186 protein-coding genes, 2 tRNA genes and 4 pseudogenes (1 of these 192 cut by a window edge) are annotated in these 190410 nt (G+C 62.1%); 93 read left to right on the forward strand and 99 right to left on the reverse strand.

Going from position 1 to position 190410, the window contains the following annotated elements:
• Both NKI18_RS08935 and NKI18_RS08940 read left to right on the forward strand, forming a co-directional pair.
• Positions 1-172, forward strand: the end of a protein-coding gene (locus NKI18_RS08935; protein WP_352619407.1) for a zinc-binding dehydrogenase. It extends 749 nt beyond the left edge of the window; 172 of the gene's 921 nt are visible here — the last part of the coding sequence; its start codon lies beyond the left edge, outside the window; the stop codon is at positions 170-172.
• Positions 173-335: 163 nt separating this feature from the next.
• Positions 336-412 (forward strand) — tRNA-Arg (locus NKI18_RS08940).
• 659 nt (positions 413-1071) lie between these two features.
• Here NKI18_RS08940 and NKI18_RS08945 read toward each other — a convergent pair.
• Positions 1072-1947 (reverse strand): MBL fold metallo-hydrolase, encoded by an 876-nt coding sequence (locus NKI18_RS08945; RefSeq protein WP_353019528.1) that lies wholly within the window; start codon positions 1945-1947, stop codon positions 1072-1074.
• Complete coding sequence (locus NKI18_RS08950) at positions 1934-3433, reverse strand: aminotransferase class V-fold PLP-dependent enzyme (RefSeq protein WP_353019531.1); 1500 nt, start codon at positions 3431-3433, stop codon at positions 1934-1936. The genes NKI18_RS08945 and NKI18_RS08950 overlap by 14 nt, the downstream gene beginning before the upstream one ends.
• A 100-nt stretch (positions 3434-3533) precedes the next feature.
• On the opposite strand from NKI18_RS08950, the gene NKI18_RS08955 reads away from it, so the two are divergent.
• Complete coding sequence (locus tag NKI18_RS08955) at positions 3534-4016, forward strand: Lrp/AsnC family transcriptional regulator (RefSeq protein ID WP_352622547.1); 483 nt, start codon at positions 3534-3536, stop codon at positions 4014-4016.
• A 190-nt stretch (positions 4017-4206) separates the two neighbouring features.
• Here the strand turns inward: NKI18_RS08955 and NKI18_RS08960 are convergent, their stop codons facing one another.
• From NKI18_RS08960 to NKI18_RS09000, 9 genes and pseudogenes are all read right to left on the reverse strand, one after another.
• Positions 4207-4899 carry an amino acid ABC transporter permease gene (locus tag NKI18_RS08960; RefSeq protein ID WP_353019413.1) on the reverse strand — a complete coding sequence of 231 codons (693 nt, stop codon included), beginning with the start codon at positions 4897-4899 and terminating at the stop codon, positions 4207-4209.
• Between the two features lie 18 nt (positions 4900-4917).
• Complete coding sequence (locus tag NKI18_RS08965; RefSeq protein ID WP_031194726.1) at positions 4918-5634, reverse strand: amino acid ABC transporter permease; 717 nt, start codon at positions 5632-5634, stop codon at positions 4918-4920.
• A 59-nt stretch (positions 5635-5693) separates the two neighbouring features.
• Positions 5694-6521: a transporter substrate-binding domain-containing protein gene (locus tag NKI18_RS08970; RefSeq protein ID WP_352622543.1), complete on the reverse strand. Its 828-nt coding sequence runs from the start codon at positions 6519-6521 to the stop codon at positions 5694-5696.
• A 24-nt stretch (positions 6522-6545) separates the two neighbouring features.
• The gene (locus NKI18_RS08975; RefSeq protein WP_352454991.1) at positions 6546-7286 is read right to left on the reverse strand and encodes an amino acid ABC transporter ATP-binding protein; all 741 of its coding nucleotides are present in this window, start codon (positions 7284-7286) and stop codon (positions 6546-6548) included.
• Positions 7287-7342: 56 nt separating this feature from the next.
• Positions 7343-7906 carry a peroxidase-related enzyme gene (locus NKI18_RS08980; protein WP_352622541.1) on the reverse strand — a complete coding sequence of 188 codons (564 nt, stop codon included), beginning with the start codon at positions 7904-7906 and terminating at the stop codon, positions 7343-7345.
• Positions 7903-8385 carry a CMD domain-containing protein gene (locus NKI18_RS08985; RefSeq protein ID WP_352622539.1) on the reverse strand — a complete coding sequence of 161 codons (483 nt, stop codon included), beginning with the start codon at positions 8383-8385 and terminating at the stop codon, positions 7903-7905. The genes NKI18_RS08980 and NKI18_RS08985 overlap by 4 nt, the downstream gene beginning before the upstream one ends.
• Positions 8382-9845 carry an NAD(P)-binding domain-containing protein gene (locus tag NKI18_RS08990; protein ID WP_352622538.1) on the reverse strand — a complete coding sequence of 488 codons (1464 nt, stop codon included), beginning with the start codon at positions 9843-9845 and terminating at the stop codon, positions 8382-8384. Before NKI18_RS08990 ends, NKI18_RS08985 begins: the two co-directional genes overlap by 4 nt.
• Positions 9842-10564, reverse strand: a complete 723-nt coding sequence (locus tag NKI18_RS08995; protein WP_353019534.1) for a LysR substrate-binding domain-containing protein — start codon at positions 10562-10564, stop codon at positions 9842-9844. The genes NKI18_RS08990 and NKI18_RS08995 overlap by 4 nt, the downstream gene beginning before the upstream one ends.
• A 78-nt stretch (positions 10565-10642) precedes the next feature.
• Positions 10643-10813, reverse strand: a pseudogene (locus tag NKI18_RS09000) (LysR family transcriptional regulator); the annotation flags it as partial.
• 236 nt (positions 10814-11049) lie between these two features.
• Between NKI18_RS09000 and NKI18_RS09005 the strand changes: the two are divergent.
• Positions 11050-12120 carry an NAD/NADP octopine/nopaline dehydrogenase family protein gene (locus NKI18_RS09005; protein ID WP_352622534.1) on the forward strand — a complete coding sequence of 357 codons (1071 nt, stop codon included), beginning with the start codon at positions 11050-11052 and terminating at the stop codon, positions 12118-12120.
• Between the two features lie 147 nt (positions 12121-12267).
• On the opposite strand, the gene NKI18_RS09010 is transcribed toward NKI18_RS09005, so the two are convergent.
• From NKI18_RS09010 to NKI18_RS09020, 3 genes are all read right to left on the reverse strand, one after another.
• Complete coding sequence (locus NKI18_RS09010) at positions 12268-13056, reverse strand: hypothetical protein (protein ID WP_352622532.1); 789 nt, start codon at positions 13054-13056, stop codon at positions 12268-12270.
• 12 nt (positions 13057-13068) lie between these two features.
• A complete protein-coding gene (locus tag NKI18_RS09015) occupies positions 13069-13725 on the reverse strand; it encodes a HupE/UreJ family protein (protein ID WP_352622530.1) in 657 nt (218 codons plus the stop codon).
• Positions 13726-13854: 129 nt separating this feature from the next.
• Positions 13855-14238: a hypothetical protein gene (locus NKI18_RS09020; RefSeq protein WP_352622528.1), complete on the reverse strand. Its 384-nt coding sequence runs from the start codon at positions 14236-14238 to the stop codon at positions 13855-13857.
• Positions 14239-14344: 106 nt separating this feature from the next.
• Between NKI18_RS09020 and NKI18_RS09025 the strand changes: the two genes are divergently transcribed.
• From NKI18_RS09025 to NKI18_RS09070, 10 genes and pseudogenes are all read left to right on the forward strand, one after another.
• Positions 14345-14626, forward strand: coding sequence for a metal-sensing transcriptional repressor (locus tag NKI18_RS09025; RefSeq protein WP_352495699.1), 282 nt, complete (start codon positions 14345-14347; stop codon positions 14624-14626).
• 9 nt (positions 14627-14635) lie between these two features.
• The gene (locus tag NKI18_RS09030) at positions 14636-15964 is read left to right on the forward strand and encodes a cation diffusion facilitator family transporter (protein ID WP_353019537.1); all 1329 of its coding nucleotides are present in this window, start codon (positions 14636-14638) and stop codon (positions 15962-15964) included.
• Positions 15965-16024: 60 nt separating this feature from the next.
• Positions 16025-17347, forward strand: coding sequence for an MFS transporter (locus NKI18_RS09035; protein ID WP_352622673.1), 1323 nt, complete (start codon positions 16025-16027; stop codon positions 17345-17347).
• Between the two features lie 9 nt (positions 17348-17356).
• Positions 17357-17797, forward strand: a complete 441-nt coding sequence (locus tag NKI18_RS09040; RefSeq protein ID WP_352454979.1) for a YqaA family protein — start codon at positions 17357-17359, stop codon at positions 17795-17797.
• Positions 17798-17959: 162 nt separating this feature from the next.
• Complete coding sequence (locus tag NKI18_RS09045; RefSeq protein WP_352622675.1) at positions 17960-19522, forward strand: ABC transporter substrate-binding protein; 1563 nt, start codon at positions 17960-17962, stop codon at positions 19520-19522.
• Positions 19523-19550: 28 nt separating this feature from the next.
• Positions 19551-20492, forward strand: coding sequence for an ABC transporter permease (locus NKI18_RS09050; protein ID WP_353019424.1), 942 nt, complete (start codon positions 19551-19553; stop codon positions 20490-20492).
• Positions 20493-20496: 4 nt separating this feature from the next.
• A complete protein-coding gene (locus NKI18_RS09055; RefSeq protein ID WP_353019427.1) occupies positions 20497-21408 on the forward strand; it encodes an ABC transporter permease in 912 nt (303 codons plus the stop codon).
• The gene (locus NKI18_RS09060; protein ID WP_352454975.1) at positions 21405-22418 is read left to right on the forward strand and encodes an ABC transporter ATP-binding protein; all 1014 of its coding nucleotides are present in this window, start codon (positions 21405-21407) and stop codon (positions 22416-22418) included. The genes NKI18_RS09055 and NKI18_RS09060 overlap by 4 nt, the downstream gene beginning before the upstream one ends.
• Positions 22411-23394: an oligopeptide/dipeptide ABC transporter ATP-binding protein gene (locus NKI18_RS09065; protein ID WP_352577925.1), complete on the forward strand. Its 984-nt coding sequence runs from the start codon at positions 22411-22413 to the stop codon at positions 23392-23394. Before NKI18_RS09060 ends, NKI18_RS09065 begins: the two co-directional genes overlap by 8 nt.
• 36 nt (positions 23395-23430) lie before the next feature.
• Positions 23431-23535: pseudogene (locus tag NKI18_RS09070) on the forward strand (YqaA family protein); the annotation flags it as partial.
• 221 nt (positions 23536-23756) lie between these two features.
• On the opposite strand, the gene NKI18_RS09075 reads toward NKI18_RS09070, so the two are convergent.
• The 6 genes from NKI18_RS09075 to NKI18_RS09100 all read right to left on the reverse strand — a co-directional run bounded on the left by NKI18_RS09075 (position 23757) and on the right by NKI18_RS09100 (position 29890).
• Positions 23757-24581, reverse strand: a complete 825-nt coding sequence (locus NKI18_RS09075) for a sulfite exporter TauE/SafE family protein (protein WP_353019430.1) — start codon at positions 24579-24581, stop codon at positions 23757-23759.
• A 132-nt stretch (positions 24582-24713) separates the two neighbouring features.
• Positions 24714-25388 (reverse strand): hypothetical protein, encoded by a 675-nt coding sequence (locus NKI18_RS09080; RefSeq protein ID WP_352622307.1) that lies wholly within the window; start codon positions 25386-25388, stop codon positions 24714-24716.
• Positions 25389-25432: 44 nt separating this feature from the next.
• Positions 25433-26797 carry an ABC transporter permease gene (locus NKI18_RS09085; RefSeq protein WP_353019433.1) on the reverse strand — a complete coding sequence of 455 codons (1365 nt, stop codon included), beginning with the start codon at positions 26795-26797 and terminating at the stop codon, positions 25433-25435.
• A gap of 7 nt (positions 26798-26804) precedes the next feature.
• Positions 26805-27485 carry an ABC transporter ATP-binding protein gene (locus NKI18_RS09090; protein ID WP_352622303.1) on the reverse strand — a complete coding sequence of 227 codons (681 nt, stop codon included), beginning with the start codon at positions 27483-27485 and terminating at the stop codon, positions 26805-26807.
• A 122-nt stretch (positions 27486-27607) separates the two neighbouring features.
• Complete coding sequence (locus NKI18_RS09095; protein WP_352622301.1) at positions 27608-28495, reverse strand: DUF1259 domain-containing protein; 888 nt, start codon at positions 28493-28495, stop codon at positions 27608-27610.
• Between the two features lie 135 nt (positions 28496-28630).
• Positions 28631-29890, reverse strand: a complete 1260-nt coding sequence (locus tag NKI18_RS09100) for a cytochrome b (protein WP_352622299.1) — start codon at positions 29888-29890, stop codon at positions 28631-28633.
• 299 nt (positions 29891-30189) lie between these two features.
• Between NKI18_RS09100 and NKI18_RS09105 the strand changes: the two genes are divergently transcribed.
• The gene (locus tag NKI18_RS09105) at positions 30190-30486 is read left to right on the forward strand and encodes a hypothetical protein (protein ID WP_352622297.1); all 297 of its coding nucleotides are present in this window, start codon (positions 30190-30192) and stop codon (positions 30484-30486) included.
• 46 nt (positions 30487-30532) lie between these two features.
• On the opposite strand, the gene NKI18_RS09110 is transcribed toward NKI18_RS09105, so the two are convergent.
• The 5 genes from NKI18_RS09110 to NKI18_RS09130 form a co-directional block, all read right to left on the reverse strand.
• On the reverse strand, positions 30533-31903 hold the full coding sequence (locus NKI18_RS09110; RefSeq protein WP_352622295.1) for a sensor histidine kinase: 1371 nt from the start codon (positions 31901-31903) through the stop codon (positions 30533-30535).
• 47 nt (positions 31904-31950) lie between these two features.
• Complete coding sequence (locus NKI18_RS09115) at positions 31951-32628, reverse strand: response regulator (RefSeq protein WP_352622311.1); 678 nt, start codon at positions 32626-32628, stop codon at positions 31951-31953.
• Between the two features lie 124 nt (positions 32629-32752).
• Positions 32753-33220, reverse strand: a complete 468-nt coding sequence (locus tag NKI18_RS09120; protein ID WP_352622293.1) for a chromate resistance protein ChrB domain-containing protein — start codon at positions 33218-33220, stop codon at positions 32753-32755.
• A gap of 1022 nt (positions 33221-34242) precedes the next feature.
• Positions 34243-35061, reverse strand: coding sequence for a DUF1259 domain-containing protein (locus NKI18_RS09125; protein ID WP_352622290.1), 819 nt, complete (start codon positions 35059-35061; stop codon positions 34243-34245).
• A gap of 16 nt (positions 35062-35077) precedes the next feature.
• The gene (locus NKI18_RS09130; protein ID WP_352622287.1) at positions 35078-36370 is read right to left on the reverse strand and encodes an APC family permease; all 1293 of its coding nucleotides are present in this window, start codon (positions 36368-36370) and stop codon (positions 35078-35080) included.
• A 114-nt stretch (positions 36371-36484) separates the two neighbouring features.
• On the opposite strand from NKI18_RS09130, the gene NKI18_RS09135 reads away from it, so the two are divergent.
• The 4 genes and pseudogenes from NKI18_RS09135 to NKI18_RS09150 all read left to right on the forward strand — a co-directional run bounded on the left by NKI18_RS09135 (position 36485) and on the right by NKI18_RS09150 (position 40881).
• A complete protein-coding gene (locus tag NKI18_RS09135) occupies positions 36485-37465 on the forward strand; it encodes a chromate resistance protein ChrB domain-containing protein (protein WP_352622285.1) in 981 nt (326 codons plus the stop codon).
• Between the two features lie 15 nt (positions 37466-37480).
• Positions 37481-38896, forward strand: coding sequence for a chromate efflux transporter (gene chrA / locus NKI18_RS09140; protein ID WP_352622283.1), 1416 nt, complete (start codon positions 37481-37483; stop codon positions 38894-38896).
• Between the two features lie 101 nt (positions 38897-38997).
• Positions 38998-40213 (forward strand): annotated as a pseudogene (locus NKI18_RS09145) (MFS transporter).
• A 146-nt stretch (positions 40214-40359) separates the two neighbouring features.
• On the forward strand, positions 40360-40881 hold the full coding sequence (locus NKI18_RS09150; protein WP_353019442.1) for a hypothetical protein: 522 nt from the start codon (positions 40360-40362) through the stop codon (positions 40879-40881).
• Here the strand turns inward: NKI18_RS09150 and NKI18_RS09155 are convergent, their stop codons facing one another.
• Entirely contained in the window at positions 40882-41463 is a 582-nt protein-coding gene (locus NKI18_RS09155) for a TetR/AcrR family transcriptional regulator (RefSeq protein WP_353019445.1), read from the reverse strand.
• Between the two features lie 150 nt (positions 41464-41613).
• Here NKI18_RS09155 and NKI18_RS09160 point away from each other — a divergent pair, with 150 nt between their 5' ends.
• The 5 genes from NKI18_RS09160 to NKI18_RS09180 all read left to right on the forward strand — a co-directional run bounded on the left by NKI18_RS09160 (position 41614) and on the right by NKI18_RS09180 (position 46177).
• A complete protein-coding gene (locus tag NKI18_RS09160; RefSeq protein ID WP_353019448.1) occupies positions 41614-42498 on the forward strand; it encodes a class I SAM-dependent methyltransferase in 885 nt (294 codons plus the stop codon).
• A 130-nt stretch (positions 42499-42628) separates the two neighbouring features.
• Entirely contained in the window at positions 42629-43273 is a 645-nt protein-coding gene (locus NKI18_RS09165; RefSeq protein ID WP_502900676.1) for a DUF1007 family protein, read from the forward strand.
• A gap of 21 nt (positions 43274-43294) precedes the next feature.
• A complete protein-coding gene (locus tag NKI18_RS09170; protein WP_352617939.1) occupies positions 43295-44008 on the forward strand; it encodes a HoxN/HupN/NixA family nickel/cobalt transporter in 714 nt (237 codons plus the stop codon).
• 477 nt (positions 44009-44485) lie between these two features.
• Complete coding sequence (locus NKI18_RS09175) at positions 44486-44635, forward strand: hypothetical protein (RefSeq protein WP_352454963.1); 150 nt, start codon at positions 44486-44488, stop codon at positions 44633-44635.
• A 195-nt stretch (positions 44636-44830) separates the two neighbouring features.
• On the forward strand, positions 44831-46177 hold the full coding sequence (locus NKI18_RS09180; protein WP_352617692.1) for a hemolysin family protein: 1347 nt from the start codon (positions 44831-44833) through the stop codon (positions 46175-46177).
• 94 nt (positions 46178-46271) lie between these two features.
• Here the strand turns inward: NKI18_RS09180 and NKI18_RS09185 are convergent, their stop codons facing one another.
• From NKI18_RS09185 to NKI18_RS09215, 7 genes are all read right to left on the reverse strand, one after another.
• Positions 46272-47060, reverse strand: coding sequence for an amino acid ABC transporter ATP-binding protein (locus tag NKI18_RS09185; RefSeq protein WP_502900677.1), 789 nt, complete (start codon positions 47058-47060; stop codon positions 46272-46274).
• 10 nt (positions 47061-47070) lie between these two features.
• A complete protein-coding gene (locus tag NKI18_RS09190; RefSeq protein WP_352617695.1) occupies positions 47071-48162 on the reverse strand; it encodes an amino acid ABC transporter permease in 1092 nt (363 codons plus the stop codon).
• A 2-nt stretch (positions 48163-48164) separates the two neighbouring features.
• Complete coding sequence (locus NKI18_RS09195) at positions 48165-48542, reverse strand: ABC transporter permease subunit (RefSeq protein WP_352617698.1); 378 nt, start codon at positions 48540-48542, stop codon at positions 48165-48167.
• A 29-nt stretch (positions 48543-48571) separates the two neighbouring features.
• Positions 48572-49279 carry an ABC transporter permease family protein gene (locus NKI18_RS09200; RefSeq protein ID WP_352617700.1) on the reverse strand — a complete coding sequence of 236 codons (708 nt, stop codon included), beginning with the start codon at positions 49277-49279 and terminating at the stop codon, positions 48572-48574.
• A 65-nt stretch (positions 49280-49344) separates the two neighbouring features.
• Positions 49345-50433 carry a transporter substrate-binding domain-containing protein gene (locus tag NKI18_RS09205; RefSeq protein WP_352561897.1) on the reverse strand — a complete coding sequence of 363 codons (1089 nt, stop codon included), beginning with the start codon at positions 50431-50433 and terminating at the stop codon, positions 49345-49347.
• Positions 50408-51565 (reverse strand): trans-sulfuration enzyme family protein, encoded by a 1158-nt coding sequence (locus NKI18_RS09210; RefSeq protein WP_352617702.1) that lies wholly within the window; start codon positions 51563-51565, stop codon positions 50408-50410. Before NKI18_RS09210 ends, NKI18_RS09205 begins: the two co-directional genes overlap by 26 nt.
• Positions 51566-51575: 10 nt before the next feature.
• Positions 51576-52331, reverse strand: a complete 756-nt coding sequence (locus tag NKI18_RS09215; protein WP_352617705.1) for a hypothetical protein — start codon at positions 52329-52331, stop codon at positions 51576-51578.
• 678 nt (positions 52332-53009) lie between these two features.
• Here NKI18_RS09215 and NKI18_RS09220 point away from each other — a divergent pair.
• Positions 53010-53669 carry a HEPN domain-containing protein gene (locus NKI18_RS09220; RefSeq protein ID WP_352617708.1) on the forward strand — a complete coding sequence of 220 codons (660 nt, stop codon included), beginning with the start codon at positions 53010-53012 and terminating at the stop codon, positions 53667-53669.
• Between the two features lie 65 nt (positions 53670-53734).
• Here the strand turns inward: NKI18_RS09220 and NKI18_RS09225 are convergent, their stop codons facing one another.
• On the reverse strand, positions 53735-55156 hold the full coding sequence (locus tag NKI18_RS09225; protein WP_352617711.1) for a tyrosine-type recombinase/integrase: 1422 nt from the start codon (positions 55154-55156) through the stop codon (positions 53735-53737).
• Between the two features lie 374 nt (positions 55157-55530).
• On the opposite strand from NKI18_RS09225, the gene NKI18_RS09230 reads away from it, so the two are divergent.
• The 6 genes from NKI18_RS09230 to NKI18_RS09255 all read left to right on the forward strand — a co-directional run bounded on the left by NKI18_RS09230 (position 55531) and on the right by NKI18_RS09255 (position 61724).
• Positions 55531-58485: an Eco57I restriction-modification methylase domain-containing protein gene (locus NKI18_RS09230; RefSeq protein ID WP_353019456.1), complete on the forward strand. Its 2955-nt coding sequence runs from the start codon at positions 55531-55533 to the stop codon at positions 58483-58485.
• A gap of 176 nt (positions 58486-58661) precedes the next feature.
• On the forward strand, positions 58662-59609 hold the full coding sequence (locus NKI18_RS09235) for a hypothetical protein (RefSeq protein WP_353019459.1): 948 nt from the start codon (positions 58662-58664) through the stop codon (positions 59607-59609).
• Positions 59610-59655: 46 nt separating this feature from the next.
• Positions 59656-59720, forward strand: a tRNA-OTHER gene (locus NKI18_RS09240).
• A 258-nt stretch (positions 59721-59978) separates the two neighbouring features.
• Positions 59979-60968, forward strand: coding sequence for a DUF2332 domain-containing protein (locus tag NKI18_RS09245; protein ID WP_352617717.1), 990 nt, complete (start codon positions 59979-59981; stop codon positions 60966-60968).
• Positions 60969-61242: 274 nt separating this feature from the next.
• A complete protein-coding gene (locus tag NKI18_RS09250) occupies positions 61243-61452 on the forward strand; it encodes a hypothetical protein (protein ID WP_352474763.1) in 210 nt (69 codons plus the stop codon).
• A gap of 38 nt (positions 61453-61490) precedes the next feature.
• On the forward strand, positions 61491-61724 hold the full coding sequence (locus tag NKI18_RS09255) for a hypothetical protein (protein ID WP_023677026.1): 234 nt from the start codon (positions 61491-61493) through the stop codon (positions 61722-61724).
• Positions 61725-61830: 106 nt separating this feature from the next.
• On the opposite strand, the gene NKI18_RS09260 is transcribed toward NKI18_RS09255, so the two are convergent.
• The 3 genes from NKI18_RS09260 to NKI18_RS09270 form a co-directional block, all read right to left on the reverse strand.
• A complete protein-coding gene (locus tag NKI18_RS09260; protein ID WP_352617957.1) occupies positions 61831-62145 on the reverse strand; it encodes a hypothetical protein in 315 nt (104 codons plus the stop codon).
• Between the two features lie 73 nt (positions 62146-62218).
• The gene (locus tag NKI18_RS09265) at positions 62219-63514 is read right to left on the reverse strand and encodes a cytochrome P450 (RefSeq protein ID WP_352617720.1); all 1296 of its coding nucleotides are present in this window, start codon (positions 63512-63514) and stop codon (positions 62219-62221) included.
• Positions 63515-63564: 50 nt separating this feature from the next.
• A complete protein-coding gene (locus NKI18_RS09270) occupies positions 63565-64092 on the reverse strand; it encodes a metallophosphoesterase (RefSeq protein ID WP_352617723.1) in 528 nt (175 codons plus the stop codon).
• 227 nt (positions 64093-64319) lie between these two features.
• Between NKI18_RS09270 and NKI18_RS09275 the strand changes: the two genes are divergently transcribed.
• Complete coding sequence (locus NKI18_RS09275; RefSeq protein ID WP_352617725.1) at positions 64320-64649, forward strand: hypothetical protein; 330 nt, start codon at positions 64320-64322, stop codon at positions 64647-64649.
• Positions 64650-64760: 111 nt separating this feature from the next.
• The gene (locus tag NKI18_RS09280; protein WP_352617945.1) at positions 64761-65303 is read left to right on the forward strand and encodes a DNA-3-methyladenine glycosylase; all 543 of its coding nucleotides are present in this window, start codon (positions 64761-64763) and stop codon (positions 65301-65303) included.
• Between the two features lie 33 nt (positions 65304-65336).
• Here NKI18_RS09280 and NKI18_RS09285 read toward each other — a convergent pair whose 3' ends face one another.
• On the reverse strand, positions 65337-65603 hold the full coding sequence (locus NKI18_RS09285) for a DUF3606 domain-containing protein (protein WP_352473022.1): 267 nt from the start codon (positions 65601-65603) through the stop codon (positions 65337-65339).
• Between the two features lie 174 nt (positions 65604-65777).
• Here NKI18_RS09285 and NKI18_RS09290 point away from each other — a divergent pair, with 174 nt between their 5' ends.
• Both NKI18_RS09290 and NKI18_RS09295 read left to right on the forward strand, forming a co-directional pair.
• Positions 65778-66290, forward strand: coding sequence for an EF-hand domain-containing protein (locus NKI18_RS09290; protein ID WP_352617727.1), 513 nt, complete (start codon positions 65778-65780; stop codon positions 66288-66290).
• Positions 66291-66460: 170 nt separating this feature from the next.
• Positions 66461-66802, forward strand: a complete 342-nt coding sequence (locus NKI18_RS09295) for an antibiotic biosynthesis monooxygenase family protein (RefSeq protein WP_352637339.1) — start codon at positions 66461-66463, stop codon at positions 66800-66802.
• Positions 66803-66828: 26 nt separating this feature from the next.
• Here NKI18_RS09295 and NKI18_RS09300 read toward each other — a convergent pair whose 3' ends face one another.
• From NKI18_RS09300 to NKI18_RS09350, 11 genes are all read right to left on the reverse strand, one after another.
• Positions 66829-67662, reverse strand: coding sequence for an SMP-30/gluconolactonase/LRE family protein (locus NKI18_RS09300; RefSeq protein ID WP_353019464.1), 834 nt, complete (start codon positions 67660-67662; stop codon positions 66829-66831).
• A gap of 11 nt (positions 67663-67673) precedes the next feature.
• A complete protein-coding gene (locus NKI18_RS09305; protein ID WP_352617731.1) occupies positions 67674-69449 on the reverse strand; it encodes a CoA-transferase in 1776 nt (591 codons plus the stop codon).
• Positions 69446-70231, reverse strand: coding sequence for an enoyl-CoA hydratase/isomerase family protein (locus tag NKI18_RS09310; RefSeq protein WP_352617734.1), 786 nt, complete (start codon positions 70229-70231; stop codon positions 69446-69448). The genes NKI18_RS09305 and NKI18_RS09310 overlap by 4 nt, the downstream gene beginning before the upstream one ends.
• A 2-nt stretch (positions 70232-70233) precedes the next feature.
• On the reverse strand, positions 70234-71439 hold the full coding sequence (locus NKI18_RS09315; protein ID WP_352617736.1) for a CaiB/BaiF CoA transferase family protein: 1206 nt from the start codon (positions 71437-71439) through the stop codon (positions 70234-70236).
• A gap of 17 nt (positions 71440-71456) precedes the next feature.
• A complete protein-coding gene (locus NKI18_RS09320) occupies positions 71457-72242 on the reverse strand; it encodes an SDR family NAD(P)-dependent oxidoreductase (RefSeq protein ID WP_352617738.1) in 786 nt (261 codons plus the stop codon).
• A gap of 1 nt (position 72243) precedes the next feature.
• Positions 72244-73239: an ABC transporter permease gene (locus NKI18_RS09325; RefSeq protein WP_352468257.1), complete on the reverse strand. Its 996-nt coding sequence runs from the start codon at positions 73237-73239 to the stop codon at positions 72244-72246.
• 30 nt (positions 73240-73269) lie between these two features.
• Complete coding sequence (locus NKI18_RS09330) at positions 73270-74802, reverse strand: sugar ABC transporter ATP-binding protein (protein WP_353019468.1); 1533 nt, start codon at positions 74800-74802, stop codon at positions 73270-73272.
• Complete coding sequence (locus NKI18_RS09335) at positions 74792-75775, reverse strand: ABC transporter permease (RefSeq protein WP_352588749.1); 984 nt, start codon at positions 75773-75775, stop codon at positions 74792-74794. Before NKI18_RS09335 ends, NKI18_RS09330 begins: the two co-directional genes overlap by 11 nt.
• Before the next feature lie 138 nt (positions 75776-75913).
• On the reverse strand, positions 75914-76945 hold the full coding sequence (locus tag NKI18_RS09340; RefSeq protein ID WP_352617742.1) for a sugar ABC transporter substrate-binding protein: 1032 nt from the start codon (positions 76943-76945) through the stop codon (positions 75914-75916).
• Positions 76946-76968: 23 nt separating this feature from the next.
• Complete coding sequence (locus NKI18_RS09345; RefSeq protein WP_352449531.1) at positions 76969-77820, reverse strand: IclR family transcriptional regulator; 852 nt, start codon at positions 77818-77820, stop codon at positions 76969-76971.
• On the reverse strand, positions 77820-78962 hold the full coding sequence (locus NKI18_RS09350) for an extracellular solute-binding protein (RefSeq protein ID WP_352617745.1): 1143 nt from the start codon (positions 78960-78962) through the stop codon (positions 77820-77822). Before NKI18_RS09350 ends, NKI18_RS09345 begins: the two co-directional genes overlap by 1 nt.
• A gap of 623 nt (positions 78963-79585) precedes the next feature.
• Here NKI18_RS09350 and cyoA point away from each other — a divergent pair.
• From cyoA to cyoD, 4 genes are read left to right on the forward strand one after another with little or no spacing between them, the layout of a single operon-like run.
• Positions 79586-80509, forward strand: a complete 924-nt coding sequence (gene cyoA, locus NKI18_RS09355) for a ubiquinol oxidase subunit II (protein WP_353019472.1) — start codon at positions 79586-79588, stop codon at positions 80507-80509.
• Positions 80510-80511: 2 nt separating this feature from the next.
• Positions 80512-82518, forward strand: coding sequence for a cbb3-type cytochrome c oxidase subunit I (locus NKI18_RS09360; protein ID WP_352617750.1), 2007 nt, complete (start codon positions 80512-80514; stop codon positions 82516-82518).
• The gene (cyoC, locus tag NKI18_RS09365; protein WP_352449535.1) at positions 82515-83165 is read left to right on the forward strand and encodes a cytochrome o ubiquinol oxidase subunit III; all 651 of its coding nucleotides are present in this window, start codon (positions 82515-82517) and stop codon (positions 83163-83165) included. The genes NKI18_RS09360 and cyoC overlap by 4 nt, the downstream gene beginning before the upstream one ends.
• A complete protein-coding gene (gene cyoD / locus NKI18_RS09370; protein ID WP_352473039.1) occupies positions 83162-83590 on the forward strand; it encodes a cytochrome o ubiquinol oxidase subunit IV in 429 nt (142 codons plus the stop codon). Before cyoC ends, cyoD begins: the two co-directional genes overlap by 4 nt.
• A gap of 153 nt (positions 83591-83743) precedes the next feature.
• On the opposite strand, the gene NKI18_RS09375 is transcribed toward cyoD, so the two are convergent.
• Complete coding sequence (locus tag NKI18_RS09375) at positions 83744-84178, reverse strand: YbhB/YbcL family Raf kinase inhibitor-like protein (protein ID WP_352617756.1); 435 nt, start codon at positions 84176-84178, stop codon at positions 83744-83746.
• Positions 84179-84393: 215 nt separating this feature from the next.
• Here NKI18_RS09375 and NKI18_RS09380 point away from each other — a divergent pair, with 215 nt between their 5' ends.
• The 3 genes from NKI18_RS09380 (at position 84394) to NKI18_RS09390 (ending at position 86269) form a co-directional block, all read left to right on the forward strand.
• A complete protein-coding gene (locus NKI18_RS09380; protein WP_352617759.1) occupies positions 84394-85575 on the forward strand; it encodes a DUF3182 family protein in 1182 nt (393 codons plus the stop codon).
• Positions 85576-85664: 89 nt separating this feature from the next.
• Positions 85665-86036 carry a SpoIIAA family protein gene (locus NKI18_RS09385; protein WP_352617761.1) on the forward strand — a complete coding sequence of 124 codons (372 nt, stop codon included), beginning with the start codon at positions 85665-85667 and terminating at the stop codon, positions 86034-86036.
• Positions 86037-86053: 17 nt separating this feature from the next.
• Positions 86054-86269, forward strand: a complete 216-nt coding sequence (locus NKI18_RS09390) for a hypothetical protein (RefSeq protein WP_352617763.1) — start codon at positions 86054-86056, stop codon at positions 86267-86269.
• A 39-nt stretch (positions 86270-86308) separates the two neighbouring features.
• Here NKI18_RS09390 and NKI18_RS09395 read toward each other — a convergent pair whose 3' ends face one another.
• Complete coding sequence (locus NKI18_RS09395; RefSeq protein WP_352617766.1) at positions 86309-86632, reverse strand: hypothetical protein; 324 nt, start codon at positions 86630-86632, stop codon at positions 86309-86311.
• A gap of 205 nt (positions 86633-86837) precedes the next feature.
• Entirely contained in the window at positions 86838-87275 is a 438-nt protein-coding gene (locus tag NKI18_RS09400; RefSeq protein WP_292655471.1) for an Lrp/AsnC family transcriptional regulator, read from the reverse strand.
• A gap of 129 nt (positions 87276-87404) precedes the next feature.
• Here NKI18_RS09400 and rocF point away from each other — a divergent pair, with 129 nt between their 5' ends.
• Both rocF and ocd read left to right on the forward strand, forming a co-directional pair.
• Positions 87405-88325 carry an arginase gene (gene rocF / locus NKI18_RS09405; protein WP_352449542.1) on the forward strand — a complete coding sequence of 307 codons (921 nt, stop codon included), beginning with the start codon at positions 87405-87407 and terminating at the stop codon, positions 88323-88325.
• Positions 88326-88328: 3 nt separating this feature from the next.
• On the forward strand, positions 88329-89396 hold the full coding sequence (gene ocd, locus NKI18_RS09410) for an ornithine cyclodeaminase (protein WP_352617769.1): 1068 nt from the start codon (positions 88329-88331) through the stop codon (positions 89394-89396).
• Positions 89397-89412: 16 nt separating this feature from the next.
• Here the strand turns inward: ocd and NKI18_RS09415 are convergent, their stop codons facing one another.
• A complete protein-coding gene (locus tag NKI18_RS09415; protein ID WP_023677058.1) occupies positions 89413-89574 on the reverse strand; it encodes a hypothetical protein in 162 nt (53 codons plus the stop codon).
• Positions 89575-89845: 271 nt separating this feature from the next.
• Here NKI18_RS09415 and NKI18_RS09420 point away from each other — a divergent pair, with 271 nt between their 5' ends.
• Genes NKI18_RS09420 through NKI18_RS09435 form a run of 4 tightly spaced genes read left to right on the forward strand, consistent with a single transcriptional unit; the run spans position 89846 to position 95271 of the window.
• A complete protein-coding gene (locus tag NKI18_RS09420; RefSeq protein ID WP_023677059.1) occupies positions 89846-91795 on the forward strand; it encodes a PrkA family serine protein kinase in 1950 nt (649 codons plus the stop codon).
• Between the two features lie 19 nt (positions 91796-91814).
• Positions 91815-93137 carry a YeaH/YhbH family protein gene (locus NKI18_RS09425; RefSeq protein ID WP_023677060.1) on the forward strand — a complete coding sequence of 441 codons (1323 nt, stop codon included), beginning with the start codon at positions 91815-91817 and terminating at the stop codon, positions 93135-93137.
• The gene (locus NKI18_RS09430; protein WP_023677061.1) at positions 93137-94675 is read left to right on the forward strand and encodes a SpoVR family protein; all 1539 of its coding nucleotides are present in this window, start codon (positions 93137-93139) and stop codon (positions 94673-94675) included. Before NKI18_RS09425 ends, NKI18_RS09430 begins: the two co-directional genes overlap by 1 nt.
• Complete coding sequence (locus NKI18_RS09435; RefSeq protein ID WP_353019481.1) at positions 94672-95271, forward strand: DUF1772 domain-containing protein; 600 nt, start codon at positions 94672-94674, stop codon at positions 95269-95271. The genes NKI18_RS09430 and NKI18_RS09435 overlap by 4 nt, the downstream gene beginning before the upstream one ends.
• 112 nt (positions 95272-95383) lie before the next feature.
• Here NKI18_RS09435 and NKI18_RS09440 read toward each other — a convergent pair whose 3' ends face one another.
• Together NKI18_RS09440 and NKI18_RS09445 are read right to left on the reverse strand one after the other, a co-directional pair.
• On the reverse strand, positions 95384-95629 hold the full coding sequence (locus NKI18_RS09440; protein WP_023677063.1) for a hypothetical protein: 246 nt from the start codon (positions 95627-95629) through the stop codon (positions 95384-95386).
• A 48-nt stretch (positions 95630-95677) separates the two neighbouring features.
• The gene (locus NKI18_RS09445) at positions 95678-97678 is read right to left on the reverse strand and encodes a protein-L-isoaspartate(D-aspartate) O-methyltransferase (protein ID WP_352617775.1); all 2001 of its coding nucleotides are present in this window, start codon (positions 97676-97678) and stop codon (positions 95678-95680) included.
• Positions 97679-97980: 302 nt separating this feature from the next.
• Here NKI18_RS09445 and NKI18_RS09450 point away from each other — a divergent pair, with 302 nt between their 5' ends.
• Together NKI18_RS09450 and NKI18_RS09455 are read left to right on the forward strand one after the other, a co-directional pair.
• Complete coding sequence (locus NKI18_RS09450) at positions 97981-100392, forward strand: phosphoketolase family protein (protein WP_352617778.1); 2412 nt, start codon at positions 97981-97983, stop codon at positions 100390-100392.
• A complete protein-coding gene (locus NKI18_RS09455; protein WP_353019545.1) occupies positions 100389-101570 on the forward strand; it encodes an acetate/propionate family kinase in 1182 nt (393 codons plus the stop codon). Before NKI18_RS09450 ends, NKI18_RS09455 begins: the two co-directional genes overlap by 4 nt.
• Before the next feature lie 37 nt (positions 101571-101607).
• On the opposite strand, the pseudogene NKI18_RS09460 reads toward NKI18_RS09455, so the two are convergent.
• Together NKI18_RS09460 and NKI18_RS09465 are read right to left on the reverse strand one after the other, a co-directional pair.
• Positions 101608-101762: pseudogene (locus NKI18_RS09460) on the reverse strand (histidine kinase); the annotation flags it as partial.
• 161 nt (positions 101763-101923) lie between these two features.
• On the reverse strand, positions 101924-102139 hold the full coding sequence (locus tag NKI18_RS09465; RefSeq protein WP_352588791.1) for a KTSC domain-containing protein: 216 nt from the start codon (positions 102137-102139) through the stop codon (positions 101924-101926).
• 112 nt (positions 102140-102251) lie between these two features.
• Between NKI18_RS09465 and NKI18_RS09470 the strand changes: the two genes are divergently transcribed.
• The gene (locus NKI18_RS09470; protein WP_352617783.1) at positions 102252-102854 is read left to right on the forward strand and encodes an alpha-ketoglutarate-dependent dioxygenase AlkB; all 603 of its coding nucleotides are present in this window, start codon (positions 102252-102254) and stop codon (positions 102852-102854) included.
• Positions 102855-102908: 54 nt separating this feature from the next.
• Here the strand turns inward: NKI18_RS09470 and NKI18_RS09475 are convergent, their stop codons facing one another.
• Positions 102909-103373: an NUDIX hydrolase gene (locus tag NKI18_RS09475; RefSeq protein ID WP_352617786.1), complete on the reverse strand. Its 465-nt coding sequence runs from the start codon at positions 103371-103373 to the stop codon at positions 102909-102911.
• 119 nt (positions 103374-103492) lie between these two features.
• Between NKI18_RS09475 and ku the strand changes: the two genes are divergently transcribed.
• The 4 genes from ku to NKI18_RS09495 all read left to right on the forward strand — a co-directional run bounded on the left by ku (position 103493) and on the right by NKI18_RS09495 (position 106812).
• Positions 103493-104326: a non-homologous end joining protein Ku gene (ku, locus tag NKI18_RS09480; RefSeq protein WP_352571853.1), complete on the forward strand. Its 834-nt coding sequence runs from the start codon at positions 103493-103495 to the stop codon at positions 104324-104326.
• Positions 104327-104419: 93 nt separating this feature from the next.
• Positions 104420-105820, forward strand: a complete 1401-nt coding sequence (locus NKI18_RS09485; protein WP_352617789.1) for a PAS domain-containing HWE histidine kinase family protein — start codon at positions 104420-104422, stop codon at positions 105818-105820.
• Between the two features lie 75 nt (positions 105821-105895).
• Positions 105896-106267 (forward strand): avidin/streptavidin family protein, encoded by a 372-nt coding sequence (locus tag NKI18_RS09490; RefSeq protein ID WP_352539868.1) that lies wholly within the window; start codon positions 105896-105898, stop codon positions 106265-106267.
• A 128-nt stretch (positions 106268-106395) separates the two neighbouring features.
• On the forward strand, positions 106396-106812 hold the full coding sequence (locus tag NKI18_RS09495; RefSeq protein ID WP_352617792.1) for an HD domain-containing protein: 417 nt from the start codon (positions 106396-106398) through the stop codon (positions 106810-106812).
• Positions 106813-106843: 31 nt separating this feature from the next.
• On the opposite strand, the gene NKI18_RS09500 is transcribed toward NKI18_RS09495, so the two are convergent.
• Positions 106844-107254 (reverse strand): DUF427 domain-containing protein, encoded by a 411-nt coding sequence (locus NKI18_RS09500; protein WP_352473066.1) that lies wholly within the window; start codon positions 107252-107254, stop codon positions 106844-106846.
• A gap of 63 nt (positions 107255-107317) precedes the next feature.
• Positions 107318-108220, reverse strand: coding sequence for an alpha/beta fold hydrolase (locus tag NKI18_RS09505; protein WP_352617794.1), 903 nt, complete (start codon positions 108218-108220; stop codon positions 107318-107320).
• A 243-nt stretch (positions 108221-108463) separates the two neighbouring features.
• On the opposite strand from NKI18_RS09505, the gene NKI18_RS09510 reads away from it, so the two are divergent.
• The 3 genes from NKI18_RS09510 to NKI18_RS09520 all read left to right on the forward strand — a co-directional run bounded on the left by NKI18_RS09510 (position 108464) and on the right by NKI18_RS09520 (position 111510).
• The gene (locus NKI18_RS09510; RefSeq protein ID WP_023677076.1) at positions 108464-109279 is read left to right on the forward strand and encodes an endonuclease/exonuclease/phosphatase family protein; all 816 of its coding nucleotides are present in this window, start codon (positions 108464-108466) and stop codon (positions 109277-109279) included.
• Between the two features lie 63 nt (positions 109280-109342).
• The gene (locus NKI18_RS09515) at positions 109343-110743 is read left to right on the forward strand and encodes a phospholipase D family protein (protein WP_352617796.1); all 1401 of its coding nucleotides are present in this window, start codon (positions 109343-109345) and stop codon (positions 110741-110743) included.
• 479 nt (positions 110744-111222) lie between these two features.
• On the forward strand, positions 111223-111510 hold the full coding sequence (locus NKI18_RS09520; protein WP_352449563.1) for a hypothetical protein: 288 nt from the start codon (positions 111223-111225) through the stop codon (positions 111508-111510).
• Positions 111511-111557: 47 nt separating this feature from the next.
• On the opposite strand, the gene NKI18_RS09525 is transcribed toward NKI18_RS09520, so the two are convergent.
• From NKI18_RS09525 to NKI18_RS09580, 12 genes are read right to left on the reverse strand one after another with little or no spacing between them, the layout of a single operon-like run.
• On the reverse strand, positions 111558-111812 hold the full coding sequence (locus NKI18_RS09525) for a cytochrome C oxidase subunit IV family protein (RefSeq protein WP_352617799.1): 255 nt from the start codon (positions 111810-111812) through the stop codon (positions 111558-111560).
• Positions 111809-112447 (reverse strand): cytochrome c oxidase subunit 3, encoded by a 639-nt coding sequence (locus NKI18_RS09530; protein WP_352617802.1) that lies wholly within the window; start codon positions 112445-112447, stop codon positions 111809-111811. The genes NKI18_RS09525 and NKI18_RS09530 overlap by 4 nt, the downstream gene beginning before the upstream one ends.
• Complete coding sequence (ctaD, locus tag NKI18_RS09535; RefSeq protein ID WP_352617805.1) at positions 112444-114081, reverse strand: cytochrome c oxidase subunit I; 1638 nt, start codon at positions 114079-114081, stop codon at positions 112444-112446. Before ctaD ends, NKI18_RS09530 begins: the two co-directional genes overlap by 4 nt.
• Positions 114078-115049, reverse strand: coding sequence for a cytochrome c oxidase subunit II (gene coxB, locus NKI18_RS09540; RefSeq protein WP_352617807.1), 972 nt, complete (start codon positions 115047-115049; stop codon positions 114078-114080). Before coxB ends, ctaD begins: the two co-directional genes overlap by 4 nt.
• The gene (locus NKI18_RS09545) at positions 115046-115795 is read right to left on the reverse strand and encodes an SCO family protein (RefSeq protein WP_352617809.1); all 750 of its coding nucleotides are present in this window, start codon (positions 115793-115795) and stop codon (positions 115046-115048) included. The genes coxB and NKI18_RS09545 overlap by 4 nt, the downstream gene beginning before the upstream one ends.
• Positions 115792-116244, reverse strand: coding sequence for a hypothetical protein (locus NKI18_RS09550; RefSeq protein WP_353019494.1), 453 nt, complete (start codon positions 116242-116244; stop codon positions 115792-115794). Before NKI18_RS09550 ends, NKI18_RS09545 begins: the two co-directional genes overlap by 4 nt.
• Positions 116237-117385, reverse strand: coding sequence for a hypothetical protein (locus NKI18_RS09555; RefSeq protein ID WP_352617814.1), 1149 nt, complete (start codon positions 117383-117385; stop codon positions 116237-116239). The genes NKI18_RS09550 and NKI18_RS09555 overlap by 8 nt, the downstream gene beginning before the upstream one ends.
• Positions 117382-117915 carry a c-type cytochrome gene (locus NKI18_RS09560; RefSeq protein WP_352617948.1) on the reverse strand — a complete coding sequence of 178 codons (534 nt, stop codon included), beginning with the start codon at positions 117913-117915 and terminating at the stop codon, positions 117382-117384. Before NKI18_RS09560 ends, NKI18_RS09555 begins: the two co-directional genes overlap by 4 nt.
• 2 nt (positions 117916-117917) lie before the next feature.
• Positions 117918-118445: a DUF3341 domain-containing protein gene (locus NKI18_RS09565; RefSeq protein ID WP_352449571.1), complete on the reverse strand. Its 528-nt coding sequence runs from the start codon at positions 118443-118445 to the stop codon at positions 117918-117920.
• Positions 118442-119809, reverse strand: a complete 1368-nt coding sequence (gene nrfD / locus NKI18_RS09570; RefSeq protein WP_352617817.1) for an NrfD/PsrC family molybdoenzyme membrane anchor subunit — start codon at positions 119807-119809, stop codon at positions 118442-118444. Before nrfD ends, NKI18_RS09565 begins: the two co-directional genes overlap by 4 nt.
• Positions 119802-122786 carry a TAT-variant-translocated molybdopterin oxidoreductase gene (locus NKI18_RS09575; protein WP_352617819.1) on the reverse strand — a complete coding sequence of 995 codons (2985 nt, stop codon included), beginning with the start codon at positions 122784-122786 and terminating at the stop codon, positions 119802-119804. Before NKI18_RS09575 ends, nrfD begins: the two co-directional genes overlap by 8 nt.
• On the reverse strand, positions 122770-123426 hold the full coding sequence (locus tag NKI18_RS09580) for a cytochrome c3 family protein (protein WP_502900680.1): 657 nt from the start codon (positions 123424-123426) through the stop codon (positions 122770-122772). Before NKI18_RS09580 ends, NKI18_RS09575 begins: the two co-directional genes overlap by 17 nt.
• 202 nt (positions 123427-123628) lie before the next feature.
• On the opposite strand from NKI18_RS09580, the gene NKI18_RS09585 reads away from it, so the two are divergent.
• The 6 genes from NKI18_RS09585 (at position 123629) to NKI18_RS09610 (ending at position 128635) form a co-directional block, all read left to right on the forward strand.
• A complete protein-coding gene (locus NKI18_RS09585) occupies positions 123629-123952 on the forward strand; it encodes a hypothetical protein (protein ID WP_352617823.1) in 324 nt (107 codons plus the stop codon).
• 9 nt (positions 123953-123961) lie between these two features.
• A complete protein-coding gene (locus NKI18_RS09590; RefSeq protein ID WP_352617824.1) occupies positions 123962-125059 on the forward strand; it encodes an FAD-dependent oxidoreductase in 1098 nt (365 codons plus the stop codon).
• 62 nt (positions 125060-125121) lie between these two features.
• Positions 125122-126093, forward strand: a complete 972-nt coding sequence (locus NKI18_RS09595; protein WP_352617825.1) for an SDR family oxidoreductase — start codon at positions 125122-125124, stop codon at positions 126091-126093.
• Positions 126094-126097: 4 nt separating this feature from the next.
• The gene (locus NKI18_RS09600; protein WP_352617827.1) at positions 126098-127813 is read left to right on the forward strand and encodes an HAD family hydrolase; all 1716 of its coding nucleotides are present in this window, start codon (positions 126098-126100) and stop codon (positions 127811-127813) included.
• A gap of 201 nt (positions 127814-128014) precedes the next feature.
• The gene (locus NKI18_RS09605; RefSeq protein WP_352617829.1) at positions 128015-128167 is read left to right on the forward strand and encodes a peptide ABC transporter permease; all 153 of its coding nucleotides are present in this window, start codon (positions 128015-128017) and stop codon (positions 128165-128167) included.
• A 24-nt stretch (positions 128168-128191) separates the two neighbouring features.
• Positions 128192-128635 carry a PPC domain-containing DNA-binding protein gene (locus tag NKI18_RS09610; protein ID WP_352617831.1) on the forward strand — a complete coding sequence of 148 codons (444 nt, stop codon included), beginning with the start codon at positions 128192-128194 and terminating at the stop codon, positions 128633-128635.
• A gap of 10 nt (positions 128636-128645) precedes the next feature.
• Here NKI18_RS09610 and NKI18_RS09615 read toward each other — a convergent pair whose 3' ends face one another.
• Positions 128646-129908: a DUF763 domain-containing protein gene (locus tag NKI18_RS09615; protein ID WP_352617833.1), complete on the reverse strand. Its 1263-nt coding sequence runs from the start codon at positions 129906-129908 to the stop codon at positions 128646-128648.
• Between the two features lie 103 nt (positions 129909-130011).
• On the reverse strand, positions 130012-130716 hold the full coding sequence (locus NKI18_RS09620) for an MgtC/SapB family protein (protein ID WP_031194456.1): 705 nt from the start codon (positions 130714-130716) through the stop codon (positions 130012-130014).
• A gap of 226 nt (positions 130717-130942) precedes the next feature.
• Between NKI18_RS09620 and NKI18_RS09625 the strand changes: the two genes are divergently transcribed.
• Positions 130943-131110: a hypothetical protein gene (locus tag NKI18_RS09625; RefSeq protein ID WP_023677102.1), complete on the forward strand. Its 168-nt coding sequence runs from the start codon at positions 130943-130945 to the stop codon at positions 131108-131110.
• Positions 131111-131140: 30 nt separating this feature from the next.
• Positions 131141-132139, forward strand: a complete 999-nt coding sequence (locus NKI18_RS09630) for an ATP-dependent DNA ligase (protein WP_352617836.1) — start codon at positions 131141-131143, stop codon at positions 132137-132139.
• Positions 132140-132275: 136 nt separating this feature from the next.
• On the opposite strand, the gene NKI18_RS09635 is transcribed toward NKI18_RS09630, so the two are convergent.
• Both NKI18_RS09635 and NKI18_RS09640 read right to left on the reverse strand, forming a co-directional pair.
• Positions 132276-132803, reverse strand: a complete 528-nt coding sequence (locus NKI18_RS09635; protein ID WP_254815759.1) for a YciE/YciF ferroxidase family protein — start codon at positions 132801-132803, stop codon at positions 132276-132278.
• A gap of 169 nt (positions 132804-132972) precedes the next feature.
• Positions 132973-133647 (reverse strand): Crp/Fnr family transcriptional regulator, encoded by a 675-nt coding sequence (locus NKI18_RS09640; protein ID WP_502894902.1) that lies wholly within the window; start codon positions 133645-133647, stop codon positions 132973-132975.
• Between the two features lie 558 nt (positions 133648-134205).
• On the opposite strand from NKI18_RS09640, the gene NKI18_RS09645 reads away from it, so the two are divergent.
• Positions 134206-134403: a hypothetical protein gene (locus NKI18_RS09645; RefSeq protein ID WP_292655400.1), complete on the forward strand. Its 198-nt coding sequence runs from the start codon at positions 134206-134208 to the stop codon at positions 134401-134403.
• Positions 134404-134670: 267 nt separating this feature from the next.
• On the opposite strand, the gene NKI18_RS09650 is transcribed toward NKI18_RS09645, so the two are convergent.
• Positions 134671-134835: a DUF3309 family protein gene (locus NKI18_RS09650; RefSeq protein ID WP_023677107.1), complete on the reverse strand. Its 165-nt coding sequence runs from the start codon at positions 134833-134835 to the stop codon at positions 134671-134673.
• 309 nt (positions 134836-135144) lie between these two features.
• Between NKI18_RS09650 and NKI18_RS09655 the strand changes: the two genes are divergently transcribed.
• Positions 135145-135456, forward strand: a complete 312-nt coding sequence (locus NKI18_RS09655) for a hypothetical protein (RefSeq protein WP_023720549.1) — start codon at positions 135145-135147, stop codon at positions 135454-135456.
• Positions 135457-135531: 75 nt separating this feature from the next.
• On the opposite strand, the gene NKI18_RS09660 is transcribed toward NKI18_RS09655, so the two are convergent.
• Positions 135532-135762: a hypothetical protein gene (locus tag NKI18_RS09660; RefSeq protein WP_352821626.1), complete on the reverse strand. Its 231-nt coding sequence runs from the start codon at positions 135760-135762 to the stop codon at positions 135532-135534.
• 243 nt (positions 135763-136005) lie between these two features.
• On the opposite strand from NKI18_RS09660, the gene NKI18_RS09665 reads away from it, so the two are divergent.
• The gene (locus NKI18_RS09665) at positions 136006-136560 is read left to right on the forward strand and encodes a DUF4142 domain-containing protein (protein WP_352575226.1); all 555 of its coding nucleotides are present in this window, start codon (positions 136006-136008) and stop codon (positions 136558-136560) included.
• Between the two features lie 240 nt (positions 136561-136800).
• The gene (locus NKI18_RS09670) at positions 136801-137043 is read left to right on the forward strand and encodes a polymerase (RefSeq protein ID WP_352617845.1); all 243 of its coding nucleotides are present in this window, start codon (positions 136801-136803) and stop codon (positions 137041-137043) included.
• A 105-nt stretch (positions 137044-137148) separates the two neighbouring features.
• Here NKI18_RS09670 and NKI18_RS09675 read toward each other — a convergent pair whose 3' ends face one another.
• Complete coding sequence (locus tag NKI18_RS09675; protein ID WP_352617951.1) at positions 137149-137937, reverse strand: DUF1236 domain-containing protein; 789 nt, start codon at positions 137935-137937, stop codon at positions 137149-137151.
• A gap of 204 nt (positions 137938-138141) precedes the next feature.
• On the opposite strand from NKI18_RS09675, the gene NKI18_RS09680 reads away from it, so the two are divergent.
• From NKI18_RS09680 to NKI18_RS09695, 4 genes are all read left to right on the forward strand, one after another.
• The gene (locus tag NKI18_RS09680) at positions 138142-138441 is read left to right on the forward strand and encodes a DUF1236 domain-containing protein (protein WP_352473090.1); all 300 of its coding nucleotides are present in this window, start codon (positions 138142-138144) and stop codon (positions 138439-138441) included.
• Between the two features lie 345 nt (positions 138442-138786).
• On the forward strand, positions 138787-139635 hold the full coding sequence (locus NKI18_RS09685) for a MetQ/NlpA family lipoprotein (RefSeq protein ID WP_352617848.1): 849 nt from the start codon (positions 138787-138789) through the stop codon (positions 139633-139635).
• A 134-nt stretch (positions 139636-139769) separates the two neighbouring features.
• Positions 139770-140834, forward strand: a complete 1065-nt coding sequence (locus NKI18_RS09690; RefSeq protein ID WP_353019549.1) for a methionine ABC transporter ATP-binding protein — start codon at positions 139770-139772, stop codon at positions 140832-140834.
• Positions 140815-141471 carry a methionine ABC transporter permease gene (locus NKI18_RS09695; protein ID WP_352449593.1) on the forward strand — a complete coding sequence of 219 codons (657 nt, stop codon included), beginning with the start codon at positions 140815-140817 and terminating at the stop codon, positions 141469-141471. Before NKI18_RS09690 ends, NKI18_RS09695 begins: the two co-directional genes overlap by 20 nt.
• A gap of 45 nt (positions 141472-141516) precedes the next feature.
• On the opposite strand, the gene NKI18_RS09700 is transcribed toward NKI18_RS09695, so the two are convergent.
• From NKI18_RS09700 to NKI18_RS09710, 3 genes are read right to left on the reverse strand one after another with little or no spacing between them, the layout of a single operon-like run.
• Positions 141517-141891 carry a hypothetical protein gene (locus NKI18_RS09700; protein WP_352617851.1) on the reverse strand — a complete coding sequence of 125 codons (375 nt, stop codon included), beginning with the start codon at positions 141889-141891 and terminating at the stop codon, positions 141517-141519.
• The gene (locus NKI18_RS09705; protein ID WP_352617854.1) at positions 141888-143573 is read right to left on the reverse strand and encodes a hydantoinase B/oxoprolinase family protein; all 1686 of its coding nucleotides are present in this window, start codon (positions 143571-143573) and stop codon (positions 141888-141890) included. Before NKI18_RS09705 ends, NKI18_RS09700 begins: the two co-directional genes overlap by 4 nt.
• A 1-nt stretch (position 143574) precedes the next feature.
• The gene (locus tag NKI18_RS09710) at positions 143575-145659 is read right to left on the reverse strand and encodes a hydantoinase/oxoprolinase family protein (RefSeq protein WP_352617857.1); all 2085 of its coding nucleotides are present in this window, start codon (positions 145657-145659) and stop codon (positions 143575-143577) included.
• 218 nt (positions 145660-145877) lie between these two features.
• On the opposite strand from NKI18_RS09710, the gene NKI18_RS09715 reads away from it, so the two are divergent.
• The 5 genes from NKI18_RS09715 to NKI18_RS09735 all read left to right on the forward strand — a co-directional run bounded on the left by NKI18_RS09715 (position 145878) and on the right by NKI18_RS09735 (position 152223).
• Positions 145878-146705, forward strand: coding sequence for a ferredoxin--NADP reductase (locus NKI18_RS09715; RefSeq protein WP_352617859.1), 828 nt, complete (start codon positions 145878-145880; stop codon positions 146703-146705).
• 162 nt (positions 146706-146867) lie between these two features.
• Positions 146868-147917 carry a deoxyribose-phosphate aldolase gene (gene deoC, locus NKI18_RS09720; RefSeq protein ID WP_352617862.1) on the forward strand — a complete coding sequence of 350 codons (1050 nt, stop codon included), beginning with the start codon at positions 146868-146870 and terminating at the stop codon, positions 147915-147917.
• Between the two features lie 13 nt (positions 147918-147930).
• Complete coding sequence (locus tag NKI18_RS09725; protein WP_352617865.1) at positions 147931-150303, forward strand: aldehyde dehydrogenase family protein; 2373 nt, start codon at positions 147931-147933, stop codon at positions 150301-150303.
• Between the two features lie 176 nt (positions 150304-150479).
• A complete protein-coding gene (locus NKI18_RS09730; RefSeq protein WP_023677124.1) occupies positions 150480-151211 on the forward strand; it encodes an SDR family oxidoreductase in 732 nt (243 codons plus the stop codon).
• A 166-nt stretch (positions 151212-151377) separates the two neighbouring features.
• On the forward strand, positions 151378-152223 hold the full coding sequence (locus tag NKI18_RS09735; protein ID WP_352575243.1) for a fumarylacetoacetate hydrolase family protein: 846 nt from the start codon (positions 151378-151380) through the stop codon (positions 152221-152223).
• Positions 152224-152430: 207 nt separating this feature from the next.
• Here the strand turns inward: NKI18_RS09735 and NKI18_RS09740 are convergent, their stop codons facing one another.
• From NKI18_RS09740 to NKI18_RS09765, 6 genes are all read right to left on the reverse strand, one after another.
• Complete coding sequence (locus tag NKI18_RS09740; protein WP_023679835.1) at positions 152431-153429, reverse strand: ABC transporter ATP-binding protein; 999 nt, start codon at positions 153427-153429, stop codon at positions 152431-152433.
• Between the two features lie 15 nt (positions 153430-153444).
• Positions 153445-154506, reverse strand: a complete 1062-nt coding sequence (locus NKI18_RS09745) for a Gfo/Idh/MocA family protein (protein ID WP_352617870.1) — start codon at positions 154504-154506, stop codon at positions 153445-153447.
• A complete protein-coding gene (locus tag NKI18_RS09750) occupies positions 154503-155342 on the reverse strand; it encodes a carbohydrate ABC transporter permease (protein WP_352617873.1) in 840 nt (279 codons plus the stop codon). The genes NKI18_RS09745 and NKI18_RS09750 overlap by 4 nt, the downstream gene beginning before the upstream one ends.
• Positions 155343-155350: 8 nt before the next feature.
• A complete protein-coding gene (locus NKI18_RS09755) occupies positions 155351-156274 on the reverse strand; it encodes a carbohydrate ABC transporter permease (RefSeq protein WP_352575248.1) in 924 nt (307 codons plus the stop codon).
• A 239-nt stretch (positions 156275-156513) separates the two neighbouring features.
• A complete protein-coding gene (locus NKI18_RS09760) occupies positions 156514-157773 on the reverse strand; it encodes an ABC transporter substrate-binding protein (protein WP_352617876.1) in 1260 nt (419 codons plus the stop codon).
• Positions 157774-157775: 2 nt separating this feature from the next.
• The gene (locus NKI18_RS09765) at positions 157776-158735 is read right to left on the reverse strand and encodes an N-acetylmuramic acid 6-phosphate etherase (protein ID WP_352617879.1); all 960 of its coding nucleotides are present in this window, start codon (positions 158733-158735) and stop codon (positions 157776-157778) included.
• A 199-nt stretch (positions 158736-158934) separates the two neighbouring features.
• Between NKI18_RS09765 and NKI18_RS09770 the strand changes: the two genes are divergently transcribed.
• Genes NKI18_RS09770 through nagA form a run of 4 tightly spaced genes read left to right on the forward strand, consistent with a single transcriptional unit; the run spans position 158935 to position 162792 of the window.
• A complete protein-coding gene (locus NKI18_RS09770; protein ID WP_352617882.1) occupies positions 158935-159816 on the forward strand; it encodes a glucosamine kinase nucleotide-binding domain-containing protein in 882 nt (293 codons plus the stop codon).
• The gene (locus NKI18_RS09775) at positions 159813-160595 is read left to right on the forward strand and encodes a GntR family transcriptional regulator (protein WP_352617885.1); all 783 of its coding nucleotides are present in this window, start codon (positions 159813-159815) and stop codon (positions 160593-160595) included. The genes NKI18_RS09770 and NKI18_RS09775 overlap by 4 nt, the downstream gene beginning before the upstream one ends.
• On the forward strand, positions 160592-161623 hold the full coding sequence (locus tag NKI18_RS09780) for an SIS domain-containing protein (RefSeq protein ID WP_352617889.1): 1032 nt from the start codon (positions 160592-160594) through the stop codon (positions 161621-161623). The genes NKI18_RS09775 and NKI18_RS09780 overlap by 4 nt, the downstream gene beginning before the upstream one ends.
• The gene (gene nagA, locus NKI18_RS09785) at positions 161620-162792 is read left to right on the forward strand and encodes an N-acetylglucosamine-6-phosphate deacetylase (RefSeq protein WP_352617892.1); all 1173 of its coding nucleotides are present in this window, start codon (positions 161620-161622) and stop codon (positions 162790-162792) included. The genes NKI18_RS09780 and nagA overlap by 4 nt, the downstream gene beginning before the upstream one ends.
• A 2-nt stretch (positions 162793-162794) precedes the next feature.
• On the opposite strand, the gene NKI18_RS09790 is transcribed toward nagA, so the two are convergent.
• The 5 genes from NKI18_RS09790 to NKI18_RS09810 all read right to left on the reverse strand — a co-directional run bounded on the left by NKI18_RS09790 (position 162795) and on the right by NKI18_RS09810 (position 173087).
• Complete coding sequence (locus NKI18_RS09790; RefSeq protein WP_352617895.1) at positions 162795-164318, reverse strand: malonate--CoA ligase; 1524 nt, start codon at positions 164316-164318, stop codon at positions 162795-162797.
• A gap of 40 nt (positions 164319-164358) precedes the next feature.
• Positions 164359-165036, reverse strand: coding sequence for a ribulose-phosphate 3-epimerase (gene rpe, locus NKI18_RS09795; protein ID WP_352588897.1), 678 nt, complete (start codon positions 165034-165036; stop codon positions 164359-164361).
• A gap of 163 nt (positions 165037-165199) precedes the next feature.
• Positions 165200-167155: a hypothetical protein gene (locus NKI18_RS09800; RefSeq protein WP_352617898.1), complete on the reverse strand. Its 1956-nt coding sequence runs from the start codon at positions 167153-167155 to the stop codon at positions 165200-165202.
• Between the two features lie 171 nt (positions 167156-167326).
• Positions 167327-171115 carry a DUF7929 domain-containing protein gene (locus tag NKI18_RS09805; RefSeq protein ID WP_353019514.1) on the reverse strand — a complete coding sequence of 1263 codons (3789 nt, stop codon included), beginning with the start codon at positions 171113-171115 and terminating at the stop codon, positions 167327-167329.
• 10 nt (positions 171116-171125) lie between these two features.
• Positions 171126-173087, reverse strand: a complete 1962-nt coding sequence (locus NKI18_RS09810) for a hypothetical protein (protein ID WP_352617904.1) — start codon at positions 173085-173087, stop codon at positions 171126-171128.
• A 570-nt stretch (positions 173088-173657) separates the two neighbouring features.
• Here NKI18_RS09810 and dnaK point away from each other — a divergent pair.
• From dnaK to NKI18_RS09840, 6 genes are all read left to right on the forward strand, one after another.
• Positions 173658-175574 (forward strand): molecular chaperone DnaK, encoded by a 1917-nt coding sequence (gene dnaK / locus NKI18_RS09815; RefSeq protein ID WP_023679851.1) that lies wholly within the window; start codon positions 173658-173660, stop codon positions 175572-175574.
• 213 nt (positions 175575-175787) lie between these two features.
• Positions 175788-176918 (forward strand): molecular chaperone DnaJ, encoded by a 1131-nt coding sequence (gene dnaJ / locus NKI18_RS09820; protein WP_023679852.1) that lies wholly within the window; start codon positions 175788-175790, stop codon positions 176916-176918.
• 117 nt (positions 176919-177035) lie between these two features.
• Positions 177036-177641, forward strand: a complete 606-nt coding sequence (pmtA, locus tag NKI18_RS09825) for a phospholipid N-methyltransferase PmtA (RefSeq protein ID WP_023679853.1) — start codon at positions 177036-177038, stop codon at positions 177639-177641.
• Positions 177642-177701: 60 nt separating this feature from the next.
• Positions 177702-178298: an NADPH-dependent FMN reductase gene (locus tag NKI18_RS09830; RefSeq protein ID WP_352617908.1), complete on the forward strand. Its 597-nt coding sequence runs from the start codon at positions 177702-177704 to the stop codon at positions 178296-178298.
• On the forward strand, positions 178295-179008 hold the full coding sequence (pyrF, locus tag NKI18_RS09835; RefSeq protein ID WP_352472808.1) for an orotidine-5'-phosphate decarboxylase: 714 nt from the start codon (positions 178295-178297) through the stop codon (positions 179006-179008). The genes NKI18_RS09830 and pyrF overlap by 4 nt, the downstream gene beginning before the upstream one ends.
• 27 nt (positions 179009-179035) lie before the next feature.
• The gene (locus NKI18_RS09840; protein ID WP_352617911.1) at positions 179036-179323 is read left to right on the forward strand and encodes a DUF1330 domain-containing protein; all 288 of its coding nucleotides are present in this window, start codon (positions 179036-179038) and stop codon (positions 179321-179323) included.
• On the opposite strand, the gene NKI18_RS09845 is transcribed toward NKI18_RS09840, so the two are convergent.
• The 6 genes from NKI18_RS09845 to NKI18_RS09870 all read right to left on the reverse strand — a co-directional run bounded on the left by NKI18_RS09845 (position 179320) and on the right by NKI18_RS09870 (position 185813).
• Positions 179320-180378: a D-alanine--D-alanine ligase family protein gene (locus NKI18_RS09845; protein ID WP_352617914.1), complete on the reverse strand. Its 1059-nt coding sequence runs from the start codon at positions 180376-180378 to the stop codon at positions 179320-179322. The two genes, NKI18_RS09840 and NKI18_RS09845, sit on opposite strands and share 4 nt — an antisense overlap.
• 266 nt (positions 180379-180644) lie before the next feature.
• Positions 180645-181526 (reverse strand): SMP-30/gluconolactonase/LRE family protein, encoded by an 882-nt coding sequence (locus NKI18_RS09850; RefSeq protein ID WP_352571546.1) that lies wholly within the window; start codon positions 181524-181526, stop codon positions 180645-180647.
• Complete coding sequence (locus NKI18_RS09855) at positions 181526-182164, reverse strand: 2-dehydro-3-deoxy-6-phosphogalactonate aldolase (RefSeq protein ID WP_352617917.1); 639 nt, start codon at positions 182162-182164, stop codon at positions 181526-181528. The genes NKI18_RS09850 and NKI18_RS09855 overlap by 1 nt, the downstream gene beginning before the upstream one ends.
• Positions 182161-183111, reverse strand: coding sequence for a 2-dehydro-3-deoxygalactonokinase (locus tag NKI18_RS09860; protein ID WP_502900681.1), 951 nt, complete (start codon positions 183109-183111; stop codon positions 182161-182163). Before NKI18_RS09860 ends, NKI18_RS09855 begins: the two co-directional genes overlap by 4 nt.
• The gene (locus tag NKI18_RS09865) at positions 183111-183878 is read right to left on the reverse strand and encodes an SDR family NAD(P)-dependent oxidoreductase (protein WP_352571548.1); all 768 of its coding nucleotides are present in this window, start codon (positions 183876-183878) and stop codon (positions 183111-183113) included. The genes NKI18_RS09860 and NKI18_RS09865 overlap by 1 nt, the downstream gene beginning before the upstream one ends.
• A gap of 132 nt (positions 183879-184010) precedes the next feature.
• Positions 184011-185813, reverse strand: a complete 1803-nt coding sequence (locus tag NKI18_RS09870) for a GtrA family protein (RefSeq protein WP_352617923.1) — start codon at positions 185811-185813, stop codon at positions 184011-184013.
• Between the two features lie 129 nt (positions 185814-185942).
• Here NKI18_RS09870 and NKI18_RS09875 point away from each other — a divergent pair, with 129 nt between their 5' ends.
• The 4 genes from NKI18_RS09875 (at position 185943) to NKI18_RS09890 (ending at position 190189) form a co-directional block, all read left to right on the forward strand.
• Positions 185943-186950, forward strand: coding sequence for a glycosyltransferase (locus tag NKI18_RS09875; RefSeq protein WP_352617926.1), 1008 nt, complete (start codon positions 185943-185945; stop codon positions 186948-186950).
• An 8-nt stretch (positions 186951-186958) separates the two neighbouring features.
• Positions 186959-187333: a GtrA family protein gene (locus NKI18_RS09880; protein ID WP_352617928.1), complete on the forward strand. Its 375-nt coding sequence runs from the start codon at positions 186959-186961 to the stop codon at positions 187331-187333.
• A 214-nt stretch (positions 187334-187547) separates the two neighbouring features.
• Positions 187548-188489 (forward strand): glutathione synthase, encoded by a 942-nt coding sequence (gene gshB, locus NKI18_RS09885; RefSeq protein ID WP_352617931.1) that lies wholly within the window; start codon positions 187548-187550, stop codon positions 188487-188489.
• Positions 188490-188656: 167 nt separating this feature from the next.
• Positions 188657-190189 (forward strand): YifB family Mg chelatase-like AAA ATPase, encoded by a 1533-nt coding sequence (locus NKI18_RS09890; protein ID WP_352468148.1) that lies wholly within the window; start codon positions 188657-188659, stop codon positions 190187-190189.
• Positions 190190-190410: the final 221 nt, after the last annotated feature.

A 190410-nucleotide genomic window follows, 5' to 3' on the forward strand; every position in this document is an offset into this window, starting at 1 on the left:
TTCCGGTCCGGACGTTGGCGCCGACATCGCCTCGCTGCTCGCGCTGATCGCAGCCGGCCGGCTCGAAACGCGCGTGGTCCTCACCGTGCCGTGGCGGGACGTCGCCCAGGCCCTCGACGCGCTGCGGCAGCGCAGCATCAGCGGCAAGGCAGTGCTTGCCGTGACAGAATGAGCAGGCGGTGGCGCCGGACGGGACGGTGTCTGTCTCCCCCGGGCTGCTACGGCAACTTGAGCCCGCTGGCGATTGCCCGTTGAAGCCGGCGCCTGCTTCCGCTAAGAAGCCGGGGCTGGCCGGTCACCCGGCTGGTTCGTTTTTGGGATCACCGATCCTGAAGGCACCCGTAGCTCAGCTGGATAGAGCGCTGCCCTCCGAAGGCAGAGGTCACAGGTTCGAATCCTGTCGGGTGCGCCAAAATATTCGGTAAAATCAATATGTTATGCATGGAGAACGCACGCGCACTTCCCAAGGTGGCGAGAATTGCAACCATATTGCTACCATTGCGGGGGCGAGCGTAGCGTCCATCCTCGGACAAACGGCGATAGGCCTTCGTCCTAAGGTGCCAACAGGTGATCGGCTTTGGCGGTCTGTGGCGGCCTGGGACGCACCCTCTGGTCTGGTCCGTTTGATTGGAGTGTAGATGATAGGGTTGTCCGAGTATGCGCATCGTAGCGTCGGGGGGATCGGTGATAGCGGAGGACCGCTTTCAATGGAATCGCGTCAAATCACCAGTACATACATCGGCTATTTGAGGTTCGCCTCAAGCTTTTCATCCCCAAAAGAATTGCCTCCCAGGTGCGGCTCGATATCCGAAGCTTGGCGATCCTATCCCACATCCGAGATACCTCCTCAGAAACATGATCGATAGTAGTGTTGCAGACGCGCCACCGCAATTGCTTTGCCGCGATCACCTCCGAGAGCGCTCCGAGGATTGCTCATTCCGACGACGTACATCAATAGGGGCGTAGCGAGGATCGACCCGCCTCCGCCAATCGGACCGAGCGTACACCCGATCAGTGATCCTGAAACCGATCGCGGGCAGGAACTGCTGGAGAGAGCCATCCAATTCGTCACTAACCCCAGACCGATGCTGGCAGCGCGTCGAGCGGTATCCTCAGATAACGCCGGCCATTTTCCTCGACCTCAGGCAGTTCCCCTCCGCGGATATTGACCTGCAGGGCATGCAATATGAGTTTTGGCATTGGCAATGTCCTGTCTCGGGCCTCTCGAAGCCTGATGAACGTACTCCGAGAATGACCGGCGACATGCGGGTTTTTCTCTTTCTGCTCCGCTACCGAACTCTCCCACAGAGCCTGGCGCCCTCCCGGCCTGTAGTCATGCCCGGTGAAGAGGCGCGTCCGGTCGGGTAGGCTCAAAATGTCCTGGATCGACTTCCATAGGTCAGCTGCGCTGCCACCTGGAAAATCTGCACGGGCGGAGCCGCTATCGGGCATGAAAAGTGTGTCGTGAATGAACGCTGCATCGCCGATGACATAGCTTATCGACGCCAAGGTGTGTCCTGGCGAGTGCATGACGCGCGCTTCCAACTCGCCGATGTTGAAGGTCTCGAGGTCGCCAAACAGCCGATCCCATTGTGAGCCGTCACACGGGAGATCCGAGAAGTTATAGATCCGTTGCCAGATCCGCTGCACTTGCTTCACGCGCCCGCCGATCGCTGTCGGCACGCCGGTTTTCGCCTTGAGATAGCGCGCGGCCGAAAAGTGATCCGCATGCGGATGGGTGTCCAGGATCCACTCGAGCTTCAAATTGCGGCTGTTGATGTAGTCGATGATCGCGTCCGCATTTGTCGTTGCTGTCGAGCCAGACTTTTCGTCGAAATCGAGTACGGGGTCGATGATGGCGCATCTTCGCGAACTCGGGCATGCAACGACATATTGGATGCTGCCCGTCCGTGCATCATAGAACCCGGCGACTTCAGGCTGCTGCATGGGCAATGCCCTCGACTGCGGCTCGCGGGAAGAAGATCGCCCGGCCAGGATCGAGGTCGTAGTCATGCTCGAAGTCCGTTGCGTCGGACGCAATCTGCGCCACGGCATCGAGTATGAACTGCACCTTCTCGTCCGGCAGCAGAACGCTGAAATTCAGCCGGGTGAATCCCGGCTTTTTCATTTCGTCGCCGGAGAGAATGGCTTGCCTTATTTCCTCGGACTGTTCGTCGTCGATCGATAGCAGTCTGTGGACATACGGGCCGGCACAGGCGCAGCCACCGCGCGCCTGGATCCCGAACCGGTCGCTTAGCATGCGCGTGATCAGTTGCTGGTGGACGTAGCCACCCTTTCCGTTTTCGACCCTAAAGGAAAAGATCGGAAGCCGCTCAGGATCCGACAGGCCGAGGAGCTCCAGCCGCGGCACGTCTTTCCATGCGCGAAAGGCACGGCGCGCTAACTCGCGATTGCGTGCTACCATCACATCAAGTTCGATCGCATCTTTGACGATGAAGGCCAGCGCGGCTCGTATGTCGCCGATCACGTTCGGCGTACCGGCTTCCTCGCGGGATTCCAGGCTGTCGCTGTAATCGTGTGTCTTGGGGGACACGAATTTCACCGTCCCGCCACCTGGCCACGACGGCGTTTTCGTCGAAGGTCCGTCGCGTCGAACGATCAAGATGCCGGAGGCGCCGGGACCCCCGAGGAACTTGTGAGGCGAAACAACTATCGCGTCGATCTGGGCATCAGGGGCGGGCGACATGGAAATCGGCAGGTAAGGACCTGCGCCCGCATAGTCCCAGATCATCTTTGCGCCGGCGGCCTTCACGATCACGGTGATGGCCGCGACATCGCTGGTGATGCCCGTGACGTTTGAGGCCGCGGACATGGTGCATATCGTCAGATCTGACGACCCCCCGCCAACCGCGTCCTTGAGTTGAGACAGGTCCGGCCCGCCAGACGGATCCTCGGCGATTTCCACGATTTCTGCTCCGCTCTCGCGCCAGGGCAGAATGTTGGAGTGATGCTCATAGGGACCGATAATGATCCGAGCGCGCTTGCCCGCTGCCACGGCTTCAGCGACGCCGAATAGCTTGACGAGGCGGTTGATCCCCGACGTAGCGCCGGAGCCGGTGAAGATCACAGCATGCCGTTCGGTGGCCCCGCAGAATTGACCGATCAGGGCGCGCGCTTCCTGACGCATGCGGGTCATGAAGCCTCCGCAATACGAGGCTTCCGTGTGGCTGTTGGCGTAGTACGGCAGGACCTCCTCAAGCACAAAGCGCTCGATCTGACGGAGTGCGCGGCCTGATGCGACATAGTCGGCGTACACCAAGTCCTTTTGCCCGTAGGGAGCCACGATTTTCGCCGTCGATCCCACAAGCCCATCCCGGAGGTCGGCGATCACGTCAGCCTTTTTCTTCAACCCCTGGCGGAACTTTGACAGAGGGGTCTCGGTCTGCCTCGTCGTTGGGCGAACTGCTTGCACGGTCATTCTCCCCGGCTCGGATATTGACTCGGATTGTAGCCTGCTCCACGGTCGAAAAAATTCACCTATTTTCTGCAATTTCTTGCAAAGAGCGTGTCAGATGATCGAAGATCGGGCGAAAATCGATGCATTTGATATGAAGATTCTGACGGCCATGCAAATCGATGCAAGCCTTTCGCAGCGTGATTTGGCGGAGAGGGTCGGCCTGTCCCAGAATGCGTGCTGGCGGCGGATCCAGCGCCTCCAGTCGCTAGGTGTTATCCGCGGGTCGCACAGCAGTATCGATCTCCGCGCCATGGGGCTCGATCTGACGGTTTTCGTAATGATCCGCACTCGCCACCATTCCAAGGAGTGGAGTGAGGCGTTCCGTACCCATGTCGAACGGTTGCCGGAGGTGATCGATTTCTATCGGATCGGAGGAGATTGGGACTACCTGATCAAGGTCGTGACACAAGGCATGTCCGGCTACGATGCATTCTACCAGAAACTGATCACGAACTTCGACCTGGCTACGGTGACAGGCTTCTTTTCCATGGAAGCGATCATCAACAATCGTCCAGTGGATCTGACCAATCTGCGATAATGCGGCGCCTGCTGTTGGACACTTCGCCTTCATCGTCGCCAAGCCGTCGACCGTGGCACCCACCAGGGTGAGGTGTCGATTACATGAGCCCGCAGGTCTGGCTGCGAGTTCGCCCCATCAACTGTTTGCAGGCCTCAACTGAGCCTTGAGTTCCTCCGCCCTTGCTGCGCGGGTTCTGACGACGCTTCGCTCAGGTCCGTACCCTAAGGGATTGCTCCAGCCTGTCGGCAATCTGGGTGACGACATAGGCAATCACCATGTAGATCACGACGGCAATCACGAAGGCTTCGAGGTAGTAGTAGTTCAGCGCGGCGGTCAGCTGGGACTGGGCGAAGATATCGACAACCTCGATGGCGAATCCGAGAGAAAGCGCCTTCATGATGACCATCATCGAGGTTGTCAGGTCGGGAATTGCCGTGAGAGCCACCTGGGGAAACAGAATCCGTCGGAACAATTGGCCGTTCGTATAGCCAAGGGAATGGGCGGCGTCTGACTGACCGGTGTCAAAGGCGTTCAGGGCTCCTTTGATAATCTCCGATTGGAACGCAGCGATACAGCCTGTCACCGCAATAATAAGGATAACCGAGTTGGGTGTTTCGTGGGCGTTGAAGTTGATCCCGAGCAACGAGAGCAGGAACTGGAATGCCGGGGGCAGACCGAAATAGGCGAGGAAAATCACGATGACCATCGGAACGCCCTTGAAGACGATCTTGTAAGCCATGATGAGCTCTCGCAGCACCGGGACTCGTCTATATTCGACGAGTGCAAAAATGCTGCCGACTAGCGTCGACAAGACGAAAATCGTCAGCGCCATTCCAAGCGTTACAGGTACGGCGCCCAGAATTTCCTGGGTGTCCTGGAGCAAAATTTCGGTATCGAACATGGTTTAATACCCTTTAGGTCAGACGCTGGCGATGGCCGCGTTCTTGATCTGAGCTGTTGTCGTGGCCTCAGGCGCCTGCATCGGCGAGCGAAGCTCGAACAAGTGCACGATGAACCAGGCAATCAGGCACATCAGCGCATAGATGACAGCCAGGACAAGGTATGTTTCGAACTGGTACTGGTTATAGTCGCGCTCCATGATCAAGTGCGCGGTCGCCATCACGTCGGCCGCCCCAATGTACATGACCAGCGCAACGTTATGGATCAGGTAGATGATGGAATTTCCATAGCCGGGCAATGCGAAGTGCACCGCTTGCGGGCCCACGATGCGGGTGATCTTCTGGCGAAAGGTATATCCTAGACTGTCGGCTGCATCATGCTGGCCGCGATCGACGGCTAGGTATGCGGGCCGAAGGACTTCCGACAGATAGCCACCATGGTAAAAGCTCAGTCCGACCATCGCAGCGATCGTCGGCGAGAAGAAATCTGCGGAGCCGAACAGGGCCACCAATAGGGGGAGCCCGTAGAACGCGACGAACAACTGGAGGACGACGGGAACGCTGCGGGCATAGGACACGTAGAGGTCGGTGAGGTGGCTGACCACTGGTATCCTGCGAATCCGCAATGTTGTCGCAACGAGCGCCAAGCAAAAGCCGACCAACATGGCGGTAAACGTGATAGCGAGCGTCAGCGGCAATGCCGAGAGCAACTCGGGAATCATAGCAGAAACATCCACTTTGAAACACTCCTTCTTGCAATTCAGCCTTGCCGCTGACGATATCTACTCAGATCACATCATTTCATATACTTGACGATGCCTTCGCCAAACCACTTCTGCGATAGCTTTTCGATCGTGCCGTCGTCTTTCAACTCCTTGAGAACTTTGTTCACGTCATCGACCAGAACCTTGTTTTCATCTGACCTGTGAATAAGCATATAGGTGTTGTTGCTGAAGACTGGTTCGGACGCCACGATGTCGAGCTTCTTTTCATCGATGACGGTCTGCTCACCAAGATTTGAAGGCAGGACCAGCGCGTCGAACTTGCCGTTCTGAACCTCATCCAAACGGTTTGGATACGGGATTCCGGCGCTCGACGCCGTGACGTCAAGCTTGTATTGCGGATTTTCTTTTTGCCAGTTCATGATGAACTTATAAGTTCCGCCGCCAGCCGTGGTCGGCACGATCCTCTTGCCGACCAGATCTTTCATTTCTTTGATGCCGCTGCCCTTTTTGCTGTAGATCTTCATCAGGCTGGCGCCCATGGGGTTTTCCGGAATGAAGAACTGCTTGGCGCGCTCGGGTGACTTGTAGTAACCACCGACCGCGATGTCGTATTTGCCTGTGGCAAGGCCGGTTTCCTGCGCGATATCCGAGACACCTTCCATCTCGAACTTGTACTGCGGCAGCTTTGCGTTGATCGCCCTCAGGAGATCGGGTTCATAGCCTTGCGGCTCGACGCCGATCGCGCCCCACGCCAGCGGCTTGGATTCCGCCGACGTCGCAATCTTGATCGTCCGGACCGTTTCGCCATGACTGATCCCTGCGGTTGCAAGGGCGATTGCGATGCCGCCGGCAACAGCTAGGGCAGCGCGACGGGAAAAACTGGATGCGATTGCAGACATTTCTTTGGTTCCCTTCTTGTTGAGCTATTGAAAAGCGAGTTCTGACTGCAGGAATTGAGCAAGTCGTGGACTGGAAGGCGCATCGAAGATCTCAGCCGGACTGCCGTCGGCGGCAACCACGCCACGATCCATGAAGACGATCCGGTTCGAGATGTTCTTTGCGAATTGCATCTCGTGGGTCACAAGCAGCGAGGTGATGCCGGACGACGTGACGTCCTTGATCACCTTCAGGACTTCACCGACCAGTTCGGGGTCCAGCGATGATGTCGGTTCGTCGAAGAGCATCACATCCGGCCGAACCGCCAGCGCACGTGCGATGCCTGTACGCTGGAGTTGGCCACCTGAGAGCTGGGACGGATAGCTGTCCCGCTTCGCTGAGAGGCCGACCCTTTCGAGCTCTCGCAGCGCGATTTCACGCGCCTCGTCCGTGGACTTGCGCTGCACGACGACCAGCGGATCCATGACGTTCTGAAGGACGGTCATGTTCTTGAAGACGTTGAATTGCTGAAAGACCATCGCTGTCCGGAGCCGGATCGCCTGGATGGCTGCCTTGTCGGCGCGCTGATAGTCCATCCGAATCTGGTCGAACGCGATGGTTCCAGATGCAGGCTTAACCAGGTAGTTGATGCATTTCAGCAGGGTGGTCTTGCCGGTGCCGCTTGGGCCGATGATTGACACAACGTCACCTCGCTTTACCGAGAGATTGACGCCGTTCAGGACCTGCGTGCTTCCGTAGGACAGCTTTATATCTTTGAGTTCAAGCATTCTAATTGGTGCCCTTCAGAGTGTGGGACGGAGTGCCTTGATCGCATGCGAAATCATCACCCGCTCTCCGCATGGCCGAGAACGTGCATGAGCCGGTTTGCCCAGCCGAAGATCGATATGGCGTGAATCAGGTCGATGATCTCGCGGTCATCCATGCCGACTGATCGAAGCGCGGCGATATCGTCTGCCGTCGCTTCCGGCGGTGCCGCCGACAGGCGGCGGGCAAAGCTGTAGATTGCCGCATCGCGTTCGCCGAGCGCTGAGGGTTTGTCGAGATAAAGTGCGGTGACCACTTGGTCGCTCTTGGTCAGCTCTGCATGCCTGCGGGCGTGGACAACGGCACAGAATTTGCAGCCATTGACGATCGAGGCCCCCAATGCGCCAAGTTCGCGATCGGGACGGGCGAGCCCGCCTTCGACATACATGATCGCGTTGAACAAAACGGTACGCGCAAGATAGCTCTCTGGGTCATGGGCAAGGGTTCGCACATATTCCGAAACCTTCTTGGCCGATGGCGTGACCTTCATCGCTTCAAGCTGTTCCGGCGTGGCGTCAGACAGCTCGACCGGCGCGATATACGGATGCCAATTCAATGGCTTCAGACGAACCGAGGAGATCATGTCGACCTCATCAGGCGCAAGCCGGTCGCCACCCGTGTCTGGAAGTTGACAAAAGCGATTAGCTCGGAGAGCGCGACGATCTGAGGATTGTTCAATCCAGCCTTCTCCAGGAGAGCGATATGGCTCGCTTCCGCCTTTTTCGGCGTCAGGGTGACCAGGTCAACATGACGAACGATGGTCGCCAGGGGTTCATTCAAATCCGTTTCCCCCTGGGCCAAGGCCAGAAGCTGCTCGGTCGGACCAAGCTGAGCCAGCTGCACATCATATTCGGCCACCAGGACCGGATCGGCGTTCAGGGCGGCCATGCGACGGGCAAGAGCAACACGCAAATTCGGCGCCAGCCCCTGATCGGTTGCCGGGTGCAGCACCGAGCGGCGACATTCTTCTGCCCCTCGCACGAATTCGGGCCGAAACCGCCTTGCGGCGAAAAGGGTATCATCCGGTGAAAGGCCGGCAGCCTTGTCCATCGCGTCGATCACAACGCGGCCTCCTTCTGCAGCAAGGGAGTTGAATCGACCCATTCGTCGCCCAGAAGTTCCGGCGTGTCGTAAGCCATCAGATTCGCGAAGTGGGTTTCGACATCTTCGGCAAAAAGTGAAGATGCGATGCCGCGCACAAGACGGTCGGCACCGGCGCTGACGGCCGGGATGTCGCCGGAGACCTTGCCGTGCGTCAGCATGGCGGCGTCGTTGAAGCAGTGGATATGTCCCAGCATCGGGCAGGAACCGGGAATGCGTTCACGAAACTCGAAGGCAGGACCGAGATCCGGTGCATCGGACATGCCTGCACGCGGCGGTCCCATTTCCGGTGAATATCGACCATCCGACCAGGTGCGGATATGCGGGGCGAGCGCGGCAAATTCCGGGCGGTCGCTGAAGTCGTTTGAAAAGCCGGTTGCAGCGATCAGGAAGTCGTAGTGAATCGGCCCCTGCGTTGTTTCGATCAGCGGGCCCCCGGCATCTTCCTTTACCGCCAGTATGCCGCAGTCGAGAAAGAACCGAGCATTGGAGTGGCGAGATACGCGAAGCGTCGAAGAACGCGGCGGCGGCGTCTGGGTTGAGGCGGTGTAGTCGAAGAATTTCCACTTCCACGCGTCGGGTAGTTCATGGATGCCAAGCACGACACCTTGGCTGCCAATGCCGGTCAGCTTGTTGATGCGTGGCATCTCCTTGCGCCGGATCAACATGTCGACAGAGCCGGCGCCCGCCTCAAGTGCGGTGGCAGCATTGTCCATGGACGAGGCGCCGGCGCCGATCACCGCCACACGCTTGCCTCTTAGCGCTTCGAAATCGATGTCGTCGGCGGAATGGGCCCAATAAGCGCGATCGACGCCTTGGAGGAAATCGGGGATGGCAAATCCGCCGAGACCAGACCGGCCAGTGGCCAGAACGAGATGACGGGTGAGAACCCGGCCCGTTTCGGCGCCCTCGACATCGACCGCAATCAGATCGCCGGAGGACGCGACCCCGGTCATACGCACGCTGTTGCGCACCGGCAGAGCAAGCACCCTGCGGTACCAGACCAGGTAATCCATCCACTGGCCCCGCGGAATCTTGTCAAGCGCCTGCCAGGCGGCGGCTCCCCACTGCGCCGTATACCAGGCGCGGAACGTCAGTCGAGGCAGGCCGAGGGACGGACCGTGCAAGGTCTTGGGCGATCGAAGCGTTTGCATGCGGGCAAAGGTCACCCATGGTCCTTCGAGCCCGGCCGGAGCCGCATCATAGACGACGACATTGGTGATGCCGGTCAGCACCAGCTTTGCCGTGGCGGCAAGTCCGCACATGCCGGCGCCAATGACGACGACGTCACGGACCGGGACGCCATTCTCCGTGCGCGTCGGAACCCAAGGTTTGGCCGGCAGCTCGAGAAACTCGAGATCCTGTGCAAGCTGTGCTTCCAGCGCAGCGAGCCCCGCCGGCGGTGTGGGGGTATGCTTCATATTCCAGTCCCGTGATTTGTGCCGGATTCAGAACCGTTCACCAACCGGCCGGCCAAGGCCGGATCGAGCTTCGTGAAACCCGCGATTGACCGTTCAGCCACTGCTTCGACCGCATCCATCAAAGCCCGGGCGACTGGACGAAGCGGGCGCTTTTCGGCAGCCAAAACGCCCCAATAAAACAGGACGGTCACGTCGATCGGACGGATGACGACATCGGGCAGGGCAACGCCATAAGCGGTGAGGGGATCGATGACTGCCGCAGCGCCAGTCTGGCGCACGATCTGCAACGCGCCGTACGCGGTATTGGTCCGGATCATTGGACCGGTGTCGATGCCCCTGGCCGCCAGTGCCTTGGAGACATGCAACTGAAAACGCAGCGGATTGAGTAGCGTGGCGACGCGTCGACCGGCAAAAGCCGAAAGCGGGATCACATCAAGTTCAGCCAGCGGATCGTCCTTCTGCACGGCAGCCACATCAGGCGCCGAATAGAGCCTCAGGACATCCAGGCCCGGCGTGTCGAGCGGCAGGCTCGAAAAACCGATCTCGGCACGACCGCTGCGCACTTCCTGGGCAACGATCGAGGGAAGAAACTGCCCCAGATGCGTCTCGTGCGGAAGTTCGGCGCCGTTGAGCTCGGCCATGGCCGTTGGGATCAAGCCAGTTCCGATCGCGGACGTAGTGACAATCTGCAGGATCCGCCCTCTGCCGGCGGCAATCATTTTGGCCCGAGCTGCCAACTCGGTGAAGGACATCAGCAAGCGCCGCGCTTCCTCCTCGAAAGCCACACCCTCTTCGGACAACTGTACGCGTCGACCGATCCGGTGCAGTAATTCGAAGCCGAGCTCTGCCTCGAGATCCTGGATGGTGCGCGTGACTGAAGGCTGGGAACGCCCGAGCACGTCAGCCGCCTTGGTGATGCTGCCGCTGGCAGCAACAGCAAGGAAGGCCTGGAGATCTCGAGTTTCCATTTACGCCTACATGCGCGTTGTGTATGAGTAAGATCGTCTCATGCAGATTTGATATATGTCAAGGCGGAAATGAAAATATGGCCTGAGACGTGTCGGTGATTCGCCATGTGGTCGGAACGGTTCGCCAGCCCACAGAGCGTCGGCAATCTTCCTGCTATGTGGCTCGATTGTGTGTGCACCCTGCCAGCAACGGCCTGGGAGCTGCGATCCATAACGAATGAAACAGGAGAACTCCTATGCGGGTGAGTATTCTGGGGGCCGGCGCAATTGCTTACGGCCTTGCTGCCTGCCTGGCGGAGGCGGGGCACGATCCAATGCTTTGGTCGCCGTCGGGAGAGCGCACCAAGACACTGGCCACCGGCGAATCGCTAACTGCCACGGGCGCTATCGCGGCAACGGTGTCGGTGCGTATCGCCAAGGATTGTAAAGAGGCTGTTGCCACTGCAGACGTTGTAATGATCGCGCTGCCGGCTAATGGGCACAAGAAAGTGATGGATGCTGCCGCTCCCTATCTGAGGGAGGGAATGCCGGTAATCATCAGCTCTCACAGTTCCTTCGGAGCGCTGTATCTCTCCAGGCAATTGGCGGAACTCAAGGTTCGCCTGCCGATCGTCGTCTGGGGCACAACGTTGGTGACCGGCCGTCAGTCCGGACCAACAGAAGTCCACGTTGCCAGTGTTCGCCAGAAGGTCGATGTTGCGACGCTCCCGTTCGACGCGATGGACCAAGGGTTCCGACTTTGTACGACCCTGTTCAGCGATCGTTTCGTCAAGCGCGACGGCATGCTTGCTATCGCGCTCAGCAACCTCAATCCGCAGAACCATCTCGGGATCGCTCTTCTCAATCTCACACGCATGGAGAAGGGAGAACAATGGAGCCAGGCCGGAAACGTCACGCCGGCTGTCGGCCGCTTTATCGAGGCTCTGGACGCGGAACGATTGGCGATCGCCGCTCGTTTTGGAATTGCTGTGCGCACAGTTGAAGAGCATTTTTCATTGTCGTTTCACGTCCCTATGGGCACCGTTTCGGAAATGAACCAGGAGATGGATCGCCAAGGCCGCGGCGGCTTGGGCCCGTCAACTATCGAAAGCCGCTATGTTCTGGAGGACGTTCCTTTCGGGCTGCTGCCGACGGTACTCTTGGGGAAGATCAGCGGAAACCCAGCAATCCTCCATGAGGCTGGAATTTCGATATTCTCTGCAGCCTATGGTCGCGATCTTAAGGCAGACAATGATATCCTCCCTGCGCTCGGCATCGAAGGAATAGGAAAAGTGGATCTGGAGAACCTTTGCCGTAAGGGTTTTTAGCGACTCTTCACACGTGAGCAGGCAATCGGCTGTCAGCGACAGTTCCCGTGGCGCGTCAATCAAACCGCTCTCATCTCTAATCAATCCGCTCTGGCGTTGCGGAAGCCGACGGATCGGCTTCCGCAACAATATCGGCGGCGCGCAGGGCTAGATCACGCGCTTGATGTCGATGTAGTTCCCTTCTGTCGTGATCGTCAGCGTTACTTCTCTGTCACCGCGATTCCGCCAGAACCAGCCGTGATTTCCATCGAAGGCGGCTTCAATGGCACCTTCGTCAGCTGGAACGCTGCGACCCTTTTCATAGCTGACGGACTGACCGCCGCCATCGCCGTGCGTCTCGAAGTTCACCACGCCACCGTCAGCTGTCCAGGAAAAGTTTGCCGTGGCACCCTGCCGCATCACGAGCTTGACTTCGGCACCCTGGCCTGGCGCCAACGTGAAGGATAGCTCGTCTTGCCTTCCATCTGGCCGGATCGGGGCTTCCGAGGTTGCTTCGGTGACAGGCGCTGCAGCAATGGCCGGAGCCTCGGCAGGAGCAATCTCTCCAACTGTCACATTGTCTTGGGCAACGGCCTCCCCAGTTGGGGATGGCTGCGACGCGGGTTGTTCGGCGGTCAGGGCAACGAGGAGGTTTTCAATTCGCTCCATGCGCGCCATCAACTCGGCTGGAGGGACCATTTGCGTCATCCGCTCGGCCGAAGCCTTCGCGCTGGCCATTTCGTCCGCTCCCGCCTCGGCTGCCAACTGTGTCTTGATTTCGCCCATTCTGGTGAGGCCGAGCAATCTGCCTGCTCCAGTCGGATCGATCGCATACTCGGACGGCATGACGATCGTGACGAGCAGGGCGAGCGCCGTCAGCGCGGCAATCATGGTGGAGCGCTTCAGCTGCGCTGACGTCGGCAAATCGGCGCGGCCGGGAAAGTCAGTGTTGTACATGGTATCGGTTCCTTATGCTGCGACGAACAGGCCGGTGAGCTGATATCCGATCAGCAGGAAACCAGCCGTCATCATGATGACGTTTGCGGTATAGGCGTGGCGCCAGAAGCTTCGTGTCCGGCGCCAGTAGCCCATCACGATCAAGATGGCGCCGAGGGCCATGAGCTGGCCGAACTCGACACCGACATTGAAGGCCAGCAGGTTCGGCACAAGGCCGTCAGGCGAGATGTTGTATTCGATGATCTTCGTCGACAGGCCAAAACCGTGGAAGAAGCCGAAGACCAGCGTCGCGACTTTGGTGTTCGGCTGGAAGCCGAGCCATCGCTGGAAAGCGCCCATATTGTCGAGCGCCTTGTAGACCACGGAAAGGCCGATGATCGCGTCGATGATGTAGCTGTTGATGCCGACGTCGAAGTAGACGCCAAGCAGCATGGTCGTGGAGTGGCCGAGCGCAAACAGGCTGACATAGATGCCGATATGCTTCATCCGGTAGAGGAAGAAGATCACGCCGAACAGGAACAGGATGTGGTCGTATCCGGTCACCATGTGCTTGGCGCCGAGATAGATGAAGGGCAGCACGTTGATGCCCGAGATTTCCTGGATATAGCCCTTGTCGCCCTCGGCCACGGCGTGGGCGAAGGCAGCCCCGCCCAGGAGCGGCAGGGTCATGAGAGCGATAAGGAGGGGCAGGGCGGGTCGCCAACGCGTGCGACGCGAGCCTGTCCGGCCCCGGTCGAAGGGTCCTTGCATAAGATTTCCAATCTTCGTCGTTGAGGGTGGCCGCGCGAGCGGCCGCGATCATGCGGCGAGGAATGGTCTGGGCGGTCGCTCAAGCCGGAATGTCGTATCCGGATCGACGAAAGTCAGCGGATAATTCAGCCAGCCCCGTTCGAGCTGCGGAACGGTCGGTGCGAAGTCGGCTGGCGTGCTCGCCGTCTCGTGCGAGTGGTCGGCCGCATTGTGCCCGTGAAAATGGCCAGCGCTCTGCTCGTCGGCAACGCCGTCATCGTGTGCGTGGTCATGATCTTCGATCTGCGCGGCGGCTCCGCCGTGACGTTCAACCGCGGTGGCAATCGCGATCGGATCGTGTGAGGTCGAATAGCCGAAAGGACGCAGCACGCCGAACATCATCGCTAAAGCGATGACCAGACAAAAAACCGTGCTGTGGATCCGATTCGGCATGAACGGCGATTATTCTCCAAAATCCTAACGAATGGTTGTTGACTGCACCGGAATCGAGGCCTCTTTGAGGCTTGTTGTATCCCCTCCAAGAGGATAGTATCAAGAGATGAGCGAGCAGCCTCATACCCACGAAACCCATCCCGATATCGTCAAGCGCCTGAAGCGGGCTGGCGGACATCTCAAGGGCGTCATCGAAATGATCGAAGCGGGCCGGCCCTGCCTCGATCTTGCCCAGCAGCTCCATGCTGTCGAGAGGGCCATCGCGCAAGCCAAGAAGACCCTGATCCAGGATCATCTCAACCATTGCCTTGAAGACGTCGTCGGGCCGCTGGCGCGCGAGCAGCGCCGCTCGATCGACGAGTTCAAGGATATCACCAAGTACCTGTGAGAGAACACCATAATGGATAAGATACGCGACTGGTTCGGCTTCGGTCCGATGACGCAGGGCTTCGGCGGCCATGGACATGATCATGGTGATGGCGGCCATGGCCACACCCACGGCGTCATCGATCCGACGATCGCCACGACGACGCGCGGCATCTGGGCAATCAAATGGTCATTCGTCGTTCTGGCCGTCACGGCAGCGCTCCAGCTTGTGGTCGTGTTCCTCTCCGGCAGCGTGGCGCTGCTGGCCGACACCATCCACAATATCGGCGACGCGGTCACCGCCGTCCCGCTGTGGATCGCCTTCATGCTGGTCCGCCGCAAACCGAGCAAGGCGTTCACCTACGGCCTGGGCCGCGTCGAGGATCTGGCCGGGATCGTCATCGTTCTCATCATTCTTTTCAGCGCCATCGTCGCAGGCTATGAGGCGATCGACAGGCTGATCAATCCGCGTCCCATCGCATTTCTTGGCTGGGTCGCCATCGCCGGCCTCATAGGCTTCATCGGCAATGAAGCGGTCGCCGTATTTCGCATCCGCGTCGGACGAGAGATCAACAGCGCTGCGCTGATCGCGGACGGCTACCATGCCCGCACCGACGGCTTTACCAGCCTGGCGGTTGTCCTGGGCGCTATCGGCGTCTGGCTGGGCTTTCCGCTTGCCGATCCGATCGTCGGGCTGCTGATCACCGCGGCGATCTTCGCCATCGTCTGGCAGTCGTCGAAAGCAGTGTTGACCCGCATGCTCGACGGAGTCGAGCCCGCCATCGTCGATGAAATCCATCATTCCGCCGAACACGTGTCGGGCATCGGGCGCGTTGAAAGCGTGCAGGCGCGCTGGATCGGACATCGTCTGCATGCGGACGTTGCCATCAGTGTTCCGGGGATGGCAACCGCCAAGGACGTGCTGGGCGTAACCGAAGCCCTCAAGGAGGAGCTGTTCGCCCACTTGCCGGCGTTGGCGGAAGCCAATGTCCGCCTGATGAGCCCGGCCGGGCCGGCCGCGGAAACCTCTCATGCTCACCATCATGCGCCAGAGCCATTCAAGGTAGTCTGCGATCTGGCTGAAGGGACATTGGAAATCGTCGATACACCGGCCGGCGAGCGGATGCGGCTGACTATCGATCGTCACGCCGATGACTTGGCGGCGACGGTGATTATCGATCGACCCGAAGGGCCAGAGACGCTTCGCCTCGATCCCGTTGCAGACAACCATCATCGGCTTGAGAGCACCGTCGCCCCTGCCGAGCCGCATGAGTTCCAGGCGAGGTTGATCCTGGCCGCGAAGGGTCGCGAGCAGGTGCTGCCATTCAAGATGGTCGAGCCGGAAGGCCACCACCACTGAGACAGGCGGGCCGTTCGCGCCAGTTCTCGACGAACCGTCATCCGCTGCAAGAAGACAAATATGCTTCAGGTCCTGGCCAATCGCACTTACCGTCATCTCTTCCTGGCCCAGGTCATCGCCCTGATCGGCACCGGCCTTGCCACCGTGGCGCTCGGGCTGCTGGCCTATGATCTTGCCGGCGCCGACGCCGGCGCGGTGCTCGGCACGGCGCTCGCCATCAAGATGATCGCCTATGTCGGCGTGGCGCCTGTCGCCGCCGCGTTCGCCGAGCGCCTGCCACGCCGCACCATGCTGGTTTCGCTCGACCTCATCCGGGCTGTGGTCGCGGTGTTCCTGCCCTTCGTTACCGAAGTCTGGCAGGTATATCTTCTCATCTTCGTCCTGCAGTCGGCGTCGGCAGGCTTCACTCCGGCCTTCCAGGCCTCGATCCCTGACGTGCTGCCCGAGGAGAAGGACTACACGCGGGCCCTGTCGCTGTCGCGACTGGCCTACGATCTGGAAAGCGTCGTCAGTCCCATGCTGGCGGCGGCGCTGCTTTCCGTCATCAGCTTCCACGGCCTGTTCGCCGGTACAGTTATCGGCTTTCTCGCCTCGGCGACGCTGGTGGTGTCGGTGGTCCTGCCGAGCCCTAAACCGTCGCAGCCGCGCGGCATCTATGAGCGCACGACGCGCGGAATCCGCATCTATCTGGCGACGCCGCGATTGCGCGGGCTGCTGGCCCTTAACGTTGCCGTCGCGGCGGCAAGCGCGATGGTGATCGTCAACACGGTCGTCCTGGTGCAGGCGCAGTTCGGCCTCTCGCAAAGCGACACGGCGCTGGCGCTCGCAGCCTTCGGCGGCGGATCGATGATTGCAGCCCTTGCCCTGCCGCGGCTGCTGGAGAACGTCCCGGACCGGGTTGCGATGCTCTCGGGCGCCGCGATCCTGGTCGCGGGCGTGCTGGTGGGACCGCTCGCCGGCAGCTACTATCTGCTGCTGCCGCTCTGGTTCGTGCTGGGGCTCGGCTATTCGCTGGCGCAGACGCCTTCGGGCCGATTGATCAGACGTTCTGCCGATGCCGTCGACCGGCCCGCTCTGTTTGCTGCCCAATTCGCGCTTTCGCATGCCTGCTGGTTGATCACGTATCCCATTGCCGGGCGCGTCGGTGCGGCGATGGGATTGCCTTTCACATTCATTCTGCTCGGCATCATTGGCGCCGCTGCCCTGCTTGCCGCGGTCTGGCTCTGGCCGAAACATGATCCCGACGTGCTTGTGCATACGCATGTCGATCTGCCTGAGGACGACCGGCACATCGGCGACGCAGTATGGTCGGAAGCGGGGTATGAGCATTCGCATGGCTACGTCGTCGATGATCGGCACCCGAAATGGCCCAAGACAAGCTGAGAACTCAACATGCTTGGCGAGCTCGCCATCTATGGCGGTTTATTTCTGACCGCGTTCGCGGCGGCGACCATCCTGCCGATGCAATCGGAAGCAGCCCTTGCGGGACTGCTTCTGACAGAAAGCTATGCCCCGACTCCGCTCATCGCCTCCGCAAGCGCCGGCAATGTGCTCGGCTCGATCGTGAACTGGTGGCTCGGCCGGGGCGTCGATCGCTTTCGCGACCGCAAATGGTTCCCGGTGAAGCCCTCCGCGCTGACGCGCGCGACGCGATGGTATCAGCGCTATGGACGATGGTCGCTGCTGTTGAGCTGGTTGCCTCTCATCGGCGACCCGCTGACGCTTGTGGCGGGAGCGCTGCGGGAGCCGTTCTGGAGCTTCCTTGCGATTGTCACGATTGCGAAGGTCGGCCGCTATCTAGCGCTGGCGGCGATGACACTGAACTGGATTTAGTGCTGGTCGAGACCCGTGTGCCGGCACCGCGACAGTACGTGCGACGGCACTTTCCTATGCCAAACGCAGCATTGCACGCCAAACTGGATTGCTAGATATGTCTATACAAATGGAAATGCATGTATACAATCGTCACCAATCAATCAAAAAAGGGGAACTGACATGATCACTCTCGACCGCCGCAATTTTCTCGCTTCCACCGCTGGCCTCGCCTTCGTCGCCGCCCTTCCGCGCAGCGCCTTTTCCCAAACGCATGAAACGCTGAAGATTGCCATCGCTGCGGAGACCGGCGATCTAGACCTGCTGCAGAATGTTTCAACGCTGAGCACCTACACCATCGTCTTCGATGCGCTGATCCACTACGGCCAGAACGGTGCGCTTGAGCCGGGACTTGCCACCAAATGGACAGTCGCCGACGATCAGCTTTCGATCGCCTTCGATCTGCGTGAAGGCGTGACCTTCAGCGACGGCACGCCCTTCGATTCCACCGCAGCCGAATGGAACCTCAAGCGCTGGATGGGGGTGAGCGACTTCTCCTGGATCGGCATCTCCGACGCGTTCGACAGCATCGTCACGGACGGACCGAACAAGCTGACGGTCAAGCTGAAGCGGCCGGTGCCGGCGGCACTCCTCGAACTCACAATCGTGCGGCCTGTCCGTTTCCTGTCGCCCAAGGCAGTCGACAAGGATGGCAAGCAGACTGCGCCGATCGGAACCGGTCCATGGATCGTCGAAAAATACGATTCGAGCGGCACCAGCCTCGTTCGCAACGACAAATACTGGGGCGAGAAGCCGCTTTTCAGCCGCATGGAATTGAAGGTGGTTCCCGATGAACTCGCTCGTGCCAACGGCCTCCGCTCAGGCGACCTCGATGTCATCGGTGGCGACTGGGTGGCGACGCTATCGCCGCGCCGCGCCCGTGCGCTGGAAAGCGACGGCATGAAGGTTGTTGCCGAGCCGGGCACCGCGACGATGCTGCTCGGCTATTCGCCGAAGTCGAAGATCATCGCCGACAAGGCCGTTCGCGATGCCGTCTATGCATCGGTCGACCGGGCGGCGATCGCCAAGGTCCTGTTCGAGGGCTTTGCCGACCCGGCCGCCGATCTGTTCCCGGCGAACGTGCCGTCGTCGGGCAAGCGGCATGACGTGCCGGTGCGTGACGTGGCGGCGGCCAAGAAGATACTTGCCGACGGGGGCTGGGCAGAGAGCGGCGGCGCCTGGACCAAGGCTGGCTCTCTTCTGACCATCGACTTTCTGGTTTCCGAAGAATCCCTGCCGGGATCGCGGCGCATCGCCGAGATGATCCAGGGCCAGTTGTCCGAGGTCGGTTTCCAGGTCCAGGTCTCTTCTGTCGATAACGCCACCATGCATGAACGGCGTCCGGCCTTCGACTATGATCTCGCTTTCTTCACCACCTATGGCGCTCCCTATGACCCTCACGGAACCCTTGGCAATGCCTTCGTCTCGACGGCAGACAGCGGGCCTGACGGCAAGATTTATGTCTCGGACGCGCTCGATGGCGTGGTCAAGGCTGCGCTTGACGCGAGTGGCGCCGAACGCGACCTGAAGATGCAGGCCCTCTACGATTGGCTGCACGACAACACCGCCATCTGTCCGCTTGTCGTCAGCCAGCGGCTGTGGGCTCACAATCCGCGCGCAGAGAACTTCTCGCTTCCGGCGACCGACTACGACTTGCCGTTCAAGGCGATCACCCTAAAGGCTTGAAGACTTCGAGTCCGAGTGAGGCCTGACGATGAAACGCACGATCCTGCGACGGATGCTGCTTGCCTGCCTTTTGATCCTGGCGGCATCCGCGCTGACATTCGCCCTGGTTGCGGCGGCTCCGGGCAATGTTGCGGCGCTGATTGCCGAGCGCGCGGCAGGTCCCGGCGCGGACGCCCAAATGATCGCCAAGATCGGCAACGAGCTCGGTCTCTACGACCCGTTGCCGATCCGCTACGGACGCTGGCTTTCCGGCGCGTTGGCCGGCGATTTCGGCATCTCACTACGAACGGGAAAGCCGATCTCGTCGGAGTTTGCCGCCCGCATCCCGATGACGGCGGCTCTGCTTGCCGGCGGCGGCGTTCTCGCCTTCATTTTGTCGATCACGCTTGGCATTGCCGGGGCCGTCAGCAATGGCGGCTTCATGGACAGGTTTCTGCACGCATTTTCGCTGATCGGCGCATCGACCCCCAACTTCTTCGTGGCGGCGCTGCTGGTGATCGTGTTTTCGGTCATGCTCGGCTGGGTGCCCACCTTCGGCACGAGCGGCTTCACCTCATGGCTTCTGCCATGGGTGACGATCGCGCTGTTCCCAGCCTCCGTTCTCAGCCGTGTCGTTCGGGTCAACCTCCAGGAAGCGATGTCGCGGCCGTTTGCGACCACTGGCTTCGCCAAGGGCTATACCAGAACGCAGGTGCTGCTGCGCGAGGCGCTGCCCAACATCGCCATTCCGTTCCTGACGACATTCGGCGCGCAATTCACGCTGATGATCATCGGATCGATCGTCGTCGAGACGGTATTTGCATTGCGCGGCGTCGGTGCCTTTTTCATCGAGGGGATCCGCTTCCGCGACTTCATCGGCATGCAGTCGGTGCTGCTGCTGTTTGTCGTCTTCTTCGTCATGGTCAATTTCATCGTCGACATGATTTGCATCGTCGCGGATCCGCGAATGCGCCGGGCGCGGGGAGCATGAGGCGATGAACATTTCCGCTATCAGGGACATCAAGGACTGGCCGTGGCTGGTGCTGCTCCCCGTAATCGGCTTTGTGCTGATCGGCATCTTCGCTCCTGCTATCATGCCTTACGATCCAAGTGCGCAGGACTATTCGGCGACACTGGAGGGCATGAGCTGGAACCACTGGCTCGGCACCGACTATCTCGGCCGAGACGTCTTCAGCCGCATCGTCGGTGGCGCCCGCATTTCCCTGGTGGCGATGGTGATCGTGCTTGTGGCCGCGTTGGCGATCGGGGTCACGATCGGCTCCTTCGCCGGCTATGTCGGCGGCCGTGTCGAACTCGTGCTGATCAGCATCATCGACATCGCGCTGGCGCTTCCGAGCCTGGTGATCGCGCTGGCGTTGATCGGCATTCTGGGCACCGGCTACTGGTCGATGATAACGGCGCTCACCCTGGCGTGGTGGGCGAACTATGCCCGCATGAGCCGCGCCGTCGTCACCGCCGAGCTGCAGCAGCCCTATATCGAGGCGGCCCGCGTGATGGGCGCCGGTCATCTCTGGATTTTTGCCCGCCATATCCTGCCGCATGTGCTTGCTCTCGTCGTCGTCTACGCAAGCGCCGACGCCGGCGCGCTTGTGCTGGCCATCGCGACGCTCAGCTTTCTCGGACTTGGCGTCGCGCCGCCGACACCGGAATGGGGCCAGATGCTGGTCGACGGCATGAGCTACATCGAGGAGGTGCCGCGCCTCGTCGTGCTGCCCGGGCTGGCGCTGACACTGGTCGTGGTCAGCTTCAACCTTCTGGGCGAAGCCTTCGCATTGCAAAAGGTGCCGCGGCCGGTTCGCGGCGCGACATTGCGCAAGCGCCGTAACGCGCGTGCTCGCGAAGAAGCGGAGCGTAACGCCGTCGAAACAGGAACGACTTCAGCATGAGCGACGCTCAGCCGATCTATTCGATCGAAGATTTGGTCATCGACCTCTACGCCACCACCGTTTCGGTGCGGGCGGTGGACGGGGTGTCGTTCAACGTCCGTCCCGGAGAAACGGTCGCGGTCGTCGGCGAAAGCGGTTCGGGAAAGACCGTCATGACACTCGGTCCGCTCGGCCTGCTGCCCGAGGGCGTGACCGTGGACATGAAAGGGTCAGCGCGAGCCGACGGAAGCGAACTGCTCAGCATCGGTTCCCGGCAATTATCGGACCTGCGCGGGCGCTATTTCGGCGTGATTTTCCAGGACCCGATGAGCGCGTTGAACCCGATGCTGAAGATCGGCCCGCAGCTGGCACGCCAGGCGCGCCGTTTCGCTGGCCTGTCGCATGAGGCAGCGCGCAAGGAAGCGGTCTCGCTTCTGGCGCGCTCCGGCATTCCGGACCCCGAGGATCGCTACGGCCGCTATCCTCACGAAATGTCGGGCGGCATGCTGCAACGCGCGATGATCGCGCTGGCGCTGGCGGCCCGGCCGCGCGTGCTGATCGCAGACGAGCCGACCACGGCGCTGGACGCCACGGTCCAGGCGCAAATCCTGGAGCTCATCCGTCAGATCCAGCGCGAGGATGGCATCGCGGTCGTGCTGATCACGCACGATATCGGCGTGGTCGCTTCCGTCGCCGATCGCGTCATCGTGCTTTACGCCGGCCAGGTGGCGGAGGAGGGGACGGCGATGGATGTGCTGACCCGGCCAGTCCATCCCTATACGCGCGGGCTGCTCGCATCGGTGCCGGATTTTCGCGCCGACGAACGCGCGGCGACCCGCGAGATACCTGGCCTGCCGCCAAACCAGATCAGGCTGGAACCGGGTTGCCGGTTTGCCGAGCGCTGCGAACTGGTCGAAGCCGGTTGCCGGCAGCACCGGCCGCCGCTGCAGACGATATCCGCGTCGACGAGCCCGCACCGTGTGGCTTGCCCGGTCGTGCTGAAACGAGAGGGGATCGCCGTCCATGTCTGATGTCGCGGCGATCGAGGTCAGGGGACTAAAGGTCCATTTCGCCAACCGTTCGGGTGTCGGCGCGGTGCGGGCGGTCGATGGCATAAACCTGACGGTCGCGCGCGGCGCGTTCCACGGCATCGTCGGCGAGTCCGGCTGCGGCAAGACTACGCTGGCGCGCACCATCGTCGGTTTGCAGAAGGAGAGCGAAGGCACCGTCCTGATCGGGGGAAGGGATCGCACCGAATGGCTGAAATCGGACAGGAAGTCGTTCAGCCGCGAAGTCCAGTTCGTCTTCCAGGATCCGTTGGGGTCGATGAGCCGCCGCCAGTCCGTCTACCAGACACTGGAGGAGCCGCTGCAGATTCATCGCTTCGGTTCATCAGTCGAGCGCCGGCGCCGCATCGCCGAGCTTCTGGACCTGGTTGCGCTGCCTGAGACGGTGCTCGATCGGCTTCCACGCTCGCTTTCCGGCGGCCAGCGCCAGCGCGTTTCGATTGCGCGCGCGCTCGCGCTGAAGCCGTCCATACTGGTCTGCGATGAGCCACTTAGCGCGCTCGACGTTTCGATCCGGGCGCAGATCGTCAACCTGTTCACGTCGTTGCAGAAACAGCTTGGCCTGACCATTGTCATTGTCGCGCATGATCTGGCGATCGTGCGCGAGGTCTGCTCGAACGTGACGGTGATGTATCTCGGCCGCATCTCGGAAGCCGGCCTGACCCGCCCGCTGTTTCGCGAGCCGGCCCATCCCTACAGCCAGGCGCTGCTGTCGGCTGTTCCTTCTCCCGATCCTCGCATCGAAGCCGGGCGCCGCCGGATCATTCTCGCCGGCGATCCGCCAAGTCCCAGCGCGCCGCCTCCGGGGTGCCGGTTCAACACGCGCTGTCCGGTGGCGATCGATGTCTGCCGGGTCGAGGAACCGATGCTGCGATCGGTGCCGCATGGCGGCGTGGCAGCCTGTCATCTGGCCGATAGCGGCCGCCGCCCGGTTATCTGAAAGATGGCGTTTCTGCCCCCAACGCGTTTCGCGAGGCTGACTGTCATTGCCGGTGTCCTGCGCGAGCTTTTTTTGCTGGTCACTGCCGCCAAGGTCGGCCGTTATCTTGTTCTTGCCGCCGTGACGCTGAGCGTCATCTGACCTCGCGAAGCTTCTCCAACCTGAGCGGGTTAGGCCCGACTGGTTCGAAGGAGCCAGCCCAAGAGCCACGTCTGATACAGGCGGTCGGGAAGCCTACCTCTTTTTGACGGCGACCTTGTCGAGGGCTGCGCGCAGGCCTTTTGCCAGCCTCTGCGCGTCGCGGGACCGGCCAACCAAGCTACGGTACAGCGCGCGAAGGGCTCCAGCCAACATGGACATTGTTAAGACATTCCTGTGGCCGCGCGCCAGGCCTGCACAACCAAGCTGTGCTGGTTCCAGATCATCAGCGCTCCACTGACAGCCATGAGCGCGACCACAAGGCCGCGGAACTGTCTTCCACTCAGGCGTTCGAGCCAGGGCTTGGCCAGCAGATTGGCAAGCGCGGCGCCCAAACCCGCGGCTGCGCCGTATATGGCCGCCTGACCACCGAGCGTCCCGAGTCCGGTGAATACCGCGACCTTGACGACATCGGTCACAAACGAGTTCACGGATTTCGTGGCGACCAACGTCTCCTTCTCCGAACCGTAGTTCAGATAGAGCGAATTCAGGACGGGTCCCACCGTGCCCATCAGCGCCGACAACAGCGCGACGATCAGGCCGGCCGGGAGGAACCACCAGCGGCGGGCTCGATAGCTCCGCTCGCGCGCGCCGCCGCGAAATTCCCAGACAGCACTGATCAGATAGATCCCTATGAGTATCTGGAGCCATTCCGCCCGACTGTTGGCGAAGAGCCAGGAGCCCGCCGCGGCGCCGGCGATGGCGCCGGGCAGGTACCAACGGACCAGGCTCCAATCGATGTTGCGCCGAAACGCCAGGGCGCGGATGGGATTGCCGATGAGCTCGGTCAAGGTGATGACCGGCGCAACCGCCGCGCTGCCTGTGATGAAAGTCACGGCGGGGATCAGCAATAGACCTCCGCCTCCGGCCGAGAGGGTGTTCAGCGCCCAGGTGAGGAACCCCGCCAACGCCAGGAGGCCTAGTCTAATCCAGTCCATCGGATCAGAACGAAGCGGGCCTTCGATCGTTCCGAACGCATCGGTTCGCAAAGCCGGCCCGCCTCTTGAGTCTCGTTGCGATGGAAATAATCACCCGTTACCGGGCGAAACGCGGCGCCCGGAAGACCGGACTCCGCGCACCGTACCGCCGATAGCTTTGAAAGCTGGTTGAAAGCGGACCGCTTAACCAGCCGGAGTTACGGTGAAGTCATCAAAATACACGTGACTGTCGGCCTTCGACCACAAGCCAACACGCCCGGTCACCGGCTCAGGCAGCGTGTCCTGCAGGTAGAGCTTGCCGTCGACATAGCCTTCAACTTTGGTGCCGGCGATGCGCACCTTGAGGTCGTGCCATTTATGGGTTGGGGTCGGCGTGTTCTTTACCCAGGTCACCGACGAGCGTTTGCCTTTCTCGAACTTCCACAAGACAAGATTGTTCTCCAAAGGGTTGGCGCGAATCGTGAGATAGTCGCGATTGGGCTTCAGGTTGAACAATATCCCGGCACCCTGGTCGATGCGGCCGGAAATGCCCTCGAAGCGGACGCTGATCTCTCCATCGCGGAAATCCGGCATGCCTTCAAAGACTGCGTAGGGGAAGTATGCATAAGCCTGGACGCGGTCGAGAAACTCGGCATACCGCTCCCCATAAAGAGCCCGTGCCTTATCGGCGAGACCGGCGGAGGTCTGCCCCGCCTTCCATTGGCGCCCATCGACGGCCAACACCTTGTTGTCGCCTTCCGTTTCGATCCGCCAAATGCCTACCATGCCGGGCATGGCCTTCGATTCGGCACCAACTTCGTCGTCCGAAAAGTTCACGATGCTGCGCTGGCCGGCAGAAGCTGGCAGCAGCAAGGCCAACAGGCCGGCAGCTGCAGCGACTGTCACGAGGCTATGTGAGATTTTCACGGTTGATCTCCTTGCGACTTGAATCGCGTTTCGATGGTCGGTACCCGGCGGCTCCACCACCAGGTGCCCCCGATGAGCAGCGGCAGGCCACCTAGGAACCACGGGAGCGCCATCCAGGGAGCGGCGACAAGCGGATAACCTGGATAGTCGTCGGTTCCTGTGACCGGTGCGGGCAGGGGTACGTTTGCGAGCCCGTAGAGGAGCGGCAGAATTTCCTCGGTGCCCGTCGATCGGCTGACAGCGGACCGGCCGCCGTAGCTGTACTCGACCTCACCGTACGACTGGTCGCTGGCGCTGCCGACAGCGCTCTGCTGGTCGCCTGCAAAACGGATGATAATCCGGGGAATGATGCGCTCAAGCTTCGACACGATGCTGGTCTGCAAATCCGCATACCGGGGGTCTTCGGGTACCAGGTGAACGGTCATGGTCAGCTGCTTGCTGAGCTGCGCCAGCGCCTGCTCGTCGGCTAGCGAGAAAGAGTTCCGCCGGTCCTCGGTCGTATCCGCCGACCATCTGATCTGGGTTGCGGCGACCAGTACAAGGCAGGTCGCTGAAACGCAGACAAGCGAACGTGCAAGCTTGGTGCGCACGGCAACGCCCATCGGGAGCCAAATGGCAGCGAGCGCAGCAAATCCAAGAATCGCAGCGAACACCCCGACGACGAGACCGATCGACAGCAATCCGAGCTCAAAGGTGTGCAGCGTTTGGGTGAGCGACAGCCGCGACGGCCAGCCAAGAAGGTCGGGTTGGCTGGCCGCCGCGAAGTCGATGACCCACGATCCGAGCGTGAAGCCGAGCGTGACAATCGCGGCGGTTGCCGCGCTTTCGGTAAGCGCAGCGGCGAACAATGCAATGGCGCCGACCAGCAGCCCGTAGAGCAAATGTCCGAGAACAAGATTCAAGGTCTCGGCAACGAACAGGTGTCCGCCCATGAACTCCCAAATCGCGAGCGCAGAGATCGCAGGCACCGCTGCAATGAGCCAGGCCGCGAGGACGGCAACCAGCTTTGCGCCGATCAAGGTCGGCGTTCGATAGGGCAACTGGATCAGGAGCCGCAACGCGCCGGCCTCCTTTTCGTGGCCAAGCACACGTATGGCAACAAAGGGAAACAGCAGTGTAACGCCGACGTAGAAGCCGCCGAACGTCGGGACCAACACGCCGTCAAGCGGTGATAGCGCGCTCGCGAGCCCAGGCGAGTTGAGCGCCGTGGCGCTCGCCTCGCCATAGAGCGATACGGCCTGGAAGAGGCTGAAGCCGATGAGAGGGCAGAGTATCAGCAGCATTATCCAGAGCGGCCGGCCGCTCGCCATTTCCCGCAGCTCCTTGGCCAGCAAAGGGCCGAAGGGAGCGCCGAGCGGCACGGCTGCCTCAGGTGAGCGCAAGGAAAACCTCCTCCAACCCGCCGGAGGAGATTCCCGCACGCGCCTGCAGGTCGCTCAGGGATCCGATGCCACGTACGCGGCCGTCCGCGAGCAAGATGAAACGATCGCATAGGCGCTCGGCATCGAGCAGCTGGTGTATCGCGAGGACGAGGCTCCGCCCCTGCGCGGCGACTTTGCGCAGCACCCCCATGATCTCGCGGGTCTGTCGCAAGTCGAAGCCGTCAAAGGGCTCGTCCATCAGCAGCAACGGATGCGGCGTAATCAGGGCAAGCGCCAGCATCAGTCGACGGGCATACCCCTTGGACAATTCAGACACGCGCTTGATCAACACCGGTGCAAGTCCGAGCGCGTCGACCGTGTCGGCGATGTCGAGATCCGATGTCCGGTAAACACCGGCGAAGAACGCGAGCACACGTTCGACATACTGGTCGCGCCAGGGCCGCAGGCCGTCGGGAAGGTAGAAGATCGATCTCCGACGCAATGCAGGTGGCAAAGAGACGCCGTGCCAGAGAACCGTTCCCGAATCGGCGGGAAGAACGCCGGCAACTGCTTCGAGCAACGTGGTTTTGCCGGCGCCGTTCGGCCCGATAAGACCGAGGATTTCGCCGGCCTCCACGTTGAAGGCAACATCCGCCAACGCGGTTTGCTCGCCATAGCGCTTGGTCAACGCACCGACCTGAAGGGCATATCCTCCCTCTTGCCGTGTAGCAATTTGCCTCTCGTCAGACATCCGGATCCGCATGAACGTTCGCACAGTTCCAACAGAGAGTCCCGTGCACGCAGCCCAACTTAGCTCTGCTTGACGGCGACGTTATCAAGGGCCGCGCGCAGGCCTTTTGCCAGCTTCTGCGCGTCATCATTCGCCCAGAAATGCATGAAGAAGAGCCGCGGCTGCTCGTCGATCATGTGGCTGTGCAAGGCCGTAATCTCGATGCCATTGCTTTGCAATGCCTTGATGACCGGATTGACCTCCTTCGCCGTCAGCACAAAATCACCGGTGATCGCCGCCTTGCCGCCGCCGGTCGATTGGAAGTTGATCGCGATGGCGGAGCCCAGAGCAGCCGGCACGTCCATCCCATCTTCCTTGACCGGATCAGCGCGCGGAATGGTGAACTGGTAGACCGCACCATTGGCCTTACCTTTATAACCGATGGTTTGGTCGACACTAGCGGCGTCGAACGCGATCTCCGGAGCGACCTGTGGGAGTGCGCCGTCTCCCATCGGCGTTTTGCTCAGTACCAATCCGGCGTGAAGCGCGGTGGCGAGCGTGACCGGGTCGCCCTGGCCGAAGACGTGCATATAGAGCGTCATCGGCTCTGCGCGCAGCAGGTGATTGTGCAACGCAGTGATCTCGATGCCGCCTTCTTCGAGCTTCTTCATGACCGGGTTCACTTCGTCCTGCGTTAGCACGAGGTCACCCATGACCATGGCCTGGTTGCCCATAGGTTCGAATGCGACCCAGCCTCCGAGCGCGAAGCCCGGCTTCAGCGCTATGCCGTCGAGTGACACCTTCAGGTCGGCTCGTGGCAAGCCAACTCTATAGACGCCGTCGGACAGGGTGGTCCCGCCTTTGCCCAGCGCCTTTCCGACTTGGCTCCAATCGGGATTGGCGGCGAACGAGGGAGTGACGATAGTTGCGGCAGCAATGAGAACTGCCAAGCGGATCGATAGTGACATAGCGATGTTCCTTTTCCTTCGATGCGAGTTGATCAATTGGCCCCATGGTATCCGTTACTGGGTTTGGTTCGCCGTCGCAGCGACAGTCAGGTGCGATAGGCGAGAACTGCACAGTCATGGCTTGCACACCAGCACCTAAAAGGCGGCAGGTTCGGCTCTGTTCCCAGGCAGGACTGCCGAGACGATACTGGTCGGGAATGGCAGCGGCCGCTCGAAAATGCCGAGGAGCGGCATCACGACAAGGAAATGGAAGTAGTAGTAGAACGTGCCAACGCGGCCGACGAGAACAAAAATGCCCTCTGGCTTGTTGGCGCCGACCCAACCCAAAGTGATGACGTCGATAGCCAGGAGCCAGAAGACCCACTTGTATATTGGCCGGAAGCGGGCACTGCGGACCTTCGATGTATCCAACCAGGGTAGGATGAAGAGGACACCCACGGCCGAGAACATGGCGATGACGCCGGCAAGCTTGTTCGGGATTGAGCGCAAGATTGCGTAGAATGGCAGGAAATACCATTGCGGCACGACCTCTGCGGGCGTCTGCAGTGGATTGGCTGGGATATAGGCGTCCGCGGAATTCAGGTAGTTCGGCAGATAGAAGACGAAGAAGGCGAACACCAGCAGGAACGCCGCCAAGCCGAGCAGGTCTTTGACCGTGTAGTAGGGGTGGAAGGGGATGCTATCGCCCGGCCCGTTGCGGTCAATGCCAAGCGGATTGTTGGAACCGTGCCGGTGCAACGCGACGAGATGCAGCATCACGACGCCGACGATGACGAACGGAAGGAGGTAGTGCAGCGCATAGAAGCGCTGCAGCGTCGGATTGTCGACGGAGAACCCGCCCCAAAGCCACGTGACGATACTCTCTCCAACTACCGGAATTGCGGAGAACAGGTTGGTGATCACCGTCGCGCCCCAAAATCCCATCTGGCTCCAGGGCAGGACATAGCCAAAGAAGGCAGTCGCCATCATCAGCAGCAGGATGACGACCCCCAGCATCCACAGCAGCTCGCGCGGCGCCTTGTAGGAGCCGTAATAAAGGCCGCGAAAGATATGGATGTAGGTCGCGATAAAGAAGAACGATGCGCCGTTCAGGTGGATGTAGCGGATCATCCATCCGTAATTCACATCGCGCATGATGTGCTCGACGGAGCCGAAAGCGAGGCTTGAGTCAGCAGTGTAGTGCATTGCGAGCGCTATGCCGGTGAGGATCATGACGACCAGCATGAACCCGGCCAGCGAACCGAAATTCCACCAGTAGTTCAGATTCCTCGGCGTCGGGTAGTCCCTGAGGTCATGGTCGATGAAGGTGAAGATCGGCAAGCGATGGTCTATCCATCGTGCGATCCGGTTGCCTCTCCTACTGCCTCCGGCATAATCATTCGACGAGTCAGCCATCCGGTGCCCTTTGCGATGAAAATCGTTGCGCTGGCGCTGGAATCCCAGCCCGCCAGACAGCAGATTCTGGGCGCTCTCTTTTAAGGCAGTTTTATGTGTCGTGCACCGAAGGTGCAGAACGCGCCGCCCGGCCTTGTGATACATACGATCCCGTGACCTTCTGTTCCCTCTTGGCAAATTGCCGTAAGGAGCTTCCTCGAAGGCGGTCAGGAGATACTTCGGGAAGTGCACATTAATTCTGCCTTAAAATTCGGATGTTCGATTAGGCCGTTGAAGTTTGCACAATATGGAGAAAATCGATGAACCGATTATTTGCCTGGCGCCTTGGCGCGGCCTTACTTATCGGGGCGCCCGGAGTGGTAATTGCAACGGCTGTGCGAAGCGAAGGCCCCGCATTCATCGCTGATGGCCAACCTATGACCGAAGACCAGGTACGACAAAAATTGCAATCGGACGGTTACACGAATGTGCAGATCGTCCGCCAAGGCAAGTATCTCGATGTGATCGGGTCCAAAAACGGGAAGGCTACTGAGATAATCGTTGATTCGCAGACCGGAAAGGTTCGTGGTGCCGATGGCGATGACGATGACGATTGACGGCGGCAAAACGAGCCACGTATCGCCTTGGGAAACTTGTGCCTTCCTAAAGATGTAACAGATCCGTCTGCCCGTTCGCACCCGATGAGTTATCGGGATCAGCCGACACGAAACAGAGTGTAAAGGTGGCGCCGCCGTTGGGATTGTCGTCGACGATGGCGCCGCCGCCGTGTGCATTCATGATCTCTGCCACGATCGCAAGTCCAAGACCGGCTCCTTGGGAACCGGCGCCGCTGCCGCGCCAGAAGCGCCGGAAAACCCGCTCTCGATCCTCGGCGAGAATGCCGGGCCCCTGATCCGCAATACTGACGCTTCCATCAGGATAAGTGCTGACTGTCACCTCGGTTTTGGGAGCCGTGTAGTGAACGGCATTTTCGACAAGGTTCCTGATCGCATCGCCTATGGCATGTGCGTTGCCTTTTACTTGCACAGGCTCGACGTAGCCATTGAAGGCGATCGTCCGATCATTGGCCAGGACCCAGGGTGCCATGTTTTCGACAACGCGCGCTGCAACGTCGTTTAGGTTCACCGTAGCGGAAGTGTCCAGTTCGATGGCGTCCAATCTGGCAACGCTGAGAAGCTGCTCGACGAGCCGATTCATACGCGCCACGTCAGCCTTGAATTTGGTCAGTTCCCCGACGTCCTCCATGGTGTCGAGAGCGGCGGTAATGATGGCAAGTGGGGTTCGCAGTTCATGGGCGGCATTGGCGGTGAACTGACGTTGAACCGCAAACCCTTGGTCGAGCCGATCCAGCGCGCGGTTGACCGCCGTGACAAGAGGTGCGATTTCGGTTGGAAGATGTTCGTCCGATAACCGGACTCCGGTCGCATTCGGGCCGATGGCTGCTGCCATTTCCGAAACTTCGCGGACAGGCTTCAGGACGCTGCGGATCGCAAGGATTCCGATTGCCAGCGTTATCACCACCAGAAGCGGGATGACCCAAGCGATATCGAGGACGAAATCTCGCAAGACGGAGCGGATCAGCGCATCGGCATCGGCAGCCCGTGCCACCGAAATCGAAAGCGGACCAGAGACGCTATCCAGCCTTATGCTCAAGCCATAGTAATCGTCGGATCCGCTGCCAAAATGTTCCAGGCGGAAGTAATCTGGGTCGTCCGTCGCGGCTGGCCATCCTTCCACCAGCGCTCCGAAGCTTGGCGGCGAGGCCGCGATAATCCGATTCTCAGGCCCGCGTATCGCGTAGATGTCGGCACCGGATGCCGCTTGATAGGCAGACCGTAGCTTCGACGGCAAATTGAGCCGGGGGGACCCTCCGGCATCTATCGAGATTGACTGCGCAAGGTCCGCCGCGCGGAGAGTCAGTTCCCGATCGTTGAGCGTGCCGGCGGTATCATACGCTCGGTAGACCAATACACCGACGATAATCACGGTCGCTGTTACATAAAGAACCGCCAACCGCGCCACCAAGCGTAGCTGGAGAGAGTGGCAGTATCGACCTCGAATCATGTCCTGGTTTCGGTGAGAAGGTAACCGACCCCTCTCACTGTATGGATCTCCGCCGTAGCTCCCGCCTCCATCAATTTGCGACGGAGGTGGTGGACGTGAACTGGAATGGCATTGGACTCAAGTTCATCGTCCATGCCGTAAAGCTTGTCCTCTAGTACCGATCTTGGAACGACGCGGTCCAGCCGGCGCATCAGGTGCTCCAAGATCGAGCATTCGCGCCGAGGGAGCGGCAAGGGGATGTCATCGACACTTATGTCTCGACCGATTGTGTCGAGCGCAATGTTTCCTGCATTGAGCGTAGCCCCAAGGGCACCTCCGGGGCGCCGTAGCATCGCTTTGGTGCGAGCTATCAGTTCGGACATTGCGAATGGCTTGATGACATAGTCGTCGGCGCCTGTATCAAGACCGAGCACGCGATCCTCAACCGCATCGCGCGCCGTCAGTACAAGCATTGGGATCTGATTGCCGCTCGATCTCAATCTCCTGACCACCTGAAGGCCGTCACCATCGGGGAGTCCTAGATCGAGAATTGCCGCATCATATGGAATGACGGAAAGAGCCTCTTCAGCGTCCCCACAGCAAGCAACGGCATCCACGACGAACCCGGCGCGTGCAAGGGCAACGCGAAGAAGTTCTGTGAGACGAACCTCGTCTTCGACGATCAGCAGACGCATGTCAAATCCGCCATTCTGTGCCGCTTCCTCGCTGACAATCGCCTGGGAAGCGAGGCTTGTGCCGGAGGCCAATGCAGGTTTGAGGGCGGTGCCATAGACGATTTCAGGTAGACTCAAGCAACTATCATGCTGCTGGCTTCGAGGCTGGCGGCCAGCTGTGCGTCTCCGCCTTGCGGCGCGAGGCCCAAGCGTAGAGCGCATCGTAAATGACGAAGCCGTGCTTCAGCACTTCCTGGTCGTCGGGCGTCACGTCCCTGAGCCCCATGGAGATCGCCAGCAGCCCCGCCGATTGCGGCGTGAGATCGTGCCGATCCGTGTCGGCGCCGCGCACGATCGCGGCGATGGTCACGATGGCCGGGTCGCGCTCAAGGCCATATTTCGAGACGAAGGTGTCGAAACTGCAGCCGTCGCCGACATGCGTGAACTCGACGCCGGGTACGTCGTAGGGCGTCGCGCCCGTCTCCTGGGCAACCGGGATCACCCGATCCGGCGGCACGAACAGGAATTCTGGCTCCTTGTCGATAAAGCGCGCAATCAGCCAGGGGCAGGCGATGCGGTCGATGACCGGACGTTCGCGGGTAACCCATTTCATGATCTTATCTCCGTAGGTTTGGCGTCAGCGGGACAGTCAGCGGCCTGCTACGAGACCGCCAACGCTACTCCTGAATAAGCGATGATACAAGTGTTTCATTTAATTGGGCGTGTGATACGGTTCACTTGTTGAATGAGGGGGAATCGTCGGAACAGCGTGGCTGTTCCTGATCCGTCATCAGCTGCCGAGCAAGCCGGCCTACTTCCGGGTGAAGATCGGGCGGCGGCTGCAAGGCACCGGCGCGCTCGGTTCCAGCACGGTCCTGATTCTTCTGACCCGTGTCGGCTCGGCGGTCGTGCTGGTGCGCTCGGGCTTCGCTATCCTCCGTCGGGCTCTCGTCTGTGCCGGCCCGCGCCGGTGCTAGAGCACGCGAGCCAAGTCCTTGTCCTACTGGCAAGTCTGTGGTTGCTTTGGTGGGCCTCCCGGCCATATTCCCATGGCCACGATCGGTCCGGCCCGATGCTCGCTGTGGTCGCCGGCCTATTGCCTTGGCGCTAACAACGTTCATCATGAACTATGCGCTCGCTAGCCTTTTGATACCGGGGCTTATTCCGTCGGTACCTTTGCCGCCGGCATGATCGTCACGGTCGCCGCGTTCCCACTTTTGGCCATCGTGCTCCGCACACGCTCCTGCCATTGGTGGCGCAAACCAAAATCTTGCGGGGCCTAGACGGAACATGTTCTGGACATCGGCGCCGCGCTGGCGGTTATCCTGCTCTGCGTTTGGCCGTTGATCCGGACATAGGTTTTCGATCTTGGCCGACCCGCGACATCCGTGTTTGGGGTCCGCCATGACATCGACTGGATCATGCCACCGGCAGTTCCGAAGAGATGTGCCTATCGGCCCCGCCAGCATCGACGAGTATGGCAACTTCGACGGAACCGCCACCCAGGCCGACCTTCCCACCACTGTCGCGCCGCCAACCCGAGCGCTGCGCCGAAGTTCTTCACTCGATACATTATCGCTGCCATCAATCGCGAGCGCGCGGCGGTCGCGTGACTCCTGTGGCGACTGCGATAGGCTATTGCTGCGTGTTGAGTGCCCGCCTCAAGCTCTGTGCCAACGCCTGAGCATTGCCGATGCCCCAGTAGTGCAAGAAGATGATCCGCGGGTCTTCAAAGAACATGTGATTGTGCACCGCGATTACTCCAATCGCTCCAGCTTGCAGTTCACGGATGACCGAAGAGACTTCATTTTCGAGCATTGCAAAGTCGCCGCAGACTGCGGCGCGCTCGTCCGTGCCCTGAAAGGCTGCCCATGTGTTGTAGCCCATTGCGGCATCAATATTGAGCTCGCCACAGCGTGTGCAGACGACGGGCACGGATGGCCGCCCCAGGACAAACTTGAGCACGCCGTCCTTGCTCTCGCCCTTGTGCTCTACTATCGCCTCAAGCGGCGGCGCGTCCAAGCGACTATTCACTTTCTTGATGGCGGGTTCGACAGGATGCTTCTGGCGCACGATCTTTATCGCTTCAAAAATCCTATGCGCTCCTGTCGCCAACGCAGTTTCATCAGCCGTACCCTCGACATGCATAAACATCACGCGCGGCTGCTCGCGGACGAAATGATTGTGTAGGGCTGTTACGTACAGGTTCGCCTGGATCGCTGCGGCCATCGCGTCCTCGATTTCATCTTCGAGCATGACGATGTCGCCCATCAACGTGGCATGATGTGCCCCCTGTTTAAAACTGACCCAGGAGGTGAGGCCCATAAACGGAATGATCTCAAAGCCGTCCAGGGTCACTCTCACTTCACTGCGCGGGACCGATAACTTGAGCACGTCACCCGTGGTCTGTCCCTTCAGTCCGGTAAGGGATTCAATAGCTTGGGTATTGAGCATGTTAGACCTCCTCGTTTCATCGAGCACTAACCGAACCGGATTTCGGTTGGCGCCGCACAATGAATCGAGTGCCGAACGCCAACGCGAGCGTCACCATTCCAATTATAAGGTGAAGGGGTGGTATGAAAAAGAGCAGTACGAAGCAGCCAGCCAGGCCGAACCAAGCGAAGAAGGGCGAGAATAGGCGCTGCTCCTTACTTAAGTGCAGAGCCGCGTAGTGGGTAATGGCAAACCAAACCAGCAGGTAAAAGCTGGCGAGCGGCAAAACCTGACGCAGGTCGAACACCAGCACCACTGCAAAGACGAGCATCCCGACGGCAAGTACTGCGTGGCGCGGCACCTTAAAGCGCGGATGGACCTCGCCGAGCCACTTCGGCAATTCGTGCGCCTCGCCCATCGCGAGCGCCACACGCGAGACGCTGAGCAGATCGCTCACGAGCTCGTTAATCGATGCTGTCCATGCGGCCCCTAGGATCAGCCAACCGCCCCACGACCCGATAGCCTGCATAGCTGCTTTGAAGAGAGGTACGTCATCTTTGGCCATTTCCTCTGCGCCAAGCACCCCCAGAGTAGTAGCGGCCACGGCGTAATAGACGACGGCGGCGATCGCAATGCCGCCTAGAATGGAGAAGGGAATGGCCTTTCGGGGATCCCGAATTTCGCCCGCCATAATGGCGGTGCGCATGAAGCCATCCCAAGCCCAGAAGAAGATCGCGGCGCCAGCCATAAATGCGAATGGCCCCTTATCCAGTGTCGGGACCAAACGAGCGACTTCTACATGCGGAGCCGCGAAGAAGACGAATACGCCCAGCAGCGCAACGATGACCAGCATCAGGCCAATAATGACTTTGCTCGTGAAGGAGATACCGAAGGAATTCAGTACCATAACAACGAGTACAACCGCGCCAGCCGTCAAATGTACGGGCAGGCCAGGAACAAGTTGTGCTGAGTAATGAGCGAAGGCGAGCGATACCACGCTCGTGCCCACAATCCCCTGTCCAACATAGCAGCAGCCAGCAAGGAAGGCGACCGTGTTGAGATGGAACGCCCGGGCCCAGATGAACGCACCGCCTTGTCTGGGGAAATTGACGCCGAGTTGCGCACCGCTGATGCCTGTGGCCAAGCATACCAGCCCGCCTGGGATCATTGCCAGCAGAAGGGCGGGACCGGCCCGCTCGGCGGTCGCACCAAGGGCACCGAAAATACCCGTTCCGATAATCATGCCGGCAGTCATGAGCGTAGCGGCGGTGCGTCCAAGGGTCCGAGTCGCGGATGATCCTGACTGGGTAGCCCCACCCGAGGCTGTCATTTCGGCACCTCCTGTCGGGCGTCAGCGGGACAGTCTGCGAGACCGCCAACGCTACGCCTGAATAAAATATGATACAAGTGTTGCATTTGTTTTTCTCAGTGATACGGTCTGCTGATGAGCGAAGGGGAACTTGGGACCGAGCAGCGCTGGCTGCTCTTGATCCATCAACTGCCGACCAAACCAGCCTATTTCCGGGTAAAGATCTGGCGGCGGCTGCAAGGTGTCGGCGCAGTTGCGGTCAAAAGCACAGTCTATGCGCTGCCCGCCGATGCAGAGACGCAGGAGGATTTCGAATGGCTCCTGAAGGAAATTATCGACGGTGGCGGTGAGGCGATGGTTTGTGAAGCGCGTCTGATCGACGGCCTGACGGACGCACAGGTTCGGGCGCTGTTCGATGCCGCGCGGGACACCGACTATGCGGACATCGCCAAGGCAGCGCGCGATCTAACGGCGGCTATCGACTCCGACAAGACCGAGGATCGGCGCGCGGACGCCCGCGCGCAACTCGGTCGAATGCGCAAGCGGCTTGCCGACCTTGTGACAATCGACTTCTTCGGCGCCAGCGGTCGCCTCACTGTCGAGGGACTGATCGCCGAGCTCGAGGCACAGCTTATAGAGGACAAGGCCATGACCAAGGAACCGATGAAGGCGGACGAGCCGAGCGAGCTCAAGGGCCGGACCTGGGTCACGCGCCGGGACGTGCATGTCGACCGCATTGCCTGCAGCTGGCTGATCCGTCGCTTCATCGACGCCGACGCAACGATCCGCTTCGTGGCGGGCAAGGGATACGTGCCAAAGGAGGGCGAATTGCGCTTCGACATGTTCGAGGGCGAAATCACCCATGAAGGCGACCGCTGCAGCTTCGAGGTGTTGCTTGCCCGTACTGCCATATCAGATCCGGCACTGCAGGCCGTCGCCGAGGTCGTACACGATATCGATCTCAAGGACGGCAAGTTCGGTCGCGAGGAAACCACCGGCATCGCCAGCCTGATCGCCGGCATCACTATGGCAAACGCGGGTGACGAGCAACGGATCGCCGAGGGCGCTTCGGTGTTCGACAACCTCTACCGATATTTCCGCTCGAAGCGCGGGTGATCCGAGGAACTAACCATGGCCAATGCAGAGAGCACCGTGACAGCACCGAACCGACCAGACGACACGCCCGGTCATGGCATTTCGTTTGCTGAGGCCACACGGGTCTGGGCGCACGTCGCCGCGCTCAGCTTCGGCGGTCCGGCCGGTCAGATCGCCATGATGCACCGGATCATCGTCGAGGAAAGACGCTGGATCGGCGAGACCAGGTTCCTGCATGCGCTGAACTATTGCACGCTGCTGCCCGGACCGGAGGCGCAGCAGCTGGCCATCTACATTGGCTGGCTCATGCACAAGACCAGAGGCGGCCTCGTCGCCGGAATCCTGTTCGTACTGCCAGGCGCGGTCGCCATCATGGCGCTCAGCTGGATTTACGCAATCTTCGGCAACGTCGGCGCAGTCCAGGCCCTGTTTTTCGGTTTGAAGGCGGCAGTCCTCGCCATAGTGCTCGAAGCGGTTTTGCGCATCGGCAGGCGGGCGCTCAAGAACAATATCATGGTCGGGCTCGCGGCAGCGGCCTTCATCGCTCTGTTCTTCTTCCACGCGCCATTCCCGCTGGTCATCCTGGCTGCGGGTGTGATCGGTTACGTCGGGGGACGGGCAGGGTCGGCTGCATTCCAGTCGGGTAACGGACATGGCAAGGTCGGCGGCAAGCAGGTTGCCGACGCCGATACGGCGCTTGGCGAAGGGGTGCCTGCGCATGCCCGGCCGTCAGTCAGTTGGTCGCTGAAGATCGCGGCAGTTTTTCTGGCGTTGTGGTTGGTACCCGTCCTTGGACTTCTGATGCTGCTTGGGCAAGGCAACGTCTTCACCGACATCGCCATCTTCTTCTCCAAGATGGCGATGGTCACCTTCGGCGGCGCCTACGCAGTGCTCGCCTATGTTGCACAGCAGGGCGTCGAGCACTACGGCTGGCTGAAGCCAGGAGAAATGCTGGACGGCCTCGGCATGGCCGAGACCACGCCTGGCCCGCTGATCATGGTCACCCAGTTCGTCGGCTTCATGGGAGCGTACCGGGCACCGGGAGTGCTTAGCCCCCTTGTCGCTGGAACGCTCGGCGGCCTGCTGACGACGTGGGTCACCTTCGTTCCCTGCTTCCTATGGATATTCCTCGGCGCGCCCTTCATGGAAACGATGCGCAGCAACAAGGCCTTGTCAGCAGCGTTGTCTGCCATCACGGCGGCGGTGGTCGGGGTAATCTTGAATCTGGCAGTGTGGTTTGCGCTTCATGTGCTGTTCCACGAACTGCGTGAGGTCAACTGGCTGGGCATGACGCTGGACGTGCCAGTATTCAGCTCCGTCAACCTGCCGTCGCTGGTGCTGACAGTCGGTGCGCTGCTGGCCGTGTTTCGTTTCAAGATCGGCATGATCCCCGTGCTCGCGACATGCTCTGTCCTGGGCGTGCTTTATGGCGTTGCCACGGGATCGATTTGAGCAGTGCCATAGGCGCAACCACTCTTCGGCAGGAGGCATCCCTGACAGCTCAGACGCCGACGAATGTTTCGCGCGAACCAGCGGTCAAACAGAGGTTTTCGCTGCTGCCTGCCGGTGCCAGGCCGGCAGCTGTCCTTCTGTTGACGTCCAGGGGATTGAGGGCATTCGGCGACGGACTCGTCAGTCTTCTGCTTCCCGCCTATTTGGCAGCACTTGGCTTCAGCGCTTTTGAGATCGGAAGCGTCGCCACCGCAACGCTCGCGGGTTCGGCGGCGCTCACCTTGACCGTCGGGTTTGTCGCACACCATTTCTCCCGCCGCTCCCTGCTGATCGCAGCTGCCGTCCTGATGGTCGTCACCGGGATCGCCTTCGCGTTGGTTCAAGATTTCTGGCCGCTGCTCCTTGTCGCATTCGTCGGCACGCTGAACCCATCCTCTGGCGACGTCAGTGTGTTTCTGCCGCTGGAGCATGCGCAACTCGCCCATAGCGTCACGGATCGCGACCGCACTGCACTCTTTGCCCGCTACAGCCTTGTCGGTTCACTCATTGGGGCCGCCGGTGCTCTGGCGGCCGGAGCGCCCGATATCCTCCGACAGGTTGTTGGCCTGGAGATCAAGCAAGCCCTCCAGATTGCCTTTCTGCTCTATGCCTTCCTGGGAGTGGGAGCGTTGCTCCTGTATCGGCGGCTGCCGGACGAGTCTGTCGGGGCGAGCGCAGCGCCAGCAGAGCCATTGCGCAAGTCTCGAACCATCGTCCTCACCCTTGCTGCGCTTTTCAGCCTTGACGCTTTTGCCGGCGGCTTCGTAGTCCAGTCGTTGTTGGCTCTGTGGCTGTACCAACGCTTTGGCCTGTCCCTTGCTACAACGGGCGCGATTTTCTTCTGCACGGGCGTACTTTCAGCCCTGTCATATTTGGTGGCTGTTCAAGTTTCAAAGCGGATCGGACTGGTGAACACCATGGTGTTCACTCACCTGCCGTCGAGCCTTTGTTTGCTGCTCATTCCCTTTATGACGAGCCTCGGTCCAGTCATTGTGCTTCTGTTGATCAGAAGCGCGTTGTCGCAGATGGACGTGCCGACCCGCACCTCCTACGTCATGGCCGTGGTATCGCCTGGTGAGCGGGCCGCAGCCGCGAGTGTCACCGCCGTCCCGCGCAGCCTCGCGGCAGCCGCCAGCCCGATGCTTGCCGCTGCTCGCAATGTCCGGTTTCGGTTGGCCGCTGCTGATCGCCGGCGCCTTGAAGATTGTCTACGACATGCTTCTGCTTGCGATGTTCCGTAAGGTTCGTCCGCCGGAGGAACGACGGGAAGGTCTGTAGCAGCCCCGCGGCATGCCAGAGCCAACATGAGCGGCGCGCCCCACGTCATTCTGCAGGTCGATGCCCTGGCGATCGCTTGACCAGCGTGCCAATGGCTCCATCTTAATCGTACCGGTACTCGCTCCTCAGCGCGAGGTGTAACTGATATGTCGAAAGCCCCTTTCGCTTTTGCGCTCGCAGGCGTCTGCCTGACGCCGGTGTATGCCGACAATGTCGATCTGGGGCTAGAAGCTTTTCACGAAACCTGTCTTGCCCATGGCCCCGACTTCGAGCGAACCGCCGCTGTGGCGAAGGCGCGTGGGTGGACACCGCTATCCGGTGACGCAGCGCTTGCTCCAGTCGATGACGTGGATGCCTTTCAGGGGTGGGCGGTGACTGGCAACGATCTACCTGCCGGAACCATGATCGCGGTGACCAAAGCCACCTTGAACGGCAAGGCCGTGCAGACCTGTTCCATCAGACTGTTCGACGTCGACCGCGCGACATTCGAGCAACGCTTCTTCGCCCGGACGGACGCCGAAAAAATCAGCGAGGACCGGAATGGAGATCAGGTCTCCAAACTTTATATATTGATTGCGGGCAATCGAAAACAGCTTGTCCATTTGACATCGCCGGTCGACACGGGGAGATCGAACACGATTATTGCAAGCTCGATAGCCGACGACTAATCAGGCGCCGATGCCTCTTCCCGCCATCCCCTGGAACAGATCATCTGCCTGTGTCGGTGAAAGGTTCATGTCGGTGCCGACCCACCAGGCGAGGACCGCGAGAAATGCGCCGGCGATGAACTGAATGGCGAATTCGGCAGGCATGCCGCGATCGCCGATCCGTTTCTCGACGAGTTCTTCCCGGACGGCTCGCCGGATACGCTCGCGCAATTCGTCGTGGATCGTATCGCCGCTGCTTGCAAGCAATGCGTGGTGAAGCGGTCGGAACGCATGGGCGTGCTCGAACATGGGCAGGCTGAACTCGAACAGGCGGCTACCTGTTGCTTGACTTGCCGCCTCGCGCCTGCGGACGATCGACCGCAGATGCGCCTCGATGGTCGCGCTGCGCAGAGCATCCTTGTCGGCATAGTGGGTATAGAAGGTCGACCTGCCGACATTGGCCCTCTGGCAAATGTCGTCGACGGTGATGGCAGCATATCCCCGCTCCGGGATCAGGGCGATGAGCGCGTCCTGCAGCAGGCCGCGCGTCCGCGCGACGCGTCGATCGATCGTGTTCCGCTCGCCCGCACGTTCGATTTTCATGGCCATGGCCCTCTGCGGTGCCCAGTTTCGGACATTCGGCGGTCCGATGTCCGACAACAGCATTTCCAGACATTGTGTCCATTATGATACGCCAAGTCCAGGAGCTCAAATCGGGTTTGGGCACGCCGCAATGCCAGAAGGTCGCCAGACATGCACTCATCTGATCATCCCGCCGGTAACGGACCGCATTCGCGCAAGAGGGTGATAGCGTTGGCCCTGCTTGCCAAGCTGTCGCTGGTCGCCGGCTTCCTCGTCCTCGCCAAATTGGGCGTGGGTTATGTTCAGGCCGGGGCCTGGACGGCGGCATTCCACGGCCTCGTCCTTGCGGTGATCGCGGGACTGACGCTGTGGGGCAGCCTGCGTCACAGGGGGCTCGTCGGCAACGGTGCGCAGAGCGCGAGCGACAGGGGCATTGGCATCGTCCTGCACCGGGCGGCGGCCTATGACTTGCTTGCGCGCGTTCTGACTTTCGGGCGCGAGGGCCGGTTTCGCGAGTTCATGCTTCGCCCGGCAAAACTCCAGCCCGGCGAAGCGATGCTCGATGTGGCCTGCGGCACGGGAACCCTTGCAATTGCCGCGAAGCGGCTGGTTGGTTCGGACGGAAGCGTCACCGGCGTCGATGCGTCGGCCGAAATGATCGAGAGGGCGCGCGCCAAGGCCGAGCGGTCTGGTCTCGATCTGACTTTCGTCCACGGGACGGCGCAGGAGCTTCCCTTCAGGGACGCGCAATTCGACATCGTCGTCGGCACGCTGATGCTGCATCACCTGTCGAAGCCTGTTCGATCGGCCTTCATCCGCGAGGCGGCACGCGTCTTGAAGCCAGCAGGCCGGCTGTTGCTCATCGATTTCGGCAGGCCGGTGCGCAAGTCCAGATTGCCCAGGCTCCACAAGCATGGTCATGTCGATATGCATTCGGTCGCCTCGCTGTTGACCGAGAGCGGATTCCAGGTCAGCGATATCGGCGCCATAGGTACCAAGAACCTGAGCTATATTCGCGCGACGACGAACAAGGACCAGCAAGGCCAAGCGTCGTGATGACGCTCAGGCGCTAGTTGCATGGCGACCCTGTTCTGAAGAATTGGCGTTTGAATGTCCCATTTCGGCCTGCTTGCAATGGCAGGTGTCCTGCCTGATGCGGAATCGACGAGCGAAATGTGAGCGAAAAATGCGACTGACTGGCATGATATCAGGCGCGGCGCTGTTGCTCGCTTCCGCGGCGGCGGCGAACGCCCATCCGCATGTGTTTGCCGAAGCGAAGCTGGACCTGACCGTCGGTCCAGACAGGACGGTCAAGTCGCTTCGGCACTCCTGGCGTTTCGACGACCTCTTTTCCAGCACCGTGCTGATGGAATTCGACAAGAATTCCGACCTTGTCCTTGATGCCAAGGAACTCGATGAAGTCGCTCTCACCGTCCATGCGTCGCTGGCCGAGTACAACTATTTTCAGATGGTGACCTTGAATGGCAAGGACGTGACGATGGCGCCACCGCCGAAGTTCAGCGTCAGCTATGAAAACGATCAACTCGTCGTCCAGTTCGAAACGCAACCGAAGGATCCGTTGGCCCTTGCTGGAAAAGTCAGCATCGGTGTCTACGACCCGACCTTCTACACGGCGATCGATTTTACCGACGACGACAAGATTGTGGTGGCTGGCCTGCCTGAAGGCTGCTCACGCGCGGTCGTGCGTCCAGATCCGGATACGGCCATCGCGCAGAACCAGAAGAGCCTGACAGACGCGTTCTTCAGTGATCCGACGGGGACCGATCTCGGCAAGATTTTCGCGACGCGCCTTGAATTGACGTGCGGCTGAAGCGGAGCCGGTTCGATGGCCATGTTCCAGACGCTTGTCGAGTTCCAGCGCACGATCTACCTGGCGCTGGCCGAGCAGATCAAACTGCTTTCGGCCGGCGGCGGCTGGTTGGCCTTCATGGCCTTTCTGCCGATGGGCGTGTTGTTCGGTGCGGCGCATGCCCTGACGCCGGGCCATAGCAAAGCCGTGCTGGCCACTTATCTCGCCGGATCGGATGCCAGTGTCCAGCGTGGGCTTCTGGTATCGCTGACACTTTCGCTCACGCATGTGACGATCGCGGTTCTGATCGCGGCGCTCTCGTTGCCTTTGGTGTCCATTGCCCTAGGCAGTGTTGGCCGTGCCCCGCTACTGGAAGACGTCAGTCGGGGCCTGCTTGGCCTGATCGGCGTTTGGATGCTCTACCGCGCATTGAGCCACGGCCATCACCACAAACATGAGGGCGAGGCCGTCGGCGTCATGGCCGGCTTGATCCCCTGTCCGCTGACGCTTTTCGTGATGACCTTTGCGATATCCAGGGGCGTTCCGGTGGCCGGTATTCTTTTCGCAATCACCATGATGGCCGGCGTGGCGCTGACGCTGTCTTGCGTTGCGGTGCTGTCGATCCTGTTTCGGGAGCGCCTGGTGCATTTTTTCGATAGCCGGCCACGCCTGTTCGATGCCATTTCGCGGACGATCGAAGGCGCTGCCGGAATTGTTCTAGCCGGCGTAGCCGTTTGGCAAATCACGTCTCCTTAACGCCGTTTTGGAAAAAGGGACCATGCGACTAGAACCCAATCTCCAAGAAACTCCGGACCCAACTCTGCTTTTGGGCGAAACAGAGTTGGGCGCATGACCGACGAGCCGCCTGCGACGACCTACGTTGTGAGCGTGTCGAGGCACCGCACTGGCGCAAAGTGTTGACGACCAAGGACAAGGCCAAAGCTCTGGCGACAGCAAAAGAGATGGGCGACAAGGTGAGGGTCGCGACGAATGCGCCGCAAGTCTAGCGAGGACAAAGGCGGTGGTCGCACTCAAACCGCGCTGCTATCACGGCAAGGCAAAGAATCTTCAGGCGTTCGCCATCGCAGAGCGTGTGGCTTAGTGAGGTGTGCCCTTGCGTCCTTCAATTGCCGAACGGATTGCAATCCGCGAGCAACATACTGGATTCGCCTTCAGCCGACGATACCGGTTGCGTATTGCCGTGAGGGTTGTGAGCTCCTGGGGAGATCATGAGTGACCGACCGTCAAAAGATCGCTTGGATGATAGCGCTAGCCATACTTGCGGGCATTGCGGTGATTTTGCTCGATCACTGGATCAAGGGCGATCTATCCATGGCGCTGCCATTGACTTCGGTCGACAAGACCAACTCGTCTTCTGTCTGATCTCGTCCGCCGGTCGATGTCGGCCGGCTTTTGTTCGGTCGAGTTCGCAGCGCGAATTTGGGTTTGCTAGCCTTGATTGAGCAGGCCCCGGCGCTGCGGTAGCAGCTCCGGTTTGACGATCTTGGCCTAATGCGGTTGCGCATAGCGCCAAATACGCTTCAGAGATGGCCCCAGTGAGATTAAGCAGAGGATATCATGCCGGCGGACGATGGTAGTCTACGCGACATTCTTGGAATTCTATTGGTTCTCGTACTCGTTGGCGCAAATGGCTTCTTTGTCGCTGCCGAATTTGCGTTGGTGGCGGTCAGGCGGAGCCGAGTCGACGAACTTGCTACCGCTGGGCGCTTGAACGCCGGGCTGCTTCAAAGAGCCTTGGCGAGTCTCGATGCCAATCTTGCCGCGACCCAGCTGGGTATCACCATTTCGTCGCTGGCGCTTGGCTGGGTTGGCGAACCTGCACTCGCCCATCTGATCGAGCCACTGCTGGTTGGAGCGATGGGGTCTCTTGCCACCGCCGGATCCCATACAATCGCCGTCGCAATTGCTTTTATTATCATCACTGCTCTCCACATCGTTCTGGGCGAGTTGGCGCCGAAAAGCCTGGCGCTTCAGCGTAGCGAGGGCACGGCACTCTGGGTGGTGCGGCCGCTAGGCCTGTTCCTGTTCCTGCTCAGGCCGGCGATCCTCGCTTTGAACGGTCTTGGCAATCTGGTGTTGCGTCTCTGCGGGCTACGGCCAGGGACGGGCGAGGAGTCCCTGCATTCGCCTGAAGAGCTGAAGCTGCTTGTCGCGGCGAGCCAGGAGGCAGGGCTGCTTCACCAGACCCAGCAGGAGCTCGTCGAGCGCGTCTTCAACATTGGCGATCGGCGCATCGCCGATATCATGACGCCGCGGCGCGATATCGACTGGATCGACACTGAGGACAGTCCAGACGAGATTCTGCGTACCATCCGTGAATGTCGCCATGAGCAGCTTCTGGTCGGCCGTGGCGGGATCGATGAACCAATCGGCATGATCCTGAAGAAGGATCTCCTCGACCAAGTGCTCGACGGGAAAACGCTCGATCCAATGGCGGTCATCCGCGACCCCGTGATCGTTCATGAAGGAACGCCGATATTCCGCGTTCTCGATCGGTTCAAGAGGGCACCGGTACGCCTGGCGATCGTCATCGACGAATATGGCGCTCTGGAGGGGATCGTCACCCAGACCGATCTGCTCGAAGCCATCGCAGGCGACCTTCCGGATCTGGACGGTGAGGACCCCGACGTCGTCGAGCGTGAAGACGGCTCCCTGCTGATCGACGGTATGATGCTGGCGCACGATGCTTTCGCTCTCCTCGGCTTTCGATCACGGGCGGCAGAGGGTGATTTTCACACGATCGCCGGGTTCGCCCTGTCCCGGCTTGGGCATCTTCCGGAAGCTGGTGAGCACTTCGACTACGAGGGCTGGCGCTTCGAGATTCTCGATATGGACGGAAGGCGGATTGACAAGCTGCTCGCTCGCCGTGAGCCGCCTACATTCCACGGGAAGTCGCCCGGATAGTGGTCTTCGACGCCCATGACGAGAGGCGTATATGCGAGCAAAATTGAGACAGAGTAGTTGAACTGAACTCGTCAAAGCAGACGCGTTCAACTGCTTAATTCAGAATCTGGCTGAGAAACAGCTTGCTGCGTTCATGAAGCGGGCTTGTGAAGAACTCGACCGGAGTGTTCGTCTCGACAATCTCGCCCTGGTCCATGAACACAACGCGGTCCGCAACCTGGCGGGCGAATCCCATCTCGTGGGTGACGCACAGCATTGTCATGCCATCATCGGCCAACGACGCCATTGTATCTAGCACCTCCTTGACCATTTCGGGATCAAGTGCCGAGGTCGGTTCGTCGAACAGCATAATTTTCGGGTTCATGCAGAGTGAGCGAGCAATGGCTACGCGCTGCTGCTGGCCGCCAGAGAGCTGACCCGGATATTTGTGCGCCTGATCCAGAATCCCTACGCGCTCGAGATAGTGGATGGCTGTCTCTTCAGCCTCCTTGCGCCGCAGTCTACGCACCCAGATTGGCGCCAGTGTCAAATTTTCCAACACGGTCAGATGCGGAAAGAGGTTGAAATGCTGGAACACCATGCCGATGTCGCGGCGGATTTCATCGATCTTCTTCAGATCGTTCGTTAGCTCAGTGCCATCTACGACGATATGACCTTTCTGATGCTCCTCCAACCGGTTGACGCAACGGATCATCGTCGACTTGCCAGAGCCAGACGGTCCACAGATCACCAGCTTTTCGCCGCGACGAACGGTGAGATTGATGTTCTTCAAGACATGGAAGGTCCCGTACCACTTGTTGACGCCAATCATCTCGACGGCAGCTGTCTCGGCAGTAGAAGATCCAGGTTCAGCATGTCGCGTGCGAGGAGTGGAAGACAACATGTTCTTGTTCCTAGTGCGATGTCGGACCGCGCCGTTCGAGGAAGTCGGCGAAACGGGCGAAGGAGAAGGAGAGCGCAAAGAAGATCGCGCCGATGAATAGGAAGGTCTCGGCCGCCGGCGATGGCCATTCGGGATCCGCAAGCGCTGCCTTGCCGGAACTGATCAAGTCGAATAGGCCCACGACTAGGACAAGACTGGTGTTCTTGATCATGACGATGATTGTGTTGGCTAGTGCAGGGATGGCCACGCGGATGGCCTGTGGCAGGACAACGAGGTACTGGGTGCGCCAGAAGGGAAGGCCGAGCGCGGCGGCGGCCTCGTATTGCCCATTGGGGATAGCCTGAAGCCCGCCGCGGATGACCTCGGCCAGATAGGCCGCCGCAAAAATGGTCAGAGCAACCAGCGCGCGCACGAATTTGTCGGGCAGCAGCGATTCCGGTAGGAAGAGCGGCATCATGATCGATGCCACGAACAGGATGGACAAGAGGGGAAGGCCGCGCACTGATTCAATCAGTACCACCGCGCCGATCCGCACCGCAGTCATGGAAGAGCGTCGGGCCAGCGCAAGCAGAATGCCGACCGGAAAGGCGACACCGATGGCAACGACGGTCAGTATCAACGTTACAGGAAGTCCGCCCCACAAGGACGTGGGGACTTCGACCAGGCCAAGGCCACCACCCATCAACCAGACGATCAACGCGAATGCTGCCAACCAGAGCGCGAGTAATCGGGGTCTCCAGCTAGCCGGGCGAACAGACCAGCCCAGCAGCGCCAGGATGAGTATGCACACAATGGCGGGACGCCAGCGGTCATCAATCGGATAGATGCCGAACAGGAGCTGGCCGGACTTGGCGTATACGAAACTCCAGCAGGCTCCAGCCGCCGCACGACAGGCGTTCGGGTCGGGTTCGAACAGCACTGCGTCTATGACGAGCCAGTGCAGCACTGGCGGGACGGTGACCATCAGCAGAGTGCCAAACACCAGCGTCAATGCGGCGTTGAGAGGCGTACCGAATAGGAGCCCGGCAGTACGCTGCAGGACTGGGAAGCGAACACGTCGCTCCAGGGGCTCGACGGGTAACGGGAGAGAAACGGCCTTCATGATTATCGCTCCACGATGGCGATGCGGCGGTTGTACCAGTTGGCTGCGCCCGACATGGTGAGATTGAGGGCGAGATAGACGCCGAGAATGATGAAGACGCCTTCAATGGAGTGGCTGGACTTGCTGATGGTTGTATTCATGACTGCAAGGAAATCCGGGTAGCCAACCGCAATTGCCAAGGTCGAGTTCTTGACGACGTTGATGTACTGGCTGTTGAGCGGTGGCACGATTACCCGCAGCATCTGGGGGATGACGATCAGGCGCAATATCTTGCCGCGCGGAAGGCCAAGCGAATGGCCAGCGTCCCACTGGCCGCGGCCGATCGACAGGACACCGCCACGCACGATTTCTGCTACGAAACCGGTTGTGTAGAGGGTCAATCCGATGAGGATCGTGCTGAGCTCCGGGGTCAGTTCTTTGCCACCTTCAAAGTTCGAGCCGGTGAAGACCGGCCAGTCGATGGTGAACCGCGCGTCAGCGAGCCAAACTCCTGCGGCGCTAACTGCCAGCACACTGGGCGCGACAGCCTTCGGCGACCAACCTTTGCGTACTCGATCCAGCCTGCGATAGCGAGCGCGATGGCGCACAAGATCATGAGGAGACCGGTCATGCCTACGTCGATGCCAACGGCTGGGACCACGAAACCGCGCATGGAAGCATAGACGCCAGGCAGCGGGTTGAGCGCCTCGCCGACTGGCGGCAACATTTTCCACCATAGCGAATACAGGAAGATCAGAAGGACGATAGGGGGCGAATTGCGCGCCAGTTCCACCCACACGCGACATGTGCCCGCAGCCAGTGGGTTGCTGCTCAGCCGCGTGATGCCCACGATCAGTCCGAGAATGGACGAGAAGACGATGACCAGCGTGGAAATGAAGACTGTGTTGGTCAGCCCGACTACAATGGCCCAGTAGTACGGATCCCGCGACTTGTATGTGAGGATTGCCTCGGAGATGACGATCCTGGACGGCATGGACAAGAAGTCAAAGCCTATCGGGATACCGCGCGCCTCAAGGTTGGCGAAGGTGGTGCTGACGAGTAGCGCGGCGAACGCCAGGAAAGCAGTCGCCAAGGCGGCCTGAATGATGATTGATCTGATTTTGGCGTCACTCAACATGCTGACCTCGGATCCACATCGCTATCGGAAGCGAGGAGAGCGCTAGGCGCTCCCCTCGACGCGCCTCAATCCCACGGGAAAGGGTAGTTCAGGCCGCCATCTTTCCACAGGGCGTTCAAGCCGCGTTCGACCTTGAGCGGGCTATCCTTGCCAAGATTGCGATCCCAAATCTGGGCGTAATTGCCGGTCTGCTTGATGACGTTGTAGACCCAATTGTCATCCAGCCCGAGGGGCTTGCCGAAGCCGGCTTCCTTGCCCAGCACTCGCTGGACCTCCGAATTGCCCCCAGCGAGCTTTTCGTCGATATTTTCCGACGTGATGTTGTTGGCCTCTGCCCAGAACAGGGCGTTTATCGTCCAGCGAACGATGTCGAAGAGCTGTTCATCGCCGCGCGCGATCGCCACGCCATTGGGCTCGGCAGCCTTTCCGACTTTGATGATGTCGTAATCGTTAGGATTCTTTGCGACCGAGGCACGCTGCCCTGCTGCCGCGGTTCCATCGGTGACGTAGGAATCGCAGCGGCCGCCGAAGAAGGCATCGCGGGCCTGGAGGGTCGAGTCGTAGTAGACCTTCTTCATCGAGATCCCGAACTCCTCCTCGGTTTCCTCGATCGCCTTCTCGGTCAAGCTGCCGCCGCCTTGAAGGCAGACTGTCTTTCCGTCGAGCAGCTTCGGCTCGGTGATTTTGTCCGCTTTGCGGACGAGGATACCATCCGTGTCATAGAGGTTGATCCAGACGAAACGGACCACGGCATCGCGCGTGTAGGTGATCGTGGACGTGCGCGACAGAATATCGATTTCTCCAGTCTGTAGCGCAGGAAGTCGCTGAGCAGCATTGAGCGGCACGTATCGGATCTTATCCTTGTCCCCAAGAATGGCGACCGCGAATGTACGACAGATGTCGGAATCGAAGCCGCGATAATACCCCTTTTCGTCGGGGCGAGAGAGACCGGGCACTCCCTGGCTCGCGCCGCAACTGACGTAGCCGCGTGCCTTTATCTTTTCGACGACGCTTTGCGCGGCCGCATCTCCCGCGCTTGACGCCAGGCCGACCAGCCCGATCGCTAAGGCGGCAAGCCATTTATGCCCTTCGCATTTCATATCCATTCCCCTTTCGTTGAAGTTGTTGTCATTCTGCAGCCTTGGCGTCGCCAACTGTGGTTCGTCGCGTTTCCGCAAAGTGCTCGAAGGCCTGTGACAGATCGGCCAGAAGGTCGCCGTCGGCCTCCAGGCCGATAGAGAGCCGCCAAACTGGGCCAGGCTTCAGCCAGTCGAGGCCACTGCGGCCCTTTCGAGGATCACTGACGGAGATCAGCGAATGCACCCCGCCCCAGCTTGCACCTAGCCTGAACAGTCGCATGCGACGCAGAGCCTCGGATTGGTGAGGCGCTAGTTCCGGCTCCAACACAAACGAGAAGACACCTGCCGATCCGGCGAAGTCACGCTTCCAGGTCGAGTGGCCGGGATGGTCGGGCTCACTCGGATGCAGGATCTGCGCAACCTCGGGACGCTCCGACAGCCACGATATGATGTTCTGCGCGGTGCTGTCGGCTTGGCGCATGCGCACCGGCATGGTCATCAGGCCACGCTCGCACAATGCGCAATCCTCTGGCGAAACGCCGTAACCGAGAAAACGCGCGGTATCCTTTAACCGCCGGAACAAGGTCTCGTCGTTCATCGCCACCGAGCCCATCAGCAGGTCGCCGTGGCCGCCAGCATGTTTGGAAAGTGCCTGCATCGAGATGTCGACACCATGCTTGAGTGGTTTGAACAGCAAGTGTGAGGCCCAGGTGTTGTCGACCGCGACAAGCGCGCCAGCCTCGTGGGCCGCAGCCGTGATTGCCGGCACGTCCTGTACCTCGAAGGTCGCGGAACCCGGCGATTCCACCCAGACCAGCTGCGTCCTGCCATCGATTAACGCTGAAAGTCTTCCATCGAGCTTGGGGTCGTAGGTCACCGTATCGATGCCAAGGGGAGCGAGAAGGCGGGCGGCCATTTCGCGTGCCGGCCCATAGAACGTCTCCGGGATCAGAACCCGATCGCCACCATGGCAGACGGCCATGGTCGTCAGCGTTATGGCCGCCATTCCGGAAGGGACGACGAGCGCCCGAGATCCACCTTCCAGTGCAGCGATATGGTCTTCCAACTGGCGGCTGGTCGGAGTCCCGTAAAGTCCGTAACTGAAGCCATCGTACAGTCGCTCGACGCGGCGCTCGAAGGAGTCCAAATCGTCGAAGACGACCGTGGAGGCGCGTTCACGCCCGCAGTCAGCAGGACCAACTGCCAATCAGTCATCGCTACCTGCCCCAATCGTGCGCGCCACCGCCGCCTGTGAGCCATATGCCGTCTGAGAGGTAGACCGGCTCGCCCGTGCCTCCGAAGATGGAGTAGAGATCTTCCCCGTCGTCGGTTTCACAGAGGTTGCGGGGCCGGCTGGGCAGCTTCTTCGTGGTCCACAACGGGACCAACATTTCCTCCAGTCCGGGGTCGTTACGCAGGAACGCCTCGGCGAAGTCGGCTATCCGCTTCAGGATGTTCTGTTGGCTGCCGTGGAACTCCTGCCCGAAAAACGGCGACGCCATCCTGCTCGTTCGAAGCACGGAGTCACGCTTCATTTCTTCGTCGGGCAGGCCATGGAGTAACTGCACGTCGATGCCGTTCTTGCGCATCAAAATCAGCCCAGTACGTGTCTCGCTCGTGGCAGTAAACGCCAGCCGGTAAGCCTTGTTGGCGGGACGTCGCCGTATCCATCCCATCCCGTTGAGATGCATCGCGAGATCAACAGGGCGCGCCAGACCGCGGACACTCAGGGACTCTCCGGGGGCTAGTAAAATACCGCTTCTGGTGAAGTCCGCCTCTCGCTCCAGGCATTCGATGGTGTGACTGCAGTTCCAGTTCAGATAGTTGAGATCGGCAACGCGGGCACATTTCAACGCGCCGTCCTTCATCCGGACGACCACATCATCCCCGATGATGACGTCAGTTCTGGTGCAGTTGACCGGATAGGCTCTGCTTGAACGGTCGAAGGCAACATGAGCAATGATGTAGGACACTTGGCTTTCCCCCGTGTCTGGTTTGCGTCAAACGCTCGTCCGGGGTCAAGAGCGCAGTACCCTCATTAGATTCCGCCGGCGGATTTGCAGTTTGTCGCGCGATGCCCAACCCTTGTTGAGAGGCGACGCGAAAGGGAGAGCACAGAATGTGGGAGGGGTGACATGGAAGGAGAAGCTGCCTGCGGGCACAGAAGGTCTCGCACCTCTTGAGGGATAGCGAGGTCAGCAAATTTTCACTGTCCCTGATAACTGTCCCTGATAGATGGGGGTGCTTTCGACATATGCCTGTAGCGCGATCGTACAGAACTGGTCGAGCATGGTGCGCCGCAGATCGACCATTTGAACGCCCGATAAGTGCCCTGTTTTCCCCGACACCACAGCAAATTGCTCTCAGCGATGCGGTGGTCTGCAAGCCAGCGCGGATGAGTAGATCGCGTGACTAGGCGCCAGCTTGCAGGATTTTTCGAAGGGGCACCGATTGCAAGCCTCCGCCTTTGTCCTTCAATATTCTCAGGCTGTGCGCTCAATTCTGCGATGACGCCTGCGACGGCAAGGTGCTGTTTAGCGGAGAACGTGGGCTTGGTCGCCGACATTGTGTGAGATCTCAAAGGGGCTGACACCATTGATAACTTCGGGCACGTTGCCGAGGAGCCTGGCTAAACAACGGTGGGAGGGGACATGCCGTCGAAAGCAATTGGGAAGTTCGAGGGTGCGATGATGAAGGATGTCAATCGCATCATTCAAACCCACGGAGACATCCAGAACGGCAATCCCGGCAATATGGGTCTCGGTCATCTTACTCGGTCAGGCGTGTTGCTGCTTTGCGCGGCCTGGGAACTCTACGTCGAAGAATTGCTGATCGAAGCGGTGACGGCTAACATCGCTCGCTCCCCGACACCCGATGGACTTCCGGCCGCGGTGCAGAAGACCATCGCCCAATACATCAAGGCCTCGAAGCACGAGTTGAAGCCACTGGCGATGGCAGGTGACGGTTGGAAAACGATCTACCTCGAGATCGCGAGGGAGGTGGTTGTTGGTCTGAACACTCCCAAGAAGCATAACATCGACCAGCACTACTCGGCGCTAGTAGGCATACCAGATCTGTCCAATGCATGGAGCCTAGGCGCGGCCGCGGTAAACGACTTCGTGGAGGCGCGAGGCGACATCGCACACCGTGGCAGCGATGCCGGCAATATCCACATGAACAAACTGAGGGATGTCTTCAAGCCGCAGATCACCAAGTGCGCGATCGAGACGGACAATGCGATCACGACCTTTATCCGGAACGCGTTTGAGCCCCATTCCTATCCTTGGAATCGCAAGGCCGTCCCGAACTAAGTAACCACAAGCGACGAAACGCGCTGGCCTCGTCGTGCCCGGCAAAGGACGGTAGGCAAGGCCGGCTACGCTGCTTCGCTCTGGCCAGCCGCTCGATCCGCAGTGCCGTGCTTTGGCGGATTTCTCGATCCTCTGCCACGCGCCTGGAACTGCACGATGTTCGAACTCGGAACCTCCCCGCGCATCAGCATGGCGATATGGTCACCGATTCGATTGGCGGCATCGACCAGGAGGATGTCGACACGCTTGAGGATGTACCCACCGGTGACGCCGCCGAGACGATGACCCAGCAGGGCGGCAATCGTGGGGAGCGAGGCCCCCAGTTCTTCCGCGATGCCGGCGAAACTGTGCCGGAGGCTATGCAACGTGACTCCATCCAGCGGCCCTGTTTCCGGAGGAACTTCCCCTCGCTCCTCTGCAGCGGCCGCCGCCAGTTGCCGCGCTGTCTTCTGTATCGTGCGCCACAGACCGGGCAACCCCTTGTACGTGGCGCCTTCTGTCTCGGCGGCGAAAACGAAATCGGAAATCGCTTCCAGATCATCGATGATGGCGAACGCCGAGCGACCAAGCGGACGGAGCGAGAAACCTGTCTTGGTTTCTTTGAGAGCGATGCAGGTTCCGTTCGCATCAACCTCGTCCCAACGCAGATGCTCGCATTCTCCTTTACGCACGCCGCTCAGTGCGATGAAGCGGATGCCCGCTATACCAATCAGACTATGAAGTGGTTGATTGTTGCGGTCGCGCTTGCCCTCGAGCACCTTCAGGCTATCCGCGAGAAGGCGATATTGTTCGCCAGTCAGCAGTGCCTTCTTTTGAGCGTCGGCAAAGCGTCGTACGCCCCGCACCGGGTTCGCCACGACGTGACCATTCTCGATACCCCACGCGAAAATCGCGCCAAGCAGACCGAGGGTGCGCGTGATGGCACCCTTCCCGCCTTTGACAATCGATCGGCTGCGGAAGCCCAGTTTCTTGTCGCGGGCCGTCTTGCCGGTAACAACACCTGTCTTGAATTGCTCAATGTCCGCACGCTTGACCTCGCGGGCCTTGAGTTGCCCCAGCAGAGGTTTGATATGGGCATCGATACGCGACTGGTCGGTCGAAAGCGTACTGGCCTTCTTCGGGGTTCCCTTTCGACCGAGGACTAGGCCCGCGTTCGCAGATTCCATATAGAGGTCGCAGAGTTGCGTGATGGTGAGGGCCTCGCGATGCTCGTCACGATCGGCGGCGGGATCCTGACCCTCCACCACTTTGGCAAGCTCGACCTTCGCAAGTTCGCGCGCGCGCTCGACCGTTAGCGGCCCGTACGTGCCAAGCTTGAGCCACCGCTGCCGGCCGCTTCGCGCGCGGAATGTGACGACGAAGGTCTTGCGGCCAGAGGGCAGGACGCGGATCGCAAAACCTTTGAGTTCGCTATCCCAATAAAGCGTTCCAGTCTTTTCTTCGGTGGCTTTGAGGGCATCGACAACGCGCTTTGACAGTTTGGGCATGACAGGCTCCCACAGAAATTGCTACCATATTGCAACCAAGTGGGAGAAAGAACAAGGCCAAATCGGGATACTTGCAGCGTGGCGGTGTGGACGTAAGCCGTTGATTTATAGGGAATTTGGATACTATGGCGAACAGTGTCGGGAGTGGTGTTTAGCCCTCCGAAGGCAGAGGTCACAGGTTCGAATCCTGTCGGGTGCGCCAGTTTTGCACATTAAGATACGAGTGCGCTAAGCTAGGCCGGAACCGTACCTCTTCCGTATAGCGACCCAAGTTATTGCAGCTGATGTAACTCGGCACTTTAAGATACCCTTTGAACCTCGCCGCTCTGTGATCTATCACAAGCTACCTTGTGGGATCTTTGGGGGAATGCAGTTTGGTATCCAGTGCCTATCATGGAAGCCTGTTCACAAATGACTTTGTTGAAAGCTCCATAGCTGATCTGCACGATTGGCAAGCGCTCACTGAGCCCGATCTGAATGTGATACGCACAACGATCAATGGTGCCTTTGCGCGGTTCCCCATAAACCAGACGCCGAACGAAGCTACGACTGAAAACGACCTGATCTGGCCGATTCTCAGGGCGCTTGGTTGGGAACAGTTTCTGACCCAACAGAATCTCACTGCAAGCGGTCGACAGGACGTACCGGACGCTGTTCTGTTCATTGACGAGGCTACCAAGAGCAGGGCCAATGCCCGTCCCGAAGAATGGCGTCGTTATGAGTTCGGGGCGGCGCTAGTCGAAAGCAAGCGATGGCTTCGCCCGCTCGACCGGCGCTCCGAAAAGCGGGATGAGGTCACTGCTCCCTCCACTCAGATGCTGCGCTATCTGCGCCGGGTGGATGATCTGACCAATGGCAATCTCAGGTGGGGCATACTGACTAACGGTCTGCGCTGGCGATTGTACTATTCGGGTGCGCAATCCATTGCCGAAGATTTTTTTGAAATCGACCTAGGGTCCGTACTTGGCCTCGCCAATTTCGAGGGCGGATTGTTCGCGCTAACGACCAGTGAGCGAGACCACTGGTTCAAGGTCTTCGTACTCGCGTTCCGTAGGCAAGGATTCATCGCGGGTACCGATCAGCGTACGTTCCACGACCGCGCACTTGCGGAAGGCAAGTTCTATGAAGAACGTGTCGCAAAGGACTTGTCTGATCTCGTCTTTGGGTTTGTATTCCCCGCGTTGGTCAAGGGCATTGCAGATGCGACACCCGACGGCACTCCCGTTCAGCAAGTACGCGAAGCTGCACTGATCCTGCTCTATCGCCTGTTGTTCATTCTCTACGCTGAAGACCGCGACCTGCTTCCGGTTCGGGAGCCCCGATACGATGACTACAGTCTACGCGAAAAGGTCCGTCTCGACGTAAAGAGGCGCAAAGATGCTAATGATGTATTCTCAGCGACCGCAGCCCGGTATTGGGCCACTCTTGATGATCTATGCAGGGCGATAGACGCCGGTGATGCTTCAATTGGTTTGCCTCCTTACAATGGGGGTCTGTTCAGCCGTGACAGAGCTCCGCTGCTCGCAGGCATTCGGCTAGGCGATGCCCTGATCGCGAACGTCATAGACGTATTGTCCTTCACCCAGTCGGATGGACAGAGGCATTACATCAACTATCGCGACCTCAGCGTGCAGCAACTTGGTTCGATCTATGAACGACTTTTGGAACATGAGGTCACATGGCAGGATGGCGAGGTTGAGGTCCGGCCAAACATCTTCGCCCGTAAGGCATCTGGCAGCTACTACACACCTGACGATCTTGTCGGTCTCATCATCGAAGAGACGCTTCAGCCTCTCGTCGCACGTTACACAGACGCCTTCAGGGAACAGGCAGAAGCTTTGGGTAATCAATCCAAGGGAGTGAATCGGCGCGGCTCCCTGACCCGCTTTGATCCCGCGACGAAGTTATTGGAGTTGAAGGTGTGCGACCCGGCCATGGGGTCCGGCCACTTCCTTGTTAGCCTAGTCGATAAACTCGCAGACCATGTGATCGAAGCCATGGCGGAGGCAGAGGTTGTGCTTGAGTGGGGCGACTACCACTCACCGCTTGCAGAGCGCATTGAAGCCATTCGCAACGTAATACTCGACAATGCCGAAAAGGGCGGCTGGACTGTCAACGAGGAGCAACTCGATGACCGCCATATTATTCGGCGCATGGTTTTGAAGCGTTGCGTCTATGGCGTGGACAAGAATCTGATGGCAGTTGAATTGGCGAAGGTGGCGCTATGGCTGCACACCTTCACGGTCGGCGCCCCCCTGTCATTCCTCGACCACCATTTGCGTTGCGGGGACAGTTTGTTCGGTGAATGGGTGAGAGGGGGCATCGACAAGGCGACGGTACAGGGAAGTCCGCTGCTGCTTCATGAACCAGTACGACGTGCGCTTCGCGCTGCAGCTTCGATGCAAATAATCGAAGGGCTCACCGACGCAGAGATCGCTGAGGCGCATCGATCTGCTGACGTATTCGCCGAAGTTACTGGAATGACCGAAACGCTGAATGCGCTTCTTTCGCTCATTCACGCGCTCGACTGGCTTAATCTGCGCGATCGAGGTGACCGCGCAGCCGTGAGCGCATTTTTCGACAGTCAGTTTGGCGACCCGATACAGATTGCATTGCGCCGCGCTGAACCGGAGGCAGCACGAGAAGACGGGCGGCGGTTCGCTGCGATCCTCGCCCGGGCGCGGGAACTGATCGACGAAGAAAACTTCCTCCACTGGCAGGTCGCGTTTCCCGGCGTCTGGACGGAATGGGAGCAGGAAGGCCTCACCGGAGGTTTTGACGCGGTAATAGGCAATCCGCCTTGGGACCGGATGAAACTACAGCAGGTGGAATGGTTCGCGGCCAGACGCCGTGAAATCGCGCTCGCCCAGCGCGCCTCTGATCGCAAACGCATGATCGTTGCCCTCGAGGCATCTGACGACCCGCTGGCACGGGACTTTGCCAAGGCGAACGATCGCGCCGAGGCGGGAACTCGCATGGCGCGTTCAAGCCGGGATTACCCGCTCTTGTCGGGCGGAGACGTGAATCTCTATTCATTGTTCGTCGAACGGGCCATGACGATTGTGAAACGGGACGGCGCCGTTGGTCTTCTCACGCCGTCCGGAATAGCTTCCGACCTCACTGCCGCTCGATTCTTTAAGGGCGTTGCCGCGGAAGGGCGGCTTAGGGCCCTCTATATGATTTTGAGAACAGGCGCACACGTTATGATGCAGAGCCCTTCTTTCCCGACGTGGACAGCAGGTTCAAGTTCTGCGCATTCATCGCGAGCTCAACTCCTGCTGCAAAACCGGCTAAATGCGCCTTCTTCCTTCAGCACGTATCTGAGCTAAGAGACCCCGAACGCTGCTTTCCTCTCACTCCAGAAGATTTTACGCGCGTTAACCCGAACACGGGCACGGCTCCAATTTTTAGGACCCGGCGCGATGCCGAACTGACGACCTCAATTTACAATCGCTTGCCTGTACTTGTTGATCGGTCTGCGGACCCTCCAGTCAAAGCATGGCCCGTGAAATATGCCACAATGTTCCATATGACAAATGACAGCCATATGTTTAGGACGCAGGTAGAACTTGAAGGAGAGGACGAGGCCTATCCGATAGAACAGAACAAGTACCGGAACGCGGCTGGAGATTGGGTGCCATTGTACGCCGGGCGCATGATCCACATCTTCGATCACCGCGCTGCCTCCGTTCGGGTTAATGAAGCTAACCTTCACAATGCCGCACTCAGCGGAAACATAACTGTTGAGGAGAAAGCCAAACCCGATTTCGTTACAACACCCCAGTACTGGGTGCCGGAACGAGCAGTTGCACTTCCGACCGGTTTGGACTGGGTAATCTCGTTTCGAGATATTGCGCGTGCTACGGATGCGCGGACATTGATCGTTGCTGCCTTGCCTCGCATTGGGGCCGGGAACACTCTGCCATTGATATTGCCGGATGAACATAGCGTGCTGTCGCCCGCCTTGTTGGGAAACCTGTGCTCAATTGGTTTGGATTATGTGGTGCGACAGAAGGCCCAAAGTACCCACCTGAACTGGTACATTGTCGAACAACTGCCGGTCATTCCACCCGATACGTACAACGTGGCCCGCTTCGGCAACAAAACTGCTCTTGAGATTGTTACCGAGACCGTACTGGAGCTTACGTACACGGCGCATGATATGGCACCTTTTGCCGTGGCTATGGGGTATGTGAATGAAAACGGTTCGGTGAAGCCTCCTTTCGTCTGGGACGAAGACCGCAGGCTGCACCTTCGAGCCAAACTCGACGCGTTATATTTCCACCTCTACGGGGTCACGGACCGGGATGACGTGCGGTACATCTATTCCACATTTCCAATCGTTGAGCGTGAGGAAACAGGGACCTGGGGCAGTTACCGGTCGCGTGACTTGTGTTTGCATTACATGAACGCACTTGCAGCGGGACACCCGGATGCTGTTGTGGAAGGTTAGCGGTCGCCCGGGAAATTCCGACAGTCGACGAGTTCAGAGGCGAGTTGCAGGCGCAAATTAGTCGCGCACCCCAGGCAGAGGTCACAGGTTCGAATCCTGTCGGGTGCGCCAAATCTCAAAATGTACGGCCCGGAGACATGGGTTGCGGTTTATACCGGAGACATGGTGGACCACACCCTTGGGCGAGACACCAATTAGGGACAGTTCCCCAGATTTTGGATTGCGCACAGCCTCCTAGCGCAACGGTTAAGTAGGCGACCGCGGGAAGTCCGCGGGGGGTCAAGCCTGTGTAAAAACGCCGGGCCTGGCTCCAATCAGATCCGTGGATCGTGTACTGTGATGAGACGTTGGGACCGAGGATCAGCGGATATGGACGAGGAGGGCTTGGCCGAGATCTCAGCCCGATATATTCGCTTCGCCGATACGGAAGCACGCGGTCGCTCGCCGCTCTACGAGGAGTTGGCTCGGGCAGTCGCTGGGAACCGGGAGGCGCTCGGTTTCCTGTCGACTCTTCCGGACCCAAAGCGGCAACCGAACCTTCTACTTGCAGCGGTGCGTCACCTGTTCGGCACGCCGACAGGGTGGACCGAGCTTCGCCAGGCGCTTCAGGCTAATCCCGACGCTATCCGCTCGCTCATGCTCGAGCGCTCAACGCAAACCAACGAGCCGGGAAGATGCGCCACCCTGCTCCCCGTCCTGGCGCGTTTGCCGCAGCCGCTGGCCCTCATCGAGGTCGGGACCTCCGCAGGGCTCTGCCTCATGCCCGACCTCTATGGCTATGACTACGGACGCAAGGTAATCCGCGCACCCGCGATGGCCATGGAGCCGCCTGTCTTCCGATGCTTCGCCAGCGAAACAACGCCATTGCCGACGGCCTTGCCGCAAGTCGTCTGGCGGGCGGGATTGGACCTGAGCCCGATAGATGCTTCAGACGACTCGCAAGTCGCATGGCTTGAGACGCTGGTCTGGCCGGAACAGACAGCACGGCTCGCCAATCTGCGGGCGGCCCTAAAGATCGCTGCCACAGTCAAGCCTCGGGTGGTGAAGGGCGACCTGCGCGGGAGCGACCTCGTGCAACTCTGCAACGAAGCGCCAAACGACGCTACACTCGTCATCTTTCACACAGCCGTTCTCGACTATGTCTCCGACCTTGGTGACAGAGAAGCTTTCGCCGAGCAGGCGATGCGTCTCTCGCCTTATTGGGTATCGAACGAGTTCCCTCGCGTCTTCCCGTCCATCGCCACACGCGCCGGAACAAGCTGGCCGCCTGGCCGCTTCCTCCTATCTGCGAACGGCTCCCCTGTAGCTTGGACTGACCCGCATGGCGCCTCGCTCGAATGGATCGCGGACGAGGCGTAGGCTATAGGTGGTGGATTGCCGTCCTTGGCCAGAGACGCCATCAGTTCTCAGTTTCATCTATGCTCGTTTGCCACTGCTTGCGTCTTGAATTCGCGGCAAGCGCCCTTCGGACTTGCTACCGGGTGGTTGAAAGAAGGAACGGCGCGTTGGGCGCGCGAAGACCGCATCCGCAGTCGGGAACCACAGCTATCGGCAAGCCGTTTACGCTGCAAACCCGCCTGTCGATCCTCAGAGCCGGGCGAGTTCTCCGAGACCCACAAATTGGAGATTGATCATGACTAGCGCTGCCGACCGCGATCCGCGCCACCACACGCAGAAAATGCAGAAAAAGTTGGAGGAGGTGAAGCAGCACCTTCGCGAGGACATCGAGAAGGTCGATGAGCCGCAGCTGAAGGCGATGTTCGAGACGTCCGCCGAGGTGATCGGCGGTCTCCAGAAGGCGTTCCAGGACTATGAACAGAAGAATGAACCCGCTTGGCGTTGAACGCCTTCTTCGCGGGTAGGTTTCAAGGGAGACGCCCCGTGCCCGCACCACCCGAAATGGATGTCGTCCTCGAAAAGCTGCCGTTGAGGATCGGCGCCTATATCCCCGACGACTTGCTGGAGGACTGGTTTGCGCCGGGAACCGGCATGAACCCGGTCAGCAAGGAAGCGCTTGCCACCGCCAAGAATTACGGATGGCGCTTCGAATGCGAGTTCAAGCACTACCCCGAACGCAAGGAAGGCGTGTTCTGGAAGTGGGTGCCGGCGATCTGACCGGCGCTGGACGGTTCATCGTTCCGCGGAAACGCAGAACCGGTCTATCTTATTGTTTGACGCAAATACCGGACGGAAAACCGCTTCACACTTTTCCTGGAATTGCTCAGCCTCCGCCTATCGGCGTCATCACCTTGCCGGTTCCGCCGCATTCGGGGCAAATTCGGCCGTCGATCATGCCTGACCCTGCACAGCGGCGGCAAATGTTCTCGCCGGCGCCGGGAATGCCTGCGGGGACTTCGTCCGTGTTGGTCTGACCGGCTTGCCGGGGCTTGCCCTGCAGCTTGTTTCTCAGCCGGGCGACCCAGCCTTCGTCGACCTCGAGCGGCCTGCTGCTGTCGTCCGGCAGGCCTTCGCCGGATTGGCCGATGGTTTCATTGCGCGGCCGGTCGTTCGCGCCTGTCGTGATCTTCTGAGCCATTGCGTTTGCCTTTACGCCTTGCAATTTTCGAACGCCTCAGCTGCGCAGAGGTTCCGGTTCGACCGGCAGCCTTTCAGCCGGGTTTTCGCCGCACATTATCTATCCTGAACCCGGATTTCGGCCGCGCCGGCATGCGAGCAAGCGCGACGGTCATATCCTGATCAGGCACCTGGTAGGCCATCGACCGCGTCAGCAGGCGAACCGCTTCCATGATCAGCGCGACGGTGACGGCTTCTCCGGGGCAGCGATGGGTAGTCGCCGGATCTCCGCCGCCATGCGGGATGAAGTCGAAGCCGTGGGTTTTCCAGCTCAAGCCGCGCTCCGGGATAAATCGCTCCGGCTCCACAAACAGACGCGGATCATGGTTGGTGCCGTGCAGGTCGAGCACAACCCAGTCGCCTTTACCGAAGCGGTAGCCCTTCCATTCGAACGGGTGGCGTGCGCGGCCGCCGATGAACGGGAAGAACGGATAGAGCCGGCGAACCTCCTCGGCGAAGGCTTCCAGCCCGTCGTCATCGCCGGCGGCGAACCTGTCGTGCCATTGGCGGTGCTGGTGAAGCGCCAGCGCCGCAAACATGATGAAGCGGCCGATGGCGACGATTGGACGGATAATGTTGATGATTTCGACCGCGGCACTGGCAACATCGAGCGGCATTCCCTCGGCATCGACATGTTCGCTGACCAGGCGAACCGGGCTGTTTGCCGGCAAATCAAGCGCGCCGCTTCGAACGCGCCGTACAAGCTCGCCGATAGTGCGTTCGGTCCGGCGTCGCCGCCACAGCGCCAGCATGGTCGACGGCCCAATGCCGCCGGCGTTCTCGACCATGCTGCTGAGCTCGCGGCAGAGTTCGGCGCGATCCTTGTCGGCGGGGATGCCGGCCCAATCCGCTGCCGCCTGGGTCAGGACGAGGTTTACGGCGTCGAACAGGACGATCTCGTCACGCCGCTGCCAGTCTTCCAGCTGGTCGAGCCAGGCGCGACGGAAAGTTGCGCGGAGCCGCTCGATCTGGTCGCCATCCAACAGGATCGACAGGAAAAGCGCCTTGCGGTGGCGGTGAGCGGCGCCGTCGAGCCCCTGGACGCTGCCCTTGTCCTGCAGCAGACGCAGCGTGGTCTGCGGCATCGCGCCAACTCGGGTGAAGTGGTCGCCGCCATAAAACATCTCGGCAGCCTCGGCACCGCGGACGCAGATTGCCGGCCGCAGCATCAGGCGCGTGGCAAAGATGTCGGTGTTCATGCGCCGGCAGCGGGCCGAAATGAAGTCATAGCCCTCGCGCAGCAGGGCCAAGGTGCTGTCGAATGCGGCGCGCGGAATGGGTTTTGCGGCATGATTGCCGCCGTCGGCATCGATCAGTTCACGTCTGTTCATGGCGTGCTCCCTGGCGTTGAAATTCCTCAACGCACGGCCGGCACTTTCGATCACTCGACTTTTTGACGGCTTTGCCGCGCCGCCCTTCGGCCGCGGCCGGCAAGGATGGTGGTCAGCGTGACCGGACGAAAATCCCAGCTGTCGACGCCGACGTCATACTGGCGCGTGACCGGGGTCAGCCTGCCGTGGGAATGGCCATGCAGGTCGATCGATTTCCTGCCGATCTGGTTCCAGGTGCGAAAAGGGTAGTGACAAAGGATCAGCAGACTGCCGTCGAGCGCCAGCTCCTTGTAGTGCTGGGTGCTCGCCCAACCTGTGGCCTCGATGGTGGCCGCAGCATCGTTGTTGCCGATGATCAAATGCTTGCTGCCATGAAGAGACGCCAGAAGCGACGACACGAACGCGGCCGATCCCCTGGCAAAATCGCCGAGATGCCAGACCTCGTCGTCCGGCCCGACAGTCTCGTTCCAGAACGCAATGAGCGACCGGTCATGTTCCGCCAGCGAGCCGAACGGGCGGCGGTCGATGCGCAAAATGCGCGGGTCGCTGAAATGCGTGTCGGCGGTGAAGTAGATCATGCGCTGGAGCCTGTTTCGAACTGCCGATCTGGGCGCGTGGCGCACCAAGTCCATGTTGCTCTCCCGATGCTTGCTCAACCCGCTCGATCGCCGGTTGTTCCTGGAAGCAGGCCTAGGCGGTTCCCGCTCGTCGGAACTTCAAAAAGGGGGAACTTTGAAACGGGGGAACTTTGAAATGAGACGCAGGTTAGAATGCTTGAGGCCGATGCTCTGAAAGGACCTCGACGATGACCGACGCAGAACCTCTTGGGCGAAGCCCGGCTCAAGCGCGGGGCGATATCGATGCCGGGCGCGAAGGGGACAAGACCCCGGGCATCGATCCGGCTGCGGCTCCCATGGAAACGGACGCGGAATCCGCCGGCAACGCTCCGCCGAAGAGCCCTGCCCCGCGCCATGAAACGCCGAAGTTTACCAACCAGGCGAGCTATGCCAATGCGATGCGCCCGCTGAAGGATGAGCCCGACGTCCAACCGAGCAGATATGGGCCAGTCATGGTGATTGCCGCCATCGTCGTGCTGGCCGCGGCGGTTTTCATCGGCGCAGCCATGCTGCACTGAATATCGCATCCAAGTTCAGCGGCGCGCAGAGGCTGGACATTTTGCTTCTGTTCCGGGACCTTTCTGACGCGCCAAGTTCAGGCGTGATCGAGTCTGCTGCACACATTGACCATCAACCATCAATTCTTTGCCCGTGCCGCCACCACCGTGGCGCGCGACATGATTGGCGCCATGCTGCTTGTGCACGGCGTTGGCGGCGTCATCGTCGAGACCGAGGCCTATCGCCCGGATGACCCGGCTTCGCATGCTTTCGGTGGCAGGACGGTGCGCAACGGCGCAATGTTCGGTGCCCCGGGCAGCGCGTATGTCTATCGCTCCTATGGCCTGCACTGGTGTCTCAATGCCGTCTGCCTGCCCGGCAGTGCCGTGCTTATCCGCGCAATCGAACCGCGATTAGGGCTGGAGGTGATGCGGGCCAATCGCGGCCTTGACGATCCCCGGCTGCTTTGCTCGGGACCGGGCCGCCTTTGCCAGGCGCTGGCTATCGACAAATCTTATGACGGGCTGCCCCTGGACCTGCCGCCATTCGAATTCAGGCAGCCGGGCGACGCCGGCGCCGTTCTAACAGGCCGCCGGATCGGCATTTCCAAGGCTGTCGATGCGGAGTGGCGGTTCGGCCTGCGCGGCTCGGACTATTTGAGCCGCAAGTTCTGACGCCCGCGGCAGCGGCAGAGCAGCTGCCTGGCATCACTCGTCGGGTTTGCCGAGATGCATGGGCGTTGCCTGCTGGCGGGCTTCCCTGGTCACCTCGTCGGCTCCGGCCGGTGAAATCCCTCGCAATGCCTTCGCAGCTACGGTCAGGCGCCCGCGATCATTGCCGAAGCTCTTGATCAGCTGGCGGACCTGGTCGGCGGTGATGCCGTTCTGTTGGGCAAAATACTCGACTTCACGGTCGTCTTCCGCAGCAACGCGGTCGCGCTCGCGGAAATCTCGCTTGCTCTTATCGTCGGCCATTTTTTCCTCCTGGTGGAGCTTTGCATCAATGGCAACGTGGGCAAGCCGCTTTTGTTGCCGCGATCGGGCGGACTTTTCCGCCGCCGTGCCGACTGCCCAGGAACCATGAGGCGAGCAGCCGGTTTGGCTGGATGCAGACATATTCGGCTACAATTCATACCGATGGAGAATACGATGACGCTCGCAAGCAAAACCACCGTGATTGCCGCGGCGCTGGCCATGTTGGCCGCGCCGGCATTCGGCCAGACGAGCCCACCTGCGCCCGCCGCGCCGGCACCGGATCGTGGCGCCGAACCGTCGCCCGGAATGAGCGGGCAGGATGCCATGCGCGAAATGATGCGCCAGATGATGACTGAGATGCTGGAGGAGAGAATGCAAGAAGATCGCGCGCCCCGGGCAGAACGGCGAGGTCCCGACCGCTGGCATCGCGGCTACAGGATGGGCCCGCCTGACCGAGGTTGGGAGATGGGAGGCCGCGGTGGCATTGCACGCGGGATGCATGGCGCGAGGATGCGCATGATGTTCGCCATAGTAGATGCGGACGGCGATGGCGCGGTTTCTCAAAGCGAAGTCCAGGATTTCGTCGGGCGAATATTCAACGCCGTCGATGAGAACGGTGACGGTAGCGTCGACATGCAGGAAATCCGATCCTTCTTCCATGGAGGCGGCGCCGAGGATCAGGAGTAAGTCTCCTGCCGGTCGGCAGGAGGCCTGTCTGGGGCAGCGCGAGCTCGTCGGCCGGGGAGGATAAAAAGTCGCCGGCAACTGGATACCAGGCTGCCAGCCGGGGAGATGCGTTCCTTGGCTGGCCTTGCCGAACGCCGCGGACCAATCAGACCAGCAGGAATTCATTGGCCATGACAGAGAAAGCTACAGAGAAACCCCCGACCATCGCTCGTATCTGGCGCGGCAGAACCGTGCCTGAAAAGGCGGATGCCTATGAGAGTTACAATTACGAGGCCGGCATCAAGCCGCTGATCGAGAAGGCGCTGGGCGTGCAGACTTTTCGCGAGGACACGCCGACCCATTCGGAGTTCGTGACGATTTCCTATTGGGAAAATGTCGAGGCGATGGCGGCCTTCACCGGCGGCGATCCGACGAAAATCCACCATCTCGAGCGGGACGAAGAGTTCCTGATCGAGCTGCCGTCGCGGGTGCAGGTGTTGCGCATCCGATCGAGTCACGGGCGGCTGGGATAGGGCAGCGCCGCCCGGTTCGGCCCGATCTAAGAAATCGCCTTCAAGTCGATTTCGGTGATGTGCCAGCGGCCGAGATTTGCGGTGTAGAGCTTGTCGTCCTTGAAGGCAATGTTGGTTGGGTGGGCGAGCGTCGTTGCCGCCGGATCCTCGATCAGCACCTCGAGCCCGCTATCCTTTCGCCAGCGATAGATGCGGCTCGGCTCGTAGCATGAGATGAACAGCGAACCGTCCGGCGCCAAGGCGACGCCATCGGGAACGTTGTTCACGCCCTCCACAACGAGCTGGCGAGACCCTGCCGTGCCGTCGGCAAGGATCGGCACATAGCTGAGGCAGGCCGCATGGCTTTCCACGACGTAAAGCCCATCGCCACCCGGCGCCATCGCCATGCCGTTGGCGAAGGCCATGGTCTCGCTGCACCACAGGCCGCCTTCGCCGGTCTTCAAATCGTAGCGAAAAATGCCGGAGCGGTTGTCTTCGCCTACGCTGTCCGACACGTAGAGCCAGCCGCGTGTCTCGTCGACGATCGGATAGTTCGGCACGCGGATGCCGGCCGAGGCGAAGCGCTGCATACCAGCCGTCGCGGCATCCCAGCGAAAGATCGCCGAATGTCTCAAATCGCATGCAAAACAGTTTCCCGCGCTATCGAAGGCGATGCCGAGCAGAAAGCCCTCCGTACCGCCCATGCGTTCGACCGAGCTGCCATCGGCGGCCAAGCGCAGCAGGTCGCCGGTTTCGGTGCCGCACCAGATCGAGCCGTCGCGATGGATGGCCACGCCTTCCGGATGGGCGACGCGCGGGCTGGTGAAGATGCCATCGAAGAAGACCCTCGCGGCCGACATTTCGAGCAACGGCTTTGCCATGCGCACCCCCTTCAATCCGGTGCAGTATGCGACCGCCGTGCGGCAATACAGCGCTCGACCATCCGCCGGTCGGCGGCGAGGATCTCGGCGATAAGCGCGCGGCGCTCCCTGGCGCTGACGAATTCGAGGCGGCGCAGACCGAGCGGGTCGATGCGGTTTCGCAGGATGTCGAGCGTCTCGTTCGAGGGTAGCGCAACTTCGCGGCAATCGGCATCGAATGTCAGGGCAAAGCCGGTGGCATCCTGGAGCTGCCGGCGGGTCACGCCCGGCATGGTCTCGATGACGGCCAATTGCCGGCTCTCCCCGTCGAGCCGAAACACGCAAAGGTCGGTGAACACCAATGCCGCGCCGGTCCGATAGCCCATCGGCTCGCGTTCGGCCTCAGTCAACAGGCCGCGCGCCGAGCTGGCAATCTCGACCGTCTCGACCAGCGACTGCACGGAATGGCGGGGGACGTAGAGCAGATAATCGCGATGCATGTTAGCGACGTCGGCCATGCCGCCTTGCCCGGGCAGCCGGATAAGGCTGCCGTCGCGCTTGCGCAGCGCAATGGTGTTGACGCGCCCACGGCGGTCGACCTGCGCGGCACCGACGATCTCATGCGTCACCGCGCCGGCCTGGTAGTAGGTCGAATAGGTGTCGTCGCCGCCGGCATGCGCCACCGCCGTCTCGCAATCGAGGCTTTCGATCAGCGACAGGATCATCGGGCTCGGTGCTATGTCGAGATGGCCGCAACTCATGGTGGCGATGATCATGTCCGGCGCGTGCGTCGCTTTGGCCAGCCGGTAGGCGACATTGGCGAGCGGCGACACCGCGCCGGCACTGGCAAAGCTCTCATTGTCGAGCTCAGCGGCGATGCGGGCGGCTATGATCTCGTCGATGGACGCCTCCTTGTTGCCGTGCACGAGCCTGGGCATTGCGAGGACTGTTTCAGCGCGGACTTTTGCAGCGTCTTGAACCCGCTCCGGCACGCCTTCCGAAGGCATGCTCAGGCTGTCCGACAAAGGTATTTCCTTGGCCGCGAACGCCCCCGCCAACGCTTGATAATCCGTCACATAGAATGGCAGGCAGGAAGCGGGATAGGCGCCGCCTGGTGCCAGCGCGATCGCCGACACCTGGTTGCGGGTCAAAATGCTCTGCCGACCATCATGCCGCAGCGCTCCGACCGGGACGATCTCCTCGACCGTCACCAGCACCTGGCGCGCCGCGCCGGCCATGGCGAAATCCAGCGCCCGTGGTCCGATGATCTGGACATTGCCGCTCTCGTCGGCACGCTGGGCATGGATGACGAACGTATCGAGCCGCAAGGCCGGGATGATCCCGGTCGTGATTCCCGCGATCGGATCGGGCGCGGCGATCGCACCCGGCACGCGCGCCAGCATGTCCGAACCCTCCGGAAGCTGAAACGGCATCGACGGCAGGTTCTGCTGCCCCGCCCGCAGCGCCTGGATCATGGCCAGCGCCGTCCAGTCGCGGACCGGCACGGCATTGGTCTCGGCAGCCGCGCGGAAGCGCGGCGGCAAGCCAAAAATATCGAGGCTGGAAAAGCAGATATCGACCTCCGCCACGGCATTCGCTTCGAGAAGCAGTTCGAGCGGCAGGCCGCCGGCCCAGCAGACATAGCGAAGATCCTTGACGCCCAAGCGGGCGATGGCGCGCAACAAGGCGATCGGCAGCCGGGCAAAATGATGGCCACCGACACCGAAGACGTCGCCGCCGCCGACCATCGCGGCCAGGCCCTCGACATCGGTGAAGCGCGGCCGGTTTTGCTTGACCAGGGACGTCATTTCGCAGCCTTCGGCCGCGTCGCGCTCTTTTCAGCAAATTCCTTGACGCGACGCTGGCCGGTCTCGCTGCGGTACAGGCCACCCAGTACGTCGCGCTCCATGGCAAGGCCTCCCGCCAAGTCGCCCGACACGGCGTGCGCCGTCAGCGCCTTCAATGCCTCGATCGCGGCAGCCGGTTCGGCGGCTATCATCTCGGCGAGTTCCAGCGCCCGCGGCATCAGCTTTTCGGCGTCGACGACCTCGTTGACCAGACCGGCGGCGACGAACTCGGAAGCCGGCACGATGGCGCCGGTCATCAGCAGAAAATTGGCGCGGTTGCGGCCGAGCTTCTGGACGCTGCGCTGGGTGCCGCCGCCGCCGGGGACCAGCCCGAGCTTGATCTCGGGCAGGCCGAGCTTCGCGAACTGGTTGGCGATGACGATGTCGCAGCACAGCACCAGCTCCATGCCGCCGCCGAGCGCAAAGCCGTTGACCGCGGCGATGACCGGCTTGCGGTTGTTCTCGACCGCCGCATACATGCGCGTGCCGGCGGCCTGGAAGGCGTCGAACTCGATAGCTGTCTGGGCGGCGTATTCCTTGATGTCGGCGCCGGCCATGAAGCCGCGCCCCTCGCCGGTCACCACGATCGCGCCGACGTCGTCATCCTGCGACAGCGCCTCGAAAACCTCGGTGATCTCGCTTTGCATCAGCCGGTTCATGGCGTTGAGCTGATCGGCGCGCCGGAAGGTGACGACTGCGACGCGCCCGGATATTTCCAAGGTGAGTGTCTGGTAAACGCTCATCGTCAGGCAGCATCCACGGTCATGTCGCCGGACGCCTCAAGCGCTGCAATCTCGTCGCTGGAGAGGCCGAACTCGGCCAGGATCTCGCGGCCATGCTGGCCGACCAGCGGCGCCGGCCGTTCTATGGTAGCCGGCGTCTCGCTCATCTTGACCGCCGGCGCGACCACCCTGACCTTGCCGCCGCGCGGATGATCGTAGCTGGTGATCATGCCCAGGTGCTTGACCTGTGGGTCCTCGGCTGCGCGCCTTATGTCCTTCACCTCGGCACACCAGATGTCGGCTGCCAGCAGCCGCGCCAGCAGGTCCTGCGTGGCAAACTTCCTGGTTTCGGCGTTGACCTTGTCGAACACCTCGTCGCGCCTGTCGAACAGCGTCTTCAGATCGTCGTAGACAGCAAGCTGCGGCGCCTCCAGCACTTCATACAGCGTCTTGAACGGGCTCATGGCGATCGACACATAGCCGCCGTCCTTCGCTTCATAGACACCGAACGGCGCCTGCATGCCGGGGTGGCCGATGCCGGAATTCGGGCGCACGAAATCCTCGCCGAGATTGAGCACGGCGACATATTCCTGATTGAGATGCGCCAGTATGCCGGCGAGCAGATTGACCTCGATCTTCTGGCCCTTGCCGGTCTTCTCGCGATAGTAGAGCGCCGACAAGATGCCGTAGACCATGTTCATGGCGCCGATCTGGTCGGCGAGGCCGGCGCCGGCCGGAACAGGCGCCTGGTCGCCGCGGCCGGTGTTGGAAATCAGCCCGGACAAACCCTGGATCAGCATGTCCTGGCCGGGACGCTCGACATAGGGGCCTTCCTCGCCATAGCCGGAGCCCGAGCAATAGATGATGGCGGGATTGACCGCCCTGAAATTCTCGTAGCCATAGCCGAGCCTGGCGAGCACGCCGGGGCGGAAATTCTGCACCACCACATCCGCCTTCTTGGCCATGTCCATGATGATGGCATGCACCTTGCGACTTTTCAGGTTGAGCGCGATGGAGCGCTTGTTGCGGTTCCAGGCGAGGAAATTCGGGCTTTCGGAGCCGCCGACCCATTTGGCGAAGAAGGTCATGCCGCGGAACATGTCGCCGGCGCCGGCACGCTCGATCTTGATGACGTCGGCGCCCATGTCGCCGAGCAGCTGCGTGGCGAACGGCCCTTGGAGCAGGTGGCTGAAATCGAGAATGCGGACGCCTTCGAGGGCTTTGTTCATTTTTGTCTCGTTTGTTGTCAAAGCAGGTCGGGTACGTAGCGCGGTGCTGCGGTCAGCCCGCCGTCGACGCGCAGGTCGGTACCGGTGGTGAAGCCGGCGGCGTCGGAGGCCAGATAGACGGCGGCTTCGGCCACCTCGGACGGTTTGCCGATGCGGCCGAGCGGATGCATCTTGACCCAGGCCTTGGCGAGATTGCCGCCGATCTCCTTGACCAATTTGTCGTTCATCGGCGTGTTGATGGTGCCGGGCGAGATCGAGTTGACGCGGATGTTGAGCGGGCCGAACTCGACCGCCATCTGGCGCGTCATCGCCATCACCGCACCCTTGGCGCCGGCATAGGCGGTCCAGCCGTCGAGCCCGATATGCCCTTGCGCCGAGGCCATGTTGATGATCGAGCCGGATTTCTGCGCGATCATGTGCGGCAGCGCATATTTGCAGCCGCGGAATACGCTGGTCAGGTTGACCGCGATCAGCCGGTGCCACTGCTCGTCGGTCATTTCATGGACCGGCATGCCGCCGATGGCGATGGCGGCATTGTTGACGAGAATGTCGAGATGGCCGGTCTTGCCGATAGCTGCGTCGATGAGGGCGGCGATATCGGCCTCCTCCGCCACGTCGCAATGGACGTAGTCGGCGCGGTGGCCGGCGACGCGCAGTTCCGCCGCGAAAGTTTCACCCTTCTCGTCGGCGATGTCGCCGAGGAAGACGTGCGCGCCTTCCCTTGCCATCGCCTCGCTGATCGCGTGGCCGATGCCGTCGGCGGCGCCGGTGACGATTGCGGTTTTCCCTTTGAGACGATCCATATCAGCCTCCAATGGCGCGCCGGCGCTTTGCTTCGTCGAAGGCGACGGCGGCAATGATGATCATGCCGGTGATGACCAGTTGCCACTCGGTCGGCAGGCCGAGACCGCGCAGCCCGTTGGACAGGAACTGCAGGATCAGCACGCCGAGCGCCATGCCGGTCAGGCTGCCTATGCCGCCGGCAAGGCTCACCCCGCCGAGCACGGTGGCGGCAACGACCTGGAACTCGAAATTCAGCCCGGCGGTATGCTGTGCCGAACCGACGCGGGCGGCCAGAATGATGCCGGCAACCGTTGCCAGCAGCGCGCTGATGATGAAACAGATGAACTTGACGCGGCGCACGTCGTAGCCTGCCAGCCGTGCCACTTCCGGATTGCCGCCGACGGCATAGATCTGCCGTCCGAACGGCCTGTGCTGCATCATGTAGGCGAACACGGCGAGCAGGACGATGGCGATGACCGCCGAATAGGGAATGACATTGAACAGGCGGCCGTCCGACAGCGCAATGAAGCTGTCGAGCGCGGCATCGTCGGGGATGGCACGCTGGCCGGTGTAGAGATAAACGCCACCGCGCATGATGAACATCGTGCCCAGGGTCACGATCAGCGAGTTGATGCCGGCGTAGGCCGTCAGATAGCCATTCACGACGCCGATGATCAGCCCGAACAGCAGCGCGCCACTGATGCCGAGCAGCAGAGAATTCGTGTCGTTCATGATGATGATCAGCGGCAGGGCGATGGTCGCCAGCAGCGAGCCGATCGAGATGTCGACCTCGCCTGATATGAAGACGATGGCGCAGCCGATGCCGGCTGTCAGCGCCAGCGAAGCCTGACCGAGCACATTGGTGATGTTGCGCACGGAGAAGAAATTCTCGGCGGTGAAGGAAAAGAACGCGATCACCAGGATGAGGCAGAGGAGCAATGCCAATTCCTGCCGCGCGACGAGCCGCGCCAGCATGGACGGCCCAGCTTTCATGGTGTCGGTGCTTGCCAGGCTCATCGCTTGGTCCCTTTGCGAAGCGTCATCGTCTTAGCCGATTGCCGCATTGAGGATGTTCTCCTGCGTGGCCTCGTCGCGAGGCATGATCGCGGTGAGGTGGCCTTCGCACATCACCGCGATGCGGTCGGCAAGCCCCAGCAGCTCGGGCATTTCGGACGTCATCATGACGACCGCCAGGCCCTCGCCGGCGAGCCGGTCGATGAGCGCAAAAATCTCCGACTTGGCGCCGACGTCGATGCCGCGGGTCGGCTCGTCGACGACGATCACCTTGAGACCGCGCATCAGCCAGCGCGAGATCAGCACTTTCTGCTGATTGCCGCCGGAGAGATTCTTGACCTGCTTGAACAGGCTGGGCGTCCGGATGCGGAAACGGTCGACATAGTCCTGCACCGCCTTGCGTTCGCTGACCTTGTCGAGGAAGCCCATTCTGGCGAAGGCGCCGAGTGAGGCGAGGCTGGCATTCTGGTAGACCGGCAACTCGCCCATCAGCCCCTCGCTCTTGCGGTCCTCGGTGAGCAGGCCGATGCCGAGCCGGACGCCGGTGTGCGTTTCGTGCGGCAGCAGCCGGCTGCCATCGACCGAAATGGCGCCGGAAGTGATCGGGTCGTAGCCGACGATGGCCTTGGCGAGCTCGGTCCGGCCGGCCCCCATCAGGCCGAAGAAGCCGAGGACCTCGCCGGCATGCGCGTCGAACGACACATCCTTCAGCTTCTTGGCGGTGCTGAGCCCTTCAACGGAAAGCGCGACCTTGCTGCCCGGCGCGCCGCGCTTGCGAGGGAACAGGTTTTCGATGCGCCGGCCGATCATGTCCTGGATCAGCGTGTCGTTGGTGTGCTCGCCGATCGGCCTGGTCGAGACGTGGCGGCCATCGCGCAGGACGGTCACGGTGTCGGCGATCTCGAAGACCTCGTCGAGTTTGTGGCTGACATAGAGCACCGCGATGCCGAGCGCGGCCAGCCGGCGGATGACGGTGAACAGCAGCGAGACCTCGTTCGGCGTCAGCGAGGAGGTCGGCTCGTCCATCACCACGACGCGGGCCTCATGGGCGAGTGCGCGGGCGATCTCGACCATCTGCTGCTGGCTGACCGGCAGCGATCCCGTGCGCGCCGCCGGGTCGACATTGAAGCCGATACGCTTGAACAGAGCGGCCGCATCGGCACGGATCTTCTTCCAGTCGATCGAGCCGCCTTTGCCGGTCGGATAGCCTTCGAGGAAGATGTTTTCTGCGACGCTGAATTCGGCGATCAGCGCGATCTCCTGGAACACCACCTTGATGCCCTCTTTCAGGCTATCGCGCGGCGACTTGATGTCGGCCTCGCGGCCGCGCAGGCGGATGGTGCCGGCATCCTTGCCGTAGACCCCGGCCATGATCTTGATCAGCGTCGACTTGCCGGCGCCGTTCTCGCCCATCAGGGCATGGATTTTGCCGGGTTCCAAGGTCAGATCGACATTGTCCAGCGCCACCACGCCGGGAAAACGCTTGCCGATACCGCGCATCTCCAGCGCCGGCACGCTTTTGTCGACAGCCACGGTTTCGCCGGGGTGAAGGAAATCAACCGACATTGGCTCTGTTCCGGACGATGTCGAGATAGGTCGCCAGGATGATGACGATTCCAGGCACCACCATCTGCAGATCCTGGTTCCAGCCGAGGATGATGATGCCGTTGTCGATGACCTTCAGCACCAGCACGCCCAGCAACGTGCCGAGCAGCGAACCGCGGCCGCCAAGCAGGCTGGTGCCGCCGAGGATGACGGCGGCAATCACCGTCAGCTCGAAGCCGCGGCCGGCGGTCGGCTGGCCGGCATTCATCAGCGACGACAGGATCATGCCGGCAATGCCGACGCACAGGCCGGTGACGACGAAGGCGAACAGTTTCAGCCGTTGCGAGCGCACGCCGGAGAGACGAACCGCGCGCTCGTTGGCGCCGACAGCGTAGAGATAACGGCCGAGCGTGGTGAAGCGCAGCGTTGCCGCGGCCAGCGCGAAAATCAGCGCGGCAATGACTACGGGCAGCGGGATCGCGCCGAGATAGCCGGCGCCGAGATCGGTGAAGCCGGCAAGCCGGTGGTGGTTCTGCACCGCCTCGCGGGTGAACAGATAAACGCCGCCCTGCAGCATCATCATGGTGCCGATGGTGGCGATCAGCGAGTTCACTTTGAGCCTGGTGACGACCAGCCCGTTGAACAGGCCGACGGCACCGGCAAAGGCGAGCGCCGCCAGCAGCCCGAGCGTCAGGCTGTGCGTCGAATTGAGCACGGCCATGCCGATGCAGCCGACAAAAGCCAGCGATGCACCGACCGACAGGTCGACTTCCGCGGTGATGATCAGCATCGTCATGCCGGAGGCGACGATCAGCACCAGCGCGCATTGGCGCAGGATGGCGATGATGTTGGCCTCGGAATAGAATTGCGGCGCGGCAATCGAGATGGCCATGCAGAGCACGGCCAGGATCACGCCGAGCACCAGCTGGCTGCTGCCCAGCAGCTGGCCGCCAATGAAACGCCTTGGCGCGGAGGATTGCGTAAGCTCGCTCATGTCCATTTCATTTCCGGGCCGCATCGGGTGCCGTCGCCGTCTGGAAACTGCCGGCCAAAACAGGGCGGTTGACCTGTTTTGCCGTCGGCATCCGATCCGATGCCCTTCCCGCCGCGCGGGAAGGGCTAGCCGGAATCCTTACTTCTTCAGATCGGCGGAAGTTTTCATGCATTTTTCCGGTGGCTGAAGCGCATTGACGGCATCCCATTTGATTTTGCGTGTGGTGCCATCGTAGTCGTAGAACTTCTTCCAGTCGTCGCCGTTCATCGGCGCGGTCGGGCTGACGATGTGTTCCGGCACCTCTTCGCCGTTGAAGAGCTTAACCGCTGCATCGATGGCGGTGTAGCCTTCCTTTTCAGGGAACATCGCGGCTTCGATGCGATAGGACGGCTCGTTCTGCATTGCATTCATGAAGGCGAGGCCTTCGCCGCCGGTGCCGACCGTCAACAGGCCGTCCTGCGACTTGCCGGCCGCTTTCCAGGCCTGAAGGCCGCCGAGCGAGGAGGAATCGTTGATGCCGTAGATGATGTTGATGTCGGCGTTCTTGGCAAGTGCCGCCGAAGAGACCTCGAGCGCGCGATCGGGATTGCCGCCACCGTCGAGGTCGTGGACCATGACCGCGTCGGGGATGATGGTCTTGAGGCCATCCATGAAACCCTGCGACCGCAGCACCGTGGCGGACAGCAGCGGCAGGCCGACATTCATCACCTTGGCTTTGCCTTCGAGCTTTTCCTTGGCGTATTTGCCGGCTTCGACGCCGGCGGTGTAGCCGGTGTCGTAGTCGCAGATCGCGACCATTGTGGTCATGCCCTTGACCGGATTGCCTTCGAGCACGACTGGAACGTTGTTGGATTTCGCCTGGCGCAGCAGCGGCACGACGCCTTCCTCGTTGACGGGCGTGATGATCAGGACGTCGACGCCCTTGGCCATGAAATCTTCGGCGGCGGAGACCTCCTTGGCAACGTCCAGATTGGCGTCCTGCACCTCGAGCTCGATACCGAGTTCTTTGGCGCGGGACTGCATGCCCTTGATGACGTTCTGATACCACTCATGCGTGGCGTAGTTGGTGACGTAGCCGATGCGCTTCGGCATGTTTTCGGCGTGTGCCGCGGCGGCGCTCAGAGCCAGCACCGCCGCCGAGGCAAACAGCATCGATTTGGACCAGTTCATGTTTCTTCTCCCTGTATTTCTTGTCAGTTGCTGAACGGATAGTCCCGCCGTTCCGGGTCGGCACGTGAAGAGGCGGCAGCTTCGCCCGCGCCCAGCGCCGCCGATATCGTCTCGGCCGCTGCCTTCGTCCGCTCGAATACGGTGCTGCGATCGAAGCGGGCGGCCTTTTGCGGCAGGAAGGGGACGGTGAGCGCGGCAATGACCGCGCCGGTATGGTCGCGCACCGGCATCGAGATGTTGGTGCAGCCCTCGACAGCCAGCGAGGCGCGCATTTCATAGCCGAGCCTTGCGACCTCGTTCAGCCGCGCTTCGATTTCCGCCCGGCTGCCTTGGCCTTCGCCTGCGGCGACGATCCGTTCGACGATGCGGTCGCGCTCGGCGCGGCTCGAATGCGCCAGCAGCACCGCGCCGGAGCTCGTTTCGAGGATCGGGAAATGCGAGCCAAGGGCAACCGAATAACGCATCGGCAAAGGCGAATCGATCTGCAGCACGACCAGTGCGCTCTCGCCTTCGCGCACGACCAGATGGCAGCTCTGGTCGGCATTGGCGGCGAGGCCGCGCATCACCGGCAGCGCACATTCGACCAGGCGGTTTACCGGCGGATGCATATGCGCCAGCTCGAACAGCTTCAGCGACAGGCGGAAGCGGTCCGATTGCGTCCGGAAAATGTAGCCGCGCTTCTCCAGCAGCAGCAGGATGCGGTAGATCTCGTGAATGGAGCGCCCCATTCCGGTGGCGATCTCGGTCTGGGTCAGCGGCTCGCCGCTGGCAGCCATGAATTCCAGTATGTCGAGCGCCTTCTCCACCGCCGGCACCCGATAGCCGTTGCGGCCGCTTTCGCCTTCGTCGACGATCTGGGCAATATCGGCGGCCATTACGCGACGCTCCGTTGCGGCTGGCCATGCCTGGTCTCGCGATAGAGCCGGTTCAGCCGGTCTGCGAGCTCGGCCGCCTGCAATTCGCCGGCGATCGCCGCCGCGGCATGAGGGGCGCATTGGCGGAAGAAGCTGATGAAGCCCGGATGGGTCGGGCGCAGATAGGAGGCTTCGATCGTCGCCAGCGTCGAGGCGAAGAAGCCGCCCGAGAGAGCGTTGACCTCGGTATCCTGCCACGCCGCCAGCGATCCCGGCTGTCCGCCGGATTTCACATAGTCGCCGCGCTGATAGCCGGGCGAGCACAGAAACAGCGCGTAGTCGATGGCGGCTTGCTTGTGTTGCGATTGGGCGCTGACGCCGATGCCGGCGCCGCCGAGCAAGGCGCCGGCGGATCGCGGCGTCGGCACGTCGGCGAAGCGCAGATGCGGCCTGTCTGCCTTAGAGGCGTAGTTCACATAGCCGAAGGCGAACGGCACGTAGACCACGTCGTCATGCGCGATCATGTGATCGTAGCAACGGATCGGGTTCCATTTCGGCGAGTTCGGATGCGACAGCGCCGCAAGCTGGCGCAATTGCCCGACGGCCCGCTCGATTTTTTCCCCGGCGATGAACTCGTCGCCGTCTTCCCGGGGCTCACCCAGCGTCAAAAGCAGACACATGGCGTCAGTCGGCACCAACGGCAGCCCAAGCCATTTGCCGTCCTTCAAGGCGCGCCGGCCGAGCTCCAGCACCTCGTCATGGCTGCGCGGCAGCGGTCCGTAGCGCTCCAGCAGATCGGGGCGATACGAGGCAACCTGACAGGCAGCATCGATCGGCAACGCCCATTGAAGCCCGTCCCTTGCGTAGGATTGCCAGGATGCGCCGACCGAATCCCGTTCGAAGCCGTGGCGCTGCTCGGCCGACAAATCGAACGGCACCATCAGCCCGCCTTCGGCAATATCGCCGATGAACGGATGGTCGAACACGACAAGGTCATAGGCGCCGAGCACCGGACCAAGCGCGCCCTCGCCGAACTCGTAGAGGCTGCGGCGGTCCCATTCGATCTCAAGACCGGGATTGGCGGCACAATACGGCCCGATGCTGGCGTCGAGCGGACCCCAGCAGCGTCGGTGATCCCACGCGAGACCGCGCAGCCTTGTCATGCCGAAATTCCTCCCAGAGGCGGCCATGCGCCGGCCCAGCCGATTAGTAGCAACTATTTTCACCTAGACAAGTAGTTTTTACATACGCAAGCCAGTCCTCGCTTCCGTTTGGCGAGAAAGCCGCCCAACCATCCTTGGTGCGCATCGCCTAGCCGCCGGCCTGCAACCAAAAGCTGCGATGGATCTGGCTTTTTGGAACTTTCGCGACGAACATTCGTTCGGTTGGCGCAACCATCTTGAGCAGCATCATTGGGCAGCATCACTGGAATCAGCAGCCACGTCGCAGGGAGCGGACTAAATGGACCAACCGTGGGCGCGGCCATGAACCGGTTTACCGCCTTGGCATTCGCCACGTTTCTGGCGATAACTTCGATCTGGGTCCTGTTCCTGGTTTCTTAAGATTTGGCTCTGGTTTTTCAAGATTTGGCTCTGGTTTGTTAGGATTTGGAGGGGTTCTCGACAGGTCGACCGCTTAACGACAACATCCACGGCATGCGGTTCTGCCAGCCGGAGCCGCGTGCGTGAAGAAACTGTCGCCAGGAGCACACCGGCACGCACATTCGGGGTTGGCAGCCACGCTGCCTGCAACGTTCCAATCAGTTTTCAGGAAACGGCGAGATCTCATGCTGCTGAGGGTGATCGTTCGAAACTGTGCCGCCATCCGTCTTGGCTGCCTCGGCGCGACGATCTTGCTGGTCGGGCTGCTTGCCGGCTGCCAGGGCGGCGTGCTCGATCCGCAAGGGCCGGTGGGGGCGGCGCAGCGGACGATCCTGCTCAATTCGGTTGCTATCATGCTGGCCATCGTCATCCCGACGATCGTGGCGACGCTCGGCTTTGCCTGGTGGTTCCGGGAAACCAACACAAGAGCGTGGTACCTGCCGGAATGGGCCTATTCCGGACGCATCGAACTGGTGGTCTGGTCGATCCCCATCCTCGTCATCCTGTTTCTGAGCGGCATCATCTGGATCGGGTCGCATGACCTCGATCCAATGAAGCCGCTGGATTCGCAGCAAAAGCCGCTTGAGGTGCAGGTCGTCTCGCTCGACTGGAAATGGCTGTTCATCTACCCCGAGCAGAATGTCGCGAGCATCAACCAGCTCGTGGTGCCGGCGGGCAGGCCGGTGCATTTCTCGCTTACCTCGGCAAGCGTCATGAACGCGTTCTTCGTGCCTCAGCTTGGCGGCATGATCTATACGATGAATGGCATGACGACGCAGCTTCACCTGCAGGCGGATCAGCCGGGCGAATTTTATGGGCGGTCGGCCCATTTCAGCGGTGACGGTTTTCCAGGCATGCAATTCGTGCTGGATGCAGTCGCAGCGGATGCCTTCGACGCGTTCGTCAATTCGGCGCGAAGCCAGGGACAGGCACTCGACAAGGCCAGCTACCAGGAACTGGCCAGACAGAGCCTGGACGTGCCGGCTTCGACCTATCGCTCGGTCGAGCCGGACCTTTTTCATGAAATCGCGACGCAGGGCGTTCCGCCCGCGCCCGGCCCCCAGGCCGGTCGCCCCGGGCCGAGCGTATCGCCCAAGGCAGGAGGCTGACAATGCTCGGAAAATTGAGCTGGGACGTCATTCCGTTCGATCAGCCTCTGCCGATGATCGCCTCGGCGGTCGTCGCCCTGGCAATCCTCGGCGTGCTGGCCTGGGTCTTTCTGGCCGGCCATTTCCCCTATCTGTGGCGCGAATGGATCACCAGCGTCGATCACAAGCGGATCGGCGTGATGTACACGCTGCTGGCGCTGCTGATGCTGCTGCGCGGCTTCAGCGACGCCGTCATGATGCGATCCCAGCAAGCCCTCGCCTTCCAGGCCCCCGGCTATCTGCCGCCCGATCACTTCAACCAGGTCTTTTCCGCCCACGGCACCATCATGATCTTTTTCGGGGCGATGCCGTTCGTCATCGGATTGATGAACCTGGTCGTGCCGCTGCAGCTCGGCGTCCGAGACGTTGCCTTTCCGACGCTCAACTCGGTGAGTTTCTGGCTCACCGCCACCGGTGCGCTGCTGGTCAACATCTCGCTGGTGATCGGCGAATTCGCGCGTACCGGATGGCTGCCCTATCCGCCGCTCAGCGAGACCGCCTATTCGCCGGGCGTCGGCGTCGACTATTATCTGTGGGCGGTGCAGATAGCGGGCGTCGGAACGCTGCTCACCGGGATCAATTTCGTCACCACGATCCTGAAGATGCGGTCGCCCGGCATGAGTTACCTCAGGATGTCGATGTTCTGCTGGACCTCACTTGCCGCCAGCCTGCTCATCGTCGTCGCCTTCCCGATCCTCACCGCCACGCTCGCGATGCTGACGCTCGACCGCTATTTCGGCTTTCATTTCTTCACCAATGAAGCCGGCGGCAACATGCTGATGTTCGTGAACCTGATCTGGGCCTGGGGCCATCCCGAGGTCTACATCCTCGTCCTGCCGGCGTTCGGCATCTTCTCGGAGGTCATCTCCACCTTCTCCAGCAAGCCGCTGTTCGGCTACCGGTCGATGGTGGCCGCGACGCTCTTCATCTGCATCGTCTCCTTCATGGTGTGGCTGCACCACTTCTTCACCATGGGCGCCGGGGCCGACGTCAACGCCGCGTTCGGCATCGCCACCAGCATCATTGCTGTCGGTACCGGCGTGAAGATCTACAACTGGATGTTCACCATGTATGGCGGCCGCATCCGCTTCGCGACGCCAATGCTGTGGTCGCTGGGCTTTATGGTTACGTTCGTCATCGGCGGTATGACGGGCGTGTTGCTGGCCGTGCCGCCGGCCGATTTCCTGCTCCACAACAGCCTGTTCCTGGTGGCGCATTTCCACAACGTCATCATCGGCGGTGTGCTGTTCGGTGCCTTTGCGGGATATACCTACTGGTTTCCAAAGGCATTCGGTTTCCGGCTGCACGAGGGCTGGGGCAAGCTGGCCTTCTGGCTGACTCTGATCGGCTTCTACGTCACTTTCGTGCCGCTCTACGCTGTTGGCCTGCTCGGCATGACCCGCCGAATGCAGCATTTCGACGTGTCGGCATGGTATCCCTGGGTGCTGGCTGCCGGCGTCGGCATGTTAATCACTACGGCCGGCGTGGTCGCGCAGATCGTACAGCTCGCCGTCAGCATCCGGCAGCGCGCGGCGCTTCGCGACGCCACCGGAGATCCCTGGGACGGCCGCTCGCTGGAATGGGCCACGCCCTCGCCGCCGCCGGTCTTCAACTTCGCCGCGCTTCCGCATGTCGAGGGCGAAGAGCCCTACTGGAGCATCAAGCAGCGGGCACGCGAGCAAAACCGGCTGCGCGACGAGCCTGACTACGAGCCGATCGAGATGCCGCGCAACAGTCCCACCGGGTTCATCTGCGCCTTCTTTGCGACCGTGATGGGTTTTGCCCTCATCTGGCACATCTGGTGGATGGTGGCGCTCGGCGCGCTCGGTGCTTTGGCCACCTTCGTCGTATTCGCGTGGCGCGACATCCCCGAATACGTCATTCCCGCCGCCGAAGTCGCCCGGATCGACCGCGCCAACCGAAGTGCCCGCCGCGAGGCGCTGGTCACTTACACGGGACCAAGGCCATGACCGCGATCGACGTCAGAGAGCGTGACCCTTACCGCCTCCATGGCGGGCACGGCCATGCACCCGGCCACGGCGACGGCGGCCCGGCACCGATCCGGATCGTCGTCGGCTACGGCTTCTGGATCTTCCTTCTGAGCGACATCGTGATGTTCTCGGCCTTCTTTGCGGCTTACGCCGTGCTGGCGGGCAAGACGGCGGGCGGGCCGAGCGGAGCCGAGCTGTTCGACCTGCGCAACGTCGCGATCGAGACGGCCGCTTTGCTGTTGTCGAGCTTCACCTGCGGTCTCGCCAGCCTCGCCGTGACAGCGCGGCGAAGCTCCTGGTTCTATGTCGCGATGGCTGTCACCTTCGTGCTCGGCGCCAGCTTCATCCTGCTCGAGTTGCGCGAGTTCGCGCATATGGTTGCCAGCGGTGCCGGACCGACGCGCAGCGCTTTCCTGTCGGCGTTCTTCACGCTGGTTGGATGCCATGGCCTTCACGTCACGGCGGGGCTGCTGTGGCTGCTCACGATGATGGCGCAGATCTTCGCCAAGGGATTCCGCGACGATATTCTTCGGCGTTTCATGTGCTTCAGCCTGTTCTGGCACGCCCTCGACATCATCTGGGTCGCCCTGTTCACGGTGGTCTATCTCTTGGGAGCAAGTCGATGAGCAATGCGGACGATCGCCACGCGCAACGGCGCGACACCGATGGCCTGGAGCGCTACGACATCGATACGGCGCCGGGTGACGAATACCTCGGCGACACCGAGGTCGGATCCGGGCTACGCGGCTATGTGATCGGCCTCGGGCTGGCAACGCTGCTGACCATCGCCTCGTTCTGGTTGCCCGGAACCAACCTGATATGGGCACCCGGCATTCCGGTGGCGCTGGTCGTGCTGGCGATCGCCCAGATGGGCGTGCATCTCGTCTTCTTCCTGCACATCACGACGGGACCGGACAACACCAACAACGCCCTAGCGCTTGCCTTCGGCGTGCTGATCGTAGTTCTGGTGATCGGCGGCTCGATCTGGATCATGGCCAATCTCGACCACAATTTGATGCCGATGAACGCGATCATGAACATGAACCGCTGATGCATGTCGCGCAAAAGTGTGCAGCGGTTTTGTGATAACGACATGCGTAAAAACAAGAATCTAAAGCGCGTCGCATGAGGCCGATCGAACGCGACGCGCTTTAGCGATTATTCCGGCCGTTCGCCGCAGTTCATGCGACAGCGAGCTCCGGTCTCAAGCCCGTTCGAATGTGCCGACGAGCTCGGCCTCTTCCAGGACGTGCGGCGCGGCCTCCTTCAGCACGTCGTCCACGGCAGCCTTCTCGCCGAGACCCAGCGTCTCGACGTCGAGCGCAAGAAGCCGAAAATGGTAATGGTGGAGCCCATGCCCAGGCGGCGGCTGGGGCCCGTCATAATGAGGATTGCCGAAATCATTGACGCCGTGTCCGAGGCTCTCGGTCTTGGCGCCGGCGGTCGTGCCTTCGGGAAGAAAGTTGCGCTGTGCGTCGATGCCGTAGACCGCCCAATGACGGAACATGCCTGAAGGGGCGTCGGGGTCCTCGACGGCCAGGACGAAGCTTTTGGTTCCTTGCGGCGCGTCCGTCCACTCCGATTGGCGGCGAGACGTTGCCGCCGTCGCGGGAATAGCGCGGCGGTATTTTTTCGCCATCGGCAAAGGCAGAGCTTTTGAGAGTGAAAGCCATGGTCTCCATCTCCCCTGTCCGAGATTCCCTCATAAACAGCTACGAGCCGCCGATGTTCCGGTCGCCGCCCCGGTCAAACCCGGTCAAACCGGATTGCCGGCCGTTGGCCGGAACATTCGCCGAGGAAGCGGGTTTTTTGGTTCGGACGCATCGCCGCGGAATGGCGGCAAGAGGCTCGGCAATGGACGAAGGGCGCGACATGACCGGGCTAACCGGTATGCAATCAAGCGGGGCAAAAGGTGTTGTGATCGCGTTCTCCGTGCCGGGCGGCGAGACAATCTATACCCACGAGCGGGAAACCGTCGCTGCCGTTGCGCGCACGATTGCGGCGTTGAAGGGCTTTGCCTTCCGCGAGGGCCTGAGTGACGGCGGCGGTGACATTGGCCGACTGTATTTCGTGCCGGACGACAGCCTGCTTGCCGTCGATGCGCTCCAACTGGGCATAAACGGGCCGGACGACCTCTTCGGCGGTGTGGTGCCCTGGCGCCTCGCAACCACCAAGGCCATAACCCACGAGCTGGTGGACGGGTCGGCGGCACGGCCAAAAGAATGGCCAGCCGGCTTCGGCAGAGCCGTCGGCGCGGCCGTACTGCCCGGCTATACCGCATTTTCACGCGATGACGCACTGCGCGCAGCGGAACGTCTGCTGCAGCTCGGGCTGGTCCGGTTCAAGCCACCGCGCGCTTCGCGGGGCCGCGACCAGCACACCGCCGCGACCGTCGCCGATATCGAAAGGCTGCTGGATCGATATCCATCCTCCGACCTGAGGGAATACGGCCTTGTTCTCGAAACGGAGCTTCGCGACATCGTCACGCTGAGCATTGGCAGAACGGCGATCGACGGAACATCGGTCGCCTATTACGGCGTGCAGCGGATGACGGCCGACAATGCCGGACAGCCCGTTTACGGCGGATCCGATCTGGTCGTCGTGCGCGGCGGATGGGAGGCGCTCGACAGGCTGCAGCTTTCTCCGGCGCTAAGTTTGGCTGTGGCGCAGGCGAGGACCTACGACGCGGCGATGGATGGCTATCCCGGATTTTTTGCCTCACGGCGCAACTACGACATCGGCCAAGGTGTCGATTCCTCGGGCATCTGGCGATCGGGAGTGCTGGAAGCCAGTTGGCGGATCGGCGGCAGCAGCACGGCCGAGCTTGCGGCAATGGAGGCCATGACGCGTGACCCCGACGTGCAGATTGTGCATGTCTCCGCGGTCAAGCAGTTCGGCAACACCGCGCAGCTGCCGCTGAATGCAGAAATCCACTTCGACGGAGAGGACCCCGAGGAGGGCCAAATCACGCGTTACACCGTCGTCACCCAGGCGATCCGAGGGCCGGTCGGGGAAGCCGGCCGATCGTCATTTTAGCTCGAAGTGAAACACGCCTTGGCAGGGAACATCCGCGAATGGCCCGAGTTTGTTTCAGGCAGCCAGCCAGTCAGAAACCGGAGGAAAAAATGATCGAGATGATTTCGGCTCCCCAGAACGTCGCCGCCTTTCGTGTCACCGGCACTGTGACGGCGGACGACTACGACAGAGTCATCCCGGCAATCGAAGCGAAACTGAGCGACCATAAGGACATCGGCGTCCTGACCGATCTTACTGATTTCGAAGACATGACGGCTGGCGCCTTGCGGCGCGACCTGCAGTATGGGCTGAGCAAACTTGGCGAGCTCCACCGCTTCAAACGTGCCGCCGTGATTTCCGACAAGCAATGGATCAAGGCAGCTACGGAAATGACGGACGCGCTGTTTCCGCAAATCGAGGCGCGGGTGTTCCCGGAGGACGAAAAAGCCCAGGCCCTGAAATGGGTGGCAGACGTACAATAGCGGTGTTGGGGAGTGCCATGCCGTTCGACAAACGACAGGATTCAGACGGCCTCTGGGAGGTCTATGACAGCGAGAGCGACGAAGTCGTCGTGGTCGGCGGGTTGCCGCTTTCCGGTCTCGACGAAAGCGAAGCCGATGAAGCGATCGAAAAGCTCAATCGGGGCGATCTGACGTCGGACAACATCCCCGAAACGGTTCGGTCAGGGTGGCCTCCGACCAAGGACGGTTTGTGATGACGGCCTGACGGACGTCACCGAGGACCGGTCGCGGATCTACGACGAGGCCTTGACCCCGAGCTTGCGGGCTTTGTCCTCAAATTCGTCGCGAATATCCTCGATCGTCGGCAGATGCAGGCGCCGCAGCTGGGAGTGCAACTTTTTGGCGGCATCTGAGCTCAGGTCGCGCTTGAAATTGGTCGCGACCTCCTCGGCCGAGCCGTAATGGCGATAGCGCTCGATCTCGGTCTTCGTGGCTTGCTGGACGTGCTCGAGCATCTTGCGTTCGGCATCGGATTTTCCGTCTGGTTTGGCCCGCATGACCGGATTGAAGGCTTTGCTGATAACGAATTCGACCAGTTCCTGCTGGGCGTGAGCCATGATTGTTCTCCCTCGAAGAAGGGCTGTCCGAGCCTAGAACGGTTCATTGGGGGAAACGCTGAACCGATCTCTCTTGTTTTGACGCAATTCCGAACGGAAAACCGTTCCACACTTTTCCTGGAATTGCTCTAACCGCGGCGGCAATTGAAGGTTCCGTGGCTTCGGATTTCGTTATCGCTACAGGTCCAAGGCGGTTCCTCGAAGGTCACAGCCGCGCCTTGGTGGTGCGCGGCGTTGCCAGGAGCAGGCTTGTTTCGCTGCCGGTAATTCCGGGGATCAACCGGATACGTCTCAGCACCGCATCGAACTCGCTCAGCGTCTGGGTTCCGAGTTCTATCACCAGGTCCCACCGGCCATTGGTGGTGTGGATCGTCGAGACCTCGGAGAAGCCGCCCAGCGCCCGGATGACGCGATCGGCGGCATGGCCTTCGATCTCGATCATCATGATGCCACGCACGCGCTGATCGACCGCGTCGGCGCGCAGAATCACGGTGTAGCCGACGATGACGCCGTCCCTTTCAAGCCGCTCGATCCGGGACCTTACCGTTGCCCGGGAGACACCCAGGCTGATGGCAAGATCGGAAATGCTGCGCCGGGCGTCGTGCCGCAAAGAGGTGATGATCTGCTCGTCGAGCTGGTCCATGATTGCTCACAACGGAAGTAGATACTGCCACTATGGTAAGGCACTTCGACAAATTTGCCAATTTGACATGTTCATTCTGCCAGCGATGCCGGCTTCAATAAAGGCATCGTAATTGGCGGGGTATGACAAATGCATTGCACGATCGTTGGGGCGCCGATCCAGGCCGGCTCAGGCCGCATGGGCTGCGAGATGGGGCCGAGTGCGCTGCGCACGGCCGGCCTGGCCGGCGCACTGACCGAGCTCGGCCATACGCTGACCGACCTCGGAACGATCGTCCCTGCCGACATGCGTCCTGTCGTACACGGCAACGCGGCGGTAAAGGCGCTGCCGGAAATTGCGGCCTGGACGGCGGCAATCAGCGAAACGGCCTATGCCGCGAGCGCCGATGCGATGCCGATCTTTCTCGGCGGCGACCACAGCATTTCGGCCGGCACGCTCGCCGGCATTGCCCGCCGGGCGGCGAATGCCGGCCGGCCGCTCTTCGTGCTGTGGCTCGACGCCCACCCCGATTTTCATACGCTCGACACGACGACCAGCGGCAATTTGCATGGTGTGCCGCTCGCCTATGCCAGCGGGCAGCCCGGCTTCGAGGGCTATTTCCCCCGCCTTGCAGCGCAGGTGGAGCCGGCTCGCATATGCGCGCTGGGGATCCGCAGCGTGGACCTGGCGGAAAGGGATGCATTGCGCAGAGCCGGCGTGACGGTCCACGACATGCGTTCGATCGACGAGCACGGCATCGCGCAACTGCTTCGCGCCTTTCTCGAACGGGTGAGCGCCGCCAACGGCATGCTCCATGTCAGCCTCGATGTCGATTTTCTCGACCCGTCGATCGCCCCGGCGGTGGGCACCACCGTTCCCGGCGGCGCCACCTTCCGCGAGGCGCATCTGGCGATGGAAATGCTGCATGACAGCGGCCTCGTCAGCAGTCTCGACCTGGTCGAGCTCAACCCTTTTCTTGACGAGCGCGGCCGCACCGCCACGCTTTTGGTCGACCTGACCGCAAGCCTGATGGGCCGGCGGATCATGGATCGCCCGACGAGGGGGTTCTGAGCCATGATCGTCAATTTGAACATCGTTCCGTTCGTCAGCGTCGACCGCATGATGAAGCTGGTGCTTGCCATCGGCATCGAGCGTTTTCTGGTCGAACTCGCCGCCTATATCGAAGAGGATTTCAGGCGTTGGGAGCTGTTCGACAAGACGCCGCGCGTCGCCTCGCACAGCATTGACGGCGTCATTGAGCTGATGCCGACCAGCGACGGGCAGCTTTACGGCTTCAAATATGTCAACGGGCATCCGAAGAACACGCGTGACGGCCGTCAGACCGTGACCGCTTTCGGCGTGCTTGCCGATGTCGGCAACGGCTATCCGATGCTGCTTTCGGAAATGACCATCCTGACCGCCCTGCGAACGGCGGCCAGCTCGGCGGTTGCCGCGAAATACCTCGCTCCCGAGGCCGCCCGGTGCATGGCGATCATCGGCAATGGCGCGCAATCGGAATTTCAGGCGATTGCGTTCAAGGCGCTGCTTGGCGTCGACAGGCTGCGCCTCTACGATATCGACCCGGCGGCCTCGACCAAATGCATGAAGAACCTTGCCGGCATGGGTTTCGACATCAAGCTCTGTGCGTCGGCGCAGGAGGCCGTCGAAGGTGCAGAGATCATCACCACGGTTACCGCCGACAAGCGATCGGCAACAATCCTGACCGACAACATGGTGGGATCCGGCGTGCACATCAATGCGGTAGGCGGCGATTGCCCGGGCAAGACCGAGCTGCATCGCGACATTCTGCTCCGCTCCGATATTTTCGTCGAGTATCCGCCGCAGACGCGCATCGAAGGCGAGAGCCAGCAGCTCGATGCGGACCATCCGATCACCGAATTGTGGCAGGTGATGACAGGAAAGGCAGCAGGCCGGACGGACGCCGGACAGATCACGCTGTTTGATTCCGTCGGCTTTGCGATCGAGGATTTTTCCGCGCTGCGCTACGTCCGCGATCAGCTTCAGCGGACCGGCCTTTACGAGGAACTAGACCTTCTGGCCGATCCCGATGAACCGCGTGACCTGTTCGGCATGCTGCTGCGCGCCGAAAAAGTGGCCGGGCTGGCGGTTGCCGGCAGCTGAGCTGCGATCCTGTCGGTCAGTCCTTCTTTTCCTGGTACAGGCGCTCGGTGGCGCGGTCGCTTTCCCTGCGCTCCGCCGGGCCGCGACGGCGCTGCGTGAGCAGGGCGTAGGCGATCAGGATTGCCAGCAGCAGTGGACCGCCTGCAACAACGAGCAACCACAAACTAGTCTCAAACATCGAACCGTCTCCTTTCCTTCACAACCGGGAAGGACCAGAACCGTTCCTCCGTCTTATCGGAGGTCGCCCGCACGGCGTGGCGCGATTCAGGATTTAATGCTTCGAGCGGGGCGTTCCACGCCTTGTCTGCACTCAGGATGCCCTTATCTAGAGTCTTATCATTCGGTCACAGGCACTCTCTGCAAAGTGAAGGGAACCACAAGGGCTTTCCGACATTTGGTTGTTCAAGAGACAAACGTGCAGCCACACCGGCTCCGGGGCTAGGAATACCATGCGTGAGAATCAATCCGACGTCTTCGATCTGTTTTCCGAGGTTTACAAGAATGCGGCGCAGGAGGAGATAAGCCTCCAGCAATATCTGCTTGCCTGCCGCGAGGACAAGTCGATGTACGCCTCGGCGCCCGAGCGGATGGTCGAGGCGATTGGCGAGCCGACCTTTGTCGATACCAGCAAGGACGAGCGGCTTGGCCGTATTTTTTCGAACCGGACGATCAAGATCTATCCGACCTTCGCCGACTTTTACGGCATGGAGGATACGATCGAGCGTATCGCCGGTTATTTCCGCTATGCCTCGCAAGGGCTCGAGGAACGCAAGCAGATACTCTATCTCCTCGGCCCGGTCGGCGGCGGCAAGTCCTCGCTTGCGGAGCAGCTGAAAAGGCTGATGGAGCAGCGTCCGATCTATACGCTGAAGGTCGGCGGCCAGGTCAGCCCGGTGTTCGAATCGCCGCTCGGGCTGTTCGACCCCGACCGCATGGGCGACCTTTTGGAGGATAAATACGGCATCGCCCGGCGGCGGCTGAACGGCCTGATCTCGCCCTGGGCGGCCAAGCGCCTCGACGAATTGTCCGGCGACATCTCCAAATTCAGCGTCGTCAAGCTGATGCCGTCCAGGCTTCGCCAGATCGGCATCGCCAAGACCGAGCCGGGCGATGAGAACAACCAGGACGTTTCGGCCCTGGTCGGCAAGGTCGACATCAGGCAGCTGGAAAACTTCAGCCAGTCCGATCCGGATGCCTATTCCTATAGCGGCGGCCTGAACCGGACCACGCAAGGACTGCTCGAATTCGTCGAGATGTTCAAGGCGCCGATCAAGGTGCTGCATCCGCTGCTGACCGCGACCCAGGAAGGCAGCTACAACGGCACCGAGAATTTCGGCGCTTTCCCCTATCAGGGCATCATCGTTGCCCATTCCAACGAATCGGAATGGCTGCAGTTCAAGAACAACAAGAACAACGAGGCGTTCCTCGACCGTATCCTGGTGGTCAAGGTGCCGTATTGCCTGCGGGTCACCGAAGAGCGGCAGATCTACGAGAAGCTGTTGCGCGAAAGCGAATTGGCCTCCAGCCCCTGCGCTCCGGAAGTGCTCGATATCCTCAGCCGGTTCACCGTTTCGACCCGCCTGGCCGAACACGACAATTCGCCGCTCTACACCAAGATGCGCGTCTATGACGGCGAGAACCTCAAGGAAACCGATCCCAAGGCGAAGTCGGTCCAGGAGTACCGAAACGCGGCCGGTGTCGATGAAGGCATGACCGGCGTCAGCACCCGCTTCGCCTTCAAGATCCTGTCGCAGACCTTCAACTACGACACCGAAGAGGTGGCCGCCGATCCGGTGCATCTGATGTACATCCTGGAAGAGGCGATCAAGCGCGAGCAGTTCCCGAAGGAAACAGAGGCGGACTATCTCGATTTCATAAAGTCGGAGCTGGCGACCCGTTATGCCGAGTTCATCGGACACGAGATCCAGAAGGCTTATCTGGAATCCTATAGCGAATACGGCCAGAACCTGTTCGACCGCTACATCGCCTATGCCGATGCCTGGATCGAGGATCAGGACTACAAGGATACCGATACCGGCCAGATCCTCAATCGCGAGGTTCTGGACAACGAACTGTCGCAGGTCGAAAAGCCGGCCGGCATCGCCAATCCCAAGGACTTCCGCAACGAAGTGGTGAAGTTCACGCTGCGCGCGCGGGCCAGAAACCATGGCCGCAACCCATCATGGACAAGCTACGAAAAGCTGCGCGAAGTCATCGAGAAGCGGATGTTCGGGCAGGTCGAAGATCTGCTGCCGGTGATCAGCTTCGGCTCCAAGCAGGACAGCGTGACGGAGAAGCGGCATACCGAATTCGTGCAGCGGATGATCCAGCGCGGCTACACCGAGCGCCAGGTCCGCCGGCTGGTGGACTGGTACATGCGGGTGAACAAGGCGGGTTGAAGCCAGCCCGGGGTAACATATGCCGATCTTCATCGATCGCCGACTGAACCCGAAGGACAAAAGCCTCGGCAACCGGCAGCGTTTCCTGCGGCGGGCGCGCGAAGAGTTGAAGCGCACCATCCGCGATCAGATCCGCACCGGCAAGATCGCCGACGTGGACGCCGAGCATGCCGTTTCGATGCCGGCGCGAGGCACCGGCGAGCCGAGCTTCAAGGATGCCCGGAACAGCGGCAGCCGCCAGCACGTCCTGCCCGGCAACAAGCATTTTGCCCGAGGCGACCGGCTGCCTAAACCCGGCCAGGGCGGCGGCATGGGATCCGCCCCGGGGAGAACCGAATCGGAGGACGATTTCCGTTTCGTGCTGTCGCGCGAGGAGGTGCTCGACCTCTTTTTCGAAGACCTCGAACTGCCTGATATGGTCAAGCTCAACCTCAAGGAGATCCTCGCCTTCAAGCCGCGCCGGGCCGGCTTCGCCGCGACCGGCTCGCCGACCAACATCAATGTTGGGCGCACGATGCGCAACAGCCATGGCCGCCGCATAGCGCTCAGGCGCCCCAAGCAGGAGGCGGTCGACGCTGTCGCGCAGGAGATCGCGACGCTGGAGACGAAGCCGCAAAACGCCGAGATGCGGCAGCGCATCGTGGCGCTGCAGGAAGAGCTTGAGCGGCTGGAGCGCCGCCGCAAGCGGATCGCCTTTGTCGATCCGGTCGATATCCGCTTCAACCGCTTCGACGCCCAGCCGGTGCCGAACGCCAATGCGGTGATGTTCTGCCTGATGGACGTGTCCGGTTCGATGGGCGAACGCGAGAAAGATCTGGCCAAGCGCTTCTTCGTGCTGCTGCACCTGTTCCTGAAACGGCGCTATGACCGCACCGAGGTCGTCTTCATTCGCCACACGCACGAGGCGCAGGAGGTGGACGAGGAAACCTTCTTCTACAACACTCAGAGCGGCGGCACGGTGGTTTCCACGGCGCTCGAGGAGATGCACCGCATCGTCGAGCAACGCTATCCCAGCCGCGAATGGAACATCTATGTCGCCCAGGCCTCGGACGGCGACAATTTCGTCACCGATTCCGAGCGCTGCATCGCCTTGCTCGACGAACAGATCATGCGGCTTTGCCAGTATTTCGCCTATGTCGAGATCCTCGACGAGCGTGAGAGCCACATCTTCGGCGCCACCGACAACGGCACGTCGCTGTGGCGTGCCTACAGTGCGGTCAAGCTGAGGTGGTCGAACTTCCAGATGAGCCGCATCGCCACGGCGGCCGACATCTACCCGGTTTTCCGCCAGCTCTTCGCCAGACAGCCGGGTTATCAAAAGAGCGCTGAAAGAGGGGGCTGATGGCGAGCAAATCCGGGTTGCTGTTTTCCGGTTCCGACTGGGATTTCAGGACGCTGTCGCGTGCCTACGAGACCATCGAGGCGGTCGCCACGGAAGAGCTCCACCTCGACGTCTATCCGGTGCAGATGGAGATCATCTCCTCAGAACAGATGCTCGACGCCTATTCCTCTGTCGGCATGCCGCTGATGTACCGCCACTGGTCGTTCGGCAAGCACTACCTCTACCAGGAATTGCTCTACCGCAAAGGCGGACGGGGGCTCGCCTATGAACTCGTCATCAATTCCAATCCCTGCATCGTCTATCTGATGGAAGAAAACACCATGGCCCTGCAGGCCCTGGTGACGGCGCACGCGGCACTCGGCCATAACCATTTCTTCAAGAATAATTATCTGTTCCAGCAGTGGACTGACGCCAGCGCCATCCTCAGTTATCTGGACTTCGCCAAGGGCTACATTGCCCGCTGTGAGGAGCGGCATGGCGTCGATGCGGTGGAAGAGATCCTCGATGCCGCACATGCGCTGATGGAACAGGGCGTGTTCAGATATCACCGGCCGCCGAAACTGTCGTCGGAAAAGCAGCGCGAGGGCGTTCGCGAGCGCCTGGAATACGAGGAGCGTTCCTACAATGACCTATGGCGCACGCTGCCGCCTTCGAAGGACGGCACCAAGCCCCGCGAGACGGATACAATGGCGGAGCGCAGGAAATCGCTCAAGCTGCCCGAGGAAAACCTGCTTTATTTCCTGGAGAAGAACAGCCTGATCCTGGAACCCTGGCAGCGTGAGGTCATCCGGATTGTCCGCGTCATCGCGCAGTATTTCTATCCGCAGCGCCAAACGCAGGTGATGAACGAGGGCTGCGCCACCTTCGTGCATTACACGCTGATGAACCTTTTGTTCGACCGCGGCCTGATCGGCGAAGGCGCCATGCTGGAAGTGCTGCGCAACCATTCGAACGTGATCTTCCAGCCGGGCTTCGACGATCCGCGCTTTTCCGGCATCAACCCTTACGCGCTGGGCCTCGACATGATGCAGGACATCCAGCGCATCTCGACCGCGCCGACCGCCGAGGACCGCGACTGGTTTCCCGATATCGCCGGCAATGGCGACTGGCGCCAGACCCTGCTGGACGCCTGGGCCAACCATCGCGACGAGTCCTTCATCCGCCAGTATCTGAGCCCTACCCTGATCCGGAAATGGCGGTTCTTTGTGCTTGCCGATGCGGCCAACGATCCGCACTACGAAGTCGCCTCGATACACAATGAGCGCGGCTACGAGAGCATCCGCGCCGCACTCGCCCACAGCTACGACATCGGCGCCAGCCGGCCGGACATCCAGGTGGTGGACGTGGACCTGCTCGGCGATCGGCATCTGCGCCTGCAGCATAAGGTCAAGGACGGCATAGTGCTGGAAGGCGGCAGCCGCGACGCCACGCTGCGCCATATCCGCAAGCTCTGGGGCTACGAGGTCAGCATGGCTGCGGTCGACGCACAGACCGGCGCCACAGTCCACGAACGGTCGACCAGCCAGATCGGGGAATGACCGAACCGGACTTGCCGGCGAAGTCGGGTGTCGTTGCCTTTACCGGATCACCAACCACCCTAAGTACGCGCGCGCCACGAGGGCATCATTCAGGGAGCAGGAACATGCGCGCATTGATGATCGCCACCGTCCTTCTGGTCGCTGTCACGATGGCGCTCTCACTTGCGCACGCACTGGAATTGCCCGGCAAGTTGCGCCTCAAGGAGGCCACCTACAGATCAGTGCAGGCGATCTATTATCCCGGCTTCACGATCGGCGGCTTTGCCGAGATCGGCGGCATCATTGCCCTCGCCATCATGCTCTACCTGACGCCTTATCCAAGCGCTCGATTCTGGTGGACCTTGGCGGCGCTCGCCTTCCTGCTGGCGGAACATGCGACCTATTGGTTGATCACGCATCCCGTCAATAATTTCTGGGTGCAAGACGTTGCCATGCCGCAATCAGCCGCGACCTTTTTTTCAATGTTCTCTCGAAAGCAGACCGGCGACTGGAGAGACTTGCACAACGTCTGGGAGGCTTCGCATGTCGCCAGGGCAGGCCTGGCGATGCTGAGCCTCGTCTCAATTGCTGTCGCCGCGACATTTTTTGCTGAATAGCGCCAGGGATCAAGACGGCCCTCGTCCGCCAACTTGCCGCCACGAACGCTGCATCCGTCAGATCAGGGAACGGAACCGGCGTACTATCTTAACGTCAAGCGATCCTGCCGTTTCAGCGGTCGGTGCGATGCTTGTTGTGGGCGCTTTCCTGGTGCTCGCCGCGGATGATGTTGCGGTCGTCGGGATCGGCAATGTCCTTCGGGTCCGATCTGAGCTCGGCACCGCGCCGGAACGCCTCGCGCTCTTGCCTGGTCTTTTTCAAATCCGCTTCCGCGTCGAAATCCTTGCCGGCGTTTTTCGTGTTCTCGCGCTCTTCGATGACGCGCAATTGCTGCTCATGAGTCTTTTTTCCGGCCATCGGTGACCTCCTTCTTTTGATTTTCCATTTTCCCAGGGTCCAAATTCGCTACAGCCCGAAAGGATAGGTCTCGGGAAGGCCTGTCCCCGCATGTTCCGGCCCAAGCGGCGTCACGGCACTGGTTTCATCGAACCAGACGAAAGCATCGAACTGGCGGGCGAGCGAGGCGTCCGCATAATGGCTGTGGAGCTCGGTTTCGGGCCGGTAGATGACGCCGATAAAGCGTTCCAGCCGGCGCTCCAGAAGCCGTTCGCGCAGCGTGTCGTCGCGATCGAAATCGAGCAGGAAAGGCGAGACGCCGCTGTCGTGGCAAAGCCGCTCATAGCTGTCGTTGTGGGAAGGCCGAACCGGTTTCACTTCCATGTCGCCGTCCCAGTCGGTGGCGGCGGCCACCGTCCCGGAATGCGTACTGAGCCCGATCAAGGCAACCTCGTCGCCAAAACGCTGGCGGCAGAGCTGGCCGATATTCAGTTCGTCCCTGACGATCCCCATTTCGGTATAGCGGGCATCGCCGATATGGGAATTATGTGCCCACACCACCGCCTTGGCGTTCGGGCCGCGGGCCTGCAGCAGGTGCTCCAGCGTTTCGAACATATGGGTGTCGCGCAGGTTCCAGGATTGCGCGCCGCCGTAATACATGGTGCGGTAATAGCGCTCGGCGGAGGCGACCAGGCGGGCATTCTGGCTCGCGTCGAGGAAATCGATGCCGTCCTGCTGCGCGTAGTCGAGCTCTCTGGAAAGCAGTTCCCGGCATTGCTCGAGCACGGCCTTCTCGCATTTCTGGTAACCGGAGGTGAGTGCGACACGGCCATAGGTGGCCGGGTCGTTCTGCCACGGCGTCAGGCAGCCATAGCGTTCGCGCGCGATCCTTGCCGCCTGCGGATCGACCCGATCGAGATATTGCAGGACCGCCGCGATCGACCCGCCCATATTGTAGATGTCGAGGCCATAGAACCCGGCCCGCCGGGAGGATATGCTGATCCGCTCATTATGCTCTCGCACCCAGTCGACGAACGCCGCGACGTCGGTGTTGCGCCACATCCAGGTGGGAAAGCGCTGGAAGGGCGGATCGGCGCCGGGCCGCGGCGGCCGATGGCGGACGTAGCGGTCGATCGCCGCGGCATCGGGCCAGTCGGCCTCGACCGCGACGATGGTGAAGCCATGCTTCTCGATCAGTCTGCGAGTGATCGCCGCGCGCGCACGATAGAACTCCGATGTGCCGTGGCTGGCTTCGCCGAGCAAGACGACGCGGCGGTCGGCAAACCGGTCGAACAGCGCAGCGAAGGCGGGATCGTCGAAATCCGGAAGCGGTTCGGCGGCGGCCGCTATCATCTGCGGCAGGCTGCTCCTGCGCTGATGCCGGTGCGGAAGATCGGCCGCTATTTGGCTGTCGCTGCCTGGCTCGCCCCAGCCTTGCTCGCCGATCAGCGGAACAAACCGCACGCCGCCGAAATCCTCCTCGGTGTAAGTTGCTGCGCCGGTGCGGGTGACCTTGAGCAGGCGCTGCGAGTCGAATTCATCGCCGACCGGGATGACAAGCCGGCCGGCGACGTCGAGCTGTTCCTGCAGGGCGAGCGGCGCGCCGGGGCCGGCGGCCGCAACCAGGATCGCATCGAAGGGTGCCGCCTCTGGCCAGCCCTTGGTGCCGTCGCCGGTGCGGACTTCGATATTGTCGTAGCCAAGCTTTTTGAACCGCTGCCTTGCCGTTTCGGCCAACGCGGCGTGGCGCTCGATCGTGTAGACGCGTTCGACGATACGGCTCATTACGGCAGCCGCATAGCCCGAGCCGGTGCCGACCTCTAGGACGTGGTCGCCGGCTCCGATCTCCGCCATTTCGATCATGAATGCAACGATATAGGGCTGCGATATCGTCTGACCTTCGGCGATCGGCAGCGGCCCGTCCTCATAGGCGAATTCTTCGAAACCAGGCTCGACGAAAGCCTCGCGCGGGACCTCGCGCATCGCCTGAAGGACATTGCGGTCGCGAATGCCACGGCGGCTCAAGTGGATGTCGACCATTTGGTTGCGGGCATGGGAGAGATCGAGCATCTTTTTGCTCCTCCTATGGGCCTCCGCTACAATCGCCCAAGCTGCTCAACGCCACCTCGGCCGGCTCGTATCTCAGGGCCTCGGCAGTCCCTTTGGATTCAAGCAATGCGGTGCATCTCCCTAACCGTTAGCAAGCCCCGAGGTTCCCCAAAAGACCGACCCGCTTTTGTGTGGCGAGGCGGGTTGCAGGATCGGCAAGCGGGCGCTGGCCACGCCGCCCAAACTTATTTCGAGGCAAATCCTTTCTCCGAGGCGACGCCACTCCAGATAACGACGGACGAGGGTATTCCGGAGGCATTTCCATGAATGACGAGGCTCGCACCACTGCGCAAACAACCGGCCTTGACCAGGTCGATCTGATGGACCGCTACTGGCGCGCCGCGAACTACATTTCGGTTGGCCAGATCTATCTGCTCGACAATCCGCTCTTGCGCGAGCCCTTGCGGCCCGAGCACATCAAGCCACGGCTGCTCGGCCATTGGGGCACGACGCCCGGCCTCAATTTCATCTATGTGCATCTGAACCGGATCATCCGTGAACGTGGTCTCGATGTCCTGTTCATCTGCGGGCCGGGTCACGGCGGCCCGGCAATGGTCGCCAACACCTGGCTCGAGGGCACCTACAGCGAAATCTATCCCGAGGTCGGCGGGGACGAAGACGGCCTGCGCAAGCTGTTCCGGCAGTTCTCGTTTCCCGGCGGAGTGCCGAGCCACGCGGCTCCGGAGACGCCCGGCTCGATCCACGAAGGCGGAGAGCTCGGCTATGCGCTGGTCCATGCCTTCGGCGCCGCCTTCGACAATCCGAACATTGTGGTTGCCTGCGTCGTCGGCGACGGCGAAGCCGAGACCGGCCCGCTCGCCGCGGCTTGGCATTCCAACAAGTTCCTGAACCCGGCATCCGACGGTGCCGTCCTGCCGATCCTGCATCTCAACGGCTACAAGATCGCCAACCCGACGATCCTCGGCCGCATGGAAGACGAGGCGTTGCGCAGCCTGTTCCTCGGCTATGGCTACGAGACCTTCTTTGTCGAAGGTCATGAACCTGCCACGATGCACCGCGAGATGGCCCGCACGCTCGATACCGTGCTCGACCGGATCCACTCCATCCAGGAGCCTGCAAGAGCCGCGGGCTGGAAGGGAGAGCGGCCGCTGTGGCCGATGATCGTGCTGCGCAGCCCAAAGGGTTGGACCGGGCCGAAAGAGGTCGACGGCAAGAAGGTCGAGGATTTCTGGCGTTCGCACCAGGTGCCGGTGTCGAATGCACGCGGCGACGCGGCGCACCGGCAGATCCTGGAAGACTGGATGCGCAGTTACGAGCCGGAAAAACTGTTCGATAAAGGCGGCCATCTCCTGCCGGAGCTCGCGGCGCTGGCGCCGACAGGGTCAAGACGCATGGGCGCAATCCCCTACGCCAATGGCGGCCTGCTGAAACAAGACCTCGTGCTTCCCGACTGGAAAGGCCTGGCGCTCGACGTACCGCGTCCGGGCGGCACTGTCGGGGAGGCGACGCGGACCGTGGGGAGCTATCTTCGCGATGTGATCCGCTTGAACGCCGAGGCCAGGAATTTCCGGCTGATGGGACCGGACGAGACGTCCTCCAACCGCCTCGACGACGTGTTCGAGGTCACGGATCGGATCTGGATGGAGCGGATCGAGCCTTACGACGTCCATCTTTCCCGCGACGGCCGCGTCATGGAAGTGCTCAGCGAGCACCTTTGCCAAGGCTGGCTGGAGGGCTATCTGCTGACCGGCCGCCACGGCCTGTTCTCGTGCTACGAGGCGTTCGTCCACATCGTCGATTCCATGGTCAACCAGCACGCCAAATGGCTGAAGACCTCCGGCGAACTTGCCTGGCGCAAGCCGATCGCCTCGCTCAACTACCTGCTGACCTCGCATGTCTGGCGACAGGATCACAACGGCTTCAGCCATCAGGACCCGGGCTTTGCCGATTTCGTCGCCAACAAGAAAGCCGACACGGTAAGGCTCTATTTCCCGCCCGACGCCAACACGCTGCTGTGGATCACCGACCATTGCCTGAAAACCTACAACCGCATCAACGTCATCGTCGCCGGCAAGCAGCCGGCGCCGCAATGGCTGTCCGCCGAGGACGCGGAAGCGCACTGCAAGGCCGGCGCCGGCATCTGGGAATGGGCCGGGACGGTTGCCAAGGGCGAAGATCCGGATGTGGTCCTGGCCTGCGCCGGCGACGTGCCGACGCTGGAGACGCTGGCTGCAGCCGATATCCTGCGCTCGGGCATTCCGGACCTGAATATCCGCGTCGTCAATGTCGTCGACCTGATGATTTTGCAGTCGAATTCCGAGCATCCGCATGGCTTTACCGATGACAGGTTCGACGCGCTGTTCACCAGGGCCAAGCCGGTCATCTTCGCCTATCACGGCTATCCCTATCTCATTCACCGTCTGACCTACCGGCGCGCCAACCACGACAACATGCATGTGCACGGCTTTCGCGAGGAAGGCACGACGACGACGCCGTTCGATATGGTGGTGCTCAACCAGCTCGACCGCTATCATCTGGCGCTCGCCGCGATCGCGCGCGTGCCGGGGCTGGCCGAGCGGGCGAAGGATCTTGCCGCGGCGTTGCACGGGAAATTGGCTGAGCATACGGCCTATGTCCGCGAACATGGCGAGGACATGCCCGAGATCCAGAAATGGAGCTGGCCGCAAGACACGGCAACGAGGGCCGGCGATTGATGCGCTCGATCCTCGCGCTGAATGCCGGCTCTTCCAGTATCAAGTTCGGGCTTTACGATCTTGAAGCGTCCGCCGAACTGGATCTTGCCTCGCGCGGTTCGCTGGATCTGGGCGATGCGCCAAGACTGACCGCGAAAGCCGCCGATGGGGAGCTGCAGTGCGATCGGCCACTTGCCGCGGACGCATCGCCCGATTTAGCCATCGGCCAGATGCTGCAATGGATCGAGAACGAACTTGGCGGAAGGAAATTGATCGCCGCCGGCCATCGCATCGTCCATGGCGGACGCGAGTTCGTCGAACCTGTCCGCCTGACGCCGACAATTATCGAGGCTCTCGACAGGCTGACCCCGCTTGCGCCACTGCACCAGCCGCGCAGCCTCGCACCAATCCGGGCGCTTGCCGCGCTGCGGCCCGACCTGCCGCAGGTCGGATGTTTCGACACGGCCTTCCATCGGACCATCGAGCCTCTGGTCAGCCGTTTTGCGCTGCCGCGCCGCTATGAGGCAGACGGCATCCACCGCTACGGCTTTCACGGGCTTTCCTACGAATATGTCGCCGGCCGGCTCAAGCAGATATCGCCCGATCTGGCGACGAAAAGAACCATCGTCGCCCATCTCGGCAACGGGGCGAGCCTGTGCGCCATGCGCGACGGGCGAAGCGTCGATACGACGATGGGCTTTTCGGCGCTTGACGGCCTGGTCATGGGCACACGCTGCGGCGCCATCGATCCGGGCGTGCTTTTGTACCTGCTGCTGGAAAGAGGCGTTTCGGGAGAGGCGCTGCAAGACATGCTCTACGAGGAATCCGGGCTGCTCGGCGTGTCCGGCATTTCCGGCGACATGCGCACGCTGGAGGCCAGCGACGACCGCCGGGCTCGCGAAGCGGTGGAGCTTTTCGCCTTCCGCGCTGCCAGGGAAGTTGCCGCCCTCGCCAACACGCTGGGCGGGCTGGAATGCCTGGTGTTCACCGGCGGCATCGGCGAGCACTCTGCCCCGGCCCGCAAAGCGATTTGCGACAGGCTTGGCTGGCTCGGCGTGGCGATCGACGAGGCCGCCAACAGCTCTCATGCCGCGCTGATGAGCCAGGCGGAGAGCAAGGTGGAAGTCCGCGTCGTGGCGACCGACGAAGAAGGTGTCATCGCCCGCCACACGCGCAAGGTGATGGAGGGGCCCGACTGAGGCGGATGGCCTCGAATGGCGGCGCTTGCTCGACCGGCTACGTCGCGAGGGCGGCCGATCTGTTGAACACGATGGTTACCCGCGTCCCTTTGCCGGGGGCAGAATCCACCTGAACCGGGCTTTGGCATTTTCGGTCAGCGATTGAGCGATCAGTGCTCCGAGCTTGCCGGGTTTCGGCCAGGTCTCGCCTTCGCTCGGTTTTTTCGGCTTCGGCGGACATTCCAAGCTTTCGATGTTTTGGGTGGGACCATGATCAATATCAGGTCGCTCGCCAACTGCGAAGTCCGCTCATTGCCACCACGCAGCCAGGCATGGTGGAGAGCCGAGATCGTGGTTGAGAAGCGGCTGAAGGCTCACCTCGAATGGCTCTGCTCGACCAGATGGTATTTGTACCGGTCGCGAATATGCTCGTTGAAGAACCGGCCCTTTGACGAGGCTTTGCGGAATGCCGCGTGGACCTGCGGCGGCACGTCCTCGTAATCATAGCGGTTTCCGCTCGGGACGAACCATACGGAGAGTACCCTCGTCGCCGGCTGGTAATCGATGCTTCTGATCGCAGTTGAAGGCATCCTCGACAGGTCCAATCCACGCCGTCGTGTGAATAACCCTGCACTGAGAGCGAGGTTCCTTGCTGCCGAAGCCAGCCTTGCCGCTACGGGCCGGCTTCACCAAATACGGTTGATGCCATCGCCCAAGACATCGGCTGCAGCCCGCCAGGGCGATCTCTTTGCCGCCGCCGACGACCTGCCGGAAGGATTCCGCTACCGGCCCGAACTGATCACGCCGGACGAAGAAGCAGCGTTGGCGAGCCAGCTCGCAAGCCTGCCTTTTCAGGCCTTCGACTTTCACGGCCATCTGGCAAACCGGCGGGTGGTCGGTTTTGGGCTGCGTTATGATTACGACCGGCGCGAAGTCGTCGAGGCACCGCCGATACCCGGCTTTCTGCTGCCGCTCCGGGAAAAGGTTGCAGCCTTTGCCCGCCTGCCGGCCGAGACCTTCGTGCAGGTGCTGATCAACGAGTACCGACCGGGCGCCGGTATCGGCTGGCACCGCGACAAGCCTCATTTCGAGGCCGTCGCCGGTGTTTCCCTGCTGGCCGCCTGCAGCTTTCGGCTGCAGCGGAAAAACGGCACGCGATGGGACCGCAAGACGGTCACCGTCGAGCCAAGATCGGCCTATCTGATGACGGGCGCCGCGCGCAACGAATGGGAGCACAGCATTCCGCCGGTTGCGGAGCACCGCTATTCGATCACCTTGCGCACGCTGCGGCCGCAACGCGCTTAAAGCAGAGCGGTGAGGAAGCCCGAGCACTGCCCTAAGAACTGGGCTGAAACAAATTCATCCGTCGCCATGCCGGCCGGCAAAGTCCGCCAGCATGGCGCGCTGGCCTTTCAGGATCTTGAGGTTGGCTTCAGGCAGGGAGAACCAGCCCGCTTTGTCGACTTCGGCAAATTCCTTCATCGAGCCGGACCTTGGCGGCCATTCCATGGCGAAGGTGTTGCTGCTGATGGCGTCGCTGTCGAAATCCGCCTCGACGCACCATGCGATGACGAGCTTGCCGCCCGGCTGCCTGTAGCTGCCAAGGCTTTCGAAATCCCCGTCGATGGCAAGACCGAGTTCCTCTTCGGCCTCGCGTTTTGCTGCCGCCAGCTCGTCCTCGTTCTCGTCGACCAAGCCCTTCGGGATCGACCATGCGCCGTCGTCCTTCTTCGCCCAGAATGGTCCGCCCGGATGCACCAGCAAGATCTGGAGATGTCCTTCCCTTCGGCGAAAGATCAGCAATCCTGCGCTGCGTTGGGCCATTCCGCTATTCCCCTGACGAAAATGAAACGAACGTCCGGGCCGGCATATGGAACAGCCTGCCATGGCGGAACGATTTCCGCGCGCAGCCGTTCCGTCCGTTCGACAAATGAGTGATCGACATGGCGACGCCGCGAGCTGCCTGGAAGGGCTTTATGAAAGTCGGATCGGTTTCCTGTGGCGTCAAGATCATCGGTGCCGTCAGCGAGGCCGAGAAAGTGCATTTCAGGATCCTGAACCGCAAAGACGGTCTCCCGGTCAAGAGCGCCTATCTAGACGAGGAGACCGGCGACACGGTCGAGGCGGCCGAGCAGGTAAAAGGCTATGAGGTCGAAAAGGGTGAGTTCATCCATATAGAGCCGGACGAAATCAAGAAACTGAAGATGGTATCGCAGCATACGCTCGAAATCGGCGAGTTCGTGCCTGCCGCCGAAATCGACGCACGCTACCTCGAAAAACCCTACTATCTCGTTCCGGCCGACGCGCCCTCCACGGAGGCTTTCGCGGTGATCCGGGACGCCATGGCCAGGAAAAAGGTAGCAGCCCGCTCCTGCGTCGTGCTCTATCAGCGAGGCCGAGAGGTGCTGATCCAGCCGCTGGGCAAGGGCATGGTAATGACGGAATTACGCAACCACAATGAAGTGGTCGCGGCGGACGCGGTGTTCGAAGGGCTGAAGGCTCGCAAGGTCGATCCCGAGATGCTGGAAATCGCGCAATTGCTGATCGACAAGAAGCCGGCCAAATTCGACCCGTCGAAGTTCGACGATACTTATGAAAAGGCGCTGGTTGCAATGATCGAGGCCAAGCGCAAGGGCAAGAAACCGCCCAAGCCGGCACCTGAGCCCAAGACGAACGTCATCAATCTCGCCGATGTTCTGCGCAAAAGCCTGGCGCAGGAAGGCGGCAAGGCTCCCAGCAAAAAGCCGAGAACGGCCCCGAAACGCAAATCAGCCTGAATGTCCGAAAGCGGATCGAACGGAACCGAAAACGCTCGCGCGCATTTAGATGACGTAGCAATCCGTCGGCAAGCCAAGCGGAGCGGGGGACTGGTGGACGTCGTTGAACTAAGGACTGGCGGGATCCCGCAAGTTTCCTCCGCCGATCTGATGCAGGCGTTGCCTGTGGCCGTCTACACCACCGACAAACAAGGCTACATCACCTTCTTCAACGAACCCGCTGCCGATCTCTGGGGATATCGTCCGGTTATCGGCCAGGATCGCTGGTGCGGGTCATGGAAGCTTCGCCACCTCGACGGGCGACCGATGGCGCATGACGAGTGTCCAATGGCCGTTGCCTTGCTCGAGGAGCGGGACGTTCGTGGGGGCCGAGCCATCGCCGAGCGGCCGGACGGCCAACTCATCCCGTTCAGTGCGCATCCGGTCCTGCTTCGCAATGAAGCCGGCGAGGTTGTCGGCGCCATCAACACCCTGCTCGACCTGCGCGTGCAGACGCTGGCCGACGACGCCGGCATAAGGCTCGCCGCCATCGTCGAATCCTCGATGGACGCCATCGTGTCCAAAGACCTGAACGGCATTATCACCAGCTGGAACGACGCGGCACAGCGCCTGTTCGGCTATACGCCCGCCGAGGCGATCGGGCGCCCGGTGACGATCCTCATCCCGCCCGACCATCTGGATGAGGAAGCCATGATCATCAGCCGCATTCGCGCCGGCGAACGGATTCCTTCATACGAGACTATCCGGCAGCGCAAGGACGGCACCTTGGTTCCGGTTTCGCTCACCATCTCGCCGATACGCGACGGCATCGGGCGTATCATCGGCGCCTCCAAGATCGCGCGCGACATCAGCCCCCACAAGGAAAGCGAACGGCGCATCCGCACACTCATGCGCGAAGTCAACCATCGCGTTAAAAACCAGTATTCGGTGATCGTCTCGATGATCCGCGAGACCAGCAAGCTGGCGGGGACGCCAGAGGCTTTCCTTTCACAGGTCCGGGAACGCATCATGGCGCTATCGGAATCGCACGACCTCCTGGTCGATGCGGAATGGCGTGGCGCGACCATCGGCGAATTGATCCATGCCCAGACCAAGGCCTTCGCGACACAGGCCCGGCTGTCGATGAGCGGGCCGATGATCATGCTGCAGCCGAACGCGGTGCAATATCTCGGCATCGCCTTTCACGAGCTGGCCACCAATTCGGTAAAGCACGGAGCGCTGTCGCGCCATGACGGACGGGTCGAGGTCGAATGGACCGTGACGCCCGCCGCCGATGGCAGCGATGGCTTCCGCCTTGTCTGGCGGGAGCTGGACGGACCATTGGTGGATGAAAACACGCGACGCGGTTTCGGAACGGTTGTGCTCAAACGCGTCACGCCGCAGGCGCTCAGCGGCACCGGCCGCCTGGAATTCGCCAGGCGCGGCGTCGCCTGGACGCTGGAAGCGCCGCTGCGCTTCGTGCAGATGTCGACGGCTGGCATCGCGGCTGATTGAAGGCCGCTACACCGGCCGCGGCTTGGCGACCGTGTGGCAGCACAATCCCCATGGAGGCAACCAGGAGGAGCAGCGATGAGTTGGCTGGGCATCTGGCAAAACCAGTACGGGTCGGTGGTCGAACTGACCAGCGAAGAGGGCGGACGGATCAGCGGAACCTTCAGGACGGCGCTGGAGGACAGCGCCTTTTTCGGCATGACGGTGCCGCTGTTCGGAGCCTGCCATGGAGATGTCATCGGCTTCACCTGCGCGGCCGAAGGGCGGGTCGGAGCCGCAGCGGTGAGCTATACCGGCATTCTCAGGGATGGGAAGCTGGAGATGCTGTGGCACACCGTTGCGGATGCCGCTCTGTCGGCGGAAAAGGAAGGTGCCCCGGCCCGAGCCAGGAAACTGCCCGCCTGGCGCGCCTTTGGAACCAGCCTCGACAGTTTTGAACGCGTCTCCTGACGTGTCGGGCCCGCCGCCGCGGCATTCAGCTCGCAAGTGAGGCAGCAGGGTTCCCGCGGTGCATCGGAACTCGCGCTGACCATGGCGCGTTAGCCAGGACATGCGCTGTTCGTTACGGGGTCGACCCAATGAGCGTGCTTTATCGCGCAGCGAAAATCGCCGAACAGGCTCATGCCGGGCAGACGGACAGGACAGGGCGGCCTTATATCGAACATTGCCGCCGGGTCGTCGATGCCGTCGAAACGCTCGACCAGAAAGCCATCGCCTATCTTCACGACGTCATCGAAAAAGGCGACGGCTGGAACCGCGACCGGCTTGAGGCGGCCGGGTTCGGGCCGACCATCGTATCGGCCGTCGACGCCATGACGCGGCTGCCGAACGAGGGCGATGCCGCGTTCGTTCGCAGGGCTGCGGCCAACCCGCTGGCATTGCCGGTCAAGCACGCCGATCTCGCCGACAATCTATGGCAGGCACGGCAGATCGGTGCCTCGACAGCGAAATACGAAGACGGCCTGCGCATTCTCAGGGAAGAGTTCGCGAGCTGACGGACAGCTAGCGGCTGTCGCCGATGTGGGTCTACTCGGTGACGTGCGGCGTGTGCCGCTTGTCTTCCGCGGGATCGGCGTCGATCCGCGCCCTGCCGGGATCGAACGCACCATGGCGGGCGATCGCCAATGCCGGGGTGTCGGGCGTCTCGTAGGCCCACATGAAGTCTTCTGCCGACGAACCGACCGCATGAACACGCCAATAGCTTGCCGTGCCCTTCAGCGGGCCGTGGCTCGTCGTGTTCGTCTTCTCCAAGAGGTCGAAATAGATGTCCTCGAAGGGTATGTAGAAAACAGGATCATGGCCGTCTTCATAGAGCACCTTTGCCCGCTCGCTCGACGCAATAATGGCATCGGAGAACCGGACGGTCACGGTTCCATCAAACGGGACAATCCTGAGCGGGCCTGGGCGGGGGGCGGAATCTGCGGCTAAGGACTGCATTCGACTTCTCCGTTGACTGCGCTGCCTTCCCGAAACGTACTATCGCCGGTCAGGGTTCCAGTTCTACGCTTCTCCTCTTCCGAAACTGTCGAGGAACCCGACAAGGTGATCGGCAACGCGCTCGGGTGCTTCGCGCGTCGGAAAGTGGCCGATGCCAGCCAGAAGCTGGCGCTCGTAATGGCCCGTGAAGTATCGTTCCTTGCCTTCGGACGATTGCGGCAGCACAACGCGGTCGGCATCGCCGTGGATCGTCAGAGTAGGCGCGGGAATGGACTTGGCGGAAATCTGGCGCCGGGCAAGATCGGCGTAGCGCGGATCGGGATCGGCTTCGCCCCAGCGAACCCTGTAGCAGTGCAACGTCACGTCGGCCCAATCGGGATTTTCGAAGGAAGCGGAAACGCTGTCAAAAAGCTCTTCCTCGAACCAGCCGGGCGGGCTCCAGCTTTCCCATTGAAAATGCGCGAACGCCTTGCCTTGCTGGCGAACGATCTCGGCGCCGCGATCCGTTGCCATGAACCATTGGTACCAGAATGCCCTGACCTGGTCCAACGGCGGCGTTGCGAATTCGCCCGGCTGCCAGCCAAGCGACAATGCCGAGCAGCAGCGTATCCGTTCGGGAAATACCGAGGCGAGCAGGTAAGCGATCCGAGCGCCCCAATCGTGGCCGACGACCGCAAAACGGCCGAGGGCAAATGCGTCGGCGAAATCGATCACGTCCTGAGCCATGGCGGCAATTTCACCGGATCGCATGGTCTCGTCCGACAGGAAGGTGGTTTTGCCGAACCCACGCAGCCACGGCGCAAAGGTGCGGAAGCCAGCACGATGCAGGACAGGCGCAATGCGCGTGAAGGTGGTTGCGTCGTCCGGCCAGCCGTGGAGAAGCAGGACGGGCGCGCCGGCTCCAGGGCCGCCAGCGATGTACGCGATGCGCAGCAACGGCGTGGTGCAGAAGGCGGGTGTTTCCATGATCCGGCCATCCCGTTTCGATCACGCCGCATGGCGTCAGATCGTTTTCGGCGCAAGTTTGCTGAACCGCGCGCGGCTGCGATTGTTCCATGACAGAGGCAGACTTCCGGTGAAACCTCACCGCTGCTCGCGGTGGAAGAAGACCGACGGGAACGGTTCTGCAAGGTCGTCGTTGTTTCAGACCTCCGCACGCGCCATAATCGCAATGGCCGCCACTCGCCGACTCAACAGCAAATGGACCACATGCTGGATCGATCGCCTACCCTCCCAAGGTCGCTTGGCGCTGCGCTGCGAAGGGAAGTGCCGCGGTTTGCGGCACCCGGCAATGAAATTTCATGCACTACGGTCGCATCCTACAATGTACATAAATGCGTCGGCACCGACGGCAGGTTCGATCCGGAGCGGGTCGCGGCCGTGGTCAAGGAACTCGACGCCGATATCATTGCTTTGCAGGAGGCCGACGAAAGAACCGGAAGCAGGCAGGGATTGCTGGATCTCGCAGCACTCGAGCGCGACAGCGACCTCGTCCCCACACACATCCCGGAAAACCGCCGCAGCCATGGCTGGCATGGAAATCTGATCCTGGCACGCCGCGGCGTGGTCGAAAGCGTGAACCAGATCCGGCTGCCCGGCCTGGAGCCGCGCGGCGCGGTCATCGCGGACCTGGAGCTGAAGGGCGTCTCGCTTAGGATCATAGCCGCACATTTCGGCCTGCTGCGGCGGTCGCGCTCGCAGCAGGCCAACGCGCTTGTCGAAGCCACGCACCCAGTTCTGCGGCCAACAATCCTGCTTGGCGACCTCAACGAATGGCGCGTCCGCAACAGGTCTTCGCTGCTGGCCCTGCTGCCGCATTTCGGTCCGATCGATGCGGTTCTGCCGAGCTTTCCGTCGCGCTTTCCGCTGTTTGCGCTCGACCGCATCCTGGCCAGGCCGCCGCACCTGATTTCCAGCATCGAGGTGCACAAGACGCCGCTGGCGCAGCGCGCCTCCGACCATCTGCCGATCAAGGCCCGGCTGAACCTGGACGCGATACGGCAGCCGCGACTGCAACCAGAATGAACCTGAAGGGTTGTTAGTCAGATTTCAGACGGTTTGCTTCGCTGATGTTTGTCGGTGCACTTTATGGATACAGCCATTTCGCGGTTTGCCCGGGACAAGATCGCTGCCGGCAATAGCGGGCTGGTGCTGATCGCCGACAATTATGACGCGTTTGCCGCACGAATCCTTGCCGCGCGCAGTGCCACCAGCAGCCTCGACCTGATGTACTATCTCTGGCACGACGACCATAGCGGCCGGCTGCTGATGCAGGAGGTCGTCAAGGCGGCGGAGCACGGTGTCCGCGTCCGCATGCTGCTGGACGATATAAATCCGCGCAACAGCGACGCCGCTTACCTGGCGCTCAACAGCTACAAGAACATCGAGCTGAGGCTGTTCAACCCCAGCGGCATGAGGAACGGCAGCATCTTTCGCTCGCTGGAGATGGTTGCCCGGCTGTTTGCGATGACCCGCCGCATGCACAACAAGGCCTGGATCGCCGACGGGAGCCTGGCCATCGTCGGAGGAAGAAACATCGGCGATGCCTATTTCGACGCCGCGGAGACAAATTTCCGTGATCTCGACCTGTTGCTTCTCGGTCCTGCCGTAGGGCAGACGATGCAGATCTTCGAGGCGTTCTGGAATTGCGAGGCGGCAAAGCCGATCCAGCTGCTCAACCCGGCTGCGGTGGGCTCGCGCGCCGATTTCCTCGACAATCTCGATGCGACCGCGGACGGCCAGCTTTTGAACAGCCTCAGTGCCTGGCGCACGATCACGGAGTTCATTGCAGCGCACAGCGACGTCTGCTGGACGAAAGGCGTTCGCGTCATTTCCGATCCGCCGGAAAAGGTGCGCGGCAAGCGGCGCAGGAACTGGCTGACCAAAGAGCTGCTTCCCGCTATCGCGGCGACCAGGCAGCGCCTCCAAATTGTCTCGCCCTATTTCATCCCCGGCCGCACCGGGTTGGCCATCCTGTCGAAGCTGGTGGACCGTGGCGCCGAGGTTGCAATCCTGACCAACTCGCTCGCCGCGACGGACGTCGCCGCAGTGCACGGCGCTTATGCCAAATACCGCCGCAAGCTGCTTAAAAAAGGTATCCAGCTTTTCGAATTGCAACCCTTCAACCGCCAGGCCAACATCTCCGTTTTCGGCTCAAAGGGAGCCAGCCTCCACACCAAAGCCTTTACGGTCGACGACACGCTGGGGTTTGTCGGTTCCTTCAATTTCGATCCGCGTTCGGTGTCGTTGAATGCGGAAATGGGCGTGCTTTTCCACGATGCCAATCTGGTGATGGAGTTGCGCCGGCTGTTCGAGCACGAAAAGTCGCCGCAGACGAGCTATCAACTGGTCCTGGACAAAGGGGCCCTGCGGTGGCTCGGCATGGCGGATGGCGAGATGCGTCAATATTCGCGTGAACCGGAGGCCAGTCTCTATCGGCGCATCGTTGCAGCGCTGGTTGGCTGCCTGCCGATCGAATCGCAATTGTAGAAGCGACGGATTTGTCGGAACGGAACTCTTTGTCGGAACGGAACTCGGGGATCACGAGTTGTAACCCGTGTCCGGAGCATGCCGATGAAGACCACGATATACAGTTTTCTTGCCGAGCTCTTGCCGTTCTGGATGGCGCATAAACGCAAAATGCGCGCCGACCGCGCCGCTGAGCGGCCGACACGACCGGCTGCTGCCGATGACGATGGTCGGCCGACAAGCGATCCGAATCGAGCAACACCGGCGCGTCGGCGCAACACGTCTTAGGGCGGGATGCTTTCAAATTAGATCCCGCTCCAACTGTCTGGTTAGACGCAATTCCGCGACGCCAAGTGATTCCATTTGGCTGCAGAAGCTCCAGTTCCTAAGCGATCACGCTATCGTCAAGTATCGCTACCCGAAATCCGGCGTTGCCAAGCATCCATTTTGCAGCACGTACGTTAATGTGCACTACAGGGTTGCCGCTATAGGTGAGCGCCATGAGTGACAGTGCGATAGAATTCTTGCAGGACTGGATCCACGAAAACGTTCATGTGCCGCCGCCTCCGATCAAGCTTGAAAGGGAGGCGGAAATCCTCGCCAGGGAATGCAAGGAAGAGGCGGCCGATGCCGGCGTACCCATCGAAGACATCGAGGAAGAGGTTGGCGACCTCAAGGATCTGCTCGTCGCCAAGCTCGAAGACGCAGCCGAGGACGAGGCCCGGCAACTCAATGGCCACGGCCAAAAGATTTCTACGCTGGCGGCCGGGCAAAAGCGGGCCGTATGAGGCCGGTCCGAGCGCAGGCAAGGCATCACGAGGTGCGCCGCTTCGGCCTATTGTCCGATCAGCGTCAGCCCGAACAGGATCATCAGCCAAAACCCGGCAGCAGCGACCGCAAGACGCGGCAGGACGCCGTCGCTGGCCAGATGCATGAACAGGATGGCGATGACGGCGGTCTTGGCCGCGGCGATCACCAGATTGAGTGCCGAATTGAAGCCGCCGAGCGCGAGGAAGGACGAGCCGACGGTCAGGGCCAGCAAGGCTAAAAGCCCGATATGAGCAAGCGTGAGTTTGCGGAACTCGCTCATCTGTTGATCAGATAGAGGAGGGGGAACAGGAAGACCCAGACGACATCGACGAAATGCCAATAGAGGCCAATTGCCTGCACGCGCCGGAACCGGCTGGCCTCGATCGTGCGTGGCCACAGCGCGAGGATGCCGCCGATGACGATTACGCCGCAAATCAGATGCAAGGCGTGCAGTGACGTCATCGCGAAATAGAGGCCGAAGAAGAATTCGGCATGAACAGGATCCGGGCCCTTATAGATGAAAGGTGCGCCGAGCACCGGCGCCAGCCCTTCGCTGAATTCCCTGGCGTACTCCGTCGCCTTGATCGCCAGGAAGACGACGCCGAGCAGCGCCGTCGCAGCCAATGCCCAGCCAGCGGCGCGCCATCGCCGCGCGGCCGTGTACATATGGGCGAGCGCCATAGCGAAACTGCTGGTGATCAGGACGACGGTGTTGGCCGTGCCCAACGGCAGCGACAGATGCTTCGCCGCGCCGGCGAAGGCGTCGCCATAACTCAACCGGGCAAACATGAAGACGAGCAGGATGGCGCCGAACAGCATCACCTCGGAGCCGATGAACACCCACATGGCAAAGCTGTCGGCTGCCATTTCGCGAGCCGGCCGGTCGAAGGCGATGCTTGTCGTTGGTGACTTCAAACCAGATCCTCCACCGGGTCCGACCGTTTCTCGGTCAGACCTTTCATCGGATAGTCGTAGGCTGGCCTGGTGACGGTCGGCATGCGATCGAAATTATGCGCCGGCGGCGGCGAACTTGTTTGCCATTCCAACCCGGTGGCTCGCCACGGATTGTCCGGGGCTCGCGCGCCTCGAAACAGCGACCACGCCAAATAGAGGAGCGGCATCAGATAGCCGATCGCCAGCACCACGGCGCCAGCCGACGACAGGATGTGCCAGAAAGCGAATTCCGGCGGATAGGTATGGTAGCGCCGCGGCATGCCCAGAAAGCCGAGCACATATTGCGGAAAAAAGGTCAGGTTGAAGCCGATGAAGGTCACAGCCGCGGCTATACGGCCCCAAACCTCCGAATACATTCGGCCGGTGAGTTTCGGCCACCAGAAATGCAGCCCTGCCATGTAGGCGGTCACCATGCCGCCTACCATGATGTAGTGGAAATGGGCGACGACGAAATAGGTGTCGTGAACGTGGACGTCGATGGCGAGCGCGGCAAGGAAAAGGCCGGCCAGCCCGCCGAAGGTGAACAATGCCAGGAAGAACAGCGCATAAAGCATCGGCGTCTCGAAGCTGATTTCGCCCTTGCGCAGCGTCAGGCTCCAGTTGAAGACCTTTATCGCCGATGGGATCGCGACGCAGAAGGACAGGAACGAAAACACCACGCCGGCATAGGCCGACTGCCCGCTGACGAACATGTGGTGGCCCCAGACGAGAAAGCCGAAGACGGCGATCGCCATCGAAGCCAGGGCGACGGCCTTGTAGCCGAACAGCGGCCGGCGGCTAAAGCAAGGCAGCACTTCCGAGACCACTCCCATACCTGGCAGGATCATGATGTAGACGGCGGGGTGCGAGTAGAACCAGAACAGATGCTGGAACAGCAGCGGATCGCCGCCGAGGTCGGGATTGAAGATGCCGATGCCGAAGACGCGCTCCAGCACGATGAGGATCAGCGATGCTGCAAGCACCGGCGTCGCCAGCACCATCACCAGGCTGGTGGCGTACAGCGTCCAGACGAAGATCGGCAGCCGGAACCAGGTGAGGCCAGGCGCTCGCAAGGTGTGGACGGTGACGATGAAATTGATGCCGGTCATGATCGTCGAAAAGCCGACGATGAAAACGCCGAATGCCGCGGTCGAGACAAACCCGTTGGCATAGAGCGTCGACAGCGGCGTGTAGAAGGTCCAGCCGGTGTCGACGCCGCCCAAAACCACCGAGGCGAGCGCGAACAGGCTGCCGAACATGAAGACGTACCAGCTTGCCAGGTTGAGCCGTGGAAAGGCGAGGTCGCGCGCGCCGATCATCAGCGGCAGCAGGAAATTGCCGAGCGTTGCCGGGATCGACGGCACCAGGAAGAACCACACCATGATGATGCCGTGCAGCGAAAACAGCCGGTTGTAGACATCGTCGGAGACCAGGTCGCCGGCCGGCGTCGCAAGCTCGATGCGCATCAGCACGGCAAAGGTTCCGCCGAGGAAGAAGAAGGCCGTCAGCGAGACGAAATAGAGCCACGCCACCCGTTTGTGGTCGGTTGTCAGCAGCCAGGAGCGCGGCCCGGCACCTTCTGCGAGATAGCTTGCCGACGCCAAATCGCTGCTCATTGCGGCGCCTCGTTTTTTGCCGCCGGGAACGAGGGAGATTGGAGCGATAGGGATTTGAGATAGGCCATCAGCATCTGCAGTTCGGCTTCGTCAACGAGACCGTCGAAGCTCGGCATCACCGGCTGGTAGCCGGCGGCGATTTCCTTGTTCGGGACAAGGATCGAATCGCGCAGATAGCGTTCGTCGGCGATGACCGTCTGCCGGTTGGCCAACGCCACCGGCTGGCCGAAAACCCCATCGAGGCCGGGCGCCCGCACCTTGCTGGAATTGCCGTGACAGCCGGAGCAGCCGAGCGCGCGGAACAGTTTCCCGCCGCTCGTGGCAAGGCTTTCGCCTTCACCTTGACTGCCGAGCCATGATGCATATTGCTCCGGCGCCAGCACCGTCACCCAGCCGCCCATCTCGGAATGCTGCGTGCCGCAATATTCGGCGCAGAACAGGTGATAACGCCCCGGCTGCGTGGCGATGAACCAGACATTGGCCGTGCGTCCGGGAACGGCATCCTGCTTGACCCGAAAGGCTGGCACGTAGAAGGAGTGGATGACGTCCTGTGATGCCAGCGACATCACCACCGCCTTGCCGACCGGCACGTGCAGCTCGTTGATCTCGCGCTGGCCGCCGGGATGGCGGAATTCCCACATCCATTGCTTGCCGAGGCCGGCGATCTCGACGGCGTCCGGTGGCGGACGGTCGCGCCGGACAAAAAGGACTGCGCCCCAGCCGAAGAAGATGAAGGCCATCACCAGGCTGGCAATGGTCCACGTCATCTCCAGCGGCAGGCTGCGGGCACGCGCCCCGGTACGGTCGGCTGCGGAGCCGATACGATATTTGACGGCGTAGCCGACAACGAGAACGGTCAGGAACAGGCCGAGCGCGACTGCGAAAGCCAGCAATGTGTAGAACAAGGCATCGACGCTGCCCGCGATGGACGAGGCTTCCTGCGGGAAAAACCGGATGCCGAAGCTCACGCCCGCCTCCCGCGCGCCAGCAGTATGGCCATCGCCAACCCCACCACCATCACGATGCTGGCGAGCTTCAACGCAGCCCAGATCGCCGGCGTATATTGCCCCTTGGACGCATCGAAGCCGGCGCAGAGCAGGAAGACATGATCGGCGATCGAGCCGAGCCTGCCGGAAGATGCCTCGACAAGGGCAAGCTCAAGATCGCGCGGCGTGAAGCTCAGCGCCGGCAGCACCTGCGCTATCCGGCCTTTTGGCGTCAGCGCGATGACCGCGATCGGATGGGCGAATTGGTCGATCCTGGCGCGGGTGTCGAAACTGATGCCGGCTTCCGCGGCAAGGGCGCCGCCGGCGCCGTCGGCACTGGTCAGGAACCGCCACGCCGACAGGTTCCTCGCGTCGGCCGCCGCGGCGACCGTGGCTTGCGCATCGCCCGCATCTTCGGGCGTGTCGGCGGCATCGATCGAGACGAACAAAGCGCGATAGGTGTCGGGGTCGAGCGAGGTCTTTTTCAAATCCGAGGCGACCGCCTGTTGGGTCACACCACAAAGGTTCGGGCATTTGTCGTAGCCGAAAATCAGCAGCGCCGGCCGGCCAGCAAGCATTTGGCCGATCGTGCGCTGCTCGCCGGACGCATCGCGAAACACCCGGTCGAGGCTGAGCTGCGCGCCGATCTCGGGATCGAAGGCCGGGCGTGCGAAGGCCATGGCCGGCAGTGCCGCGAGAAGGGAAAAAGCGGTTAGCCAGGCCTTCATGGCCGGCGTCCCTGGCCTGGCGCGGTCCGGCAGCGAGCGGCCTGTGGCGCGCGTGGTATCTCGGCCTCGACCAATCGGCAGTCGGCGCCGGCGGCCGGCGCCGGCTGCCCCCAGTTCGGCAAACCATGGCTGACGATCGCCCACATGGCGTCCTCGATCGGAATGCGGGCAATGCCGGCGGTGCGGTCGACCCAGCCGACCTTGTTCAGCTCCTGCTCCTCCGCCTTGCGGAAGGCAGCGAGGTCGTCTTCTGGAAAGCGCTGCAAGGCTGGACTGGCCCGGTTGCCGACCGATGATGGCCCCGGCAGCGGCCTGAACGGCCTGGTGTCGAAGACGAGCCCGAGGACGATGACTGTTGCGGCCAGGAGCAGCAGCAGGCCGGCCGCGAAGGCAAGCAGCGCGCCCGGCCAGACGTCGCGCGTTTCGGGATGGCGGGCTGCCCTAGCCATGGACCGGCCTCCGGCACCAGAGGGCGATCCGGTCCGGCCGGCCAAGCACGAAAAGCAGCAGCGCAAACCAGAGGCCGCCAGCTCCTGCCAGCGCGGCAAGATCGTACCAGAATGCGATCACATTGCCGTCCGCCAACGGCGGTCTGATCCGCCAAAGGACATCGACGTAGTGGCCAGCCAGCACGATGCCGCAGATCGACAGCAGGCCGGCATGGCTGCGCTTCAGATCCCGGCTGAGCAGCCCGGCAAAGGGGATCGCGAATTGCAGCGCAATCAGCAGCCAGAGCAGATACTGCCAGCCATTGCTGCTGCGGATGAGGTACCAACGGATCTCGTTCGGCAGGTCGCCGCCCCAGGTCACCAGCCATTGCATGAACGACAGGTAGGTCCACAGCAGCACGAAGCCGAACAGCATGTTGGCCAAATCCTCGCTGAGCGCGACATCCTCCTCGCCGCCCGCCATGACCTCGATCGAGCGGTTAACACACAGTACCGTCATTGCCAGAGCGTAAGCGCCGACGACTTCGGCCGACGCTTCCAGCAACGCATAGATGGTCGAGGAGAACTCCGGCTCGAGCGAGAGCATCCAGTCGATGGCAAAAATCGTCACAGCCAGCCCATGCGCAATCAAGCCAGCGGCATAGGCCTTGCCGCGGCCGGCGCTGCCGTGGCCGCCATCGGTCGTTGTCCAGTCAAGCACGCGCCACGCCAGCACCAACCAGATCGCGGCGCAGGCGGCAAAGCGCAGCAAAAAGAACGGAACGTTCAGATAAGAGAATTTCTGGCGCACCGTCTCGGGCAATGCAGCCGCGTCGGCACTCGCCCAGGGAAAGACCAGGTCGAGCCTGAGCAGAACCGGCAGCAGCAGAAGCAGCGCCAGCGGCAGCGTCGCGACGAGAGCGCGCAGCGGCTGGCGGATTGCCTCGCCCCAGCGGCCGCCGGTCAGCCCATGCACCATCAGGATGGTCAGCGCGCCGAGCGGCAGGCCGAGCAGGAAGAGCGCCGCAGGCAGCCAGCCGGCCAACATGGCTCTGAAGTCGAAGGCCAATCCCGTGGCGCAAAGCACAAGTCCGACGGCGGCCACGGCAAGCGCCGGCAAAATCAAACGTTCGGTGGCAAGCCGCATCATCGCCCGCATCATCGATCCGGCTCCGCATTGAGCTCGGCGCGGAGGCTTTCCGGCAGCTCGGCAATTGGTGCATCGCGCGAATATTGCAGGGCGCGGATATAGGCGACGATCGCCCAGCGGTCGGCAGGCGGGACACGCGCCGCGTAGGAATACATGGCGCCATAGCCGTTGCTGATGACGTCGTAGAAATGCCTGTCGCTCGCCTTGCGCAACGCGTCCTGGTGATAGGTCGGCGGCGCCGGAAAGCCCCGCTCGACGATCATGCCGTGGCCGTCGCCGGCGCGGCCGTGGCAAGGCGAACAGAAGATGTCGAAGCGTTGCTGGCCTCGCCGCAGCAGCGTCATCGTGACCGGATAGGGAAAAGTGTCGGGTACCGGCGAAAGATCGGCATCGCGTGCGACTGTGTCCTCGACCGGCGCCCGCGCCGACATGCCGTCGGCGAATTGGTTGCTGCTTTCGAGCGGATCGTAGCGCGGCTGGTCCTCCATGTCCTGCCGGCAGCCGGCGACCAGCAAGGCTGCCGACAGCTGGATCGTGCGCATGTTCACGCCTCCACCTCCTCGACGGTTTCGGCGCCGAGCCGTGTCAGCTGGCCCTTGGTCACGCCCTTGCGGAACTTCGGATCGGCGGCCTCGACGAGCAGATAGAACTTGCCGCCGCGCGCATAGGTGAAGCTCGTGGCGTTGAAGACCGGGTGGTAATATTCGGGCAGGCGATTGGCGGCCAGCATGCCGAAGAATGCGGCCAGCGCAGCGCCAAGTATCGCGGCCTCGAAGGCGATGACGAGAAAGGCCGGCCAGGAATGCAGCGGCCGGCCGCCGACATTGAGCGGAAAATCGATCTCGACCGAATAGAGGATCAGGCCATAGACAAACACCGCGCCGGCGATGGCGCCGCCAAGGATGGCCCATGGCAAGCGCGTCTTGCGCATGCCGAGCATGTCGGCCAGCCCATGCACATGGAACGGCGAGAACGCGTCCATGCGCCGGTAGCCGCGCGCCCGCATGGTGCGGACCGCCTCGGTCAGCGCTTCGGGATCGGCGAAAGCCGCAATGACGCCGTAAAGGCTCATCTTGCGCCGCCCCTCTCCCCGGCCAGCTCCTCGACCTCGAAAATGGTGATGGCCGGCAGGACGCGGATGAACAGGAAGACCAATGCGAAGAAGGTGCCGATCGAGCCGAACAGGATGCCGAAGTCGAGCCATCTCAGTGATTGTTCGCCCCAGGACGACGGCAGGTAATCGTGGCTTGGCCCGGTGACGACGATGACATAGCGCTCGATCCACATGCCGACGTTGATGATCAGGGCAATGGCGAACAGCACCGCCATGTTGAGGCGCACCCGCCGGAACCAGAGCAATTGCAAAACAGCGCCGTTGCAGGCGAGCATGGTCCAGAACAGCGGCGCATAAGGTCCGAAGGCGCGCTGCCACATCATCGTGCGCTCATAGGTTTCGCCCGAATACCAGGCGAAGAAAGCCTCGGAGGCATAGCCGTAGATGACGATCATGCCGGCGGCGATCATCAGCTTGGCGGCATTGTCCATGTGCCGCAGCGTGATCAGATCCTGGACCGAAAACGCCCAGCGCAGCGGGATGGCGATGGTAAGCACCATGGCGAAGCCGGACAGCAGCGCGCCGGCAACGAAATAGGGAGGAAAGATAGTCGAATGGAAGCCCGGCGTGATGGCGAAGGTGAAGTCGAGCGAGACGATCGAATGCACCGAGACGACCAGCGGCGTGGCCAGTGCCGCCATCAGGAAATAGACCGTCTGGTAGCGCGCCCAATGAAAGGCCGAACCGCGCCAGCCGAGCGCCAGTATCCCGTAGAACAGCTGCGCCGGGCGCGATTTCGCCCGGTCGCGCAGGACGGCGAGATCGGGCAGCAGGCCCATATACCAGAACATCAGCGAAACGCTGGCATAGGTGGCGATCGCCGCGAAATCCCAGACCAGTGGGCTGCGCCATTGCGGCCAGTGCATATGCGTGTTGGGCAGCGGCAGCAGCCAGTAGAAGAACCACGGGCGGCCGAGATGCAGGATCGGGAAAAGCCCGGCCATCGCAACGGCAAACAGCGTCATCGCCTCGGCAAAGCGGTTGATCGAGGCGCGCCAGGGCTGGCGCAGAAGCAGGAGCACCGCCGAGATCAGCGTGCCGGCATGGCCGATGCCGATCCACCAGACGAAATTGCCAATCATCGTGCCCCAGACAACCGGAATGTTGACGCCATAGGCGCCAACGCCGACCGAGATCAGATAGGTAATCGAATAGAGAAAGATGAGGACGAAGACGAAGCAGGCGAAAAACGCGGTCCAGAAATAGCGCGGCAGCCTGCCGTCGAGGACGATCGCACTGATACGGCCGCTGATCTCCGGAAGGTCGTGCCGGCCGCGCAGAACGGGCAGTGCGCCCGGTTTTCCAGCAATAGCCTCAGCCATCGGCTTTCCCGCCTGGCGAGAGACGGCCGTTGATATTCCTGATCTTGCCGAGATAGGTGGTGCGGGGTCGCGTGTTGAGGTCCTCGAGCAAGGCGTAGTGTTGCGGCGCTGCTTTTTCCTGCACGACAGCGGCGCCCTTGCTGTTGAGGTCCCCGAAAACGATCGCCTGTGTCGGGCAGGCCTGCTGACAGGCGGTCACCACTTCGCCGTCGGCGATGTGGCGGTTTTCGATCTGCGCCTTGATGCGTTTTTCGGAAATGCGCTGGACGCAGTAGGTGCATTTTTCCATCACACCGCGCGAACGGACGCTGACGTCTGGATTGTGCGCGGCCTGTTTCGGTCCGGCCGCATCCTTGTCGAATTCCTGGAAGTCCAGGAAGTTGAAGCGCCGCACCTTGTAGGGGCAGTTCTGCGAGCAGTAGCGCGTGCCGATGCAGCGGTTGTAGACCTGCGCGTTCAGCCCGTCATGGGTGTGGGTGGTGGCGTTGACCGGACAGACGACCTCGCACGGCGCCTTCTCGCAATGCATGCAAGGCACCGGCTGGAAAAAGACGTCGGGATCGTCGAGCGGGCCGGAGTAGTAGCGGTCGATCCGCAGCCAATGCATCTCATGGCCGAGTGCCGACTCGTCCGGCCCGACGGTGGCGATGTTGTTTTCCGCCTGGCAGGCAGAAACGCAAGCCATGCAGCCGATGCATGCCGACTGGTCGATCGACATGCCCCAGGCTTCCTGGCTGTATTGCCAGTCGGGATAGAGCGATCCGGTTGGCGCGGGCGGGGCGCCGTCGCGCACGAAATGTGGATTTTTGCGGAAGGCCTCGAGCGAGGCATGGCGAACGATCGCCCTGCCCTCCATCGCCTGATGGTGTTGCGTGGTGATGACCCGCGCACTGCCGTCCCGCGGCGCGACCGTGGCGCCATAGACGATCCAGGGAGCCTCGAGGCTTCGCAGCCTGTACGCGTCGTGGCCGTCGGCGAGTGCTGCCACCGAACCAAGCTTCCGGCCGAAGCCCAGAGCAAGTGTCACGGTCTCGTCGGGATGGCCAGGCATGACCCAGACCGGCGCATCGATGTCCGTGCCGTTCGAGGCGATATTGACGACCCGGGCGTTTTCCACCTGAAGCCGCCCCGCCGTCGCTGGCGACATCAGCGCTGCATTGCCCCAGACGATCTTGCTCAGTGGCCGCGGCAATTCCTGCAGCCAGGACGAGTTGGCGTTGCGTCCGTCGCGCAGCCAGGGATCGGCGACGAAACGGATTTCGACGCCTTTGGCCGCTTCGACGCGCGGGTTCAGGCCGCGCAAATCCGCCGGCATCGCAACATCGACTGGAGTGCTGGCACTGCCGGATACAAAGCCGTCGCGAAGCGCCTTTCGCCACGCGGGATCGTCCAGTGCTTGCGCCCAAGTCGTTTGTGCCCATGTCCGGCGGACGAGCGGCAGCGCAGAAACAGCTAATTCACCGCCAAGCACGGCCAGGATTTCATGCACCGCCCGCCCCTGGTAAAGCGGCCTGATCAGCGGCTGCACGATCGACGCGGTTCCGTCATGGGCGCGCAGGTCACTCCAACTCTCGAGATCATGCGCAGCAGGGACATGCCAGTGTGCGACGAAGGCGGTTTCGTCGCGGTAGAGACCCCAGTGGACAAGAAGCTTCAGCTGCGAAAACACGTCGCGGACATCGAACCCCGCAGGTGCGGTGTGGAGAGGATTGGCGCCGAGTATGACAACGGTGTCGATATCTCGCGCGGCGATCGCCTGGCAAAGTGCAGCGAGGTCGCCCTCGATGGGCATCGCGTCGGGCGGCTCGATCAGTTCCACGGTGTTGCCAAGCGCACCAAGCCGCGCATTCATGGCAAGGGCTGCGGCATGGACGAACGGTGTTTGATGGGCACCCGGCACGATCAGCGCCGAGCGGCCGGCCGCCTTCAGGTCGTCCGCAGTGGCAGCCAACCAGGCCGGGTCCAGTGCCAAGGCGCTTGGCGCCGCTTCGCCGCCAAGCACCGCGCTCAGCGCCGCGGCGACGGCTTCGACCTCGCTCGGCCGCACCGGCCTGCGGTGATCGGCGGCAGCGCCGGTGATCGTCGGCGTCGATTCCACCGCATAGACCCGGCTCATCGTATCGTCCGCCCGGCGCACGCGACGCCGCGCGGCAAAGTCACGGGCGTAAGCGAGACGGCCGGGGCCCTCGCCCAGGAAATCCGCGTCGAGACTGACAATCGCGTCGGCGCGATCGAACCGGTAGACCGGTGCAAGCGCCCTGCCGAAAAGGGTCTGCGTGGCTTCGGCGCCGGACGGCGTTGCCAGGGGATCGTGCTGGAACAGCCTCAGCCTGGGGTAGCGCGCGCGCAGCGCCTCGATCTGCGCCTTCATGGTGGGCGAGGTCGTCGCCTCGATCAGCAGCGCCGCGCCGGCACCGCCTGAGCCGGCCAGCCGCGAGGTGAGCTCGGCCATGTCGGCAAGGAAGTCGCCATAGGCCGCCGGTTCGCCGTGTTTCAGCGGCATGCGCGAGCGATCGGGGTCGAAAAGCGACAGCACCGCCGCCTGCATGATGGCGTCCGTCGCACCGCGCGAGGCCGGATGGTCGGGATTGCCTTCCACCTTGGTCGGCCGGCCCTCATGGCTTTCGACCACCGCACCGATACCGTAGCCATCGCTCGAAAGCGTGGTCGCGTAATAAAGCGGCTTGCCGGGAACGATGTTTTCCGGCTGGCGGATATAAGGCAGGATGTCTTCGTCCCGGCTGCACGCGGCAAGCCCGGTCGTCAGCGATGCACCCATCAGCTTCAGCAGCGTGCGCCGGTCGAGCCGCGGGATGCGCTCGGCGATCGAGGGAAATTCGGCATCGACGAAGCGGCGGAATTCCGGCGTATCGGCGAGCTCGTCGAGGCTTCGCCACAGCTCCGGGCCGGGCGAAAGCCGTTCGCGCAGGCCGGCCATATCTGGAGCCGCGATCGGTTTGTCAGCGGTGGCAGACATAACAGTCGGTCATGGTCTCGGGGTGGATATCGAGAAGGCTGATGAGTGACCGGCGGATTTCGGCGATGCCGGCCGGTGGCTTCCAGTGCATCAGAAACACGTCCTGCGGCGGACGCAAATTAGGCTCGGGATCGCGATGGCATGCCAGGCACCATTCCATCGATAGTGCGTGCGCCCGCCGCATCAGCGGCATGTCGTCGACCTCGCCATGGCACGTCTCGCAGGCGACGCCTTTAGCGATATGGATCGAATGATTGAAATAAACGAAGTCGGGAACACTGTTCAACCGCTGCCACTGCAATGGCTGCCCGGAAGCAAGGCTTGCTCGTATCGGCGCCAGCATGTCCGCGTTGGTGAACAGCTGCGAATGGCAGGTCATGCACACCTCGGTCGCCGGCAGACCCGCCGATGACGCAGTCTCGACGCCGCTATGGCAATAACGGCAATCGAGGCCGGGCTCGCCGACATGGTGCCTGTGGCTGAACGGCACTGGTTGCGCCAACGGCCGGCCAACGCCGGTGACGAAGTCCGAACGCAAGACGGCGGTACCGCCGAGAGCCGCAAAGATCGCCATGAAACACGCGCCCCACAGAGCGAAGCGTGAAATGCCGTTGGCACTCTTTGAAAAGACCTGCGGCATCCCCTCGCCGATTTCGCATCCAGCAAACCGTATTCACCCCCCAAGGTGCCTAACTGCGGCTGCGTGGGTAAGTTCCGGCTGGAGCAGCGGAGATCACAGAATGGTTACCCCGCCCTGGCCCATCAGGTCGGGCTGACCGGAAACCATCGAACCCTCCATACGTTCGGATGAGGTCACGTTCTGTTTCACCCGGATAGGCATCATGACCATCCCCTACCCCCATCCCATTCGCCGCCGGTCCGGCGTTGCCCTCTGGTGGACGATGTTCGTCGGCGCGCTGCTGACGATCCTCGGCCTGCTGATCGGAGGGGGCGGTGCCTGGCTGATCGCGCTGGGCGGATCCTGGCACTATCTGCCCGCCGGGATCGCCCTGCTGGCCGCCGGCAGCCTGCTGCTTGTCGGCAATGCCGCCGGTGTATGGCTTTATGTCCTGACCTGGCTGGCGACCCTTGCACCCGGCGGCCACCATTTCATGGAGACCAGGATCGGCGACGACATCATTGCATACGCACTGCCAAAAAGCTGACGCCCGACGATGCCGGCTTCGCGGGACGCTTCCATCCTGATCGTCGGCGCCGGCCCGACCGGGCTGACGGCGGCAGTCGAACTGGCAAGGCGCGGCATTGCACCTCGCATCATCGACCGCAAGGAGGGCCCGACGCCGCTCGCCAAGGCGGTCGGCATCAGTTCGCACAGCCTCGACATCCTTGAACCGTCCAAAGTCGCTGCCCGATTGCTCGCCGAAGGATTGAAAATTCGCCGAGCCCGTTTCTACTTCGAAGGACGAGCGCTCGGCGAGATCGATTTCTCGATCCTGCCCCACCGCCATAATTTCCTGCTGTCGCTGCCGCAGCGCGACACCGAATCGCTGATGACCGATACGCTCAAGGGATTTGGCATCGACGTCGAATGGCGAAGCACATTTGTCAGCATGGCCGAGCACAAAGGCCGGGCCGAGGTGCGGATCGAGGCGCCAGACGGCCGTGACGAGGCAAGTTTCGACCTTGTCTTCGGAGCCGACGGTGCGCAAAGCACGGTGCGTGATGCCATGGGCATCGGCTTCGATGGCTACACGCATCGGCGGCAATGGAGCATTGCCGACGCCGACATCGACGATTGGCCCTATGAGCCGATGGCCGCCCACGCATTTCTTCACAGGAACGGCGACGTCGGTTTCATCATCCCGATCGGCGAGAAGCGCTATCGCGCGGTTTCAAACAGCGAGGATGCGTTGGCGCGCATCCCCGGCAATTACCGGATCACGCGGTTGTTGCGGGCCGACCGCTTCCATATTCCGATACGACAGGCGCCGCGCTATCAAACCGCATGCGTCTTCCTGGGAGGCGATGCCGCGCATGTGCATTCGCCGTTGGGCGCGCGCGGCATGAATCTCGGCATCGAGGACGCCGCGTCATTCGCCAGGCGTTTCGTCGACGGAACGCTTGCCGGCTACACAAGCGAACGCCACCCGGTGGGGCAACGGTGGATCACGCTCAGCGAGCGCATCCTCTCGCTGGCCCAATCGGACAACGGCATCATGCAAGGCGTCAGGAACGCGGCCTTCAGCGTCGTCGGCCATCTGCCGCTGCTGCAACGGCCGCTGCTGGAGCGTGTCGCCGGGCTCAAGGAATGACGTGGTCGCATAAACCTTTTCGCCGGACATGCGTTGTTGGGTTTCAAGCCAGGGAGATGACCATGCAGATGAAATCGGAAATCGCCGGCGAGGCCGCCAAGCAGCGGCATATCCAGCGCCGTATCGACGAGAAGGACAAGTCCAAATCCAATGGCAAGCAAAAAGGCGCCATGCAGGCCGGCGCCCGCAAATATCCCGAGCCGCCCTTCCCCGAGCAGCACCAGCCGAAGCCGGGCCATGAATGGGCGATCAAGCCGGCGCCGCTTTACGATGCGCCATTTTATATCGGATCGAAAAAGCTCGACGGCAAAGTGGCCGTCATTACCGGCGGCGATTCAGGCATTGGCCGTGCCGTGGCCGTGCTCTATGCGCGTGAAGGCGCCGATGTGGCGATCATCTATCTCTCAGAGGATAGGGACGCCAAAGATACCAAAAGGGCCGTCGAAGCGGAAGGCCGGCGCTGCATCCTGATCAAGGCCGATGTCAGCGAACGCGACCACTGCCACAACGCGGTGGCTGAGATCGTGCAGGAGTTTGGGCGGATCGACGTGCTGGTCAACAACGCCGCTTTCCAGATCCACTCCAGCGATTTCAGCGAGCTGACCGAGGAGCATTTCGACACGACGCTGAAGACCAACCTCTACGGCTATTTCCACATGGCGCAGGAGGCCGTGCCGCACATGAAACCCGGTTCGGCGATCATCAATACCGGTTCAGTGACCGGCATCGAGGGCTCGAAGCAACTGGTCGATTACTCCATGACCAAGGGCGGCATTCATGCCTTCACCCGAGCGCTCTCGGGCAACCTTGTCGAGAAGGGCATAAGGGTCAACGCCGTGGCGCCAGGCCCGGTTTGGACGCCGCTCAACCCCTCGGACAAGGAAGCCGGCGATGTTTCGAAATTTGGCGCTGACACGCCGATGAAACGGCCGGCCCAGCCGGAGGAGATCGCGCCGGCCTACGTGTTCCTCGCCTCGCCGCACTGCTCGAGCTACATCACCGGCGAGATATTGCCGATCGTGGGCGGCTATTGACGGCATGTATTTCATTGCCCTGGCCACTGACTATGACGGCACGCTGGCGCATGAAGGGCTCGTTGCCGAGAAGACGCTTGCGGCGCTTGAACGCTTCAAGAAGAGCGGGCGCAAACTCATTCTCGTCACCGGGCGCGAGCTGCCCGACCTGAAACGCGTCTTTCCCGAAGTCGCGATCTTCGACAAGGTGGTCGCGGAAAACGGGGCGCTGATCTACACGCCGGCCAGCGAGGAGGAGCGGACGATATCTCCGCCGCCCGCCCCCGAGTTCATCGCCAAACTCAGGAAACGCGGTGTCAAACCGCTTTCGGTCGGACGCTCGATCGTCGCAACCTGGGAACCGCATCAGGCTACCGCGCTCGAGGTCATCAAGAAATTGGGGCTGGAGCTGGAAATCATCTTCAACAAGGGCGCGGTGATGATCCTGCCCAGCGGCATCAACAAGGCGACCGGGCTGACAGCCGCGCTTCAGGACCTCAGATTGTCGCCGCACAACGTCGTCGGTGTCGGCGACGCCGAAAACGACCACGCCTTCCTGCGCGCCTGCGGCTTCAGCGTCGCCGTCGACAACGCACTGCCGGCAGTCAAGGATACGGCGGATCTCGTGACACGCGGCGCGCGCGGAAAAGGCGTCGAGGAACTGATCGCCAAGGTGGTCGAGCGCGATCGCGAGCTTGTGCCGAACCGCGACGGCATTCTGCTTGGCTCGGAGGATGGCAAGGAGGTGTATCTGTCGCCAACCGATACGGTGCTGATCGCCGGCAGCTCCGGCATCGGCAAATCGACCCTGGCGACCGCACTGACGGAGCGCTTCGTCGAGAGAAAGTTCCAGTTCTGCATCTTCGATCCGGAAGGCGACTATGACGGCCTCGAAGGCGCCGTCCGGCTGGGCGACGGCTCGAACGCGCCGACGAAGACGCAGTTGCTCGATCTCCTGGAGAAGCCGGACAACAATCTGGTCGTCAATGGCCTGGCGCTGCGCGTCAACGAACGGCCGGACTTCTTTGCCGACCTGCTGCCGGGCCTTGGCGGTGTTCGCTTCCGCACGGCACGACCACACTGGCTGATCATCGACGAAGCGCATCACCTCTTGCCGAAGCGGCGCGACGACACGCCAATGGTGCTGGCCATGGAATTGCCGGGCACGATCCTGATCACGGTTCATCCGGACGCGATCTCAACCGAGGCATTGCGGCTGGTCACCGCCGTCATCGCACTCGGCCCCAAGGCGAAAAAGGTCATCAAGACGTTCTGTCACGAGACCGGCACCGAACCGCCAAAGCACAAGAACCTGAACTCTCCAAAAGACGAGCGCGTGCTGTTCTGGCGGCCGCAGGCGCGCAAGAAACCTGCCATGGTCGAGCCGATCGAACCGCGACAGTCGCTCAAGCGCCACAGCCGCAAATATGCCGAGGGCCAGCTGGACGAGAAGGGCAGCTTCTATTTCCGCGGCCCCGACAATGCGATGAACCTCCGCGCCCATAATCTGATGATTTTCGCCCAGATCGCCGAGGGCATCGACGACAGGACCTGGGAACATCATTTGCGCGCCGGCGACTATTCCGAATGGTTTCGCCACCAGATCAGGGACAAGGAACTGGCGCGCGAAACCGCCGAAGCGGAGAAAGACGGCACACTTTCGGCGCAGGAGAGCCGCAACCACGTCCTGGACGCGGTGCGCCGCCGCTATACCGCGCCCGCGACCGCGCCGAAGGAATAGATGCAAACGGCGCCCAGCCGGTCCCAAGCCGGCTGGGTTCACTTCGTGATCGATCTCCGTCCCGCCTCGGCAGACGGCCGAGTCCCAGTCGGCTCCAACCGTCGATGGTCCATCGTGGAACCTCATCCGCCAAACGAGATTGTGTTCTATCGGGCGCCAGATCTATTCAATGCTGAATAATTGCCCGAAAGGAGACGATGGATGAGCAACGACCGGGACAAGGATGGTCCTGTCTTTTCAGCGGAACAGGCGCGGCAGGGCGAGATCATCCTGCGGACGCGGGCGCGCCGGATCACTTTCATCGCCGGCCTGGTGGGTCTCGTCTTGCTGGCATTGCTGGTGTGGTGGATTTGAATTCCTGACGGCTGGAGCGAAATCATGAAATCACAGTTTGTTGCCGAAAGCGCCGGACAGAGAACGTTCGTCGTTGTGCTTGATCCCGGCGAAGAGGCGTTTGCGCAGCTGACGTCCTTTGCCGTTGACAACGGCATTGGCAGTGCGTCGCTGACCGCGCTAGGTGCTTTCGAAAGGGCAACTGTCGGCTGGTTCGACCCTGGAGAAAGGACCTACCGGAAAATCCCCGTCCGGGAACAGTGTGAAGTGCTGAGCGCGATCGGCGATGTTGCCATCGGCGACGACGGCAAGCCCAGCCTGCACGTCCACGCAGTCCTTGGATTGAGTGACGGCACCACGAGGGGCGGTCATCTGCTGGACGGCATCGTGCGGCCGACGCTCGAGGTCACATTGGTGGAGACGCCTGGCCATCTGCGCCGCAGGCACCGTCCCGAACTCGGCGTCGCCCTGATCGACTTGGAGGCTTGATCTGAGCCGATCACTTCGTTGATTTGACTGCGGCCGTTTCGGGTACGACCTCCCAACCGAAGACGCTGCGGCCGCCGAGCAGATGCGATTGCTCGAACTCCCCGGCGACGATTTCCTTCAGGCTTGGGCCGGTGACATAGCGCTCGACCTGCCTCGACTGGTCGTCCAGCCGCCGCAACGCGCCGATCTCTTCGTCACGGCCGAGCCTGGCCTTCTGGACAGCCGACTTCAGCACGCCGATCGTCTCGTCATAGACCTTCAGCGGCACGGGGAACGGGTGCCTGTCCTTACCGCCATGCGCCAGCGAGAAACGGCCTGGATCGGAAAAACGGCACGGCGCGCCATGCACGACTTCGGCGACCAGCGCCAGCGCCCGCACCGTGCGCGCGCCGACATTGGGCACGAGGAGAAGCCCGGCGAAATCTGTCGGGCCGCGCTCGGCCGCCGCTGCGATGTTGCCGTGCAGGCGGCGCATGACGACATCGCTTTCGCGCACATCGTGGTGCGCCGGCATCACCAGATGCGGCAGCAGCTTTTGTGCCGGCTCCGGCGCTGGCGCCGAACCCCGCTCCAAAGCGGCAAGCTCCCTCACGATGCGATCCGGTCCAAGGTCGTGCAGAAGGTCCAGTTGTCCCTGGCGCGACGCTTCAGCGCGCCGGTCGGTCAGGTTGACGATCTCGCCCTGGTTGGCGCCCTCGATGGCAGCATGCGGCTGGTCGACAAAGCTCTTCAGGCCTTCGGACAGCCAGTGATAGCGGCGCGCCACCTTGCTGTCGCCGTTCATGCCCTGCTGCACCACCACCCACTTGCCGTCGTCGGTGACGATAAAGCCGTGCAGATAGAGATCGAAACCGTCCTGGACCGCGGCGCTGTCCACCTTGGCGACAAGCCGGCTGGCAGTCGCGAGGCCTTGCCCGTCGAGGCCGACACGCTCGCCGATCAGGGCAAGCTCGTGCGGGGTCTTGCGCGAATGCGCGCCGCGGCCGCCGCAAACGTGGATGCCGAGTTCGCCGGAAAGCGGCGACAGACCGCGCTTCAAGGCACCGACGACGCTGGTGGTGATGCCGGAAGAGTGCCAGTCCATCCCCATTACGGCGCCAAAGGACTGGAACCAGAACGGATGCGCCAGCCGGCGCAGCAACTCATCGCGGCCGTAATGGTGGATGATCGCCTCGCACATGACCGCGCCAAGCCGCGTCATGCGGTCGCTGAGCCATTTCGGCACGCGTCCGCCGTGAAGTGGGAGATCAGCACTTCCCGATCGCTGTGCCACGCTCTTTTGCTTGCTCCTTGAGTCCTGCCTCGAAAGATAGGTATCGAAAGGGGTGTGGAGAAGCTATGGCCTGATTCAGGCCGCGATCGTTGCAAGCCGCCAGCTAGCGGGCAGGTTCGCTGAGGAGATCAAACTTCTGGATTTCGCAATGCTCGCCCACCGATGCCAGCAGATCCATTGGCGGTGCGCCCGTGTCGGGCCGCCTCCAACTGATCTCGAACGAGAACACAGGGTCCTTGAGATCTGGGCGCCTCTCTATTGCGACGAGGCGTGCCTGGTAGCCAAGCGGCCCGATGAGCGCATCGAGCTCCTGTCGAGCCGCGGCCTTCCACGTCAGTGCCAACTGGGCATGGTGTTCGCGCGACATTCGAAGGTCCACCCATTTCAGGACCAGCAAGGTGGCCAGCGTCAGCGCCGTGCCGGCCGCGCCCAAGCCGTATTGGCCACCACCGAAAGCCAATCCGATCGCCGTCATCACCCACAACGTGGCCGCCGTGGTGACGCCGCTGACAAGATTGCCGCGGCGAAGAATGGCGCCACCGCCGATAAAGCCGACGCCGGTCAACACGCCCAGCGGAAAGCGCAAGACGTCCATCGATGCAAACGAATCCGGGTGCTTGCCAACGGTCTCGAGCAGAATACTGGCCTGGATCATTGTGATGGCGGCGGCCAATCCGACCAGCACGGTGGTGCGTAGCCCCGCCGCGTGCCCGCGCGCCTCGCGGTTGAGGCCTATCAACAGGCCGGCGAGCGCGGTCAGAAGCAGTCGTGCCGCGATGTCCTGCCAGACCGGAACAACGAGGAGCATCGCGGTCACCCGTCAGGCCAAGCGCTGCTGGCCAGGAATAGCGCCAGGGTCAAAGTGAACAAGGGCAAGAGCGTCTTCATCGCAAATTCTTTTCGTCGATAAGCAACAAACGATGCGCTTGGATTTTGGTTGCGCCGCCGACGATCCACCCCGGCAATGGGCAGCGGCGGAACAAAACCTTCGGCCTGCGGGTTGGTGGGTTCACGCCAACGAAGGATTTGCAGTCATGGTCCGCTTGCTGCTTGCCGGAGCCGTCGCTTATCTGGCCTATCGCATCACCAAGGAGATCGGTGGGTCCGACGAGGTCGATCCGCGGTCGCCTTCACCCGACCAAACCGGCCGCAAGGTGCCGAGGCGGGAAAGCGGGGCGCAGGGGAATGGCCGACGGCGGTAGCGAATGCCTCAGCGGCGGCGCGGACCAGCCATGACCGCATTTCCGTTGCCGCTCGACCTTCGTCCGATGGAAGCCAAAGCCGCCGACGCAATTCCTGGCGGCGACGGGCTTTGGCAGTACGAACCGAAATGGGACGGGTTTCGCTGCCTCGTGTTCAAGGGCGACGATGCCGTCGATCTGCGTGCAAAATCGGGCAAGCCGCTTGGCCGCTACTTTCCCGAACTGGTCGCGGTGCTGCGCGATGTGAGGTCGCGGCGGTTTGTTGCCGACGGCGAAATCGTCATCGAGGTCGACGGATCGTCCTCGTTCGAGGTCCTGCAAATGCGCCTTCATCCCGCCGAAAGCAGGATCCGCAAGTTGAGCCTCGAGACGCCTGCCATGCTGGTCCTGTTCGACATGCTGGCCGAACCCGGCGGCGGGATCATCATCGAAGAGCCTCTCACCACCAGGAGGCAGGCGATTGAGGCCTTTGTCGCGTCGGCGGCACGGCCCGAACTGCGCCTGTCCAAATGCACGCACGACGCCGCTGCCGCCGAGCGCTGGCTGCAAGGCGCCGGCCATGGCTCGACCGACGGTGTCGTTGCAAAACTGATCGCCGGGCCATACCGGCCCGGTGAGCGCGCCATGGTCAAGGTCAAGCGGCTGCGAACTGCGGATTGTGTGGTCGGCGGCTTTCGCTATCTCGCCGGCAGCAACGAAGTCGGATCTCTGCTGCTTGGCCTCTACAACAACGAAGGCAGGCTGGACCATGTCGGATTCACCTCGACCATCGGCAAGGACGACAGGGCGGCGCTGACCAGGCGGCTGGAAAAACTGCGGGCCAAACCGGGTTTCACCGGCAAGGCGCCGGGCGGGCCAAGCCGCTGGAGCACGGAGCGCAGCGGACAATGGGAGCCGATAAAGCCTGAACTGGTGGTCGAGGTTCGTTTCGACCATGTGACAGGCGACCGGTTCCGGCACGGAACCAAGCTGTTGCGCTGGCGGCCGGACAAAGAGCCCCGGCAATGCACGTTCGATCAGATCGAGTAAGCCCGCAGCGATGCACCGCTTCAACGCTCTAGCTGCCCGCTCTACCGTTCATGACAGACCAATGCAGAATTCACCGGTTCACCGCGGCCAACCGAGCCTTGGCAACCATTTCCGAGGCTCGGTTGCGGTTTTGAGATCAAGCGGCTTCTTGCATTGCGCGTTCGTTGACACCGCTTTCGCCGAGCTTGGAAAGCGCTTCGTCCGTCGCGACCTCTTCCTTGAGAGTTGCCCTGAGCAACTCGACAACGTCGCTCTTGCCGAGTTCTTCCGCCCACGCGATCAAAGTGCCGTAGCGAGCGATCTCGTAATGCTCGACGGCTTGCGCCGCACCGACAAGCCCGGCGTCGAGCGCGGGAGCACCGTTATACTCCTCGAGCATTTCCGAGCCCTCTTCGATGATTCCGTCAATCGCCGGACAGGTTTTGCCGCGGGCCGGCTTGCCAAATTTCTCGAACACCTCTTCCAGGCGGTCGACATGTCCTTCGGTTTCCATGCGGTGTTTCTCGAAGGCGGCGGTCACTTCTTCCGACTCCGCGCCCTTGGCCATTTTAGGCAGCGCTTTCAGTATCTTCTTCTCGGCGTAGTAGAGGTCTTTGAGCCCGTCGAGGAACAGATCCTCAAGGCCCTTGCTTGCCGCCTTCGCGGCCTTTTTCGTGGTTGCCATGATCCTCTCCCGAATGGTTGGTGCCGCCTCGCAAAGTAGAGGCGTCCCATAACCCTCCGACGGGAAACAAGTTCCCTGACGGTCCGGGAGCTTTGAAAATTTTTCCGACCCGCCGTGTAGTGTCGCAAGGGGCCTCGACCTGCGGCAGCAATCGGCCAGGAAAGCGCCGTCAGCGCTCGCCGATATGCTCGACCAGGCGGGTATATTCGGCCTCGGCCAGGCCGTAGCCGCCATCCGCCAGTGCGACGAGACCATCGCGATCGCGAATGATAATTTCGCCGCGGCGGGACCGGATGAGCCCTCGCCCCTCGAGCAGCTGCAGCGCGACCGTGACACCCGGACGCCTTACGCCAAGCATGATCGACAGGAATTCGTGAGTGATCGTCAGCCGGCCGCCGTCCACCCGATCGTCACACATGAGCAGCCAGCGCGCCAGCCGGTCTTCAAGTTTCGATCGCGCGTTGACCAGCGCGGTATAGCCAGTCTGGACATGCAGATATTGCACGTAGCGCAGCAAGAACAGCCGCAGCGTCGGGCTTTGCGTCAGCGCCGCCTTGAACGGCTCGGCGTCGATCCTGGCGGCTTCTCCCGCCAGCTGCACATAGCAATCATGGACCGTACGGTCGTCGCCCATTATCAGGGCCGAGCCGGTCATACCTTCCAAGCCGACAAGGCCAACTTCCGCATCGCTGCCGTTCGGCATTTTCGCAACCACCGAACCGATGCCGTCCTCGAGGAAATAAATGGCCTCGATCGGCGATCCGGACACTTCGAGCGATTGCCGTAACTCCAGCGAACAGCGCTCGATGTGCGGCTCGAGAGATGCGAAATCGCCGGCGCTCATCCGGCGCAACAGCTTGTTTCTGTATAGATTTCTATTGGAACTTGCTGGATCAGACATAGCTGGCCCCAAAACAGGGCAAGAGCTTTTTTATCTCCCAGCCGTCCGCGCCCGGTATAACCTGCGGACGATAACGCTCATATAGGCACTGAAAGGTATGGAGCCTACTAAATAAAAAAATGAATCGATGCACGACAGTTTCTCCTGCCGCTTGCCTACGAAAACATCCGACTGAAAGTTAGAGTTGGAAACGTACCAAAGACGGTTTGGTACGAAAACGACAATTGAGGTCACCGGACGCGAAAGAGCCCGTCGCGAGGGATGCAACGGGCTCCATTCGGGCGTCGTGGGCTACGCCCAATGATCCAAATGAGGGGTGGGTTGGATCGCAGCAACAATGCAGGTGCAAGGCAGTCGTTCCCAAATTGTCTGTTTGGTAATTTCCGTACATTGAGTTTGGACGAGAGCGGCGCTAATTGAATTGGAGTCGTCCACACAGACATGGCGAGTGGACGCTTGAAAGACGCTTCGCGCTTTCGCCCTTTTTCAAGGGAGGATGGCATGTCGATGCAAGGTGCAGCAACTCCAGCCGAACTGAGCGTGCTGAAAAAAGCGCTCGACGACTGCTGCCGCGAGTTGGGTGTTGCGGACGACAGTCCTGTCCGCGAGCGGTTGGCCGCCCGTATCATGTCGCTGTTCAACGAAGGCGTGCTCAGCGCCGATCTGAAAGAAGCGCTGGCCGCCGATCGCCAACACTAAGCTGCTGCTATGGTGGTGTTCTCGGTGCCGAAAGGTTCGGCACCGGGTCGCCCTTTTTAGCCAGGGATCCTGGTTGGCCAAGGATCTTGGAAATCTTGTCTCTTCACGACAAAACGCCCGGCGCTTGTTGCCAAGCGGCAGGCGTTTTTGTCGCGAGCGTGACACTAAGGCGCGTCGCGTTCGACTGGCCTCATGCGATGCGCTTTAGGTACCTGTTTTATGCATGTCGCTATCACAAAACCGCTGCACACTTTTGCGCGACATGCATTAAATGCGCCCAAGCAGGACCAGGATAATGACGATAAGCAACACCAGGCCGAGGCCGCCACCACCGTAATAGCCGGTGCCATAGAACGGTCCGCCGCCCAAGCCGCTGAAGCCGCCAAGCAAGGCAAGGACCAAGATTATGATGAGAATGGTTCCAAGGCCCATGATGTCTGCTCTCCTTGTTTGCGCTGCCGCCATTCGCATCAGCGCGTCGCATTGTACAAAGGTATGAACTCGCAAGAAGCATTCCTGTTCCGGCGGAACGGTAAGGCGTACGCTCATGCGGCGAGCAAAATGCCGGGCTGTGCCGTTAGAAAAGTCCACAGAAGCATGCCCGCGGAGAATGACATGGCGGCCGCCTTGAACACCTGAGAACATGCTGAATTTCATGGGGAATTTGTCGGAACCTTCGCCCGCCCGAACGGTTGTTTTCGTAGTCGCAACGCGACGACCCTCGTAAAAAGGAGAAGCATCATGCTCACGAAAATTCTCGCAGCTTCGGCGCTTACGATCGGTCTGGCCACGTCAGCGATGGCCCAGAACGTCGGCGACCCGTCCGGAGCCGCTGCCGACGGTAGCGGGCGGACGGTCGTAGTCCCGGATAATGGCGGCCCTGACACCGGCACGGATTCGACCATCACCAATAGCATTCGCGATTTCTCAACGACGAATTCGAATGCCGACCGGAATTGCCCGCCGGGCCCGCAGGGGGCTCTGCCCGATGCGACCGGCAAGGCTCCGGGCACGATGGCGCCGACGGTGAACGACAACCACTGCGGCAAGTAAGCGCCCGGTCATCACAGCCTGACGAGGCCGCGGAGCATAAGCTCCGCGGCCGGCTGGTTTTGCCGTAAGATCAGCCTAGCGGCCGCGGTGGTCGAAGCTGACCGCGATATCCCGACCGTCCAGCGCCCGAACGATGAAGCCAACCAGCTCCTCGTCGGTTTGCCGGAACCGGGGAAAGCGTTTGCGCAAATCGGCTATGACGACGGTGGTCGAGAGAATGTCGCCGGAATGATAGTCGGCCATGATGGTATGAACGGCAGCGTCGGTGTCAATACCGATTCCTAGCGGCGACTTGATCTGCCCCACGGAAGCCTCCACCCATCTCTCTCCCAGCCAACGATAGCAAGACTGCCGCAAAGCGAAAGAGCTTGTACGATTCCGATCTCGTGGCTTGCGTTGCACTTTGCAGGACGCAGCCGGCGTCTTTTGTTTTGCGTTTCCAAACCATTGTTTGGCGTGGCGGCGGCTGTGGCCGCCACGACCAGGCAACCTCGCCGCAGCTTGCGCGTTGAGCCATCGGAGGGATGACATCAGCCTCGGAGAACCCCCATGAAAACCCTTCTATCCATCACTGCGGCAGCGATGATGGCTGGCGCACCTTTGGCTGCTTTTGCCCAATCGGCGACGCTGACGCCTCTAACGACCGACACCATGAGCAAGGTTGACACCGCGACGTTCGTCAAGACCGTGCCCATCGCCAATACATTCGAAATCGAATCGAGCCGACTTGCGCAGACGCAGGCGACTGCCGACGACGTGAAGGCATTCGCGGCGCAAATGGTCACGGACCACACCAAGGCCGGCGAGGACTTCAAGGCGGCGCTCAGCAAGGGTCAGACGACTTCGGCCACCGCGCCAGCCGGCCCGTCGCTGGACACCAAGCACCAGGCGCTGCTCGACCAACTCAAGGAGGCCAGCGGGGACAGCTTCCAATCGAAATATATCGACATGCAGACCCAGGCGCATAAGGAAGCGGTGGCGCTGTTTTCCGCTTACGCGAATTCCGGCGACGATCCGGCGATGAAAGAGTTTGCCAAGAAGACGCTGCCGGTGCTGCAAATGCACGAACGTCATCTCAAGGACCTCGCTGCCGCGCATCAATGAGAGCGAAGAGTGCCTTTCGAAAGGCCGCCCCACACACGGCCTGTGTGACGCGGCTGTCGTCCGGCCACACGGCCGGGAACAAAGCACCGAGAGTGCCGTTATTTATCCGGCTTGTTCGGGGAGGATCCAATGGAAGGCGGCATTCGCGGGCCTCAAGGATAGTAGCGCCGGCTTTCGGCGCCGTCCTGGTCGCCGCTGTCACAGGCTGAAATCGCTTTCCGAACGGGACAGGCTGCCTTCATGCGCTACGGCGAGATATTTGCAAATGTTACGGCACTCATGTTGCTGGCCTTGATGATTGGCGGCGTCTTCGTCCTGTTTGGAGAGTCGCTGTGGCCGCGGCACTACGCGAGAATGGTGCTGGTTACGGATATCGATGCCATGACCACCGCGTCAGTCCGAACAAGCTGCGCTCCAAGTCCATGCCTTCCCGACACCGTCGATCACACCGTGCTCGCTCCTCGCCCCGAGGACGGACCGTGATCTGCGATTTGCAGACGCTGGAGCCGGGTACGGAAAAGCCCGCCGCCCGAGCTGCGCGGCGGGCCTTTTTGGTGCATCAACCCACGGTAGACCGTCTGGCCACGACTAGGTCAGGATAATCACGATCTTGTAGGTATTCGGGTCGACGATGACGATCCGGCCGTCGGCGAGCACGAAATACTCATAGCCTTCGTAAGCCGGAACAATCTTGACGATGCGCGCCGGCAGGCGATGCAGCCGGACCTTCTTTCGCGGAACCTCGACACCGACAGAGATGTCGAAATCGACGCTGGAAACCGGTTGGACGTCCGTCTCCTTGATGACCTGCGTGATCTCCGTCTTCTGTTCAACGGTCACATTGTTGATGGACGCGGTCGAACTCTGGTCTTGCGTCTGCGTCGAGGCATTGCCCTGAGTCTGCTCGGTGGTCGTGGTCCCAGTCTTGCCCTGAGCCTGCTCCTCGGTCTTCATTTTCGTGTTGCCTTGGGCCTGCTCGGTAGTGGTGGTTCCGGCCTTGCCTTGGGCCTGTTCGTCGGCCTTCATTTTGGTGCTGCCCGTGGCCTGCTGGTCAGTCGTAGCACCGGCCTTGCCCTGGGCTTGCTCGTCGGTCTTCAGCTTCGGCTTGCCCTGGGCTTGCTGGTCAGTCGTTGCGCCGGCCTTGCCTTTGGCTTGCTCATCGGTCTTCAGCTTCTTGTTGCCTTGCGCCTGTTGATCAGTTGCAGCGCCGGCCTTGCCCTGAGCCTGCTCGCCCATTTTGGCGCCGTTCTGGCAATTGGCAGTGCCGGCTGCACAATTGGCGCCGGACTGGTCGTCGGTCGACTGCTGCGTCTGGGCAAGTGCGGCCCCGCAGCTGACGCTGATTGCTAGCATGCTGGTGATCAGAACGCCTTTCATGAGAGGTCTCCTTGGAAAACGCGTCCCTTCACCGCGTAAAACCGCGGCTAAAAAACTTTGTTCCAAACTAATGGAGGGAAACGGCAAGCGATCCGAGTTGCGGAACAAGCTCCACCTGATGACGTTACCGGCCTATAGCGACCCCGCTGCGAACAGCATGACGCGGCGCAGCGCAGAGGTGGCTCACGACGAAAGGAGACGATCATGAGAATGCATCTTTCGGCAGCCGCGGCAGGGTTCTTGCTGCTTGCGGGTGTTGGCGCCGCTGCCGCTCAGGACGTGGTCATCGAACCGCAGCAGGAGACGATCGTACGCGAGTATGTGAAAAAGCAGCCTCTGGCGTCCGTCCAGCTTCCCGGCGTGGAGCTCAATGTCGGCTCGACCCTGCCCGATACCGTCGAGCTTCATGAGGTTCCCGACGTCAAATACCGCTATGTCGTCGTCGACAATCGGACCGTCCTGGTCGATCCTGGCACGCGCAGGATCGTGAAGGTCATCGAGTGAGCAAGCGCGTCGCTTTGAAGGGACATGCGGCGCGTCCAGCATTGTCGACATCCCACACTGCTGCCCATGTTGGGCATTCGGACGCAGAAAGGCCCGCCGCTTCGAAGCACGGCGGGTCTCATCGCGGAGACGACGTCCGGACAATTTCTGAACCAGCATTGGCTTAGAACGCATGATCCCAGCACTCCCTGTGCTCGCCAGGCCCGAAACTTTGAGAGAATATTCCCGGCTTCGCATTTCGCGGGAAATACGGTGCTTTGATCCGACGGTCAGCATTCCCGATGATGCCGGCAAGGCTTGGCACTCCGCCTGGCCACAACGACTTCAGAACCGACGGGATAGATCATGTCTGGGAACACCAACACTTTGCTCTCATTTCTCTCCGCAAGTATAAACGGGCGCGCCGGTCTGGCTGTACTTTTCGCGTCGGCGGTTGGGATTGTCGGCCTTGCTGCGCCGTCGTTCGCCGAAGACAAGACGGCGGTCAAGGTCGGCATCATGAGCGGCGAGGACGAGGATGTGTGGCGCGTCGTCACCGCCCAGGCGGCGGAGAGGGGGCTGACGATCGAGACCGTGGTGTTCAACGACTACACCCAGCCGAATGAAGCACTCGAGCGTGGCGAAATTGACGCCAACGCCTTCCAGCACAAGCCCTATCTGGACAACCAGATCAAGACGCAGGGCTATCACATCGTCCCGGTCGGCTATACCGGGGTCTGGCCGATCGGCCTCTATTCCAAGAAGTACACGAAGATTGCCGACCTGCCCGAAGGCGCCGTCATTGGCGTGCCGAACGACCCGTCCAATGAGGGCCGCGCACTGCGCGTTCTGCAGAGCGAAGGTCTGATCAAGCTCAGGGAAGGCACCGGCATTCTGGCTACGACGACCGACATTGCCGAAAACCCGGAGAAATTGGTCGTCAAGGAGCTTGATGCCGGGATTGTCGGGCGCTCGGTGGAAGACCTCGACGGGGCCGTGGTCAACACGGATTGGGCGCTTAAAAGCGGCCTCACACCGGAGAACCGCATCGCCCAGGAGGCGGTGGCCGACAATCCCTACCGCAACTTCATCGCGGTCAAGGCCGGCAATGAAAACCAGCCCTGGGTAAAGACATTGGTCGCCTCCTACCAGAACGAAAAGGTGAAGGCCGAATTCGACCGGGTCTACAAGGGAACCGGCATCAGCGCCTATTGATGCCGAGCTCGACTTGGCGCCGAAGCCCGGCATGATAAAGCGGTCCGCGCTCCAACGCGGACCGCGATCGCGTTTTGCGGGACACCAATACAGGAACTTTCATGAACCAGCATTTCGCCTCGGTCACCGAAGTCATGCGTCCCGTCGGCGGCCGCTCCGCCGGACCGAACGATGTCGTGCGCCTCATCGAGCTGAAGCGCCGCTTCGGCGCGACGGCGGCGCTGGACGGCGTGTCGCTCAGCGTGCGCCAGGGCGAGATCCTCGGCATGATCGGCCGCAGCGGCGCCGGCAAGTCGACGCTGATACGCTGCCTGAACGGCCTGGAGCGGCCGGATACAGGACAGGTCTTCATTGAAGGCCGCGACATCAGCCGGCTCGGCGAGCGCGAATTGCAACCGCTGCGCCGGCGTATCGGCATGATCTTTCAGCATTTCAACCTGCTGTCTGCCAAGACGGTCGAAGACAATGTAGCGCTGCCGCTCAAGATCGAAGGCCGGCCCAGGGCCGAACGCCTGGCGCGCGCTGCCGAGCTGCTCGAGCTCGTCGGCCTGTCGGAGAAGGCGAAAGCCTATCCGGCGTCGCTGTCGGGCGGGCAGAAGCAGCGCGTCGGCATTGCCCGGGCGCTTGCGGCGCGCCCGGCGCTGCTGCTGTCCGACGAAGCGACCTCGGCATTGGACCCGGAGACGACGCGCTCCATCCTCGCCTTGCTCAGAGATATCAACCGGCAGCTCGGCCTGACCATCCTGCTCATCACCCATGAGATGGAGGTGATCCGTTCGATCGCCGATCGTGTCGCGGTGATTGACGCTGGGCGGATCGTCGAGCAAGGGCCGGTGTGGTCGGTGTTTGCCGATCCGAAGTCGGCGATCACACAAAGCCTGCTCGGCGGCATCCGGCCGCAATTGCCGGCGGAGATCGCAAGCCGGCTAACGCAGAACGCCGGCCTGGAGGCGATCCTCAGGATCGACGTGGCGGGTGAGGCCGCCCGAAGCCCGCTTTTGTCCGATCTTGCCTCGGCAGTTCCCGGCTCGTTCCGCCTCGTGCATGGCGGCATCGATCACGTTCAGCAGCAGCCTGTCGGGACACTATTCGTGGCGGTCGCCGGCAGCAATGAAGCTCACCTGGCAGAGGTGATCGCGTTCTTGAAAGCCCGCCAAGCGCGGGTAGAGGTGCTTGGCCATGTCGCCGGTTCTGTTTGAGCTTCTCGTCCGTTCGATCTGGGAAACGATCCTGATGACGGCCGCCTCCGGCCTCATCTCGCTGGTTTTCGGGCTGCCACTCGGCCTGGCGCTGGTCGCCACCGACCGCGGCGGTATCGCCGAAAACCTGTGGGTGAACCGCGCGCTCGGAGCGGTCATCAACGGCTTCCGCTCGGTGCCTTTCATCATCCTGCTCGTTGCGCTGATCCCGGTGACGCGGCTGATCGTCGGCACCTCGATCGGCACCTGGGCAGCGATTGTGCCGCTGTCGATCGCGGCGACGCCCTACTATGCCCGGATCGCCGAAGTGTCGCTGCGCGAGGTCGACCATGGGCTGATCGAGGCAGCACGCGCCATGGGCGGCAACCGCTGGACGATCATTCGCGAGGTGCTGGTGCCGGAAGCGTTGCCCGGCATCGTCGCCGGCTTCACGGTGACGCTGGTGACGCTGATCGGCGCCTCGGCCATGGCCGGCGCCATCGGCGCCGGCGGGCTCGGCGACCTCGCCATCCGCTACGGCTACCAGCGCTTCGAGACGTCCGTCATGATCGCCGTTGTCATTGTGCTGATCATCCTGGTCTGCGGCATCCAGTGGGCCGGCGACCGGCTGGTCGCGAGGCTGGACCACAGGGCATAGCGGTGCGCAGCGGTCTGGGCGATATGCCAGCACCCGGTAAAACCCTCACAGCCGGTCCGGCTTCTCCACCGCGCTCAGCGCCGCCAAGCCTTGTAGCGGCGGCTCTCCGGCCTGCAGATATCGTTGGATCAGTTGCTCATCCTCTGCGCCTTTATAGGCTAACGGAATACCTCTGATTTGAGCGGGCATGTCCCAATCAAGCGGCCGATCCTCCGGCGCGAACCACTTGCATCGCCGAACCTCCACCCAATGCCGGCGAATTGACAAACAATTGCCGAGGCCGTCGTCTTCGTAGCCGAACTCCACTCCACAGCACGAACATATGATGTAGCTGGGTTCTTTGCCGTTCTCGCCCCATGGCAGATCGGGAGATTGATCGAGGCCGCAGACACGGCATTTGAATTTCTCTTGTGGATTCATTTGATCCCGAACAGGTCCCTGGCTTGCTCGGCGGTATAGTACCCTAGCCTGACGTCCCGAGCGACCAATTCCGGATCCCGCTGCAACGGATCGCCGTAGCCGCCGCCGCCTGGCGTGCCGACGCGCACGCGGTCGCCTGCCTTCAGCGCGATGTCCTGTTCCTTGGAGAGGTGCGGCGGCACATGTTCCTTGCCGTCGCGGAACACGGTCACCGTGTTGACCGCACCGTCCTTGCCGCCGAGCGCGCCTTGCGGGCCGAACCGGCCGTGATCCATGACGAAGGAGGCGCGGGCGTCGCCGCGCAGGATCTCGACCTCATAGGCGAGGCCAAAACCGCCGCGATGCTTGCCGGCGCCGCCCGAGCCTTCGCGCAAGGCATAGTGGCGGTAGAGCACCGGGAAGGCCTGCTCCATGATTTCGACCGGCGGCGACTTGGAAATGCCTATGGTCGAGCAGCCATTGGTCAGGCCGTCGTGACCGGCATTGCCGCCATACCCGCCCCCGGAGATCTGATACATGACATAATCGCGGCCGCGGGCCGGATCGTTGCCGCCGAGCGCGAAATTGCCGCTGGAGCCGGCGGGGGCCGCCGTCACCTTGTCCGGCAGCGCCTGCACCATCGCCGCGAACACCGCTTCAGCAATGCGCTGCGAAACCTCGGCCGCGCAGCCCGATACCGGGCGCGGATATTTGGCGTCGAGGAAGGTGCCTTCCGGCCGCTTGACGATCAGCGGCTCGAAGGCGCCGGCGCTGATCGGCACGTCGGGGAAAATGTGCCGCATGGCGAGATAGACCGAGGACAAGGTCGTCGCCAGCACGCTGTTCATCGGCCCAGCGCAGGGCTTTGACGAACCGGAGAAGTCGAAGCTGAGCGTGTCGCCCTGTTTTTCGACCGCCAGCGCGATAGTCAGCGGCTCGTTGACCACGCCGTCGGAATCAACAAAAGCCTGCGACCGGTAAATGCCGTCGGGAATGGCTGATATGTTCGCGCGCATCTGTTCGGCGGCGCGGCGGCGCAGTTCGGCGATCGCACCGACGACCGTTTCATCTCCGTAACGATCCAGGATTCCGTTCAGTCGGTCTTGACCGATCAGCAGTGCCGCCGCCTGCGCCCGGATGTCGCCGATGCGCTGGTCGGCAACCCTGATGTTCGAGCAGATGATGGCGTAGATCTCAGGGTCGAGCACGCCCTTCTTGAATAATTTCACCGGCGGCAGTCGCAAGCCTTCCTGCTCGACCGCTGTTGCCGAGGCGGAAAAGCCGCCCGGCACCGAACCACCGATGTCGGGCCAGTGGCCGGTGTTCGACAGCCAGCAGAATATCTTGCCGTCGCGGTAGACCGGCATGGCGAAACGCACATCCATGAGATGGGTGCCGCCGAGATAGGGATCATTGACGATGTAGATATCGCCCGGCTCGGGCGGCAGGCAGCGTCCGTCGGCGATCATCTCGATCACGGTTTTGGTCGAATACTGCATGACGCCGACGAACACCGGCAGGCCCTGGCTGCCTTGCGCGATCAGCGAACCATCGAGCGCCGAATAGATGCCATCCGAACGGTCATTGGCCTCGGCGATGACAGGCGAGAAGGCGGCGCGCGAAAATGTCAGGTCCATTTCGTCGCAGACTTGCTGTAGCGCCGCCTGGATGACCGAAAGGGTGATGGCGTCGAGTTTTTCCATCTCAGGCCTCGCCGATATCGATGATGATGTTGCCGTCGGCATCCGATCGCGCCCGGTCGCCGGGCTCCAGCACAGTCGTCGCGTCCATCTGTTCGAGGATCGCCGGACCTTCGATTGTTGCGTCGAGCGGCAACTTCTCTCTGCTGTAGACCGGCGTGTCGTACCAGCGCCCGCCATACCAGACAGGCCGGGTCTCGCGCCGCGCCTCTTCAAGCGTTTTGGCGCGCCCAGCCGGGTCGATCAGCCGGGACAGATCGATTGCCGGCCGCACGCCGGTGACCGAGGTGTTGAGGTTGACCAGATTGGCGCGGATTTCCGGCAACTGGACCTTGAAGCGGGCGAAATAGGCCTTCTCGAACAGGTGCTGCAGTCCCTCGCGTGTCACCGCAGACGACGGCAGCGGCACGTTGATGATATGCGTCTGGCCGACGAACTGCATGTCGGCGGAATGCGTGACGCGGATCATTTCCGGCTTCACCGCCTCCTTGCCAATCAGCTCTTTGCCTTCGTTTCGGTGCCGTTCCAATGTCTCGTGGAGTTGGATTTCGTCGAGACTGGCCACCGGCTGGTTGACCGTATTAACGAAATCATGGCGCAGATCGGCGACGACGCAGCCGAGAGCATTGGTGATGCCCGGCCGCGCCGGCACCAGCACTTTCGGCAGGCCTAGTTCGCGCGCCAATGCCGTCGCATGCAGCGGCCCGGCGCCGCCGAAGGCGAACAGCGCGAAATCGCGCGGGTCGTGGCCACGCGACACCGAGACCATGCGGATGGCGCCGGCCATCTTCACGTTGCCCAGCCCCAGCACGGCACCCGCCGCCTCGACGCCGGACAGGCCGGTGGCGCGGCCGATCCTGTCCTCGAATATGCCGGTGACGCGTTCGACGGTGACCGGGTTTTCCACCGCAAGCAGCTTTTTCGGCGCCAGCCGGCCAAGCACCAGATTGGCGTCGGTGATGGTCGGCTCCAAGCCGCCGCGTCCGTAGCATATCGGGCCGGGATTGGCGCCGGCGCTTTCCGGGCCGATCTGGATCAGGCCTGCCGCATCGACGTGGGCGATTGAGCCGCCGCCGGCGCCGACCGTATGCACCGCCACCATCGGCACGTGGATCGGCATCGCATACTCGATCTCGATCTCGTTCGACACCGCCGGCTCGGCGTTGCGGATCAGCGCCACGTCGGTCGAGGTGCCGCCCATGTCATAGGTGACCAGGTTTTCGAAGCCGGCGCGTTTTCCCGTATAGGCGGCAGCAATGACGCCGGAAGCGGGGCCGGACATGACAGTTTTGGCCGACTCACGTGTGACAAAGCGGGCCGAGATCATGCCGCCATTGCCGTTCATGATCAGGAAGTCGCGGGCGTAGCCTTTTGACGCCAGCTCCTTGCGCAGCCGCTCGACATAGCGTTCGAGGATCGGTTGCACCGAAGCGTTGACCGAAGCGGTCACGCCGCGCTCGAATTCGCGCGCCTCCGAAAGCAGCGCATGGCCTGTCGTGATGTAGCCGTTCGGCCAAAGCTCGGCCGCGATCTCGGCGGCACGCCGCTCATGCGCCGGGTTGGCGTAGGAATGCAGGAAATGGATGACGAGGGATTCGCAGCCGGCCGCGATCAGTTGTGAAATCGCTGCCCGCATCTCGGCCTCGTCGAGCGGGATGCGCACCGCGCCCGAGGCTTCGACCCGCTCCGACACTTCGAGCCGCAGATTGCGCGGGATGATCGGCACGAACGTGCCTGTCATGCCATAGGCTTGCGGCCGTGTCCGCCGGCCAAGCTCGATCACGTCGCGAAAGCCGCGCGTGGTGATCATGCCGGTCTTGGCCAGCCGGCGCTCCAGCACCGCGTTGGTGGTGGTCGTCGTGCCGTGCACGATGAGGTCGATGCCGTCGACCGGAAATCCGGTGGCGCCAAGTGCCGAAACGACGCCGAACGCCTGGTTGTCGACTGTCGTCGGGGTCTTGGCGATGTGCACCCGGCCACCGTCACGGCCGTCGATCAGAAGCAGGTCGGTAAAGGTGCCGCCGACATCGATGCCGGCGACGACGCCGCTAGTCGAATCCAGCGCTTGCGCCGAAAAATTCTGTCCCATTGTCGAAACCCGAAATGCCCGAACTGCCTACATGCCTCAGTTTGGAAAGCTGTTTTACGGCGGCGTCTTGACGCAAATATCGTTTGTATACTAATAAATTCCGGACACAAGAGCTTACCGCTTCGGAGTGTGCAAACGGCACGCTGGAACCTGACCGGTTCGGGCGCGCAGGTGAAGATTTGGCGCGGGCGCTGAGCTGGCCCGGAAGGTTAGGTTTGATGAACACCACATCCGCGTTCAACACTGCCGGAGCCCGGCCGTTGCAGTTCCCGATACCGGCCAATGTCTATGCCGAAACCGTCGTCTCGGTGAAGCACTATACCGACCGGCTGTTTTCGTTCCGCATCACCCGGCCGCAGTCGCTGCGCTTCCGCTCCGGCGAGTTCGTCATGATCGGCCTGCCTAATGCCGAGAAGCCGGTGTTCCGCGCCTATTCGATCGCCAGCCCGTCCTGGGACGACGAACTCGAATTCTTCTCGATCAAGGTGCCGGACGGCCCGCTCACTTCGGAGCTGCAGAAGATCGAGATCGGCGACACCGTCATCATGCGGCAGAAGTCGACCGGCACGCTGGTGGTCGACGCGCTGACGCCGGCCAAGCGCCTGTTCATGATCTCGACAGGTACCGGCATCGCGCCCTTCGCCAGCCTGCTGCGCGATCCCGACACTTATGAGAAGTTCGAGCAGGTGGTCCTGACCCATACCTGCCGCGACAATGCCGAGCTCACCTACGGCCAGGAGCTGGTGGCAGCACTTGAGAACGACCCGCTGATCGGCGAACTGACCGGCGGCCGCGTCACGCTCTACAATTCGACGACGCGCGAGACCTCCGAGCGCATGGGCCGCATTACCGCGCTGATCGGCTCGGGCAAATTCTACAGCGATCTCGGCATCGACAAGCTCAATCCCGAGACCGACCGCATCATGATCTGCGGCTCGATGCATATGCTCAAGGACGTCAAGGAACTGGCCGAAAGCCTCGGCTTCCAGGAAGGCTCGCTGCACCATCCGGCAAGCTTCGTCGTCGAGCGCGCCTTCGTCGGCTGAGACGCGCAGTTCAGCGTCCACTGGTTCGAGACCCTGATTTTGATCATGCGGTCAAAAATCGGCTGCCTTGACTGTCTTTTTCCGCTATGACCGCTTGAAGGACTCGTGAAGCGCTGCTTCACGGTCTATCTTCGGCATAAGTCGCTGAACAAGGGGCAGGAGATGAGCAGCACAATCCGCGAAACCGACGTCGGCATATCGAAGGTCACGCCGCTGCCGGCGCGTGCCGCCGCCAATGCACCAATCCCGCAAGCCCATGGCATTGCTCGCAATCCCGGCATGAGGCTCGATCTCGGCTTCATGGAATCGATGCGCGGCGTCAACCGCTCGGCGCTGGAACGCCGCGTCGCCAGCCTGACCAAAAGACGCTCGATCAAGGCCGATAACCAGGCCGCCTGGCTGCTGCGCGCCGTCGCCTGCATGGACCTGACGACGCTGAACTCGAACGACACGGAAGAGCGCGTGCGCCGGCTTTGTGCCAAGGCGGTCAACCCGTTCCGTCGCGACATTGCCGAGGGGCTCGGCATTACTGGTGAAAGGATCCGCCCGGCGGCGGTCTGCGTCTATCAGCCCTTCGTCGCCACTGCCGTCGAAGCGCTGCGCGGCAGCGGCGTCCATGTCGCCGCCGTTTCCACGGCTTTCCCGCATGGCCTTGCACCGCTTTCGACACGTCTGCAGGAGATCGAAGCATCGGTAAGGGACGGCGCCGACGAGATCGACGTCGTCATCCCGCGCGGCCTGGTATTCGGGGCGAAATGGCAGGAGCTCTATAACGAGATCGTCTCGATGCGCGCCGCTTGCGGCGAGGCGCATCTGAAGGTGATCCTCGGTACCGGCGACCTCGCGACGCTGCGCAACGTCATGCTCGCCTCGATGGTGGCGATGATGGCGGGTGCAGATTTCATCAAGACCTCGACCGGCAAGGAAAGCGTCAACGCGACGCTGCCGGTCGGCCTTGCCATGGTGCGCGCCATCCGCGCCTATTTCGAGGAAACCGGCTATCTCATCGGCTTCAAGCCGGCCGGTGGCATTTCCACGGCAAAAGCCTCGCTCGAGTGGCTGGTGCTGATGAAAGAAGAATTGGGCCGGCCGTGGCTGGAGCCGGAGCTGTTCCGCTTCGGAGCATCGAGCCTTTTGACCGACATCGAGCGCCAGCTCGAGCATCATCTGACCGGCCACTACTCGGCCAATCATCGCCACGCGATGGCGTGATTCGGAGCGCGCCATGAACATTCTCGAACGCTATCACGCCATGGAATACGGCCCGGCGCCGGAGGCGCGCAACGAGGCGGATGCGTGGCTTGCCGCGCGGGATTTCGGCAAAGCGCTGTTTATCGGCGGCGACTGGAAGGCAGCCAGCGGAGGCAAAACCTTCGACACCAGCGATCCGTCCTCGAGAAAGCTGCTGGCCAAGGTGTCGGATGCCGGTGCCGCCGATATCGACGCGGCGGTTGCGGCGGCCACAAAAGCGCTGCCGAAATGGAGCGCCAGCACCGGATATCAACGCGCCAAAGTGCTCTACGCCATCGGCCGCGCCATGCAGCGCCACCAACGGCTGTTCGCGGTGCTGGAATCGATCGACAATGGCAAGCCGATCCGCGAAAGCCGCGACATCGACGTGCCGCTGGCGATCCGCCATTTCATCCATCATGCCGGCTGGGCGCAGGTGCTGGACGGGGATTTTCCCGGCCACAAGGGCGTCGGCGTCGTCGGCCAGATCATCCCGTGGAACTTCCCGCTCTTGATGCTGGCCTGGAAGATCGCGCCGGCGCTCGCCGCCGGCTGCACCGTGGTGCTCAAACCCGCGGAATTCACGCCGCTCACCGCGATCCTGTTCGCCGAGATCTGTGAACGATCAGGCGTGCCGAAGGGCGTCGTCAACATCGTCCAGGGCGGGCCGGAAGCGGGTGGGGCAATCGTCAATCATCCCGGCATCCAGAAGATCGCCTTCACCGGTTCGTCCGAGGTCGGCAAGATCATCCGCAAAGCCTCCGCCGGTTCGGGCAAGAAACTGTCGCTGGAGCTTGGCGGCAAGTCGGCCTTTGTCGTCTTTGAGGATGCCGATCTCGACAGCGCCGTCGAGGGTCTGGTCGACGGCATCTGGTTCAACCAGGGCCAGGTGTGCTGTGCCGGCTCGCGCCTTCTGGTGCAGGAGGGCATCGCCGATGCCTTCATCGCCAAGGTCAAGACGCGGATGAGCCGGCTGCGCGTCGGCAGTCCGCTCGACAAGAACACCGATATCGGCCCGCTGGTCGATTTGACTCAGCTCGATCGCGTCAAGGGCCTGATCGCCGAGGGCGCCAAGCAGGGCGCAATCTGTTGGCAGCCGGACTCGGCGCTGCCCTCCTCGGGCTATTACCATCTGCCAACGCTGGCGACCGGTGTTTCGCCGGCTAACATCTTGGCACAGGAAGAGGTGTTCGGGCCGGTGCTCGCCACTATGACCTTCCGCAACACCGAGGAAGCGATCGAGCTCGCCAACAACACACGCTATGGCCTGGCCGCTTCGGTGTGGAGCGAGAACATCAATCTTGCCCTGCACGTCGCGCCGCAATTGAAGGCCGGCGTCGTCTGGGTCAACGGCACCAATATGTTCGACGCCTCCTGCGGCTTCGGCGGCTACCGCGAGAGCGGCTTTGGCCGCGAAGGCGGGCGCGAAGGAATGTTCGAATATCTCTCGGCAAAACTGCCGCTCGGCCCGATCATCAAACCGGCAACGTCTTCGGCCCAACCTGTCGAGCAGGCGGAAGGTGGCGCCATCGACCGCACGGCAAAGCTGTTCATCGGTGGCAAGCAGGTCCGGCCGGACGGCAATTATTCCTTCGCCATCGCCACCGCCAAGGGCAAGCTTGCCGGCGAGGTCGGTCTCGGCAACCGCAAGGATATCCGTGACGCCGTCGCGGCCGCGCGCGCCTGCAAGGCCTGGCCGGAAGCGACCGCCTACAACCGCAGCCAAGTGCTCTACTACCTGGGCGAAAATCTGTCCGGCCGCGCCGACGAGTTTGCCGCCCGTTTGACCCAGCTCACCGGCGCGACCGCCAAGGCGGCGCGTGACGAGGTCGAGCTGTCGATCGAGCGCCTGTTCCTCTATGCCGGCTTGGCCGACAAATTCGAGGGCCGCGTCCACCAGCCGCCGGCCCGCGCCGTCACGCTGGCACTGCACGAACCGGTCGGGGTCGTCGGTATCGTCGCGTCGGACAACGCGCCTTTGCTTGGCTTGATCTCGCTGGTGGCGCCGGCGCTCGCCATGGGCAACACCGTGGTCGCCGTGCCGTCCGAAAAATACCCGCTGCTTGCCACCGACCTCTACCAAGTAATCGAATATTCCGACGTTCCGGCAGGCGCCATCAATATCGTCACCGGCCGTAGCGCCGAGCTTGCCGGCGTGCTGGCCAAGCATGACGATGTCGACGGGCTCTGGGTGTTCGCCGATGCCGAGACTTGCGCCAAGGCCGAGGCCGAGTCCATCGGCAATCTCAAACGCGTCTGGACCGGCAACGGCCACAGCCTCGACTGGCCCTCGAACGAAGCAGCCGGCGATGCCTTGCTGCGCCGAGCGATCGAGGTCAAGAACGTCTGGGTGCCCTACGGCGACTGAGTGCCCCGGAGAGACGTCCGGGCTTGACGGGCCAAAAGATGTTCTTTACCGAGAAAAAACATTTGGCTGGCAGGGGAATATCGAAACAGGCGGGATGGTAGTGCCCGGCTGGCACATTGCGCCCCGGCCTTGCGCCGGTAAAAGCCGAACGACCACAGACGGGCGAGGAGAAAAGCATGGCGGATCTGACAGGCAAAATCGTTGTCGTCACGGCGGCGGCGCAAGGCATCGGCCGGGCGAGCGCGCTGGCGTTCGCCAAGGTCGGCGCCGTCGTCCATGCCACCGACATTAACGAGGTGGTGCTCGCCGACCTCGGCAAGACGCCCGGTATCAAGACCCGCAAGCTCGACGTGCTGAACGACGAGGCGGTGAACGCCGCTTTTGCCGAGATCGGCGCCGTCGACGTGCTGTTCAATTGCGCCGGCTTCGTCCATTCCGGCTCGATCCTCGAGATGAAGGACGGCGATCTCGACTTTGCCTATGATCTCAATGTCCGCTCGATGATCCGCACCATCCGCGCCGTGCTGCCCGGCATGCTGGAGCGCGGCGACGGCTCGATCATCAACATGGCGTCGCTGGCCAGTTCGACCAAGGGCGTGCCGAACCGCTTCGTTTACGGGCTGACCAAGGCAGCCGTCATCGGCCTGACCAAATCGGTCGCCGCCGACTATGTCGGCAAGGGCATACGCTGCAATGCGATCTGTCCGGGCACGGTCGAAAGCCCGTCGCTGCAGGACCGCATGCATGCGCAGGGCGACTACGAAGCAGCTCGCGCCGCCTTCATCGCCCGCCAGCCGATGGGCCGCCTCGGCACGCCAGAGGAAATCGCCGACCTCGCCGTCTATCTCGCCGGCGCCACCTATACGTCGGGGCAGGCTTATAATATCGACGGTGGCTGGTCGATCTAAGAGGCCATTTGAAAACCCTACTCCGCCGGGCGCCTGACGCGGCTTTCTGCGCTTCCGGTGCTCACGTACTTTAAGTACGCTCCGCTCCGGTTCTCGAAACCCACGCCATTCGCCGCAGCGGAGCGAGTTTGCAAACGGCCTCTGGTCGCAACTGGGAGAAAACTGCATGAAACTGCTGCGCTATGGCGAGGCGGGGAGCGAACGCCCCGGCCTGCTCGATGCCGATGGAACGATCCGCGACCTCTCCGCCCATGTCACCGACATTGCCGGCAAGGCACTTGACCCGGCATCGCTCGAGACTTTGTCGAAGCTCGACCCGAAGACGCTGCCGGCGGTTTCCGGCAAGCCGCGGATCGGCGCATGCGTCGCCGGCACCGGCAAATTCATCTGCATCGGCCTCAACTATTCCGACCATGCCGCCGAAACCGGCGCCACCGTGCCGCCGGAGCCGATCATCTTCATGAAGGCAAGCTCGGCTATTGTCGGGCCGAATGACGACGTGCTGATCCCGCGCGGCTCGGTGAAGACCGACTGGGAGGTCGAGCTCGGCGTGGTGATCGGCAAGACTGCAAAGTATGTCACCGAGGCCGAGGCGCTGGATTATGTCGCCGGCTATTGCGTCGCGCACGACGTCTCCGAGCGCGCCTTCCAGGCCGAGCGCCAGGGCCAGTGGACCAAGGGCAAGAGCTGCGACACGTTCGGGCCGATCGGCCCGTGGCTGGTGACCAAGGACGAGGTCAAGGACCCGCAGAACATCCCGATGTGGCTGACGGTCAACGGCAAGACGATGCAGAACGGCTCGACCAAGACCATGGTCTTCGGCGTCGCTTATCTCGTCTCCTATCTCAGCCAGTTCATGTCGCTGCACCCGGGCGACATCATCTCGACCGGCACGCCGCCCGGCGTCGGCCTCGGCATGAAGCCGCCGGTCTTCCTGAAGCCCGGCGACGTGGTCGAGCTCGGTATCGAGGGGCTGGGCATCCAGAAGCAGACGTTCAAGGCGGATTTGTAGGCGCTCTTCCTTCTCCCCTTGTGGGAGAAGGTGGATCGGCGCGCAGCGCCGAGACGGATGAGAGGTGCTGGAAGAAACGCGACGAGAAAACATCGAAGTATTTCCGTCGCTTACGCCTTCAGCGTAGCGATCCGTCCAACACCCCTCATCCGACCGAGCTTCGCTCGGCCACCTTCTCCTACAAGGGAGAAGGGGAGTCGGCACCAGCTATTTCAGCACCTTCCCGTCGGCTCCAAACCGGTATGTCTTCGCCGGATCCGGCGTCGCGTAGAGCGTGGCACCAGGTTCGGCGTTATAGACGCCAAAAATGCGCACTGTGATCAAGCCGGCCTTCTCGCAGTCGAGATAGAGGTTGGTGTCGGCGCCAAGGTGCTCGGCATGGACGACCGTGCCTTTCCAGGCGCCGGATTTGGGATCGACGGTCAGATGTTCGGGACGGACGCCGATGGTCTTTGCCGTTTCGCCAAGCCTGGCGCCGTCGACGAAGTTCATCTTCGGTGAGCCGATGAAGCCGGCGACGAATTCATTTGCCGGCGAATTGTAAAGCTCCATCGGTCCGCCGATCTGCTCGATCCTGCCCGCATTAAGGACCACGATCTTGTCGGCCAGCGTCATCGCCTCGACCTGGTCGTGGGTGACATAGATCATCGTGGCCTTCAGCCGGCGATGCAATTGCGCGATCTCCAGCCTGGTGTTGACGCGCAGTGCGGCGTCGAGGTTCGACAGGGGCTCGTCGAACAGAAAAAGCTTGGGCTCACGCACCACGGCGCGGCCGATGGCGACGCGCTGGCGCTGGCCGCCGGAGAGCTCGGCCGGCCGCCTCGAGAGGTAGGGCTCCAGCGACAGCATCGACGAGGCGATGCCGATGCGGCGGTCGATCTCGGCCGCCGGCGTGCCCGCCTGCTTGAGGCCGAGACCCATATTGTTCTTCACCGTCAGATGCGGGTAGAGCGCATAGGTCTGGAACACCATGGCGATGCCGCGCTTGGCCGGCGGGGTGGCGGAGACGTCCGCCCCGTCGATCACCACGCGGCCCGAGGTCGAGTCCTCCAGCCCGGCAATAACCCTGAGCAGCGTCGACTTCCCGCAGCCGGATGGACCGACGAAGACGACGAACTCGCCATCCGTCACCTCGAGGTTGATGCCCTTCAGCACCTCGACCGGCCCAAAGGCCTTTTTTACGTTCTCGATGTTCAGCGAGCCCACGGCGTCGTCCCTGTTCTAGAGTTTCACGGCGAGGCCGCTGCGCACGCTCTCGTCGGCGGCAAGGCAGACGGCGAGCGACTTCACCGCGTCGTCCATGTGGCGGGAGAGATCGAGATTCTCGCGGATCGCCTTCAGCACAAAAGCCTGTTCGAGGTCGCAAAGGTCCTGATGGCCGGGCTCGCCTTGCATCGACAGCATCTCATCCGACTTGGCGAACTTGCCGGCGGCTCCGGTCGCCGCACTGTGCAGGCGGATGGTCGAGGTCTTGGTGTGGGTGTCAATGTCGTCGGACCTGACACCCTCCTTCATGACGATCGACACGCAGCCATTGGGCGAGATCACGTCTTTCACGAAGAAAGCCGTCTCCGAAATCATCGGCCCCCAGCCGGCCTCGTACCAGCCGACCGAACCGTCGTCGAACAGCACCTGCAGATGACCGTAATTGTACATCGACGGCGCGATCTCGTCGGTCAGCCGCAGCCCCATGCCACGCACCTCGACCGGCCTGGCGTCGGTGATCTGCAGCATCACGTCGAGATAATGCACGCCGCAGTCGACGATCGGCGATGTCGTCTGCATCAATTGCTTGTGCGTCTCCCAGCTATGGCCGGAGGATTGCTGGTTGAGGTTCATGCGGAACACGTAAGGGCCGCCGAGCTTCCGCGCCTCGGCAATCAGCCTGATCCAGGACGGATGGTGGCGCAGGATATAGCCGATCACCAGTTTTTTGCCGTTGGCCTTGGCGGCGGCGACGACGCGCTCTGCATCGGCGACGGTGGTTGCCAGCGGCTTTTCGACAAAGACATGGCAGCCGGCCTCGAACGCCTTGACCGCATAATCGGCATGGCTGTCGGAATAGGTGGCGATGCAGGCGACGTCGGGCTTTTCGTCGCGTAGCGCCTCGTCGAAGGAACGCCGGATGGCGTAGGTCGAAAGCCCTTCCGGCAGCGGCACATCGGAGCGGTTGACCAGCGCGGCGATCTGGAATCCCGGATTGGTGTGATACGCCAGCGCATGGCTGCGCCCCATGTTGCCGAGGCCGGCGATGACAACGCGAAGAGGTTGTTGCGAACTCACTTGACCGCCCCCGAAGTGATGCCGCGGATCAGCTGCCGCGAGAAGATGACGTAGAGGATCAGCACCGGCATGATTGCCAGCGACAGCGCCGCCAGGATGGCGTTCCAGTTGGTGACGAACTGGCCGAGAAACAGCTGGGCGCCGAGCGTCACCGTCTTGGTCTCCTCCGACGGCGCCAGGATCAGCGGGAACCACAGATCGTTCCAGATCGGGATCATGGTGAAGACCGCGACCGTCGCCATCGATGGTCGCACCAGCGGCAGCACCAGGCGAAAGAAGATGGTGTATTCCGAGAGACCGTCGATGCGCCCGGCGTTCTTCAGATCGTCCGAGACCTGCTTCATGAATTCCGACAGGATGAAGACGGCAAGCGGCAGGCCTTGCGCCGTATAGACCAGGATCAGCGCCGTCAGCGTGTTGACTAGCCCGCTCGCCACCATCAATTGCAGGATGGCGACGGTGGCAAGGCGGATCGGGATCATGATGCCGAGCGCCAGATAGAGCCCCATCAGCGAATTGCCGCGGAAGCGGTATTCCGACAGCGAGAAAGCCGCCATGGCGCCGAACAAAAGGACGAAGAACAGCGAGGCGACGGTGACGACAAGGCTGTTCTGGAAATAGTGGATGAAATCGCCCTGGCCGATCACCGTGGTGTAGCCGATTAGATCGAAGGTTTTCGGCGTCGGCGGCGCCAGCGGCGCACCGAAAATCCCGGCGCGCGACTTGAATGAGTTGACGATGACGATGATTACCGGAAACAGCGCGATCGCCGTGTAGGTCAGAAGGATCGCATGCGCGCCAATGGTGCGGGGCAGCGAGCGGGTTGCCGTGCTCATGTGGCGCCTCAGAACTGGTAGCGACGCAAGCGCGTCTGCACGAGGAACAGGTAGACGCAGACGCCGCCCAGGATGATCAGGAACATCATCGTGGCGATTGCCGCGCCCATGTTGGGATCACCGATCTGCAACTGGAAGCCGAAGAAGGCGCGGTAGAGGAAGGTGCCGAGGATATCGGTTGAATAGTTCGGTCCGGCGAGCGCCCCTTGCGCGGTGTAGATCAGGTCGAACGCGTTGAAATTACCGACGAAGGTCAGGATCGAGATGATGCCTATCGACGGCAGGATCAGCGGCAGCTTGATCTTCCAGAACTGCGACATGCCGGTGATGCCGTCGCATTCGGCGGCCTCGATCACCTCTTCGGGGATGGACAGCAATGCCGCATAGATCAGCATCATCGGGATGCCGACGAACTGCCAGACCGAGATCAGGCTGAGTGTGGTCAGCGCGTACTGCTCCTTGCCCAACCAGGGCGTGAACAGGCTCTTGAGGCCGACCAGATCGAGCAGATGCGGCGCCACGCCCCACAGCGGCGACAGGATCAGCTTCCAGGCGAAGCCGACAATGACGAAGGACAGGATCGTCGGCACGAAGATCGCCGTTCGGTAGAAGGCGGAGAATCTCAGCCGCGGGCTCGACAGCAGCGCCGCCAAAAGGACGCCGATCGGATTCTGCACCAGCATGTGGATGATGAAGAACCAGACATTGTTCCGGAGAGCATTCCAGAAGCCCACCGACCAGTTAGGATCGCCGAACAGCGTGCGGAAGTTTGCCAGTCCCACGAAGACTTGGGACTGGTCTATGTTGCGGAACAAGGAGAGCTGCAGCGTGCCGGCCAGCGGCAGGATCATGATCGCCGTATAGACCAGCACTGCCGGCGCCAGAAAGACGCCGATGTGCCAGCGGAACGGTCTTTTCGGTGTTGCGGCCATGAGTTCGGTCCCGCCGATCAGGTTCTTGCAATTGCCGTCAAAGGGCGCGGCGCCTCCCTCCCCTCGAGGGGAGGGTGCCTCGCAAAGCGAGGCGGGTGGAGTCGGCAGAGGCAGCGCGCCATCGTCGTTCGACCGTGCTTTCCAGCAGCGATCAAGCCGCAGCCTGCCTCGACCGACCCCCTCTGTCGCCTTCGGCGACATCTCCCCCTCGAGGGGGGAGACAACGCTTCGCCGCACTCTTACTTCGCCGGCTTGTACCAGCTGTCGAGGCCGTCCTGCAGCTTCTTGGCGGCAGCTTCCGGCGTGTCGGTGCCGTTGATGACGTTGGCCGATTCAACCCATGTCTCGTTTTCGAGATTCGGCGTACCGCGGCCTAGGATCTGGTAAGTCGAGCGGATCGTCGACTTGCACTTGTCGCGCCAGGAGACGAATTCCTGCGCCAGCGGGTCTTCCATCTTCACCGGTGTGTTGTTCAGGCTGAAGAAGCCCGGCAGCGCGTTGGCGTAGATGGTAGCGAAGTCCGGCGAGGCGACCCAGGACAGGAAGGTCTTGGCCGCGTCGGCGTTCTTGGACGCCGCATTGAGGCCCATGCCGATGTCGGTGTGGTCGGAGATGTAACAGGTGTCGCCGGCCTTCTGCACCGGCGGCGGGAAGGCGCCCATCTTGAACTGCGCCTGCGTGTTGAACAGGCCGATCTCCCACGAGCCGGCCGGGTAGATGGCGGCGCGGCCGAGCGTGAACAGGTTCTGGCTGTCCGGATAGGTCTGCGCCTCGAAGCCGTCGCCGAGATAGTCCTTCCACTTGGCCAGCTCCTTGAAGGGCTCGACCCACTGCGGATCGGTGAGCTTCTGCTCGCCCTTGATCAGCGCGGCGCGGCCTTCCTCGCCCTTCCAGTAGTTCGGGCCGATGTTCTGGTAGCCCATGGTCGCGGCTTCCCAGAGGTCCTTGGTGCCCATGGCCATCGGAATGTAGGTGCCGTCGGCCTTGATCTTGTCGAGCGCGGCGTAGAATTCCTCGTTCGTGGTCGGCACCTTGATGCCGAGCTTGTCGAAGGCGTCCTTGTTGTAGATGAAGCCATGGATGACCGAGGCCATCGGCACGCAGAATGTCGCCTTGCCGTCGTCGGTCTGCCAGGCCGACTTGGCCACCGGGGAGAAGTTCTCCATGCCCGGCAGCGCCGACAGATCGGCGAGGTTGCCCTTCTTGAAGAGTTCCAGCGACTTGTCGAACGGGCGGCAGGTGATCAGGTCGCCCGCCGAGCCGGCGGCGAGCTTGGCGCCGAGGGCGGCGTCATATTCGGTTGGCGCCGAGGGCGCGAACACCACCTTGATGCCCGGGTTCTTGGCTTCAAAGGCCGGGATCAGCTTGTCCTTCCAGATGGCAAGGTCGTCGCCGCGCCAGCTTTCGATGTTGAGCGTTACGTCGTCGGCATAAGCCACCCCGGCGGAGCCGAGAATGCTGGTGCCGAGAAGAAGTGCCGTCAGTAGCTTCGTTGTCATGCTCAGTCTCCCTGTTGACCTTTTTCAGGTTCGGTTTTGATGAGAACAGAGGCATTGCGCCCCTTGCTCCCCTCGATCGCGGAAAGGGCCGGCCGCAGCTTGTGGCCGGTCCCTTCCAATATCTTCTCGGCTGCATCGGCGCTGGCGGCGCCGGCGGCGAGCAGAATAGCGGTCTTGACGAGGCCGCCGCTCCTTTCGAGCAGGCGCGCCGCCTCGTCCTTGTCGCGCCCGCTGACGGCGGCAACGATGCGTGCGGCGCGGTCGCGCAGCTTGATGTTGTCGGCCATGAGGTTGACCATGTAGCCGTCATGGACATGGCCGAGATGGATGGCGGCGAGCGTCGACAGCATGTTGAGCGCGATCTTCTGGGCGGTGCCTGCGCCCATGCGCGTTGAGCCGGCAATCAGCTCCGGCGGCGTTTCGAGCAGGATGGCGATGTCGGCCAGCCGCAACAGCGGCGCATCCCTGTTGTTGGCGATGGCAATGGTCGCCGCACCGCGGCGCCTGGCGTCCTCGATCGCCCTGACTGCATAAGGTGTCGAGCCGCTGGCCGAGACGGCGATCAGGCAGTCGCCCTTGCCGATGCGGGCGGCGGCAACTGCTGCCGAAGCTTCCTCGGTGTCGTCCTCCGGCCCGCCGGCCAGTGTCTTGAAGGCCTCGTCGCCGCCGGCGATCAGGATGGCGATGCGGTCGCGTTGGATGCCGAAAGTGCCCGGCAGCTCAAGCGCATCGGCCAGTGCCATCAGGCCCGAACTGCCGGCAGCCGCATAGGCGAGTTTGCCGCCGCTTTTCAGTCTGCTTGCGATGATTTCGGCTGCCGCAGCAATGGCAGGAATGGCGCCGTGCACGGCCTTGGCGGCCTCGATCTGTGCGTCGGCCAAAGAGGAAAGGACGGCTTCCGGGGCCTGGATATCCAGTCCCTCGGCATTCTGGTGAAGCGCTTCGGTGCGCGTTTCGGCCATCCGCTTTCCTCCAATCGAGAAAACCATACCAAAAAAATACCACTTGTCCACACGCATTAATGAAATCCTTGCGGCAGTGCAGGCTTGCGAACGAAATTGGCTGATTTTCCAACAAACTACGCCTTAACTTTTTTGAAACGGAAATTAATCCTTGGCTATTGGTATTTTATTGGTATTATCCGCCCGGAGGAGAAATCGCGTGAAATTCGTGCTCGGCATCGATGGCGGCGGCACCAGCTGCAGGGCGGCCCTTGCAACGGCCGACGGCAGCGTCCTCGGCCGCGCCAAAAGCGGTGCCGCCAACATCCGAACCGATCTCACCGGCGCCAGGACGAACATCGTCGACGCAGCGCAGCAGGCCTTTGTCGCCGCGGGCAGGGATCCCGCACTGATCCCGCAAACTCCGGCCGTTCTCGGTCTTGCCGGCGCCAATGTCGGCACCTACCGGCAGCAGCTCGAAGCGATCCTGCCGTTTCGCATCAGCCGTGTCGAGACCGACGCCGAGATCGCGCTGGAAGGCGCGGTTGGCTCAGGCGACGGCGCCATGGCCATACTCGGCACCGGCACCGCCTATATGGCACGCAAACAAGGCAAGTCGCGCGCCATCGGCGGCTGGGGGTTCCAGGTCGGCGACCAGGGCAGCGGCGCCCGTATCGGCCGCGACCTGCTCGAGCAGACGCTGCTCGCCTATGACGGCATCCGCCAGGGATCGCCACTGACGCAGGCCATGCTCGCCATTTTCCGCAACAATCCCGAGGATCTAGTCGAATTCACCACCAACGCCAAGCCCGGCGATTTCGGCGGCTTCGCGCCCAAGGTGTTCGAACATGCCGAAAAAGGCGACCTCGTCGCTATCTGGATCCTCGACAAGGCGGTCGCCGATGTCGAAGCAGCGCTTGGCGTGCTCGACCTGGGCGGCGACGATCCGCTCTGCCTGCTCGGCGGGTTGGCGCCGCTTTACGCGCCGCGCCTGTCGGCCCGCTACCGGGCGCTGCTGAAACCGCCGCTCGACGACGCGCTGGGCGGCGCGGTTCAGATGGCGGTTCGGATTTTCGCAAACACGGCGGAGGCAGCTCGATGAGTGAGGCCGCCGACCAGATATTCGCGGCGCTGAAACAATCGTCGCAGAGTGGCGCGCCGCTCTATCTGCAGCTCAGGAAGAGCATCGAGGATGCGGTCAAACGCGGGCTGATCGGACCTGGCGATGCGCTGCCTTCCGAGCGCGACATCGCTAGCAAGGCCGACATTTCGCGCGTCACCGTGCGCAAGGCGGTACAGGACCTGGTCAAGGGCGGCATCCTCGTCCAGCGCCATGGTTCCGGTACCTTCGTTGCGCCACGTATGGAGCGCGTCGAGCAGTCGCTGTCGATGCTGACCTCGTTTACCGAAGACATGGCGCGGCGCGGCATGGCGGTGCGTTCGGCTTGGCTCGACCGCGGCCTCTATCCGCCGTCGCCCGACGAGATGATGGTGCTCGGCCTGGCATCGAACGAATTGGTTGCGCGCGCGGCGCGCCTTCGTATCGCCAACGACACGCCGCTGGCGATCGAGCGCGCCTCGCTATCGACAAGCGTGCTGCCCGATCCGGCGGCGATTGGTTCGTCGCTCTACGCCGCGTTGGAAAAGACTGGCAACAGGCCGGTGCGGGCGGTGCAGCGCATTTCCGCCACCAATCTCGGCGATGGCGACGCACATCTGCTGGAAGTACCGCCGGGCATTGCCGGCCTGCACATCGAGCGTATCTCCTATCTGGCGAGCGGCAAGGTGATCGAGTTTACCCGCTCCATCTACAGGGGCGACGCCTATGATTTTGTCGCCGAACTCCGGCTGAGCGGGCCGGGCGAAGAGGGCCGGCCATGACCGCGACAATGACCCATATGCGGCGCGAGATCGAGGAGATCCCGGAGGCCACCGCCCGCCTGCTCGATGGCTCGGCCGCGGTGCTGACGGAAGCTGGACGCGGCATTCGCGAGCGCGATCCGAATTTCGTCGTCACCGTGGCGCGCGGCTCGTCCGACCATGCCGCAACCTTCATGAAATATGCCGTGGAGTTGACCGCCGGGCTGGCGGTTGCATCGGTCGGCCCGTCCATCGCCTCGATCTATGGCGCCAAGCTGAAGCTGGGCGGCTCGGCCTGCCTGGCGATCTCGCAGTCCGGCAAGAGCCCGGACATCGTTGCAATGGCGCAAGCGGCGAGGACCGGCGGTTCGCTGACCGTCGCCATCACCAACACCGCCGATTCGCCGCTGGCGCGGGCTTCGGACTACGCGATCGACATCCTGGCCGGACCGGAGCGCAGCGTCGCGGCGACGAAGACCTTCGTCAATTCAGCCGTCGCAGGACTCGCCTTGATGGCGCATTGCACCGGCGACGACAAACTCCTGGTGGCGCTCGCGCGCTTGCCGGAGCATTTTCGCAAGGCGATCGCCTGCGACTGGATGGCGCTGGCTGGGGCACTCGAGACGCCGAAATCGCTGTTCATTCTCGGCCGTGGTCCGTCGGCGGCGATCGCCAACGAGGCGGCGCTGAAATTCAAGGAAACCTGCGCCATGCATGCGGAAGCCTATAGTGCCGCCGAGGTCATGCACGGCCCGCTGGCGCTGGTCGGTCCCGGTTTCCCGGTGCTGGCTCTGGCTGCTCGCGATGCGTCCGAGCCATCGGTGGCCGATGCCGCCGACAGCCTGGCCGGCAAGGGCGCTGCCGTCTTTGTGACGTCGAACAAGGCAAAGAGCGCTCAGCGCCTGCCGCATGTCGCAACCGGTCATCCGCTGACCGACCCGCTGACGCTGATCGTGTCGTTCTATGGTTTCGTCGAGGCTTTTGCCCGCCATCGCGGCCTCGACCCCGACACGCCGCCCAATCTGCGCAAGGTAACGGAAACCCTATGAGCGACCGTTTTGCCCTGACTGGCGCCCGGATTTTCGATGGCGACGACTGGCACGACAATGCGGCGCTTGTCGTGCGCGACGGCCTCGTCGAGGCCATTGTTGCCGCCGGCGCCATTCCATCCAATGTTGCGCGTATCGAGACCGGCGGCGGCATGCTGGCGCCTGGCTTCGTCGATCTGCAGGTCAATGGCGGCGGCGGCGTCATGCTCAACGACCATCCCGATGTCGCCTCGATCGAGACCATCTGTCGGGCGCACGCACCCTTCGGCACGGCGGCGCTGTTGCCGACGCTGATCACCGACACGTCCGAGATCACCGCCGCGGCGGTTGCGGCCGGAGCCGAGGCGGCACGGAGGAAGGTGCCGGGGTTCCTGGGCCTGCACCTCGAAGGGCCGCATCTGTCGATCGCCCGCAAGGGCGCACATGACCCGGCTTTGATCCGGCCGATGCTAGACTCCGACCAGACGATGCTGATCGCCGCACGGAAAAACCTGCCCGTGCTGCTGACGACGGTGGCGCCCGAATCCGTCGAGCCCAGCCAGGTGTCGGCGCTTAGCAAGGCCGGCATTGTCGTCAGCATCGGCCATTCCGATACCGGCTATGCCACGGCTCGCGCCTTTGCCGAGGCCGGCGCAACGGTGGTCACCCATCTGTTCAATGCGATGAGCCAGATCGGCAATCGCGAGCCAGGGCTAGCGGGCGCCGCAATCGATACCGGCACATTCTATGCCGGGATCATCGCCGACGGTATCCATGTCGATCCGGCCACCATGGCCATCGCCTTGCGCGCCAAGCAGGGGCCGGGCAAGATCCTGCTCGTTACCGATGCCATGGCGACGATCGGCACCGACATGACCTCGTTCACGCTGAACGGCCGCACCATCCACCGCAAGGATGGCAGGCTGACACTTGCCGACGGCACGCTGGCGGGCGCGGATCTCGACATGATTTCCGCGGTGCGCTTCATGCACCGCGTCGTCGGCCTCGACCTCGACGAAGCCTTGCGCATGGCCTCCCTCTATCCGGCGCAGGCGGTCGGCCAGTCGCACCGGTTCGGGCGCTTCGCCAACGGTACCGCGGCCAACATCGTTTCGCTGTCGGACGATCTGGACATTAAAAGCGTCTGGATCGATGGTGCCAAGGTTTTTGCAGGCAGCCCTGCTCGTTAGGGTTAGCCGGCTTTGGACGTATAGAGGTCCTTGTAGGCTTCGCGCAGCAGGTTCTTCTGCACCTTGCCCATCGTGTTGCGCGGCAGTTCGTCGACGAAGATCACCCGTTTCGGATGCTTATACCTGGCGAGGCGCCCGGCGATGGCCTCGACGATCCCTGCGGCGCTGATGGTCGAGCCCGGCGCCCTCACCACGACAGCGGTGACGCCTTCGCCGAAATCCGGATGGGCAACGCCGATGACAGCGCTTTCGGCGACGCCAAGCAGCGCGTCGATCTCGCTCTCGACTTCCTTTGGATAGATATTGTAGCCGCCGGAAATGATCAGGTCCTTGCCGCGGCCGACGATGTGGACATAGCCGTCGGCATCGATCAGCCCGAGATCGCCGGTGATGAAGAAACCGTCGTCACGGAATTCGGCCCTTGTCTTTTCCGGCATGCGCCAGTAGCCGCAAAAGACGTTCGGGCCCTTGACCTCGATCATGCCGACCTCGCCCCGGGCAAGTGTTTCGCCGCCATCGGGATCGGCGATGCGCAGGGAGACGCCGGGCAAGGGGAAGCCAACCGTGCCGGCTCGCCGCTTTTCCTCGTATGGATTCGACGTGTTCATGTTGGTCTCGGTCATGCCGTAGCGCTCGAGGATAGCGTGGCCGGTGCGCTCTCGCCAGGCTCTGTGCGTCTCGGCCAAAAGCGGCGCCGAGCCGGAAATGAACAGGCGGATGTTTTTCGCCGCTTGCCGGTTCAAACCGTCCTGCTGCAGCAGGCGGACGTAGAATGTCGGCACGCCCATCAGCACGGTGGCGCGCGGCAGCAGCGAGACGATGCGGGCCGGGTCGAATTTGGTTTCGAACAGCATCGAGGCGCCGGCCATCAGGACGACATTGGTGGCGACGAAAAGGCCATGCGTGTGGAAAACCGGCAGCGCGTGAATCAGCACGTCTGCGGCAGTGAAGCGCCAGAGGTCGACCAGCACCCGCGCATTCGAGGCGAGGTTTTCGTGGCTGAGCATGGCGCCTTTCGAACGGCCGGTGGTGCCGGAGGTGTAGAGGATCGCAGCAAGGTCGTCCGGTCCGCGCGCCACGTCGTGGAAGTCCACGGCCGCCTCAGAGGCGCGATCGGTCAACGAACCCTCGCCCTTGCTGCCGAGTGTCGCGACCGCAGCGCCCGAGGCCTGCGCCAAAGCGCCGATCTCGGTCACTCGCGCCGGGTCGCAGACGATCAGTCGCGGCTCGGCATCCCTGAAGAAATAGTCGAGCTCGGTCAGCGTATAGGCGGTGTTGAGCGGCAGGAAGATCGCGCCGGCACGCAGACAGGCGAGATAGAGGAAAATGGCCTCCGGGCTCTTCTCGACCTGAACGGCGACGCGGTCGCCGGCTTCGACGCCCAGCTGCGACACCACATGTGCCAGTTGAGCGGAGCGCGCCAGCATTTCGCCATAGCTGATCGAGCGCCCGTCCTCTGCCTCCATCAAAAGGCGTCCGGGCGTGGGCATCCGGGCACGGAAAGCATCGAACAGATGGTTGCCCATAAGTCCCCCCGAGCGGCTGTCTCCGGCCGAACGGCGGCGGTCAGCCGGCCGCCTTGTCCGCCGCCGCCCTGATTGCCTCGATATTTGCCCGGTAGGCCTCGACGCTGCCGCCCTTGAAGATGGCCGCACCGGCGACCAGCACGCTGGCGCCGGCGGCGGTGACCAGGGGCGCAGTTTCCGGCGAAATGCCGCCGTCGATCTCGATCCGGATCGGCCTGTCACCGATAAGCGCCTTCACCCGCTTCACCTTGTCTACGATCGCCGGAATGAAGGCCTGGCCGCCGAAGCCCGGATTGACCGTCATGATCAGGATAAGATCGAGCCGGTCGAGCACGTATTCGATCATCGTCTCCGGTGTCGCCGGGTTGAGCGACACACCGGCCTTCTTGCCAAGGTTTTTGATCGTCTGCAGCGAGCGGTCGAGATGCGGCCCGGCTTCGGCGTGCACCGTGATGCCGTCGCACCCGGCCTCGGCGAAGGCGGTCAGATAGGGGTCGGCGGGGGCGATCATCAGATGGCAGTCGAAGAAGGCCTTGGTGCGGTTGCGGATCGCCTTGATCACCGGCGGCCCGAAGGTGATGTTGGGGACGAAATGCCCGTCCATGACGTCGAGATGGATCCAGTCGGCGCCGGCGGCCGCCACCGCCTCGACCTCGTCGCCGAGCTTCGAGAAATCGGAAGCCAGCACCGATGGCGCGATCAGGGTTTTTTGAGCCATGTCCGCTTCCCGTTGTTGAGCCCCATCGGCGTAATCATCTCGGCGCCGCTTGTCGACAGGAATCCGGCGTCAATACCGCATCCGCGCAGAAGGTGCGAGCCACTTCTCTCCTGTGCAGACCTTTCCTCCAGTGCAAGGACTTTCCAGGGCAAGGCGTTGGATTTCAGTTCGGATGAAGCCGCGGCCTGGCCGTCCGTGGCAGGAAGAGCTTGCCGTTGCCTGGTTTCACCTTCTGCAGATCGGGCTTCTTCAGCGGCGGCTTGGGCACACAATGTCCACGCACCAGTTTTTCGGTTGCACGGCAGGCGGTGACGATCACCGGGTTCTTCACGCATGCCTTGCCGACCAAATGATAGCCGCGCTTGCAGTCGATAACGACCGGCGGCTTGCGCACGCATCTTCCGTCGATGCGCAGCTCATTGCGGTTGCACCTGTCGGCGATCACCGGATTCCTTACGCATTTCAGGCTGACCTGATGGTAGCCGGGCAGGCAGTGGATGCTGATGCCAATGCACTTGCCATTGACGAGCTTTTCGGTGCTGCGGCACGCGCCCACGAGCGGCCTGTCGATGCATTTGCCGTGGATCAGCTTCTGGCTTGGCAGACATTTACGGCCGGGATCGACGACGACCGGAGGCAGCTTGGGCTGATCGGAATCCGGACGGGTGGTCGAGACGAGATCGTCGGCCTTCGGATCGAAGGTGCGCTTTATGCAGGTGAAATCCTCCGTATCCGTATCGACGGTCGCGATTGAACCGTTCTGCTTGATTTCCTGCAGGGTACACTGGATCGAGCGCGTCCTGACGATGCTGAGATCGTGCGCGGCGCTCGCCTTGAACACACCGCCATTGTTGAAGGCCGCAGTCGTGCCGGTAAAGAAGGCACCATTCGAGCAACTGATGCGGTAGTGAAACGCGCCCGGCGCATCGCGCTCGACTTCGAACGTCACCTGACCCTTGCGCGGGCAGAGTTTCTTGAGGCCGGCGCTGTCGGACACGGTGACCTCGCCCTGCCAGTCCGAATGAACCGGCGGGTTGACGGGGTTGTCCTGCGGTGAATCGGCGAAGCCGCCGCCGCCGGCACTCGTACAATGGACGGTGATGTCCTTCCAGCCGTCGAAGGGCTCGAACGGGCCGTTGCCGACAATCTCGGTCTTGTATTGGAAATAGGCGGTGGCGCCGACATCCTCCCATTTTTCATAAAGCGCGAAATAGCCGTTCTTCGCTGCATCGTACGAAGCCCATGCCTGCTGCACCTCGGAGGTGATCGGCCCACCGTCCTTCTGGCGCCAGATGCGCATCGTAACCGGCCCGGCCTGGTTGGCTTGCGCCCGGCTGGTGACCTTGAGCGAAGGGCAAACAGTGCCAGGCGTGGAGCCTGGCTGATTGGACTGGTATGTCGTCAAGAACAGCTTGACGTCATTCACGTCGAACTCGCCGAAATCGGTGGCGATGTCCTGGACCTTTGGTTTGACGACCGCATCGCAGACGATTTGAACGTCGAACGAGCCATGCTCGGCATAGTGCGATCCGTACAGCGGATGCGGCCAGCTGCCGCCCTGTGCCTCGGAGACCGCATTGTCCATGTCGAGAGCGGTGTCGGTGGCTGCCGAGAAACTGGCGTGGAATGTGTGCGTGAATGAATAGGATTTGGTCGGGCCGTCGGCCTGGAGGTGCTGGTTGCACTTGGCGATGATCTCATCGCCATCGGGTACGACGGCGATGCCGGTATTCGACGACAGCGGGATGATGGAGGGATCAAAGGAGAAATTTTCCTGGTGGTCGTAGTCGCGGCTAAGCGGTGAAGCACTCCAGATCGGCGGGAACGCCTGGCACTGGCCTGGTCCGCAGACACCAAGCGATACGGCGACATCCTGCACATAACCCGGCCACCAGAGATCGAGCTTCATGTGGCCCCAGAACTGGACGTTGCCGCTTTTCAGCGTGTCCCATTTCTGCTTGTCGCTCGAGCCGACATGGATTGTCGTGTTGGCGCTTTCCGTATGGAATGACATCGATTTTATGTTCGCCTGCTTGGCGAAGGCGGGCGTGCCTGCAAGCGAGGCTGCGATCAATGCAGTGGTCGCCACAGTTCGGAAAAGACGTTTGGCTGAAGGCATTTCTCTCTCCTGATGGGTTGATGGGGTCCTTCAGGAGTTTGTCGCTGCTGACTGCCGTAAGGTTCATGCAAGCCGCCGAAATACGGCGCCGCCAAAGAAAGAACCCGCCGGATCGCTCCGGCGGGTTTTGGGTGACGCGAACCATCACCGTTTGAAGTTCGGTGCGCGATCCTATTGCTCGAGCTGCGGCTTACGCCTTGGCACGACCTGCTGAAGAACCTTTGGATTCAGCAGCAGGTTCGGTTTGCGGATCGGCTGGCACTGGCCATTGATCGGCCGCGCGCCCGGTGCGCATTCCAACCGTGGTTTGCGGCAGGCGCCGTCGCGCAGCTCTGTCCCACGCGGGCAGACGCAAACGCCACGCTTGTTGTGGATCTGACCAGGTATCGGGCACTCCACCACAACAGGCTTCTTGCGCCTGCAGGCATTGCCTTGCACTTCCGTGCCCCTCGGGCAGACGCAATCGCCGTTGGCGTCGTGGATCTGGCCGCGGATGGTGCACTGCTCCGGCTTCGGCTGGATTGGCCGGCAGGCACTACCCCTGACTTCCATGCCCCTCGGGCAGACGCAATCGCCAGCGGCATTGTGGATCTGACCACGAATGGTGCACTGCTCGGGCGTTGGCTGGATTGGCCGGCAGGCATTGCCTCTGACTTCGGTGCCCCGCGGGCAGACGCAATCGCCGGCAGCGTCGTGGATCTGGCCACGAATGGTGCACTGCTCGGGACTTGGCTGGATTGGCCGGCAGGCATTGCCTCTGACTTCGGTGCCCCGCGGGCAGACGCAATCGCCGGCAGCGTCGTGGATCTGGCCACGGATGGTGCACTGCTCGGGCTTCGGCTCTTTCCCCACGCAAGCGCCGTTCTCCAGTTCGGTTCCGTGCGGGCAGACGCAGCGTCCGTCTTCGGTACGGATCTGGCCTTTGAGCAGAACGCAAGGTTTTGGCTTCGGCACGATGACCGTGCCGCCGCCGGACGAGCATTGGCCGTTGCGGAAGGTCGTGCCGGGCGGGCAGACGCAGTTGCCGGCGTCATTCATGACGAAGCCTGCCGAGCATTCCTTCTTCTTCTCATTCCTGATGGTGAAGGGATGACAGGCATAGGCCTTGCCGCGATCGCCCTGCACGTTGGCCGCACCGCGGGACAACACGTCGCCACCGCCTTGCACCGGCGTGTCGGGAGAGAGCACGCCGACGCAGTTCTGGCCGTTGACAGTGCCCTGCAGATTTGCCAGGCGACCGTCGTCGGGAAGCACCACGGTCACGTTGTGAACGTGGCTTTCCCCCGAGCCGATCGTCAAATTGGCAATGCAGGAGGCAGGCAAGATTGCCGGCTCCGGCGAGCAGCCGAATGGCGGATCGATCGAGGTGATCGCAACGCCTTCCAGCCGGCCGAGGCCTTCGACGCCGATCGCATCGCCGACGCGAACCGGACCGGAGAAGGCGCTCGCGCCATCGTTCGTGATGGTGATCTCGAACGAGCAGGGCTGGCCGGGCTTGCACTCGGCATCACCGGTCTTCTCGACGCGGATGGTCGAGGCGCCGCCGCCCTTGGCGCAGGCCTGGCCGATCGGATAGACGATGTCGTCTCCCGGAGCCGGGCCGTAGGAGCCGCGTGCGCAGTTCTCGAATTCGCGGTTCGCGGCAACCGTCACGTCGAAATGGCGGCTGGTTCCAGGCGTCATGACGGCGCCGGGAATCTGGCACGACAGCACATTGGCCGGAACCGGTCCGCAAGTCCATTCCGCGCCGTCTGGGGTGACGGTCTGGATCTGGACCGGCGCTCCGCCGGCTATCAGCGTCGCGGCATCGTTGACCCGTACCGGACCGGTCGGGGCAGTGGTGCCGAGGCTGATGACGGTAATGCGGCAGGAAACGACCGCAGTACCGGCCAGCGAACCATTGCACACCTTGGTGATGCGCAGGGCCGGCTGGCCGCCATTCGGATGACGGATGCGTTCCTTGGCGCAGGCCCTGTTGTTGGTGATGTCGTTCTCACCGGGAATAGCCTTCACCTCGGCGCAGTTCTCGACACTGTCGGGCCGGTAGTTGGCCGGCATCACCGCCCTGACGAAGATCGGCGTCGAGGCGCCAGGCAACAGCACGATGCCGGCATTGTCGCAGCGGAACTTGCCGGGGCCGTTCGGTCCGCATGTCCATGGCGGCGTCGGGCCGAAGGTCGAGGATGCCGGCGCGCCGCCCGGATAGGTATCGACGACCGTCAGCGGCCCATTATAGGGGACGCTGCCATTGTTGATTATGTCGACCACGAAGGTGCAGACGCCATCGGCCGAACAGAATTCGGTGCGGGCGCGCTTCTTCAGGATCAGGTCGACCTTCTTCTCCACCGGCGGCCGGCAGTCGCGGTCACGATCGCCACGCCGGCAGACCGGGATCGAAGCACAGCCGCGATCGTCTTGCTGGCTGCCGAAAAGCGGCTTGCCGCTGGCGCCGTAATTGTAAGTGGCGCAGTTGCGCAAGACGCTGCCTCGCCAGCCTGCGGCCGGCTTGAAGCCGAGCTTGAGGTCGACAGAGGCACCCGGATTGAGCGTGGTCACCGGATGAGTGCAAATCATCGGGGTGGTTCCAGGCGCGCAGACCCAAGGCGGGTTCGGCCCTGAATCGAGGGTGGAGCCGGCCGGCAGGGTGACTTCGTCGAGCACGATCTTGCCGTGGTAGGGTGCATCGCCGACATTGGTGACCCTGATGGTGAAGTCGCAGCCGCCGCCCATCGTGCAACGTTGCACGTCGGCGCGCTTTTCGACTTTCAGATCCGGTTCCTTGTCCTTCGGTGGGCAGCGCTGATCACGCGGGATGACGATATCGATGGTCTGCGTACAGCACAGGCCCCAGCCCTCCCTCGGGCCGGCATAGGTTTCGATACCGGTGACGATGATGTGGATGACGTCGCCGGGTGAAGCGCCGACGATCTTCCAATTGAGCACACCGCCGCCGGCCGGCACCAATTGCGTGTCGGGAATGATGGTGATGCCGGGTGTCGTCGTCGAAAGCTGCACCCATTTGCCAGCCATCTCTGGGCCGACCGGCATGTGGTAGATGAAGGCGCCGCCGCCGGGCACGCAATCGACCGTGCCGCGCTCCACCTTGAAGCATTCCTTGCCGGGAGGTGGAGGCGGCGGGTTGCACCTGGTGACGTCGATCTTGATCGAGGTCTTTGCACCCCTGAGGTAATTGCCGTCGTCCGGTTTGCCCGGGTCCTGCGACGGGATTTCGATGCCGGCGCCGCGTTCGCGGCTCACCTTGACCACGCCCTGGTTGTGAACGATCGTCGGCGACGGAAACGCCGCATTGTCGATCTTGGCGGTGATCTGGAACGTGATGACGCGCTCGTTCGCAGCGTCGATGCCGTCGAGATCGCTGGCGGAAATCCGGAAATCGGACACCGTCGCCGTATCGTCCGGGCCAGCCGAACTGCTGATCGCAGCGCCGGGCAGCGGTCCGCCGGACGCATCGGTGCCGTCGCCGGTCACATGTACGCCGACGATGCGCAGGCCGTGCGGGAGCTGGTCCCTGAAATCGAGCCTGACCTTTTTCAGCATGGCCGCGAGGCCCGGGCTGGCAAAACCCTGCGGATTGCCGCGCAAGCCAAAGCTCAGCGAATATACGACATAGTCGCAGCCTCTCTGGGTGCCTTTCTTGGTGAAGAAGGGCACGATCCGGCCCGGCTCCGGATTGACGATGCGAGGATTGTCGAAATCGAGCCTGGGATCTGGAACGGCAGTGTAGATGCCCGCATCGACAGGCTTGGTCTTGGCCGGAGCAAGATCTTCAGCGAACCCTTGCAGCGGACTCAGCATGGCGACCGCGATACCGGCCGCCATCAGCCAGCGCACGCCGCGCCTGGCGAGTGACAGGGGTTTCATGATGGTCTCCATGACGAATGATTGTTTGCCGGTTGATTGGCTGCTTGTCGCAGGCGGGAAAAATGCGAGATTGCTCATCTTCCCCTCCTCACGGTTCGCATCTGACGGCTGGGGTTCTGAGCGGCAAGGTCATCTTGCAGCAAGGGTAGTAGCCACCCTTGTCGCTATCGGACTGCCTGTAGAAGCAGAGCCCGACATCGACCGTATCGCCAGGGTAATGGCCGGTGATGCCGATCGTGTATGGCGCGCCGGGCGCATGCGACAGAGGTGAAGTCACCCCAACGCCAGGCGTCCTGGACAGAGCCTTGATCGAATCGCCGCCAAAGCCGGCATGGTCATGGAGATAGAGATCGGCCTCGAGGCCGGAGGGCGTGCAGAAATACCTGACATCCTCGACATCGAGGCAAGGAGGCAGATTGCCGGGGGGCGGAAAGTCCGGCGGATAGAACGGTGGCAGATAGCCGCCCGGCACCTGCTCGTAATAGCCGGCACGGCCTTCGCAGGGGCGCCAGACCTCGACGTCGCCGACATGGCCTTCAACTTCCGGGTCTTCGAAATAATTGTCGAAGTCGACGAACCACGAGCCGAAAGGCGGCATGTTGGCCGGCTTGACCAGTGCCGTCGGCGTGATTTGCACGCCGTGCACGGCGAGCGGCCCGCCGGCTGCGAGTTGTTCGGCAAGCTCCGGGTTGTCGCGCAACTTGTCGCCGGTATCGACCAGCGTGTCGGTGCAGACGCCGGTATCGAGATTGCCTTCGGCATCGTAGCCATATTGCAGGTCGAGGCCGCCGGCCGACTGTCGGTTGTCTTGCGGGAAGCCGACCGCATATTCCTGCGGCACTTCCACCCAGGCCGATTCCGTCGCCGGATCGTCCGGATTTTCGCGCCAGTAGCGGATGACCTCACCCTTGCCGGAATCGGCGAACTGGCTGTAGTCGTAGCGGTTCTCCACCGGGCCGCGCTGGGCCAGGTACATGAAGCCCTCGTTGTCGAAGGCGATGTCGGTGACCGCGTAATCCTTGTCGGCCTTGACCGTCAGTTCCCAGCGCGGGTCGCCGGCGAAACTGCCGTCGCCGGCAACGCCCACCGACCAGATCTCCGCCTTATCACCGACCGAATAATAGAGCCGGCCGCCACGATAGGCGACCGACCAGACGCGGCGCTCGTCCTGCGTGTAGCCCCAGCTGTCGGGGTCCTCGCTGTCGAAGGCAGCACCCTGGATGTCAATCACCGAGCCGTCGTCGGCAAGGGCGGCAAGCCCGTGCGCCGGGCGGCCGGCTATGCCGTGGTCGAACGTGTCGAGCAGCGCGCCATTGGCGTCGATGCGGTGGATGAGGCCGGTGTCGAGATCGCTGGCGAAGAACTGGCGGTGGATATTGTCGAAAGTGACGTCGCCGATGCCGGGACCGCTATTGGCGTCGATATCGGCGAATTTCGAGACGGCGCCGGTGATGCCGTCGATCTTCCAGATCGTTCCGGGGCCGCCGCCGTTTTCGGTGCCGAACTGGCCGTCCATGAAGACCGCGTCAGCCGTGCCGCGGCGCTGCCGCTCCGGCCGGCCGTCGGCGTCGCCGTCTGGCGTGACGATGCGGATGCCGTGCAGCGACGTGGCGCCGGCATAGAGGTTTGGAATGGCCGATGGAACGCCGTCGCGCACGCCGTCGTCGTAGGTGATGCCGAACACCTGGCCGATTTGCCCGGCCGTGACCTCGAACGGTGGCGGGGTGAAGACCAATTGGCCAGACGCCGGCCCGCCCAGCCTTGAGACGTCGAAGATGCGCAAGGTCGCGCGCGCCGTGTCGATGAAGGTTTCGTCGACGGGATCGACGCCCGGCGGCAGGCCTTCCTCGAAATTGGGAATGATGGTGCCGGAGAATCCGGTCACTGCCATCGAGCCGGGATAGATGATCTGGGTTTCCTGAGCCTGGGCCGAGCCACCGAGCCAGAGCCCAGCGGCGAGCGCCAAGATCGACAATCCGCTGGCAGCCTGGATGGCGCGGCGCAAACGGCCGGCACGAGAGCGCACGAATGCGCCGTGGTCGCAAGACATGGATCTCCCCCCACAGGTCATGGGAGAAACATCCGGTCTCGGCGCGCAAATCAGGGCAAGGCGCGGCGTTCCGGCACGTTCATCCCTGATCGAATTGTCTGCTTTCCTCAACGTCACGATACGCCTGCGTCCGCGCAGGGTCAACGGAACCAGCGGAAAGCCCAGCGCATCGACCCGGTCCCGAAGGCGACTGTCGCGCTGAGCTCCTGCTGTTCCCGGAGACCATGGAGCCTCTGGATCTATGGTCATGGGGCTTTCCTTTCCGGGGCCGCACCACGCGGCACCTGAGCGTCAGTCGCGAGGTGAGGCGGAAAGGTTCATGGGCCGGGCCGGGCCGGGCTGGATCACCGCCGGAAAATACGGGCGTGCCGGTCCCGAATCCGATCAACCGCGATGAATGGTGAACGCCTTGCGCAGAATGCTTGCGCGCCACGCAGCCTGTTCTTATATACGCGGCAAGCCGTCCAGCGCCGAATGCCGGTTGCCGGAGCGGAATTTCTTGTGAACAGGGGCTTTCGTCGGAACGCCTGTACGGGTCCTGAGAGCCTGCTTAGCGGAGAGATTAGAGAAATGGCAAAAGTAATCGGTATCGATCTGGGAACAACCAATTCCTGTGTCGCCATCATGGACGGCAAGGAATCCAAGGTCATCGAGAATGCGGAAGGCGCGCGCACGACCCCTTCCATCGTCGCCATCAACAGCGACGGCGAGCGCCTCGTCGGCCAGCCGGCCAAGCGCCAGGCGGTTACCAATCCTGAGAACACCATTTTCGCGGTCAAGCGCCTGATCGGCCGCCGCTACGACGATCCTGTGACGGAGAAGGACAAGAAGCTTGTCCCCTACAAGATCGTCAAGGGCGACAATGGCGACGCCTGGGTCGAGGCCGGCGGCAAGAAGCAGTCGCCTAGCCAGATCTCGGCGATGATCCTGCAGAAGATGAAGGAAACGGCGGAGGCCTATCTCGGCGAGAAGGTCGAGAAGGCGGTCATCACCGTTCCGGCCTATTTCAATGACGCCCAGCGCCAGGCGACCAAGGATGCCGGCAAGATCGCCGGCCTCGAAGTGCTGCGCATCATCAACGAGCCAACGGCGGCCGCGCTTGCCTATGGACTGGACAAGAAGGAAGGCAAGACGATTGCCGTCTATGACCTTGGCGGCGGCACGTTCGATATTTCGGTGCTCGAAATCGGCGACGGCGTGTTCGAGGTGAAGTCGACCAATGGCGACACCTTCCTCGGCGGCGAGGATTTCGACATGCGTCTGGTCGAATATCTGGCGGCCGAGTTCAAGAAGGAACAGGGCATCGACCTGCGGAACGACAAGCTCGCCCTTCAGCGCCTCAAGGAAGCGGCTGAAAAGGCCAAGATCGAGCTGTCGTCCACCACGCAGACCGAGATCAACCTGCCCTTCATCACCGCCGATGCCACCGGCCCCAAGCACCTGACGCTGAAGCTGACGCGGGCGAAGTTCGAGAGCCTGGTCGAGGATCTCGTCCAGCGCACGATCGATCCTTGCAAGGCGGCGCTCAAGGATGCCGGCCTGAAGGCCGGCGAAATCGACGAAGTCGTCCTGGTCGGCGGCATGACCCGTATGCCCAAGATCCAGGAGATCGTGAAGCAGTTCTTCGGCAAGGAGCCGCACAAGGGCGTCAACCCGGATGAGGTCGTCGCGTTGGGCGCCGCTATCCAGGCCGGCGTGCTGCAGGGCGACGTCAAGGACGTGCTGCTGCTCGACGTGACGCCGTTGTCGCTCGGCATCGAGACGCTGGGCGGCGTGTTCACGCGGCTGATCGAACGCAACACGACGATTCCGACAAAGAAGAGCCAGGTGTTCTCCACGGCCGAGGATTCGCAGTCGGCGGTGACCATCCGCGTCTTCCAGGGCGAGCGTGAAATGGCCGCCGACAACAAGGCGCTCGGCCAGTTCGATCTGGTCGGCATCCCGCCTGCGCCGCGCGGCGTGCCGCAGATCGAGGTCACCTTCGACATCGACGCCAACGGCATCGTCAACGTCTCGGCCAAGGACAAGGGCACCGGCAAGGAGCACCAGATCCGCATCCAGGCGTCCGGCGGCCTTTCGGACGCCGACATCGAGAAGATGGTCAAGGACGCCGAGGCCAATGCCGAAGCCGACAAGAAGCGGCGCGCGCTGGTCGAGGCCCGCAACCAGGCCGAGGCGCTGGTGCATTCCTCGGAGAAATCTCTGAAGGAATACGGCGAGAAGGTTTCCGAGGCCGACCGCACGGCGATTGCCGATGCGATCGCGGCGCTGAAGACCGCTGCCGAAGGCGACGATGTGACCGAGATCGAGGCCAAGACGCAGACGCTCGCCGAAGTCTCGATGAAGCTCGGCCAGGCCATGTACGAGGCTTCGCAGAAGGAAGCCGCCGAGGCCGACGCCAAGGCTGATGCCGCCAAGGACAGTGACGTCGTCGATGCCGACTTCGAGGAAATCGACGAAGACGACGAGAAGAAGAAGTCGGCCTGAACCGCCTGACGGTACAGGTAAGGGAAAAAGCCCGGCGCACAGCCGGGCTTTTTTGCAACCCTTTGCCGGAAAAACGCTGAGCTGCCCGAAAAAATGCGGACAAAGCCTCGTAGACACTGGCATCGCGGCTCCATCACACCTAAATCGGAACAGCGTGCCGGCAAACGACGCAACGATGCTTCAAGACGTTGACTATCCGGACTGCGGGAAAACATGAAAGCTGATTTTTACGAAACGCTAGGCGTGCAAAAGGGCGCCGACGAGAAGGAGCTCAAGAGCGCTTTTCGCAAGCTCGCCATGCAGTTCCATCCCGACCGCAACCCAGGCGACCATGCCTGCGAGCACAAGTTCAAGGAAATCAACGAAGCCTACGAAACACTGAAGGACCCGCAGAAGCGCGCCGCCTATGATCGCTTCGGCCACGCCGCCTTCGAGCACGGCGGTATGAATGGCGGGGCGCAAGGCTTTGGCGCCGGCGGCTTCGCCGACATTTTCGAGGACATTTTCGGCGACATGATGGGCGGGCGTCAGCGCCGCTCGTCCGGCGGCCGCGAGCGCGGCGCCGACCTGCGCTACAATATGGAAATTACGCTGGAAGAGGCATTTTCCGGCAAGACCGCGCAGATTCGGGTGCCAGCCTCGATTTCCTGCTCGGAATGCTCGGGCAGCGGCGCCAAGCCTGGCACCCAGCCCGTCACCTGCTCGATGTGCAACGGCCACGGCAAGGTGCGCGCCACCCAAGGCTTCTTCTCGATCGAGCGCACCTGCCCGCAATGCCAGGGGCGCGGCCAGACCATCAAGGATCCGTGCCCGAAATGCGCCGGCCAGGGCCGTGTCACCGAGGAGCGCTCGCTGTCGGTAAACATCCCTGCCGGCATCGAGGATGGCACCCGCATCCGGCTGGCCAATGAGGGCGAGGCCGGCCTGCGCGGCGGCCCGTCGGGCGATCTCTACATCTTCCTCGCGGTCAAGCCGCACGAATTCTTCCAGCGCGACGGGGCCGATCTTTATTGCAAGGTGCCGATCTCGATGACGACGGCAGCGCTTGGCGGCTCGTTCGAGGTGACGACACTGGACGGTACCCAGACGAAGGTGAAGGTGCCGGAAGGCACCCAGAACGGTCGCCAGTTCCGCCTCAAGGGCAAGGGCATGCCTGTGCTGCGCCAGCCCAATATCGGCGACCTCTACATCCAGACCGTGGTTGAGACGCCGCAGAACCTTTCGCGCCGTCAGCGCGAATTGCTGGAGGAATTCGAGCAGCTTTCCTCAAAGGACAATTCGCCTCAGTCGAGCGGATTTTTCGCCCGCATGAAAGACTTTTTCGAAACGTTCGGCGAGCACTGAAGCTGATCCCTGGAAAACGCTTCCCGAGCGTCATCAACACCTTATCCGGGGATTCGCCTTGTCTTGCACCTCGTAACTGCTAAGTAGCATGCGAGGGAGCGTTGAGGAGGACTTTCGATGACGCGTAGTCCCGGACTGCGAAAGACGCTGGCGGAAAAGTTCGACGACGAGCTGAAGTTCTTCAAGGGCTGGATCGACAAGCCGAAGGCGGTCGGTTCGATCGTCCCGACCAGTTCCATCACCGCAGGCAAGATGGCCTCGATCGTCGATCCGACATCCGGCCTGCCGGTGCTCGAGGTCGGGCCCGGTACAGGCGTCATCACACGCGCCATCCTCGCCCAGGGCATAAAGCCTGAGAATCTCTACGCGGTCGAATATTCCACTGATTTCGTGCGCCATCTGCGCCAGCTTTATCCAGGCGTCAACGTCATCGAGGGCGACGCCTTCAATCTCGACGCGACACTTGGCGACAAGCGCGACCTGATCTTCGATTCTGTGATATCGGGCGTGCCGCTGCTCAATTTCCCTGTCGCCCAGCGCATCGCCTATGTCGAGAGCCTGCTCGACCGTATCCCGGCGGGCCGGCCGATCGTGCAGCTGACTTACGGGCCGCTGTCGCCGATCCCGCCGGGCCGCGGCGACTATACGGTCGAGCATTTCCATTTCGTCATCCGCAACATTCCGCCGACGCAGCTTTGGATCTACCGACGCGGGGCCGCATGAATTGAAGCGTTGGGTTTGAATAGCACTTGTCTTATACCCATTGGGTGACAAGGCAGACCCATGGCTGTGATCCCGAAAATTCTCGTCGTCGCCGGTTCGGTGCGCAGCGGCGCCTATAGCGGCAGGACCGCCGACGTGGCACAGAAGGAACTTGCCATGCAGGGCGCCGAGGTGACCCGCATCTCGCTCGCCGACTATCCGTTGCCGATCCTCGATCAGGATTTGGAAAAGGAAGAAGGCATTCCCGACAATGCTTTCAAGCTCGGCCGGATGATCGCCGCCCATGACGGGCTGCTGATCGCGACGCCCGAATATAACGGCTCCATTCCGCCGCTGCTCAAGAACAGCATCGACTGGGTGAGCCAGCTGCGCAAGGATGGCGGCCGGACGTTCAGGCCGCTTGCCGGCAAGGTCGCCGCCCTCTGCTCGTCTTCCAACGGACCCTTCGGCGGGATACGCTGCATCAACCATCTGCGCGCCGTGCTGGTGCGCTGCCGGATGGAGGTGGTGACACCGGAGTGTTCGGTGCCGGAGGGCGGCTACGCCTTCGACGACGAGGGCAACTTCCGGGACGAGAGACTACGCCAATCGATGGAGCACCTATGCCGAACGCTGATCGAAACCTCGCGCATGCTGTCGACGCGGATCGAGGCATGATCCCGGACGCCGCGCATGCCGACACGATGCAGGAAAGGCTGATCGTCGGCCTCGACCTGCCGACGCTGAAGGAAGCCGAGAAAGCGGTGCGCGAGCTCGACGGGATCGTCTCCTTCTACAAGATCGGTTACCAGCTCGCCTTTGCCGGCGGGCTCGACTTCGCCCGCGAGCTGGCCAGCGGCGGCACCAGGATCTTTCTCGACATGAAGCTGCTCGACATCGACAACACGGTGGCCAAGGGCGTCGAAAACATCGCCAGGATGGGCATGAGCATGCTGACCATCCACGCCTATCCGAAGACGATGAAGGCGGCGGTCGAGGCCGCGAGGGGCAGCGACCTTTGCCTGCTCGGGGTTACCGTGCTGACCTCGATGGACGAGCAGGACGTGATCGACGCCGGCTATGAGTATGATCCGCATACACTGGTGCTGAGGCGCTCCGAGCAGGCGCTGCATGCCGGCATGGGCGGCATCGTCTGCTCGGCCGAGGAAGCCGAGGCGGTGCGCCGCATCGTCGGCCCCGACCTGGCCGTGGTGACGCCGGGAATCCGGCCGAAGGGCAGCGACCATGGCGACCAGAAACGGGTGGTGACGCCGGCGCAGGCGATCCGCAATGGCTCCAGCCATCTCGTCATCGGCCGGCCGATCGTCGGCGCGGCCGACAGGCGGGCGGCGGCGGAAGCGATCCTCGATGAAATGCGCTCGGCCTGACGCCAGGAATTAACCCGGAGAAAAGCCATGCCCAAGGGATACTGGATCGCTCGCGTCGACGTGCGCGATGCGGAAGGCTACAAGGACTATGTCGCAGCTGCCAAACCGGCCTTCGACCGCTTCGGCGCCAAGTTCCTGGCGCGCGGCGGCGCGCATGAGAAGGCCGAGGGGCCGGGCCGCGACCGCAACGTGATCATCGAGTTTCCGTCGCTTGCGGCGGCGCATGACTGCTACCACTCGCCCGAATACCAGCGCGCCGTCGCGATCCGCCAGAATGTGGCCGAGGGCGAAATCGTGCTGGTCGAGGGGATTTAGGCGAGAAGCCGGTTCGCCGCTGCCTCCGCCATCGCATCGGCGAGGCTCAAGCCCCATTGCTGGCGACAGTAATCGCGGAAATCGAAGCAGGGCAGGCCGGGGCAGACCTCGAACTCGATGAGGTGGACGCTGTCGTCGGCTTCGACCCGGAAATCGATGGAAAACACATCCCGCAGGCCAAGCCCGACCATCAGGCGTTCGGCGATGCGACGGATTCTTGCATCGGCTTCAGGCTGGCTGCCGGCGACCGGCAGCAGCACCGGCTCGGTATATTTTCCCGCAGCTTTCGCCGCTGCGCCGGTATCGCCGTAAAGCGCCAGGCTGTCCTGCATGGTCTGGAAATCGCCGCCTGAATCGACAAAGGTGATGCCCAGCGCCTCGACGCCGGTATCCGGCTTCAATCCGAGAAAACTGGCGCGCACATTGCGTCCGGCGACATAGGGCTGGACGATGACATCGTCGCGATAGGCGGCGAAGACGCGCCGGCTAAGCTCCAGCGCATGGCCGAGATCGTGGCAGCGCGAATCCGGCCAGATGCCGATCTTGGCGCCGAGCCGGTTCGGCTTGACGAACCAGCCGGCGGGCGAAGCCGGCGGCGCGACCAGCCAGGCGCCGTCACGGGCAAGGCCCGCCTGCGGCACCGGCAAGCCGAACGCGCCGAGCACGGCGCCGGACCGGAACTTGTCCTGACAGAGCGCGAACAGCGCATCGTCGGCGCCGATCGCCTTCAGGCCGTTCAGCCGTGCCAGAGCCGGTGCCGCGCCGCCGCGGAAATAGGCGATGCCGTCGGTCAGCGTCCAGACTAGCGTGGTCTTCGGATCCTCGCCGGCGAGAACGCTTGCGGCATCGTCGAGCGCCACCGGCGCAAACGACAGGCCGCGCTTCTGGCAAGCGGCGGCAAGTGCGTCGAATTCAGCAGCGAAGTCGGTCGATTGCGCCAGATAGGAGGCGATTTCGGCGGCACGCTCCGGCACGTGGTTGCCGGCGACCAGCCGATCGAAGCAGGCCTTTTCCGGCTCGTAGACAAGGATCAGCTTCGGCTTGCGGCTTGACATGATCGAAACGATTTCCCGGCAGCACGATTGCTAGAGCAATTCCAGGAAAAGTGTGAAACGGTTTCCGTCCGGAATTGCGTCAAAACAAAGAGATAGAGCGGTTCAGCGTTCCCGCGAAACGATGAACCGTTCTAGCATCGCACGGCGAATGCATTCGGCTTTCGCGGAACCGACGTCAGCCGGACGCCTGCACGACAGCAACGGCGCCATCTTCCTGTTTGACCATGATCTTTCCGAAAACCGGTTCCCACTTTTCGGGATCATGGTCAGCCAATCAGCACACGCGGCTCGAAGCGACCATTGACTGGAATGTCGAGCATAAATGTCATGCCGGCTTGCGGGTCGAGCAGGCGCTGCTTCTCGCTCTTGCCCGACCAGGCGGAGGTGACCGCCAGCCGGTCGGCATTCCTGCCGACGAAAGCCGGACAGGAAGGCTGCGTCGCCGGCATCGCCACCGAACGGACGAGCTTGCCGTCGGGTCCATAGGCTTCGACGACGCTGCCGCCCCAGCAGGCGTTCCACAATATGCCGTCACGGTCGAGCACCGAACCATCGATATAGCCCTTGGCCGAACGGTGGTCGACGAAGACCTTCGGTTCGCCAACCGGCAGTCCGGTCGCCGGATCGCAGCCGACGCGCATCAACAGGCCGGTGCTGGTGTCGGTGTAATAGGCAATGGTCCCATCCTCGGAAAAGCAGATCGAGTTGGGCACAGTAATGTCGGCATAAAGCCGGCGCAGCTCGCCCTTGAAGAACCAGTAGATCGAACCGGCACCCTTCTCCTCGCCCTTGCCCATTGTGCCGACCCACAGCGCGCCGCAAGGGTGAACGCGTGAATCGTTCGAGCGGGTGACCGCATTGTCGGCCTCGATCGGCGTATGCAACGTCAGCTTGCCGGTCGCGACGTCGCGGACATGCAGGCCGGTCTCGGTGGCGATCAACTGGCGCCGGTCGTCGACGATGGCGACGGCGCTGGCCATCTGGCCGAGCTCGTGGACCTTGACTGCACCGCCGGACAGGAGCTTTTCCAGGAGCTGGCCATTGACGATGTCGAACCAGTAGAGCGTGTCGGTGGCAGGGTCATAGCTTGGTCCCTCCCCGAGTTGGCAGACATGGTCGGAAAAAACCGAAACAATGGTCTCGCTCATCATGCCACTCCAAACGCCGCGTCCCAGGCCTGAACTGCGGCTTTCGCTCGCGCTGCCACTTCGTCGACGCTCATGCCCGGCTTGAACAGGCTGGAGCCAAGACCGAAGATGCTGACGCCGGCTGCCTTGTAGCCGGCAAAATCCTTATCCGAAACGCCGCCGACCGCGCCGACCAGCACACTGGCCGGCAGCACCGCGCGCATCGCCGAAATGCCTGCCGCGCCAAGCACGCTCGCCGGGAAGAATTTCAGTGCCGAGGCGCCGAGCCGGATTGCTTGAAATGCCTCGGTCGGCGTGAACACGCCGGGCATCGTCACCATGCCGTAGTGCATGGCACGGCCCATGACCTCGGCATCGATATTGGGGCTGACCAGCAGCCGCCCGCCGGCCTTGTGCAGGCCGTCGACATCGGCGGCGCTGAGCACCGTGCCGGCACCGACCAAGGCTGTTGGAGGAAGCGCTCCGACAATGCTGGCGATGGAGGCGTAAGGATCGGGCGAGTTGAGCGGCACCTCGATCGCTTCGATACCGGCGCCGAAGATCGCCTGGCCGATCGCCACCGCCTCGCTTGGCTTGAGGCCACGCAGGATGGCGACCAGACCCCGCTCGAGCTTTGGAAAAGGTGCGGTCTCTGTCATGCGGCAACTCCATTTCCGGCGATCATGCCATTTTCGCGCGCGGCTTCGGCAAGACCGGCACGCACCGCCTCGTCAGCGTCGACCACCCTGACCGCGAGCCCGGCAAGGCCGAGCGCGTCGGCATAGAGCGTGCCAAGTGCGCCCGACGCGATCAGCACGACGGGCACGGCACTCGCCCCATAACGGCGATTTGCCGAAGCGATCTCGCCGCCGATCAGCAGGCCGGACAGGCACGCGGCGGCATCCTCGGGCTTCAGATCCTGCAGCAGGCTGGCGGCGCGGATCGAGAACAGTCTTGAACCGATGTCACCGCCTTCGGCCAACGCCTTCAGGCACCACTCCCGGAAAAATGGATTTTCGGCGGCAACCGGCTTCGGCGGCTCGCCCAGCGAATGGCGCAGGATCGAGTGCGCGGCCAGCACCGAAAACAGCTCGCCGGTCGGCCAGGTGCCGAAACCGGCAACGGCACCGTCCTCGACCAGCAACCATTTCGAATGCGTGCCGGGCATGCAGACGAGGTGGCGCCCTTTTGCCGGCAAACCGGCGCCGGCGAGCTGCGTTTCCTCGCCGCGCATGACGTCCGGGGCGTCGGCCAGACGCTGGGCAAGGCCGGGCACGATGCGGATGTCGCGGCGCTGGCCGGGGATGCGGGCAGCGCCGGCGAGAATAGCGCCGATCGGCGCCGGCACGCTGACATAGGGCGCCTCCAGCCAGCCCTGGCGCGAACCGGCCATGCCGCAAATGATGACCGGCAGCGCCTCGGCTGCGCCCAGGGCAGCCAGATGCCCTTCGAGAATGGACGAAAATCCTTTAGCCTGGGCGGTGATCAGCCCGTCATCGCCGCGCCGCTCGGCGAGAACCTTGCCGGCGCCGTCGAGCAGCCAGACCCTCATACGGGTGGTGCCCCAGTCGACGGCCGCGACGGAAGCTGCCTTGCTCGATGAGATCACAGGAACCCCCCATCGACGATCAGCATCTGCGCGGTCAGCATGCGTGAGGCATCCGACGCCAGGAACAGCACAGTGCCGACAATGTCTTCCGGCTGCATCACCTCTTTGATGCACTGTTTGGCGACATGAGCGGCGAGCGCTTCTTCGGTGACCCAGAGCTTTCTCTGCCGCTCGGTGATCACCCAGCCGGGCGCGATCGCGTTGACGCGGATGCCGTCGATGCCGAGCTTGCCGGCAAGACCCTTGGTGAGGCCGACGATGCCGGCCTTGGCGGCGGTATAGGCCGGCATATCGGGATGGTTGATGAGAAACGAGGTTGAGGTGAAGTTGATGATCGATCCGCCGCCGGCCCGCTTCATGCCCGGCGCCACCGCCTGTGCGCTGAAGAAATGCGGGCGCAGGTTGATGGCATGATTGTTGTCCCAGAACTCCACCGTGACGTCTTCCACGGCATGACGGTCATCCTGCGCGGCATTGTTGACCAGCACGGTCACGTCGCCATGCGCCTCTGCAGCTTTGCCCGCCGACAGCCGCAACGCCTCGATGTCGCGTATGTCGGTCTTGAGATAGAGCGGCCGCCGGCCCAGCTCCTTCTCTAACCGATCGGCCAGCGCCAGGCTCGGACGGTCGGCAATATCGATGAAGGCGACGTTTGCCCCCTGGCGGACAAAGCCTTCTGTCAAGGCAGCGCCAATGCCGGAGCCGCCGCCGGTGATCAGCACCGAAGCGCCTTCGAGGTCGGCAAAGCGTGCCGATGGCATCATGAAATTCTCTCCCGGTCCAATGATCTCGGTCGGCCGGCGCGCATCCTATCCAGCCATGTCGGGCGGGCAAGGGCGAAAGAGTGGATTGTCAGGACTTATGTCCGACAAAAGGCCGCACGGGCCGCCGATCGATCAGCTGCCCAGCCGGACGCGGTACAATTCGACGGCGGCGCCGCTGGTCCCGGCAACCGGCTCAAGCCATTCCAGCACGCTGCCGCGCATCAGCCCGGCAAGAAAGCCTGCCGGCGCCTTGGCTGCGAGGAGCTTGCCTTCGGCGCTGCCGGGGCACAGCGCGACGAGGCCGACGTGATGATCCGCCACGACCGTCCTGGCATCGGCATCGGACCCAAGGAAGGCATCGAGCGCCAGCAGGTTGCCGGCGACGTTGCGATGGTAGGGCCCGGCGAAGACGTGATGTCCGGAATAGGCCAGGATCGGCGATCCGAGATTGGAAATTGCCAGTACGGTGGTGCCTGGCAGGCGGCCAAGCGCCGCAAAGGAGGCCATGCGCTGGCAAGCGACATCGGCGCCGTCGCCATTATCCGCCGTGGTGTTGCTGTCGTCGAAGGCGACCGAGGTTGCCGCGGCAGCCCCAGTCCAGACCGCATTCACCGAAACCAGCCAGACGGCAGCCATGCGCAGCGCCACACCGCGCGACGGGCTGACCTCGGCCCGTTGACGCCATTTGGCAATCCAGGCGGCAAGCGGGACGACAGCGAAGGCGATCGAGAATGTCGAACCGCGCACCTGCCAGGCGCTGACGATGAAGGCCACGGCAAGCAACGCGCCGACAAGGCTGTCCTGCCGCCGCCAGCCGCCACGGCCAAGGCGAAGCGCCATCAGCACGAGCGCGATGAGCGGCGTGGCATAGCGCGCCACCACCCCGGCCGGATCTTCAGCGAGCAGCTTGAACAGCGATTGCGCCTCGTCGATGTGATCAAGCCATAGCTCCTTGAGGCGCGGATCGAGGTTGGCATAGGGCGCTGCCAGGCATTGTGGGAACAACAAGACGACGACAGCGCCCAATAGCAGGGCAAGCAGGCCAAGTGAGGCGATGCGCCATTGGCGCGTGCGGCCGGCGGGCTCGACCGACGCTATCGCCGCAAGGCCGGTTCCGGCAATCGCCGCGACGACGAACTGCACGGTCGAGAAGGCGTCGCATTGCGCCTGACCCCAGGCAGACGGCGCAATGGTGGCGACAAAGACGAGAGCGGACACGCCGGCAAAGCCGAGGCCGAAATCCCTGGCGATCAGCCTCTCGCCATTGGCGCCGAGGGCAAACAGCATGGCAACGGAGGCGCCGATGGTGGCCACATAAGGCGCGGTCTCCATGCCGACGGCCAGCATCAATCCGGCGCACAGGCCGGAGAGCAATGCCGCCGGCCTGCGCGTTGGCGCTTCAAGCAACAGGCTCAGGCTGGCCATGCTCAGCATCAGCTGGACATTGTGGTGATCGAGCGCGCCAGGCGAAAAAATGCCGAGGAAATACAGTGCGGCAGCGCCGATCACGACAGCGGGCAGCACGGCGCTGTCACCGGCAAAGCTGCGTACGGCGCGAGCGGTGAAAAACACGGTCAGGCAAAAGAGCAGCGCCGGCCACAGCACTTGCGCAACATTCTCGGCAAAGGCCGCGCTGCCGGTCAGGGCCGATACGGCGATGATGATGGCGGCGATCGGCGCATCGACCAGCCGCGACCAATGCATGACGAAACCGCCTTCCAGGCCCATCCTGTACTGGTGCAGATCGAACCAGCCCTGGCTGGCCAGCATGTCGCGAACTTCGACAAGGCGCAGCAGATTGTCGTTGTCGCCGCCGGCATTGGTCAATTCCGGGAAGCCGGCAAGGGCATTGACGGCAAGTGCCAGCAACGTGGCAAGCAGCGCCAGCGCGATATCGGACCTCCAAATGGAGGCGCCATCGTCGGCTGTGCTCATATCAGGACCTTTGGAAGGAATACGGTGCGGTTTAAACCTAGCCTTAACAGCTTCAATAAATAGTAAAGCCGCCCGAGCGAGGCCGGCGCTTGAGCGGTCAGGGGCCTCGCAGGGCATCCGGAGACGAAAATGCCACAAGAAGTGCGCCATGAGCCGAGCATCGCCGTGCTCCTGCCTTGCTACAATGAGGAGCTGACGATCGGCGAAGTGGTGCGGCGCTTTCGCGAAACGCTGCCTGCCGCCGCGATCTATGTCTACGACAACAATTCGCGCGATCTGACCGCGCTCCGAGCCCGCGCCGCCGGCGCCATTGTGGTGCGCGAGCCGCGCCAAGGCAAAGGCAATGTCGTGCGCCGCATGTTCGCCGACATCGAGGCCGACATCTACCTGATGGCCGACGGCGACGGCACCTATGCGCCGGAGGACGCGCCGCAACTGATCAACACGCTGCTGACCGAGCGCTCCGACATGGTGGTGGGCACCAGGCGCGGCGTCGCCAACGACGCCGGCAGGACAGGCCACGCCTTCGGCAACCGCATCTTCAACAGTCTCTACAAACGTTTGTTCGGCTCGGACTTTACCGATATCTTCTCGGGTTACCGCGCCTTCACCAGGCGCTTCGTCAAGAGTTTTCCCGCCGTTTCCGGCGGTTTCGAGATCGAGACCGAAATGTCGGTGCACGCCTCGCAGCTCAAATTGCCGGTCAGCGAGATCGGACTCGACTATGGCCGCCGGCCGGAAGGCTCCTCGTCGAAGCTGTCGACCTTTCGCGACGGCGCGAAGATCCTGTGGATGTTCGCCATGCTGATGAAGGAGACGCAGCCGCTGCGTTTCTTCGGCGCTTTTTCGGTGTTCTTCCTGGCATCAAGCCTGTTTCTGATGGCGCCGGTGCTGATCGAGTTCGCCGAAACCGGGCTTGTGCCGCGCCTGCCGACGTGGGTGCTGTCGGTCGGGCTGCTGCTGCTGTCGATGCTGGCGGCAGTGACCGGGGTAATCCTCGATTCGGTGTCGCGCGGCCGGGCCGAGCAGAAGCGCATCTTCTATCTGTCGATGCCTTCCGGCCGCGTCGAACGCGAACGCGCAAGTGCGCTCGCGACTTTGAAGACCGGACCGCGCAAGACCCCGCGGGCGGCTTAGAACCCTAAATGGGACGCCTCGCCCGCTTCATTGTCGCCGGCGGCATCGGCTTCGTCGCCGACGCGGCGGCGCTTTGGCTGGTGTTGGCGATAGCGCCGCTTGGCCCCTTCGCGGCTCGCATCATCTCGATCGGTTTTGCCCTGTCCGTCACCTGGCTGATCAACCGCCATCTGACCTTCTCGCCTTCCAGCCGCGGCGTCGCGCAAGAGGGCGCACGCTATGGCGGCGTCGGCATTGCCACCAGCCTCGTCAATTATCTCGTCTATTGCGCCATGCTGTTCGCGCTGCCGATGGTGCCGCCGCTCATAGCCCTTGCGGTCGCCTCGCTGGTCGCCATGGCGCTGTCCTTCCTCGGCTATTCCAAGCTGGTGTTCGACCGCTGAGAAACTATCGCGTCGAGGTCTGCGCCAAGCGAAGCGTAGCCTCATCGTGACCTTGGCCGATTGGCAGAAGCCGCCGATTTCCTTATATCGCTGTCGATGCATCGGCCCGAAAATCGGAATCGATTTTCGGAAAGCACGATGCATGGATTCAAAAAATATTGGAGCGTACTTTGTGCGTCCAAGTGGATCGCTCCAAGTGCGCCGGAGAGCTGCCATGCCCCTGAAAGTCGCCGTCCAGATGGACCACATCTCCACCGTGTCGGTAGCCGGCGACACGTCGTTTGCGCTGTCGCTGGAGGCGCAGCGGCGCGGCCACCACTTGTTTCACTACACGCCCGACCGGCTGTCGCTGCGCGATGGCAAGGTGTTTGCCCGTATCGAGGCGATGCAGGTTCGCGACGATAAGGGCAATCATTATTCGCTGGGCGAAGAAGTCCGCACCGATCTTTCGGAGATGGACGTCATCCTTTTGCGGCAGGATCCGCCCTTCGACATGAACTACATCACCACCACGCATATTCTCGAGCGCATCCATCCGAAGACCCTGGTGGTCAACGATCCGGCCTGGGTGCGCAACAGCCCGGAAAAGATCTTCGTCACTGAATTTCCCGACCTGATGCCGGACACGCTGATCACCAAGGACCCGCTCGAGGTCGCAGCCTTCCGCAAGGAGTTCGGCGATATCATCGTCAAACCGCTCTACGGCAATGGCGGCGCCGGCATCTTCCACCTGCACGAGGCCGACCGCAACCTCGCCTCGCTGCTCGAAATGTTCGGCCAGTTGTTCCGCGAACCCTACATCGTGCAGCGCTACCTCAAGGAGGTGCGGGCTGGCGACAAGCGCATCATCCTGATTGACGGCGAGCCTGTCGGCGCCATCAACCGCGTGCCGGCCGAGCACGATTCGCGCTCCAACATGCATGTCGGCGGCCGCGCCGAAAAGACCGAATTGACGGAACGCGAACGCGAGATCTGCGCCCGCATCGGTCCCTCGCTGAAGGAGCGCGGCTTCATCCTCGTCGGCATCGACGTCATCGGCGACTACATGACCGAGATCAACGTGACCTCACCGACCGGCATACGCGAAGTGCAGCGCTTCGGCGGCGCCGACATCGCCAGCCTGTTCTGGGATGCCGTCGAGGAGAAGCGCAACTAGCGTACATTGCTTCTGGAAGCGGCCGCGTTCCGGACCATTGCAGCCGTGGCGCTCAGCTGTTCCCCAAATGTTCTTGCCTTCGCCGGAAATCTATGGTTGTCTCCGGTGACGCCGTTCGCGGCATGATCGCAAAGGCTTGGGGCAAAGCCTGCATCCGGGGTGAAGACATGGTGGCGCGGGTTCGCACGGTTGCTTTCCAGGGCATCGAGGCCGTGCCGGTCGACGTGCAGGTGATGATCGCGCCGGGCAAGGTCAACATGCACATCGTCGGGCTGGCCGACAAGGCGGTGGCCGAAAGCCGCGAGCGGGTGCAGGCGGCATTGCACGCCTCCGGCCTGTCGATGCCGTCGAAGAAGGTCACGGTCAATCTGGCGCCCGCCGACCTGCCCAAGGAAGGCAGCCATTACGATCTGCCGATCGCGCTCGGTCTGATGGCGGCGCTCGGCGCCATTCCGGGCGACATGCTGGCCGGCTATGTCGTGCTTGGCGAATTGTCGCTCGACGGCACCATCGCCGCGGTGGCCGGCGCGCTGCCGGCGGCGATCGGCGCCAATGCCGAAGGCAAGGGCCTGATCTGCCCGTTCGCCTGCGGGCCGGAAGCGGCGTGGGCCGGCAAGGATTTCGACATATTGGCGCCGCGCAGCCTGATCGCCATCGCCAACCATTTTCGCGGCACGCAGGTTCTGTCACGGCCGGAAGCCGGCATCCATGCCTCGGCGCGCGACCTGCCCGACCTTGCCGACATCAAGGGCCAGGAGACCGCCAAGCGGGCGCTGGAGGTGGCGGCCGCCGGCGGCCACAATCTTCTGATGGTCGGGCCGCCGGGATCGGGAAAGTCGATGCTGGCGCAGCGGCTGCCGTCGATCCTGCCGCCGCTGGCGCCCAGGGAATTGCTCGAAGTCTCGATGATCGCCTCGGTGGCCGGCGAACTCGGCGAAGGAAAACTCACCGACCGGCGGCCGTTCCGCGCGCCACATCATTCGGCCTCGATGGCGGCGATGGTCGGCGGCGGTCTGCGCGTGCGGCCGGGCGAGGCCTCGCTTGCCCATCACGGCGTGCTGTTCCTCGACGAGTTTCCCGAATTCTCGCCGCAGGCGCTCGATGCGCTGCGCCAGCCGCTCGAGACCGGCGACTGCATGATCGCGCGCGCCAACCACCGCGTCACCTATCCGGCACGTATCCAGCTGGTCGCGGCGATGAACCCGTGCCGCTGCGGCATGGCCGGCGAGCCCGGCTATCGCTGCCTGCGCGGCGACCGCTGCCGCACCGACTACCAGGCGCGCATTTCCGGCCCGCTGCTCGATCGCATCGATCTCAGGATCGAGGTGCCGGCGGTCTCGGCCAGCGATTTGATCCGGCCGGACCGGGCGGAGAAGAGCGCAGCCGTCGCACTACGCGTGGCGCGGGCGCGGACGATCCAGCGAGAGCGCTTCGAGCGGCTCGGCGCGACCTCCGCCACCACCAACGCGCATTGCTCGCCGTCAGTCATCGAGGAGATCGCCATGCCCGATGCCGCCGGCCTGTCGCTGCTCAGGGACGCCAGCGAAAAGCTCGGCTTTTCCGCGCGCGCCTATCACCGCGTCTTGAAGGTGGCGCGGACGCTGGCCGACCTCGAGGCAAGCGAAACAGTCGGCCGCATCCATCTGGCCGAGGCGATTTCCTACCGCATGAGCTCGGAGCGGATGGCGCAGGCGGCGTGACGTTCCCCTCCCCCTTGGGGGGAGGGTGGCCGCGAAGCGGCCGGGTGGGGTTGCCGGTGAGACGCTCGGCCTGTCGCATTTCGAAACCGACCGAGGTGCGGAGCGTTGCGATGCTCCTCCTAGAGCGGTTCCTGATTTGACGGAATCGAAGGGGATTCCGGATCAGTCGGTTTTGTGATTCAAGATGCTGGCTGGAGTGGAGGCCAGCATCGGATGACGCG

Source organism: Mesorhizobium sp. M0800 (genome assembly GCF_040320095.1).
Taxonomy (GTDB): Bacteria; Pseudomonadota; Alphaproteobacteria; order Rhizobiales; family Rhizobiaceae; genus Mesorhizobium.

Excerpts from the sequence above, each read along its gene's own strand:
- NKI18_RS09865 (WP_352571548.1), bottom strand. The coding sequence starts at position 183,878 with ATGATGCCATCGGCACGCTTTGCCGACCTCGAAGGCGCTTCGGTGCTG.
- NKI18_RS09190 (WP_352617695.1), bottom strand. The coding sequence starts at position 48,162 with ATGAAGGCCGTTTCTCTCCCGTTACCCGTCGAGCCCCTGGAGCGACGT.
- NKI18_RS09285 (WP_352473022.1), bottom strand. The coding sequence starts at position 65,603 with ATGGCCGACGATAAGAGCAAGCGAGATTTCCGCGAGCGCGACCGCGTT.
- NKI18_RS09435 (WP_353019481.1), top strand. The coding sequence starts at position 94,672 with ATGACCGAACCGGACTTGCCGGCGAAGTCGGGTGTCGTTGCCTTTACC.
- NKI18_RS09810 (WP_352617904.1), bottom strand. The coding sequence starts at position 173,087 with ATGTCTTGCGACCACGGCGCATTCGTGCGCTCTCGTGCCGGCCGTTTG.
- NKI18_RS09305 (WP_352617731.1), bottom strand. The coding sequence starts at position 69,449 with ATGACGTCCCTGGTCAAGCAAAACCGGCCGCGCTTCACCGATGTCGAG.
- NKI18_RS09625 (WP_023677102.1), top strand. The coding sequence starts at position 130,943 with ATGGTCCGCTTGCTGCTTGCCGGAGCCGTCGCTTATCTGGCCTATCGC.
- NKI18_RS09265 (WP_352617720.1), bottom strand. The coding sequence starts at position 63,514 with ATGAACAGACGTGAACTGATCGATGCCGACGGCGGCAATCATGCCGCA.
- NKI18_RS09125 (WP_352622290.1), bottom strand. The coding sequence starts at position 35,061 with ATGCTCAATACCCAAGCTATTGAATCCCTTACCGGACTGAAGGGACAG.
- NKI18_RS09220 (WP_352617708.1), top strand. The coding sequence starts at position 53,010 with ATGCCGTCGAAAGCAATTGGGAAGTTCGAGGGTGCGATGATGAAGGAT.
- NKI18_RS09150 (WP_353019442.1), top strand. The coding sequence starts at position 40,360 with ATGTCGAAAGCCCCTTTCGCTTTTGCGCTCGCAGGCGTCTGCCTGACG.
- NKI18_RS09755 (WP_352575248.1), bottom strand. The coding sequence starts at position 156,274 with ATGGCCGCAACACCGAAAAGACCGTTCCGCTGGCACATCGGCGTCTTT.
- NKI18_RS09415 (WP_023677058.1), bottom strand. The coding sequence starts at position 89,574 with ATGTTTGAGACTAGTTTGTGGTTGCTCGTTGTTGCAGGCGGTCCACTG.
- NKI18_RS09260 (WP_352617957.1), bottom strand. The coding sequence starts at position 62,145 with ATGGCTCAGAAGATCACGACAGGCGCGAACGACCGGCCGCGCAATGAA.
- rpe (WP_352588897.1), bottom strand. The coding sequence starts at position 165,036 with ATGGCTCAAAAAACCCTGATCGCGCCATCGGTGCTGGCTTCCGATTTC.
- NKI18_RS09765 (WP_352617879.1), bottom strand. The coding sequence starts at position 158,735 with ATGGCCGAAACGCGCACCGAAGCGCTTCACCAGAATGCCGAGGGACTG.
- NKI18_RS08980 (WP_352622541.1), bottom strand. The coding sequence starts at position 7,906 with ATGATCTCCTCGGTTCGTCTGAAGCCATTGAATTGGCATCCGTATATC.
- NKI18_RS09345 (WP_352449531.1), bottom strand. The coding sequence starts at position 77,820 with ATGGCCGCCGATATTGCCCAGATCGTCGACGAAGGCGAAAGCGGCCGC.
- NKI18_RS09065 (WP_352577925.1), top strand. The coding sequence starts at position 22,411 with ATGTCTGATGTCGCGGCGATCGAGGTCAGGGGACTAAAGGTCCATTTC.
- NKI18_RS09575 (WP_352617819.1), bottom strand. The coding sequence starts at position 122,786 with ATGTCTGCCACCGCTGACAAACCGATCGCGGCTCCAGATATGGCCGGC.
- NKI18_RS09270 (WP_352617723.1), bottom strand. The coding sequence starts at position 64,092 with ATGATCTACTTCACCGCCGACACGCATTTCAGCGACCCGCGCATTTTG.
- NKI18_RS09020 (WP_352622528.1), bottom strand. The coding sequence starts at position 14,238 with ATGCCGAATCGGATCCACAGCACGGTTTTTTGTCTGGTCATCGCTTTA.
- pyrF (WP_352472808.1), top strand. The coding sequence starts at position 178,295 with ATGATCCCGGACGCCGCGCATGCCGACACGATGCAGGAAAGGCTGATC.
- NKI18_RS09610 (WP_352617831.1), top strand. The coding sequence starts at position 128,192 with ATGAAATCACAGTTTGTTGCCGAAAGCGCCGGACAGAGAACGTTCGTC.
- nagA (WP_352617892.1), top strand. The coding sequence starts at position 161,620 with ATGAGCGACCGTTTTGCCCTGACTGGCGCCCGGATTTTCGATGGCGAC.
- NKI18_RS09290 (WP_352617727.1), top strand. The coding sequence starts at position 65,778 with ATGACGCTCGCAAGCAAAACCACCGTGATTGCCGCGGCGCTGGCCATG.
- NKI18_RS09790 (WP_352617895.1), bottom strand. The coding sequence starts at position 164,318 with ATGGGCAACCATCTGTTCGATGCTTTCCGTGCCCGGATGCCCACGCCC.
- NKI18_RS09690 (WP_353019549.1), top strand. The coding sequence starts at position 139,770 with ATGCGTCCCGTCGGCGGCCGCTCCGCCGGACCGAACGATGTCGTGCGC.
- NKI18_RS09160 (WP_353019448.1), top strand. The coding sequence starts at position 41,614 with ATGCACTCATCTGATCATCCCGCCGGTAACGGACCGCATTCGCGCAAG.
- NKI18_RS09430 (WP_023677061.1), top strand. The coding sequence starts at position 93,137 with ATGGCGAGCAAATCCGGGTTGCTGTTTTCCGGTTCCGACTGGGATTTC.
- NKI18_RS09015 (WP_352622530.1), bottom strand. The coding sequence starts at position 13,725 with ATGACCCTGCCGCTCCTGGGCGGGGCTGCCTTCGCCCACGCCGTGGCC.
- NKI18_RS09180 (WP_352617692.1), top strand. The coding sequence starts at position 44,831 with ATGCCGGCGGACGATGGTAGTCTACGCGACATTCTTGGAATTCTATTG.
- NKI18_RS09320 (WP_352617738.1), bottom strand. The coding sequence starts at position 72,242 with ATGGATCGTCTCAAAGGGAAAACCGCAATCGTCACCGGCGCCGCCGAC.
- cyoC (WP_352449535.1), top strand. The coding sequence starts at position 82,515 with ATGACCGCGATCGACGTCAGAGAGCGTGACCCTTACCGCCTCCATGGC.
- cyoA (WP_353019472.1), top strand. The coding sequence starts at position 79,586 with ATGCTGCTGAGGGTGATCGTTCGAAACTGTGCCGCCATCCGTCTTGGC.
- NKI18_RS09170 (WP_352617939.1), top strand. The coding sequence starts at position 43,295 with ATGTTCCAGACGCTTGTCGAGTTCCAGCGCACGATCTACCTGGCGCTG.
- ku (WP_352571853.1), top strand. The coding sequence starts at position 103,493 with ATGGCGACGCCGCGAGCTGCCTGGAAGGGCTTTATGAAAGTCGGATCG.
- NKI18_RS09640 (WP_502894902.1), bottom strand. The coding sequence starts at position 133,647 with ATGAGCGCCGGCGATTTCGCATCTCTCGAGCCGCACATCGAGCGCTGT.
- NKI18_RS09565 (WP_352449571.1), bottom strand. The coding sequence starts at position 118,445 with ATGAGCCTTTACGGCGTCATTGCGGCTTTCGCCGATCCCGAAGCGCTG.
- NKI18_RS09500 (WP_352473066.1), bottom strand. The coding sequence starts at position 107,254 with ATGCAGTCCTTAGCCGCAGATTCCGCCCCCCGCCCAGGCCCGCTCAGG.
- ctaD (WP_352617805.1), bottom strand. The coding sequence starts at position 114,081 with ATGAGCAGCGATTTGGCGTCGGCAAGCTATCTCGCAGAAGGTGCCGGG.
- NKI18_RS09800 (WP_352617898.1), bottom strand. The coding sequence starts at position 167,155 with ATGCCTTCAGCCAAACGTCTTTTCCGAACTGTGGCGACCACTGCATTG.
- NKI18_RS09550 (WP_353019494.1), bottom strand. The coding sequence starts at position 116,244 with ATGGCTAGGGCAGCCCGCCATCCCGAAACGCGCGACGTCTGGCCGGGC.
- NKI18_RS09830 (WP_352617908.1), top strand. The coding sequence starts at position 177,702 with ATGGCTGTGATCCCGAAAATTCTCGTCGTCGCCGGTTCGGTGCGCAGC.
- NKI18_RS09505 (WP_352617794.1), bottom strand. The coding sequence starts at position 108,220 with ATGGAAACACCCGCCTTCTGCACCACGCCGTTGCTGCGCATCGCGTAC.
- NKI18_RS09390 (WP_352617763.1), top strand. The coding sequence starts at position 86,054 with ATGCCGTTCGACAAACGACAGGATTCAGACGGCCTCTGGGAGGTCTAT.
- pmtA (WP_023679853.1), top strand. The coding sequence starts at position 177,036 with ATGACGCGTAGTCCCGGACTGCGAAAGACGCTGGCGGAAAAGTTCGAC.
- NKI18_RS09780 (WP_352617889.1), top strand. The coding sequence starts at position 160,592 with ATGACCGCGACAATGACCCATATGCGGCGCGAGATCGAGGAGATCCCG.
- NKI18_RS09295 (WP_352637339.1), top strand. The coding sequence starts at position 66,461 with ATGACAGAGAAAGCTACAGAGAAACCCCCGACCATCGCTCGTATCTGG.
- NKI18_RS09555 (WP_352617814.1), bottom strand. The coding sequence starts at position 117,385 with ATGATGCGGGCGATGATGCGGCTTGCCACCGAACGTTTGATTTTGCCG.
- NKI18_RS09245 (WP_352617717.1), top strand. The coding sequence starts at position 59,979 with ATGGACGAGGAGGGCTTGGCCGAGATCTCAGCCCGATATATTCGCTTC.
- ocd (WP_352617769.1), top strand. The coding sequence starts at position 88,329 with ATGATCGTCAATTTGAACATCGTTCCGTTCGTCAGCGTCGACCGCATG.
- NKI18_RS09850 (WP_352571546.1), bottom strand. The coding sequence starts at position 181,526 with ATGAGCGAGACCATTGTTTCGGTTTTTTCCGACCATGTCTGCCAACTC.
- NKI18_RS09595 (WP_352617825.1), top strand. The coding sequence starts at position 125,122 with ATGCAGATGAAATCGGAAATCGCCGGCGAGGCCGCCAAGCAGCGGCAT.
- NKI18_RS09525 (WP_352617799.1), bottom strand. The coding sequence starts at position 111,812 with ATGAGCGAGTTCCGCAAACTCACGCTTGCTCATATCGGGCTTTTAGCC.
- NKI18_RS09340 (WP_352617742.1), bottom strand. The coding sequence starts at position 76,945 with ATGAACTGGTCCAAATCGATGCTGTTTGCCTCGGCGGCGGTGCTGGCT.
- NKI18_RS09645 (WP_292655400.1), top strand. The coding sequence starts at position 134,206 with ATGTCGATGCAAGGTGCAGCAACTCCAGCCGAACTGAGCGTGCTGAAA.
- NKI18_RS09200 (WP_352617700.1), bottom strand. The coding sequence starts at position 49,279 with ATGTTGAGTGACGCCAAAATCAGATCAATCATCATTCAGGCCGCCTTG.
- NKI18_RS09465 (WP_352588791.1), bottom strand. The coding sequence starts at position 102,139 with ATGCCTTCAACTGCGATCAGAAGCATCGATTACCAGCCGGCGACGAGG.
- NKI18_RS09845 (WP_352617914.1), bottom strand. The coding sequence starts at position 180,378 with ATGTCAAGCCGCAAGCCGAAGCTGATCCTTGTCTACGAGCCGGAAAAG.
- NKI18_RS09060 (WP_352454975.1), top strand. The coding sequence starts at position 21,405 with ATGAGCGACGCTCAGCCGATCTATTCGATCGAAGATTTGGTCATCGAC.
- NKI18_RS09045 (WP_352622675.1), top strand. The coding sequence starts at position 17,960 with ATGATCACTCTCGACCGCCGCAATTTTCTCGCTTCCACCGCTGGCCTC.
- NKI18_RS09055 (WP_353019427.1), top strand. The coding sequence starts at position 20,497 with ATGAACATTTCCGCTATCAGGGACATCAAGGACTGGCCGTGGCTGGTG.
- NKI18_RS09695 (WP_352449593.1), top strand. The coding sequence starts at position 140,815 with ATGTCGCCGGTTCTGTTTGAGCTTCTCGTCCGTTCGATCTGGGAAACG.
- NKI18_RS09495 (WP_352617792.1), top strand. The coding sequence starts at position 106,396 with ATGAGCGTGCTTTATCGCGCAGCGAAAATCGCCGAACAGGCTCATGCC.
- NKI18_RS09385 (WP_352617761.1), top strand. The coding sequence starts at position 85,665 with ATGATCGAGATGATTTCGGCTCCCCAGAACGTCGCCGCCTTTCGTGTC.
- NKI18_RS09040 (WP_352454979.1), top strand. The coding sequence starts at position 17,357 with ATGCTTGGCGAGCTCGCCATCTATGGCGGTTTATTTCTGACCGCGTTC.
- NKI18_RS08990 (WP_352622538.1), bottom strand. The coding sequence starts at position 9,845 with ATGAAGCATACCCCCACACCGCCGGCGGGGCTCGCTGCGCTGGAAGCA.
- NKI18_RS09100 (WP_352622299.1), bottom strand. The coding sequence starts at position 29,890 with ATGGCTGACTCGTCGAATGATTATGCCGGAGGCAGTAGGAGAGGCAAC.
- NKI18_RS09725 (WP_352617865.1), top strand. The coding sequence starts at position 147,931 with ATGAACATTCTCGAACGCTATCACGCCATGGAATACGGCCCGGCGCCG.
- NKI18_RS09520 (WP_352449563.1), top strand. The coding sequence starts at position 111,223 with ATGAGTGACAGTGCGATAGAATTCTTGCAGGACTGGATCCACGAAAAC.
- cyoD (WP_352473039.1), top strand. The coding sequence starts at position 83,162 with ATGAGCAATGCGGACGATCGCCACGCGCAACGGCGCGACACCGATGGC.
- NKI18_RS09585 (WP_352617823.1), top strand. The coding sequence starts at position 123,629 with ATGACCATCCCCTACCCCCATCCCATTCGCCGCCGGTCCGGCGTTGCC.
- NKI18_RS09710 (WP_352617857.1), bottom strand. The coding sequence starts at position 145,659 with ATGGGACAGAATTTTTCGGCGCAAGCGCTGGATTCGACTAGCGGCGTC.
- NKI18_RS09155 (WP_353019445.1), bottom strand. The coding sequence starts at position 41,463 with ATGAAAATCGAACGTGCGGGCGAGCGGAACACGATCGATCGACGCGTC.
- NKI18_RS09130 (WP_352622287.1), bottom strand. The coding sequence starts at position 36,370 with ATGACAGCCTCGGGTGGGGCTACCCAGTCAGGATCATCCGCGACTCGG.
- NKI18_RS09395 (WP_352617766.1), bottom strand. The coding sequence starts at position 86,632 with ATGGCTCACGCCCAGCAGGAACTGGTCGAATTCGTTATCAGCAAAGCC.
- NKI18_RS09010 (WP_352622532.1), bottom strand. The coding sequence starts at position 13,056 with ATGTACAACACTGACTTTCCCGGCCGCGCCGATTTGCCGACGTCAGCG.
- NKI18_RS09095 (WP_352622301.1), bottom strand. The coding sequence starts at position 28,495 with ATGTCACTATCGATCCGCTTGGCAGTTCTCATTGCTGCCGCAACTATC.
- NKI18_RS09635 (WP_254815759.1), bottom strand. The coding sequence starts at position 132,803 with ATGGCAACCACGAAAAAGGCCGCGAAGGCGGCAAGCAAGGGCCTTGAG.
- NKI18_RS09135 (WP_352622285.1), top strand. The coding sequence starts at position 36,485 with ATGAGCGAAGGGGAACTTGGGACCGAGCAGCGCTGGCTGCTCTTGATC.
- NKI18_RS09450 (WP_352617778.1), top strand. The coding sequence starts at position 97,981 with ATGAATGACGAGGCTCGCACCACTGCGCAAACAACCGGCCTTGACCAG.
- NKI18_RS08955 (WP_352622547.1), top strand. The coding sequence starts at position 3,534 with ATGATCGAAGATCGGGCGAAAATCGATGCATTTGATATGAAGATTCTG.
- NKI18_RS09120 (WP_352622293.1), bottom strand. The coding sequence starts at position 33,220 with ATGAAATGGGTTACCCGCGAACGTCCGGTCATCGACCGCATCGCCTGC.
- NKI18_RS08970 (WP_352622543.1), bottom strand. The coding sequence starts at position 6,521 with ATGTCTGCAATCGCATCCAGTTTTTCCCGTCGCGCTGCCCTAGCTGTT.
- gshB (WP_352617931.1), top strand. The coding sequence starts at position 187,548 with ATGCCCCTGAAAGTCGCCGTCCAGATGGACCACATCTCCACCGTGTCG.
- NKI18_RS09730 (WP_023677124.1), top strand. The coding sequence starts at position 150,480 with ATGGCGGATCTGACAGGCAAAATCGTTGTCGTCACGGCGGCGGCGCAA.
- NKI18_RS09380 (WP_352617759.1), top strand. The coding sequence starts at position 84,394 with ATGGACGAAGGGCGCGACATGACCGGGCTAACCGGTATGCAATCAAGC.
- NKI18_RS09335 (WP_352588749.1), bottom strand. The coding sequence starts at position 75,775 with ATGAGCGAGCTTACGCAATCCTCCGCGCCAAGGCGTTTCATTGGCGGC.
- NKI18_RS09315 (WP_352617736.1), bottom strand. The coding sequence starts at position 71,439 with ATGAACAAAGCCCTCGAAGGCGTCCGCATTCTCGATTTCAGCCACCTG.
- NKI18_RS09890 (WP_352468148.1), top strand. The coding sequence starts at position 188,657 with ATGGTGGCGCGGGTTCGCACGGTTGCTTTCCAGGGCATCGAGGCCGTG.
- NKI18_RS09670 (WP_352617845.1), top strand. The coding sequence starts at position 136,801 with ATGCGCTACGGCGAGATATTTGCAAATGTTACGGCACTCATGTTGCTG.
- NKI18_RS09275 (WP_352617725.1), top strand. The coding sequence starts at position 64,320 with ATGACCGACGCAGAACCTCTTGGGCGAAGCCCGGCTCAAGCGCGGGGC.
- NKI18_RS09330 (WP_353019468.1), bottom strand. The coding sequence starts at position 74,802 with ATGTCGGTTGATTTCCTTCACCCCGGCGAAACCGTGGCTGTCGACAAA.
- NKI18_RS09580 (WP_502900680.1), bottom strand. The coding sequence starts at position 123,426 with ATGCCGCAGGTCTTTTCAAAGAGTGCCAACGGCATTTCACGCTTCGCT.
- NKI18_RS09700 (WP_352617851.1), bottom strand. The coding sequence starts at position 141,891 with ATGAATCCACAAGAGAAATTCAAATGCCGTGTCTGCGGCCTCGATCAA.
- NKI18_RS09035 (WP_352622673.1), top strand. The coding sequence starts at position 16,025 with ATGCTTCAGGTCCTGGCCAATCGCACTTACCGTCATCTCTTCCTGGCC.
- NKI18_RS09445 (WP_352617775.1), bottom strand. The coding sequence starts at position 97,678 with ATGCTCGATCTCTCCCATGCCCGCAACCAAATGGTCGACATCCACTTG.
- NKI18_RS09775 (WP_352617885.1), top strand. The coding sequence starts at position 159,813 with ATGAGTGAGGCCGCCGACCAGATATTCGCGGCGCTGAAACAATCGTCG.
- chrA (WP_352622283.1), top strand. The coding sequence starts at position 37,481 with ATGGCCAATGCAGAGAGCACCGTGACAGCACCGAACCGACCAGACGAC.
- NKI18_RS09590 (WP_352617824.1), top strand. The coding sequence starts at position 123,962 with ATGCCGGCTTCGCGGGACGCTTCCATCCTGATCGTCGGCGCCGGCCCG.
- NKI18_RS09685 (WP_352617848.1), top strand. The coding sequence starts at position 138,787 with ATGTCTGGGAACACCAACACTTTGCTCTCATTTCTCTCCGCAAGTATA.
- NKI18_RS09750 (WP_352617873.1), bottom strand. The coding sequence starts at position 155,342 with ATGAGCACGGCAACCCGCTCGCTGCCCCGCACCATTGGCGCGCATGCG.
- NKI18_RS09600 (WP_352617827.1), top strand. The coding sequence starts at position 126,098 with ATGTATTTCATTGCCCTGGCCACTGACTATGACGGCACGCTGGCGCAT.
- NKI18_RS08945 (WP_353019528.1), bottom strand. The coding sequence starts at position 1,947 with ATGCAGCAGCCTGAAGTCGCCGGGTTCTATGATGCACGGACGGGCAGC.
- NKI18_RS09515 (WP_352617796.1), top strand. The coding sequence starts at position 109,343 with ATGGATACAGCCATTTCGCGGTTTGCCCGGGACAAGATCGCTGCCGGC.
- NKI18_RS09875 (WP_352617926.1), top strand. The coding sequence starts at position 185,943 with ATGCCACAAGAAGTGCGCCATGAGCCGAGCATCGCCGTGCTCCTGCCT.
- NKI18_RS09735 (WP_352575243.1), top strand. The coding sequence starts at position 151,378 with ATGAAACTGCTGCGCTATGGCGAGGCGGGGAGCGAACGCCCCGGCCTG.
- NKI18_RS09805 (WP_353019514.1), bottom strand. The coding sequence starts at position 171,115 with ATGAGCAATCTCGCATTTTTCCCGCCTGCGACAAGCAGCCAATCAACC.
- NKI18_RS09360 (WP_352617750.1), top strand. The coding sequence starts at position 80,512 with ATGCTCGGAAAATTGAGCTGGGACGTCATTCCGTTCGATCAGCCTCTG.
- deoC (WP_352617862.1), top strand. The coding sequence starts at position 146,868 with ATGAGCAGCACAATCCGCGAAACCGACGTCGGCATATCGAAGGTCACG.
- NKI18_RS09545 (WP_352617809.1), bottom strand. The coding sequence starts at position 115,795 with ATGAAGGCCTGGCTAACCGCTTTTTCCCTTCTCGCGGCACTGCCGGCC.
- NKI18_RS09050 (WP_353019424.1), top strand. The coding sequence starts at position 19,551 with ATGAAACGCACGATCCTGCGACGGATGCTGCTTGCCTGCCTTTTGATC.
- NKI18_RS09510 (WP_023677076.1), top strand. The coding sequence starts at position 108,464 with ATGCTGGATCGATCGCCTACCCTCCCAAGGTCGCTTGGCGCTGCGCTG.
- dnaK (WP_023679851.1), top strand. The coding sequence starts at position 173,658 with ATGGCAAAAGTAATCGGTATCGATCTGGGAACAACCAATTCCTGTGTC.
- nrfD (WP_352617817.1), bottom strand. The coding sequence starts at position 119,809 with ATGGCTGAGGCTATTGCTGGAAAACCGGGCGCACTGCCCGTTCTGCGC.
- NKI18_RS09760 (WP_352617876.1), bottom strand. The coding sequence starts at position 157,773 with ATGACAACGAAGCTACTGACGGCACTTCTTCTCGGCACCAGCATTCTC.
- NKI18_RS09350 (WP_352617745.1), bottom strand. The coding sequence starts at position 78,962 with ATGACAAGGCTGCGCGGTCTCGCGTGGGATCACCGACGCTGCTGGGGT.
- NKI18_RS08975 (WP_352454991.1), bottom strand. The coding sequence starts at position 7,286 with ATGCTTGAACTCAAAGATATAAAGCTGTCCTACGGAAGCACGCAGGTC.
- NKI18_RS09880 (WP_352617928.1), top strand. The coding sequence starts at position 186,959 with ATGGGACGCCTCGCCCGCTTCATTGTCGCCGGCGGCATCGGCTTCGTC.
- NKI18_RS09560 (WP_352617948.1), bottom strand. The coding sequence starts at position 117,915 with ATGCGCACGATCCAGCTGTCGGCAGCCTTGCTGGTCGCCGGCTGCCGG.
- NKI18_RS09105 (WP_352622297.1), top strand. The coding sequence starts at position 30,190 with ATGAACCGATTATTTGCCTGGCGCCTTGGCGCGGCCTTACTTATCGGG.
- NKI18_RS09605 (WP_352617829.1), top strand. The coding sequence starts at position 128,015 with ATGAGCAACGACCGGGACAAGGATGGTCCTGTCTTTTCAGCGGAACAG.
- NKI18_RS09165 (WP_502900676.1), top strand. The coding sequence starts at position 42,629 with ATGCGACTGACTGGCATGATATCAGGCGCGGCGCTGTTGCTCGCTTCC.
- NKI18_RS09665 (WP_352575226.1), top strand. The coding sequence starts at position 136,006 with ATGAAAACCCTTCTATCCATCACTGCGGCAGCGATGATGGCTGGCGCA.
- NKI18_RS09225 (WP_352617711.1), bottom strand. The coding sequence starts at position 55,156 with ATGCCCAAACTGTCAAAGCGCGTTGTCGATGCCCTCAAAGCCACCGAA.
- NKI18_RS09420 (WP_023677059.1), top strand. The coding sequence starts at position 89,846 with ATGCGTGAGAATCAATCCGACGTCTTCGATCTGTTTTCCGAGGTTTAC.
- NKI18_RS09870 (WP_352617923.1), bottom strand. The coding sequence starts at position 185,813 with ATGAGCACAGCCGACGATGGCGCCTCCATTTGGAGGTCCGATATCGCG.
- NKI18_RS09375 (WP_352617756.1), bottom strand. The coding sequence starts at position 84,178 with ATGGCGAAAAAATACCGCCGCGCTATTCCCGCGACGGCGGCAACGTCT.
- NKI18_RS09490 (WP_352539868.1), top strand. The coding sequence starts at position 105,896 with ATGAGTTGGCTGGGCATCTGGCAAAACCAGTACGGGTCGGTGGTCGAA.
- NKI18_RS09680 (WP_352473090.1), top strand. The coding sequence starts at position 138,142 with ATGAGAATGCATCTTTCGGCAGCCGCGGCAGGGTTCTTGCTGCTTGCG.
- NKI18_RS08995 (WP_353019534.1), bottom strand. The coding sequence starts at position 10,564 with ATGATTGCCGCCGGCAGAGGGCGGATCCTGCAGATTGTCACTACGTCC.
- NKI18_RS09705 (WP_352617854.1), bottom strand. The coding sequence starts at position 143,573 with ATGGAAAAACTCGACGCCATCACCCTTTCGGTCATCCAGGCGGCGCTA.
- NKI18_RS09005 (WP_352622534.1), top strand. The coding sequence starts at position 11,050 with ATGCGGGTGAGTATTCTGGGGGCCGGCGCAATTGCTTACGGCCTTGCT.
- dnaJ (WP_023679852.1), top strand. The coding sequence starts at position 175,788 with ATGAAAGCTGATTTTTACGAAACGCTAGGCGTGCAAAAGGGCGCCGAC.
- NKI18_RS09250 (WP_352474763.1), top strand. The coding sequence starts at position 61,243 with ATGACTAGCGCTGCCGACCGCGATCCGCGCCACCACACGCAGAAAATG.
- NKI18_RS09440 (WP_023677063.1), bottom strand. The coding sequence starts at position 95,629 with ATGGCCGGAAAAAAGACTCATGAGCAGCAATTGCGCGTCATCGAAGAG.
- NKI18_RS09650 (WP_023677107.1), bottom strand. The coding sequence starts at position 134,835 with ATGGGCCTTGGAACCATTCTCATCATAATCTTGGTCCTTGCCTTGCTT.
- NKI18_RS09475 (WP_352617786.1), bottom strand. The coding sequence starts at position 103,373 with ATGGCCCAACGCAGCGCAGGATTGCTGATCTTTCGCCGAAGGGAAGGA.
- NKI18_RS09325 (WP_352468257.1), bottom strand. The coding sequence starts at position 73,239 with ATGAGCCTGGCAAGCACCGACACCATGAAAGCTGGGCCGTCCATGCTG.
- NKI18_RS09715 (WP_352617859.1), top strand. The coding sequence starts at position 145,878 with ATGAACACCACATCCGCGTTCAACACTGCCGGAGCCCGGCCGTTGCAG.
- NKI18_RS09115 (WP_352622311.1), bottom strand. The coding sequence starts at position 32,628 with ATGCGTCTGCTGATCGTCGAAGACGAGGTTCGTCTCACAGAACTTCTT.
- NKI18_RS09620 (WP_031194456.1), bottom strand. The coding sequence starts at position 130,716 with ATGCTCCTCGTTGTTCCGGTCTGGCAGGACATCGCGGCACGACTGCTT.
- NKI18_RS09025 (WP_352495699.1), top strand. The coding sequence starts at position 14,345 with ATGAGCGAGCAGCCTCATACCCACGAAACCCATCCCGATATCGTCAAG.
- NKI18_RS09400 (WP_292655471.1), bottom strand. The coding sequence starts at position 87,275 with ATGGACCAGCTCGACGAGCAGATCATCACCTCTTTGCGGCACGACGCC.
- NKI18_RS09630 (WP_352617836.1), top strand. The coding sequence starts at position 131,141 with ATGACCGCATTTCCGTTGCCGCTCGACCTTCGTCCGATGGAAGCCAAA.
- rocF (WP_352449542.1), top strand. The coding sequence starts at position 87,405 with ATGCATTGCACGATCGTTGGGGCGCCGATCCAGGCCGGCTCAGGCCGC.
- NKI18_RS09675 (WP_352617951.1), bottom strand. The coding sequence starts at position 137,937 with ATGAAAGGCGTTCTGATCACCAGCATGCTAGCAATCAGCGTCAGCTGC.
- NKI18_RS09310 (WP_352617734.1), bottom strand. The coding sequence starts at position 70,231 with ATGAGCGTTTACCAGACACTCACCTTGGAAATATCCGGGCGCGTCGCA.
- NKI18_RS09840 (WP_352617911.1), top strand. The coding sequence starts at position 179,036 with ATGCCCAAGGGATACTGGATCGCTCGCGTCGACGTGCGCGATGCGGAA.
- NKI18_RS09855 (WP_352617917.1), bottom strand. The coding sequence starts at position 182,164 with ATGACAGAGACCGCACCTTTTCCAAAGCTCGAGCGGGGTCTGGTCGCC.
- NKI18_RS09655 (WP_023720549.1), top strand. The coding sequence starts at position 135,145 with ATGCTCACGAAAATTCTCGCAGCTTCGGCGCTTACGATCGGTCTGGCC.
- NKI18_RS09300 (WP_353019464.1), bottom strand. The coding sequence starts at position 67,662 with ATGGCAAAGCCGTTGCTCGAAATGTCGGCCGCGAGGGTCTTCTTCGAT.
- NKI18_RS09185 (WP_502900677.1), bottom strand. The coding sequence starts at position 47,060 with ATGTTGTCTTCCACTCCTCGCACGCGACATGCTGAACCTGGATCTTCT.
- NKI18_RS09425 (WP_023677060.1), top strand. The coding sequence starts at position 91,815 with ATGCCGATCTTCATCGATCGCCGACTGAACCCGAAGGACAAAAGCCTC.
- NKI18_RS09470 (WP_352617783.1), top strand. The coding sequence starts at position 102,252 with ATGCCATCGCCCAAGACATCGGCTGCAGCCCGCCAGGGCGATCTCTTT.
- NKI18_RS08960 (WP_353019413.1), bottom strand. The coding sequence starts at position 4,899 with ATGTTCGATACCGAAATTTTGCTCCAGGACACCCAGGAAATTCTGGGC.